This is a genomic window from Sorangium sp. So ce887, from assembly GCF_051521455.1.
Taxonomy (GTDB): Bacteria; Myxococcota_A; Polyangia; order Polyangiales; family Polyangiaceae; genus Sorangium.
Window position 1 is genome coordinate 1,038,088 of record NZ_CP150354.1, and the last position, 230,686, is coordinate 1,268,773.

The window sequence follows — 230,686 nt, forward strand, 5'->3', positions numbered from 1 at the left end:
TCGGCGGCGGGCGATCCGGGGTTCGATCAGGACAGCGCGAATGTCGCGGGCAGCGTCGAGATCAACGACCGCTTCGGGTGGTCTCTGGCCGCCGGGGACTTCAATGGAGACGGCAAGGCCGATCTCGCCATCGGCGTGCCGCACGAGGACCTCGCGGGCGGCGACGACGGCGGCACGATTCACGTGTTCCGCGGCACCACATCGGGCCTCTCACCCGTCCTGGATCCGGGCTTCAATCAGGACAGCTCGGGTGTCGCGGGCAGCGTCGAGACCAACGATCGATTCGGCTGGTCGCTGGCGGCCGGCGACTTCAACAGCGACGGCAAAGACGATCTCGCGGTCGGCGCGCCGCACGACGACATTGGCAGTCACGACGACGCCGGCATCGTCCACGTCTTCACCGGCAGCCTCTTCGGCCTCGTGACCTCCGGCGACCCCGGCTTCAATCAGGACAGCACGTCGGTGGCCGGCGTGGTCGAGACCAACGACCGATTCGGCTGGTCGCTGGCGGCCGGCGACTTCAACGGCGACGGCAAGGACGACCTCGCCGTCGGCACCCCGTTCGAGGACCTCGCAGGCGGCGACGACGGCGGCACGGTCCACCTCTTCCGCGGCACGGCGGCCGGCCTCTCCGCGCAGTACGACCCCGGCTTCACGCAGGACTCGAGCTTCGTCGAGGGCGCCGTCCAGGCGGACGATCGGTTCGGGTACGCGCTGGCGGCCGGCGACTTCAACGGCGACGGCAAGGCCGACCTCGCGATCGGCGTCCCCCGCGAGGACCTGGGATATGGCGGCGGCGACGACGCCGGTGTGGTCAACGTGCTCTACAGCGCCGCGACCTCGACTCCCGGCCAGATCTGGTCTCAGGGCTGGTAGCGCGGCCGGAGCGAGCCGCCTCGTGCGCACCCACCACCGTCACCATCCAGAGATCCCACGGGCGTAGCGGACGAGCGGAAGTCTCAGCCCTCGCTTTCGGGCAGAGGCGGCGGGGGCGGCAGCGCGCGGGGGGGCTCGATGCGCGTCGGCTCCGCCCTGCAGTCGATGGTGCGGCCCTCGCAGCCACAGACGTTTCCGCCCAGATCCTCGTAGACCGCCGGGGAGCGCTCATCGACGTACCTCACGATGTCGAGCGGCTCGCACGTGAAGGTCGTCGACGCGATCTGCACCGTCGCGCCGAAGTTGTAGATGCCGGCCGCGGCGCTCCGCTCGATCACGCTGTCCCGGACGAGGACGTTCGCCTGACCGGTCTCGTTGTTGTAGGCGATGATGCCGCAGCCGTTCGTGCCGTCGAGCGCGCGCCCCAGGGTGTCCGCGATCGTCGTCGACTCGACGGTCGCGTCCGAGTCGCTGAGGAAGAGGCCGCCGTCGCTGTTCCGCTCGATCAGGACGTTGTGCAGGCGCGCGCTCCCGCGCTCGCCGAGGTCGGGCAGCGACTGGACATTGACCCCTCGGCCGAGATCCTGGTTCGACGGCAGCGGCCTCGTGTCGCGCACAACGGTCGAGTCCAGGGCCGCGTCGGCCCCGAAGACGGCGATCCCGGTCCCGTAACTGCCTTCCACCGCGCTGCCGCGCACCCGGACGTTCGCGCGTTGCTGATCGTGCGCGATCTCGATCCCCACGCCGTAGTCCGGCGCGCCGGGCACGAGGTCCCGCACGAGGAGGCCATCGATCTCGACGTCGGAGCCGTTGACGACGACCCCCCTCTCGCGGCTCCGCTCGACGAGGACGTGCCGGAGCGCCACGCGGGAGGGGCGCCCGTCGATGCGGCTCGGCTCGGCGTAGAGGCCCATGCCCTGGCCCGGATCGCCCTCGGCCGGCCCCGAGCCCGTGTCGCGCACGACCGTCGCCTCGATGGTCGCCTCCACGCCGATCATCGCGATGGCGGCGGTGTGGTTCCGCTCCAGGACGCTGCCCCGGACCGTGAGGGTCCCCGGATCGACGTCCGGGATGTGAGTCGCCGTGAGCCCAGCGCCCGGCATGTCCTCCGCGAGCCAGGCGACGTCGCGGACGACGCTGTCCTCGACCACGCCGTCCGCCCCGGAGAACCTGATCCCGAGCCCCCTGACGCGCTCGATCACGACGGATCGCGCCGTCACGCTCGCGCGGCGCTCATACGACTCGACCTGCACCGCCATCGCATGGCCGTTGAACGGGTGCCCCGGGTCCCCGGTGGCGAGATCGATGTCGCGCAGGACCGTGCCCTCCAGCGTCACGGCGGCGTCCGCCACGACCATGCCCGCGCCCGTGGTGTGCTCCACGAGCGCCCCGCGCACGGTCAGGCTCGTCGCAGTCGCCTCGCCTGAGGCGAGGAGGCCGACGTCGCTCGTGTCGTGGATCCAGACCCGCTCGACCACGACATCGAGCGCGTTCCTCACGCCGAGGCCGATGCCCTGTCCGCGGACAGCGAGGTCGTGGATCTCCGTGGCGCTCGCGCCCCTGTCTACCTGGACGGCGATCCCCCCCGCGGTCGGCCCGACGATCTCGACGAGCGCGGGGCACCGGCCCCAGAGCCGCACGGGCCGCCTCGAGATCAGCAGCTCCTCGACGTAGCTGCCCTCCGCGATCGCGACCAGGGCGCCCTCGGCCGCGTGGTCGACCGCGTCCTGGATCGTCGACCACGGCCTGGCCTCCGTGCCGTCGCTGTCCGTCCCGGCGTAGGCCGCGTCGACGAACTCGGTCGTCTCGTCGATCGGCGCGCCGCCCCACCGGCCCGCGCCGCACGGAGCGACCTCACGCCACGCCGCCTCGCCGGGGACGGCCATCTGACCTGGCGGGCCCGCCTCCTCCGGCAGGACGGGCACGCAGCCCTGCGCTCCGTCGGGCGCGAAGCCGTTCCCGCACCGCCCGGGCGGGACCCCCGCCGGCTCGCAGCCCGCGCCGGTCTCCAGCGCGCCCGGCGGGCACGGGAACGTGGGCGCGGCGCCCGTCGCTGCGCCGCCGTCCGGGTCAGGGGGCTGCGCGCACGCCGCGAGCAGGGTGATCTGCAGGAGAGAGAGGGCGAGCCGCTCTTTGCGCATGGTGTTTCGGTGCCTCGTGGGAACGATACGATACTTTATCGGCATCGCGACGAGCCCGCGCGCCCTCGTTCGAGCAGCAGGTCGACAAGCCGTAGACGCCATCACGATCCGCGGGTGGGCTTCTCCAGAGATGTCGCGGCCCGCTTTCGGGGGGTCGCGTCGGTCCCGAGCCCTTCACGCGCCCCCTCGCACGCCGCGAGCCACGCGAACCGGTCGTTTCGGGTGCACGCCATGACGCTCGTCCCGACACCACGTTCTGCGCAATTGGGCGAGGTTTCGCTCAACAGCTGCGCGAGGCTCTGCGCAACGACGCCCGTCCGCCAGGGCGACGCGCCTGGCGCCCGCCTGAACTCGGGCCCTTCCGACGCGATGTCGGGGCGGGACCGGGCCCGACGGCGACGGTACGCGCCTTGCTCATGTCGGCGGCGCGGGCCTCGAAGCCTCGATACCCGCGCCAAGCCTTGGAACTCTAATTCCACCAGGCGCGACCGTGCTGCCGACGCGAAGCCGGCTCGTGCACGGTCGCGCCACGAGGTTCATCATGAAGATCACATCGACGCTGTCGCTTGTTTCGCTGCTCGGAACGACCCTGTTGATGGCCGCCGGCTGCATGGCTTCGTCGGTCGACAGCGCGACCGACGCCGACTCCGAGACGGATGAGGAAGTCGGAGAGGCGGCCGACGCCATCACGAATGGATGGACGGCCGAGACGTCCGACGGCTGGGCGCCCGTCGCATGCGACAGCGGCAACGCCATGAGCGCGTTCCGTTGCCGAGGCTCCGACTGTGACAATATCAGGGGCTATTGCTCTTCCCTCGGGACCTACAACACGTCCACGTACTGGACCTCCTACTTCTCCGAGGAAGGCACCGGCACGCGGACGTGCGGCTACGGGGATTTCGTCACGGGGCTCGCGTGCACCGGCTCCTACTGCGACAACGTGTCGCTCCAATGCTCCCATCTCAACGGGAAGACCTGGGGCAATTGCTACTGGAGCGGATTCATCTCCGAGGAGAACGGTGGGACGATTTCTTTTCCGCCGGGCTACTACATCGCAGGCGCGGAGTGCGACGGAGATCACTGCGACAACATGGCATTCTATTACTGCCAGGCCAGCTGAGCGCCGGCGCTCCTCTGCGCCTGGCCGCTCGGCGCGGCGGATCTCCGCGGTCGCCGCGTAGCCGTCGCGCGCAGGCATGTGGCCGTCCATCAGCGCCGCAGCGTAGAACGGCACGCGCGGGAGCTCCCGCGCGGTCGGCTCGCCGCGGAGCCTGAAGCGCTGCTGAAGCGAATCCGCTGAACCGCCGGCGCTCCATGGATGGATCGCGAGCGGCGGAGCGGTGGTATCGCAGGACGGCGCCAGGCCGAGCTCCGCCTCGGCTCCCCCCCCACCACGACACATCCCGCTCCATGGCGACCTGGCTCGCCCGCGACCACAACGCGTCCTGGTCCATCGCGACCCGGGCGGTGGTGCGGCCTTTTGAGCTCGGGTGCAGCGCGCTCGGAGGCATGCGCGCGCATGTTGGGCAAACCGTCGCTCAACATGCGCGAGGATCTGCGCATCGCGGGCCGGTCCTCTGGATGCCGCCCGCGCCCTGGCCGGCGATCCGCCGGTCCCGGGCCGCGATCGTGAGCTCGGGCCCCGCGGCACGCGCGTTGCTTAGCCCCAAGGACAGCGGGCCGCGAGCTTCGGGGCTGGAGCGGCGCCGGAAGGCACGCTCGCTGTCCGGCTCGACGATCACGGGGTGTCACAGGCGACATGTCGCCCTGGACCTCAAGGACTCTTCGGAGCGAATCCGAGAGGGCGCGCGCGGTCGTTCTCGAATCATCGGGAGCGACCGCGCCCGCCGATACGTAGTCACCGTCTGAAGGAGATTGTCATGTTGAATATCCAGAATACCGAGTCGATGTTCGAGATGCAGACGACCGCCGGCGCGTCCGACGTCGTCGACACGAAGGCCGGCGTGCAGCGTCTCGAGCTCACCCTCAAGAAGATCAGCGAGAAGAGCAACGAGACGCTGCAGTGCGTGCCGCTGAGCTCCGCCTGCACGAGCGGGTGCTTCTCCTCGGTCAGCTCGATCAACGCCGCGTCGAGCTCGGCCTTCGACAGCCTCGACGAGGGGCAGCTCGAGAGCGTCATTCGCATGCACGACAAGGCGCTCGACGTCATGGGCCAGGACGCCCTCGTCTCGGCCGCGATCGCCAAGGGCGTCGAGCTCGGCGCCGACAAGAAGTGAATCCGTAGGCGCACCCCGGGCGGCCCGGACGCGCGTCGCGCGTTCGGGCCGCCCGGGGCGCCGCCCGCCCCGTTCAAGGAGTCGCCACCATGTCGGAGATCTCGCTCATCGAGCGCCTCGCGCCGCTCATCGACGAGCGCTGCGGGATCGTCCGCCGCGTCCGCCGGTTCATTTTTCCCCCCGGCTTCGAGGGGCAGATGCACGGCTTCACCGCGTTCCTCGGCAGGCCCGCGGCGCTCCACCCGGGCCCGTCCCGCGTGGGCTCGAAGCTCGGATCGCTCACCGGCTCCGGCACGGCCGTCGACGAGACCACGGCCCAGATCCGGGCCGTCTGCGAGGCCCTCGAGCGCTACTGCGGCGTCATGTACCCGACCGAGGGGGTGCTGCGCGCGACGCCGCGCTCGCTCGGCGATCGCGCGCTCGACCCCGCGCGGCTGCCGCGCTGCTCTGCGCGCGAGCGGGCCCGCGCGCCCTCGACCTTCCGCCTGCGCGAGCCCGATCCGGATCGCGACGAGCTCTGGGTGCGCGGCTTCTCGCTCACCCACGAGCGCCCGATCTGGGTGCCGCTCACGGCGACGTACATGGGGCTGCCGCTGCCGATCCGCGAGCACGCGCTCTTCCCGCTCTCGACGGGGTTCGCGGCGGGCGCGAGCTTCCGGCAGGCGATCCTCTCCGGCCTGTGCGAGGTGATCGAGCGCGACAGCCTCGCGCTGTTCTGGCTGCACCAGCTCCGGATGCCGCGCATCGCGCCCGGGAGCGCGCGGAGCCCGCTCGTCGCGGAGCTCCTCCGCAGCGCCGAGGCCGCGGGCACGGAGACGACGCTCCTCGATCTCACGACCGACGTCGGCGTCCCCGTGATCGGCGCCGTGCAGACGTGTGCGCTCAGCGCGCCGCACGCGATCACGATGGCGGCCTGCCGCCCCGACGGCGAGGCCTCGGCGGCGCGCGTGCTCGAAGAGGTGGGGAGCCTGCGGGTGGCGCTGACCGAGCCCGCTCCGCCCGTCACCCGGGCGTCGTTCTTCACCGACGCCGATCAGACACCCGAGTCGTTCGGGCGCCTCTACGCGGGACCCGACGGGCCGGCGCGGTTCGAGTTCGCCACGCGCGAGGCGCCGGTCGCGACCGCCTTCCCCCGGCCGATCGAGGGCGACGACCCGCTCGCGGCGATCGTCGCGCGGCTCGCCGCGCTCGGCATGGAGGTGGTCGCCGTCGACGTGACGATGCCCGAGGTCCGCGACTTCGGGATCGTCGTCGTGAAGGTGATCGTGCCCGAGCTCCTGCCCATCAGCTTCACCCACCACGCGCGGTACCTCGCGCACCCCCGCCTGTACGACGCGCCGCAGAGGCTCGGGTACGGCGCTCGCACAGAGGAGTCGATCACCGATGATCCGATCCCGTTCGCCTGAGGAGACCCCGGCCTCGGAGCGCGCCGCCGGCGCGCCCGCGGTGCACGTCATCCGTGACGGAAAGCTCGGCGCCCGCTGCGCGGAGCTCCTGACCGGCGCGGGGGCGCGGGTCACGACGTCGGCGCTGGGCACGGGCGTGCCGGAAGCGCCGCCCGACGCGGTGATCGTCCTCGCGACCGATCGCCCGCGGCCCGCGGCGGCGCTCGCGCTCGACGAGGCGGCGTTCGCGGCGCGGGTCGCCTGGACGTCGGGCACGTGGCTCGCGCACGAGCTCCGGATCGGGCCGTCGATCGTCCCCGGCCGCACGCCGTGCTTCGCCTGCTTCTCGCGGCGCGTGCGCTCGGTCGCGCTGGACCTCGAGGCGCACGACGCCCTCGAGGCGCTCGGGGCTTCGGGCGACCTTCGCCCCTGGTTCCAGGGCGAGCTCGCGGCCGTCACCGAGCAGGCCGCGGCGCTGCTCGCCGCGGAGGCGCTCGCGCTCTTCAAGGCGCGCGGCGCGCCGGAGCCTCCCCGCGCCGGAGCGGCGCGCATGGGGCGCTTCTGGGAGTGTGACGTCACGTCGGGCGGGCTCCGCGCGCGGCGCTTCGCCAGGGTCGGGCTGTGCGGGCGGTGCGCCGCCGGCGAGCACGCGGCGGGGCGCGGGGCGTCGCTCGCGGGCTACTTCGCCGAGCACCCGCTCGCGCTCGCCGGAGCGTCCGGCGTGGGAGGTGAGCGATGAGCCCGTCCGAGGATGCCTACGAGGCCCGCGATCTCAGCCGCTTCGCCGAGCTTTACTGGGAGTTTCGCTGCCCGGAGCGCCCGCGCTTCGTCGAGGATCTCCTCCGCGCGGCGCTCCCGGGCGGAGATCTCTACGTCATCGGCGGCGAGGCGCAGATCATCCAGGGAGCGTCGCTCCCGTGGGTGATGGAGAACCTCGTGCCGCTGCTCGACGGGACGCGCACAGTCGGCGACGTCGAGGCCGCGTTTCCGGGCATCGCCGCCTCCGACCTGCGGGACGCGATCCACCTGATGCACATGCACGGCATGCTCGAGGAGGGCGAGGGCGCCGCGGCCGAGGAGCCGCGCCGGGCGCAGCGCGCCTTCTTCAGCAGGTACCTCCGCCGGACCGGGCGCAACCGCAGCCGGGGGGAAGCGCAGCGGGCGCTCGAAGGCGCGCGCGTGCGCGCGCTGGGGGACGAGGACGAGCCGCTCGCGGGGATGCTCGTGACGATGCTCCGCGAGGCGGGCGTCGCCGACGTTCGGCTCGCCGCGAGCGCCGGGGAGCTCGCGCGGGGCGAGGTCGATCTGGCCGTGGTGATCGGCGACCAGGAAGCGCTCGAGGCGGCGGCGCGCGCGTGCATCGCGGCGCGCGTCCCGATGCTCGCCGCGAACCCCGGCACGTGGATGATCGGGCCGCTCACGATCCCCGGGGCGTCCGCGTGCCCGGCGTGCGTCCGGCTCCAGATCGCCGCCGCCGCGGCGGATCCAGCGCTCGAGGACGCCGCGCAGCGCGCGCTCTGGGGGCGCGCGCTCGCGAGCCGGGTCGCGCAGCACGTGATCTTGCACGCGAGCGGGCTCCTCGCGGTGGCCCCGCTGGAGCACGTCGAGGTGTGGCGGCCCGGCGCCGGCGAGACGGCGCTCCACCCCTTCATGACCAGGCTGCCCAGCTGCCCGGTCTGCGGCGGCGACGCGCCGCCGCGGACGGCGACGCTCCCGTCCGGCCACGCGGAGAGCCTCGCGCGGATGTTCCACAACACGACGGTCGTCCAGCCGTGGCACATCGGCCAGCACGCGGGGATGCAGGCGCACATCAGCCCGGAGGTGCGCAAGCTGCAGAGCGCGCCGGCCGCGCCGTCGCCGCGGCGGCCTCCGGAGGGCGCCGGCACGCAGGTCGCCACGCCGCTCGGCGCGGCGTTCGGCGCGCCCGCGGGGGTCGCGCTGTCGCGCCGGCGCGACGCGACGGGGACGCTCGACGCGGGAGCGCTCGGCGCGCTGCTCGAGCTGAGCTTCGGCGGGCGCGTCGAGCGCCGCGCCGAGGGCGAGGCCCACGTGCGTCGCGCTACCGCGTCGGCCGGGAACCTCGGCTCGGCGGAGGCGTACGTCGCGGTGGCGCGGGTCCCCGGGATCGCGGCGGGCGTCCACCGGTTCGAGCTCGCCGCGCGAGAGCTCACGCCGCTCCGCGGCGGCGTGGCCGCGGGCGCCCTCGGGCGCGCCGCGCTCGCGGGCGGGAGCGCCGAGCACGCCGCGGCCGTGGAGTCCGCGGGCGCCGTGATCGTCGTCGTCGGCTCGGTCGCGCGGGCGTGCTCCAAGTACTACGCGCGCGGGTACACCTACGCGCTGCTCGACGCCGGGCTGATGGCCCACCGCGTGGAGCTCCTCGCCCAGGAGCTCGGCCTCGCGGCGACGACGGTCTGGGCGTTCGACGACGAGGTCGTCGCCCGCGTGGTCGGCGTCGACGGCATCGATCTCGCACCGCATCTCCTCATCGCGCTCAGGGGCGCAGCCACGGAGGCCCGCGATGTCTCTCGCTGATCACAGGATCTCGTCCACGATCGCCGCGGCGACCCAGCCCCTGCGGGGGGTCGCCGAGCTCGCCCTCGCGAGCCGCTACCCCGAGACGCGGCCGTCGCCGGAGCCGGCGCTGCCCGCGCCGTCGCCGCTGCCCGGGGACGCGGAGCGCGCCCTCTCGCTGCCCGCGCCGCGCGCGCTCGAGTCGGTCCAGCGCTCGCTCGCGTCGGTCATCGCCGCGCGGCGGAGCGGAAGGCTCTCGACGGGAGCCCTCGACGCGGCGACGCTCGGGACGCTGCTCGCGGCCGCCGCGGCGCGGCCGGCGGGGCTCGCGGACGCCACGCTCGATCCGCTGCTGTTTCCGGTGGTCTTCGACGTCGACGGTGTCCCGCCCGGCGCGCACCGGTACGACCGCGGCGAGCATCGCCTGGCGCCGATCGGTCCGGCGCCGCGCGCGCGGATGGCCGAGACCGCCATCCTGCAGCACGAGCACGCCACGGGCGCGGCGGTGCTGTTCCTTGTGGTCCCGATCGGGCGGTGGCTCATGGCGTTCGGCGATCGCGGCTACCGGGGCGCGGCGTTCGCGGCGGGGTGGCTCACCGACCGCCTTTACCTCGTCGCGGAGGCGCTCGGGCTCACCTACACGGCGACCGGTGGCTTCGCCCCCGCGGTCGTCGACGAGGTCCTCGGGCTCGACGGCCGCGATCATACGGCGTTCTTCGCGTTCGCGGTCGGAGGGCACCGCCACCCGACGTCCCGAGAGGCGCCTCGCGGAGGGCAGCTGCGATGAGCCGCGGGCTCCAGATCGCGCCGTGGGGTGCGCTGCGCGTCGCGGGGATGCCGGCCGACGCGCTCGTCGGGCTCCGCCTCCGCGAGAGCCCCGCGGTCGAGCGCGAGCTCGCCGCGGCCGAGATCGAGCTCGCGGCCGCGCGGGCGGAGGCGGCGGCGACCCTGTTCGACGTCGTGCACCGGTGCGAGGACGAGGCGCTGCGCCGCGCGGCCCTCGAGGCGAAGCGGCGGCTGTTCAACGGAAAAGCCGTGGCGGCCGGCGCGCTCGACGGCGCGAGGACCGCGCCGCCGGAAGGGGCGCGCGCCGCGCTCGCGCTCGTCGGCGCGCGCGCGGCCCGGTGCGCCGCGCTGGAGGAGCGCTACGAGGCGACGTTCGCCGCGGAGTGGATCGCCGCGTCGGAGCGCTTCCGGCAGACGCTCGGGAGCTCGCGCCTGCTCGGGGGGATCCTGCTCTCGAGCGCCGACCACTTCACCACGGCGCAGAAGCTCGCGGAGATCCCGGGCGGCGCGCCGCTCACCTCGGCGCAGCAGATCCGTGAGGCCACGATCGCGCGCTATGTCTTCCGCGCGACGGCGCGGACGACGCCGTTCGCGGGCTTCGCGGGCGTCGCGCTGCTCGACCTTTCCGCGTCGCCCACAGGCGCCGGCGACGCGCCGCACGCGGCCGGGGAGACGCGGTGGCGCAGCCTCCCGCAGCTCGCGCTCGCGCGCGCCGGGGAGCTCGTCGCGCGCGCGATGTCTTCTCATCCGGCGGCACACGCCCACGCGCGCGCGCGCCTGCCGCTCCGGATGAACCCGCTCCGGCGCTTCGCGGCCGGCGCCGCGCCGTCGGTCGTGTTCTCGCGCGCCGGGTCGGGCGAGCTGATGTCGCTCGGGTGGACCCCCGCCGTCGCCCGCCTCGTCGAGGGCGCCGAGGGGCGCACGCTCGAGGACGCCGCCCGGGCGCTCGCGTCGGACGACGCCGACGAGCGGGCGTGCCGCGACGTCCTCGAGCAGCTCATCGAGGCGGGCATGCTCGAGCCGGCGAGCGTCCCGATGGGGCCGACCCCCGCGGCGCTGTGCGCCGCAGCGGACGCCCTGGGCGAGATCGGGTGCGCGGGCGCTCCGGACGAGCTCCGCTCGGTCGCGCGGCGCCTCGAGGGCTACGCGACCGCCGACGTCGAGGTGCGCGCGCGCCTCGCCGCCGAGCTCGGCCGCGGCCGCGGGCGCTCGTCCGTGCTCGAGGACGTCATGGTGGACGGCGCCTTCGGCGCGGAGCTCCCCGTCCCACGCGGGGCGCTCGCCGCGGCGCTCGAGCCGGTCGTGCGCTTCGTGCGCGCGAGCGCCTGCGGGGCCGCGCACCGCCGCCTCTGCGCCGCCTTCGTCGAGCGGTTCGGTCGTGACGGCGTGTGCGACGACGTCGGCGGCTTCGTGACCGAGATCCTCGAGGACCCGCGGCGCGTCGCGCGCATCCGCGGCGCGTCCGAGCCGATCGGCTGGATCGACGCCGAGCTCGGCCGCGTCGCCGCCGCGGCGACGGGCGACGTCGTGCGCCTCGATCCAGGGCTCTTCGAGGGGCTCGCCGCCCCGGACGCGCCGTCGTCGATGGCGCTCTTCCTCCAGATCGAGCCTCCGCGCCCGCGCGACGGCGGCGAGCCGCGCGTCGTGCTCAACGGCGCGCAGGCCGGGCGCGCGAAGTACCTGTCGCGCTACCTCGCGGACGCCGCGGGGCGCGCCCCCGAGGCCCTCGAGGCGATCCGCCGCCGCCTGGCGCACGAGGACGGTCCGCTCCCCGTCGAGCTCTCGCCCACGCTCGGCCTCAACTTCCAGGTGCACCCGCGCCTCACGGCGTGGGCGCTCGAGCTCCCGTGGGAGCCGGGCGCGCCCGGCGACAAGGTCCTGCCGCTCCGCGATCTCTCCCTCCGCTTCGACGCGGCGGCGGTCGAGCTCCGGCTCCGCTCGCGGCGCCTCGGCCGCGAGATCGAGCCGATCCACCTCGGCTTCCTGCGGGACGCCGCGCTCCCCGATCCGCACTTCCTGCTCCGCGCGCTCTCGCCGCGGCTCCGCGACGACACGGTCACGGAGCGGGCGGACCTCTACAACGTGCTCGATCGCCTCGACCTCGCCCGGGGCGCCGCGCTCGCCCCGCGGCGCCCGCGCCTCACGGTCGGTCGCGTCGTGGTGGAGCGCGCGCGGTGGGCGATCCCGGTGAGCGCGGTCCCGCGCAAGGAGCCGAAGCAGCCGTACGCGTCGTACTTCCGCGCGGTCGCGCGCCTGCGGCGCGAGCGCGAGATCCCGAGCCGGGGGTTCGCCCGGTACGTCGGGCAGGACGCGGCCGGCTGCGGCTTCACGGAGACGAACATGTACGTCGACTGGGAGAGCCCGTTCACGCTGAGCGGGCTGGCTCGCCTGCTCGGCGGTCCCGGCGACGGGAGGAGCGGGTACCTCGTCTTCACCGAGCTCCTGCCGGAGCCCGAGGCGTCGTGGCTCTGCCTCGACGGGAGGCCGCACGCGGCGGAGCTGCTCGTCGAGATCGACGGCGAGAGGAGCGCGCAATGAGCTGGATCTACCGGAAATTGTTCCACAATCTGGGTCCCGAGGGCGAGGGGACGGACGCGCTCCTCCTCGGCCTGATCGAACCGCTCGTGTCCGGGCTGGAGAGGAGCGGCGCGATCGATCGCTTCTTCTTTCTCCGGTACGCCGAGGGAGGGGACCACCTGCGGCTGCGCGTGCGCGTGGCGCCCGGGCGCGACCCCGAAGGCGTGGCGGCGCGCGTGGACGCCGCCGCGGCGTGCTGCGCCGCCGTGTCGCGCACGGAGGCCGCCGCGTACGAGCCGGAGCTCGAGAAGCACGGAGGACCCGTGGGGATGGAGATCGCGGAGCGGCAGTTCTTCGCGTCGAGCAGGTTCGCGCTCGGCTGCATCCGCAAGACGGCGGGGCGACCGCGGGCGCGCGCCCTCGTCGCGGCGTGCGCGCTCGACGCGTTGCTCGCGCGCGCGGGCGTCGCGGGCGACGCGCGGCGGTCGTTCCTCGCGGGGTACGCGCGGCACTGGCGCACGTTCGCCCGCGCGATCTCGGGCGTGGAGCTCGTCTGCGCGGCGCCGGACGCCGAGTCGGTCGCGCTGGTGCGCGCGCTCGTGGGGGGAGAGGGGCTCGCCGCGCTCGGCGAGCTCGTCGACGGCGAGCGCGCGCTCCTGGCCGCGTTCGACGCGGATCTGCCCGAGCTCGCCGAGGCGTCGCGGCGCGGAGCGCTCGGCGCGCCGCTCGCGACCGTCGTGACCAACCTCGCCCACACGTTCCACAACCGCCTCGGGCTCACGCTCGCCTTCGAGGTGTGGGTGGCCGACGCGCTCGCCGAGGCAGGCGCCCCGCACGAACCGCCGCGGGCTCGCCCGCCGAGCGTCTCGCCGGGCGAGGCGTGGCGGCGCCTCGCCCGCGCGGCCGAGCAGCGCCGGCCCGTCACCGCGCTCCTCGACCCCGGCGAAGGCGCCGCGCTCGACGCGCTCCGCGACGCCGCCCGCCGCGACGGCCTCCGGCTCATCGCGCCCGCCGCGCCCGGCGGCGGGATGTCCGCGCCGTTCGCGCTGCTGCGCGCCCTCGCGGACGCCCACCCGGCGGGCAGCGCGCTCCTCGCCGCCCTCGGCCGCATCGAGGCCGCGCACGACGCGCCGGAGTGCCCGCTGCCGCCCGACCCGTCGTCCGTGGCCGAGGCGCTCCGCGCCTTCCTCGCGGAGCACACGCTCGAGCCCACGGTGCTCGTCCTCCGCGACGTCGACGGCGCCGACGCCGACACGCAGCACGCCGTCGCGTTCCTCGCGCGCGCCCTGGAGGCGGAGCCGCTCTCCCTCGTCCTCGCCGCGAGCGGGCGCCCGAGCCCCGGGTGGGCCGCGATCGTGGCCGAGATCGAGGACGGGCCGGGGCTCCTCCGCGTCGCGACCGCGCCCGCGCCCGAAGGCGAAGCGGCCGCCCCCGCGGCGACGCCGGGGCCCGCGACGGTCGCGCGGGGCGAAGCGTTCTGCCGCGCCGGCGCGCTGCACGAGGCCGCCGCGATCCTCGGCGACGCCCTCGCGTCGCCCGGCCTCTCGCCCGCGGCGCGGGCCGACCCGCTCGTGGCGCTCGCGAGGACGATGCTCCGCATGTCGCGCCCCGCCCTCGCGCGGCAGGCGGCGGAGGCGGCGCTCCGCCTCGGCCTCCCGGAGCGCCGCCGCGCGCTCGCGCGGCGCGTCCGGATGGCCGCGCTCCACAACCTGGGCGAGACCGCCGCGCTCGACGCGCTCCGGGACGAGGTCGCCCGGGACGCCCTGTCCGGCGCGTCCGCCGCGGAGCGCTGCTGGGCGGAGCTCGACGCCGCGCTCGCGTGCGCCACCGACGAGCGCCGCGCCGAGCACGAGGCGCGGCTCGACGCCCTGCTCGCCGCGCCGCGCGGCGACGCGCCGCCGCAGTGCCTCGCCGCCGCGCACGCGTGGCGCGGCGCCGCGCACGCGGCCCGCGGCGAGCTCGATCGCGGCCTCGCGCACCAGCGCCGGGCGCTCGCCTTCGCCGAGGAGCTCGCCGATTTCCGCCGCGCCCTCATGGTGCGCGTGCGCCTCGCGAGCAGCGTCGCGGCCGCGGGTGAGCTCGCCGAGGCGGCGGCGCTCTTCGAGATCGCGGCCTGCCATGCGGCGTGGATCGGCCTCTTCGATCTCGCGTCGCTCGCCGCGCAGAGCGCGATCTCGCTCGGCCTCGCGCGCCGCGACGCCGCCCCGGTCCGCGCGTGGCTCGACGACGCGCGGCCCGCGCGCGCCCGCGTGTGGCGCTCGCCCTACGGCGAGCTCGCCGTGCTCTACGCGCGCGCCGAGTCGGCCCTCGCGCGGGGGGAGGCCGGGGCGGCGGGGGCGCACCTCGATCGCCTGCGCGCGCGCCTCGCCGCGCTCGGGCGCGCCGCCCCGCCGAGCGCGCCGCTGCTCGCGCTCGCCGCGGCGCACCTCGAGGCCGACGTCGCCGCCTCCGCGGGGGACGACGCCGGCAGGGCGGCCGCGCTCGGGCGCGCCGCCGAGCTCACCGCGGGCGTGCCGCCGGAGGAGCGACGGCTCGTCGCGGCCCTCGCCCGCGCGCGGCGCGACGCGGGTCGCGGCGACGGCCGCCGCGACCGGCCGGTGGCCCTCGGTTTGCAAAGCACCTGAACGAACTCGAGTCGCGCCCGCCGCGGGCGCAGAGCGAAGGAGAAGCACCGTGGAGACTCAGACAAAGCTTCCGCCCATGCCGGGGCTCTCGGGCCCCGAGAGGAAGCGCTTCCTGAACGGCACCCACCGCACGGCCTCGCCCGAGGAGACCTTCGATCGGATCAAAGGCTTCATGCCGGCGATGGGGATCACGCGGATCGCCAACGTCACCGGGCTCGACGCGATCGGGATACCGGTCGTCGTCGTCTGCCGCCCCAACTCGCGCTCTCTCTCGGTCAGCCAGGGAAAGGGGCTGACGCTCGCGGCGGCGAGGGTCTCGGGGCTGATGGAGTCGATCGAGGCCTATCACGGCGAGAACATCCTCCGGCCGCTGCTCCTCGGCTCCTCTCGCGAGCTCCGGCGCTCCCACGCGATAGCCGACGTCTTCGCGCTGCCGCGGACCTCGAGCGTGCCGCTCGACGAGGACACCCCGCTCCTGTGGGCCGAGGGCTACGACCTCATGCGCGGCGCCCCGGTGTGGGTCCCCTACGAGCTCGTGCACGTCAACGCCACCACGACGGGCCGCGTCAACCCGGGGATCTTCTGCTGCTCGACCAACGGGCTCTCGTCGGGAAACGGCATCCTCGAGGCGGTGAGCTACGGTATCTGCGAGGTGGTCGAGCGCGACGCCACGGCCGTGTGGGGGGCCCTCACCGACGAGGAGCGGGACGCGAGGCGCCTCGATCTCGACACCATCGATGATCCCGGCTGCCGCGAGGTGCTCGCGAAATTCTCGGCCGCCGGGATCGCCGTCGGCGCGTGGGAGACCACCTCCGACGTCGGTATCCCCTCGTACGAGTGCCTGATCGCCGAGCGGACGGAGGACGCCATCCGGGCGCTTCACGGCTCCGGCGGGCAAGGCTGCCATCCGTCGCGCGCCGTCGCGCTCCTGCGCGCCCTCACCGAGGCCGCGCAGACCCGGCTCACGGTCATCTCGGGCGCGCGCGACGACCTCCTCCGGACCGACTACGACCGCCACCGGAGCCCCGATCAGGTCCGGCACCTCCGCCGGCTGCTGACGGCGCGCGGAGAGCGCCAGTTCTCCGCGGGGCCGACGTTCGCGGGCGACACGTTCGAGGACGACGTCGCCTGGCAGCTCGAGCGGCTGCGCGCGGTCGGGATCGACAGCGTCGTCGCCTTCGATCTCACGAAGCAGGAGTTCGGCATCGCCGTCGTCAAGATCGTGATTCCCGGGCTCGAAGGGATCCACTCATTCCCCAGCTACATCCCTGGCCCTCGGCTCCGCCGCGCGCTCGATCGCCGGAGCGCGAACAGCCTGAAGGAGATCGCATGAGCCTCATCGTCTTCATCGGTCCGACCCTCTCGCTCGAGGCCGCGCGGGCGGAGCTCGACGCCATCTATCTGCCGCCGGTCTCGCAGGGCGACGTCTACCGGGCATGCGCGAAGCGCCCGAGCGCGATCGCGATCATCGACGGCTACTTCGAGCGGGTCCCGGCGGTCTGGCACAAGGAGATCCTCTTTGCGATGGCGCAGGGCATCCACGTCTTCGGGAGCTCCAGCATGGGGGCGCTGCGCGCCGCCGAGCTCTCCGCCTTCGGCATGGAAGGCGTCGGCGCCATCTTCGAGGGGTACCGCGACGGCCTCATCGAGGACGACGACGAGGTGGCCGTCGCCCACGGCCCCGCGGACAGCGGCTTTCGCGCCGGCTCCGAGGCGATGGTCAACATCCGCAGGACGCTCGACGCCGCGGCGGCCGCGGGCGTGATCACCGCCGTCACGCGCGACGCGCTCACGGCGATCGCAAAGGCTCTTTACTATCCCGACCGCGCCTATCCCGTGATCCTCGACGCCGCGTCCCGCCACGGCGTCCCGCAGAGCGAGCTCGCGTCGCTGCGCGACTTCCTCCCGAAGGGGCGCGTCCACCAGAAGCGCGACGACGCGATCGCGCTGCTCCGGCACCTCCGCGCGCGCGCCGAGGCGGGCTTCTCGCTGAAGACCGTCACGTACAGGTTCGAGGTCACCGAGTTCTGGTGCCGCACCGAGCAGCTCGCCGGCGAGATGGTCGCCGCGGAGCGCCCGGGCGCCGGCGACGCGTCGCCGTACGACACGGTCGTCTTCGACGGCATCCTGGACGAGCTCCGCCTCGACGCGGCGGCCTACGGCCGGGCGAAGCGCGGGGCCATGCTCCGTTACCTCGCGCTGAAGGAGGCCGAGCGGCGCGGCATCACCGTGGACAACGCCGCGCTGGAGCGGACGTCCGACGCCTTCCGCCGCGAGCGGCGCCTCTACGAGCCTGACGACGTGAAGGCGTGGATGCGTCAGTTCAGCGTCGGCTGGGGCGAGCTGACGAGGCTGCTCCGCGACGAGGCGCTCATCGGCTGGGTCGACAAGGCGATCGACGAGGCGGCGCAAGGCCACGTCCGCGACCACCTCTCGGTCTCTGGCGAGTACGCGAAGCTGCTCTCTCGGGCCCGCGACAAGCAGCAGCGCCTCGCCGAGCTCGGCCTGTCGAACCCCGCCTTCTCCGACGCCGGGATGACCGAAGGCGACCTCACCCGGTGGTATTTCGAGCGATGCCTGGGCGCGCCCGTGCCGCCCGATCCGGCGAGCGCGCTGCGCTCCGCCGGCTTCGCCGATGCGGACGAGTGGAAGCGCGTGGCGCTGCGCGAGGTGTGTTATCGCCGCGCCGCGCCCGGCGACCGGGCCGCGAGCGCCTCGGCCCCGGAGCGCCGATGACGCCCGCGATCTCGCTGCGCGGGGCGACGAAGGTCTTCGCGTCGCGCCGGGCCGTCGACGCCGCGTCGTTCGAGGTGCGGCGCGGCGGCGCCACCGCCCTCCTCGGCCGGAACGGCGCTGGAAAGACGACGACGATGCGCCTCGTGACAGGCATCCTCCTCCCCGACGAGGGCGCGGTCGAGGTCCTCGGAGGCAGGAGCGACAGCGTCGCGATCCGCGATCGCGTCGGGTACCTCCCGGAGGAGCGAGGCCTGTACAAGCAGATGCCGGTCGCCGATCACCTGGCCTTCCTCGGCGAGCTCAAGGGCGTCCGCCCGCGCCGCGCGCGCGAGAGCGCCGCGCGGCTGCTCCGGTCGCTCCAGCTGGAGCACGTCGCGCGCGCGCGGATCGAGACGCTGTCGAAGGGCAACCAGCAGAAGGTGCAGCTCTGCGGCGCGCTCGTCCACGACCCGGAGATCCTCGTCCTCGACGAGCCGATGTCGGGCCTCGATCCCGTCAACGCCGTGCTCGTGACGAGGCTCTTCGGGGAGCTCCGCGCCGCCGGAAAGACCCTCCTGCTCTCGACCCACGTCATGCCGCTCGCCGAGAGCCTGGCCGACCACGTGGTCGTGGTCGATCGGGGGCGCGTCGTCCTGGAGGGGCCCGTCGGCGAGGTGAAGGCGTCCTTCGCCGGCAACACCGCGCGCATCGAGTTCGACGGCGACGGGACCTTCCTCCTCGGCATCGACGGTGTGGTGAGCGCGCGGTTCGAGCCCGGCGCGGCGGAGCTCGTGCTGCGCGACGCCGGCGACGCGCAGCGGGCGCTCTCGGCGGCGCTCCCGCGCCTCCGGGTGCGGAGGTTCGAGGTCTCGTCGCCGTCGCTCGACGAGATCTTCTCTCGCGTCGTCGGCGAGGGCGCCCCGCCGCCGCTCGCCACCAGGGCGCGCGCGGGCCGGGGCTCCGCGCTGGAGGCATCGTGAGCCGCATCCTCGTCGTGTTGAAGCGCGAGTACGTCGCCTCGGTGAAGACCGCGTCCTTCGTCCTCACGACGCTCCTCCTGCCGGTCCTCTTCGCCGCGATGGGCCTGCTCCCTGCGCTCATCGTCGCCGCGGGCGTCGGCGACCGCTCGGTCGTCGTGGTCGACGGGACAGGCCGGCTCCGCGGGGTCGTGGAGGCCGCCTTCGCGGGCCTCGCCGAGGAGGCGTCGGCGCGGTCCGCCGCGAGGTCGCTCGGCGCCGCGATGGGCAGCGCGGTGCTCCCGAGGGCCGCCCGGCTGCGGCTCACCTACGTGGCCCCCGGGGACGCCGCCGCCACGAGCGCGGCGGTCGCGGCGCTGCTCGACGGCGCCAGGGCGGGCGTCGCGACGGGGGGGCACGGCGTGGACGCCGTGGTGGTGCTCCCGCCCGCGATGCTCGAGGACGCCGGCGCGCGGGGCGCGCTGTACGCGAGCGGGGCTGACCTCGAAGCCGTCGAGCACGCCGCGGCGGTGGTGGCGCGCGGCGTCGCCGTGGCGAGGTGGACGGCGGGCGGCCGCGACGCCGCCGAGATCGAGGGCCTCCTCTCGCCCCCCGCGTTCGCGTCGGCGCCTCTCTCCCGGAGCGGCCCTGGGGGCCCCGGCGGCGACCTCGACCTGCTCGTCGCCTTCGGCTTCGGCGGCCTGCTCTTCGTCGCGATCCTCCTGAATGGTCGCGAGATCTTGCGCCGCATCGTGCAGGAGAAGTCGGACCGGATCATGGAGATCCTCCTCTCCTCGGTGACCCCGTTCGAGCTCCTGTCCGGCAGGATCCTCGGCCTCGCCGCCGCCGGCCTCACGCAGATCGTCGTGTGGCTCGGGATGGCGGCTGTCGCGGGCGTCGCGATCGGCGCGCTGGGAGGGCCGCGCCTCATCGACGCCGAGACCCTGTTTCGTCCCATGGTCGCCGTGTATTTCGTCGTGTTCTTCCTCCTCGGATACCTCGTGAACGTGGCTGTCTATGCCGTCGGGGGCGCGGCCGCGAGCTCGGAGAAGGCCGCGCAGCAGCTGATGAGCCCGATCTCGATGGCGCTCTCCGCGCCGCCGTTCTTCCTCGTGGTCATTGCCGGTCACCCCGGCTCGACGCTGGCCGTCGTGCTCTCGATGATCCCGATCTACGCCCCGATGGTGATGTTCGTCCGGGTCCTCGTCTCCGACCCGCCGCTCTGGCAGATCCTCGTCTCCATCGGCGGCACCGGCGCGACCGTGCTGCTCTTCGTCTGGGTCGCCGCGAAGATCTTCCGGATAGGCGTCCTCGCGCATGGCGCGACGCCGACCCTGCGCGAGCTCTGGCGCTGGGCCCGCGCCGGGTAGGGGTCCCATTGGCCGAGAATGAATCCACAGGAAGGTGCCTTTGACGGTCGCCGGCGCCGCCGTGCTGGCGCCATGGTCCGTCGCGGCGCACGTGGCCCAAGGTCGCCTCGTCGAGCTCTTCCCTGGCTACCCGCCGCCCGAGCAAGGCGTGTTCGCCGTCCATCCCGGCACCGAGCACGTTCCGGCGAAGGTGCGAGCCTTCGTCGAGCCCGTGCGCGCCTTCGCCAACCACCGCTGATGTGGGCGACCGCTGTGAAGCATGAAAACCTGATATACCTCCCGGCCGGAATAGGACCGAGGGACCGGATGAACTGTGACGTGAATTACGGTGATGTCGTCGCGGAGAACCAGCACCTGAAGCAGCGCATCCGGGAGCTGGAGCAGGCCGAGGCGGAGCGGGATCGCCTCCAGGCGGCGCTGCGCCAGAGCGAGGAGCACGCGCGCATCTTTGTCACCTACACACCGGCCGCGGTGGCCATGTTCGATCGGGACATGCGCTACATCCTGGCCAGTCACCGCTGGCTGGCGGATTTCGCCTTGAAAGAACGAGAGATCACCGGCCGGTGCCATTATGAGCTCTTTCCCGAGATCCCCGAGCACTGGAAGGCGGTCCACCGGCGCTGCCTCGCAGGGGCCTCGGAAGGGAATGATGAGGAGCCCTTCCCGCGGAGCGACGGGCGCGTCGACTGGGTGCGCTGGAAGATCTTCCCGTGGTACACGACGAGCGGCGAGATCGGCGGGATCATGCTGTTCACGGAGGTGATCACCGAGCGAAAGCGGCTCGAGGATACGCTCCGGATGCAGGCGAAGACGCTCCAGGAGCTGTCGACGCCCATCGTGCCCATCAGCCAGGGCGTCCTCGTGCTGCCGCTGGTGGGCGTGCTGGACGCGGCGCGGGCGCAGCAGATGATGGAGAACCTGCTGGGCAAGGTGGTCGAGCGGCAGGCGCAGGTGGCGATCATCGACGTCACGGGCGTGCCGCACATCGACACGGGCTCGGCGAGCGCCCTCCTGCAGGTGGCGCGGGCGGTCCGGCTGCTCGGGGCGCAAGTCATCCTGACAGGCATCCGGCCCGAGGTGTCCCGGGCCATCATCGACCTCGATATCGACCTCGCCGGCATCGTGACCCGCCGCGACCTGCAGAGCGGGATCGCGTTCGCGACCGCGATGAACCTGAAAGCACCGCTGTCTCCGCCGTGACGCCCCCGGCCCGGGGGCTGCTGTACGGCAGGGCTCGGTCCGGGCTGGCTCGCGGACCGGAGGAGGGGCGCTCGGTTGCGGGCGCTCGAGCAGGCGTGGTACTTGTCGCTGCATGAGGCCTGGGGGATCCTTGCTTGTCCTCATCGGCGCGTGCGCCTTCTTCGCGTGCGCGTGCTCCGAGACGGCGCGGCCCGCGGCGGGCCCTCGGACCGCCGGCGCTGCCAGCGCGCAGCCTCCTCGCCCTCGGGTCCATGTGTATCCGGCGGCGGATCTGGAGCGGATGGCGCGCATCGCCGCCGCGCGCTGCAAGAAGGCGGGCACGCCGTCGGACGCGACGTGTCTGCTCACCCAGGCCTCCGCCTTCCTGAGGTACCCTCCCGGGGATCTCGATTGCCGCTACGTCGCGGGGACCGCGCTCTCCGTCGCCGAGTGCTCGGAGTTCGAGGAGGGCTGCATGAGCGTCGACCCCGGGGATCTCGTTCGCCAGCTCGACGCCCTCGAGAGCGCCGGCAAGGACTGCCAGCGCGAGCCGACCGACGGCGAGCGGGCCGAGGTGCTGAGGCTCGCGGGCGCGACATGATGGGCTGAATCGCCGTCGCGACTCGGCTAGCATGCTTGGCATGAGCGGTGTCGGCCTCGAGAACGCGTGCCCCGATGTTCGTGACGAGCCCGACGGCATCGTGCGCCTGGAGATCCACGGCGATGTCACGGACGATCGAGCGCGCGCTCTCGTCGGCGTGCTGCGGCGCATGGCGGAGAGCGGCCGCGAGGTCCTGGTGCTCGCCGACGCGCGTCACACGGGCGCGATCCCGGCGTCGGCGCGCAAGGCGGCGGCGGAAGAGCTGCGCAGCGTGCGCCTCGATGCCGTCGCGATCGTCGGAGCGGGATTTTCCCTGCGCGTCGTCGTGACGCTTCTCTCGAAAGGCGTGCACCTGCTCACAGGAAAGCCCTACCCGCAGCAGTTCTTCATGACGGAGGACGAGGCGCGCGCGTGGCTGCTCGCTCAGCGAGACGCGCTCCGGGCCAGGCGGCGCTCGGTCCCATGAGCTGGAACGGCTACAGGTGGGAGCTCACCGCGGGCGCCGCGGCCGCTGAGCGATGTCCCGGGCGCGCGGTTCGGTCGCGACCTCCGCGGCGCCTCCTGGTTACTCGGCTGCGTGATAGCAGACGTCGAGCTGCGGCCTGCGCGCGACGTCGGGATATTCGCTCGCGCGGAAGTCGGTCCTGTTGCTCGCGTCGACCAGCGCGACACCATGGTTCGGCTGCGCGCCGTTGATCCAGCCCTGGACGAGAGACGTCAGCTCGGCGGAGGCAAACGCGTCGGTTTGCGCGAGCGTGGTGAGCGAGGCCTCGACGGTCGGGCTGTATCCGCTGAAGTCGCCGTCATCGAGGGTGAGCTCTTCCCAGGCGCCGTTCACGCGGTGCACGGTGACGACGCTGCCCGCGGGCTTCCAGGCATAGGAAAGCGAGAGGGTCGCCGAGGTCACGCTGGAGCCTGCCGGGATGAACGACAGATCGTAGGCCAGGACCGCCGTCGCCGGGCGGACCGCGCCCGCGCCGGTGATGAGGTATGGATACGCGCCGTACGCCCAGCCGGTCGTGAAGTCCTCAACGAAGGAGTCCTGCACACCGCCGAACGTGTCGCGCCGCACGCTGACGCACTCGAGGTCGCACGCGTTGCCGAAGCTGTCGCCGTCCGAATCCGCCTGGGAGGCGTTGGACGCCGTCGGGCAGTTGTCGTGCGCGTCAGGGACGCCGTCGCCATCCATGTCCGGAGCGGACGCGATGCGAAAGCGCGCCACGCCTGGATCGTGGTCACTGGCCTGGTCGGCGAACTCCGCGTTGACGTGGACGACGTCGAAGCCCAGTAGCTTCGGTCCGGCCAGGTTGGCGCTGACCAGCACGTGGTCGAGCACCTGGCCATTGCCGTCGAACACGTACGTGTAGCGCTCCTCCGGCGGGAGCGTCTCGATGAGGGGGGCCAGCCCGGCTTCCTTGAGGATCCCGAGGGGCGCCGAGAACTGGAAGTCGTTGAGGTCGCCCAGGACCACCACGTTTGCGGACGGGTCGCTGTCGAGGATCCGGCGCACGAAGCCGGCGACCACCGTGGCCTGCTGCCGTCGTTGGGCTTCGCTCGAGAGGGCCGGGGGCTGGAAGCGCCCGTACAGCGGCTCATCGCCGCCCTTGGAGTTCCAGTGGTTGGCCACCACGAACAGCGGCTCTCCGTTCCAGCGGAGCTCGCCCGCCAGCGGCTTGCGACTGTTACCGAAGGCCGGGTTGCCCGGGTCGATGCGGCCCGGGCTGTAGCGCAGAGACACGCCGCCCGCGCCGCTGAGCACCTCGTTCGGCGTGAGGGCGCCGGCGCCCGGGCGGTCGACGAACTCGAGCCCGCGGTCGGTCCGGAACAGGAAGCCCACGCGGATGTTGCCGCCCGGCTCGCCGCCGTCCGCGCCATCGACCGGATCGATGCTGCGGAACTGATAGGTGGTGGGCCCGCCTGACACGGCCGCGACCGCGGCGATGAGCCGCGCGAAGGTATCCGATGCGTCCACCACCGCATCGTTGCTCGGGCCGCTGTTGTCCTGGACCTCTTCGAGCGCGACGAGGTCGGGGCTGCCGAGGCCATCGACGAGGATCCGGGCGAGGCGATCGAACTTCTCCTGCGGATCGCCCGGATCGAGGTTCTCGACGTTGAACGCGGCCACGTCGAGGTCGTCGGCGCTCCGCGCTCCCAGCGACGCGCTCTCACGCGGGAGCGCCGAGAGCGCCGCCGGGAGCGCATCGTCGACCGGCAGGAGCTTGTAGTTGGCGAAGTTGTAGTCGACCGTGCCCACGATGGGCCCGGCGAACGTGGCGCCGACGTCCAGCGCCGGCGTCGAGGTCCTCAGGGGGACCTGGAGCAGGATCCGCTCCGGGTTGAAGTCGCCTGGGCTGATGACGACGGCCCCGCGCGCGCTTCGCAGGCCGGCCGCGTCGCCGGTGGCCGGGTCGCTGTCGCCCGGGATCAGCGCGATCTCCGCGGTGCCGGAGCTCGTGAACCGGCGGGTGGGGCCCACGACGGCCGGGTCGTTCAGGCTCACCCGCGTGCCCTCGAGGCTCTCCCAGAAATCGATGCCGTCGGCCTCGGGGTCGACGTGGTTCGCGGCCTCCACGCTGCCGCTGGCGTCGTCCTCGATGGTCTGCGCCGGGGGGCGGCGCGAGCCGGGCGCGAAGCCGACCGGGACCGGGGGCGGCAGCGCGTTGCCGGTCGAGAGGACGGCGATCTGGGGGCGGTCGAGCTCGGTGACGGTCAGGTTGTGGTACGCGCTGCCGCGGGAGGGCGTGCACGGGTCGGCGCAGCCGGCGCGGTACTCCGCCACCTCGCCGGTGAGCTCGACAAGGTCGCCGACCCTCACCGCCGGCGCGGCTCCGGTGAAGACGAGCAGGCCTTCGGAGGTGGCCGGATCGCCGTCCGGCGCCGGCGACTCGACGGTGAAGCCGTTGCTGCGCAGGCTCGCCACGAGGCCCGTTGTCTTCACGACCGTGCCCAGAAGCGGCGAGAGGTGCGCGCGCCCCTGGATCTCATGGATCGCGACCGTCGGCGCCGCGTGCCCCGTCGTGAACGAGACCGACACGTCGGCGGGCAAGGGCTCGATCGTCGCGTTGCTCCCCGGGTCCTGCTCCTGCACGCCGCTCGCCCGGACGACGAGGAGGCACGCGGCGCTGGCGGGGAGCGGCTCGGCCGGCGTGAGCGTGAAGGCGAGGGGGCCGCCGCTGATCGCGATCGGGCGCGCGCTGCCCGCGCAGGAGAGCTCGAAGGCGTCTACCGCGACCACCGGTTCGCTGAACGTCACGCTCAGGCTCGCGGTCGGGTCCACGCCGGTCGCGCCGCCGCTGGGCGCCGTCGCGGTCACCACCGGCGGGGTGTCGCCGCCGCACGCGAGCGCCGCGGTCGACGTGTTGCGGGGCGCGGGTGTCCCGGTCGAGAGGTCGTCGACGTTGCTGCCCGTGTCCTGGCAGCCAGCGCCCCGCCGGAGCGACGCCGTCGCGTTGGCGGTCGCCGGAGCCGGCGCGGCGCCTTCGAAGTAGCTGGCCCCGCCGTAACCGACAAGGTCCTCGATGAGCGCCTCCTGGGCCGCCGAGCACGGCGCGGTGCCGCCGTTGCAGCCGAGGCCCGTGGCCTGCCGGACCACGGCGACCTTCCCCGCCGAACCGCTCATGTTGATGGGGGTCGTGTCGACGAGATCGGGGGCGGGGACCGGCGCGCCGTTGCCCGACCCCGCGGCCTCCCGCACGAGCAGGTACTGGCCGGGCTGCAGGGTGATCGCGGGCAGCTCGGTGAGCTGCGTGGTCGTGGCCCCGAGGGCGCCTGTGCGGCTGGCGCTCGCGTACTGGATGGACCACCCCGCGAGCGACACCGGGCTGTTCGACCGGTTGAACAGCTCGACGAAGTCGTGCGTGTACACGGCCTCCGCGTTTCCCCCGCCGCCGTACACCTGGCTGATGACCACGCGCCCGCTCGGGAGGGAGACGGCCTGTTCGGCGCTCCCGAGCTCAGCGGGCTGCTCGGCGCTCCCGAGCTCGCCGGCATCCGGCGAGCCGCCGCAGCCCCAGGCGGTCGCGAGCGTCAGGGCAGCCGTCCATCGAATGGAGTGAAGTCGAAGAAGAGAGTACCCCGCGCGCGAGCGCGCGCGCGGAAACAAGAACAGATTTCGCACGATGACACCTGTTGGCGTTCGAATACGATTGGAGGAAGTGGCCGCGGCAGACAGTGGCGGCCACTCTCACATTACGCCGTGCCATGTGGTGCGGGTGTTACTTCTTCATGAAGTCGCGCCTGGCCAGACCGACCGACCCGGGCGTGGGCAAGGAAGGCCCATCAACCCACCGGCGCATTCGCCGATCCTTGCCGGACTACGAAGAGGTGGTTGTCATGGCCAGCGGAGGATCTCGGAGCCACCTGTCCTCAAGCCATCCAGCTTGGAGCTACTCAAGTAGCTCGCCATCGACCCCCGCTGCGAGCGACGCGCTCGCCCGCCCGCAACGACGGCGGCGTTGACCCGAGAGCACGCGCGTCGCCGCGCGGCGGAGGAGCTAGCATGCCCGGCATGAACGATTTCGGCCTCGAGGACGCGGGCTTCGACGTGCGCAACGAGCCAGACGGCATCGTGCGGGTGTCGCTGCACGGCGACTTCACGGAAGAGCGAGCGCGCGCCATCATCGGCGCGCTGCGGCGCGTGGCGGAGAGCGGCCGCGAGGTCCTGGTGCTCGCCGACGCGCATCACGTGGGCGCTATCCCGGCGTCGACGCGCAAGGTGGCGGCGGAAGAGATGCGCAGCGCGCGCCTCGACGCCGTCGCGATCTTCGGCGTGAGCTTTTCCCTGGGCGTCGTCTTGACGCTCCTCGCGAAAGGCGTGCAGATCGTCACAGGACAGCCGTACCCGCAGCAGTTCTTCGGCACGGAGGACGAGGCGCGCGCGTGGCTGCTCGCCCAGCGAGACGCGATCCGGGCCACTCGGCGCCCGGTCGCATAGGTGTGGGGCGTGGAGGGCAGGTGATCCCCCGGATCGGCGCGGCGGCTGGCGTGGCTGCGAACCCCCGCACCTCCTCCTCGGTCAGGCCTGGGGCGGGAGCTCGGCGAACTGCGGCAGCTCGTCCGTGATCGGGAACCAGCTCGCCTTGGAGCCGACGAAGATGTGGGCTCTCGGGCGGATGCCGGGATCGGTGTCGAGCGCGCCCGCGGGCACCACGGCAAACCCGCGCTCGGGTGACTTGCGCGGCGCTGCGCCGCCGCAGCGCGTGCAGAACGCCACGCCGAAGAACCGCGCCTCGGGCACCTTGTAGCTCGCGACCTGCGCCTCACCGCGGACCCAGCGGAGCTTGTCCAGGGCGACGAGGACGTTGGTCGCGTGCGCGGCGCTGCGCCCGCGGCGACAGCGCGAGCAGTGGCAGCTCATCATGAGGATGGGCGTGCCATCGAGCTCGAAGGCCACGTCGCCGCACAGGCAGCTCCCCTGGGTGACGCCCTCCTTGGGCGGGACCGCGGGACGCGAGACGACCGGCCTCTGGATCTGGGGCGGCCAACCCTCGAACTGCGGCAGGGAATCCGTGATCGTGTACCAGGGCGCCTTGGAGCCGACGAACTGGTGGAACTGTGGCTCGATGCCGAGATCGCCCTCGAGGTTACCGGCATGGAACAGGGCGAGCTGCCTCTCGGGAACGAGCAGCGGCATGGCCGAGCCGCAGGTGATGCAGAAGGAGCGATGGTCGCTCGCGCAGGACGTACGGATGGCGTGCTCGCCGGCGAGCCAGCGAAAGCCCGACAGCGGCGCGACCACCGCGGTGGCGAACGCCGAGCCGTGGAACTTGCGGCACATCGAGCAGTGACAGTTCAGCATGGTCTGGAATGGACCGCCGATCTCGTAGCGGACCGTCCCGCATAGACACGCGCCCTTGGTCATGGTCGTACCTCTCGTGGTCGTGAGCGATCCGGGTGAGCCGGAGCGATGACCTGGGCGTGCACGCTAGCACCGCGGGGTTCACAGGCACGCGTCCGGATCCGGTGCTCGACGCGAGATCGGAGAGCCGCAGGTCGGTGAGGGCCAGCGCCTCGAATCCTCTGTTGCCGTCCCATCGAGCCGCGGCCCCGCGGCCCCGCGGGCTGGCCAGCGCTGCCCCCCGCGCCGCCTCAGATAGACCGCAGCGCGATCATCCCGATCAGATTGATGATCGAGTGCGCCACGACGCACGGCCAGACATTGTTCCGTCGCACCGCGAGCGTCCCGAGCACCAGGCCGATGGCGAAGGTCTGTACGACGCCGAGCATGGATTGATAGAAGTGGCCGGCCGCGAACAGGGCGGACGACAGCACGATGGCGCCGATGGCGGCGGAGCGGTCATGGGGTCTGGGGGACAGGGCGGCCCGCAAGCGCGAGACGAAGAAGCCACGGAAGACCAGCTCTTCGTACATGCCGGTGAAGAGCGCCAGCGGAAGGACGAGGGCCGGCGGGAGCTCGGAGAAGCCGCCGAGCGCGGCGGTCTTTTCGGCGGCGAGCCGCTCAGGGGCGAGGCCCGCGACCAGCGCATAGACGGCCGCTCCCACGCCGGCGGCCAGGTAGCAGGCCACGAGCCCGAGCAGACCCGAGGTCAGGACGGCGCTCGGAGCCTCGCGCCGGAAGCCGAGCGTGCTCCAGGGCTCTCGAAGCACGGCGAGCATGACGGCGACGCTGCCGAGCAAGACGCCACCGCCGAGGGCGACGCCCTGGGCGATGTCCCGCGATGAGAGCGCTCGCGCGTCGCGGCCCGCCGCCTGGCCGAGCGTGATGAGCGCCAGCAGGATGGCGGCGACGACGAGGACTTGCAGCGCTGCCTTTGCGCGGCTCGTGCTGGCAGGGGCGGTGGTGGACATGGCAGGGGTCGGGAATGAGGGCTCGGCGCCCGCGGCGGGTGAGGCGAAGCGGGGCGTCACGAGCCCGCGCTCCGGTAGATGACGGCGTTGTGAGCCAGGTTGCCGGGCGCGTCGACGAACCCTCGGAACGTCGCCCTTCCTGAGGCGAGCAGCCGCCCGCGGCTCAAACCTCGGACAGCACGCCCACGATGGCCTCGCTGATGCGCGACAGCTCTGCTGGCTCGATGATGTAAGGCGGCATGGTATAGACCAGCTTCCCGAAAGGCCGTATCCAGACGCCGCGCTCCACGAAGGCCGGCTGCACGCGCGCCATGTCGACGGGCTGCTTGAGCTCGACCACGCCGATGGCGCCGAGCACGCGCACGTCGGCCACCGCGTCGAGCGCGCGGCAGGGGGCGAGCTCGCGGACGAGCTGCGCCTCGATGGCCGCGACGCGCGCGCGCCATGGCGAGCCGAGCAGCAGCCGGATGCTGGCCAGCGCGGCGCTGCAGGCGAGCGGATTGCCCATGAACGTGGGGCCGTGCATGAACACGCGCGGCTCGCTCCCGGCGATGGTCTCGGCCACCCGCTCCGTGAAGAGCGTGGCGGCCAGCGTCATGGTGCCGCCGGTGAGGGCCTTGCCCAGGCACAGGATGTCCGGCGCGATGCCCGCGTGCTGGCAGCCGAACATCTCCCCGCTGCGACCGAAGCCGGTCGCGATCTCGTCGAGGATGAGCAGCACGTCGTGGCGGTCGCAGAGGGCGCGCAGCTCGCGCAGGTAGCGTGGGTGGTAAAAGCGCATCCCGCCGGCGCCCTGGACGATGGGCTCCAGGATGACGGCCGCCACCTCGTGAGCGTGCCGCTCGAGCAGCGCGGCCATGCTGTCGAGCGCCTCCGGCGACCACGGCGCGCCGAAGGCCGGCCCAGGCGCCGGGGCGAACAGGTGCTGCGCGAGCGCGCCGCGAAAGAGGTGGTGCATGCCGTTCACGGGGTCGGTGACCGCCATCGCGCCGAACGTGTCGCCGTGATAGCCGCCGAGCACGCTGACCAGGCGGCGCTTCTCCGGCTGCCCCCGCGCGATGAAGAACTGCAAGGCGAGTTTGATGGCCACCTCGACCGACACCGATCCGGAGTCGGCGAGGAAGACGCGCGTCAGCGGCTCGGGCGTGAGCGCCACCAGCGCCTCGCACAGCTCGACCGCGGGCGCGTGGGTGAGGCCCCCGAACATGACGTGGCTCATCCGCCCGAGCTGGGCGCTGATCGCCGCCGTCAGCGCCGGGTGCGCGTAGCCGTGGATGGCGGCCCACCACGAGGACATGCCGTCGATCAGCTCGCGGCCGTCGGTCAGCGTGAGACGAACGCCCTCCGCGCGCTCGACGGCGAACAGCGGCGCGCTCGAGATGGGCGCAGTATAGGGGTGCATCACGCAGCGGCGGTCGCGCGTGATGAGATCGTCTCGACTAGCCACGGAGCTCTCCTGGTGCCTGGCAGGCCGGCGGGTTGCGGGCGTGTTCGAGCAGCCCACCCGGCGGGCTGTGGCGCGCGAGCGCGCGGGTTCCTCGGAGCTCGACCGATCGCCAGGGCATCGCGACGCGTCTAGCCCAGGACGCGCAGCGCCACCAGGGGCCGCCGCGGCGCCGGACGCGGCGCCGGACGGCTCCCCGGTGCCCGGCGCTGCGGCGCCCGGCGGCTCCCCGGTGCCAGAGCCGCGCGTCCGACGCTCTCTGCCCGGCTCCGCCGCGCCGGAGGCGCGAGGCCGCGGCCCCCTCCGTACGATTCCTCGATCGGCCTGTAACGTTCGGCCCCCCTCCGAGACTGTGCCCTTAGCGGGATGAGCCGCCGCGGCGCCGGGGACACGCCCGGGCGCATGGGCGCGCGCATCCATCGCGACTCGAAACACCGATGACGTCGCGCTCGAGGAGAGCCTGGCGACGATGAGGAGACATCCATGAACGGTCTGCTTCGCAATGTCCTGCGGTTTGGCACCATGATCTCGGCCGCGGCGCTCATGTCGTCCGCGTTGCCCGGCTGCGGCGGCGGGGACGGTGACGGCGGGACGGGCGGCGGCGGTTCCCAGGGGGAGGGCAAGAACACGTATGTCCTGGTCCACGGCGCCTTCGTGGGCGGCTGGGGCTGGGACAAGGTGGTGCCGCTCCTCGAGGCCGGCGGCAACGAGGTGATCGCCCTCGATCTCCCCGCGCACGGCGAGGACAAGACGCCCCTCGCGAGCGCCAGCCTGCAGGCCTATACCGACGCCGTGGTGGCGGCCATCGACGGCGCCTCGCGCCCCGTGGTCCTCGTCGGCCACAGCATGGGCGGCATCGTCGTGAGCCAGGCCGCCGAGCAGCGGCCCGACAAGGTGAAGACGCTCGTCTACCTGACCGCGTTCCTGATGAAGGACGGTCAGTCGCTGAACGAGGAGTGGGCCGACGACCAGGGCGCGGAGATCAAGGCGTACGCGGTCCCGTCGGACGACGGCACCTCGCTGTCCTTCAAGGAGGGGTGGGCCGAGAACGCCTTCTGTCAGGACTGCTCTCCGGAGGACATCGCGCGGCTCGAGAGCCACCTGCGCGAGGAGCCTGCGAAGCCGTTCGGCGAGCCCATTCATGTCACGGAGGAGAGGTGGGGGAGCGTCCCCCGGGTCTATATCGAGGCGCTCAAGGATCTCGCCATCAGCCCGGCCGAGCAGAAGTCGCAGTACACGGCCTTGCCCTGCGAGCGGGTCATCTCGATCGACGCGGGCCACGCCCCCTTCCTGACGAAGCCGCAGGAGGTCGCGGACGCGCTGACATCTCTGTGACGCGGGCGGCGGCCGTCGTCCTCCGCGGGACGGGCCGCGCCGGATCGGCGTCGACCCTTGGCGTCGATTGATGCGGGGCTGGGCGGCGTGATACCGTGCTCCGCGTGTCCCACGACCTCCCGGCCGGCGCCGGCGCCGGCGCCGGCGCCGACGGCACAGAGGCCGCATCGGCGCAGCGCGCATCGGCCGAGACAGGCCCGCTCCTCGCGGCGGGCGCTCCGGGCGGCGCGGCCTCGTCCGCCGCGCCCGAGTGCGCAGCCTATGGGGACGACATCGCGCTCGTCCGCCGGCTGCTCGCAGGGGACGAGCGGGCCTTCGAGCAGCTCGTGACCCAGCTCCACACGCCCATGCTCCGGCTCGCCCGGACCCTCGCCGGTCCCGCAGGCGCGCAGGAGGTCGTCCAGGAGACCTGGGCGGCGGTCTTCGACGGGCTCGTCCGCTTCGAGGGGCGCTCCGCGCTGAAGACATGGGTGTTCAGGATCCTGACGAACCGCGCCAGGACCTGGGGCACGCGAGAGAAGCGCACGGTCCCTGTCGCGTGGCAGGAGGACGGGGAGCAGGGCAGCGAGCCGGCGGTCGATCCGGCCCGATTCGACGGCACGGGCGACTGGGTGAATCCGCCTGTCCCGTGGACGGAGCAGAGCCCGGAAGGTCTGTTGCTGCGCAAGGAGATAGGCGCCGTGCTCCAGCGGGAGATCGAGGCGCTGGTGCCTGGACAGCGCGCGGTGGTCCTGTTACGCGACGTGGAGGGGTGTCCCTCCGGCGAGGTCTGCGAGATCCTGGGCATCAGCGAGGCGAACCAGAGGGTCCTCTTGCACCGTGGCAGATCGACGCTCAGGACCGCGCTGGAGCGATACCTGACGAGGGGGTGAGCGCGCATGCTCGTCACGTGCTGTCAGCTGACGGAGATGATCACCGACAGGAAAGAGGGAAAGCTGTCCTCGGAGCAAGAGGAGGGCTGTGCGCGGCACCTCGCGTGGTGTGACAGGTGTCGCACCTACCTGCGGCAGATGGAGCTGACGGTCGACGCGCTCCGGGGGATCCCGGGCGAGCCGCTGCACGACGAGGTCCGCGCCGCGCTGTTCGCCCAGTTCCAGCGGCGGAAGACCACCGCCGACTGAGCTGAGCTGCCTGGGCAGCGGTGGAGCGCAGGCCGGAGGGCGGTGCCGCGGGGGTGCCGTGCCCGCCGCGCTGCCGCGGGCGTCGGCCGCGCCGGCTCGGGCGTCGGCCGCGCCGGTTCGGGCACCGGCTGCGGCGGCTCGGGTGCGGGCTGCGCCGCCCGCCGATGTCGTCCCGCTTTCCCCGAGAAAGCGGCAGAGGGGAGCCGAGGAGCCGACGATGAGGTAACCTCGACAGCATGCCGACGGAGCTGCTGACAAGGATCACGCACGACCCCGCCGTGATGGGGGGCCGGCCCTGCATTCGAGGGATGAGGGTGACGGTGGGCACCCTCGTGGGGCTGCTGGCCGCGGGGCACCCGATCGAGGAGGTGCTCGAGCTCTATCCCTACCTCGAGAGGGACGACGTGATGGCGGCGCTCTCCTATGCGGCATGGCGCGCCGAGGAGGTTGAGCTCCCGCTGAAGGCATCATGAAAGTTCTGGTGGACATGAACCTCTCGCCGACCTGGGCATCGTTCCTGAAGGGCGAGGGGATAGAGGCCGTTCACTGGGCTGCAATCGGCGACCCTCGAGCACAGGATCGAGAGCTGATGGCCTGGGCACGTCAGGGCGGGTACATCGTCTTCACGCACGACCTCGACTTCAGCATCCTCATCGCCACGACCGGCGCCAGCGGTCCGAGCGTCCTGCAGATTCGAACCCTGGATCCTCTCCCCAGCGCGGTAGGTGGCGATGTCGTCGGCGTGCTTCGCAAGCACGCCGACGCGCTCGACCGAGGAGCGATCGTCACCCTCGACGGGGCGACGTCACGGGTCCGTATCCTGCCGATTCGACGAGCAAAGGAAGACCCTGGCTAACACTACCACCTCGGAGACCCTTTCCCGCGCTCCTGGCATTCGACGCCGGGTGATGCTGTCATTTGCCCAGAGAGGTTCCACATGGAGTCGGGAAGGCGGAAATTCATCCAGGCTTTCTGCCCGCCTTCCCGGCTTCCCGTTCAAATGACTGCACCACCAACCGACGCCGAGGGGGGGACATGCCGGTCGCGCCGTCCCGGGTCTCGACCGAGCTGGCCCGCGGCTTTTCCGTGGCCGCGCCGCTCCGGGCCTTGGCCTTCGCCGCGCCGCCTCGCGCCTTGGTCGCGTCGCCCCGCGCCTCGGCCGCGTCGCCCCGCGTCTTGGCCGCGCTGGCTCGCGGCTTTTCCGTGGCCGCGCCGCTCCGGGCCTCGTCCGCGCCGCCCCGCGCCTCGTCCGCGCCGCCGCGGGCCTCGTCCGCGCCGCTCCGGGCCTCGTCCGCGCCGCCCCGCACCTCGTCCGCGCCGCCGCGGGCCTCGTCCGCGCCGCCCCGCGCCTCGCGCGCGCCGCCTCGCGCCTCGCGCGCGCCGCCTCGCGGGCCGCCGGGGCCCTCGTCGTGGCGGACCTGGACCTTGCGCCCCTTGATCCGGGTGGAGCGCAGCGCCTCGATGACGCTGTCCGCCGCGTCGGCCGGGACCTCGACCACCGAGAAGCCGTCGGCGATCTGGATGGCGCCGATGTCGCGGGACGTCAGCGACGCCTCGTTCGCGATCGCGCCGACCAGATCGGCCGGCCGGATGCCCGCGGTGCGCCCCGCGCCGATGTAGAGCCGCGCGACGTTGCCGTCGCTCTCCCGCTCCTCGCGTCCCTCGCGCCGCGGCCGCCCCGGCCCCTCTCCCGGGCGCCCGCGCGCCCCCGGCGGGCCCCGCCACGTGCGGTCGTTGTAGCCGCGCTCCGGCCCGGGCGGCGGCGGCCGGATCGCGGGGATCTCCGCCTCGTCCTGCTGCCGCTCCCCCTCCGTCGCCTGGTGCGCGAGCTTCACCGCCGCGGCGGCGATGTCCATGACGTCGAACTCCTCGGCGAGCCCCTCGACAACGACCCGGAACCCCTCGGCGCCGCCCTCCAGGAGCGTCTCCCGGAGCGAGGCGCGCGTCAGCTCGAGGCGCCGGGCGCGCAGGTCGGCCACGGTCGGGATCGTGGCGACCGTGATGCGCTGGCCCGTGAGCCGCTCGACGTTGCGGATCAGGTAGTGCTCGCGCGGCTCGACCAGCGTGATCGCCGCCCCCTCGCGGCCGGCGCGCCCCGTGCGGCCGATACGGTGGACGTACACCTCGGCGGCGCAGGGGACGTCGTAGTTGATGACGTGCGACACGTGCTCGATGTCGAGCCCCCGCGCCGCGACGTCGGTCGCGACGAGCAGGTCGGCGGTGCCGGCGCGGAAGCGGGCCATCACGCGATCCCGGTGCTCCTGCGAGAACCCGCCGTGGAGCGCCTGGGCCTCGTAGCCGCGGGCGCGCAGCGCCTCGCTCAGCTCGTCCACCTCGTTGCGGGTGCGGCAGAAGAGGATGGCCGACGACGGGTCCTCCATGTCGAGCACCCGCGTCAGGGCGGCGGGCTTGTGCGCGCGCGGCACGATGTACGCCGTCTGGCGGATGCGCGGGAGCTCGCCCGGGGCCGTCTTCTCGCCCGCGATCTTGACCCGCACCGGCTCGCGCAGGTGCCGGCCGGCGATCGCGGCGATGCGCGGGGGCAGCGTCGCGGAGAACAGCACCGTCTGCCGCGCCGCCGGCGTGGCCGCGAGGATCGCCTCCAGCGCCTCGGCGAAGCCCATGTCGAGCATCTCGTCCGCCTCGTCGAGCACGACGGTGCGGATGCCGTCGAGGGCGAGCGTCCCTCGGCCGATGTGGTCGAGCGCCCGGCCCGGCGTCGCCACGACGATGTGGACCCCGCGGCGCAGCGCGCGCAGCTGCTGCCCGAACGGCTGGCCGCCGTAGACCGACAGCACCTGCACGCCGAGCCGGCGGCCGTAGCGGTGCATCGCCTCGGCCACCTGCATGGCGAGCTCGCGGGTCGGCACGAGCACGAGGGCCGCGGGGCGGCTGGGCGGCTCGTTGCCGATCTCCAGCCGCTCGAGGAGCGGCAGCGCGAACGCGGCCGTCTTCCCGGTGCCGGTGGCGGCCTGCCCGAGCAGGTCGCGCCCGCTCAGGAGGTGCGGGATCGCCTCGCGCTGGATCGGGGTGGGCTCTTCATAGCCGAGCTCGGTGAGCACGCCGAGGAGGGCGGGCCCGATACCGAGCGAGGCGAAGCTGACGGACGGATTGGTCGGTTCCACGGGGGCTCCCCGTCTCATGGGTTCACGCCGGTGTCATGGCAATCCGACAGCGAGCCGGCGCTATCCGGGTCAGCCGAGCTTCGCGGCGAGGGCGCGGTGCCGCTCGGCCAGGCGCGCGGCGTCCACCCGGCCGAGGAGCGCGCGGGCGGCCTCTTCTGCGCGGGGGTTGCCCTCGGGCGCGCGGCTCATCGCCTCCAGGTGGAGCTCGAGCGCGCGCCTGCGCTCCGCGAGCGCCTGCCCGGCCCGGCCCCGGAGCTCGAGGAGCTCGGCCTGCTCCGCGCAGAGCGCCGCGTACGCGCCGATCTTCTCGTGGTCGCCGAGCAGGGTGGCCGCGCCCGCGGCGTCGAGCCGGTCGAGCATGTCCCGCATCGGGCCGAAGAGCCCGTCCGCGGTGGAGCGGACGAGCAGCTCCGCCTCGTCGAGCTGGCCGGCGCGCCGGAGCCCGGCGATCCGGCCGAGGGCCTCGGCGAGCTGCTCGATCATGCGGAGGATGTAATCGCGCTGTCGGATCGACATGAGGTCTCCTGATCGAGCCTAGCCGATCGCGGAGGCTTTTCATTCGCCGCGCCGGCTTCCGTCGGCGCTGTGGACGCGCCATCTCCGGCGCACGATCTGGTCGCCGCTCGGACCCTCCGCCCGCCGAGCCCGCATGATACGATTTGTTCATGCGCACGTCCCTGTCCCTCGTGCTCCTCGCCGCCGCGGCGCTCGCGGCGTGCGTTCCTCCCGCTGCGCCTGCGGAGGCGCCCGATCCCTTCGCGTCGAGCGTCGACGAGGTAGGGCCGTGGGCCGAAGCCGCGCCCGACGTCATGGAGAGCCCGGCGGGACCCGCGACGCCGGAGCAGCGGGCCGCGCGGCTGCAAGCCAGGGCGCTCCTCGTGGACGGCCACAGCAGCGTGCCCTCGCTGCTCCCCGGCGGCTCGTCCGATCCGGTGGGCCCGGGCGGCGAGCCGACGGCCGCGGAGCTCGCGAGGCTCAAGGCGGCGGGCGTCACGGGCAAGTTCTTCTCGATCCACGTCGGCCCGCCCGCGCCGCAGGCGCCCTCGTCGCTCGGCGGCAGCGTCGCGCGCCGCGCGCTCGACCTCATCGACGCGACTCACCGGCAGATCGAGCGCCACCGCGAGACGCTGGTGCTCGCGCGCAGCGCCAGGGACGTGCGCCGCGCCGAGCGTGAAGGCAAGATCGCCGTGCTCATGGGCATCGAGGGCGGGCACGCCATCGAGAACTCCCTGCCTGCGCTGCGCTCGTTTTACCGCCTCGGCGTCCGCACCATGGCGCTCACGCACACGACGACGAACGACTGGGCGGACTCCGCGGGAGGAGCCCTCGATCCCGGGCTCGTCCGCCACCACGGCCTCTCCCCTTTCGGAGAAGCGGTGGTCCGCGAGATGCAACGGATCGGCATGCTTGTCGACGTCTCGCACGCGTCGGACAGCACGTTCCAGGAGGTCATGAAGGTGGCCAGTGCGCCGGTCATCACCTCTTCCACGATGCGCGCCGTCGGCCATCACCGCCGCAACCTCGACGACTACATGCTGCGCGCGATCGCGGAGAAAGGCGGTATCGTCATGGTGAACTCCTGGGCGCTCTTCCTGGACGAGGCGTATGCCGCGCAGTCAGCGCGCTTCGCGCAGAAGTACGGGGCGTACATCAAGGAGCTCGGCGAGAGGCTCCAGGGCGACGCGGGGGCGCTCCGCGAACTGGTCGAGAAGCTCAAGGCCCAGGACGGGCCGATGGCGCCGCCGCCGCCGCTCTCGCGGATCGTGGACCATATCGACTACGTCGTGAAGGTCGCGGGGATCGCTCATGTCGGCCTCGGCTCCGTCTTCGGGGGCGACGAGGTGCTCCAGGACGGGCTCGCTGGCATCGACGGGCTCCCGAACCTCACGCTGGAGCTTGTCCGGCGCGGCTACTCGGACGGGGACATCCTCCGCCTGCTGGGCGGGAACTTCCTGCGGGTCCTCGAGCAAGCCGAGGCCTACGCGGCGTCGACGGACACCACGCTGTCCGGGCACGGCAGCCTGCGGCAGCTCAGCGCGACCGAGCTGCCCGAGCCGCCGACGCCGCCGGTCACGTCGCCGCCGGCCGGGCAGCCGCTGGACCCGCCGTCGCGGCCGCGGGTGTCGTGGGCGGCTCCACCGCCCCCGCCGCCGAAGCCGGCCCCGCGGCTCCCGAAGGACGGAGCGCCGGAGCCCTCGCCCGCGGAGCTCAGGATGTCGCGGTAGCGCGCGCGAGGGGGCATCTGTTGGCAACGTGGCGCATCACGTCCCAAGTTCTTGGATCATGAGATCGATGAAGCGCCTGACACGGGGCTCCAGAAGGCGCTGGGTCGGATAGATCGTCACGATCTTCACGTCCCCAGCCTCGAGATCGGGTAGCACCTGCCGGAGGCGACCGGCAGCCAGGTCCTCGGCCACCAGGAAGTCCGGAAGAAACGCGATGCCGAGCCCTGCGACGGCAGCATTCCGGAGGGCTTCTCCGCTATCCAGCCGCAAGCGGCTTCGACCCTGTGCCTTGACCCAGGCTCCATCGTCGTCGAGAAAGCGCCAGCTCTGCCTGCGATTGCGACTGCTGAAGATCAAGCAGTCGTGGGCTGCCAGCTCATCGACGTCCAGCGGTTCGCCGCGCTCGGCGATGTAGGACGGAGAGGCACAGAGCATGGCCTTGTACTTGGCAACCACCCGGGAGACCAGCCGCGTGTCCGGGGGCGCTTCTCCGATTCGTACCGCCAGATCGAAGCCTTCCTCGACGATGTCCGCCTGACGATCGGTGAGGTTCACCTCGACCTGGATGTCGGGCCAGGCCTCGAGATATTTCTTCAGCAGCGGAAGAACCACGAGCCGCCCGAAGGCATCGGGGACGGTGAGCCGCAGAACTCCCCTCGGCGTGCCATGACGCCCCGCCACGCTCGCCTCGGCGTCATCGACCGCCGCGAGGATCTGCAAACCGCGGTCGTAGAACAACCGACCTTCATCGGTGAGGCTCAGCGCCCTTGTCGTGCGGTTCAGGAGGCGCACCCCCAGCCTGCCTTCCAGGCGGTTCACGGCCTTGCCCGCCGCCGACCTGGTCAGGCCCATCGCCTGCCCCCCGGCGATGAAGCTCCCTTCATCGACGACGGCCATGAAGACGAGGATCTCGTTCAGATTCGCGCGCGGCATATCGCAACTCCACCTGCTCCGGCGCTGGGCTGAACCGGGGGTCTGGAACGTATCAAGAAAGTTCTTCGCGTCTGTGTAGAAATCCGTTCGTCAATCGGCGGACTACAGTTCTCAGCGCCTCGTCGATGTCGCGGCGGGGAACTTCCAACAGAAGGGAAACGAACATGACAAAAAAGGCCACCACCTACGACCACGGCGTCCCGTGGGAAGAAGGCTTCGGCGTCACCCAAGGGTACAGCGTGAATGGCACCATCTACATTTCGGGCCAATTTTCCCACGACATGCAGGGCGCGTTCGTCGGTGAGGGCGATTTCGAGGCACAGACCCGGAAGACGCTGGAGAACCTTGATCGGGTGCTGGCGGGATTCAACATCACGAAGTCCAATATCGCTGAAATGGTGATTTATCTCACGAATCCGAGCGAACATTTCGAGCGATGCGTCGGTCTGTACAAGGAGTATATGGGGCAACATCGTCCGGCAGGCACCCTCATCGGCGTGTCGGGTCTGGCGTTCCCTCATCAGCTGATTGAAATCCGCGCCGTTGCGCACACCGGTTAACCTCGACGGCGGTCAGCCTCCGCCGTACAAGGGTGCTTCGATCTCCGTTCGACCCGTCGCCGAGGGGCGCGCCGCCAGCAATCGGTCGACGAGGGCATCCACCTCGAGCTCTGCCATCGCGATCGACGCCGCGAGCCGCTCGTCGGCGAACTCGTCGTACTCGATCGCCACGGACGCCACGTCGGTGATCCCGATGTAGCCGAAGGCCGTCCGGATGCTCGGTTCGACGTGGTTCATGGCCTCGAGCCGCCCGCCCTTGCCGTAGCCGTGGTCGCCGCGCGACGTCAGGATCGCGAGCTGCTTCCCGTCCCCGTCGAGGAGCGGCCAGTACGGATCGCCCGGCCGCGAGCGGTCGAAGCCGAACGTGCGCCCCACGCGGACGATGTTGTCGATATAGGCCTTGAACTGCGCGGGCACGTTGAAGTTGTACATCGGCACGCCGGCCACGATGAGGTCGGCGGCGAGGAGCTCGTCGACGAGCGCGTCGCTCTCCGACAGCACCTGCCGCATCCAGGGCTCGCGCGCGTGGGGCTTCGTGAACGCGGCCTGGATCCAGCGCCCCGTCACCGGCGAGGGCGGGTTCTGGCCGACGTCCCGGTAAAGGATCTCGTCGCCTGGACGGGCCGCACGCCAGCGCGCGACGAAGCGGGCGGTGAGCCGGCGGGTGTGAGAGCCGTGGCGGCTCGTGTCCGAGCGGTCCGGACGAGCGCTCGAGTCGATGTGCAGTATCGTAAACATGGCCTGTCTCCTCGGCGTGGTGGGTGCGCTCCACGAGCCCGGGCGGCGAGAGCTCCCCGGCGCACGCTCGGGCGTCCGTCGCGGCGCGGGGCGCCGGCGGTGGCCGAGCGGGGTCGACAAGAGATGAGTTCTCCTCATCGAAACGGGCGCCGCGGCGGCACCCGTCTCTCGGCTCCTGGGCCCGTGGAGAGCGCGTTCACGCCGTGAATATGGGTCGCCTGGGGCGGATGACCAACGAGTAATTCTCAGCTGATAGATGAGCTGGGATCAGCTATCTCTCCCGCATGCGACGGCTCCCACCGCTCACGGCGCTCCGCGCCTTCGAGGCTGCCGCGCGCCACCTCAGCTTCAAGCGGGCCGCCAGGGAGCTCGGGGTGACGCCGACGGCGATCAGCCACCAGGTCCGGCTGCTCGAGGAGACGATCGGCGTCCGGCTGTTCGAGCGTCACGCGCGGCAGGTCGTGGCCACGCGCGAGGCGCAGCTCCTCTATCCGGTGCTCCGCGACGGGTTCGACGCGTTCGCGAGGGCGCTCGACGAGCTGGCCGCCCGCCGTTCGCGCCGCGCGATCACCCTCTCCGCCACGACGGCGTTCACGGCCAGGTGGCTCGTGCCGCGGGTCGCGGCCTTCCGCGAGGCGTGCCCCGGATTCGACCTGCGGCTCCACGCGTCGGACGAGCTCGTCGACCTGAGCGCGGGCGAGGCGGACGCGGCGATCCGGTACGGGCGAGGTCCGTATCCCGGGCTCGCCGCCGAGGTGCTGATCGCGGATCGCTTCGCGCCCGTCTGCAGCCCCGGGCTCGCCGTCCGCCGTCCGGAAAACCTGCGCGACGTGCCGCTGCTCCACTTCGAGTGGCGGCGCGTCGAGCGCGACACGCCGACATGGCGCCTGTGGCTCGAGCGCTCCGGTCTGTCCGGCGTCCGCGACGACGGCGGCGTCACGTTCTCCGACGAGGCCCACGCGATCCAGGCGGCGCTCGCGGGGCAGGGCGTCGCGCTCCTGAGCCTGGTCCTCGTCGCCGACGACCTGAAGAGCGGTGCCCTCGTGCAGCCGTTCGGCCCGGCGCTCGACGGCTATCGCTATCACTTCGTGCACCTCCCGGGCGCGGCGGCGCGCGAGGAGATCGCGGCGCTCCGGGGCTGGCTCTCTGCGGCGATGACCGGGGAATGACGGCGAACGCAGCGATGAGCTCGAACGAGCGCGCTGTCGCACGACGCGCGCTGTGCCCCGATCGCCGGCTATTTCCTGGCAGCGGGCGCGGGCAGCGCGACGTTCAGCGGGGCTTTCAGCCACGACGAGAGGCTCGTCTCCAGCGGGCACGCGGCGGCCTCTCCGCAGAGCAGCGCGTGCTTGGCGGCCAGCTGCGCCCCAAGCTCCTCTTCGCTCACACCGTGGGCGCGGGCGCACACCAGGTTCTTGGCGGTCTGAGCGGCGTTGAGGCTGCCGGCCGCTTCCACCACGACGACAGCGGGCTTGTTCGGGCAAGCGCGCTTCAAAGCGCCCAGGGCTGCGTCGTCCGTTTCGGAGAAGCCACCGTCGGGCAGCGCGTGGAAATAGAGCTTGGGGCCGGTCACGCGCGCCGGGCAGGTCTTGAGGCCGCAGTCCGCTCCGAGCCAGGCGACGAAGCCGCCGTAGCTCCCGAGATCAGGCCGCATGTCGAAATCCAGGTGCTCGACGCCGACGCCACCCGAAACGCGCGGCGCTCTGGCATACGGCTTGATGCCCGCGGCATCGAACGACCAGATCGGCGCGGGCAGCTCCGCGGGGCTCGCGCCCGCGTTGGCTTTCAGCTCGTACGGGACGATGAGCTCGTCGTTGCCGTCGTCGTCGTAGTCGTAGGCCTGGAGCGCCGAGATCTCGAGCCCACCGGGAGCCGCGGAAAGCGCGCCGAAGCTCGCGGTCTTGCGCTGGCCCTCGATGTCCACGCGCACGACCTCGAGCTCGAGCCGGAGGCTGCGCGTCGCGCCTTCACCTTGCGCGGAGGCGGCCTTGAGCGCGAGCGCCCACGAGCCGAGCCCCGCGGGCTGGCAAACGCCGAAGCGCGGTAGCTTCGTCGCCTCGGTGGCCGTGAGGCGCTCCGCCGGCTCGAGCTTCTGCGCGTTCTGCAAGGCCGCCTTGCTCTCTTCGAGCACCGCGGCGCAGCCGCGGCGGTGAGGAACGCCCGATGCCGCCCAGATAAGGCGGGCTTTCGAGCCGCTCACCTCGAGCGTGTAGCGGGTGTCACTCCATTCGAGCGTCACATCGCGCCGCTCGTCGCCGCTGAACGGCACCACCACGGTCAGGTCGCCGTATTCGTTGGGGAGCAGCTCCTCCCCCGGGAGCTCGGCACCTTCCGCGGCCGCGACGGCCCCGGGCGCGGGCTCGCGGCCTTCCGCCTGCTCCGCGCCGCCGGGCGTGCGGATGAGCGCACGCTTGGGGTGGCCGCCAGTGCCGTTCTTCTTGCGACAAAGGAACTGCAACCAGCCGTCGAGGCTCACGGCTTCGCAGCCGAGCCCCACGGCGCTTTCGATGTTCTCCTTCGCTCCGCCCTTGAAGGAGCTCGGCCGGCTGGCGCTGCCAGGCGACGGCGCGCTGGGCACCTCGGCGGTCGGCGCGCTGGGCAGCACGGCGGTCGGCGCGCTTTCCGCGGCGCTCTGCGAAGCCGCGGCGCTCGCGGCGGCCGGCGTGGCGGCGCTCGCTCCCGCGCTGGCGCTCGCGCTCGTTCCTGCGGGCTCCGCCTTGCTACACGAAAGCACCGCTCCCAGCACCCAGATCAACCCCACTGTCCTCATGAGGGGCCCATGGATAGCACCCCGCATGCCGGGTGACGTAACGCAAATCTGCCGACCTTTCGTGAGGTGTGCGGGCCCTGGCCAACGCCGCGCGTGGAGCGCGCCCCGCTTTTGTGTGTACGCAGAACCACAGGCGATGGGTGTAGGCCCAGCGTCGAACACGACGCGCTCGGACTCGTGTCGATGAAGGGCGTTGCGGCGCTGGCTGCTATCCATCCGCGGGCCCGGCGTCTCGTCGAAGACGCGTGTCCCCGCTCGCGACCTCCGGGGCGCGCGCCAGCCGCTCGGCCGAGGCCCTGCCGAACCGGAAGAAGACCGCCGGCGTCACCATGATATCGAGCAGCGTCGACGACAGCAGCCCGCCGAGGATCACGACCGCCACGGGCTGCAGGATCTCCTTGCCCGGCTGCCCCTCCGAGAGCGCGATCGGCACGAGCGCCAGCGCCGCCGTGAGCGCGGTCATCAGCACCGGGACGAGGCGCTCCAGCGAGCCGCGCACGATCATCGCCTCGCCGAACGGCTCGCCCTCGGCCTTCATGAGGTGGATGTAGTGCGAGATCATCATGATGCCGTTGCGCGAGGCGATCCCGCACAGCGTGATGAACCCGACGAGCGTCGCCACCGACAGGACGCCGCCGGTGAGGACGACCGCGAGCACCGACCCGACAAGCGCGAGCGGGATGTTCAGCAGGATCTGGAGCGCGACAGTCCACGAGCGGAACTGCGAATAGAGCACCACGAGCATCCCGGCGAGGCTCGCGATCGACAGCAGCCCGATGAGCCGCGACGCCGATCGCTGGCTCTCGAACTGCCCGCCGTACGTCACGTGGTAGCCCGGCGGCCTCGGGATCGCGCCCACCGCGCGCTGGACCTCGCCGACCACCCGCTCCAGATCGCGCCCGGCCACGTTGGCGGACACAACGATCCGTCGCTGCGTGTCGTCGCGGCTGATCTGGTTCGGTCCCGCGCTCTCCGTCACGTCGGCGAGCTCCGAGAGCGGGACCTTCGCGCCGCTCGGCGTGTCGACGAGCACGCGCCGCAGGGCGTCCGTGTCCTCGCGGAGCTCCGGCGGGTACCGGAGCACGACATCGATGGTCCGCTGGCCCTCCAGGAGCTGCGTGACGGTGCCGCCCGCGAGCGCCAGCTCGAGCTGCTCGGACAGCTGACCCGCGTTGACGCCGAGCTGCGCGGCGCGCTCCCGGTCCACCCGGATGGCGATCTGCGGGATCAGCACCTGCGGCTCGAGCTGGAGATCCTTCACCCCCGGGACGGCCTCCATCGCGTCGCGCGCCGCCTTGCCCAGGCGCCGCAGCTCACCGAGGTCCTCGCCGAAGATCTTCACCGCGATCTGCGCGCGCACGCCCGAGAGCAGGTGATCCAGCCGGTGCGAGATCGGCTGGCCCACGTTGATCGCCACGCCGGGGATCCTGTCGAGCGCCGCCCGGATGTCGCCGAGGATCGCCTCGCGCGCCCGCCCGGAGGCGGCGAGATCCACGTCGATCTCCGTGTAGTGGACCCCCTCCGCGTGCTCGTCGAGCTCGGCCCGGCCGGTCCGCCGCCCTGTCGAGACGACCTCGGGGACCTCGTGCATCAGCTGCTCGGCCAGCGTGCCGAGCCGGCTCGACTCCGCGAGCGACGTGCCCGGCCTGGCCACCACGTTGACCGTGAGCGTCCCCTCGTTGAACGGCGGCAGGAACTCGGCCCCGAGCAGCGGCACCGCCGCCGCCGCCGCGAGGACCAGCGCGCCCGCGGCCGCCATCACCGCCCCGGGGTGCCGCAACGACACCGCGAGCACGCGGCGATCCGCGGCCTTGAGCTTGCGAACGAGCCAGCCGTCCTCGTGGCTCATCTGCTTCATCGACGGCAAGAGAACCGAGCAAAGCGCAGGTGTGACCGTCAGGGATACAACCAGCGAGGCGAGGATCGACACGATGTAGGCGATCCCGAGCGGGGCGAAGAGCCGCCCCTCGATGCCGCTCATCGCGAACAGGGGGACGAAGACGAGGACCACGAGGATCGTCGCGAACACGATCGAGCCGCGGACCTCGCTCGACGCGTCGCGGATGACGTCGAGCGGCGGCCTCGGCGAGGCGAGCGCCCGGTTCTCGCGCAGGCGCCTCCACACGTTCTCGACGTCGACGATGGCGTCGTCGACGAGCTCGCCGATCGCCACGGCGAGCCCGCCCAGGGTCATCGTGTTCACCGACAGGCCGGCGGCCCGGAAGACGAGCGCGCTCACGAGGAACGAGAGCGGGATGGCGGTCAGCGTGATCGCGGTCGTCCGGAGGTTGAGCAGGAACAGGAACAGGACGATCGCGACGAGGATCGCGCCGTCGCGCAGCGCCTCCGCCACGTTGTGGATCGCGCTCTCGATGAAGGTCGCCTGCCGGAACAGGCGCGGGTTGAGGGTGACGCCGGCGGGCATCGATCTCTCGAGCTCGGCCACCGCCGCGTCGATCCGCTCGGTGAGCGCCACGGTGTCGGCGCCGGGCTGCTTCTGCACCGAGAGGATGACCGCGGGCTTGCCGTCGATCGAGCCGTCGCCCCGCTTGACCCGCGCGGCCTCCTCGACCGTCGCGACCTGCCGCAGGGCCACCGGCGTGCCGTTCCGCACGGCGATGACCGTGGCGGCGATGTCCGCCTCGGTCCGGGCGCGGCCGAGCGTGCGGACGAGGAACTCGAGCCCCCGCCGGTCGACGTACCCGCCCGTCGCGTTGGCGTTCGCGCCGGCGAGCGCGCGCGCGACCTCGTCGAGCGACACCGCCGCCGCGGCGAGCCTCGCCGGATCGACGGTGACCTGGATCTGGCGGACCTCGCCGCCGATGGGGATCACCTGCGCGACGCCGGGGATCGTGAGCAGCCGCGGCCGGATCACCCAGTCGGCCTGCGTCCGCAGGACCCTCGGCGAGACGCCCTCGCCCTGCACCCCGATCAGCAGGATCTCCCCCATGATCGAGGCGACGGGCCCCATCTGCGGCGTGATCCCCCGCGGCAGCTGCTCGGTCACCGTGGCGAGGCGCTCGGCGACGAGCTGGCGATCGCGGTAGATGTCCGTGGACCAGTCGAACTCGACGTAGACGACGCTGAGCCCCACGCCCGAGGTGGAGCGCACGCGCTCGACCCCGGGGGCGCCGTTCATCGCCCGCTCCAGCGGGATCGTGACCAGCGTCTCCACCTCCTCGGGCGCGAGGCCCGGCGCCTCGGTCATGAGCGTGACCGTGGGCCGGTTCAGGTCGGGGAACACGTCGATGGGCAGCTTCAGGAGCGAGTACGTCCCGTAGACGAGCACAAGCGCGGCGGCGGCGAGGACGAAGAGGCGGTTCCTGAGCGAGAAGCGGATCAGGGCGTCGAACATCGTCGCGGCTAGCCCCCCGCGGCGAGGAGGACGGTCATGGCGCCCTCGACGACAACGCGCTCGCCCGCGGCGACGCCCGCCGTGATCCCCACGGCGCCGGCGGACCTCGGCCCGACCGCGACGGCGCGCAGCTCGAACGTCTCGGGGCCTGTCTTCACGACCACCGTGGGCGCGCCGCTGCGATCGAGCAGCGCCGACACGGGGACGACAACGCTCTCGACGGCCGCGCCCCCGGCCATGCGCACGTGGACGAGCGCGCCCACCCGCGCGCGCCTGTCCTTGTTGTCGATCTCGAAGAGCGCCTGGACGGTGCGGGTCGCCGGGTCGACAAGCGCGGCGACGGCGAGGCGCCTCGCCTCGAAGCGCGCCGCGGGATCCGCGACGAGCGCCGCCTCGGCGCGGTCGCCGGAGAGGCGCGCCGCGTCCGCCTCCGGGATGCGGACGTCGAGCCAGAGCGTCGCGAGATCCACGATGCGCCAGAGCTCGGTCCCCTCGGCGACCTGGGCGCCCGGGCTCACGCGGCCGGAGACCACCGTGCCGTCGATCGTCGCGCCGAGCTTCTGCGCGCCCGCCCCGCCCGCGAGCGCCCCGACGTCCGCCCGGGCGCGCGCGGCCTCGGCCCGGGCGATCTCGACCTCGGCCTCGGCGGCCTGGATCTCCTTCTCGGCGACGAGGCCCCGGAGCTCGCGGCGCCGCGCGAGCTCGCGCTCGGCCACGCCGAGCCGCGCGTCGGCGACCGCGACCCGGGACGCGGCGTCGCTGCGCGACAGCCCGAGCTGCGCGCTCTCCGCGCCGCCCAGGCTCGGCCTGAGCGTGGCGAGCGGCTGCCCCTTCTTCACCTCGTCGCCGAGCCGGACGAACCCTCCCTCGGGCGGGAAGAGGCGGCCCGCCGTCGGGGCGACCACGGCGAGCTCGCCGGCCGGGCGCGCGATCACCGTGCCGATCTGCCCGAGCCCCGCCGCCAGCGCGCCGCGCCGCGCGCGCTCGGTGCGGAGCCCCAGGAGGAACTGCGTCTCGATCGACACGTGGGCCACGTTCGGATCCGCCGCCGTCGCCGCGGACGGCCTCGCCGGCGCGCCGTGATCCTCGCCCCCGTGCGCGTCGGCGCGCTCCTCGAGGCCGAAGGACGCGAGCGCCGAGGCGACGGCGAGCGCCGAGGCGACGGCGCCGACGGTGATCGGGCGCGCGCGGCTCACGAGGCCACCTGCGAGAGCGCGGGCCGGCCCTCCGGAGGCTCGCTTCCCGCAGGTGGCTTCCGCCGCGCGCGCCGCCCGAGCGCATACCCGATCGCGCCGCTGAGCACGGCGAGCGCGCCCGCGCCGACGGCGAGGCTGCCGGCGGGCACCCCCGGGGCCGACGCCGCCGCGGGCGGCGCCGCGGCGGGCGGAGCGGCGCCGAAGCGGAGATCGCCGACGATCACGAGGTCGAACGCGTCCCCGGCCTCGACCGACACGACCCCGTTGGCCGTCGTCCCCGGGGCGGCGGCGGGGAGGGCGAGCTCGTACACGCCGGCCGCGCCCGTCTTCGCCGCGTCGGCGGCGAAGGTCAGCCCGCCCTTCAGCTCGAGCCGGACGCGCGCGCCTTCGACCGGCGCGCTGGAGTCGGCGCGGGCCACGTAGACGCGCGCGGGCAGCGTGCCTTCCGCCTTCCGCGCCGGGTACTTCACCACCACCGAGAACCTCGCTGTCTCTCCCGACACAACGTGCTCCGTCCCGGTGCTCGCGGCGCGCGGCGCGGCGGGCGCCGTGTGGTCCTCGCCCCCGTGCGCGAGGGCGCGCGGGGCCGCCGCGCAGAGCGCGAGCGCCGCGGCCAGGGCGGCGGCAGCGACGCCCCGATTTCGCCGGTGCCGCGGGGTCGTCATCTCAGTGCCCGTGCCCGTCGTGGCCGTGCCCCTCGTGCCCCGTGTGGCCGTGCCCCTCGAGGTGGAACGCGAACCGGAGCGAGGCCGCCGCGCCCCCGGCCGGCGTGATGCTGAGCACCCCGTCCAGGTGATCCTGCTGGACCGGATCGACCTTGCCCCGGAGCACGTCGGCCTTCTCGTCGTAGGCGAGCTGGACCTCCTTCGCCCCCGCGACGACGGGGCGGAGGCTCGCGGTGACGCCCTTGGCCGAGCGGGGCTTCTCGCCCGCGTCCAGCATCCAGACCGTGATGTCGCCGGTCTTCTCGAGCTTCACCTCGACGTGGCCGTCCCCGAGCGACTGCACGACGCCGCCGTGGGGCGAGCCGTGGGCGTGCTCTCCGGTCGGGTGATGCGCCGGCGTGTCGGCGAAGGCCGCGGTGCCTCCGGCCGGCACCGTGAGGGTCATCTTCATCGGCGCGCCGCGCACCTTCAGATCCCAGGTGTAATCCGCCTTGTCCGGCGCCGGGCCCTTCGCCGAGAGCGACCCCTTCGCCTCGTCCGGCGCGAGCGGGAGGGTCTTCTTCTCCTTCCCCTTCGGCTCGATCGTGATGGTGCCGGCGACGTCCTTCGGCGGGATCGGCGTCCGCACCGCGTCGCTCACGTAGAGGTCGACGGCGCCGTCGGCCCCGACCACGACCTCGACGTGGTTGTCGCCCTCCATGGTGACCAGGCCTCCGTGGCGGGGGTTGTGATCCGCGTGAGGGCGCTTTTCGCTCGCGGCGTGGTCGTGGGGCGCCGGCGCCGGCGCCGCCGCGGGACCCTGCTTTGGGCCGGCCTTCGCGTGGTCGTGGCCAGGCGCCTCCTTCGTGGAACAGGCCAGGAGCGGGATCGAGACGAGCAATGAGAAAAGGATTTGGCGCATCGTGCTTTCCTGGAGCCGAGGTTCTTGCCCGGGAGAGCATGCCCCCGAGCAACGAGCGCGCCAAGACGCCACACGCGCAGATCCCGCGCTCCGGTGCGGCAGATCGCTCTCTCAGTGACCTCGAGGGTCACCGCGTTGTGACCCTCTCGGTCACAGATCGCCCCCTCGCCGGGATCGGCGAGCGCGTCGCCCGGCCGGATCGGGGCCGAGGACGCCTCTCGCGGCCCCGGTACGCGGCTTGCGACGCGGCGGGCGGTGTCCTCGGCCATGGCTCCGCCTCCCGCTCCGCAGCGCCTCTATCGGCTCCGCCGCCGGCTGCTCCTGGTCATCAGCCTCCTCGTCGCCCTGGTGGTGGCGAGCGGCGCCGCCACGGTGCTCACGGGCCTCGCGTCCCGCCGCGCGATCCTCGAGGCGCACGACCTCGAGGTCGCGTCCCGCCGGGCCGCGCTCCTCAGCGTCACCGCGCGCGAGCAGTACATCCACGAGGCCCACACGATCATCCTGCGCGACCGCTCCCACGTCGCGCACCACGACGCCTGGGTGAGCGAGCTCGGCGACAAGCTCGCCGAGCTGCGGCCCAGCCTCGGCGCCGACGCGGCCGCGCAGCTCGACGACATCGGCAGGGCGAGCCGCGAGCTCAGCGAGCTCTTCGCGAAGGAGATCCTCCCGGCGATCGACAGGCAGGACTGGCACGCTGTCCACCACGCGCACGATCGCGCGAACGCGCTCGTCGACCGGATGACCGAGCACGCCGACCGCCTGGCGCGGCACTACGACGAGCGCGCCCTCGCCGCGGAGCGCCGGGCCGAGCAGTTCATCCGGTTCGCGCTGATCCTCGCGACGGCCGTCTGCGCGCTCGCCGCCGCGCTCGCCCTGATCGCCGGGCGCAACCTCTGGCGCTCGTTCTCCACGCCGCTCGCCTCGCTCGAGCGCGTCGCCGAGCGCGTCGCCACGGGGGATCGCAGCGCGCGCGTCGAGCCGGTCGCGGCCGTGGAGCTCGCGGCGGTCGCCGACGCGTTCAACCGCATGCTGGACGCGCTCTCGCGCGCCGAGGCCAGCCTTGTCGCCTCGGAGCGGCTCGCGGCGGTCGGGCGCGTCGCCGCGGGCGTGGCGCACGAGATCAACAACCCCATCGCCGTGATCCGCGGCTACGTGAAGACGATGGTGAAGGAGGCAGGGACGCCCGAGCTCCGCGAGGAGCTCTCGATCCTCGACGAGGAGGCGGCGGCCTGCCAGCGCATCGCCGAGGAGCTGCTCATGTACGCGCGCTCGCCGGTCCTCGCGCCGCGCCCCGTGCAGGCCGACGAGCTCCTCCGGGACGCCGCCTCGCACTGCGACGGGCCGCCCGGGCGGGGCGACCCGCGCCTCTGCGTGGACGCCGAGCCGGCCTTCATCGCGGTGGATCCGCTCCGGATCCGGCAGGTCGTCGTCAACCTCGTGGCCAACGCGCGCGAGGCGACCGCGGGAGACGAGGAGATCGTCGTGCGCGGGAGGCGGCTTGACGGCGGGTACCTCATCGAGGTCCTCGACCGGGGCGCCGGCGTCCCCGACGAGGCGCGCGAGCGGCTGTTCGAGCCGTTCTTCACCACCCGCCGCGACGGCACCGGACTCGGTCTCGCGGTCTGCTATGGTCTCGTCACCGCGCACGGCGGGACGATCCGGGCGGAGCCCAGGCCGGGGGGCGGCTCCCGGTTCGTGGTCGAGCTGCCGGGCGTCCTCGTCGACGAAGCAAGGGAGAGCCAGGAGCGCGCATGAAGCCGACGGTGCTTGTCGTGGACGACAAGGCGAACATGCTGACGCTGCTCTCGAAGGTGCTCGGCAAGGGCGCCAGGGTCCTGACGGCGCGGGGGGTGCGGACGGCGCTCCAGGTCCTTGAGACCGAGCCGGTCACAACGGTGCTCTGCGATCTGCGCATGAACGACGGGGACGGGCTCGACGTGCTGCGGGCGGTGCGCGCGCGCTGGCCCGGGGTGCCGTTCATCCTGATGACCGCGTATGCGTCGGTCCCGACCGCGGTCCAGGCGATGCGCGAGGGCGCCTACGACTACGTGATGAAGCCGTTCGACCCGGACGAGCTGCGCGCGCTCGTCGAGCGGGCGACGGCGCAGGCCGCCGTGCTGAAGGGCGAGTCGAGCGCGCCGGAGGCGCAGGGCTTCGCGGCCATGACGGGGCGCTCGCCCGCGATGCGGGCCCTCTACACGATCATCGAGCGCGTGGCGCCGACGGACGCGACCGTGCTCATCTTCGGCGAGACGGGCACCGGCAAGGAGCTCGTGGCGCGCGCCATCCACGAGCACTCGTCGCGCGCGTCGCTCCGCCCCATCGCGGTCAACTGCGCGGCCATCCCGCGCTCGCTCATCGAGAGCGAGCTGTTCGGCCACGCCCGCGGCTCGTTCACGGGCGCCGTCGCCGACCGCGCGGGCCTGTTCGAGGAGGCGCACGGGAGCACGCTGTTCCTCGACGAGATCGGCGAGCTCCGGCCGACGGTCCAGGCGAAGCTCACGCGCGTGCTCGAGGAGCGGGCGGTGCGGCGCATCGGCGAGTCGCGCGAGCGCAAGGTCGACGTGCGGCTCATCAGCGCGACGCACCGCGATCTCCGGGCGATGGTCAAGGCGGGCGCCTTCCGCGAGGATCTCTGGTTCCGGCTCAACGTCTGCGTCATCGAGCTGCCCCCGCTCCGCGACCGCGCCGAGGACATCCCGCTGCTCGCGCAGCGGTTCCTCGCCGAGCGGGCGCCGCAGCCGCGGTCGGTGGTGACCGGGTTCTCGGCCGCGGCGATGAGCGCGCTCCAGACGTACCGCTGGCCGGGCAACGTGCGCGAGCTCAAGAGCGCTGTCGAGCGGGCGCTCGTGGTCGAGACGGCGGGCGAGATCCGGCTGGAGTCGCTGCCGCCCGAGGTGCAGGGGGCGAGCCCGCTGCGGCTCACGAGCTCGAGCGACATCGACCTTGCCCAGCTCTCGTACCGCGAGGCGGTCGACGCCTCGCGCGAGGAGATGAACCGCCGCTACCTGGAGGCCGTGATGCGCCGCTTCCGGGGCGACGTGCTGAAGGCCGCCGCGCACGCGGGCGTCGAGCGCGAGAGCTTCTACCGGCTGCTCCGCCGCTGCGGCCTGTCCGCCGACGACTTCCGCGAGGAGCGCCGGGGCGCGGGCGCGGACGGCGCGAAGAGCTGAGTCGAGCGATGGGCCGTCCCGGAGCAACGAGGGTCGCTGCGGCGCTCCTCGCCTGCCTGCTCGGCGGCGCGTGCTCGGAGGCGCCGCCCCCGCCGGCCGGGCAGGGCGGCGCCGGCGCGACGTCCGTGACGACCACCTTCGTGAGCATCGGCACGGGCTTCGGGGGCGCCCCGGAGGAGCTGCCGCACACGTTCCTTGTGACCGGCGTGGTCACAGACGGCGCGGCGCCGCTGGAGGGCGCCATCGTGATGCAGGCCGGCGGGGAGCCGGCCCTCCTGACCGGCCCGGACGGCGCGTTCTCCATCGAGATCACGCGCGACATCCCGGGCCAGCCAACCGTGGTCGCCGCGAAGATCGAGTATCGGACCGACGGCATCGAGTTCGAGCTTCTCCCCGACGGGCCGGTGGAGCTCGCCCTGCGCCGCGTGTCGCCGCCGGACAACGCGCTCGGCTACACCTATGGCGACCCGGGCGAGGGCGACGCCCACAACTCGACGCGCTTCTGCGACCACTGCCACACGACGCTCGTGGCCCAGTTCCTCGAGTCGGGGCACGCGCGGTCGGCCAGGAACCCGCTCCTCCAGGCGGTCTACGCCGGGGTCTCGCTGGCTCACGAGGACGAGGCGGCGTGCGCGGCCGCGGGCGGGCGCTGGAAGGCCGGCCGCGTTCCGGGGACCGAGGCCGGCGTCGCGATGCGGTGTTACCTCGGGGGCGGCGTCTTGCCGGATCTCAACCCCTCCTGCGGCGGGGCGGCGCGGCCGTCGTGCGATGATCCCGCGCTGCCCGCGGCGGAGCGCCCGGCGGCGTTCGGCGCGTGCGCCGACTGCCACGCTGCGGGGATCGACGGCCCCGCGGGCGGGCGCGACCTGCTCGACGCAACAGGCATCGCCTTCGAGAAGGGCGACCACTGTGACGTCTGCCACAAGGTCCGCGACGTCGACCTGAGCAAGCCGCCCGGGGTCGCCGGCGCGCTGATGATCCAGCGCCCGCGGGAGCGGATCTCCGTGGATCCTTCGTCGAAGCTCCTGGAGGTGATGTTCGGCCCGCGGCCCGACGTGCCGAACAGGTTCATGGGCGGGAGCTATCAGCCGAAGTTCTCGACCTCGGAGTACTGCGGCGGCTGCCACGAGCAGAGGCAGGCGGCGCTCCTGCCGGGCGCGGCGCTCGACCCGGCGCGCTGGCCCGACGGGCTGCCGATTCACGAGACGTTCTCCGAGTGGGCCGGGAGCGCGTGGAACCGCCCCACGTCGCAGTGCCAGGGCTGTCACATGCCGGGGGTCCCGTCGCTGAAGAACAGCGTCGACGTGGCGACCGAGGCGAACGCGAGCGTCTCGCTGGGCTTCGTCCGCCCGCCGGGGTCGGTCCTCTCGCACATCTTCCGCGGCCCGCTGGAGGGCACGCCGCCGCTCATCCGGGGCTCGGTCGAGGTCCGCATCGCCGCCGCCTCGGTCGTCTCGGGCGAGCTGGAGGTCACGGTCGCCCTGGCCAGCGAGCTCTCGGGCCACGCGGTCCCGACCGGGGAGCCGATGCGCGCGCTCGTGCTCCTCGTCGCCGCGGAGGCCTGCGGCGGGCCCATGGCGGCGTCGAGCGGCATGACGGTGCACGACACGGGCGGCGCGCTCGCGGAGGCGCGCGTGGGCGCGGGCGCGGGCGCGCAGCTGACGGGCGCCGTGCTCGCCTGGCCGGAGGGCGCGGCGCGCGCGAGGGCAGGGGACGTGGTGCGGGTCGTCCGCCCCACCGGAGCGCATGACGATTACACGGGTGTCGGCCGCTTCGCGGATCCGTCGCTCGACGCCGCCGACAAGGGGCTCGAGATCCGCGCGCCGGTGGGCGAGGCGCGGGTTGTCGACGTCGACGCGGGCGGGGGCGGGATCACGCTGAGCGGCGCCATTGCTGCGCAGGACGGGGATATCGTCTACCTCGGCGCGCCGCTGCCGGCGCCGCCGGCCGATGCCGAGCGACCGGCGGCCGCGTTCGCCGGGGCCGCGGGATACACCTTCGCGAAGGTGCTGGTCGATCCGGCGGGCGCGCGGCACGCGCCGCAGCACCGCGCAGTCGACATCGCCAGCGATAACCGCATCCCGCCGGGGCATGTCGCGGTGACCTCGCACGGCTTCGCGATCCCCGCGGGGTGCTCGGGGACGGCGAACGTCACTGCCACGCTGCTCTACCGGCCTGTCCCGCTGGCGCTCGCGCGCGAGCGGGGGGTAGGCGCGCGCGATCACCTGGTCGATTCGGCCTCATGGCCGGTGCCGCTCGATTGAGCGGAGCCGCCGCTACGCCTCACAGCCGAGCGAGCCGTCCATCTTCGAGCAGCATCCAGGGGGTCGAAGGCGAGTACGCCTCGGTCCCGGCGATGGGCAGGCTTGGCGCATCCGTGAGCTGATCGAGCCCCTTGTCTCGGAGCCGCATCCCGCGTTCGGTGAGGCGATAGACCTCCGAGAGCATCGGGTAACCAGCGTTAGGCGGCTTCGGTCCAGGCGCACGCTCCACAGCCGCGCTTGCGTCGTGGTCCGCCCAATGATTCAGGCGATCGACAAGAAACAGATCTCCTGTATACGACAGGAATCCACGCAACTCCGTCCCCTGCTGCGACTTATGGCAGAACACGGCGAGCGGTGTCCGCCATTCCTCTGACAGGAGCTCCAGCAAGAGCTCGTCGAATCGACTCAAGAGCAGGCGACCGTCCGGAGTCCTCCTTGCATGAAAGCAGGAGAGCAGGGCCCACAAAGAAGCGAGCTCCGGGAACCCTTCCACGCCGCGGGCGCAACTTTCAACGAAGGGTCGAGGATCCGCATCGGCGTACATGGCCCATAATTGCGCGGCGCGATCGTAGCGCTCGCGTGGCCAGGATTGCGCTTTGTCGAGGCGCTCTAGAAGGATCGCGTCAGAGCGATCAGATACCGAATCTGTGCACTCGAACATCGGCGCCGGCTCGTCAAGTTCACGTGAGATGGCCAGTGGCGCAAAATCGATAACCGTCACCTCATCGTATGAGATTCCGACCTGGTGCAACCAGCTACAGGCTCTCCACAGGTTCAACCGCTCGTGTACGCTCGACGACGCCCACAAGACAACTGGAGGTTTCCAACAGATCTCCGACGAATGTAGCCGGTCGAATTTTTCGGACGAAGCCCAAAACATTTCACGCGCGCGCGCATGCTCCTCGGCGTCTTGGCGGCTCGGACCGATGACGAGGCAATCAGACGCAGGCACGACGCTGGACGCGCCCATGCGCAACAGCTGCTCCGCCGTCGGCGTGTCGAAGGCAACATGGGTCGCATTGCGAAGGGTCGGGCGGTCAGCCATGGTCACTCAAATCCGCATTCGTAACATTCCGAATACTTATATGGATGTTTGTTGATGCAGTTTCTCTGGCAAATCGCACGAGAGTCTTTTTGTACTCGATCTCACGAGTGCACGGGTAACCCTTGTCCTGGCAGGCTTCGAACATGTCGGTACATGTCTTGCTCGGCGAGCACGCCCCCGCCATCTCCAGCTGTGCGCTGCCCACGTCTTCGCCCCCTCCTTCGTTTGCTTTGCCGTTACTTGGAAAATCCCCCGCCCCTGCCGATTCTGTCGGATATCCAGCACCCGCGCTTCCTGGATCCACTGTGTCGCAGGTGTAGGACAAGTCGCATGCCGACGCGAGCACCATCACGAGCCCGCCGCACAGCACGAGCGCGCTCACCTTCGCCTTCAGGCCGTGTTCCCTGTTCTTACCCATCCGGATGAGCGCATCCGATCTCGCAGCAAAAAGGCGGCGTCAACAGGTGATCTGGCCACATTACGTCCGGACGGTCCTTGCACCTGCGAAGCGGAGCGCGACCGGTCGCGATGGTGGTCGAGGCGTGCGTCAGCGAGCTCGGCAGCGTCTCGTCCACCCGCTGGCTCTGCGCGATCGCGCTGGCGACGATGACGACCGCTTCAAGGTAGACACGCCGGCCCAGGAAGACGACCGACGGCGGCGTGACCCGTCGCCGGCACCCCTCCCGGCGGCAGCAGAGTAAGCGCCCGGCCATCGCCATGGGCGCGCGCCCGTGCGGCTCACGTCGCGCGACGCCTGCGTCGACGCTCACCGCGTGGGGTCGGAAGGACGCGCGAAGTCCTCGCGGTAGCTGCCCTGCTCGATCTCGTGCAACAGCGACGTGCGCTTCGGCGCCCATCCGAGCCGGCGTGCTCGCGTGGCGCGCACGCGGCTGTTGGACGCCCCGCAGTAGCGGACGGCATCCTCACCGAAGGCGGCGATTGCCTCGGCGAGCGGCAAGGAGACGGTGCTCCCTTCGTACCCGAGCATGCGGCCTGATGGCGGCGGCGCTGTCCAGGAACCGGGCCTCGCCCGCCTCGGCGAAGAGGAAGTCGGCGCCGAGCCCTGAACGAGGCGGTTGATGGCGACGCTCGCAACCTGAATGCCCCGCTTTCATGAAATGCTGGAGTTCCGTTCGATGATTCGATCCGATACAGGACACCTCCTCGCCTTCTGCACGTCCCGTGAAACCTGGCGGCGCGCAGGAGGCCGTCAATGGCGCATCCGCTGCCGAGGCCCTGTGCTTCCTTATGCGTCCGCCTTAGATTCTCCGCGGAATGGAGGGACCCATGACGAATACGACAAAACTCTTCGCCTTGCTCGCGACCTGCGTGATATCCGCCGTCTCCGCGCCCGCGCTCGCGGTCGGGGGCGCGGGTACGCAGGCGGCAAATGTGGAGAATGCGGCCGCATCTCGGCTCCTGACGGTCGCTGGACACGGGGAGGTGATGCTGAACCCGGATTCGCTGCGCACGAGCATCTCGATCCGGGTGCGGGCGGAGACGCTGGCGCAGGCGCGCGCGGAGGCCGGGAGCAAGACGCGGGCGGTGATCGCGGCGCTGGAGGGCCTCGGGATCCAGGCGTTGCAGGTCCGGACCGTGGAGATCGCCGTGACGCCGATCCCGGAACGCCAGAGGCCGGGGGACGACACGCCGCCCCGGATCATCGGCTACGAGGCGGAGAGCAGGCTCTCGGTCGCCCTGCGCGACGTCACCGTCAAGGAGCTGCGCGCCCACGGCTCGCGTATCCTCGATACGGCGCTCGCCGCGGGCGCCAATGTCGTCGGCGGGGTCGACTTCTTCCTGAGCAAGCCCCGGGAGGCGCACAGGCTGGCGCTCGCCGCGGCCGTGCGCGACGCGCGGGAGAACGCAAAGGTGGTGGCCGGCGCGGCGAACGTCACGGTGAGCGGCCTCCGCACGATCAAGACCGTGGCCGCGGAGAGCTACGGATACGCGCAGAAGGCCATGATGGCCGACGCCGTGGAGACGGTGACCGGCTTCCCGGTCGAGCCCGGGGAGATCCGCGTGACCACCCAGGTGACGGCGAGCTTCCTGTTCACGAAATGACCCGGCTCGATTGCAGCCGAGCAACATGTCGTGTGCCGGGGTCGGCTCGAGCAGAATTCGCTCGGTGATCTCCTCGGTGAACACGATGATCCCACCGATCTCGCCGCCCGTCGTGTACCACGGATAGATCGTCCACCGCAACGCGAAGGAATCCCCATGAGAGTCGGCGTCGCCGCCATGATCCTTGTTTCCTTTCCCTTCCACGCTGCCTGCTCCGACGGCGGCTCATCGACCGGAGACGGCCGGACCGGCGGAACGGCCGGATCCGGCGGTGCCGCGGGGACGGGCGCCGGCGGCACGACCGGGGTGGGCGCCTCGGCGGGCGCGGGTGGCACGGGCGCGGGCGAGCTGCTCGATCTCTGCGCGGGTCTCGTGCAGGACAAGGAAGCGCACCCGATGACCGAGCTCGCCAAACCGGCGCTCGGCGAGGTCGTCACCGACGCCGAGTTCGGCACCACGATCCGCCGGATCACGGCGGTCGCGGTGGATGGCGGGAACGACCCGGTCATCAAGCCGATGTACTCGACCATCTCGGCGTGGAACGCAGACGAGTCGAGGCTCATCCTCTTCTCTGTCGCGGCCGGCGAGCACCAGCTCTACGACGGCAAGACCTATCAGTTCATGAAGGCGCTCGACATCTCGCCCGCGGACATCGAGCAGGTCTACTGGCACACCTCCGAGCCCGACATCCTGCTCTACGTCGACGGCAAGGACTTCATCCGTTACCACGTCGGCGCCGGCACGAAGGAGGTCGTGACGACGTTCGACTTCTGCTCGGGCGGCCCGAGCGCGGGCAGCGACCCGCTGTTCATGTCGTGGGACTCGAACCGCATCGGCCTGACGTGCGATGACCAGGTGTTCATCTACGACATCGGCCAGAACACGGTGCTCGCGAGGAAGACGCTCGACGAGAACCCCGCCCAGGTCGCGCCGAGCGGGACGCTGGCGTTCCTGAGCGACAGCGGCGGCGTGACCGATCCGCAGCTGAACGTGCTGCGTACTCTGGACCTGCTCGAGCCGTACGGTCACGCGTCGTTGAGCAGGGTGAACGGTCACGACACCTGGAACGGGGTTGTCTACGACCCCGGTCCCGGCGGCAATGAGGACATCGGGCTCCTCGTGACATGGGATCTCGCGGACGGCACCTCGAAGGTGGTCATCGGGCCGGAGACGGGGTGGCCCTATCCGCCGACAGGGCACATCTCGGGGATGGCGTACAGGCAGCCGGGGTGGATGTTCGTGTCGTCGATCGGCGATCCGTCGGGGGCAGGGGTGCTCGACATGGAGAACCTGATCGCCGACACGAGCACGGGCAAGGTCTGCCGGATTGGCCGCCACCGGAGCTGGGGCAAGGAGAACACCAGGCTCGCCGAGCCGTACTGGGCCGAGCCGCACACCGTGCCCAGCCCGCGCGGCACGCGCGCCGTGTTCGGGAGCGACTGGGGCAATGGCGATACCGTCGACACCTACGTGATCGAGCTGCCCGGCTACAAGCCTTGATCACGGGCCGCGAAGGGCCTCGCGCGGCTCGATGGGATGGAGCACCGACGTCGTGGGAGGGGCGCGAGGACGAGGGGATCCTGCTCGTACGGAGCGCGGGCGAGGCGCTGTCCTGGATGTGAGCGCCGGCGCATCGGGCCGCTCGCAGCCCGCGCGGTGCCGCGCGCCTGCGCCGCGAGGGCGCTGGCGCTGGACAGGGGGGTACGCTATGGCCGGAGCGATGAGCGAGCAGCGTGAGAAGACGTCAGGCGTGGAGGGGAGCGCCGCGCGCGGAGAGGCGGGAAAGACGGAAACGTCGGCGTTCCGCGATTACCGCGCCGAGGCGCGGCCGAGCGTGAAGGAGTTTTACCGCCTGAACCACGAGGGGCAGACGCTCGCCTTCGTGCAGGAGAAAGAGCGGCAGTACCTCGGGCTCGACCGGCGCCGGATGGGCATGTGGGAGGTGCTCGAGCTGCTCGACCAGGTGGTCGACGACAGCGATCCGGACACGGAGCTGTCGCAGATCGCGCATGCGCTCCAGTCCGCGGAGGCGGCGCGGCGGGACGGGCAGCCGCGGTGGTTCGTGCTGACCGCGCTCATCCACGACGCCGGGAAGATCCTGTGCACGTGGGGCGAGCCGCAGTGGGCCGTGGTGGGCGACAGCTTCCCGGTGGGCTGCGCCTTCTCGGACCGGATCGTCTTCCCCGAGCTCTTCGCGCGGAACCCGGACATGACGAACCCGGCGTACCAGACGCCGTGCGGGATCTACGAGGAGGGCGCGGGGCTCTCCCGGGTGCACATGTCGTGGGGGCACGACGAGTATCTGTATCATGTGGTGAAGGACCACCTGCCGCTCGAGGCGCTCACCATGATCCGATATCACTCGTTCTACGCGGCGCACCGCGAGGGAGCGTACGGGCACCTGATGAACGAGCAAGATCGGCGGATGATGGAGTGGGTGCGGCGGTTCAACCCGTACGATCTGTACTCGAAGGCCGACGCCCCGCCGGACGTGGAGCGGCTGAAGCCGTTCTACAAGGATCTCATCGCCGAGCTCCTGCCGGCCGAGCTCCGCTGGTGAGGGCACCTGTCGCGCTTGCTGTCGGCTCCTCGAGCGGGTGCCAGGCGCGCTCCAGGAGCAGGGCGAGCCAGGTGTGGGGTGCCCTACTGATTCGCCCTCCGACACACGTTGTTGCCAGAGCGAAATTATAAATTAAGCGTGAAATTTTCCCGGAGACACATATCCCTACAAGCCCGCATCGTGAAGCTGTAGGCTGGGGGGATGGCGGCCGATCGACTGCCGCTTCGGACCCCCTCGGGGGCTGCCCGTGCGCGGTGTGGCCGCGGCGATGATCAAGGCACGCCTTCGCGGGATTTATGGCAGGGATTTTCCCTTTGGAGGATGCAAGCATGAGGTCAACACCCCTTACCCTTCTACTCTCGGCATTCCTGTGCGCTACCGGCTGTTCGGACGGCGGTGGCGACGGGGGAGGGGAGACCGGCGGCGCGGGCACGACGGGCGGCACTTCGGGCGGCACGACAGGCGGCACGGGTGGCGCGACGGGCGGCACTTCGGGCGGCACGACAGGCGGCACGGGTGGCGCGACGGGCGGCACCTCGGGCGGCACGACAGGCGGCACGGGTGGCGCGACGAGCAGCTCGGTCGGCACGGGCGGCGGCGGCACGGGCGGCGGCGGCACGGGCGGCGGCGGCGCGGCCGCCAGAACTCCTGCTGCAAGCGCCGCCACCATGAGGGAGGCCGGTGAGAAGGCGAACCCCCCGATCCTGATCGGCGCGGCCATCTCGGGCTCCGGCCTCGGTGATAACAACTACAAGCGCGTCGCTGCTGCTGAGCACAACTACGTGACAGCAGAGAACGAGATGAAGTGGAACGCGCTGGAGCCCAACGCGGGGCAGTTCAGCTGGGGCGCCGCCGACAACATCGTGAACTGGGCGCGTGACAACAACATGAAGGTCAAGGGTCACACGCTGGTGTGGCACAACCAGTTGCCGGGGTGGGCGAACTCCCTGAGCGGGGCGGCAGCGGTAGAGCAGGCCATCCGCAGGCACATCGAAGGCGTGATGGGGCACTTCAAGGACCGGGTCAAGGACTGGGACGTGGTCAACGAAGCGGTCCTGACCGACAGCGACACCGGCGTCGGCAATCCCCGCATGCGACCCTCGGTGTTCCAGAACGCGCTGGGCGAGAGGTTCATCGACCTCGCTTTCGAGATCGCGAGAGAGCAAGACCCCACCGCCAAGCTCTATTATAACGATTACAGCATCGATGCGCTCAATGACAAGGCCGACTTTGTCTACGAGATGATCAAGGGGATGGTCGAGCGCGGGGTCCCGATCGACGGCGTCGGGTTCCAGATGCACATCGGCCCACCGAACAACAAAGCCGGTGGAGCGGATGTGGCGGCAAACTTCAAGCGCTTCACCGATCTGGGCCTGGAAGTGCTGATCTCCGAGATGGACATCAACCGTTGCGGCGGTCAGGTCTCCGCCGAGGAACAGCTCACGTTCTATCACGACATCGTCGAGGCCTGCTTCGTGTTGCCCAAGTGCGTCGGCATCACCTTCTGGGGGATCAACGACGGCAGGTCGTGGCTCAACAGCTGGAGCGGGGCGCTGTGCAACGGGCAAAGCTCTCAGTCTCTGCTCTTCAATGACCAGTATCAGAAGAAGGAGACCTACAACAAGGTGCTGGACGCGCTGCTGGGCCGCTAGGGTCCTCCTCGCGCCGCGGGCGGCGACGGCCCGGTCACCGGCGCAGGTCGTCCGCCCGCTCTCCTCTCCTTGCTCCCCTCCCTCGCGCAGCGAAGCTGCCTGGCGGCCGCCCGCCGCCACGTCGGCCGCCGCAGCTCCGCTGACCCATCACCGCAGATTCATCCCTGGGCGACGCGGTGCTAGCGCGACCCTCGACGATGTGGGAGATGCGCCTGGCCCGCGGGGTCCGCGACGCGTCCGGTGAGCATGGCCCATTACGTCTCGGTCTTCCTCATGTCGCTGTCGGCGATCTTCTTCGTCGTGGATCCGATCGGCATCGTGCCGCTGTTCCTGACGATGACGGCGGGCGATCCGCCGGAGAAGGTGCGGCGCACGGCGCTCCGGGCGTGCGCCGTCGCCGGCGGGCTCATGCTCTTCTTCGCCCTCTTCGGCGGAGTCATCTTCAAGGTCTTCGGGGTCTCGCTGGCCGCGTTCCGGATCGCGGGCGGCCTCTTGCTGCTCATCACGGCGCTCGACATGCTGCGCGCCCGCTCCTCGGCGACGCGCACCACCCCGTCCGAGGAGCAGGAGGGCATCGCGAAGGAGGACGTGGCGCTCGTGCCGCTGGCCATGCCGCTCCTGGCCGGGCCGGGCGCCATCGCCACGGTGATGGTGCTGATGTCGCGCGGGGGCGACGACCCCGTGGCCATGGCGCTCGTGCTCGCCAGCGTGGCCATCACCTTCGTGGCCTCCTACCTCGTGCTGCGCGGCGCGGGGCTGGTGCAGCGGGCGCTCAAGGCGTCCGGCGTGGCCGTGCTCGAGCGCGTCATGGGCCTCATCCTGGCCGCCATCGCGGTGCAGTTCATGGCCGACGGCGTGAAGGAGCTCTGGCGCGGGTGACGGCCCGCGCCGCGCGGACTCACGTGAAGGCGTGCGCGTGGGCGCGGGCGAAGTCGCGGAAGGCGCGCGGCGCGCGGCCGGTCACGCGCTGCACGACGTCGGTGACGCGGTCCTCGGCGCCGTCGCGGATGGCGAGGTCGAGCCGCACGAGGAACGCGGCGTACGGCGCGGGCACCCCCGCCTTCACGAGGTGCGCGCGGGCGGCGTCCTCGTCGACGCGGATGTGGCGTATCGTCCGGCCGGCGACCTCGGACACGATGGCCGCCACGTCATCGTAGCTGAGCGCCTCCGGGCCGGTGATGACGTGCGACGCGTTGTGGGGCGCCTCGTCGAGGAGCGCGCGCGCGGCGACCTCCGCGATGTCGCCGGCGTCGACGAAGCCGACGCGGCCGCCGCCCGTCGCGGTCGTGAGCTCGCCGGGCCCGGCGATCCCCGCCCTGTGCCAGTGGCGCGGATCGATGAAGTTCTGCATGAACCATGAGGGCTGAAGGACGGTCCACTCCGGCGCGCGCTCGCGGAGCGCGCGGTGGACGAGGCCGATCCCGGGGCTCCCCTCCGGCACGGCCGACGAGCTGAGCAGCACGAAGCGGCGCGCCCCGCCCGCGAGCGCCCGCTCGATGAAGGCCACCATGAGCGCCGAGGGCTCCTCGACCATCGCGGGCGCCACGAGGTACGCGCGATCGACGCCGCGGAGCGCCTCCTCGTGCGTGGCCGGGTCGGCCCAGTCGAAGCGCGCGTGCTCCACGCCCTCGCGCGCGTCCGCGTCGCGCGCCGTCCGGCTCGCGACGCGGACGCGCGCGCCGGCGGCCTCGAGCCGCGCGGCGATGGCTCGCCCGGTGGTGCCCGTCCCGCCGGTGAGCAGGACGCGCGGTCCGCCGCTCCCTGCGCGCGCGCTCACGACGCCGCCTCGCGATGCGCGGCGAGCGCGCCGCCGAAGGCCTCGAGCACGGGCGCCGGATTCCAGTACTCGCGGTACCGCACGATCTTGCCGTCTCGCGTGGCGACGACCATCACGTAGTCCTGCTCGTAGCGTTTGCCCGTGGGCAGGAGGGTCGCCGAGCCGTGCACCTCGGCGAGCGCGACGTCGGGGTCGGTCGTCGGATACCGCCGCACGTCGCCGAGCGACAGGTCGCGGAAGCTCTCGAGAATGCCCTCGAAATGGCGCCGGATGGCCGGCTTGCCCTCGAATCGGCCCGGCACGCCGACCGCAGACGCATACGGGAACTCCACGATGGCGTCGTCGGCGAAGAGGGCGAGCCATCCCTCGATGTCGCTGCCGATGAGGTCGAGGTGGGCGTCGAGCGCCTGCGCGGCGTCGAGCGAGCGGGGGTGCGGCAGAGGGGGAGTCATACAAGGCCTCTTTCTTTCATGGTGATGAGGTCAGCGTAGCGAGGCCGCGATCACCGCGCGTCCAGCTCCACGATCCGCGCGTCCACGGCGCGCGCCGGTGGCGGGGCCGGGCGCGTGCGGTACAGTCGATCGCACCATGTCTGCCGCGTTCGACGAGCTGGCCCGGAGCGTCGCGCTCCGCGAGACCGAGGTGATGCGCTTCGCGCTCGGCGATCGCTGGGGCAAGCGGCAGCCGGCGCGGCGCGCGTCCGCCCGGGTGTACGCGGCGAGGAGCGGCGGCGGATGGATCGACGTGGCGCGGCGGCGGCTCGCGCTCGGCGCGGGAGAGCTCGTGTTCCTCCCGCGGGCCGACGAGCACGCCATCCGCGATCGGCCGACGACGTCGCTCGCGCACCCGGAGGCCGTCTGTCGCGGGATGCACGCCGTGGCCGACGGCGCCCTGGCGACCGAGGCCCCGCCGGAGGCGCAGCTCGTCATCGTCGACCTGCACCTCGACGCGGCGGACGCCCCGTGGATCGCGCTGCTGCCGCCCGTCGTGCACGTCACGGGGGCGACGCCGGGGCTCGCGCGCTGGCTCAACGAGACGCTCGCGCTGCTCGCGGGCGCGCCGGAGCTGTCGCCGGCGCTGCGCCGCTCGGTCGGCGAGACGTGGGCGCACGCGCTGTTCGCGATCGCGCTGCGCGACCCGGCGGCGTCGCTGCCGCGGGCGGAGGCGCTCCGGGACGAGCCGATCGCGGCCGCGCTCGCGCGGGTGCGCGCCTCGCCCGAGCGCGCGTGGGAGCTCGGAGACCTCGCGCGAAAGGCCGGCCTCTCGCGCTCGGCGTTCGCTGCGCGGGCGACGGCGCTCCTCGGCGAGCCGCTCGGCCACCACGTGCGCCGGCTGCGCCTCTCGCGCGCCGCGGTGCTGCTCGGCGAGACGACGCTCCCCGTGAAGCTCGTCGCCGCCCGCGTCGGGTACGACAGCGAGCCCGCGTTCGCCCGCGCCTTCGCGCGCGCCCACGGCGTGAGCCCCATCGCCTACCGGCAGGCGAGGCGGCGGGAGGACGATGCGCTCGCGACGCGGCGGCCTGAGCGCGTAGTCTCCATCGCATGAGGCAAAACGCGAGGCTAGGGGCGCTGCTCGTCGCGATGGCGGCGTGCGGCGGCGATGACGCGACGTCCACGGGCGGCGCCGGAGCCTCCTCGCCGGGCGCGGGCGGGGCCGGCGCGGGCACCGGGGCCGGCGCGGGCACCGGGGCCGGCGGGGAGGCGCCGGGCGTCCCGGCCTACGGGCGCTTCGGCCAGGCCGCGACCACCTTCACGCTGCCGGCGCCGACCCCCAACGAGGGGGAGCGTCCCGCGATCGCGTATCCCGAGCTGGCCAAGGCGTTCCCGGAGGTCGACTGGAGCGCGCTCGACCGGCTCTACATCCCGGCGGGTGACTACCGGAGCCTCCTGCTCGGCGGCCTGCCCGAGCGCAGCGCGGAGCGCCCGCTCGTCATCACGAACCTCGGCGGCCAGGTCAAGGTCGGCGGAGACGCCGCCAACTACGTGTTCGTGCTGAAGGGCGGCAAGGGCTGGATCCTGACCGGCCGCCACGATCCCGTCTCGAAGACCGGCCATGAGGGGTTCAGGGGGCACGCCGAGGGCGGGTTCGCCCACAGCCAGGGGACGTACGGTATCTTCATCGACGACGGGTTCAGCAAAGAGGGCCTGTCGGGGCTGGCCATCGGCGGCGGGGCGTCGGATTTCGAGCTGGATACCCTCGAGGTCGCGCGCGTCGAGTTCGCCGGGGTCATCGCCAAGACCGACGACGACGGGCAGGCCACGATGCGCAACGTGAAGATCCACGACCTGTACGTGCACGACGTCGGATCCGAGGGCATCTACTTCGGCAGCACCCAGGCGCAGCCGCAGCACGCGTTCGAGCGCCTCGAGGTGTACGATAACCGCTTCCTCCGCACCGGCACCGAGGCGCTGCAGGTCGGCCAGCTCGGCTCGGACTGCGAGATCCACCACAACGTCCTCGGGCCCGGGGCGGTCCGGTGGCGGTCGGCGTTCGACCATTACCAGGACGGCAACGTGCAGTTCGGCCAGCGCTACGGCAGCTCCAGCTTCCACCACAACATCGTGATCGGGACGGGCGACCTCTTCGTCGAGCTGTTCCCGACGCGCGTGGACCAGGACCCGCGCTCGCCCGGGGACACGATCTCGTTCACGGACAACTACTTCGCCGACACGTCGCTCACCGGCGTGTACACGCACGCGGTGGACACCGGCGCCACGATACGCTTCGAGCGCAACGTGTTCCTGGGGTTCCACTTCAACTACGATGAGGTGTACCCCGACACGGAGGTGCCGGTGCAGGTCTTCGGCGTGGGCAGCAACGCGCCCAATCCGCACCTCCTGACGGACAACCGGGTGGACGGGCCTTATCCGTTCATCAAGTGGCTCTTCGACAGCGTGACGGCCGAGAACAACCCGACGGTCGCGGTGCCGCGGGTGCGCTTCCGCGACTTCATGGTGGGCGCCATCGACGAGAACACCCGTCGCCTGGAGTGGTGGACCGACCGCGCGACGCTCAGCCCGGACGAGCGCGCCGTGGTGTACCCGAAGGGCTTCCACGTCCTCCACCAGGGCGCGCTCTACGAGGCGATCGACGAAAACCAGGGCAAGCAGCCCGACCAGCACCCCGACGTGTGGCGCGCGCTGCCGCCCCCCGCGGACGACGTCCGGCTGAGCGCCGACTCGCCGCACCAGGGCCTCGGCCTCCGCTGGCCGCCGCCCTAGGCGGCATGATTCCCTGCCGTGAGCGGCCGGGCCCGCGGCTCGTCAGCGGTCGAGGAAGTCCATCAGCCAGGTCATGGCCGGCCGCATGGTGCCGTTCGAATGCTGGATACCCGTGTTGTCCCTCCAGGTCGCGCCGACGATATAACCCCACAGGGTGATGCCGGGCACGGAGGGATGGTTCCAGAACATCGTGAACTGTTCCTGCATCACCCGGCGCTGCTCCGCGTCGTTCGCGATGCCGATGTCGTACTCGGTGATGTGCACGGGCTTGCCCAGCGCGGCCATCTTGTCGATGTACCCCTTCACCGTGTTCGTGTTGATCTTGTAGGCGTCGTGCGCCTGGGCGCCGAGCGCGTCGACCGGGGCGCCTGCGTTGATCACCGCCCTCGCGATCCGCATGAAGTTGTTGTGGTCGTTCTCGTACTCGATGTTGTTGTAGTCGTTGAGGATGAGGACCGCGCGCGGGCAGTACTCGCGGGCCCACTTGAAGGAGTTGACGATCCAGTCCCAGCCGCTGGCGCCGTCGCCGCCGATGCCGTTCTTGTAGGAAGGCGTGGTGTGGGGCGGCGGCTCGTTGACGACGTCGATGTACTTCGTGTCGGGGTAGCGCGCGCAGAACGACCGCATCCAGTCCTTCACGGCCGCCTGCTGATCCGCCCCGGAGAGGTTCGCGAGCCAGCTGGGTTGCTGGGCGCCCCACACGAAGACGTGCTGCTTGAAGATGATGTTGTTGTCCTTCGCGTACTTGTAGATCGCGTCGAGCTTGCTCCAGTCTCGGACGCCGCGGGACCTCTCGACATCGCCCCACTTCCCCTCGTTCTCGGGCGTGATCTGGTTCCAGTAGTTCGCGAAGCCGCTGCGCACCTGGCCGCTCGTCGTGATGTTGCCCACGAACTTCCCGCCCGGCGTCCCGCCGCCCCCGCCGCCGGAGCCGCCGGAGCCACCCCCACCGCCGGAGCCGCCTGCACCGCCGGAGCCGCCCTGGCCGCTGCTCGACGAGGAGCTCGAGGACGAGGAGGTCGATGACGACGAGCTGGAGGACGAGGAGCTAGAGGACGAGGCGCTAGAGGACGAGCTCGCGCTGCTGCTCGACGAGGACGTGGCCGTGCTGGTGCCCGAGCCTCCATTGCCGTTGACCGAGGCGACCGTGGGCCTCCCGGTGCCGTTCGCGCAGAACCCAAATTTCGTATTTTGTCTCGCAGCCAGCGATCCGTTGTAGCTCTGGTTCTTGACGTTGATCTGCCCGCCCGACGTCGTGGAGATCGCGTTCCACAGGTTGGTCACCGTCGAGCCGTTGAGCGCGATGACCAGGCTCCAGGCGGTGGCCGCGCCGGGGCCGTTGTTCGTCACCGTCACTTCCGCGCAGTACCCGCTGCCCCACTGCGACTGGAGCGCGAGGTCCGCCGCCATCGTGTTATCCGCGCTGTTCACCGCGGAGTCGAAGGAGTCGCTGTCTTCCAGATCGGCTGGCTCGATGCTGCAGGCGAGCAGGCAGCACGCGAACGACAGGGACACATGACCAAGCAAGCGATCGATTCGCATCAAAGTTCTCCATGATCCGGCCGGCCGGGCCGCAGGCTTCTGCTCAAGATGGATAAGTAAACCAGAAATCTGCCTGCGAGCTCAGCCGACCATTGCCCGGGTTCATTGAATTCCCGGCCAGGGCTCTTTTTACCACGACCGTGTACACCCATCTGCACCGGCCGTGTGCCCGGTCACACCGTGGCTGTTGAAGTGGGTCTCGCACAGCATGCCCGGCGTGAGAGGAGCCCGAGCATGAGCTGATATTGAAACACGTAAACACGGTCTGAAGTCAAGCTCCTCGTGCAACTGTTTGGGTCGTACAGTCACGTTGCATTCACGGGTTCGCGACGGAACGAGAGGCGCGCCGTCCGCCCTCCTGAGAAAGCGACGATGTGTCGATAATCGATCTGTGCAGCCAAGAGGACACCCTCGCTCCAGCAGCAGGGGCGAGCGCGCGAGACGCGCGAGACGCGAACGATGGCAGAGATCTCCATGGGGCGTCGCTGATTCAAGTCCTCCCGACATCACATCCCGGACACCTCCTGGAGAAACGCGCGGAGCGACGCGCGTGGACGGAGCGGGTCCGGAGCGCGCGGGGCGGCGCTGACCGCCGCGGCGCTGTGCCGGCGCACCGGCGCCCCGCCGTGAGGGCCTCGCGATCGGGTCCCGTCCGGCGCTGGAAGGGGGTAGGATGCCGTCCATGAACCGCGTTTCCAAGATGATGACGGTCACGGCGATCGCCCTCGCGGCGGTCGCAGGCGGCTACGGGCTCCTGAGCTCGCGCGGGTCGGACCCGAAGACGCTGGTCGGCCGCGTCTGGATCGAGCGAATCCCGAGGAACGACACGGATCAGGTCGAGCTCATCGCGCTGCTCGCCGACGAGCCGATCGGCATCTTCCGGCGTGCGTCCCAGTACGAGGGCTCGTTTGCTCTGTTCCGTTACGAGCTCCGCGGCAACGACAAGGTGCAGCTGCTCTTCCCGCAGGACAAGTCGAAGCACGAGGCCGCCTTCGACGCGCGGCCGTGCGACGTGAAGGGCTTCGACTACTGCCTCGATCTGAGCGGTGCGCCGCGGGGCGCGGCGAGGTACTACAGCCGGAAGGAATGGGAGATCGAGGGGAGCGACCCGCCCGCGCTGGAGAGCGCGCTGCGAGCGCTCGGCGAGGAGCTGCTCGCGTCGCCGCCGGAGCCGTGACGGGGCAGGGGACGAGACGCAGGGGGACGACGCCAACAAGGACCTTCGCCGACCAGGCCCCGCACGGGGGTGACGAACAGCGAAGCGATGAAAGAACGTCAGGGGCGAATGCGCCGCGCGCGCGTCCGTCCGCCCCGCTGGCACCGCCGCATGCCGCCGCCGCTGCCAGCGGGCAGACGCGCGCGCTCGCGCGTCCCAGCGCCCGGGACAGCACGCCACGGTCAGTCGACGCATTCGGTGGCTCACGCCATGATGGGGCCGTAGCTACTGACCCCATCGCTTGTTCAACCCTCGTCGACTGCGGCCCTGCGCGCGACCCGTCCTGAGCGGGCGTCCCGCTTCCCGCAGACAGGTCAATTCATGCGTCACCTCGTCAGTCCTGCCGCGTTCATCCTGCTCGCAGCCTGCTCTTCGAGCGCGGAGACGCCCGCTGGGGGCGGTGGCAGCGGCGGCGACGCGCCGGCCATCAGCGCGGGCAGCGACGGTGCGGGCAGCGGCGGCGCCGGGGGCCCGACGGCGAGCGGGACAGGCGACGCGGGGGCGGCCGGCTCCGGCAGCGGCGGGCGTGGCGAAGGCGGCAGCGGCGGGCGTGGCGAAGGCAGCGGCGGGCGTGGCGAAGGCGGCGGCGGGCGTGGCGAAGGCGGCAGCGGTGGCAGCGGCGGCGACCACGCGCCGGACTGCAGCGGGGCCTCCGCGGCGGTCGCCGGAGACGTGCTCGATCCCGAGCAGGTCTACCTTGCCGGGACGCTGTACGAGGGAATCTGCGGGCAGGACGCGGTTGTGCACTGGGGCTCGCCGGGATCGGCCGCGGTGGGGTTCGACTGCGATGTCAACGAGCGAAGCGCCCAGATCCTCCCCGCCGGCGGACGGCTGCTCTACATCAACGTCTTCGAGGACCTGCTCCGCGAGTTCCGCTGCGACGGCTGCCCGTATGATGGCGACGCCTACCCGGCAGCGCCGCTCGAGAACGATGCCGTCCTGTCCACGCCGCCGTGCGATCCGGAGTCCGACCCGCTCGCCGGCTTCCTCGTGTCCCCGGCAGGCACCGTGCTGCACCGCTGCCGATCGGACCTGGCCACCTGGTACGATGAGCGCGGAGCCGTTGTCCACGCCGATCCGGACAACGGGTTGCTCCACCTGGGCCACGGCGATCTCGCGCTGACCGAGCAGAGCGTGATTCACCTTGCCACGTCGACGTCGATGCCCATCGTGGGTCTTCCCAGCATCGAGCGGCTCCACACTGTGCGCGCCAAGGCGCCGGACAGGTTTCTGCTGGTGCTCGGCTCGGAGGCGCCAAGCGACGACGGCAGCAGCCAGGAGCTCTGGGAGGTGGACGGGCGCGGGAACGCGACGCGGCTCGGCGTCTTCCCTCCTCTTCCGGCGGAAGCGACCGAGGTCAGCGCGTCGACATCCAAGCTCGACGGGTGCGGCGCGCTGCTCCAGTTCGGAGGCGGGCCCGGGATCTTCGAGGACGTGATCGTCCGCCGGGAGATCGGCGGGGCGAGCGAGGTCGTCTACACCGAGGCGACGGATCCGCTGGTGAAGATCCACATCTCTGCCCTCTTCACGGGGCCTTGATCGGGGCGCTGTCAGCCGCCGTCCGCCGCGCGGCGGGAGAAGCACGCGCATCGCGCGTCGAGACGTGATACGGAAGCTCCATGTCCCGAGACGTCGAGCTCCAGTGTCGTTGCGGAAAGCTTCACGGATGGCTGCGCGATGCGTCGCCGAGCGCGGTGAACCGCGTTGTCTGCTACTGCGACGACTGCCAGGCATTCCTGCACCATCTCGGCCGCGCGGATCTGCTCGACGAGCACGGCGGCTCGGACATCGTGCAGGTTGCTCCTTCGACGGTCTCGTTCGACCGCGGCGGCGAGCTCGTTGCCGCCGTGCGCCTCACGCCGAAGGGCGCCTATCGCTGGTACGCGAGCTGTTGCAAGACGCCGCTCGGCGACACGTGGACGCCGCGACTGCCGTTCGTCGGCCTCGCCACCGAGCTGTTCCAGCAATCGCCGAGCGCACGCCCGTGCGACGAGGTCTTCGGCGCGCCGCGCGGCCGGCTCTTCGGCAAGTTCGCGATCGGCGAGCCGCCGCCTGGTTCGGTGAAGCCGAACGTGCGCCTCATCGCGCGCACGATCCGGAAGGTGCTCGGCTGGAAGGTCCGCGGCAAGACGTGGCCACATCCGTTCTTCGACCGCGCGACCGGCAATCCAGCGTGCCCGGTCACGGTACTGTCCACGGCCGAGCGCGACGCGCTACGCCCGCTGTGCGGCCCGCGCCCCGCGCGCGCATGACGGGCCGGCTCGAACGAAGGAGACGACGGCGATAGGCGCGGGGCCGGATCGGCGCGCAGCGGAACCAGGCGCGCTCGGCCACAGGGCGCGCCTGGTGAGCGTGTTTCTGTCGGTACGGTCGTGAGGTGGCGTTACGAGCGTGGCAAATCGTTGCGCTGGTACATTCTGTCAATTTCCAGCGAGACGGCGTGGTCGCCGCGCTTCTTCGGTGACGCTGCGGAGCCAGGCGCCGGCGCGCCCCGTTCTGCCCTGCGCAACGGGACAATATGTCTCGGTGGCCGTGAGGCGCGCGCCTCGCCGGATCCGCCTTGCTCTCGCAGCGTGATGGCGATTCGGCTGAATTCACCCGTCGGGAGCCGGCGTCGCCGCTTCCGGCGTGAGTTGGCCCATTTATTGCGATACACGATGCGGATCGATCGTCCGGGCTGCAACAGCGCGGGTGGGCCGAAGTCGGTGCACGATCGGTAACGGGGTGGGCTCAGGCCCCTGGCCAAGCGGCGCGGGTCGACACGTGAACGTCAAAGACGGTCACTGTGGATCCCGTGGCAGAGCTCGCGTTTGCCAAGTTGTGGATAAAAAGAGAGATTCCATGAACAATTTCATCAAGATGACATGCATCACAGGCGTCCTGGTCGCGTCGGCGATTGGCTGCGGCGCGACCTCGGCCGAGGAGCAGCGGCGCGCGGTGACCCATCAGCACAACGCGGATGAAGCGGCGGATCAGGGGCAGTACGGTATGGCGAGCGACGAGCAGCGCAAGGCCGAAGATGCACACGGCAGGGCCGTGCAGAAGGCGATGGATGACGGCACGCCGATTCCTCGCCAGACGAGGCCGGGGGATCCGCCGCCGGCTCCTCCTCCCACGTACTGACGCGCGACGTGCGCGGGTGAGACGACCCTGTGAAATTACGATCTATTCAACCCCGTGAGGCAACCCTGAGAACATTGACAGCAGTCGGAATTCTCGGTTCTGCGGTCTTTCTCCTGGCGCCTGGATGCGCCAGGGACAGCGAGGCCGGGCGCACCGTTGACTGCGCCAGCATCTGCTCAAGATACTCCGAATGTATCGAGGAGGTCGATGTTACTTCGTGCACCAGCGAGTGTGAGGACAAGGCGGACGCGGACTCGAGCTATCAAGAGCGCGCCGCCGCCTGTACGGAGTGCACCGACGACAGGACGTGCAAGGAGGCCGAGTCCTGCTGGGCGAGCTGTCCGGAGTTGCCCGCCGTGAGCACGTGACCGGAGACGCTGGGCGCCTCGGATGCGGGCAGGATCATCCCGGCTCGCTCCGAGGGCTGGCACCAGCGAAGCGCTCGGAGTCCCTGCCCGCCCAGCCTTCAATCCCATCGTTCAAAGTGGGCGAAATGTGTGTTGTTCGAGCGCCTGTGCTTGGACCAAACGCGAGGTTCATGGATCATGAATGTATTATCGATCGAGAATAGGGTCCTGGCCGCGCACGAGCGACTCAGTGTCGCACAGGAGCAGCTCGATGCGGCGATCCGGACATCCCATGCGAGCTCTCCGGATGTCGAAGCGATGAATGGGGTGTCCGAGAGGCTGAGAGAAGCGCGCGCGTGCATCGACCAGATACAGCAGCACATCGAAGCCAGCGCCGAGGTTGTGCCGTCGACGCGCGACTGCCCGGCGTGCGGAAAATCCATCCGCGCTCAGGCAACGTTGTGCGGCCATTGCTGGGCGAAGCTCGGCCCCTCTGTGTAGTCCAGGGCGTAGACCTCGGCGGCGGCGCGCGCTCCAGGGCCGGTCGCGCCGCGCCCTGAGTGGTTCCGAGGGGTCCTGCGGGACGCGGTACGCGCGTCAGGGCTTCGGCCGCTGTAGGCCCCGTACGTTTTTGCTTTGCGACCCCCCGCCCCTCTCGGTACAACATCGGGAGCGCCAGCCCTCCAGCTGGCGTTTTCGTTTCTGATCCCGCTCGCGACGAGCTCACTGTGCGCGCTTCACCGCAGGTCCGCGGTGCACGTCGCCCGGAACCGGAGCGCGACGAGCGCTCGCCCCCCATCGCACGATCGTGACCCATGCCTCGAGGCGATCTCGCCCTGCCCCGGTTCGCGGGTCGCGGATCGACGCGTGGCGCCCCACACCGAGGAGAGATCGATGAAAAAGATGACGACCCACGAGGAGAGGACATCTTCGAAGCGCGCCGCGCCCGACGAGCAGCACGCGGCGTCGCGCGGCATGGCGCATCTTCACCTCATCGTGGGGCCGGTGGGTGCCGGCAAGTCCACATTCGCGCTGCAGCTCTGTCGAGAGCAGCGCGCCGTGCGGTTGAACCTGGACGAGTGGATGGCGACGCTCTTCCGGCCGGACCGCCCGGACGCGGGCGTCCTGGAGTGGTACCTCGAGCGCACCGGACGGTGCATCGAGCAGATCTGGACGCTGACCGAGAGGATGCTCGAGGTGGGCACCAGCGTCGTGCTCGAGATTGGCCTCATTCGCCGGGACCACCGGGAGCGATTCTACGAGCGTGTCGACGTCAGCGGGCATCGCATGACCATCCACGTGCTGGATGCGCCCCGCGATCTGCGCCGCGAGCGCGTGCAGCGGCGCAACCAGCAGAAGGGAGATACCTTCTCGATGGTGGTCCCACCTGACTTTTTCGAGTTTGCCAGCGATATGTGGCAGCCGCTCGACGATACGGAATGCGACGGGCGCGACGTACGCATCCTGTCCACCGGGGACTAGACCTCCGACGCGGCCAGCTCGGAGCGGCGCGCGCCGGCCTCCGCCGCTCCTTCCGCGGCCGGACAGACCCCGCCGTTCCGCTTGGGCTGCCCCGCTGGTCTGCCCGTGTACAGATCGCAGATCCAAAGACGCCAAGAAAAACTCGAAGAGCGCGGCGCCGGGAGGCGTGACGAGACGAGAAGGTAGCGTGTGCCTTTTCGCCACGTTGCGCATCGCTGTGTCCGGAGGCAATCTACACTGAGCAATGATTTCGAAAGGGGGCGGACGAAGGAGCGGACTGGACGGGCTTGGCTGCCCGCACGAACGCGTTGGCTCACCTCTGCTCGGCTGGATTGGGATCATCCCAAGAGTCGCGGGCGCCATCACCGTCGTGACCGCCGTGGCCGTCCTGGTGGGCTGGTGGCTCGATGTTCAGATTCTCAAGAGTTTTCACCCGACATTCGTGACCATGAAGGCGAACACGGCGCTGGCCTTCCTTGCCGCTGGCGCGTCGCTGTGGCTCTACTGCTGCGCGGGTTCGAGCTTGTGGATGCGCCGGTTGGCGCGGGCGTGCGCCGGCGGAGTCGCTGTCATCGGGTTGCTCACGCTCCTGGAATACGCGCTGAACCAGCCGCTCCATATCGACCAAGTTCTCTTTCGGGAAGGGCCGGGCGCCGTCGGCACCCCTCACCTCGGAAGAATGGCTCTCACGACGGCCATCTGCTTCGTCCTCGTCGGCTCGGCTCTGTGTCTCCTCGATGCGAAGACGCAGCGCGTGCGCCGGCTTTTTTTGGTGCTGGTCGTGCTGATCGCGCTGTTCGGGCAGCTGGCGGTGCTCGGATATGTGCTCGGGGTCGGGTATCTTTATGGCGTCGGAGCGACGACCGAGATGGCGGTGCATACGGCGCTGCTCTTTCTGGTGCTGTCTGCTGGCGTCCTGTGCGTGCGGCCCGAGCTGAGCGGCGTCGAGCTGTTGATGAGCGCGGGGGCCGGCGGCGTGATGGCACGGCGCCTGCTTGCTGCCGCGTTCGGCGCGCCCTTCATCCTCGGCTGGGTGATCGTGGAGGGTCGGAAGCTCGGCCTCTACGATTCGGCGTTCGAGTCGTCGCTCCTCATCGTCGGCAGCATCGTCTTCATCGTGCGCCACATCTGGCAAAGCGCTGCCGTGCTGGAATGCGTCGACCGTGATCGGGGAAGGGCCGTAGAAGATCGCGGCCGACTCGCGCTCCGTGCGGAGGCCGCCCAGGCTGCCGTCCGAGAGAGAGACGAGTTCCTCTCCATCGCGTCCCATGAGCTCCGAACGCCCATCGCCGCGCTCCAGCTCACGCTGCAGGCGCTGCAGCGCAAGCTTGGCGGCGGCGGGTCCGCGGCCCTCCTGCACGAGCGCACCGTCCGAGCGGTGGACGGAAGCCTTCTACAGGTCGCTCGGCTGGCGCGGTTGGTCGATCAGTTGCTCGATCTGTCGCGCATCAAGGCGGGGCGTCTCGAGCTCGATCCTGAGAGGGTCAATCTCGTCGAGGTGGTGCGTCAGGCAGTCGAGCCCCTCCGGGTGGTGCTGGCGCAGGCGGGCTGCTCGCTGTCTCTGCGCGTCGAGCGCGAGATCCGCGGTCGCTGGGATGCGCTGCGGATCGAGCAGGTCGTGACGAACCTGGTGTCCAATGCGATGAAGTATGGTGCGAACGCCCCCGTCGAGATCAGCGTACAGCGGCGTGGAGACATGGCCGTGATAGCGGTGCGCGATCATGGAATCGGCATCGCCCCCGAGAACACGGCGCGGATCTTCGAGCGGTTCGAGCGCGCTGTCTCGCCGCGCGACTACGTCGGGGTGGGCATCGGTCTCTTCGTCGCCGCGCAGATCGTCGAGGCCCACGGCGGCTCGATCCGGGTCGAGAGCGCGCTCGGCATGGGTTCAACCTTCGTCGTCGAGTTGCCCATCGAGTGCGTGGTGGGGCCGCTGAAGGCAAGGCAATTGCAGGGGCCACGTCACTACAAGCCGTCGATTCCTTGAAGAAGCCTATCTGATCAGCTGGATATCGAGGGTGATCGAGATCTCGTCGCCCACGAGGACGCCGCCTGTCTCGAGGACGGCGTTGAAGCTCATCCCGAAATCGCTGCGGCGGATCTTCGTCGTGGCGGTCGCGCCCAGCTTGCGGTTGCCGTACGGGTCGCGGTGCTCGCCCGAGAGCTCGCTGACCGCGAGCGTCACCTCGCGAGAGACGCCGCGGATCGTCAGGTCGCCTGCGATGTCGAGCCCGTCGCCGCGACGGAGGACGCTCCGTCCGACGAACGTGATCGTCGGGTACGTCTCGACATCGAGGAAGTCGGCGCTCCGGAGGTGCGCGTCGCGCTGCTTCTCGCGGGTGTGGATCGACGCCGCGTCGATCGTGGCGGAGACCTTCGTCGCCTCGGGGTGTCGCGGATCGTAGAGGACCTCGCCGGCGACGCCCTCGAGCTCGCCGCGCACGTTCGAGATCATCATGTGGCGTACGGAGAACGAGACGCTGGAGTGCGCCGCGTCGATCGTCCAGCGGGCCGCCTGGGAGGGGGTCGCGCTCGGGGTGGTGGTGCTGGTCGTGGTGTTCATGGCTGGTGGTCCTTCCTCTGAAGAGGTTCGGGCTCGCCGCACCCGGGTCATCCGGGGCGCGCTGGCCGTGGTCACAGGAGACAAGATGCATCGTTGCTCGTGAACGCACTAGACAGGCGTTTGTGAACAGGCTGTTCTCCAGGGACGAACAATGGACCTCAACCGGATCGCCGTCTTCGTCCGCGTCGTCGATGAGCAGGGCTTCACCGCGGCGGCCCGGGTCCTGGGGCTGCCGAAGTCCTCGGTCAGCCGCTCGGTCGCGCTCCTCGAGCAGGCGCTCGGAGCGCGGCTCCTGCACCGCTCGACGCGCAGCGTGAGGCTCACCGAGGCCGGCGCGGCGTTCTACGAGCGGGCGTCGCGCGGCGTCGCGAGCCTCGAGGAAGCCGCCGCGATGGCGGCCGATCTGGAGGCCGTGGTGCGCGGCACCATCCGCATCACCGCGCCCGTCGACGTCGGCGTCGCGATGCTCGAGCCGGCGATCGCCCGGTTCGTGCGGCGCCACCCGGCCGTCCGCATCGACGTCGTCCTCACGGGGCGCGTCGTGGATCTCGTGGAGGAGGGCTTCGATCTGGCGCTGCGGGCCGGGCCGCTCCGCGACGGCTCGGTCATCGCGCGAAAGATCGGGCAGGTGGAAGTCGCGCTGTACGCCTCGCCTCGGTACCTCGAGCGCGCCGGGGTCCCCGGGAGCCTCGGCGACCTGGCAGCGCACCGGTGCGTCCTCTTTCGCGCGACGCGCGGCCGCGCCGCGTGGACGCTCCAGGGGCCCGCGGGGGACGAGACGGTGGAGGTCGAGGGGCCGCTCGCCGTCGACGAGCTCAGCTTCGCGCGGCGCGCGGTGCTGGCGGGCGTCGGCATCGGCCTCCTCCCGGCCGTCCTGTGCGCCCGCGAGGTCGCGCGAGGCCGCCTCGTGCGCGTGCTGCCGTCGCACGTGGCCTCGGGGGCGCCCTTGCACCTCGTGTACCCCTCCGCGCGGTACCTGCCCCACCGCATCGCGACGTTTCGTGACTTCCTCGTCGAAGCGCTCACGCCACGACTTCAGCGCTCGCCTTGATCGCAGCCACGCCGCCCGCGTGCGCGTCCGTCATATAAGATATATTGTCCGTTATGGTGGACGGTGCCGCCGCTCCGTGGTACTGGACGCCCCACGGACGGAACAGCGATGAACTACCGACAGCTGGGTGACAGCGAGCTCCGGGTCTCGGAGCTCTGCCTTGGGACGATGACGTTCGGCGAGCAGAACACGCTCGAGGACGCGAAAGCGCAGCTCGACTATGCGTTCGACGCGGGCATCAACTTCGTCGATGCGGCCGAAATGTACCCCGTGCCGACCCGCGCCGAGACGCAGGGGCGCACGGAGAGCTACGTGGGCGAGTGGCTGAGTCAAAAGCCGCGCGACAGGGTGGTCCTCGCCACGAAGATCGCGGGGCCGGGCCGCCCTATCCCGTGGGTCCGCAACGGGTCTCTCGCGGTCAACCGCGCGAACGTGCGGCGCGCGGTCGAGGACAGCCTGCGGCGGCTCAGGACCGATTACATCGATCTCTACCAGATCCACTGGCCGGATCGGTATGTGCCGCAGTTCGGCGCGACCGCCTACGATCCGGCGAGCGAGCGCTCGAGCACGCCGATCCCCGAGCAGCTCGCGGCGTTCGCGGAGGTGATCCGCGACGGCAAGGTCCGTTATCTCGGGCTCAGCAACGAGACCGCCTGGGGAGTGACGCAGTTCAGCCGCATCGCGGAGCACCTGGGGCTCCCGAGGCCGGTGTCGATCCAGAACGCCTACAGCCTCGTCAACCGCACGTTCGACTCGGCGCTCGCGGAGGCCTCGCGCCGCGAGGACGTGTCGCTGCTCGCGTACAGCCCGCTCGCCTTCGGCCTGCTCACGGGCAAGTACCTCGGCGGACCTCCGCCGGGCTCGCGCCTCGCCCGGTTCGAGACCTTCGGCCAGCGCTACCGGAAGCCCAACGTGGAGGAGGCGGTGCAGGCGTACGTGAAGCTGGCCCGCGCGCACGGCCTCACCCCGGCGTCGCTCGCGCTCGCCTTCGTGCGCAGCCGCTGGTTCGTGGCGAGCACCATCCTCGGCGCGACCACGCTCGAGCAGCTCGAGGAGAACGTGAAGAGCGCGGGCGTGGTGCTCGGCAAGGAGGTGCTCGCCGAGATCGACCAGATCCATGCCCGCTATCCGAGCCCGGCGCCGTGAGCGCGCGGGGATAGCAGTCCTCCACGGCGAGCCAGGAATCTCGCGCCCGTGCGGCGTGACGGGACGGAGCCGACAGCGCGGAACACCGCGATCTGCCCCTCGTTGCGCGCTGTAAAAAGCTGATTCCTTGCAGTTGTTTACTGCTCATTCGCGGCACCCGTGCATACTCGCGGCCGGCGCGGCGAGAAGGAACCTCCCTGCTCGCGGCATCGAAGCGCTCGTGGGCGAGCGATCCTGCGGCTCCGGAGGGGCTGCGCCGGCACGGAGGGAGGAAGCTGCGATGACGACCAAGCTACCCAGGCGAAGCCTGCTCGAAGGCCTGCTGGCGATTGGCGCCGTGGGCTGCGCGGCCCCGGAGGCGGTGAAGGCCGCGGGCGATCGGTCGCAGGCGCCGGCCGACGCATGGCAGCGCGTCCGGGACGAGATCGAGGTGTCGCCGGCGTGGATCCACATGACGAGCTTCCTGCTCGCGTCGCACCCGCGGCCCGTGCGCGAGGCGATCGAGGCGCTGCGGAGGGAGCTCGACGAGAACCCGGTGGACGCGCTCCACGAGCACGAGGATCCGGCGCCGGTGCGGGAGGCCGCCGCGGCGTACATGGGCGCCCGCGCCGAGGAGATCGCGCTGACGGACAGCACCACGATGGGGCTCGCCTCGCTGTACCTCGGCCTGCCGCTCGGGGCCGGGGACGAGGTGCTCACGACGGTGCACGATCACTATTCCACGCACGAGTCGCTCCGGTTCGCCGCGGAGCGGACGGGCGCGGCGGTGCGGAAGATCGCGCTCTACGAGCGCAGCAGCGCGGCGACGGCGACGGAGATGGCGGGCGCGATCGAGCGGGCGATCACGCCCGCCACGCGGGTCGTGGCGATCACGTGGGTGCACTCGAGCACAGGGGTGAAGACCCCGGTGCGCGCCGTCGCGGAGGTCGTCGCCAGGGCAAACCAGGGGCGGGCGCCGGGGGATCGCGTCGTCTGCTGCGTGGACGGCGTGCACGGCTTCGGGGTCGACGACGTCACGATGGCCGACCTCGGCTGCGATTTCTTCGCGGCCGCCTGTCACAAATGGATCCTGGGGCCGCGGGGCACGGGCGTGCTCTGGGGCAGGGCCGAGCTCTGGCCGATGCTCCGCCCGAGCATCCCGCACTTCGGCCGGGAGGGATACGGCGCCTGGCTGCGGGGGCAGCCGTCGCCGCCGACGACCGCCAACATGATGTCTCCCGGAGGATTCCACTCCTTCGAGCACCGCTGGGCGCTGCCCGCGGCGTTCGCGTTCCACCGGCGCATCGGCAAGGCCAAGGTCGCCGACCGCATCCACGCGCTGAACCGGCAGTGCAAGGAGGGGCTCAAGGGCATGCGCCACGTCACGCTGCACACGCCGCTCGACGACGCCATCTCCGCGGGGCTCGTCTGCTTCGAGGTGGCGGGGATGACGCCGGCGGCCGTCGTGGGGAAGCTCCGCGAGCGGAAGATCATCGCGTCGACGTCGCCGTACGGGATCTCCTATGCCCGCGTCGCGCCGAGCCTGCTCAACTCCGAGGCGGACGTCGAGGCGGTGGTGCGCGAGATCCGGGCGCTCGCGTGAGGTGCCGGCGCCGCCCAGCGGCCCACGGCGCGGACGCGCAACACCAGGTCGCCTGAGCATCGATGTCGCTCGGGCTGGTGCTCGCCTGCCCGCCCGAGCTCAGCACGACGCTGAAGCTCAGCGATCGGGGCGCTCGCTGCGCTACCGGGCGGCCTCCTCGAGCCTCGCGATGTCGAGCTTTTTCATCTGCATCATCGCTTGCATGACCCGCGCCGCCTTGGCCGGCTCCGGGTGCTGGAGGAGCCGCGGCAGCGCCGACGGGATGATCTGCCAGGAGAGGCCGAACCTGTCCTTGAGCCACCCGCACTGGCTCTCGGAGCCGCCGTCGGCGGTGAGCTTGCTCCAGAGCTCGTCGACCTCGTCTTGTGTCTCGCAGGTGACGGCGAGCGAGATGGCCTCGTTGAACTTGAAGTGCGGACCGCCGTTCATGGCGACGAAGCGCTGGCCCTCGAGCTCGAACTCGGCGGTCAGGATCGCGCCCTTGGGCCCCGGGCCCGAGTCTCCGCAGCGGAGCTCCTCGACGATCCGGGAGCGCTTGAAGAGGGAAGTGTAGAGCCGCACCGCCTCCTCGGCGTTGTTGTCGAACCAGAGGAACGTCTTGATCTGCTGCGCGGTGGTCATGGTCGTGGCTCCTGGCCGGGGTCGAGCCCGGCGGTGGGGTGGGGGCGCGGTCACCTCGACCTCGCCTCGCCTGGATGTCGGAGCACGACGCGCCGGCTCGACATGGCGTCGAGATTTTTTTTTGAGGGAACCCCGTCGCCGCCGCCGGAGCGGCGGAGGGGGCCGGGGGGCGGCCGCGGGGCCCGGGGGAGCGGCCTGCCGGGCGCGCCCGGAAAAGCTCGCAGGTGAGGGTGGAAGCTCGTGTTGATCCGTGAGAGAGCACGCACATGAGACACATCATCGCGCGCTCGATGGGGCTCCTCCTGGCCACCGTGCTCTGCTGTGCTGCGTGCGGGGCGTCGTCGCACGAGCCTCCCGGCTCGAACACGCCTCCGGTGCAGGATCCGGCCACGCCGCCCGCGGCCCCCCCGACGGACGAGACGATCGTCGCGGGCAGCGACCCGTGCCAGAGCGACGCGGACTGTGTGCCCGTCTGCGGGTGCCACCCGGCCGCCTGCGTCGCCAAGGCCACGGCGCCCGCGTGCGAGGAAGGGCTGATGTGCACGCAAGAGTGCCGGCCAGGGACGATGGATTGCGGCGGCGGCTGCCTCTGCAAGGACGGCCGGTGTGCGGCCCGCCTCGTCAACGCGCCGGCGCGCTGAGACGCGGCTCGGCTGCCCCTCTGGCTGTCTTCAGGGCCGGATGGCGAGCAGCGCCGGCGTCTGGCCGGGGGCCGCGGCGGCCATCGCGTCGATCAGCGTGCGTGGCTCGCCGGGCCCAGCGGCGCCCATCTTGCGGACGGCCTCGAGCCTGCTGAACGTCCACAGGAGCGTGGCGAGCATCGGTTGGGGCAAGTGGCTCAGCCACGCCATCGGCTCCGGGGTGATGGTGTTTCCGAGCTGACGCACAAGGCGAACTCCTTCATCCAGGGCGCGCGCCAGGTTCATCGCTTCGGTCCACGACACGCCTGCTCTCCGCGTGTGGGACGTGATGAGGGCAACCATCGCCGGCACGACGAACGCCGCGTGCGTGCGCAGCCAGCTCTCCATATCGGAGTGCACGACGCTGGGAATGCCTGCGTCGGTGAAGACCTTCGCCCAGGCTGCATCGGTGACCGTGGTGACCATGCCCCGGGAGACGATCTTCGACGTCAGCTTGCCGTCATCGACGGTCGCCAGGATCGCGGGGAAGCCAAAGGCGAAGCGCGCCGAGCCGACCGCACCTTGGAGCCGGCCGAGCGACTCGAAGGTGTTGAACATGAACATCACCGTCCTCGCCGCGCTGGCGGCCAGCGCGGGCAGCACCGCGTCCACCTGCGACGCGAGCACCGTCACGAGCACGAGGTCCCACTCCGCCGTCGTGTCGAGCGCGGCGCTCACGTGCACCTCGGCACGCTGGCCCGAGACGTTCACGATCGCCTTCTCTCGCTGCAGGTGATCGAGCCGCTTTCCACGAGCGACCACCGTCACCTCGTGCCCCGCTCGCGCGAGCTGAAACGCAAATGTGCTTCCGATCCCGCCAGGTCCAACGATGGCGATCTTCATGCCGCGCACGGTAACACCCGTTGATCGACCTGGCAACTCGCGCTTGCCGCGCGCGGAGGCGCCAGCTCGAGCTGCGCGGGGGGGTTGCCTTCGAGCCTGATCACCACTTGCCTCTCGGCGGGCTGCCCCTACAGCAGCAGCCCGCCGAGAGGGGGCGTCACTTGTCGGCGGGATCCGTGCACACGCTCCCGGCGCTGCACTCATCCAGCGCGGCGATCGCGTCGAAGATACCCTCTGAGCAGGCGACCGCCTTTGCGCGCTCTTCGCAGACGTCGTAGCGGCTATCGTTGATCTGTCCCGAGCCGCACTCGGTCGCGGGCCAGAGCTCGCCCGCGCGATCCTCGAAATCGCGCTCGCAGTCCGCTTCCGTCGCATAGGTCTGGTCGTCGGTGGTGCCGTAACCGGGGCAGCCCGCCTCGGTGTCGGCGTACCGCTCGCACGCCGCCTCGGCGATCTGTGTTATGCGCGCCTCGCGCGACGCCTCGCCGGGTAGCACGTCGTTCACGGTGTCCGCGGCGTCGTCACAGCCGGCGGCCCCAACCAGGAAGATCGTCGTGGCCAAAGAAGCCCAGAGACACTTTTGCATCGTTGTTTCCTCTCTCGCAGCTCGCCAGAATTTCGGATGGCGGCCTCACGCGTAGCCCGATTCGCAGCCATGCGCCGCGGGCCCGCTATCGAGCACGACTCTCAAGCACCGTCCATGCCAGGTCGCACTGCGCCGCTTCCGCGGACGCTCGGAGGCGCTCTGCGCTGAGGATCGCACGTGTCCGCTCCGGCGCGCGGCGATGCGCCAGGCGCGCGGTTGTGGCAGATTGCGACGCTGCGTGCGCGCTTGTACCAGGAGAGGTGCAGAACGTCTCGCCGGCCCGTCGCGGCAGCCGCCTCGCCGCCCCCGTGGCGCTGCGCTCCTCGAGGACCGCGTGCAGCACCAGGAATAGAGTTCAGCTCAACTCTGGACAGGCTCATGCATGAGACTACCTCTCGCGTACGTCCAGCCGGCGAGTGCCGCGAGCCCCGCAGGCCGGCGAAGGCTGGCCCCTGGACGGAAGCCAGGGGACTGCCGTCCTCGCCGCCGCGGGCGGTGTTCTTCCTTGCGAACAATCCGCCCCGCCGCGCACAGTGGGCGCATGATCGACCCGCTCTTCGACGACCTGCCTGGCCTGCTGTGCTTCGCCCGCGTCGTGGAGCGCCGCTCCTTCACCGCGGCCGCGGCCGGGCTCGGGGTGTCGAAGTCGATGGTGAGCACCCGGGTCGCGCGCCTGGAGGAGCGCCTCGGCGAGCGGCTGCTCGTGCGCACCACGCGCAAGCTCACCGTCACGGACGCCGGCATGAACCTCTACGCCCGCTGCGCGCGCGTGCTCGAGGAGGCCGCGGCGGCGGTGCGGGGCGCGTCCGACGCCGACCGGGGCCGCATCCGGCTCAACGCGCCGGTCAGCTTCGCGCAGATGTACCTGGCGGAGCCGCTCTCTCGGTTCCTGCGGGCCAGCCCGGGCGCGCATGTCGAGCTCATGCTGAACGACCGGCTTGTCGACCTCGTGGAGGAGCGCGTGGACCTGGCCATCCGGATCACGAAGCTCAAGGACTCGAGCCTTGTCGCGCGCCAGCTCGCCACGACGGCGCTGCTCGTGGTCGGCGCGCCGGGCTACCTCGAGCGGCGGGGGCGGCCCGAGCAGCCGGGGGATCTCCTGCGCCACGACTGCCTGCGTTACCTCCACCTGCGCGTCGAGGACGAGTGGCGCTTCTACGGGGCCTCGGGGCGCGTCTCCGTCCCCGTCTCCGGCCCGCTCACGGCCAGCAACGGCACGGCGCTCCGCGAGGCGGCCGTGGCCGGGATCGGCCTCGCGGTGCTCCCGCGCTTCATGGTCGACGAGGACCTCCGGGCGGGGCGCCTGGTCACGTTGCTCGGCGCGTTCGCGCCCCGGCCCATGGGCATCTACGCGGTGCACGCGGCCGGCCGGCGCCCGCCCGCGCGGGTGCGGCGGCTCATCGAGCACCTGGCGGCCGCGTTTCGCGGGATCTCGTGGGCGTAGCGCCGGATCGTTCTCCCTGAAGAACAGTTCGTTCCCGGGCGCGCTCTACCGTCGCGCGGCGCCGGGGCTTATTCCTCGGGTCATGGAGGCATCACCCATGACCCGTCTCGACAAGATCCTCTCCGTTCCCCGCTCGGCCGAGCTGGCCGCGCTGATATTGCGCGTCGGGCTGGGCGCCGTGTTCCTGGCGCACGCGCTCGCCAAGCCGTTCGTGTACACGCTGCCGGGCACTGTGGCGTTCTTCGCGGCGAGCGGCTTTCCGGGCTGGACGGCGTATCCGGTGTTCCTCGCCGAGCTGCTCGGCGGCGCGGCGCTCCTGGCCGGGCTCAGGACGCGCCTTGTCGCGCTGGCGCTCCTGCCCGTGATGGCCGGGGCGCTGCTCGTGCACCTCCCCAACGGCTGGATGTTCGCCGGCCAGGGGGGCGGCTGGGAGTATGTCGCCTTCCTGATGATCGCGCTCGGCGCGCAGGCGCTCCTCGGCGACGGAGCGCTCGCCGCGGGCCGGCTGCAGCGCCGCTAGTACCGCGGGTCAGAAATCCTGCCCGAGAAGCCGGTCGATGACGAGCCGTCGCCGGAAACAGCAGCGATTTCACGGTTTCCGCCTGTTTCGCCGCCGAGGGCGGCTCCGGTGTGGCCCAACGGGGCATGTGGCCCAGTGACTCTCATGGGTCACGCGTTCCAGGTGACCGGGAGGCTCTTCACTCCGAAGATGTCCGCGGTTTCGGGGCGCAGGTCGACGTCCTCGGCCGCTACGTCCAGGCGGAGGGTTGGGAAGCGCTTCACCAGCGCGGGCAAGGCGACCCGCATCTCGATACGGGCCAGGTGCTGGCCAAGGCACACGTGGATGCCGTGGCCGAAGGCCAGGTGCCCGATGGCCTGCCGCTGGATGTCGAGAGTGTCGGGATCGGCGAAGCGCTCCGGGTCGCGGTTGGCGGTGTTGTACGACAGGATGACCGTCGTGCCGGCCTTGATGGTCTGGCCGCCCAGTTCGACGTCCTCCAGCGCCGTCCGCTGGAAGGTCTTGGCGACAGACAGGTACCGCAGCAGTTCCTCCACGGCCTGGTCGGCGATCTCGGGTCGGGCACGCAGCGTGGCCCACTGCGCGGGATTGCTCAGCAGGGCGAAGGTGCCCAGTGCCAGCATGTTCGCGGTGGTGTCGAGCCCGGCTGCCAGCAGCAGGAGGCCGACACCCATCAGTTCTTCGTCGGTCAGGTCGGTGTCGGTGAGGTCGCTGAGCACGTCGTCGGTGGGATTGGCGCGCTTGGCCGCCACCAACTGTGCGATGTACTGCTGGGTCGCGACGTAGCCGGCCACCTGGTCCTCCTTGCTCACCCCGGAGACGATCGCATCGACATGCTCCTGGAAAGAGTCTCGGGTCTCGTACGGCACCCCGAGTAGGTCGCAGATCATGATCGTGGGGATGGGCTTGGAGAACGCGGTCACCAGGTCCACCGGCGGGCCGGCCTTTTCCATGGCATCCAGGTGTTCGGTGGTGACCTGCTCGACGCGCTCGGTGAGCAGTTGCATCCGCCGGACGGTGAACTTGCCCGTCAGCAGCTTCCGGTAGCGGCCGTGCTCCGGCTCGTCCGTCAGGAGGAACTCGCCGGGCGGCGCCGGAGGGATTTTCATGTCGCCCAAGTCGATCAACGGGTGGCGCATGAGCTCCTTGCGGGAGCTGAATCGTGAGTCGGCCAGCACCGACCGGACCAGGTCGTAGCCGGTGATCAGCCAACCCTCGTGTCCGCCGGGGAAGGGGTACCGGCTGATGGGGCCGTGCTCACGCGCCTGACGCAGCTCCTTCGGCGGGTCGAAAGGACAGCCAGGCTCACGCGCCGTCGGCAGTAGGCCGACGGTGTGTACGGATTCCGACATGTTCATTCCTCTCTTCCTCGCCGAATTGCGTTGTGTTGAGACCGCAAAACGTTCGCGAGGAATCAAAAGCTACGTTGCATTCGTAAAATAGTCAAGCTCGTTGGGGCTAAAATTCAACAAAAATGGTGCAAATTATGGGGACATGTTGCAATGAGCATGGAGACGAATGCAACGCGGACCCTCCAGCGGTTGCAATGACATGACAATGAATGCATACTGCTCGACGCTCGCACCACATTGGAGGCGCCCGCCGTGCCAGGAGACCGACTCACCCAGGAGGACCGTCGGCGCATCGCCGCGTGGCTCACCGAGGGCCTGACGTATACCGAGATCGCCCGGCGGCTGAACCGTCCCAAGTCAACCATCACCCGAGAGGTGGCCCGTAACGGCGGGCCCGAGGACTACCGCGCCGACCATGCGCACCAGCTGACCCGGCTGCGTGCCCGCCGCCGCAAGCCGATACCGCTGCCCGCGACTCCGGCCACCGCCGCCGCCTACGGACGCGACCCCAAGGCGGTGTTCGCATTCGAGCAGCGGCTCGCCGAGCTGATGATCGCCACCGGATGCCCGCGCATGGTGGCGAGGATCCTGTCGTGCCTGTTCACCACCGACTCCGGCGATCTCACGTCCGCCGAGCTGGTGCGGCGGCTCCATGTCAGCCCGGCCGCCGTCTCCACAGCCACCCGATGGGCCGAGGAGCAGGGCCTGATCGTCCGCGAACGCGGAGCCCGGGGCAAGCAGAGGTACACATTAGAGAGAAAGGTCGGGCACCGTTCCATTCTCGCCAGCGTCCGCTCCAATGAGCTGCTGGCCGAGCTCAGCCGCCAGGGGGCCGGAATCCTCGGTCGCACCACGCCCGCGGGTGCCCGACTGGACAAAGCGGGCACCTTCCTGCACCTGATCTCGCAGGACCTGGCCGACTCGGCCGAACGCCGGGTGCGCGAAGTCTTCGGCGCCTAAGTCGTGCCTCAAGACCGGAAGGAGCGGGTCGAGGAGCGGTACGTACCGAATGTCCTCCGCCTTCGTTGGCCCCGAGAAACTCGTTGCACGGTGATCCATCTGCGGAAGCTGGCGGCTCCCCAGTGTAACCCGGCGGGCTCGCCCGCTCGCATCCCCGTGTAGGTCGCGCTGGCACGTCGCCGGTGAGCATCGCAGTTGCCCACACCGCGAACGGCCGGTGTTCGACCCGCCGCCGGGTGAGCGTCCACGCCAGGCCGATCACGACAGCCTGGGCCAGCAGAGCGACGAGCGCTGCGCGCGTCATGTCGGCAGGGGTTCAAGCCGGGCGATCATCCGCGTGCCGTCCCACGCGTCGCGGAGCGCCCGCCGCCGGCCCTTCCAGACGAGCGCGCCGCCTTGCTCGACGGTGCCGTCCCTCAGCGCCTCGTAGGCATGCGCAGTGAGCAGGCGCGGGGCGAAGCCATCGGGCAGCTTGGCGCCGGCCTCGACAGCCCAGCGCGCGCGATCGACTCCGGCGCTCTCGACCGTGAGCACGTAGCCATCGAGGCGCCCGGCCTCGCCGGAGACCGAGATCCACGCAGTGGAGCGGGCGACGGACAACAGGGGTGCTTGGAAGCCAGGGTGAGGCGGAGAGGTAAGGCCCATGGCCGCGCAGGATGCGCGAGCCGGCCGCGCCGCCGCCATCGGTCAGGTTTGACCCACCACCGCGGCGACTACGTGCGCCCCACGGTGGGGCGGACATCGCGCCCGCGCGCGCAGTGGAGCAGGACCGGCTCGTCGAGCCCCGCCGGGCTGTTGCCTAGAGCTCCTCGACGACAGCCTTGACCTTTTTGCCAGTGTCGAGGCTCGCTTCGCTGTTCATCTGAACGAAGATGCGAGCCTTCGGGCTTCTCGAAGTTCGCCGACAATCTCCGCTACAATCGCCAGGAAGACATCCTGGCCCGCGAGGGCATCGACATCGAACGCAGCCTGATGTGTCGGATGCAGGCGCGTGCCCACGAGATGGCGCGGCGGGTGGTCGCGGCCATGCGACAGGAGTCGATCGCGCATGCGACCGCTGAAGAGCGCGGTCAAGGCGCGCGTCGCGGCTGAGAAAGATTTTCACGGGCTAGGCGGCGCCGTGCAGGGGGCCAAGGGGGCGGAAGGCGAGGTGACTACGCCGTGTCGACCTGGACGTTTCCTGCGTCGATCGGAAGGAGCGACTCCAGCGGTCGGTTGCTCTCGCACGTCCCTTCAAAGAGCGGGCTGACAAAGTCCACGGACCCGATTCCTTCCCCGCCGTCACTCACCGCAAAAACGACCTGACGTCCCACGAGTCCGGGGCTCGTGGATTGGGTGACGACGCCGCCCACCACGACTGTATTGGAATCCACGACCCGGATACAGGTAACTTCGATGTGTATTCTGGCCCCGGAGGCCTGGCTGAACAGCACCACCTGCCCCATCACTGTGCCGTCCTCGCGCTGGACCGCGGTAAAAGCGAAGACGCGGAGCGCGCCGCCGAATGCCGTGAAGAAAAAACCTTGGCCGGATGCCCTCACCACGACCTCTTGCGCCGCCGCGTTGGGTACCGACAGCAGCGATAGCGGCAAAAATAACAATGCTGCGCGGACGAGTCGTCTCCCGATTTTCATGCCGGTCTTCCTTTGCTCGGAGCTTGCTCGATTGAACTCGTGAATCCCATCGAGGAGCGTGCAGTGTCCCGCTCCTCCGCATGGTTGGTGTTGATTGCACGGATGGATAAGCTGAGCAACCAATAATGTAGGACAAAATTTGCGTTATGCATCCTCGTAGCGGGAGCGTCCTGGGCGCGAGCCCTCGCCCGTCAGGACGGCAACCGCCGCGCACGGGCGCACCTCGTCGCCGACGTTCATGAACGGTTTCATCGTGGCCGGCCGAGGATCGCTTAGGACGAACAGTGCGACAGACTAGTCTGGTCCGAAGTGAGTGAGAGGGCGCGATGACTCATGAAATTCGGTTTGCCATCGAGCGGCCTTGCGCAGGAGGTCGCATTCCGGCAGCCCGCGCCATTCCTCGAGCCACCCGAGCACCACGTTCGGGTTCGCGGGCTCATTGTGCTTCACCGCGTTCGGCAGCCAGCAGAGCAGCGTTTCTGGATCCTAGAGCGCAGGCCCCTGGTCCTGGACCTTCTGAAAGCACCGGCGGGTTTCCTCCATCCCCCAGCCGCTCCGCTCAGCGAGGGCACCCGGCAGGCGCGCAGCGCGACGTGCAGCTGCGAGGCGAGCTCGATGAGCTCGGTCTGGAAGCGGATCGCGCTCCCGTCTCTCGCCGCGACGATGCTCTTCGGGTTGTCGAAGAGCCACTGGTGGGTGACGCCGCCGAAGTACTGCGCCGCGCGAACGAGCGAGCGGAGAAGGCTCGCCGTCGTCTGCTCCAGCACGAGCTCGGCCCATATCGCGCGTGAGTAGCGCAGCACCAGCACGAAGCAGTAGAGCGGGCGCGCGCCGCCCGAAACGCGGAGCTTGCCAACGTGGACCCAGTCGATCTGCGATTGCTCGCCTGCGAGCGTCTCGATCCGCAGGTACACCTCGTGTGTCGGCGCCGGGCGATTCAAGAGCACGAATCGCCACGGCGTCCTGATGCTGCCGGTGTAGCCGCGCTCGACGAACCTGTCGTACAGGCGTGTCGCGACCAGCGTTGGATAACGGTCGAGCGTTGCGAGCACAAAGCCATGATAGGCGCCGAGCGCGCTCGGGTGCGGGCCTTTGCTCCTCGGCGAGGGGCCGTGGGGGCCCGGTGCGTAAGCTTGACCTGTCGAGCGGCGTCGAGAATGCGTCGGGCATGGCCGGTCCGGTCGGCGACCAAGACGACTCGTGGACCCTCGTTGCGGCGCTCAACCCGAGCCTGAACGGTGCCGCTGCCACGATCCTCGACCCCCTCTGGCCGACGACCCTCGACCCCATCTGGTCAACGACGCTCCCGGGCTCCCAGTGGGTGGGGCCGGCGGACGGGGCAGTCGACGGCATCCCGGGATCCTACACCTACGAGAGCTGCTTCTGCCTGAGGGAAGGCTTCGCCGCGCCGATGCTCGAGCTGTCGATGCGGGCCGACAATCGGATCACAGCGATCGCCCTCAACGGCTGCATGCTGTCAGGGCCGCCGGGCGGCGACTTCAACAGCGTGACTCCGGTTTACAACTCCGAGTGCGAGCTCCGACACGCGCAGGCCCGTCTGCCGCCCAAACAGCTTGTACCGCATGGGATTTTCCTTCTCTCCGAGAGCCGCCGCTGAATGATGACGAGGATATCATCACCATGGATCGCGATTGCGTACGTCTGGTTCAGCCGGCCCTTCGGACACCACTGAGCTCCAGCGCGCGCGAACGGCGCTCCGGCCCGCGACCGCACCGCTGGCAGGCGCCGCCACGGGGAGTGAGCCCGCGGAGGATCTTGCCTCTCGTGAGGCGCAGGAGCCGGACGGCGAGGTTGAGATCGTCCTGCCGCTGCATCCGAGCGCGATGTCGGCCCGCGCGAGGAGCCGCTCGTACGGCTCCTCGTCGCCGCCTCGCAGCGCCGGAGCGTGGACGAGCACCTCGAGCCCGCGCCGCAGGAGGCACGCGCGTGACGGCGGAGCGGTAATCGGGTGCGCGCGCGAGGTCATTTACAACAAAAATATGGTGAGGACGTCGCGCCCCGCGCTCCTGCCCGCGCGGGCGCTCTCGCAGCTCGGCCACCGTGGGAGCAGGCGTGAGGGGTTGGCCGCCAATCCGCTTACAAATGGTGAGCATTCCTCTATCATCCACATCCTGCCTTCCTGGGCCCGCAACCCTGGAAACGCACAGGATGTATATGTACGAAAAAATAATTAGAATCTTCTTTATTGGAGCAATGCTAGCGGCGACCGGGAGCGCCGCCTGTTTCGTCGAGGAGCTGCCGCCGGCGCCGCCCGAGCCGCCGCCGGGCGAGAGCGCGGAGAGCCTGACCGTGCCGATCGATCCCCGCCGCTCCCTGGCCGTCACCGAGGAGGAGATCGTTCGACACTTCCCGCTGGTGGACGTGCTCCAGCAGCTCATCACGCAGTCCGGCGCGCCGACGACGCCCAAGGATCTGTTCAACCAGTGGTTCGACACCTTCAACGACCAGTCGAGCGGCGTCGTGCCCTGGTCGCCTCATTGCGACGACGAGCTCACGAGCGGGGTGGCCTCCTTCAACCAGTTCCCCTGGGACTGTCCGCGCGCCGAGGGGACCGAGGCGCACACCGACCCGTTCGACGTTTCCCGGGAGCCCGACGGGTACATCCCGCTGGGGCTGTTCAACCGGTTCGACCTGGCTCCGAAGAGCGGCGAGACGTGCGGCGAGTACCGCATCGTGTATGCTCGCGAGTCCGGGGTGCCGAAATCCGGCGGGGACTCGCGCAATCTGCTCATCTTCGAGGCGGTCTTGCCGAACCCGCACCCCGAGTGCGGAGTCGAGGCATGCCGTCCCGTCGCCGAATTCTGGTCGGACCTGACCGCGACCGACGACGTGGAGACGCGCGCCAAGAGGCTGCGCGAGTTCTACTTCCACGGACTGCCGGGGTTCAAGCCGGTGGTCCACGTCGACCACTACGGCGCCAACCTGAGCTCCGGCGGGTACGGCAACTCGATGGGGCAGATCCGCACCAACTCGTTCATCGAACGCAAGTGGATGCTCCGCGAGTTCAAGCTGGTGAACGACTGCCGGTGCAACCAAGCCGCTCGGGCGTCCTGTCGCCTCGCGATGCTCCCGATAACGACGAAGGCGAACCCGTATCCCGAGCTCTGGTCGTCGTCCTTCGGCGACCCGCGCCAGCCCGCGTTCCAGAGCAGCCTCGCCGCGCAGGTGCCGTCGCTCGCGGTCGCAGACATCAACGCGTTCACCTACGATGTCGGCGACCAGTTCAACTCGGGGCAGAGCATCGCAGAAGGCGGGTTTCCCGACTCGAACGATTATGTCGTGTTCATGGACCCGTTGTTCCGCAATGACGTCCAGACGGCGCTGACGGGGATCGGGAGCTCGCTTCTTCCCGAGCACATCGCCGACCGCGCGACTGCGCTGTCGTGCGGCGGTTGCCACCAGCTCTCGAACGGGCGCGACCTCGGCGACGGGATCACCTGGCCGTTTTCGCGTCGGTTCGTTCACGTCGACGAATCGTCGGGCCTGGAGCCCGGCCCCGACGGGTCGCGCTGGCCGATCTCGCAGGCGCTCACCGATGTATTCCTCCCGTTCCGCCAGAAGGTCCTGGAGAGCTTCCTCACGAGCAGGCCAAGGAAGTGCGACGAGACAAAGGACCCGGTAGATTCGCGCAAGTCTCTGCCGCTGAACTGCCGTGATCCTCGCGTTGTGGAAGAGGTGCGCGAGGGCCGCGTGCTCGTGACGGAGGAGGATCTCAGGAAACTGGAGCTGACGATCCGCGAGGCGCCGTTCAACGGGCATTCCGTCCACTGACGAGTCCCGGCGATCCGCTCAGGCGACCCGCGCTGCGCCGGCGGCGCCTGCCCCGACGCGGAGGATGTTGCCCCTCGTGAGGCGCAGGAGCCGGACGACGAGGAGGACCGAATTCGTCACGAGCCCTGCCGTGAGCCCCCACCAGAGCCCTTTGGCGCCGAGGCCCAGCGTGAAGCCGAACAGGAGCGTGAGCGGGAAGCCGACCAGCCAGTGCGAGGCGATGTTGGCGAGGAACGGAAACCGCACATCCCCCGCGCCTCGCAGCGCTCCTGCCGTGACCACCTGGACGCCGTCGAAGAGCTGGAACAGCGCAGCCACAGAGAGAAGCTGGACACCGATGTGCAGCACCTCGGCGTCCGACGTGAACAGTCCCACAAGCCAGCGTGGGGCCAGGGCAAACATGAGGGCGCCGCACGTCATGACGGACGCCCCGAGGGCGAGCCCGAGCAGCGCGGATCGCCGCGGAGGGGCGCCGGCGCCGATCGCGTGGCCGACGCGCACCGACGTGGCGCCCGCCACGCCGAGCGCCCCCATGAAGGTGAAGCTCGTGAGTCCGAGGGCGATCTGGTGAGCTGACACGGTGTGGGCCCCGAGGCGCCCCACGATCATCCCGAGGAGCGCGAAGGCGCCGCCGGCGACGAGCAGGTGCAGCCCGATGGGCAGGCCGAGGCGGAAGACCGCCCCGATCGCGACGCGCTCGCGCGCCGGCGCGGGCCGGCGCTTCCGCGCCGCGCTCAGGACGACGGCGGCGAGGACGAAGCTCCCGGCGCTCGTCGCGAGCCCAGCGCCCAGGGCGCCGAGGCGCGGCAGCCCGAGCTGCGGGAGGTACAACCACGCCAGCATCTCGTCGCCGCGGACGAGCAGCCCGCACAGCGCCGCATTGACGATGTTGGCGGCGAGCGAGGCGACCAGCGCGGGCCGCGTCTCGCCGTGTGCTTGCAGGAACGTCCTGTAGGCGAGGTGCGCAAGGAACGGGAGAAACCCGGGAGCATGGCCGAGCAGGTACGCGCGTACGCCCGGGATGAGCGCGGCCTCGACGCCGAGCGGCTCGAGCAGCAGCGTCGCGGCGAACGAGAGCGCGATGCTCGGCAGCGAGAGGAGCGCGCAGGCACGCATCGTCGATAGCAGCGCCGCCCACGCCTGCGCAGGCTGGCCGGCGCCGATCGCCTGCGACGCGAGCGGCTCAAGGGCGAACGCGAACCCCATACCGAACGCCGTCACCGCGAACATGATGGAGCGAGCGATGCCGATCGCCGCGAGATCTTGCACCGAGGCGCGGCCGATGATGGCCGTGTCGACCAGGCCCATGGACACGAGGCCCAGCTGAGCGAAGGTGAGCGGCAGCGCGAGACGGGCGAGCGTACGCAGCTCGGCGCGAGCGTTGTCCCCGGCAGGCGCGAGCGAAGTACGGCTCATGCAAGCTCCAGCAAGGCCGCCGCCGTCTATCCCTGGGGCCGCGCTGCGTCAACGCGGCCCCGGGGCGAGCGCCGCGGGTCATCCAGCTGCAGACTCGACCGCGACGCGAATGCAGGTTCGCCTTCTCCGCGACTCCCGGACTCCGCTATAGCGTCGCTTTTTCAAGGGGGATCGGATCGAATAGAGGACTGCCGGGGTTCAAGCCGGTGGTCCACGTCGACCCCTACGGCGCCAACCTGAGCTCCGGCGGGTACGGCAACTCGATGGGGCAGATCCGCACCAACTCGTTCGACAAGGGACCCGGCAGATTCGCGCAAGTCTCTGCCGCTCAACTGCCGTGATCCTCGCGTCGCGGAAGAGGTGCGCAAGGGCGGCGTGCTCGTGACGGAGGAGGACCTCAGGACGCTGGAGCTGACAATCCGCGAGGCGCCGTTCAACCGGCATTCCGTCCACTGACGAGTCCCGGTGCGGCGCAGTCGTAGCCGTGCCTCCGGGCGTGGCCGCGCGCGAGCTCGTGCATGCTCCAGCGATCCTGCGTGGGGTCCCGGTCGACCAGGGCCCGCGTCTCGAGCTCGCGGAGCTGCTCGCGCGCGAGCTCCGGCGTCACACCGCTGACCTGCGCGACCACCGTGGCATCGAAGTCCTCGTCGAGCTCGCCGAGCCCGCACCACGTCTGCTGCAGGCCGCGCGGGAGCAGGTCGACGCTCGAGCAGAGCGCCGCCTCGGCTGGGGGGAGCCGGCGCAGCGCGGCCCGGAGCCGATCGAGATGGTCGGCGGGAGCCAGGGTCGCCTCCGCGGCGAGCGCGCTCGCGGCCACCCGGATCGCGAGCGGCAGGGACTGGCACTGCGCCGCCAGCGCTCTGGCGCCGGCCTCGTCCAGGCGCGGAGCGAAAGCGCGCGCCAGCGCGCAGGCGTCGTCCGCCGAGAGCGCGCCGAGCTGCCGCGTGTACAGCCCCGGGAGCGCGAGCGGCTGCGACGACATGACCAGGAAGAGGGACCGCGTGCACCCGGCGACGAGCGGCGCCACGTGCTCGGGATCCCTTGCATCGTCGAGGAGCAGCAGCGCGGGGGTGGAAGAGAGGGTGTGGCGGTACATCGCCTCGAGCGTCGCCGCATCGCCCGGAGGCTTGAAGCCCGCGATGATCTTCTCGAGAACGCGCACCATCGCGAGGGTCGGATGCAGGGACATGGGGCCCGCGCCCCCGAGCTCGACGTGAATCCGCCGCTCGGCATAGTGAGGTTCGAGCTCCAGGGCGAGGCGGAGGGCGAGCGTGGTCTTCCCGACGCCCGCGGGGCCGATGATCGCGGCGCCCGCGGGGCCGAGGTTCTGGAGGAGATCGGAGATGTCGTCTTCGCGGCCCAGGAAGTCCGCGGGCGGCGCGGGGAGCAAGGGCCGGGGGGGCCGCCGCGGCGCGGGGGCGCCGCTGTCCGTGCGGGTGTCGCTGCTGCCGGGCCACGACAGGGCAGGAGCGCCCTGGGGCGGCGGAGGCGGCCACGGCGAGGGGGCGTACCGGCTGCCCTCTTCGATTGCGCGGCCGTCCCCGTGGCCGAAGGCGCCGGGCTCGAAGCCCGGAGATAGCGGAAGGGGCGCCCCCATCGGAGGGCCCCCAAAGCAAATCTCGTGCGTCGCGAGGGCGCTCTTCGCACGCGCTTCCACGAGGCGCCGGATGCCGCGCGCCACGTCTGCCCATGCCTCGTTGCGATTGCGCCAGCTCGAGACGGGCTTGCTCCCCGTGGGGAGCACCATGAGCCTGCCGAACGGCGCGCTCGCCCAGTCGCACGCATGGAGGAGCACGGGGACCACCTGCGCTTCGCTGCGCTCGTGGCGGATGAGCGCATGGAGCACCTCGCACGCGAAGCACTCCTCGGAAGCGAGGTAATCGGCGCTCACCAGGAGCAGGACGAGCCAGGAGCCTTCGAGGCTGGCCGCCACCGCGGCGTCGACCACCTCCCCGGCGCGCACGCGCCCCCGGTGGCACGTGCGGAGCAGCCCTTGCCGCATCATGAGACCGAGGTGCACCTCGAGCCGCGCGCGGTGGCGTTCATCTGCCGGCACGTGCGAGATGAACACCTCCACCGGCCCGGGACCGGGTGGCCAGGGCGAGGAGCCGCCCGGGAGCGTTGCAAGCGCAGGCGAGCCCGGTGGCGACGGCCCCGAGAAGCCGCCCGCCTGGAACGCGAGCGCGGGCTGCGCGGCGAGCCCCTGCACCGGCGCACCGCACCTGATGCAGGCGCGATCGGCGTCCTCCAGCAGCCACGCGCAGACGGCGCACCAGGTGCTCACCGGAAGGGAGCTTAACCCCGGAAGCCGGATGGGAAAACATCGGTCGACGTCGGTGCCGCCACGCGACGGGCGGGCCGCGACGCCACCCGGGTGAGCACCGGGCGTGGAACGCCTCTTCGAAGCCTTCCCCGGAGCCTTGCCATCCGATCTGCGTCGAGAGCTCCCCGTCCCGGACGTGTCACGGCAAGTTGGCGTCCATCCAGGCGAGTCGGGCCATCATGAAGTCGCGCATGACTTGCAGCTGCCCCTCCCACGTCGGCGCGGTGGGGCCGCCGAGGAAGCCCTCGCTCGACTCGATGATGTCCGACACCGGCCACTTGGCGAGGTCGCGGGCCGCGGCCTGCGCGAGCGGCGCGCTCAGGCCGTTCATGCGCTGCTCGATCGCGGCCTCGGACAGGAGCGTCTGGCGAAGCGCCGTGTAGCGCGTCCTCACCTGCGCCATGAAGGTCGGATCTGCGGTGAGCTTCTGATACCAGTTGTTGACGTTCCTCTGGCCGCTGAAGCGCCAGCCGGTCTCGCCGTTCGATTCCGGCGTCGGGCTCTGGGCGCCCACGCCGCCGAGCGCGAAGTTGTAGTCCCAGAGCGGGCCGGCCTTGAGCTTCTGATCGCGATCCTTGTGATAATAGCAGCTCCGCACGTAAGCATCGACGTTGAACGTCAGCTCGCTGATGATCAGGTAATCGATGAACGACGGCACGTCGATGTACGCCGAGTAATCGCCGATCGGCGTCTGATGGACGGTGTCGTGGAACTGCTGGATGTACTGCGTCAGCCAGGTCGCTTGCTCGTCGTTCAGGGGATCGGGATCCACGACCTCGAGATCGATCCAGCACGTGCCGCTCGGTTCGGGGTCCGGCCCTCCGCCCGGGCCCCCGAAGCCTCCGAACGACGGGAGGGGGTCCGCGCCGGTGCAGGTGAGCTGCGGCTCCTCGGCGGCCGCCTGGTCGAACTTGAAGATGTAACCGCCGCTGATATCGGGCAGCGCCCGGTCCGTCTCCTCGAGGCTCTTGAGGTCGGTGCGGACCTTGTTGTTCTTGATGGTCTCCGAGATCCAGTAGATGCCCTGGTAATCCGCCTCGCCGATGGAGCGCGCGTCGTAGTTCAGGTAGACCTCGGCGAACTCGGTGCGCGGCGCCTCGAGGCCCATGTCGCGGCCGAGGGTGAAGGTGAACGGATTACGGATCAACGTGCGGTCGTAGTAGGGAGGGATCAGCGCCCAGTCCGAGTCGGCGGGCATGCCCAGCACCGGGTAGTCGAGGTCCTTGTCGTCGTTGTCCCACAGCTCGAGCTTGTACGGTGTTTGCGGGAAGTTCCGCGACGACTGGCCGCGCACGTGATACCCCCCGCGCATCGCCATCGTGGGCAGCGAGGCTATCGAGGCCACCCCGTTGACCGGCTCCCAGATCATCACCGCCGCGTCGAAGTAGATCTCCTTGTCGGTCGGCTTGCCCTCGCCGTAACCGTCAATGATCATGATGGGAAGGTCGGAGGTCGCGTCGACGGTGCGCGCGATGTAGATGCCGGTGCTCACCGCGCCGCTCGCGGCGCCCCCCACGAACGCCTGCGCGCGGATCTGCGTCGTGGTGGTGAGGGTCACGGGCTCGCCCGTGTACAGCGTGGAGGCCGCGGTCGGTCGCTGCCCGTCCACCGTATAGCGGATCTCCGCCTCCGCGATCGTGGTGGACATCTCCACCTGGATCTGATCCCTGAACGTCTGGCTAGGCGTGGAGAACGCGACATCCCCGTTCAGGGACGGGATTTCCGTGGTGCCGTTGCCATCCGGTCCGTCGGCATCGGTCGGTGCCTGGCCACAGGCGACGCAAAGAGCGACGAGGGCGAGCGAGATGGAGCGGCGAAGCCGGGCAAAGCGCGGTCGTTTAACCATGGTATTATTTTCCACTGCCAACCTCGTTCAGAGTTCAAGGATTCGCCATTCTACTGACATACAGGGCTGCCGCGCTACCCGTTTCTCGCGCGGCGCTGTAAGGCGGCACGGTCGACGCACGGAGAGGTTGTCGGTCGCGTGGGCGTTTCCGCCGGACGCGAGGCGCAGCTGGGCTCACCGATGGCTCCCTGCTCCGGGAAGTGTCGTATTCAGCGCGCTGTCCGAGGACACCACCGGCGTTGCCGCTTGCTGGCTGTCGATGGACAGCCGACGATTCAGCGGAGCTGCCTCAGCAACGCCTCGCGCTCGGCCGCGAGCCGCCCTCGCGGAAACTGCTGTGCATGGGTCTCGAGCAGCCGACGCGCCTCGACGTCGCCGATGGCGTTGTGGGCCTCCATGGCCCTCCGGGCCTGGTTGACCAGGCTCCTCTCGCGCTCGCTGACGGCGGGTCGAACGGCGCTCGTCGGATACGCGGGCCGACGAGCTGTCGTCATCGAGGGAGCGGGCGTGTTGCTCACCACCGCCTCGGCACGCACGCTGTTTTGCGCCGTCGGCGACGAGCTCGGGCGCGCGGTTGGCGCGGCCGGCCCCGCGGCTCGCCGCGCGTCATATCCTGCGGTGATCGCCGTGGCGGCCTCCGCTGCCGGCGCGGTACCGGGTGAGCGAGCCGCCGCCGGCGGCTGCCACGATTCCCGGCCGAGCAAGGGCGGCACCGCAGAGACGAGCGCGCCGGTCAGCAGGACGAGCGCACCCTGGACGAGGATCCTCACACCCAGACGGCGCAGCCAGGCCGTCCACGACCTGCCATCGTGGAACCCGAACGCGAGCGGCACGCAGGCGCTTTCATCCCATCCGTGAGAGTGCTGCCGCGCTGCCCACCGTCGCCTCTGCCTCTCGAGCTCCTTGCGCGCCCGCCGGTGTTGCGTCTTCACCGTCGCCAGCGGGAGCCCCAGCTCGGCGGCGATCTCGGCGAGCGGCGTCTCCTCGAGCTCGTGCTTGATCAAGAGAGTCCGGTACTTGGGGGCGACCTGGCCGATCAGCTGCCGCATGAGCGCTTCCCGCTGCCGCCTCCGGAGCAGCTCCTCCGGCGTGGGGCACTCGTCCCAGACCTCGCGCTCGTCAAACGAGGTCAGCACCTCTCCGCGGCAGTGCGCGTTACGGACGTGATTTCGCGCCTGGTTGATCGCGATCGTAACGCGGTACGGCGCGGTGTCGCCGCCCGGCTCGATTCGGTTGTCCGCTTCCAACCCGCGCAGCAGCGCTTCCTGGGCGACATCCTCGGCGTTTCGCGCCGGGACACCGTGGCGCCTGGCGAGGCGCCGGAAGAGCTCGAATCCGGAAGAGCCGGTCGATCGCTTGTCCACGCGGGGAGCACACTTGAGGCGGCCAAAAGGGTTCAGGAAAGTGAGTCGCGGGGCAACTTTGGTGGGATAATGTGTGTATGTGTGGCTTTAATGTCCGCATCCAGCTGGTCCCTGAGGATGAAGCGACTCATTCCGGGATCTGGCTGTTTTTTCTCGTCCCAGAGCTCGTTTGACAGCGATTCATGGACATTGACGCCGTGCAGCTGGCGTACGTACCGTCCATCAATGCGTCGCGTTGCACGTCCACTGTTGGTCTGCATGATGCTTGGAGCCGGAACGGGCTTTGCGAGCTCGGTCGGCGCTCAGGACATCGATGCGACGCCACGCCGGATCGATAGCGCGACCGTGAAGGACCTCGCTCGGCGCGGTCGGAAGGCGCGAGACGCCGGTCGCTGGACCGAGGCGCACGCAGCTTACGACGCGGCTTTCAAGGCAGCAGACCCTGCGTCCACCGCGGCGCGAGAGCGAGCGGAGCTCGCCGGAGAGCTGGGGCTCTGTGAGCTCGCGCTGCGGAGATACCGTGACGCAGCCGAGCACCTGGCCTGGAGCCTCGAACAGCGCGAGGCCCTCTCTCCTGCGCTTCAGCGACGATTCGAGGAGGGCCAGCGCAAGACTGCGCCGCACATTGCGCTGCTCTACCTGGCGGTCGACCCGCCCGATGCGGAGGTGCTCGTCGATGGCGAGCGTGTCGGTCGCGCCGCGCGGACCTACACGCTGTTCTTCGACCCCGGCCAGCACATGGTGCGGGCCCGCGCGCCGGGCCGAGAGGAGGTGCTCCACTCACTGCGCGCCGTGGCGGGCGCGGAGCACGAGATCTCGATGCAGTTGCCGCACGCGGCGGCGGCACGCAGCTCCGACCAAGCGGCGCGGCCGATGTCGGCGCCCGCGAGCTCGTCCTCCACCACTGCCGCTGCGGGCGCGCAGGCTCCCGGGCCATGGGCCTCGTGGCCGGGGACGCTGCGCATCGCCGGCATCGGCCTGACCACGGCGACAGCTTCTTTCGGCGCCCTGTTCATGATCCATGCGAGCGTAGCCGACGGCGATCTCGAGGAGCACAACAGCAAGCTCGACGAGCTTGGAGTCACGTCGTGGGCTTGCCGGGAGCCATCGCCGCCTGCAGCGTGCCCTGAGCTTTCGCGTCTCCGACGACAGCGAGACCAGTTCGCCGCGCTTGGCACGGGGATGATGGTTGCGGGCGGCGTCGTTGGGGCCGCGACCGTGGCGTCGTTCTTCACGGATCTTGCCTTCACCCGCTCCGAGCCCGCGAGAGATCGCGTTGCGTTCTCGCCGGTGGCAACGCCAGAGCAGGTTGGCCTCGTGGCGCACGGGGCGTGGTGATCAAGGAGCCAAGGACATGCGTTCTCTCCAGTGGCGACATGTGCGGCGGCTGTGCGCCTTTACTGTCTTCTCGACGAGCGGCGCGGGAGGGCTCTCCGGCTGCATGTACGCGGAGGACTGCGGCGAGGAGCGGATGTGCTTCGCACCCCCGAAGTCGCCCTGTGAGGTGCTCGAGCCCGGCGTGGGTCCCGTGATGGACGAATGCGGGGTGTTCGTCAGGGCCAGCGCCGGGGGAGACGGCCCGCGCGCCGGCACGCGGCTTGAGCCGTTCACGTCGCTGCAACAGGCGATCGTGGAGGCGCAAGCCCGAGGCCTGCACCACGTCTATGCCTGCGGCGAGACGTTCGAGGAAGAGGTGACCCTGATCTCGGGTGTCCACCTCTGGGGCGGTCGTCGCTGTGCTGACGGCGGATGGTCTTACGGGTGGTCGTTCGACGGGGCCACTCACCCGACCACCATCGCACCTGCGCTGGGGATCCCGATGCGGGTCGTCGGGGAGAAGGACGCGACGTCGGTGATCTTCGGCGTGCGGATCGTTGCGGCGGATGCGTCCGCGACCGATGGGAAGTCGTCGATCGCGATGATCCTGAGCCCGGGAGCCAAGGTGAAGGTGGTGTCGAGCGAGGTCATCGCGGGGAACGGCAAGGACGGCGAGGCGGGCGAGGACGCGCTCAGCGTTCGGGCCAAGGATGGTGACTCCGGGAATGTTGGCGCGAACGCCTGCACGGCGGACTTCGCGACGGGTGCCCTGCCGGTCGTGACCGTGTGCGACGATGGTACCGAGTCGACGGGCGGATACGGCGGCGATGGCAGGATTGAGGTGGGAGGCGATGGCGCCCCGGGCCAGCCCGAGCCGGGGGAAAATCAAGAGGATATGGGTCGCGGAGGCTCGGGCGCAGACGTCACGGGATGCAGCGCAGGGAGCAAGGGCGCCGATGGCGCGGACGCCGGTCGCGCCGCCGGCGCCCTCGGGGCAGGTTACCTCAGCGTCGACGGATGGATTGGCGTTCGGGGCGGGGACGGAAACAAAGGCGGCGTGGCGCAAGGGGGAGGCGGCGGTGGCGGCAGCAAGGCGCTCGGTCCCATGCTGCAATGTCGGCAAGGCGGGCCTCAAGGCGGTGCGGCAGGCGGCTCCGGGGGCGGTGGCGGCTGCGGGGGACTGGGCGGCAAGGGCGGCGGGTATGGTGGGGCGAGCATCGGTGTCGTTGCGCTGCAGGGGAGCGCGTTGACGCTCGAGGCGACCGCCTTGACCACGGGCGATGGTGGCCAGGGCGGGGTTGGCGGAACCGGCCAACCTGGCGGCGTCGGTCACTGGGGCGGTCATGGCGGTAGGGGCTTTGGTCCAGACGGCACCTTGTGGGGAGGCTGCGAAGGCGGTCTTGGAGGAGACGGAGGCCGTGGGGGCGATGCTGGTGGCGGACTCGGGGGGTCTTCCTACGGCGTCGCAGCCCTCAGCGCATACGTGAGCTTCGGGCCGGATGCCGCCGCGTATAACGGACGTGCTGGTGAGGGAGGTCCTGCGGGCAATGCAGCGCCAGATGACGACGCAGGCAAGGGCCAAACCGGCGATTCCATGCCGTATCGCCAATTCCATGGTCCCGATCCCGGACCGCCCCCTTGATTGCCCTCCTACGCGCGACGCACCACCGAGGGAAACCGATGCGAACCAGGCGAGTGAAATTTTTATCTCCCGTGCTGCTGCTCGTCGCAACCGGCTGCGGCACCGCGCCGGGCCCAAACGGCGCTGGCGGAACGGCCTGCGACGGGGCCTCGTCGTGTCAAGGCGACCCGCCGCCGGAGTCGGTTTGCCTCGATCGTCTCGCCGCCGATGTCCTGGAGGATGGCTGCGGGGTGTTCGTGGGCGGTGTTTTCGGCGGCGGGGACGATGCAAACCCCGGCACGAGGGACAAGCCGGTGCGTACGCTGCAGCGTGGCGTCGAGATCGCGCGTACCCAACGAGGGCGCGTGTTCGCGTGCTACGACGGCTATTTCGGTCCGCTCACGCTGCCCTCCGGCGTGGATCTCATCGGAGGATTCAGCTGCTTGAATTGGAGGCGCGTGCCCGACGCGCGCTCCCTGATCCAGATCACCGACAAGTCAGATATTACCCTGACCGTTGTGCCGCCGAGCGCCGAAGATACAGGCGCCGCGGACGGGGTGTCGAAGGTCGTCGACATGGGCATGCGTGCATGGGGCCCGATCACGGTGCTCGTTCGGTCCGACACCGCGGTGGAGCTCATCCGGAGCGATATTGCCACATCCTACGGGTGGGCAGGCCACGACGGCGAGAAATGGCCCTGGCCGAATCAGGCAGCGACGGCAGCTGATGGGCTGTATGGGGGAGACGCGTGCTCGGCAGCCACCGTCCCCGGCGGCCCAGCGGTGGTGAACCCGTGCGAGGGCGGAACCCCGAGCATCGGCGGCAAGGGAGGCGACGGGCTTTCCGACGGCGCTGGCGACGGGGACGACGGGGAGCCGACGCCGACTCCTAACCCGACGAATGATGGGCGGGGAGGAGCCGGAGACGTGACAGGCACCGATTGCAAAGCAGGGGCTTTCGGGACCTTCGGGGCGCAAGGTACCATCGGTTCCACGGGCCACGGCATCGGGCGTATCGGCGAGGCCGGATGGGAGGGCGACAAAGCGGGCGACGGCGGCAGGGGCAGGCCGGGACAAGGCGGCGGTGGGGGCGGCGGGCGTCGCGGCGGGCTGGCGGTGTGCGGCGCGGCGTCCAAGGGAGGCGCCGGCGGCGGGTCCGGAGGAGCCGGCGGCTGCGGCGGCCGAGGGGGGCGAGCGGGCGAGAACGGCCACCCGACGATCGGCATCGTCGCGCTCCGCGCCAAGGTGACGGTGCGCGACAGCGTGATCAGGACGCTCGAGGCGGGGCCGGGCGGCGACGGCGGGCCGCCGGAGCTAGGCGGCAAAGGCGGCCGAGGCGCACCGGGGGGCGCCTTGGGGGATGGCAGGTGGTCCTGTGGCGGCGGCAGCGGCGGCCGAGGGGGCGACGGCGGCTACGGTGGCCCCGGGCGTGGCGGCGACTCGATCGGCGTCGCGTACCTCGACGAGGACCAGCTCACCCTGGAGGGCGTCACATACGAGCTGGGGCCGCCGGGCAAGGGCGGCAGCAGCTGGGATTGGTATGGCGACATGGTAACGGGGCCGGATGGGATCGCCGTCGAGACGCTGCGTCTCCCTGAATAACGTCGAAAACACGTGGTTCAGGAAGGTGAACCCGTCCAACACGCGGGTCCGCGAACCGGGCACCTACGGCCAGTCTTCATCTGCGAAGCCCGCGCCGCGGGGTCGCACCCTACCACAACCCCACCGCTCTCCGCGATCGTGCGATCCTCGCGGCGGGCTTCGGGACAGTCATAAAACTAGGATGACGCAGCAAGCCGAATCGCAGAGACAAGTTGTCTAAAATCATAATCGATACGCCGACTGTCCACTCCAAGTACAGCTCGCTCCAACGCGGTGATGGGTTGTGACACCATCCAACCCACAACATCAACACCAAGGCTCTTGCCGCCTTTTCTGTGGTACTCCGAGGCAAGGCGCGCCGCGTCGACACGCTCAAAATCCAAGCCCACTAGTCTCAGGGCATCCAGAGACGGAACGCCGGCATCGGCAAGGTAAGACAACGTCTTGATTTCATTGCCGTACACAATGCCGCGCGCATTATCCTCCTCTTCGACAAGACGATCGAATGCAAAGAGGCCCCAGGGTAATAAGAATTGAACGCGGGAGTACATAACACTAATGAGATCCTCAAGCCGAGACCAGTTGCGAAATTGCGCTCTCTTATCTATATACGTAAGCGGTACCCCGGAAATCCACTGAACGGCCACTTCACTGTAGATCCCACCAAGCTCTGGCCCCTCAAGTTCAGCCATTCGCTTTGCTACAGGCCCCACCACGAACGCTGCTTGGCGAAGATCAACCTGTCCGCCGCGAAGTACGTTCGCCATCCTGCTCAGCTTCCAGTCGTCAAGTGATTGAACGTACGCTCTTAGATTAGAGAGTGTCTGAAGTGAAAGTCCAAGTTCAGCGACGATGGTTCTACTGGGGGCACCACGGGCTGCAAAAAATCTATCGACAACTTGGTTCTGTCGCTCAAAGAAACCAACCGCGAACTCTTGTACGGGCTTGGTCATTTGTGAAAACGCAAGCGTTCCCTCTACCATCTCTTTAGGCGTCGCCAAGACCCCAGACGCAGACGAATGAATCAGCGCGACGCGGGCAAGATTGACTGTGCCCTGTACAGCCTTCGACGTTTCCCTAGGAAGCGCCTCTTGATCCAAAGTTGTCAGGTCGAGCCTGCCTGCAGCAAATTCCGTATGAATTTCAGCAATAGCCTCGCCGAGTGCACTTCGAACTGGGTCCAGACCACTCAGGCTTGAGTCGGTGTAGGCGCCGATTACGTATTTGGTTCGCTCCAGGCCCAGAGAAGGTTCAAATAGGATCGCCTGGCCCTCCTTATCCACACCCGGCCGACCTGCACGCCCGGCGATATTCCAGAATGAACGAGGGGTCACGGGATGGTATCTGACGGGGCGCCCTTTCTCCGGCGCTTCGCGAATTGCGACAGACTGAACGATCAACGAAGAGAACGGGAAGTTCACCCCTTCCGCAAGGGTCGTGGTCGCACACACGAAGTCAATAAGCCGCATTCGTATGGCTTCCTCAACAGCTATTCTGACCCGCGGTGGAAGACCAGCATGGTGATACGCGATTCGATGCTTCAGCAGAGAGCGCATCGATACGTTCGCGTACATTTCACGCTCAAGACGAGAATCTAGGCGCGCAATGTGATCGCTTGCGAGCTCCGCTGCACTGAGACTTCGGAGCGTCCCGTGTTCCCTCTTCCACTCAACTAACATAGCGGCAATCTTTTCACATTCCTTCTTGCCGCTGGCGACGATCAACACAGGCCCGGCAGCGTTTATCCGATCGGCCAATTGCACAAGAAGGCCATGATCTGTGGTAGCCAACGCCCTCTCGAATAGCCGAACGGACGATCCGTCGGCGTAGTCAATCCACCCTTCTCTGAAGCGACCGGTCTTTTTGATTCGGTAGATGCCAGCTCGCATGCGAGTCGATCGAACATCGCTCGTAGCAACTCGGGGCCGGGTCCCGAGCCATCGTGCAATGTCCGCAATGTTGGGAGCGACCGCGGATAGTACCACTATCCTTGTCGACTCTTGCGCCAATCGACGTAGGCGCCACAGGCAGAACTCGAGAAGAGCGCCGCGCGTGCCCGACTCGATATGATGAGCCTCGTCGACAACCACCAGTTTCATTCGGTCAAGCACGGTCGTGCTGAGTCGGAGCAAAAGGTCCGCCTTTTCGGGCGTCATTACGATGACGCTCTTGGATGCGAGTCGTTGCTCCTCTTCCGTTGTGAGTCGCGTGATCTGAGGGCTAATCGAAGCTACCTCCACTCCCTCACGATCGAAGAACTCGCGAAGCGATTTGGTAATTTCGTGAACCAGCGCGCGACTCGGTACTACGTACAGTGCTGCTCCTCCGATGTTTGAGCGCAAGTAATCAAGAATGAGTAGACGGGTTACAAACGTCTTCCCGGTTCCCGTGGGTGCAGCGAAGCCCCACGAATCGATCGCGTTGTCGAGGAGACCACTGTTAAGTGCAGTGATTTGCGCCGGGAATAGCTCGGTCGGAAATGAAAGGCGTCGCACTAATTCGAAGAGGTCATCAGATACGTGTGCCCGAACAGCTCGTTCGCTGTGAATTTGGATTACCTCAATGAGCGACTCGACCTCTGACCGAGTCAGGCCCAATGAAAGGTAAGATGCAAGCCTGGCCGCGGCGCCTGTCGCTTGACACGTCGGGCGCGCAGCGTGCCCATGCTGATACATCGCGAGCGCGCTGACGTCTGCATCGACGACGTCCAAGAGATCGACATTCCGAGCCTGAGTTTCCGATTGTGGTTCCGGCTTCGGCGCTGCATCAAGAGAACTGAACGGTCCGCGGTGCCGCAACATGGCATCCAAGTATCCCTTTGCATCCTCAGCGGCGAGCACGCTCGAACTCATGGCGGGCATCTCAGCGAGTTCATATAGGATTGATGCACGGAACCGCATACGCCGTGCCATCGCGCTTCGAGCCTCGAACACAAGGGCGAGGGCTTCGGCAGACTCTGCGGCAGCGACACATAACGTCCTCCGACGCGATGGATCCCAGCCGGGGGCACTCGCGAGGACGCATTCGATGAAATGCGCGAGGCGTTCAAACGCGAGAGTGAGGTTCTCATGGCTTGCACGAATGCGCTCGTGTGCTAACCACTGACGCACCGCAGCCATATCGGCAACGAATTCCGGAACCTGTGCGACTGTCTCCATGATTTCTAGGGTGAACATGCTCTCCTTAGCGCTTCCAGGACTCCTTCCAATCTCTTATAGACTGACTCAGATATGGCCGAGTAAGATTCGAACCCGACCAAGTCAACATCCCATTCCTTGTCGCTGGCACGAGTTGCTAGAACCTGGGCCTCGTCATCGCGCCGGGTCGACGCGTCAATCACAACGAAACCTGCGTAGCGGACTCGCCGTTGGCTGTACGGGCGTAGCGCGTCGATGATACGTGCCTTATCGCCCTGCGGAATGTCGCTGTCGTTAAGTCGATCTTTGATGGCAGCAAGATCGAACTCGAGGTCGGTTGTTGTATACTCTCGCATCGATTTGAAAAGCGACGCGAAGCATGATTCGTGATGTCGGGGTGGATCGCCGTCGGAAATGCTTTTGGCGCTACACTTGACCTCGCCGAGGACAAATTCGAGCGGTACCTTGCCCGGGTCATAGAGCAGCAGGTCCATCTTGTTGGCGTTTGCATTCTCAGCGGTAAGTAGCGAGAGCTTGCTATAGAGCCGCTTCAGTCCGACTACTTCTTCGGCAAAAAGGCACGCCGCGATCTCTCCAAAGTGCGACGTCCTAAAAGATTCGCTTTGAGGGATTCGCGCGAGAGTTTCTTTGAATGTGTTTAGTGGGTACCCTTGCTGAAGATCCATGATGATGTTCGTGATTGAACGATAAAAAATTAGCGCTCTCTGAGCAATGTATGGATCCAGCGTTTGGGAGCCAGCCGTACGAACGACGTCCGACTGATGAACGATTCGCACAGCAGTGCCTGCGACCGTGAGGCGCGCGCGATGCAGTTTGACGAATTGTTGCAGGGGGCTGTTCATGAGCTTGATCGTTGTGTATCGTACATCGAAACAACTCCGCGTGGCAAGGGAGGGCGCTCTCGCGCGCTCTGGCTGTGCAGTCACAGCACGGATGCGCACACGCCGCTTGCGTGGCGCCGAGGTGCTGCACACGTCGGACGGATGCTAGGCACGAACACACGCCGACGGTTGCGAGGCAGTCACCGCTCCGCCCACCCAACGACTTTGCGCTCACCTGCGGCGCGCCCGGCCGCGCGGAGCGCGGCTGGGCGCGCTCCGCGCGGCCGGTTGGACTAGCGCGTCGCGGTTCGACGAGTCCTTTGCAATGCCAGCTGCGTCCAACTCTTCGTTGACCAGTTCCACGGCAGCAGACGAGGTGTTGGGGTCATCGTTTACGATCTCAGGCAAGACCGGGGAAACCCGCTGAATGAAGCGCTCCTCATAATGAAGAGTGCACGGTCGAGTCACGGCAGGGAATACGCGCGTGCAAACGAAGCCCATGTCGTGCGCCAGGCTCATCAGGTCGTTCAACGTAAAGCGCTGGCGAGGAGTACGCCTCGATCGTTCTTGCGTCTTGTGCTCGTTCCACAGGACGAAAGCGTGAGGGTCCTCCGGATCCACATCCCAATTGTCGTGGGCCGCGGCATTGCGCACGAAGATGGCTCGTTTGTCGATAATGTTGGGGTACTTCTTTTGAATGTTGTCGAGTAGGCTCATCTGCTCACCGGTGTCAATCGATGGTCGATGTGCCTTGTCTGATGCAAGCGTGTAGAGATCGAATATTGTTTTCACGTATCTTCGATACATTTTCTCGTACCCGCGCCTGATCGACGTCATTGCAAAGTCTGCCTGTGTCTCCAGCTCTAGCGCAGCGGCGGCATGTCCAAGAGCCGAACTCATGAGAAAATAGCCCTGTTCCAGCTCTTCTTGGTCGGTGCTACGAATGGTCCTGTAAGTTGCTTTCGGATTGCGAGAGTATGCGGCCTCAGCCAACTTTCGCATCGGAACGTAGCTGGCGTGGGACGATATCTGAGGGTCGGTAGGCGTCGCTGAAGCAGCGCCGTCCTGTAGACGCGGCGCAACCTCGACAAGAAGCCGAAGGAACGTTTGAAGGAGCCGCCGAACGAGCGAAGGGTCAAGCTGAACATTCTCAAGGGCGGCGATGGTCTGGGTGCTCCACCGCTCGAGTTGAGCCAGAAAGGTTCGGGGCGGCGATGCTCTCCCATCCTGCGGTGACAGCAAGGCGAGCAACGCCGAAAGACGTTCGGCCGCGAGTTCTCCAGGGCGGCGCGGCTCATGCGGGGACGTCATGCGGCTCCTTTCTTCTCTGTGTCAAGGTTCGGTCAGTCCAACGTCGCAATCAACTGTGACGCGCGGCCGATCTCCATGGCCCAGTATGTAGGTCGTGAGCCGTGCGGCCCATCTTCGTCTTCCAGCGGATGAGTACGGCCGGCCCGTCGAAGCGCCGCAGGCGCGCGTTCGAGGATGCGGTAAGGCCTTCCTCGAAGGCCTTCCTCGATCGCGGCCAGCTGGGCGTCATCCGCCTCCGGGTCCACGGACCACCGCTCCTGCGTGGACGGTCGATAGATCCAATCCCGCCCCTCATACCCCTCCTGCGCATCGTTGGAAGGTAGCGTAGCCTACGGCCAACCCGGCATGTCAAGCCTTTGGTACGAATTGATAGGGCGATTTGATCGACGCAATGGTGCGACGCGTCGCAGGCAGCGGCGACGTTGCCGGGGATGGCGAGGTCAGCGGAGGGCCGATGCCGCTTCGGCAACGGCGCGGCGTCGCCTCGCTGGCGCTTGAGGAGAGCCCCAAGCCTTAGCAACGGCCCGAGGGACGCCATCGTGCGCCGTCGCCGTGTAGTCCGACGTGATCCCAGCAGCCGTTCCGACGCGACCCAAGCGGTCGTTCCGACGGTACTGTCAGGCACCGCCCATTCGGATCGTGCCCGGACCGGCTGAGCGGATCGCGGGCAAGCCCCGCTTGGACCCCGCGAGGAGGTGGGTGCGGTGCTCGTTCACATCAAGGGTCCGCTGTGCGAAAACCATAACAGATTCAAGCGCTTGAGGTGAGCTGCGCGGCGTGCGGTGAAGGGGCGGGTGTGGGGTTCAAGTTGGGATTCTTGGCCGCTCCAGTCGTGATGCGTTCTGCCTAATGGAGTCGTGGTCCATGAGGCCGGTCTCTGACAATCACCCCGGAGCCGCAGCGACCCGACCGGCGATGGACACGGCTGGGGACGTCGTGGCCGGCGGCGGCGGGATCGGGCGGCGCAGGGGCGCCTGGCGCTTCTACCTGGCTGTTGTTTCAATTCGGATGCCTGCGCGCACTGGCGGTGTGCACCCGGCTCGGCGCTTCGTGCGGGGCGCGGCGTCGAACCCGTGCAGCCATCGCGACGGCGAGGAACGCGAGGCTCAGCACGGTGGCTTCGCGACTTTGCCGCGATTCTGGTCCGCCGATGCTGCACCCGTCCGATGAGCCTTCGCCGGAGCGTCCAGTGTCCGCGCCGCCGGCGTCCGCTCCGGCGCTGCCGTTCGAGCTGCTCGCAGAGCTAGCCGTGCTTCCGCCGCCCGATCCGACGCTCGATGCGCTGCTTGCCTCGGTGGCCTCGGCACCTGTGCCACTCGTAGCCGAGCTCGATGATGTTGCGTCCATACCGCCTGCGCCTGTGGTGACGTCTCACGCTGCCCGCCCGCAATCATGCTGCGCTCCCCCATGAGGCCGTCGAGCGTCGGCTCCCCGCGAGGAACGACAGACGGGAGAGAGGCGAAGGGAGGCGAAGGCAAGCCGCTCGTGCGCACCGTTTGCGCCCGCGCGCCCTGATTGCGCCTCGCCGGCGCGGGGCAGCGCCGGCGAACCCGGTTCGCCCGCGCTCGGCCTCGCGAGACCCGGCGCGAGCCGGCGGCACGAGCGTTGATTGGTCTCGTGGCCTGTCGAGGACGCGCCCTGCGCGGCCGCGCGGCCGCGCCGCTGCGTGGCGGCAGCGGCGGCGCGCGCTCCAGCCCGAGCCTGCGCCGCGCGCGGGGGCCCACACCCCACGAGGTCGACCATGACCATGTTCTGCAACCAGTGCGAGCAAGCATCCCACGGGACCGGGTGCACCACGGCCGGCGTCTGCGGCAAGGACGAGGACGTGCAGTCGCTCCAGGAGATCTTGATCTACGGCCTGAAGGGCGTCGCCGCCTACGCGCACCACGCGCGCAAGGTCGGCATGCGCGACGAGCGGGTGAACGCCTTTCTGGAGGAGGCGCTCTTCTCCACGCTGACCAACGTGAGCTTCGATCCCGAGGCGCTGCTCGAGCTCTGCCTGGAGTGCGGCCAGGTGAACCTCCAGGTGATGAAGATGCTCGACGAGGGCCACCGCCTCCGCTTCGGCGAGCCGCGGCCGTCGATGGTCCGGGAGGGCACCGTCGCGGGGCGGGGGATCCTCGTCTCGGGGCACGATCTCGCGGACCTCGCCGAGCTGCTCCAGCAGTGCGAGGGGACGGGCGTGAACGTGTACACGCACGGCGAGATGCTCCCGGCGCACGCGTATCCGAAGCTCGCGAGCCACCCGAACCTAGCCGGCCACTACGGCTCTGCGTGGCAGCATCAGAAGGGCGAGTTCGCGGCGTTCTCGGGCCGATCCTGATGACCTCGAACTGCGTGCTCATCCCGAAGGAGGCCTACCGCGATCGCCTCTTCACCGCCGGCGTCACAGCGGTGCCCGGCGGCCGGCGCGTCCATGTTGGCGACTTCTCGGAGGTCATCCGGGCGGCCCTCGCGAGCCCGCCGTTGCCCGACCATTTCGTCCGCGAGACCGAGGTCGGCTACCATCACGAGGCGATCCTCCCTCGCGCACGCGGGCGCCATCTTGGACGCGGAGAAGGCCGGGCAGATCAGCCGGTTCTTCCTGGTCGGCGGCTGCGACGGCCCCGAGGCGGCGCGCACCTATTACACCGACTACGCCGCGCAGACCCCGGCCGACTCGTTCATTCTCACGCTCGGCTGCGGCAAGTACCGCATTCGCAACCAGGACCACGGCACGCACCTCGGCTTGCCGCGGCTGCTCGATATGGGGCAGTGCAACGACGCTTACGGCGCCATCCGCGTGGCCGGCGCGCTCGCCCAGGCGTTCGGCTGCGGGGTGAACGATCTGCCGCTCACGCTGGTGATCTCGTGGCTCGAGCAGAAGGCCGTGGCGGTGCTCCTCACGCTGCTCAGCCTGGGCGTGAAGGGCATCGTGCTCGGGCCGCGCCTGCCGGCCTCCATCTCGCCAAACGTGCTGCGGCTGCTGCAGCAGCGCTACGACCTCCGGCTCACCAGCCGGGCTCCCTCAATGGACCTGCTGCAGCTGCACCGGGCTCCCGCGAGCGCCTGAGCGCCCGCGCGCAGCGCCCGCGCGCCCGCGCGAGCGCCGCGGCCGCCGTCTCGACGCGGTGCCGCCGGTGGCCTAGCCTCCTCGATGCCGTGAACAGCACACCCCATCGAACCACCGCCGCCCTGGCCCGCATCACCGCACGCGCGGCCTTCCTCGGGGGCGCCGTGGCGCTCCTCGGCTGCGAGGCGCTCCTCGGCATCGAGGGCGTGTCGCTCGACCCGGGCGCGGGCGGCGGCGGCGCCGGCGCGTCGTCGTCCTCCGCCTCGACCTCGACGCACGGCGGGGGGGCGGCCGACGGGGGCGGAGGGCAGGGGGGCCAGGCCGAGGGCGACTTCACGTTCGCCATCCAGTCGACCGGGGTCAACGTCCCGTACAACGGCATCCACCACGTCGACGTCGCGATCACCCGGATCGCCGGCTTCGACGGGCCCGTCGAGGTCGACGTGCAGGCGCCGCCTCCGGGCCTCGTCGCAGCGGCGATCACCATCCCGCCGGGCAGCAGCGCGGGCAGGCTGGAGGTCGGCGCCTCCGGCGCGCTCACGCTGGGCACCGCGTTCGACCTCGATCTCATCGCGACCTCCGGCGGGACCGCGCGCACCGACACCGTGCGCGCCGTGGTCACGGGCAAGCCCGGCTCGCTCGACGAGAGCTTCGGTCAGGCGGGCATCGCCGCCTGGAACCTCGGCTCCGACGGCGGGGGGCTCCACGACATCCGGCAGACGGCGCAGGGGAAGATCCTGACCGCCGGCAACGGCATCGGCGGCCTCGGCGGGGCCACGCTCAAGGGCTTCCGCCTGCTCGGCGACGGCGCGGCCGACCCGTCCTTCGCGGGCGGCAGCGTGGCCGACGCCTTCTGTGGGTGCACGAAACCTCAGCAAATTCGTGGTATTACGCGCCTCCTGAACGGCGCCGTATTCCTCGTCGGCCACGCCAGCGGGGACACCACGGACGATATCGCCTTCCTCCGCTACCGCGACGACGGGACCCGGGACGGCGTCGACTCGGGCAACACGGGCAAGGACCTGATCGATCTCGGCGGCGAGGAGTATGTGGCGGCCATGGATCTGTCGCCCTCGGAGCGGCTCCTCGTGACCGGCGAGCGCGACGGCGAGCTCTTCGTCGCGGCCATCAACCCCACGTACGGCTACCTCGATCGCGACTTCGGCACGGAGGGGTGGACCGCCCCGTTCACGGGCAGCCCGGGCGCGGGCACGGCGCTCGTCGCGGACGCGGGCGGCTCGACGCTGGTGGCCGGCTGGATCGAGGTGGCCGGCGAGCGCGACATCGTGCTGCTGGAGCTCACGCCGGACGGTGCGATCGGCGGCCTGGGGCAACAACAGATCACGAGGGCCGGCCCTCAGGAGCCGGTCGCCATGGCCGTCCAGCCCGACGGCCGCATCCTCGTGGGCGCCCGGAGCGCCGAGGCGGGATCGACCGACTTCCTCGTTGTGCGCTTCGAGCCGGACGGCGGGCTCGACACGACCTTCGGAGAGGACGGGCTCGCGCTCGCCGGGGTTCCGGGCGGCGTCGCGGTCGACATGGCGCTCCAGCGGGACGGCCGCATCGTGGTCGCCGGCAACGTGGGTGAGCATGCGGCCAGCCGGCCCACGCTCGTGCGCTTCTTGCCCGACGGCGCGCTCGATCCGACGTTCGGCGACAAGGGGGTGCAGGCGCTCTTTCTCGGCGAGGAGAACGCCGTGCAGTCGATGACGGTCGCTGGAGACGGCAAGCTGCTCGTGGCCGGCACGCGGCAGACGTACCCCACGTACGGTCTTGTCACGCGGCTCTGGAACTGAGCGCAGGCGCGCCGTCGCGACGGCTGCCTGTCGGGCGCGACGGACGCGGCGCCGACAGGCAGCGTCGGATCAGAACGGCGACCCGTCCACGCGCGTGCCGGGCGAGCAGTCGCTCGCGGAGAGCGCGGTGTGCAGCGCGAAGAGCTCCCCCGGGACGGTGTCGGGGTCGCGGTTCATCGAGACGCCGTCGGTGCCGGAGAGGGTCGCGTCGTAGGTCGTGGCGTCCACCGTGGCGCCCGATACGTCCCGCAGCGTCACCGTATCCACGGAATTGTTGAGCCCCAGGGGCCCCGAGGAGGCGGCGACTGCCCAGCTCGCGCCGGGGGGCACGGCCGTCGAGCCGCCGTACACCACGATGGCCGCGTCGGGCGAGAGCGTCGTTCCGGCGGCGAAGGTGTGCCGCGCCGACACGCTGTCCGAGAGCGTCCACCCCCCGAGGTCGGCGGCCGCCGAGCCGACGTTCACGATCTCGACGAACTCGCCGGCCGTGTCGCTGCCCGGCTCGTTCGCGAGGATCTCGTTGAGGATCAGGGCGGCTGTGCCCGGCGTCGGATCGACGGGAGTCGTCGTGTCCACGGGGATCAGGAAGTCGCGCACGATCCCCATGTGCTGCATCTGGCTGGCGCCGCTGTCCTCCGCGAGGGCGGGGCTGAGCTCCTCGATCGGCGCGTAGACGCGTGTGTCCGCCACGAGGCCGCTGGCGAAGCTGCTCTCGCCGATCACGACGGCGGTCTCGTGCGCATCGAGGTCGACGTCGACGAGCACCCAGTCGTACGGCTTGCTCCTGCCGGCGTTGGTGTCCGTGTCGCCGTTCCTGTCGGCGGGGTAGGGGCCGGAGGTGACGACGACCTCCGACAGGGTCGAGAGGCACGACTCGCTCCGGTTGTCGGTGTTGAAGTCCCCGCCGACGACCAGGTAATCGTCCTCGGGCAGGCTCGCGCGGATGCTCGCGACGAGCTGCCGCGCCTCGGCCTGGCGCTCGCTCGAGCCGGCGGTGAGGAAGTGGACGCTGACGGCCCAGAGGTCGATCGGGCCGGGGATGTCGATGCGCGCCCAGGCGAAGTCCCGGTTGGGCGCCTCGCTGTCGGCCCACTCGCCGGCCTCGAGGATCGGATAGCGGCTCACGATCCCGTTCGGGATCTGCGCGCCTTCTTCGCGGTAGTAGCTGAAGGTGCTGTCGAAGGTGTCGTGCACGAAGTCGCGGAGCGCGTCCGCGCTGTTGTCGCCGTAGTTGAGCTCCTGGAGCAGGACGATATCCGGTCCGACCCCCTGGATGATGCGCTGTCCGTGGCCGGGGTCGTAGCTCTGACTCGTGCCGCTCGTGAGGTTCGCGGCCATGAGCCGGACGCGCACCGGGGGGAGCTCCTCGCCGCCGCCGGAGCCGCCAGTGCCGCCAGTGCCGCCGGAGCCGCCGTCGCCGCCGGAGCCGCCAGTGCCGCCGGAGCCGCCGGAGCCGCCAGTGCCGCCGGAGCCGCCAGTGCCGCCGGAGCCGCCAGTGCCGCCGGAGCCGCCAGTGCCGCCGGAGCCGCCACTGCCGGTCTCGCCGCCGGAGCCGCCATCGCCGCCTCGGCCACCGGAGCCGCCCTGGCCACCGGAGCCGCCGTCGCCACCGGAGCCGCCCTGGCCACCGGAGCCGCCGTCGCCACCGGAGCCGCCGTCGCCACCGGAGCCACCCCCACCGCCGGTGCCGCCAGCGCCGCCTGAGCCACCCCCATCGCCCTCACCACCGGCGCCTCCCCCGCCGCTGGCATCCCCGCCGCCGCCGCCCAGCCCGCCGGCGCCCGCGGTGCCGCCATCCCCACCGGACGAGGTCGACGACGAGAGATCTTCTTCTTCCACTGGCGGCGAATCGCCTCCGCAGGCGGCTCCGGCGAGCGCGGACAGGAGCAGGAGCAGATGCCCCACGGTCAAGGAAGACGACACACGCATCTCGTAGCACCGGACCTTTCTTGGTTTCCTTTTATGAGAGCACGAACGCGGGCGCGACAGGTACCCTGATCGCCGGCGAGGCCCCGATCTGCGGGACGGGTAGCCCTCTTGTCGAAGACGAGCACCGAACACGCGCACGCGCATAGGGGACGGAACGCGGGCGCCGCACATGGCTGGCCCACCCTGACGCCCCGCCTGCGCAGCCTCGTCGCCCGGCCTGCGCAGCCTTGCCGCCCTCCTCTGCGCCACATTCGGTGTCCTGTGCTACAATCGTGCGGCTCCTGCGCAGCCACGCCATCCTCCTGCGCACCCATTTCTGTATCCTTCGAAACCATTCTGCGACGCCTGCGCCGTCCCGCCACCCTCCTGAGCAGCCTCGCCACCCTCCTGTGCGCCAATTTCTATATCCTACGCAACGATTCCCCCTCCTGCGCATCGCCCGCCGGCCCCATGGCCCGCTGCTCACGGCGCGGTGCCGGGCACCCTGAGGAATCCCCTCAAATCTTTCGGAAAATTCACAGGGAGGCGGGGAGGCGGGGAGTAAAATCTCAGAAAAACTCCCCGCCTCCCCGCCTCCCTGTGAATTTTCCCGCTGTAAACGGGCACAAAACGAGGGATTCCCCAGCGGGCATTCCGCTCCCCTCGACTCCACGGCACACTGGCTCTCCCAACCCCCGATCCGGTGGCCAGCTTCGACGTCGCGCAGCTCGCCGAGTGGCAGCGCCAGCCGGAGGCCATCCTGCAGAGCTACGGCTCCGCGCTCCACGCGCCGCTCCAGGCCGGGGCCCCCTGCTGGCGTTGCTCGTGCTCGTCCATCCCGCGCGCGCCTCCTTCGACGCGCGCCATGTCAGCCTCGTCCGCCGCCTCCTGCCCGCAGCATCGCAGGCGCTCGCGCGCGCCCACGCCGAGAAGGAGCTCGCCCGGGCGCGCGAGCTCACCCACGAGCGGGAGCTCGGCGAGAAGCTCACGCTCATCGAGCACCAGCGCGCCGCGATACGCGCGCTCTCCATGCCGATCCTCGAGGTGTGGAGTCAGATCCTCTGTGTCCCCGTGATCGGCTTCGTGGACGAGGAGCGGTGCGCGCACCTGATGGAGAGGCTCCTCGCCGCCGTGAAGGCCAGGAGGGCGCGCGCGGTGGTCATGGACATCACCGGGCTCGACCGGATGGAGGCGAGCGCGCTTGCGCTCTTCCTCCGCGTGGCCGTGGCGGTGAGGCTCCTCGGCAGCGCCTGCGTGCTCACCGGCATCGGGCCGGAGGTCGCCCGGGATCTCGCGAGGGAGGGCGCGGAGTGGAGCGTCATCGTGACGTATCGGCGCCTGCACGATGCCTTGCGGAACCTGCTCCCCTCCGCGCCGCGGTAGAAGCGGGAGGGAGCGCATGGCTTCGCCGAATGGAGCTGGGGGAGCGCGGCGATTCGGTTGGATGCCGCAGGGCCCGCGTCGGTACGAGGCAGGCCCTGCGACCCCGGCGCTGGCTCAGTGCGATCCCGTGTACTTGAACTCGAGGATCGCCCCCGGGTTCTCCAGGGCCGTCGTGGCGCCGCCGGTCGGTGAGCTCGTGTTCCCGGCGGTGTCCGTGATGATGTAGAGTGTCTTGCGGTCCGGGCTCATCGCGAGATCGCGGTAGCGGTTGGTGCTCTGGAAGTGGACGACGGGCTCGCCGACCACGGATTTCCCGTTCGCGCTCAGCTTCACCTGGTACAGCGCGCCCTTCTTGAGGGCGGTCATCAGGAGAGTGTTCCCCCACCCGGGGATGCCGTGCCCGGAGGGGTAGTAGTGGAGCGAGGAGGGCGCGATCGTGGGCCAGCAGATGTACTGGAGGAAGCCGCACGCCGGGTCGAAGAAGTCGTAGTCGTTGTCGACGGTGAAGAAGGTGAGGAGCGGCTCCTTGAAATACGGGTGGCTGAAGGCGCTCTCCAGCTGTCGCGGGACGGAGGGAGGGGGCACGTAGTCGTTCCACACGAGCGACTCGCAGGACTCCGGGCTCGAGGCCGACCAGTTGTCGTACGTGTAGGCCTGGTCGTCCTGATAGCCCGCGACGTGGGGCCAGCCGTAGTTCTTGCCGGGCTTGATGAGGTTCAGCTCGTCATCGCTCTTCGGCCCATGCTCGTTCGCATAGAGCTTGCCATCGCGGCCGAACGTGAGGCCCTGCGGGTTGCGGTGGCCGTACGAATAGACATGGCTGCGGACCCCGCCGATCCACGGGTTGTCGTGCGGGATCGAGCCGTCGACGTTCAGGCGCAGGACCTTGCCGACGTACGTCGACCAGTCCTGCGCCGCGACCTCGGCCGCCGTGGGCAGCGCCTGCGCGCGGATCGGGAGGCACTTCCTGGCGAACTGGTTGTTCCCCTGATCCCCCACCGTGTAATAGAGCTTCCGATCGGGGCCGAACAGGAGCCGCGCCGAGTTGTGATCGTCGCTCCCCGGCAGGCCCGTGATGACGTCGAAGGGGCTCCCGAGCGTCTCGGTCGCCGGGTCGTACGTGTAGCGGCGGATCTTCGTCCTGCGGTCCACCGCTGGACCTGGATCGACGTCATAGGTGAAGGAGACATACACGTAGTCCTTCCCCTTGCCCTTCAGCAGATCCGGGTGCAGGGCCAGGGCCAGCAGCCCGTCCTGACCCCCCGACTGGAACACCTCCGAGAGGGTGATCGCGGTCGTCCGCACGCCGTCCTCCGGCCTCACGCGGACGACGCGCTTTCCGACGCGCTCGGTCAACCAGAGATAGCCATCCGGTCCCCAGACGATCCGCATCGGAAACGAGAGATCCCGTGTGATCTCGCGCGAAGCGAACGAGGCTTCCTCTTCGGCGCAGTCCTCCTCTTCATCGCCGGGACCCCCGGAGGCGATGGCCTGGCCGTGCGATTCGATCGGATCGTCCGGGAGATCCGCGTGGCCGCATCCGGCGAGCGTCCACGAAGCTGTGGTGAGCAAACCAACTTGAGTCAGGAAAACAGCTGGGCCGCGTGCGATAAATAGCGACATACAACTACCTCACTTTTCTCTTCAAGTGACGGTGCTGACCGAATCCCGCCGCGTCAGAGCGCGGCGGGCGTGCTGACAAAGCTTCGGCGTCAAACCGGGGATCGCATGGCGTCCGGTAAGTCGCGCCCCCGGTTAGAGTAAGGTCTTTACTATAGCAAGCGCCGAGCTCGCCTGCACCATCAAGGTTGATTTACGATGTCGATGGATGAGGAGGGATGACACGGCGCGTGAACGAGATGCTGAGTTCAATGGCACGGGCGTTGCTGTGCCAGCCAGCGCACAGCGCGACCCGCGAGGCGGTGGCGAGCCTCGGAGCGAGCCACGCGATTCACGCGATTCACGCGATCCATCGCTGACAGCGAGCGGCGTGATAGCGATGCTCCTGGGAGAAGGAGATGAGCTGCCGAGTTGCCAGGGAGCCCGAGAAGAGAATCCTTCTGGGGTCTACTGGCGTGCTTGGCGCCCTGGCGGTCTTCCTGTCCGGATCGCTGTCTCAGGGCGGCTGAACGCCGCGACGCGGTGTGTCGCGCAGCCCCGCGGGGATGCCGGAGCGCGGCGCGCTTACTTGACGGGCGCCGGCGCCGAGGAGACGCCGAGCTTTTCGATCGAGCGCGGGGTCCCGAACCCGGGGCCGCCGAACGCCGTCTCGATCCGCTGATACACGCCCTCGCGCCCCGCGGAGCGCGCGGCGTCGAGGAGGACGTCATTGCGGTAGAGCGTCACCATCAGCCCCGCCACGACCGACAGCGCGAGCATCAGGCGCTGCGCCCGGCCCGTGTCGTGCGCGCGAGGCGCCGCGACGGTCACCTCGGTCACGTCGCGCTGCAGCAACATCGGCGCCCGCAGATCCGGCGCCCGCAGATCCGGCACCCCCGGCGGCGCGGTGGGCCGAGACGCCGCGAGCATCGCCGCCGGCGGCGCGTGCACCTCGGTCCGCGTCACGAGGTGCTGCGGCGAGCTGTCCAGCGACTCGATCGTCATCTTGCCCGCGAGCGGCATCGTGGACGACAGGCTCGACACCACCGGCGTCGGATGATCCGACTCCATGTTCCGCGACCCGGGAACGGGCGGGGGCGGCGGGCGCGGCGGGCCCCGACGCGACGCGCTCGGCGGACCCTGGACCCGCGCCGACTCGGCCGGGGCCGAGTCGATGCCCGCCACGACGCCGAGCGGCTGCCAGGCGGCCATCCCGGGTCGCCATATCTTCGTCGACTCGTCGATGAGGTCGAGCCGGAACAGATCGTCGAGCTTCTCCAACGTGAGCACCTTGATGTCGTCCGGAGCGACCGCGACGTGCCAGAGCGTCTCGCGATCATCGGTCACAGGAACGGGCGGCGCTGGGCGCCTGGCGGGAACGGGCGGCGCTGGGCGCCTGGCCGGAAGGGGCGGCGGTTTCATACAAAGTCCTCCCTTGCGCGCACGAGGATGCCACGGCACGAGCGCACCTGTACACACCGACATGAGGCAGGGCGCGCTTTCGAGACGGTGCGGATTTTTGCAATGAATGAGGTGCGCCCCGTGGCGCTGGCAGGATCCTCGCCATGTCGGTATTCTCGCCGCCGATGGGGGCGGAGCATGGAGACATTCATGAGCACAGCGAATGAGGCGGTCGCGGCCAGCAACAGCGCTGGATCCTCCGGCTTCCGACGCTGGATCCGGCTTGTGCCGGCGCTCCTCCTCGTCGCGAGCGCGACGTTCGTGGCGGCATATTACGTTCCGCTTCGCCGCGCTCACGTGCTCCTGCTCGAGGAGCAGCGAAAGTCGAGCGAGAAGGGCAAAGACCTCGAACAGACGCTGAGCCAGGTGCGCGGAGAGCTCCAGGCAAAGACGGCGCAGGTCGAGAAGGTCGAAGCGGAGCGGCAGCAGACCGAGGCCGCGAAGAAATCGGGCCTGGAGCGGGTCGAGCAGCTCAAGACCGAGCTCGCAGCGAAGCTCGACAAGCAGATCAAGAAGGGGGTCGCGGCGCTCGCCGTCGCGGACGGACAGGCGTTCGTCGTGCTCCCGGAGACCGCGGTGTTCCTTCCGTACAAAGTCGACGTGAGCCCGCAGGGCCGAGCCCTCTTGTGCCAAGTCGCGAGCACCGTCGCGGCGGTCGGCCCGGCGCCGATCCGCGTCGGCGCGGTCAGCGGTCCTCCGGACCTCGTGGCGCCCGTCCTGCAGCGCGACTATCCGACGCCGTGGGCGCTCTCCGCGGCCCGGGCGGCGAGCGTCGCGCAGGCGCTCCAGGAGGCGTGCGCGGTGCCGGGAGCCCGGCTGTCCGCGGTCGGTCACGCCGAGCACGACCCCGCCGGCGCCGCGCTCGGAGAGACCAAGCTGCCCGCGGAGCGGGTCGAGATCTCCATCGCGCTGCCGGACGGGCCGCGCGACGTGAAGTGAGGGCCGCCGGGGGAGCCCGGCGCGCAACGTCTCCCGCCTCGTCAGCGATTCAGCGAGGGTCGCGCAGCGCCTCCGCCCGCCGCACCGCCGCGCGCCGCAGCGCGTCCGCGTCGACGTTGCGGGTGCCGGCGGCCGAGCAGCGGAGCACCCGCTGGAACGCCGCCCGCGCCTGCGCCCGCTCGCCCCGCGCCAGCAGCGCCTCCCCGAGCAGGAACCACCCCTCCAGGTGCTCCGGATCCGCGTTGAGCAGCGCCGACAGCACCTGCTCGGCCTCCGCGGCGCGCCCGGCGCTCAGCAGCCTGGCCGCCGCGTCCGCGCGTCGATCCTGCGCGACCGCGGCGGCGGCGGGGGCCTGCGCGACCGCGACGCCGCCGACCGCCGCGCCCCCCCGCGCCGAGGCCGGCCCGCTCTCCTCCTCGATCTGCGCGACGCGCGCCCTCGGGCTCGCCGGCTCCGGCCCGTCATCGCCCTCCGGCAGCCGCAGCCAGCCCGGCGCAGGACCCCGCCGGAGCTCCGGGGGCAGCGGCAAGATGCCCTCCGCCGGCGAGAGGATGACGTGGCCGCCGGGAACGAGCTCCGCGGCGAGCCGGCCAAGCAGGCGCGGCACCTGCTCCCGATCGAAATAGATGAGGACGTTGCGGCAGAAGATGACGTCGAACGGCCCCGCCCCGAGCGCCGGCTGCGCGTCGGTCAGCGACGCCACCTCGAAGCGCACGCGCCGCCGCAGCGCCTCGGGCACCCGCTCGGCCCACGCCGCCGGCAAGGGCGCGCCCACCGAGCGCCGCTGCGGCAAGAGGCCGCTCCGCGCCACAGCGATCGCGACCGGGTTGACGTCGGTGCCCAGCACCGCCGCGTCCACCCCCGCCGCCTGCGCGCTCTGGGCGGCGCTGTACGCCTCCTCGCCCGTCGAGCAGCCCGCGCACCAGATGCGCAGCGGGCCCGGCCGCCTCGCCGCGAGGCCGGCCAGCGCGCGCTGCAGGCGGTCGAACTGCTCCGGGTGCCGGTAAGCCGCCGTGTGCCCGATCGTCGCGGCGTCGAGCAGCATCGCGAGCAGGGCCGCCTCCCCGGCCTGGCCCACGCGCTCGACGTACTCCGCCTCGCCCTGCCCGGCCCGCTGCGCGCGCTCCCGCACGTGCAGGTAGAGCGTCTCGGGCCACCGCGAGGGCACGTGGCCCAGCCGGGGCGACAGGACGCGCGCGAGGGCGCGCTCCAGCGAGCGATCATCCCTCACCGAGCACCCACCTCCGCGCGAGCGCGACGAAATCCACGACGCGGATCGGCCGCACGCGCGGCGACGAGAGCAGCGCCGCCCGCGGCATGCCCGGCGCGCTGCACTCCGAGGGCTCCTGCGCGAAGCAGAGGCCCCCGCCGCCCGAGAGCCCCGGCAGCGCGCGGACGCCGTCGTCGCCGAGGCCCGACAGCACAAGCGCGGCGACCCGCCGGGCGAGCGGCACCGCCGACGCGAACAGGACCTCCGCCGACGGCCTGTGACCGCTCACGGGCAGATCGCCCGTCAGCTGGATCCGCTCGCGCGCGTCGATGGCCATGTGAAACCCCGACGGCGCGAGCAGGAACCCCGGCGAGAGCGCGTCCCCGGCCCGCGCCGGCCGCGCCCGCGCGCCCAGCCCGCGGAGCGCCCGCGAGAGGTCCCGCTCCCGCCGATCCGGCAGGTGCTGCACGATCAGCACCGGCACATCGAGCGGCCCGAGCCCCCGCGCCAGCGCCTCCAGCGCGGGGATCGCCCCGGTCGAGCCCGCGACGAGGATCACCCGACCGCCCCGCGCCGCCGCCGGCCGCCGGGCCGCGCGCAGCACCGCGGCGCGCAGCCGCGCCCGGGCCGGGGCGCCGGAGAGCTCGCGCTTCTCGACGGTGGCGCCGGCGCCCTGCGCCAGCGCCTCGCGGACCACCGCCGAGCCGCGCGGGAGCGAGCTGACCACGATCACGCCGGCGCGGGCGGCGAGGGTCCGGATCACGGACAGGCCGTCGAGCTCGGGCATGAGCAGATCCACGAGCACCACGTCGGCGATCGCGACCTCCGGCAAGGACAGGAGCTCGGCCCCGGTCCGCGCCCGGCCCACCACGCGGATCCCCGCGTCCTCCTCCAGGATCGCCTCGAGCAGGGCCGCGGCGATGTCCGAGTCGTCGGCGATCACGACCCGCGTGCTCACGCGCCCCCGAGGCTCTCCGCGATGATCCGGCGCAGCTCCTCCTCGACGAACCGCTGCTTCGACAGCACCGCGCGCACGCCGAGCCCGCGCAGCGCGGCGACGTTCTGCGCGTGCGTCGCGGTCGTCTGCGTGGTCAGCACCACGACAGGCACCCGGGCGAGCGCGGGCGTGCGCCGGAGCTCCGCCACCATCTCGAGGCCGTTCATGTACGGCATCTCGAGGTCGGTCAGCACCACGTCCGGCGGCGTCGCCCGCGCCCGCGCGAGCCCCTCCCGCCCGTCGCTCGCCTCCTCCACGCGCAGGCCGAGCGCCCGCAGGATGCCGCAGAGCAGCTCCCGCGCGACAGGGGCGTCCTCCACGACGAGCGCGAGCGGCTCGCGCTTCGACTCGGGGGCGGCGGCGAAGGGCGCCTCCCGGGGCGCCTGCCGCGCGCACGCGAACACCCGCTCGACGTCGAGGAGCAGCATCGCCTCGCCGTCCGCCGTCGGCGCCACGCCGCGCACGAGCGGCGAGCTCCACGGCAGCTCCTCCGACCGCACGAGGGCGCAGAGCCGCGGGTTCTCGTAGCCGTCCACGCTCACCGCGAACAGGCCCGCGGCGTGGTGCAGCACGAGCGCCGCGTCCCCCGGCTCGGGCTGGCCCCCGTCGCCGAGCACCGCCCCGAGCGCGTAGAGCGGCACGAGCTCCGCGCTCGGGCCGCTGGTCAGGCGCACGCGCGGGCCGTCCGAGGTGTGCAGCAGCTCGTCGAGCAGCATCACCGAGTGCACGGCGTGCGTCGGCACCGCGCACCGGAACCGCCCGCAGGAGACGGGGACCACCTCCTCGCCGTGGAGGTTCTTCGGCACCACGAGCAGGATCGTCGTCCCGAGCCCGGGCCTCGAGTCGACCCGGACCTGCCCGCCCAGCGCGCCGATCTCCCGCGCCACGACGTCGAGCCCGACGCCCCGGCCCGAGATCGCGCCGACGCTGCGGCTCGTCGTGAGCCCGTGCGCGAACAGGTACGGGATCAGCGCGGTGTCGTCGAGGGACGCGGCCCCCGGGACCGCCTCCGCGAGCACCTCGCGCAGGCGCGCGAAGTCGACCCCGCCGCCGTCGTCCTTCACCTCGACCCGCACGGCGGCGTCGGTCTGGACCACGGTCACCGCCACCGTCCCGCGCGCGGGCTTGCCGCGGCGCGCGCGGACGTCCGCCGGCTCGATGCCGTGATCGACGGCGTTGCGCACGAGGTGCAGGAGCACCGGCTCGAGGCGGCGCTCCACCGCCGCGTCGAGGAGCCCGGTCCCCTCGACCCGCGCCTCGACGTCCTTGCCCAGCATGCGCGCCGCGCTCCGGGCGGCGAGCGAGACCTGGTTCAAGAGGCGCTCGGTGCGCACCACCGACGCCGCGCGGACCACCTCGTCGAGCTCGCCGAGCGCGCGCCCGGACGCGAACTCGTTGCTCGACCAGTCCGCCCGCACGGCGCCGAGGAGGCGCTCGATCTCCGCGCCGTAGCCGAGCGTCTTCGTGATGCGCTCGGCGACCCGGTCCGTCCCCCCCCGCGGATCGATCTCCACGAGCAGCGCGCGGAGCATGCGCTGGGCCTCGCGGAGCCTCCGCTGGAGGACCTCCCGCTCGCCGTGGAGCCGCTGCAGCTCGTGCACGCGCGCCCCGACCGCCTCCGCGTCGAGGACCGCGGGCGGGTCCAGCCGCGGCGGCAGGGCGCTCTCGGTCATGGGGGCGGGCGGCGGCGCGGGCTCCCCGGCGGGCGAGCGCCCGCTCGTGAGCTCCGCGTGCGCCGCGCGGAGGGTCTCCTTCACGGCGTGGAGGTCCGGCGCGGCCTCCTCGCCGACGCTCGCCGACAGGAGCCCGAGCGCCTCCAGCGCGCCGAGGACGCTGTCGCCGATGAGCTGCGTGGGGCGCCCGCCGCCCCGCACCGCGTCGATGACGGTCTCGGCCAGCTCGGCGAGGTCGCCGCACGCGGCGAGCTCCAGCATGTGCGCCTCGCCCTTCAGCGTGTGCAGGAGCCGGCGCAGGACCGGCAGGTTGCCGCTCTGGCCCTGCTCGTAGCCGAGCCATAGGTCCGTCGCCTGGGCCACGCGGTCCGGCATGGCCCGGTGGAACGTGGCGGCGAGGTCAGCCCGGCTCCTCATCCGCGTCCGCCTCCGCGATGGCCGGCTTCTCGCGCTTCGCCCCGGCCGCCTTGACCCGGAAGGCCCGCGCCGTCGCCTTGAGCGCGTGCGACAGCTGGAGCAGCGACTCGGCCGAGCGCGTCGCGTCCGCGCTGCTCGTCAGCGTGTCGTTCACCGCCCCGACGATATCGACGATCGCCGTCTTCACCTGCGCCGTCCCCTCGCGCTGGTGGTCCACCGCGTCCGAGATCTTCGCGGCGGCCGCGGCCGTGTCGCGGGCCAGCTTGATGCCGTCCTCGGTCGCGAGCACGGACGCGTGGGAGGCCGCGTGCATGTCCGCCACGAGCTTGCGGATGTCGCGCACCGAGTCCATCACGTGCTCGGACAGCCGGCGCATCTCGGCGGCCACGAGCGAGAACCCGCGCCCCACCTCGCCGGCCTTCGTGCCCTCGAGCGCGGCGTTCAGCGCGAGCAGGTCCGACTTGTCGGCGATGCTCTGGATCAGCGACAGGATCTCGCCGATGCGGTCCGAGTGGGAGCTGACGAGGCGCGTCTGCTCCGCGGTGTGCTTTACGCTGACGAGGCTCCGCTGCGCCATCTCGTGCACGGTCGTCGCGTCCTTCGCGATGTGGTCCGCGCTGCCGGTCAGGGCCTCCACGGTCCTCCGGATCTCCTCGAGCGCCGCGTTCTGCTGGTTGGCGGTCGTCTCCTGCTCGCGCACCGACGAGAACATCCCGGCGGCGGCCGAGGCGACCTCCGACGAGGTGTTGCCGATGCGCGTGGCGAGCTCCTGGAGGCTCGTCACCATGGCCCGGAACGCGGCGAACAGCTCCCCGTCGCCGGTGATCTTGCAGGTGAAATCGCCGCCCGCGACCCGCGCGGCCGTCTCCTGGAGCTCGCGCAGCTGGGTGTTCATCCGCTCGAACGCGCTGGCCATGTCGCCGAGCTCGTCGTCGGAGATCCTGAGCGACAGCCGCGCCGAGACGTCGCCGCGGGCGATGCGGTCCGCCGCCTCCTTGATGTGCGCCATCGAGCGCGTCATGCGCGCCGAGATGACCCACGCGAGGCCCAGGCCGAGCAGCATGATCCCCGCCGACTGGAGGGCGATGGTCCGGCGCGAGTCGGCGCGGCGCTGGGCGATCCGGTCGCTGCGCAGCCCCACGGCGAGCGTCCCGAGCTGGCGATCGCCGTTCCGCGAGCGGATCGGGGCCTCGCTGACGACGACGCTGGCGTCGCCCTCGCCCTGCGCGCCCTGCGCGCTCGCGGGCGCCTGCACCGCGCCGATCGCGGCGATGCGCTCCCCCTTGGCGTCGTAGACGGACACCCAGCTCACCAGGGGATCGGTCATCGCGGTCCGCAGGGTGTCCGGGAAGGTCTCCGGCGGCTGCTCGAGGTCCATGGCCACGCCGATGGGCTCCTTCAGCATCGTGGCGAGGATCCCGGCGCGCTCGCGCAGCTCGGCCTCGCTCGCCCGCGCCGTGCGATCGGGGATCAGCCACAGATCGAGCGCCGACAGCACGATGGCCACCGACGCGACGAGGGCGGCGATCTTCCAGCGGATGGAGCGAAAGTTGAACATGGCGGCTGAGGGAGGAGCGGTGACGGACGCTGAAGGAGAGATCGTGAGTCGTGAGTCGTGAACCGTGAATCGTGAACCGTGAATCCTGAGAGAGACGACGCGCCGTGTCGGCGGCCGACGTCGCGAGGGCGTCAGTCGACGATGCGGGCGAGCCGGAGGAACTGCGGGTCGAAGCGGAGGCCGATGGCGTTGGCGTGCTTCACGTTCAGGAGGAGCTCGGGCTTGGCGCCGGCCAGCCCCACGGCCACGGCGCAGCCGCGCTTCGTGTCGTCGCCGTCGCCGCACACGACGATGCGGACCACGGCGCCCTCGCGGGACGGGACGTCCGGGATGGCCGCGGCCAGCCCGCGCGCCACATAGACCACCTCGGCGCCGCCGGCGCGCAGCGCCTCCTGCAGCTGGGCCTTTCCGCTGTACGTCACGCGCAGGACGCTCGCCGGCCGGCTGGCCACGGTCGTCTTCGCGGCCAGCTTCGAGAGCACGGCCGCCATCGCGTTCGCGTCCTCCGCGCTCTCGCCCGACTCCCCGCCGACGACGGCGAGCACGGCCGGGCCCTTCCGGCTCGCGAACCCGCGCTCGTAGCCGATCGAGCGCAGGAGGATGGCGCCCCGCAGCTCGTACGGGACGGACGCGGCGGAGCGGCCCTCGGCGCTCGCGGTGGTGACGAGCAGGAGGGCCATCAGCATTCGAATCGAAGAGCTCGGAGACACCATGTTTCTCTGGTCAGCCTTGAACGACCTCGGACGGGTCCTCGATGGGCGCCGCATCAGGCGTGGGGGAGGCGGCGGGCGTCGATCACCCAGTGCAGCGCGCCGTCGATCTCGGCGAGCCCGACGACGTGGGGCATGGCCAGGAGCTCCGCGAGGAGCTCCGGCAGCGGCCACACGTGCTCCCGGTCGACCTCCACGAGCCTGGGGAACGCGCAGGGGATCGCCAGGGCGCCGCCGCCGGTCGACAGGCGCACGCTCCGCGTCGCCGGCTCGGGCGCCGCGCGCGCCGCGCGATGCGGGCCAGCGTTCCCCGGGTCGGCGTTCCCCCAGAGACAGGCGCCGCGCTCGGGCGCGGGGCCGCCCTCGGCGAGGAGCACCTGCTGCGCTGGAAACGCGCATCGCAGCCCGGCGTGCAGCATGGCGACCACGGCCCCCATGTCAGCGCTCCTTGCCGGAGAGCCGCCGGACGAGGGCCGGCAGGCGATCGAGGTGGCTCTTCGAGAGGACCGCGTCCGCCTGGACCTCCATTTGCAACTGCTCGAGCTCCTTCTCGGAGTGCCCGGACATCAGGATGACGCTGAGGTGCCCGAGCCGCTGGTTCTTCCGGAACAGGGTGAGCAGCCGGTCTCCGCGGATGGTGGGCATGAAGACGTCGAGGACGACGATGCGCGCCTGGTGCCGCACGATGGCCTGCGTCGCCCCGATGGGGGAGGGGAGCGCGATCACCTGGAAGCCGGCCGCGCCCAGCACGCGGCACACCTCTTCTCGGGCGATCTCGCTGTCGTCGATGACGAGCACGGGCGGGTTCGGCGGCACGCTCGACGGCGACCTCGGCGGCGAGGACGAGCTCACCGAGGTCCCCGCCTCATCGACCGGATCGCTCGGCGGCCTGGGCTTCGGCGGGGACGACCGGGAGCTCGGCTCGCTCATCGACTCGACCAGGCGGCCGGATCGCCGCGCGGCGCGACGGACGGCTGCGGCGCGCCCTCGGAAGCGTCGAGCAGATGGACCACGTCCAGGAAGGTTACTACCCCCTCGCTTGTGTCGACCACAGCTTTCGGCACGAGCTCGCCGAACACCTTGACCGCGGCCACACACCGCGTCTTGCCCGCGGGCAATCCCAGGTAGCCGCGCTGTGTGCGGCAGACGACGATGCGGAGCGGCGCGGCCGCCGGCTCGGCGAGCGGGGCCGACATGATCACGATGATCCTCCCCCGGTCCTGGAGGATGCCCATCACCCGCGGATCGGTGCGTGGCAGCGGCAGGGGCGTGCGCCACGCGATCACCTCTTCGACCTGCTGCGCCCTCAGGGCGAAGGTCACCGCGCCGAGCTCGAAGAGCAGGAGGTCGAGAACAGCCCTCTCGCGCGGCCCCTTGTCCGGGGCGTCGTCGCGCAGGTCGAGCAGCTCGTGAACCTGATTGAGCGCTTCGGACAAGGTGTTCTCCGGTTTATCACAAGGGCGAGGCGGCGTCAGTGAGCGACCTCGACCGAGGCGCCGACGTAGGGGCGGCCGGTGGCGAGGATCAACCGGTGCGCGCCGTAGGTCGGAGGAGGAACATTGTTGAAGGTGAGGTTCTTGCCGAACACCGAGACCCAGACGTGCTCCAGCGGCGAGAAGGAGACCGCCGCGTCGAGGTTGAACGCCGAGCGCGCGTACAGCCTGTCTCTCGGCGGCAGGTCGTCCGTGTCGCGGGCGGGCGCGTCCCGGGTGCCGTGGCTGTTCATGCCAGTCCGGAACGTCGCCGCGAGGCCCGCCGTGAACCGGCTGGCGCTGTAGCTCAGGTGACCTTTGACGAGGTGGATGGGGTAGTTGGCCCAGGCCTCGGCGTCCCAGCTGGTGAGGATGTGGATGGGGCTCTGCGCGCCGAACGGCCTCGTCACGCTGTACCACACGTCCCCTGCGAACCCGCCGCCGAGCTCGCCGAGCACGCCGAGCTCGCCGCCGAGGGCGTGGACGTCGGTTGTGCTGTTCGCGAAGCTGCCCCACCAGCCGCCGCTGGAGGGGTGTCTCGGGTTGTCGACCACGTGCTCCTGGTAGTCGTCCGGCCGCACGAGGTCCCACGACACCCAGCCCAGGGTGTCCCTGTAGCGCTCGTAGAAGACGGCGACGTCGAGGACGAGGCGCTCGTCGAGCAGGCCCACGAGGTAGTCGAGCTCCACGAGGTGGGAGGACTCCGGCTTCAGCGCGGGCAGCGGCGCCATCGGCTCGTCCTCGAAGGCGGCGTTGAACTGCTCCAGCCAGTTGAAGTAGGCGGCGTCCGGGAAGCGGAACCCCTTCTGGTAGGACAGCTTGACGTTCTGCGTGTCGCTGATCGCATAGGCGGCCGCGACCCGGTAGGCGGGGCTGACCACCGGCGCGACCTCGCGAGAGCCGTTCCTCAGGACCAGCTCGCCGAAGCGCGCGTGATCGAAGCGCAGGCCTGCGGAGACCGTGAGATCGCGGAAGGTGGCGGTGCTCTCGGCGAAGGCGGCGAGCTCGGTCCACGAGAAGCTCTCCGGCGACTCGTAGGCGGCGCCGTGGATCCGCCCCCATCGGGACCTGTGACCGTCGAAGCGCTTGTGGCTCGCCGAGGCGCCGAGGGCGAGCTGGGTGTTCCGGATCGCCGTGGTCTTGTAGACGAGCTTGACGTCGCTGTGCTCCTCGCCGAGGCCCCCGGTCGACACGACCCCTTCGCCGGAGCCCGGTCCGGAGACCTTCTCCACCTCGTGGATGACCCAGTCGGCCGGGACGAGGGTGGTCTCGAAGGTCGAGAAGGTCGGGATCAGCGCGACCTTGTGCTCCTCGGACAGGCGGACGTGGATCTCCGGCGTGACAGCGAGGCTCCGCTGCCGCACATGGCCGGTGTTGCTGTCGGCCCACTGGGCGATGATCTGTTCGACGGTCGTCGTCCGGTTCGGGACGTTGCTCATGATCGACGTCTGCGCGTAGTCGAGCCGCAGATCGACGCTGACGAGGCTGCGCTCGGAGCCGTAGCGGAAGCGGCCGAAGCCCTTGTAGCTCGGCTCGCCGAGGGCGTCGACGCGCGTGTGGTGCAGGAAGGGAGACGTCGTGACGCCGGCGTAGCCGCTGCCGTAGAGCTCCGCCGTGTCCGGCCGGGGGGCCGCGGGCTTCTCTCCCTCGTTGTCGGCGACTCCGAAGTAGAGGAAGTAATCGGCGTTGTGCTTCTCGCTGAGCAGGCCGCCATAGCTGGCCTCCAGGGTGCGCGTGTCGCCGGAGGCATAGGACGCCTTGCCCCAGAGCCCCGGGCGGGTGATCCCCGTGGGCCTGAGGACGTTGACGAAGCCGCCGATCGCGCCGGAGCCGTGGACGATGGCGCCGGGGCCGAGGATCACCTCCACCTTCTCGATGTCCCCGGTGAGCGGCACGGCCAGCGTGCTCCCGATGGCGCCGAAATGGGCGCGCATGTTCGTGTTCACGCCGTCGTGCATGACGAGCGTCTTGGCGTTGTTGTCGATGAGGACCCCGCGCACGCCGATGAGGCGCGAGGTGCGCTCGTGCTCGCCGATCACGACGCCGGGCTGGTGGGCTTGCAGGAGGTCGTCGAGCGAGCGGACGCCATAGAGCTTCAGCGTGCGCGCGTCGTAGAGGCGCGCCTGCCCTGTCGACGACTTGCTCTCGGTCTCGAAGAAGCCGGCCGAGGAGACCTTCACGTTGAGCAGCTCCTCGAGATCGAGCGAGAGGAACTGCGCCTCACCGCCGTCATCGCCTCCGGCCGGCGCCCCGCGCGCGGGCTCCTGCGCCCGAGAGGCGCCGGTCACCCCCATCGGAGCGAGGAGCGAGCAGAGCAGCAGAGCCGACCTTCGCATAGAATCCCCCCCATCGTTCGAGAGCCGGGCAGAGCGAGCAGGGATGTCCTCGGGCGAGCCCGCGCGCCGGTCGCCCGATGTCCTCTGGAGTACGCGTGGACCGCCGGCCATCTGCTGCGCGCGGCGGTGCGTGGATGTAGGGAGCGCGCGCGCTGCCCGGTCTTCCCCCCACGACTGTTACCGTGGTTTGCGCGCTGCCTTGCTATGTTGTGTGAACGTCCAGGATGCTACACGAACGCGCGGATCCGTCAACGGCGTGTCAGCGTCCGGCGACCCAGTAATGAAAGGCGTGGAATCCGGAGCCACGCCGCAGGGTGATCGCGATCGGGGTCGGCCCGGAGAGGCGCGCGGCGGGGAGGGGGAGCGCGCGCTCGACCCAGGTTCCGGCCGGCACATCGACGGTCCCGGCCTCCTCGCCTGCCACGGAGACCGCGAGCTCGGCGCCGTCGTCCGAGGCGACCCGGAGCACGAGGCGCGCCTCGGCGGGGGGCGCGGCGAGGTGGGCGACGAAGCGGTCGGCGGTCCGGTGGTACCGGCCGCCGTCGGCGATCTCGGCGCGGGTGGGGTCGAGCTCTCCGGGCGCGTCGCTCTCGGGGGCGGCGAGCGAGAGCGCCACGTTGCGCTGGTCGGCGAGCGGCTCGAGCGCGTAGGCGTGCGCCGACTCGGACTCGAGGTCCGAGACGTCGAGCTCGTCGAGGATCTTCTCGCCGGGCACGGACCGCACCGGCAGCGCCCCGGAGCCGAGGAGGTCCCAGCGCGCCTCGTAGGCGACCATCGTGGTGCCGCCGAGGATGGACTGATCCTCGACGGTGGCGTCGATGAGCTCGCGGCCGAGCACCGGCGCGCAGGCCATCCAGTGCGGGTAGACGATGAAGTGCGTCGGCCGGCGCTCCGGGGGCAGCGTCTCGTAGTGCTCGAACCTGGAGCCGGCGCCCGCGACCCAGTAGCGCGCCTCGCCCTCGGTCGTCAGGCCGACGACGTCGAAGGTGCTGCGGCCGCTGAGGTAGGCGAGGGCGCCGGTGTCGTTGACGCCGATCCTGGCGTCCGAGGGCAGGTGGAGCGCGGCCCATCGGCCGAGCGAGGCCTGCTGCCGATCGATGGCGCGCGCCGAGTTGGCGAGGTCGTCGATGGCCCACGGGAGCCGCGCGGCCAGGGCGCCGGCGAACGCGCCGGCGACGAGGGGCGTGACGTGGTGGAGCGAGGGCCGGAGGCGCTGGGCGGCGTCGCCGAGCTCGCGCGCGAGGCACGCGGCCATGACGATCCACGCCGGGGCGAAGGGCCAGACGTAGCGCACGCGGTTCCAGAGAAAGCTCAGGTACGTGCAGGGCAGCAGCGCGCCGAGCGCGAGGGCGACCACGATCGCGGCGTGGACGGGCCGGCCCCGCCGGTGCGCCGCCACGGCGAGCGCGACGGCGCCGAGGGCGATGATGGCGGCGGAGCCCTCGGGGAGGAAGACGGCGGTCCACTGGCCGCCGTCGATCACGTCGGTCACGAGCAGCCGGACGTTTTCGAGGACGGCGGCCCGGAGCGTCGGTCCGTCGTAGTTGGGGTTGCCGAGCAGCCACTTGACGGTGGTCGTCGACGAGGTCGGGTGGCCCGCGAGCAGCTGGTTCAAGGCGGGGACGACGAGCGGGCCGAGGAGCGGCGCGAGGACGAGGAGGCGCCCGTCGAGGAGGCGGGAGGCGCGGCGGCCAGGGGAGGGCGGCGAGGGCGGGAGGGGGGCGGCGTGAGGGGCGGGAGGGGGGCGGCGCGCCGCCGCGACGGCGAGCGCGAGCGCGGCGATCAGGGAGGCGAGGGCGCCCTCGGGGCGGAGCAGGGGCGCCGCGAAGCCGGCGAGCGCGAGGGCGCGGGCGGCGGAGGCGGGGGGCGGCTGGGTGGAGGCGGGGGACGGCTGGGCGGAGGCGAGGGGCGGCTGGGCGGAGGCGGGGGATGGCGCGGGCTGTGCGCTGTCCGCGGCGGGCTCCGGCGGATCCGGCTCGCAGAGGGCGGCGGCCAGGCGGGCGGTGCGGGTGAGGATCCAGGCGAAGGCGACCGTCTCCATGCCGCTCCAGGCGAACCAGGCGAACGCCGCGAACCCGGCGCACATCGCGCCGGCGCCGGCGGCCGCCGCGGGGCCGGCCAGGGGGCGCGCGAGGCGCGCGGTCTCGACGGCGAGGGCGGCGTGGAACACGAGCCCGAGCGCCCAGATCGCGTAGACGAGCGAGAGATCCCGCAGACCGAGCGCGTGGAAGGGGGCGAGCAGCACGGGCCAGAGCAGGCTCGTGGCGCCGGTCGAGTACCCGTCGCCGGCGACGAAGCTGAAGAAGCCGCCCTCGGCGAGCCGCCGGGCGTACTGCATGTGGATGAACGCATCGTCGAGCGGCAGGGCCGGGCGCCCCGCCTGCTCGAGGACCGCCCGGATGCACACCGCGCCGAGCGCGCCGCTCGCGGCGAGCGCGGGCGCGTAGGGGAGGGCGCGCGCGGCGAGGGCGCGCAGCGGGGAGGGGGCTTGGGGAGCCGCCATGGGGCCCGACGAATACCACCGCGCCCCGCCGGAGGGCCGCGATTTCCCGCGCGTGGGCGGCCGGCATTTGGTAGAGCGCCGGGGCTCCATGGTCTTCCAGCCGCGCCCGAACCACCCCTACGCTGACGCGCCCCGCTTCCCCGACGGGGACGACGTTTCCATCGACGAGCTGCTCCCGGGCACCGGCCCCGTCGAGATCGAGATCGGCCCCGGCCGCGGCGGCTTCCTGTTCGAGCGCGCTGCGGCGAGCCCCGAGGCGCGGCTGCTCGGGCTGGAGATCCGCCTGAAGTGGTCGGCGATCGTCGACGAGCGGCTGAAGAAGGTCGGGCTGGGCGGCCGCGTGCGGGCGCTGAACGCCGACGCGCGCGAGGCGCTCGCGCGGCTCCGGCCTGACGCGTCGATCGCGCGGTTTTACCTGCACTTTCCGGATCCGTGGTGGAAGAAGCGCCACGAGAAGCGCCTCGTGATGGGCCCGGCGCTGCTCGACAGCATCGCGCGCCTGCTGGTGGACGGCGGCGAGCTCTTCGTGCAGACCGACGTCGAGGAGCGCGCCGCGCTCTACGCCGAGCAGATCGGCGCGCACCCGGCGTTCGAGCCGGCGGGCGACACGCCCGGCTCGCCGCACCTCGTCGAGAACCCGTACGGCGCGAGGAGCCCGCGCGAGCATCACGCCATCGCCGACGGGCTGCCGGTGAGCCGGCTGCTCTACCGGCGGCGGCCGCGCGAAGCCGGGGCCGGGGCGCCGCCGGGCGGCGGATAGGCCCTCTCGGACACCGTACTCTCCTGAGAATTTTTGCTGGAGGGGACCGCTCGCATCCCGGTCTCTCTCGCTTGCTGGATACTGCGGTGGCGGGCCGTCCTTCACCCCATCGTGCGCGGCCATCTCTCTTTCGAAAGAAGCCGCCTGTCGCGCTGGCGATCTCGATCTCCTCAGGCTGCTTTCTCCCGCTCAACGGCGCTCACCCGCACGCCCCCGAGACCAGGACGTCGGCCTCTCCGTCACGCCCCTGGCCACGCAAGAACCCGGCGGCTGCTGCGACGAGGGCTCGACGCTCGTCCTCGGACAGGAGCGGTGCGACGGTCTCGCGCCAGCACCTCGCTAACGTGTGCGCCTCCGCGAGCTCCTGCACCGTGTCCATGGGGTCGATCTCGTCCTCCAGGTACCCCTTCTCGCTGAGGACCTGGTGGTCGAACTCGGACAGCTCGGCCGGGTCGAGGGACGGTACCTCCGCGCTCGCGCGCTCGGCCGCGTCGAACGCGCCCCACAGCGTCTCCCGCGCGCCCTCGGCGAGCCCGAACAGGCCCCTTGCGCGCGGCTGTACGCGCAAGACGGACTTCCATGTCAGCCAGTAGCCGGCACCGCCGAGCGCCGACGTCGCCCAGCCGAGCAGCGCGCCCGCAAGCTCCGCGGCGCGCGCGCGCAGGCACCCGAGCGCGGCGACGGTGACCCGATACGGGGCCTCGCGCGTGTTGACGGACCCGTCGCGGTCGGCCGTGCACGACCGCACGGCCGCCTGGAATTCTTCCTCGCTCGTCACGCGCAGGCCCATCTTCTCGTAGTGCGGCCGTACGCAGTCGAGCGACACGAGGAAGAGCGCACGCTCGATGCTCCCACCTTCGCGCTCGATCTTCGCTTCGTCGATCATGACGTGCCCCCTCCTCCCGAGCCGCCGCCGGTGGGCGGCGGGGGCGGCGTCGGCCCCACCCAGTGTGACGCGGCGGGGGGCGGCCTGGTAGACCAGGGGCGCGCGTCGGGCCGCAGCGGCGGCATCGCCGTGCCGCCGGCGACACGCCGGTCGTACTCGGCAATGCACCTGCGAAGCCCCGACTGCTGCCCCGTGTATCGTGCGCCCCCGCAGCCCTTCGCGCTGCCAGAACCCACTTCCGCAGCACTTGGCAGCACAGGCCGTGCGTCTGACGGCAGTCGGCCCCTGGCGGCGAACCCCATCACGACGCGACACCCCGAAGCGCGGTCGGCCCCCGCGGCTTGTTGGGCGGGAGACAGAGCAAGAGAGAGTACACAGGGAGACGGGGAGACGGGGAGGAGAGAGAGATATACAGACCAAGGGGGAGAGGCGAGAGGTGGGGACCATCGTCCGAGCCTGCTCGCTTGGGATCGACGGCTTTCAGGTCGCTCGTTTGTAGGGCGGTTCCCGGTGATGTCAATTTCGCGCAACCAGAGCTGGTCCCGCGTCGATAGATAGCCATGAGCATCGATGGGGCACAGCGAGACAGGGAAACGAGAAGATTGTGGGAGCTGTCCGAGCGAGTCATCGGAGCGTGCATCGAGGTGCACCGCCACCTCGGCCCCGGGCTCCTGGAGTCTGCCTACGAACAATGCTTGTGTCATGAACTGTCGCTCATGGGCTTGAGCTTCGCGAGGCAAAGGCCACTTCCAGTGACCTACAAGAGAGCCACGCTCGACTGTGGTTATCGACTCGACGTTGTCGTCGAGGAGAGGCTCATACTGGAGCTCAAGGCCGTCGATCACCTGCTGCCAGTCCATGAAGCTCAGGTGCTCACATACCTGAAGCTGACGGACCTGGACGTCGGGTTGCTCGTCAACTTCAACACGCCGGTGCTCCGCCGCGGGATCCGACGCCTGGTACGCCGCGGTGCGGAGGCTGTCCGGTTCTCCCGATGTCGCACCGAAGACGACCACCCCGGCACCACCAGCCGCCCCGCATCGATGCCGCCCGAAGCCGTCAGCGCCGAGCCTGCTGGTTCGAATGACTGATCCCCATCTCTCGCCTCCCCGCCTCCCCGCCTCCCTGTGAATCTTTCCTTCTTCCTCTCCGCCCAACATGCGTTGAGGCGGAAGTCGTCAGTGAACGCTCCGAAGGGCTCGGGGGCGTTTGGTGCTAGCGGGCCGAGCCGCGCGCCCGGTTCGCCAGGACCAGAACACCGCCGCGGATGACAGCGATCCCGGCGGCGGTGCGTGCGGGCCCGCTGGCAGGGTCATGCACGCCTCGTGCGCTCGGCCCGGACCACGGAGAACCCGCTGCTCGGGCCGGCGCGCGTGGCCGATCGGACGACGGACACGGGGTCGATGTGGCTGGACCAAGGCAGGCGCGGAAGCGTGCTACGTTGCGAGCCATGCTTCAGGCCATCAGCTGGGCCACGATCGCCGCGGCGATCCTCGCTCAGGCGGTCATCACGGCCCGCCTGTGGCGGAGCGATCTTTACTCGCGTGAGCACAAGCTCGCTCAGAGCGTGCTGATATGGATACTGCCAGTCGTGGGATCCATTCTCGTGTATGCGGGTCTTCGGCAGGACGATGATGTGTCTCGGCCCACGCCTAATCCCGAGGAAGAAGTGGGTGATTAGCTCCGGATCGGAGACCGCCAGGGATCCTGAGCTGCGCTCTGCCGGAGGCTTCGCGACCTCTAAGGCCAGCGAGGCGCGCCGGAGCGCGCCGAGCACGCCTCCGTCGGCGCGCAGGCCCTTCTGACGTCCGTCGGCGCGCAGGCCCTTCTGACGCCGCGCCGGCGCGCGGGGCCGCCTCCACGCCGCGCGCCTCCGCGTCACGGCTGCGCCGGGCCGTGGACCGCGCGCCGCACGGCGTCGGGGAACTCGCCCTGCATGCCGGCGAAGGCGGTGTTGGTCAGGACGACCACCGTGAGCTTGGCATTCGGGTCGACCCAGAAGTGGTTGCCGTAGGCGCCGCCCCACTGCCAGGTGCCCGCGCCGGAGGGCATCGTCGCCGGATCCGGCGTCTTCAGGACCGCGAACCCGAAGCCGAAGCCCCATGTCCCGCCGGGCTGCTGCACCTGGATCTCACCGATCTGGTTCGAGGTCATGGCCGCGGCCGTCGCCGGCCGCAGGAGCTTCCCGCCGCCGGTGCGCAGCGCCTCGAGGAACCTCACGTAGTCGTCGGCGGTGCCGACCATGCCGGCGCCGCCCGAGGGGTACGAGCGCGGATCGAGGGCGCGGCCCGGCGAGAACGTGACCTTGGCCGGTCCGAACGGCACGACGTGCGGCTCCGCCATGCGCGCCGGGCGCGCGCCCGCGTCGCCGTAGGGGACGGCCAGCCGGTCCGGGTCGGCGACCGTGAACGCGGTCTCCATCCCCAGCGGCCCGGTCACGAGCCGGCGGACCACGTCCGGCAGGGGCGCGCCGCCCGCCTTGGCCACGACGCCGCCGAGCACGTCGGTGGCCAGCGAGTAGTGCCACGCCGTGCCAGGCGCGAAGAGGAGCGGCGCCTGGGCGATCCGCGCGAGGTTCTCATCGAGGGAGAGGCCGGGCTGATCGAGCCCGTCGGACACGCGCGCGCGGTGGTACGGCCCGTCCGGCGGATCCATGAAGGTGTAGTTGAGGCCCGCGGTGTGGGTGAGCAGGTGCCGCACCGTGATCGTCGCGGCCCGGCCGTCCGCGAGCCGCGGCGCGAACGCCGGGAGCCACTTCGTCACCGGATCGTCGAGCCCCAGCGTGCCCGCATCCACGAGCGCGAGGGCGGCCGCCGAGACGATCGCCTTGGTCATCGACGCGAGGCGAAACACCGTATCTTCGCGCACAGGCCGCCCCGCCTCCCGGTCGGCGAAGCCGGCGGCGCGCCGGTAGACGACCTGGCCGTCGCGCGCGACGACGACGACCGCGCCGACGATCCGCCCCTCGGCGGTGGCGGCCTCGACCACCGCATCGATCCGGCGCTGCAGCGGCTCGTCACCGCGGGGAGCGGCCGCCACGGCCGGCGTCGCCGGCGCCGGTGCAGCCGCAGCCGCAGCCGCAGCCGCAGCGGGTGGCGCCGGGCTCGCGCATCCTCCGAGGGCGGCAGGCAGCAGCGAAAGCAGCAAACCCGAGGTGAGCACGAGAGCCGAAGATCGCTTTATATTCATAGCGAATGCTATGTAAATTGGACGAGCCCGCTCGTCAACAAATTATATAGCGATCACTATGAAAAACGTGACCCCCCGAGCGGCGCGCGGCCGGCCGCGCACCTTCGATCGTGGCGTCGCCCTCGAGGCGGCGCTCCACGTGTTCTGGCGGCACGGGTACGACACGACGTCGCTCGCGGAGCTGACGGCCGCGATGAAGATCACGCCGCCCAGCCTGTATGCGGCGTTCGGCAGCAAGAAGGAGCTGTTCCTCGAGGCGGTGGCGCTGTACGTCGAGAGGTACGGGGCGAGCCCTGCGCGAGCGCTGTGCGAGGAGCCGACCGCCCGGGCTGCCGTGGCGCGCGTCCTGCTGGAGTTCGCGTCGATCGCGAGCGCGCCGGATCACCCGCACGGGTGCCTCATCGTCCACGGGGCCACCAACTGCACGCCGGACTCCGCCGAGGTCGAGGCCGCGCTGCGCGACCGCCGGGCGGCCAGCGAGGGCCTGTTCCGCCAGCGCATCGAGCGCGGGATCGCGGAGGGCGAGCTCCCCGCGGACACCGATGCGGCCGCGCTCGCCAAGTTCTACGGCGCGGTGGTCCAGGGCATGTCGGCGCAGGCCCGCGACGGCGCCTCGAGGGAGGAACTGGAGCGCATCGCGCAGGCCGCCCTCCTGGCGTGGCCGAGGCGACCGCGCGGATCGCGGCGCCGGTGACCTGCGCTGCTCGGTGAACGCTTCTGGCCCTGCGATCCGGCGAGAAGAATACAACCGCCAAGACACCAAAAGACGCCAAGAGGGGAGAAAGAGCTGGGGAATCCCCTCATTTTGTGCCCGTATACAGCGAGAAATTGAACAGGGAGGCGGGGAGGCGGGGAGTTTTTTCCGAGATTTTACTCCCCGCCTCCCCGCCTCCCTGTGAATTTTCCGAAAAATTTGAGGGGATTCCTCAGGAGAAAGAGAGGAGAGATGATGCGCCCTGTGCGTATGGCGCGTTGGTTATGACTTCTCTCCTCGCTTTCTATCGCTTATCATTCTCTCTCTTCGCGTCTCTTGGCGTCTTGGCGGCTTTTTTCTGTGATCCGATCGCATGGCGCTCGAAGACAGGCACTCCGCGTCTCGCGGCGCCTCCTCCGCGGAACGGCGTCAGCGGGCGTACAGGGTGAGACATGCCCCGCATCGCATCATCCGCATCCGCCGCGACGGATCTTCTGTCACCAGCCGGAATCTTCTGTCTCCCGGCGAAGCCTTCATGGCATCCTCTCCAGCCTGGGGGAAAGATGACGCGCGCCGCGGCAAGCTCGTCCCGCGCTTGATCGGGGGCGGGTGAGCCAACCGCGCTGGCGGCATGGGAGCACCCAGCCAGGGAGCGAGCCAGTCCATGCCGACCAGCGATCCGTCCAAGCCACCTGGAGAGCGCCGCGCCTCGGCCGGCATCCACGCCGCGCTCTTCTTCGCGACACTCGCCTTCGCGTCGCTCTCCGTGGAAGGCAAGCTCGCGATGAGCCCGCCTCACGATGTCTCGCCCACCGCCCTGACGATGGCGCGCTTCCTCGGCGGGGCGGTGGTCTTCGCCGGCGCGCACCTCGCCCTCCGGACGCCGCGCGTCGCGCGTCGCGCGGACGCGCTCCACCTCGCCGTGCTCGCCTTCTTCGGCGTCGTCTGCAACCAGGCGCTCTTCCTCGTCGGCCTGCGCATCACCTCGGCCGTGTCCGCGACCCTCCTCATCGCGATGATCCCGGTCTTCACCGCCGCCCTCGCCGCCCTCACCGGCCGCGAGCCGTTCTCCCGGCGCGCCGGCGTCGGCACCGCGGTCGCGCTCTTCGGGGCCGCCATGCTCACCGGCTTCGCCGTCCCGCGGCTGGGCGACTCGTTTGCGCTCGTCTATGCCCTCTCGACCGCCATCTACGTCATCTACGCGAAATCGGCCCTGCAGCGCCTCGGCACGGTCACGGTCATGGCCTGGGTGTTCGGCTGGGGTACACTCATGTTCGCGCCGGTCGGCGGCGTCGCCCTCGTCCGCGAGGCGCCCTCGTGGTCCCTGCCGGCGGCCCTCCTCGTCGCCTTCTGCGTCCTCGTGCCGACCGTCATGGCCTACGCCGTGAACGCCTGGGTGCTCCGCCGCGCCTCGCCGACGCTCGTGGCCATCTACGTCTTCCTCCGGCCGCCCCTGGTCGCCCTGCTCGCCTGGATCCAGCTCGACGAGGCCCTCTCGACGCGCATCGCGGCCGCCGGGCTCGTGCTCCTCGCCGGGGTCACGATCGTGGCCACCGCGCCCAGCCTGCTCGCCGGCGCCGCGGCGCCGCCGCCCCCCGACGACGGCGCGCCCGCCCGGTCACACAGCCTGGCGCTCCTGGCCGCGAATCACGGGACCCCACACCCGAGCCAGCAGCCGGCCGGCAGCGGCTCCATCAAGACATGAGCCGCCGAGCCCACAAGTCGCGTGCGACTCGCGCCCTCGTCGCAAGGCCGAGCAAGCCGAGATTGCGGGCGATCGCGCCCGCGAGGTAACGCGCTTGACAGCCGAAACCGGGTACGTGACGATGCGGTCGAAGTCAGCGACGACGCGTTAACGCACTCACGCCGGGGGGAACGGCAGCGCTCCCACGCAGGCGCTCAGGGGAGGTGAAGGGATGGGGACCGAGCAGCCGTCGCCCGGGCTCGTGCTCGTTGCCGACGACGTACTCGTGAACCTCGAGGTGCTCTCAAGCACGCTTGAGTCGGCTGGGATCGAGGTCAGCATCGCGACCGACGGCCCCATGGTGCTTGAACGCCTGGAATACGAGACTCCCGACCTCATCCTGCTCGACGTCACCATGCCGGGCATGACGGGCTTCGACGTCTGCGAGCGGCTGAAATCGAGCCCGGCGACCGCCGATATCCCCGTCATCTTCACCACCGCGCACGCCGCGATGTCGGACAAGCTGCGCGGGTTTCGCCTCGGCGCGGTCGACTACGTGACCAAGCCGTTCGAGCGCGACGAGCTCCTCGCGCGCGTGAAGACGCAGCTGGCGCTCCGGCGCGCCCTGACGTCGCTGGCCAGGAAGAACGCCGAGCTCGAGAACGAGATCGAGGTGCGCGCCGCCGCACAAACGGAGTTCGTCCGGCTGGCCGACGAGCTGGAACGGCGGGTGCAGGAGCGGACGGAGGCGCTCGCCCGGGCGGTGGCGGAGCTCGAGCGAGCCAAGGAGTCGCTCGAAGAGACGGTGGCGCGGCGCACCCGCGAGCTGCAGCGCGCGAACGAGCAGCTCGAGCGCGAGCTCGCCGAGCGAGCGGCGCTCGAGGAGGCCCGCTCCGCGCTCCAGGCGCAGATCATCGCGGCGCAGGCGGCGAGGCTGGCCGAGCTGTCGACGCCCATCATCCCCATCAGCGACCAGATCCTGGTCATGCCCCTCATCGGCATGGTCGACGAGGAGCGCGCGCAGGGCATGGTCGACGCGGCGACGATGGGGGTGAGCGCGCGCAGGGCGGCGGTCATGATCCTCGACATCACCGGCGTGTCGCGGGTCGACGCGCGCGTGGCCGAGGCGCTTGTGAGGGCGGCTCGAGCGGTGCGCCTGCTCGGCGCGCGGGTCGTGATCACCGGCATCCGCCCCGAGGTCGCGCGGGAGCTCGTGGCGCTCGGCGCCGAGATGACCGAGATGGTGACGCAGAGCACGCTCCAGGGCGGCATCGCCTACGCCATGAGCAAGACCGGCTCGCAGCCGCGCCGCGCGGCCAACTCCGCGGCGCGCGGGTGACGCGGCCGCTCCGGCGGCGCGCGGGCGATCACCTCGATGCGGCGCGGGTCTCGGGCGCTGCCGTCGCCGGCGCGGGGTCTGCGGCAGCGCGGAGGAGCTCGCGCAGCCGGTTGACCTGAAAGCCCTTCGCCAGACCGCGCAGCTCGTCGAGGAACGGGGCGAAGCGCGCGTCCTCGCGCTCGAGCCGCTCGAGCTCCAGGAGCAGACCGCTCATCCGGCCTCGGTTCACCAGGTCGAGCAGCCCGGCGAGCGTCTCCGCGGACGGCGGCGCGGGCTCCGCCGCGCGCGGCGCAGGCTCGGAGCGCGTCGACGCGATGCCCACGTGGGCTTCGAGCTGCGGCGCCGCGGCGGCCGGAGCGGCGCTCGCGTCCGCGAGCGGCACCTCGAACTCGAACACGCTGCCCTGCCCGAGCTGGCTCTCGACCCGGAGCGCGCCGCCCATCTGCTCCACGATCCGCCGCGTGATCGCGAGCCCGAGGCCGGTCCCCTCGACCGGCGCGCCCTCGGGCGGAACCTGCTCGAACGGCTCGAAGATCCGCTCGAGGTGCTCGGGCGCGATGCCGGGGCCCGTGTCCTCCACGCGGAAGCGGACCGGCCGCGGCGCGCCGGCCCTCGATTCCCTCGGCTCTCCTGATTCCAGGAGCGCCTCGCCCGCCGTCACGCGCAGCACCACGCGGCCGCTCTCGGTGAACTTGATGGCGTTGCCCAGGAGGTTGAGCAGCACCTGCATGAGCCGCTTCTGGTCGGTGATCACGGTCCCGAGCGCGGCGCCCTCCTGCTCGAACAGGAAGGCCAGGCTCTTGGCCTCGGCGCGCACCTGGCAGATGCCGAGCACCGCCTGCACGAACGAGGGGAAGTGCACCTCGTCGGGCGTGAGGCTCAGCTTGCCGGCCTCGATCTTGGCGAGGTCGAGCACGTCGTTGATCAGCGTGAGCAGGTGCTCGCCGGACGACTGGATGATCTGCACGGCGCGCAGGTGCCGGGGCGATAGCCCCTCCAGGCGCTGGAGGATGTGCGCGTAGCCCAGGATCCCGTTGAGCGGCGTGCGCAGCTCGTGGCTCATGCTCGCGAGGAAATCGCTCTTGGCGCGGCTCGCCGCGTCGGCCGCCTCCTTGGCCGCCTTGAGCTCGGCGGTGCGCTCCTCGACCAGCTGCTCCAGGCGCTGGTGCGAGCTCGAGAGCTCGCTGTACAGGGCGGCGTTCTCCACGGCGGTCGCCGCCTGGGCGGCCAGGAGCGAGACCACCTGCACCCGCGCCTCGGGGAAGGCGCCCGAGACGCCCGCGTGCTCCAGCACCATCACGCCGAGGAGCCGCCCCTGATGGAGCAGCGGCACGAGCAGCAGCGAGGCCGGGCCGCGGCGCTCGAGGTAAGGGTCGTCGTCGAAGCGCCCGTCGCCCCCGTCGCGCCCGAGCACCAGCGGCTCGCGGCTGCGCGCCACGTAGCGCACGACCTCGGCGGGCAGGAGCGCCGAGCTGAGGGCCGGCTCGTCGCGGTGGAGCGTGATCCGCTCGGGCTCGACGGTGAGCTCCGCGCGCACGACGAGGCGGTCGCCGCGCGAGAGCACCAGCACGGCGCGCTCGGCGCCGGCGTTCTCGGCGAGGAGCCGCATCATGCGCGCGATGAGCGAGTCCGGCTCACGATCGCTGGCCAGCGCCTGGGCGGCCTTGAGCAGCGAGACAACGTCGAGCTGGCTGCCCGCGGGGCCCGGCGCGGTCGCCGTCCTGCGCGACGGGGGCGCCGCGGCGCCCGCCGGCTCGGCCCGGCCCGGCTCAACCACGGAGGTCCGGTCCGGCTCGGCCACGGAGAACAGCGCGGGGTGCCTGCGGCGCAGGACCGCGGCGGCGGCGGTGGCCTCCCAGCGCAGGTAGGCGCCGTGCGCGTCGCGCAGGTAGGCGCGCGCCATCCGGGCGCGGCCGCGCGCGAGCAGGTACTCGCCCGCGAGGCGCAGGCCGAGGGCCTCGCCGCTGACGAAGCCCTGCCGGTGGGCGTGCTCGATGGCCTCGTCGTAGAGGCGCTCGGCGTCCTCGTGTCGCCCCGCGGCCTGCGCCTCCCCGGCCTCGGTGAGCAGGAGGGCGTGGCGGAAGGTCGCCGGGTTGAACGCCGCCAGCCTGGCGAGGCGCCCGCGCTGGGCGGCGAAGGCGGCGCGGACGTCGCGGTCCTCGTCCGCGGCACCCGGGGCCCCGGCGGGCGGCAGCGCGGCGCCGAGGATCGTCAGGAGCTCGAGCGCCCAGAGGACCGGCGGGTTGCACCAGCCGGCCGTCCACTGGGCGCTCGCCTCCGCCGCGAGCCGCAGCGCCTCGCGATCCTCGCCCAGGTGCACGGCGGCGAACGCGGCGGCGCCGAGCACGATGACCTGCATCATCGCCGAGCCGGCCGGGAGCGCGGCGACACGGCGGATCGCCGCGCCCGCGTCCGGCTCGTCCGCCTGGGCGAGCAGGTGATGGACGGCGCGGCACGCCGGGCCGCTCTGGCCGGCGATGCGGTCCCTCCAGGGCCCCGCGGGGATCGGGCAGCTCGACAGCCGCGCCCCCGCGGCCATCCGGGCGGCGGGGAGGATGATCTGGCTGACCTCGCTGTGGGTGATGGCCCCCTCGCGGGCGCCGAGCTCGGGCACGTCGCGCCAGCGCTCGTGGACGGCGGCGAGGTCCGGGTGCACGAACTGGCCGGCGAGGTTCCCTGTGTGGAGGGCGCCGGCGAGGAGCAGGCCTTCGACCGATTGCGCGGCGTACACAAGCTCGACGCACCGGGCCCCGAGGGGCAGCTCCTGGAGCACGCCCGTGAGCACGACCGCGCTCATGCTCAGCCCGTAGGCCGCGCGCGGATACAGCCCGTGCAAAAAGGCGATCTCGGGCATCGCGAAGATCAGGCTCGGCGCGAGGGACGGCTCGCTGAGCGCCGCCGCCGTGATGGAGGCCCCGATCAGCTCGCCGGCCACGCGGGCGACCGGATCGGCGCAGCAGGGCAGCGCGCGGAACGACTCCGGGCTCATCGCCGCGATCAGGGGGGCGATGCGCGCCGCCTGGGCGGCGAAGAACGCGGCCAGCGCCCCGGGCTCGCGCGGGAACGACCAGCCGAGCTCCGCGAGCGCGGCGAGCCCGACGCCGAGGCCTTCGGGGTAGCGCCCGGCGACGGTGAGCAGCGGCACCTGCGAGAGCGCCACGCGCCCGCGCGCGACAGCGTCCGCGGCGCTCTCCCGGCACGCCGCGAACAGCCGCTCGCCCGCCTCGGGTTGCCCGGCGAGCCACTCGGCCTCCGCGAGCGCGAGCAGGATCTCGAAGCGGAGCGCCGGGGCGCCGCCCTCGGCGGCCGGGGCGTCGCCGAGGAGCTCGCGGGCTGTTTGCAGGAACCGCACCGCCTCGGCGTAGGCCGAGGCCGCCTTCGCCCGCAGCCCGCCGGCGAGGCAGCGATCGGCCACCCGGCGCCGCTCGGCCGGCTCGGTCAGGCGCTCCGCGGCCCGGAGGTAGTGGTCGAGGAGCGCGAACAGCTCGGCGTCCCCCCCGTGCTCCGACCAGCGCCGATCGAGCTCGCGCGCGAGCGCGAGGTGGAGGTCGAGGCGCTCGCCGTGCCCGAGCAGCTCGTACGCGGCCTGCTGCACCCGGTCGTGCACGAACGCGTACGCCTCGCCCTCGCCCTCGCCTGCGGCCACCAGGAGCCCCTCGTGGAGCAGCGCCTCGGCTGCCCTCCGCACCGCCTCGGCCGGGAGCCCCGCGGCGGCGCTCACCAGGGAGGCCTCGAAGCCCGCCCCCACGCACGCCCCCGCGGCCAGCGTCCGCCGGGGCTCCTCGGGGAGGCGGCCCATCTTCGCCGTCAAGAGCGCCACGACGTTGTCCGTGACGGCGGCCCGCTCGATGCGCTCCGCCTCCCACCGCCACTTGCCCGTGGCGAGGTCGCGCGAGAGCAGCCGCTGCTCGTGCAGCGCCAGCAGGAACTGCGCCACGAACAGCGGGCTGCCGTCGGTCTTCGCCCGCACGAGCGAGCACAGGGCCTGCACCTCGTCGCCGGCGCCGTGCAGCATGTCGTCGACCATCCCGACGAGCGCCTCGTCGTCGAGCGGCCCGAGCGCGTGCACCGCCGCGCGCCGCCCGCTCGCCCGGGCCGCCTCGAGCAGCGCGCGCAGCGGGTGCGCCTCGCCCACCTCGCCGTCGCGGTAGGCCCCGAGCAGCAGGAGGTGCTTCATCTCCGGGTCGGTCGCGATCGCCTCGAGCAGGGCCAGCGACGGCGCGTCGGCCCACTGGAGGTCGTCGATGAACAGCACGAGCGGGTGCGCGGCGCTCGCCGTCGCGCGGACGAAGCGCTGCACGGTGAGCTGGAAGCGGTGCTTCGCGTCGGCCGGGCTCACCTCCAGGAGGGCCGGCGGCTCGCCGAGGATGCGCGCGAGCTCCGGCGCCATGTCGACGAGGATGCGCACGTTGGGGCCCAGCGCGGCGCGGCAGGTCTCGGCCCAGCCATGGAGCGCCTCCGCGCTGTCCGAGAGCCTGCGGCGCGCGATGGCGCGGAAGGCCTGCGCGAGCGCCGCGTAGGGGGTGCCGCGCTGGAGCAGGTCGAACTTGCCGGGCGCGAAGAGGCCCCCGGCGAGGCGCGCCTCCTCGCGCAGCGCCCCGGCGAGCACCGATTTGCCGACGCCGGACGGCCCGGAGAACAGCGCGAGCTCGGTCTCGCCGCCGCGCGCGCGCTCGAGCGCCTCCCGGAGCGCCTGCTGCTCCCGCTCCCGGCCGACGAGCCGCGACGGCCTCCGGATGCGGTCCTCCCAGTCGCGCGCGCCGAGCGCGAACGGCCGGATCGCGCCTGTCTCGCGGAGCTCCTCGAGGGCGCGCTCCAGGTCGCACGCCGCGCCGTCGCCGGTCTGGTAGCGCTGCTCCGGGCTCTTCTCGAGGAGCCGCATCACGACGGCGCTGATCGCCTCGGGGATCCGGAGCGCCGGCGCGCGCTCGTGCGGCGGCGGCGGCCTCCGGGCGATGTGCGCGTGGATCAGCGAGAGCTCGTCCGTCTGCTCGAAGGGCAGCTTGCCCGTCAGCATCTGGTAGAGCGTGCTGCCCAGCGCGTAGAGGTCCGCGCGCGCGTCGAGGCTGCGCTTCATGCGGCCGGTCTGCTCGGGCGCCATGTAGGCGAGCGTCCCGATGGCCGCGCCATCGGCCTCGGCGGCGTCGCCGGCCGCCGCCCGCCGCGTGGCCAGGCCGAAGTCGATGAGCCGCACCTGGGAGCGCGCTGCGTCCACGAGGATGTTCTGCGGATTGACGTCGCGATGGATGATGCCCCGGCGGTGCAGCTGCCCGAGCAGCCGGGCGAGCGAGGCGCCGAGGCGCAGCACGGTCTCGACCGGCAGGGGCCCGCTCACCAGGGCGAGATCGAGGGAGCAGTCCCCCCAGCGCTCGAGCACGAGGGCCACCCCGGCGCCGTAGGGCACGAGGTCCAGCGCGCGGGCGCTCCCGGGGAGGTCGAGCTCGCGGAGCAGCGCGTGCTCGCTGCGGAGCCGGTCCACGACCTGGTCGTCCGGCAGCTCGTGGCGCGGGATCTTCAGCACGACGGCGGCCCGGGTGCTCAGGTCGACGCCGGCCACGACCCGCGTCTCCGCGCCGGTGTACAGCACCCTCCCCAGCCGGTAGTCCATCGGCATCCATTCATCTTCGCCGAAGTCCCGCGCCGTGTGTCGCTTTCCTGCGGCCCAGGCGAGCATGGGCGGCCGGCGGAGCGCTGCTGGAGATTGGCCCTCCACGGTACAGCCTGCCTTCGCCGCCCTAGATCCCGGGTTTGCAGGTGGATCGGGCGTACGGAGCGGCTACCAGATGAACCCGCTCGTGGCTCCGGTGGGCGCCGGAGACCGGTTGAACCATACTCCGCGCCGAGAAGCAGGTGCGTACAATGGACTTCGACGTCGACTTCGCGATCGTGGGCTCCGGCTTCGGGGGCAGCGTCTCGGCGCTGCGCCTCGCCGAGAAGGGTTACAAGGTCACCGTGCTCGAGTGCGGCAAGCGCTGGGGCAAGGAGGATTTCCCGAAAACCAACTGGAATGTCCGGAAGTTCCTCTGGGCGCCCAGGCTGCTGTGTTACGGAATCCAGCGGCTGACCCTGCTCCGCGACACGCTCATTCTCTCGGGCGCAGGCGTGGGGGGCGGCTCGCTGGTCTACGCCAACACCCTCCTCGTGCCACCGCCTGAGGCCTTCGCCAGCCCGGGCTGGCCCGCCGGCACGAGCTGGCGTGACGAGCTGATGCCCTTCTACGAGACCGCGAAGCGCATGCTCGGTGTGACCGCGAACCCGAAGCTCTGGCCGGCGGACCATCAGCTCCGGCAGATCGCCGACGAGATGGGCCGCGCGGACACGTTCCACGTAACCAACGTGGCCGTGCTCTTCGCGAAGGAGGGCGAGCAGGAGGGGCAGCGCGTGCCTGACCCGTTCTTCGGCGGCGAGGGGCCGGAGCGCGCCACGTGCGTCCACTGCGGCGGCTGCATGGTGGGCTGTCGCTTCGGCGCCAAGAACACGCTCGATCTCAACTACCTTTACCTGGCCGAGAAGAAGGGTTGCACCATCCAGCCCGAGACCATGGTCACGGCCATCGACGCGCTCCCGGGCGGCGGCTACGAGCTCACCCTGGAGCGCTCCACCGCGGTGTTCGGCAAGCGGCGACGCACGCTCCGGGCGCGCGGGGTGGTGCTCAGCGCCGGCGTGCTCGGCACGGTGAAGCTCCTGCTCGAGGCGAGGGCCGAGGGCCGTTTACCGCACCTCTCCGGGCAGCTCGGCAACTACGTGCGCACCAACAGCGAGGTCATCCTCGGCGTGACCGCCAGGGACGACCGGGTCGACTACTCCCGTGGCATCGCGATCACGAGCGGCATCTACCCGGACGAGCGCACGCACATCGAGCCGGTGCGCTACCCGGCCGGCTCCGACGTGATGGGCGCGCTGGGCACCGTGCTCACCGACGACGGGCCGGGGCTGCCGCGCTGGCTGCGCTGGCTCGGCCGGCGGCTGCTCCACCCCATCGACCTGATCTTCGGGCTCCTGCCGTTCAAGTTCGCGAGGCGCTCCACGATCCTCCTCGTGATGCAGACGGTGGACAACTACATGCAGCTCGTCTGGAAGCGCGGCGGCATGACCACGCACAGGCCGCCCGACCAGCCGAAGCCGCCGGCGTACATCCCCATCGCCAACGAGGTCGGCAGGCGGCTCGGCGTGCTGATGAACGGCACCCCGCGCAACGCCATCAACGAGGCCGTGCTCAACGTCCCGACCACCGCGCACATCCTCGGCGGCTGCGCCATCGCCGACAGCCCGGAGCGCGGGGTGATCGACCAGCGCAACCAGGTGTTCGGCCACGAGGACCTGTATGTTGTCGACGGCTCGATGGTGCCCTCGAACCTGGGCGTGAATCCGTCGCTCACCATCACCGCCATGGCCGAACGGGCGATGAGCAAGATGCCCCTCCGGCGCGACAACCCCGCCTTCTCCGCGTCGTCCCGGGTGCTCGAGGCGGCGGCGTCCACAGAGCACGTCCACCGCTGAGCAGGCCTACGGCAGCTCCGCCAAAGGGCCCTTCTTGTACGCTGTGTCGTTCCCGAAGTGCGCGTCCTCCTGGCCGAAGGCGCGCAGGATCGATGTGTACACGTTGTGCATCGAGACGTCGGTCTCGTACTCGGCCTCTGCGGGGTCCGCGCTCGCGCGCTTGTCGTAGTTGACGTGCCGGCCGCCCGGCCACCTGCCGCCTGCCTTGCCGGCGAGCAGGACGGGGATATCGCGGGGCGAGTGCCCCCCTCCGCACCCGAACTCGCTCGTGAAGAGCACGACGCTGTTGTCGAGCATCGTGCCGTCGCCCTCGGGGGTGCTCTTCAGCCCGTCGAGCAGGCGCGCGAAGATCTCCATGCGCCAGCTGCGGTTCGCGAGGATGGTCGCGCGCCAGTCCTCGAGCTTGTCGGGCTCCGCGCCGCTCGGGCCGACATCGAGGCCGGCGTGGCCGAGGCTGTGGCCGAGGTCGGTGGTGTAAGGCTGAGGCAGCCAGCTCGTCAGGACGTCGGCGATCTGGAGCGTGGCGACGTGCGTGAGGCCGCAGCGGAACCCGTGCAGCAGGATGTCGACCATGAGGGGCGCGACCTCCTTGATCCCTCCCCCCGTGTAGGATCCATATCCCTGGTACACGGGCGCGCCGCCGACATCCGGCTTCGTGCAAGCCGCCAGGTTGGCGACGCCCTCGAGCTTCTTCTCCAGGCCCCGGATGTGCTCGGCGTGCGCGTCGAGCAGGTGCCTGTCGGCCGCGCTCACGCGCCCCTTCAAGGTCGCGAGCTGCTCGCTCACGCCGTCGAGCACGCTCTTCCGCTGAGCGCGGATCCGGAGCTGTTCGGGCGTCGGACCCGAGCCGGACTCCGTCACGTCCTTGAAGAGCCGGTCGAACGCGCTCGTCGGGTCCTTCTCGGTGGACACCTGCTCCCCCGCGGCGCCGTACAGCGGCTCTCCGTAGTTGTGCCCGTCGACCATGAGATCGATGGACGAGAACGGCGTCGGTCTCTCGCCGGCGAGCCGCTGGGCGATCACCTGATCGATCGACGGGCCGAGCGCCCTGGCGTCGTCGCCTCCCGAGGTCGTGTCGGCGCAGGTGAGCACGGTCGCGTTCGAGCAGCCGTGGTGCCCGCCGTAGTCTCCCTGGACGCTCCCGGCGGCGTCGTCGACGCCGCGGAGCAGGGTGAGGTCGCCCTTGTGGTCCTCAAGGGCGGCCATCTCTTCGCCGAGGACCTCGAGCGCCTGCCCCTCGCCGCCTGGGGCCCAGAGGTCGAGCAGGCTCCAGGCGCCAGGCTTCCACGGATCCCCCTTCGCCCCGGAGGAATGCCGAGACGTGATCGTGCCCCCGTGGCTGAAGAACACGATGAATCGCCTGGCCCTGCCGTCCGCGGCCCACACGTCCCCGTGCGTCGCCTCGAGGAACGGCAGCGCGATGCACAGGCCGGTCGCGGTTCGGAGGAAGTTCCTTCGGCTGAAAGCGGCGCGGTTCATGGGCTCACTCCTCGGCTTGGCGCAGGTGCAGGAAGGCGTTGCTCGTCGCGAGGGCGACGATGAGGTCACGCAGGCTGCCGCCGCTCTCGGGCGCCGGCGTGGCCGCCTCGATCGACGCGAGATCCTGGTCGATGGGGACGCGCCGCAGCGCCGTCTGGAAGAAGTGCCGCGTGAGGCAAGCGCGCGCCGCGGCGCTCGCCGCGAGGGCCGCCGACATCTCGACGCCGCCGTCGACCTCCAGGGCCACCCCGTCCGGACCGAGCGCAGGGAGGCTGCCGCGCGCGTCGATGTCGAGCGTGTACGGGCTCTCTGCGCCCCCGCCCGTCTCCTGCGCCTGCCAGCGCCCGAGCGCGTCGTAATGATCGAACGCGAAGCCGATCGGGTTGATGGCCTTATGGCAGCTCACGCAGGTGCCGCTCGACGTCTTCGCCTCGACATCCTGGCGGATCGTCCGGTGCACGAGCGCGCCGTTCTCCAGGGCGGCTCCGCCCTTGACCGGCACGTCGCTCGCGTTGGGCGGCGGAGGGCCGAGGGGGCGGCAGAGCACCTGCTCCAGGAGGTACGCGCCGCGGCGGATCGGCGATTTGACCTCGACGCTCCCGAATACGCTCAGGAAGGCTGCCCGCGTGAAGATCCCCGCGCGCTGATCGCCGGGCAGCGAGACCCAGGCGAACGTGCTGTCGTCCGGGGGGCCCTCCACCCCGTAGAGCGCGGCGAGGGGCCCGTTCACATAGGCGTCTGTCGTCGTGAGCAGCGTCTCGAAGCGGCCGTCTCCCTCGAAGATCACGCGCTCCGCGAGGGCCTCGATCTCGGTGCGCATGGCGGCGCGCAGCGCGGGCGAATCCTCGGGATAGATCTCGGCGCTCTTCGGCGCGTTCTCGAGCGAGGCGTGCTTGTTCGTACCGTCGAGCTCGAGCCAGTCGGCGAAGAAGCGTTTCGCCGTGGCCCGGGCGCGGTCGTCCGCGAGGAGCCGCTCCGCTTGTTCGCGCACGCCCTCCGCCGTGTCGAGCGCGCCGGACTCCGCGGCGTCGAGCAGCGCGTCGTCAGGCGTCGTGTTCCACAGGAAATACGACAGGCGCGCCGCCCGCTCCCAGCCCGTCAGCGGGCGGACGCCGGAGGCGAGCGCCTCGCTCCCGTCCCCCTCGCGGCCGAGCTCGACGAAGTAATAGACGCTGGGCGACTGGATCATGGTCTTGAGCACGACCAGGAGGGCGTCCTCGAACGACTGCTCCTTCCGCGCCCGGGTGTACTGGTCCTTGAGCATCGCGACCTCGGCCTCGTCGAGCGTGTGCCGGAAGGCGCGACGCCCGAACGTCCGCACGAAGCTGTCCACGCACGCGGTGTCCTCCGCGCCGCTCGTGTCGCACGGGAACACCGGTGTCCCCCACGACGGGCGTCGCGCGACGATCGCCTCCGCCGCGGCGTTGAGCTTGTCCACGGCGAGCAGCGAGGCGACCTCTCCCGTGTCCGGATCCAGGTCCAGATCGAGCGCCGGATCGCCGAACAGGTCGCGCATCGAGCGCGTGAATTGCTCCGGTGTCATCCGGCGCATCCTCGCTGGCGCGACGTCGACAAGCCCGCTGTCGCTCGGGGACCCGTCGCGGTCGCCGCCGAGGCAGCCTGAGGTCAGGCCGGACGCCGCGAGGACGACCGCGCCGGCGAGCGCCGTCCCTCGCCGCCCGGGCGCGGCGAGGAGATCGAGATCTTCGATGGATTTCACGCCGTTCGGCCTCGTTCGCTTCATGGCTTCAGTCCTCGATTCTCCCAGGAATGTTCGAGCCGTGCTGTTTGGCGCGTTCGTCGGGCTCGCCGAAGATCGGTATCGAGCGCTCGCCGAGCCGGGGCTCGTCTTCGTCGTGAATAACTAGCGAGCTCCTCGGTGAGATCCAACTCATAGGCCACATGGGACTCATGCGCCAGGTGCATAGTGCATGTCATCGCCTCGGATAACGTGAACAGCGGCGGATGAAGAGAGCCGCCAAGGCGTCGAGCACGCCAAGAGGGCCAAAAAATTCTCTTCCTGGCGTCCTCGGCGTCTTGGCGGTTCAAACGCTTCTCGCAGAAGCACCGCTATGTCCAATGTAAGGAATGCACCGCCAGCAAGGCTTCGCGGACGCGGCGTCGGGCCCGAGCTCGGATTACATCCTGCTACCTGAAGCGCAGGATCTGCGACAACAGCAGTGTTCGGTCGGATGACAACGGACGTAGGCGTGTCATCTTGCCTCACCGGGGCAAGAATGCCTCACCGCGGTATTGTAAAATTCCAGTGGAACTTTTCAATGAATGAGGAGGACGCTTCTGTGAGAGTTCGAGCCTGCTTCACCGGGTTGCTCCTCGTCGCCGGCTGCACCGGCGAGCTCGGCGGAACGACGGATGACGGCACGGATTGGGGCCCGGTGACGCTCCCGCCGCCCGTCAACATCCCTCCGGTCAACATCGATTGCACCCACGTCGGGAGCGGCAAGGACTACCAGGTCGGCCCTGGCAAGGAGTTCGAGGCGATCGGCGACGTGCCGCTCGAGTCGCTCGTCGCGGGCGACACGGTGCGCGTCTTCTGGCGCGCCGAGGGGTACCGCGAGAAGATCATGCTCGGCGGCCAGGGGACGGCGGAGCAGCCGATCCGGCTCTGCGGCGTCTCGGGACCGAACGGCGAGCTGCCGGTGATCGACGGCGAGGACGCCACCACCCGGCCCGAGCTCGATTTCCCCTTCGACGGCCACCAGGTGAGGGGGCTCATCGTCGTCGGGCACAAGCACGACGACCCGTACGATCTCGGACCGAGCCACATCACGATCGAGGGGCTCGAGATCAAGAATGCCTCGACGCCCTTCGGCTTCACCGACAAGGCGGGATCGGCGGCGCCCTACGCGCGCAACGCGGCCGGCGTCTTCGTGGAGCGCGGCGACCACGTGACCGTCCGCGGCTGCGAGGTGCACGAGAACGCCAACGGCCTCTTCATCGGCACGGCCGGCGGGGACATCCTCACCACGAACGTGCTCATCGAGTCGAACTACATCCACGACAACGGCAGCCTCTCGGATTACAACGAGCACAACGTCTACAACGAGGCGTCGAACGTCATCTATCAGTTCAACCGCTTCGGCCCCACGCGCGGCGGCAACGGCAACAATATCAAGGAGCGCTCGGCCGGCGTCGTGATCCGGTACAACTGGATCGAGGACGGCGCCCACCTGATCGACCTCGTCGACGCGCAGGAGGCGACCGACTCGGTCGCGATGCCGTCGTTCCACGAGACCTTCATCTACGGCAACGTGCTCCTGCGCACCGGCTACGGCCCGTCGATGATCCACTATGGCGGGGACAGCGGGCAGACCGAGTACTACCGGAAGGGCACGCTCCGCTTCTTCGCGAACACCGTCTTCGTCAAGAACGAGACGTACCTGGATTACGAGCGCTCTGCGGTGTTCGAGGCCTCGACCAACGACGAGCGGATCGACGCGCGCAACAACGTGTTCGCCAGCAGCCACGAGCCGACGTCCCTCCGCGCGGTCACCTTCCTCGGGGACCGCGACGACGTGGCGTCCGGGGTCCTCCTCCTCGCCGGGAACTGGGTGAGGCAGGGGTGGACCGCGTTCGACCCCGTGCCGGGCCCGAGGCTGCTCGGGCGGGTGGACGGCCTGGACAGCTCGATCTTCGGCGTCGACCCGGCGTTCGCCTCGGCGGCATCCCACGATTTCATCCCGGCCACGGGCGCGCCGCTCATCGGCGCCGGCGCGGCGCTCGACGGCCTCCCCCCGGTCGACCACCAGTACTCGCTGCACCAGCAGGCCGAGCCGCGCAACGACGGCCCGACGCTCACCATCGGCGCGTTCGCGCAGTAGCCACCCGCCGCGGGCGCCGGTGCCTCGCTCAGTCGCCGGGGGAGAACTCGATCGGATAGACGACCGTGGTCTTCTTCCCGATGCCCGGGAACGTCAGCGCCCTCGTCGCAGCCACCATGCACTTCTCCAGGGTCGCGTCGCGCAGCGTCGACCTGGCCTTGTCGACCGCGGCGTCGGCCACCGTCCCGTTGCCCAGGATCGCGAACGTGAGCGGGACCGACCCCGCCGCCGCCGGGCTCCGCGCGACGAGCTCCTCGTAGCAGACGCGGTAGCGGCCGAACGAGCCCCGCACCACGGCCTGGATCTCCGCGGGCTCGAGCTCGCTCGGCAGCGGCACCGCGACCGGCCCCGCGGGCAGCTCCGCCATCGCGGCGAGCGCCTCCTCGACCGCGGGGAGCTGCGCCTGGCGCGGCGCGGCGATCAGGATCGCGGGCGGCGCCCCGCCGCGCTCGCGCACCGCGATGAGCCCCTCCCCCTTCTCGAGCCGCGCGACGATGTCCGCCGAGGGCAGCGGCAGCTCCGCGTCGTACCGCGCGGGGATGCGCTGGTTGCCGAGATCGAAGTAGAAGACCGCGAGGCTCGACCCAAGCAGAGGCCGGGCGGCCGGGATCTGGGCCCAGCCGTCGGTCCGGGACGACGTGTGGTCGATCGCCACCTGGTCGTCGCAGCGCGGGCAGGCCTCCTGCCGGAGCGCGCGGATCGCGGTCGGGAGCGCGAACGTCCTGAGGCGCTCGCTCACCTCCCGGCTCCCGCCGAACGCGAACACGCGGATCGTGAGCTCCCGGGGATCGGACTCCGGCACGGGGAAATACCGCGCGAGCGCGCGGGCGAACGGTGACGCGAGCCTCGCATCGATCGGCTCCTCCGGCAGCGGCATCTCCTCGCTGCCGGTGACGAGGAGGCGCAGGCGCCCCTCGGCGGCCTTCTGGAACGACCAGGGCTCGCCGACGGGGTGATCGCCGAGGAGCGACTCCACGGCGGCGATCGCGGCCTCCCGGTCGCCCTCCGCCTCGAGCACCCGGCTCATCGCGAGCCTCGCCTGATCGCGCTGATCCGGCGCCAGCGCCGGATCGGCGAGCACCTCGGTGAGCGCCTGCCGCGCGGCGGCGATCTCCCGGCCCGCGTCGAGCCTGCGCTCGGCCTGCTCGATCGCGAGCGAGATGTCGGGGCGCCTGTCGGTGCCCGCGGAGATCTCGACGCGCACCTCGGCGCCCGGCGCGGTGGTCTCCGGGCCCTCGACGCACGAGGCGAGGAAGAGCAGGCCGAGGGGGATGGCGGCGGCGGCGCGGTGATGGATCGTGTTCATGGCGATTCGTGTCCTCCGGCGCGCGGCCCGCTTGCGGCAGCGCGTGAGAGGCATTGTGCGCGCTGCCCTTGTTGGCTCCGTCCTCGCCATGTCACCGTTCTGTCTCCGGCGCCGGAGCGCGCGTGAAGCGGTAGCCGGCGCCGCGCACGGTCACGAGGTGCCGCGGCGAACGCGGGTCGGGCTCGAGCTTCGCGCGCAGCCGGTTGATGAAGTTGTCGACCGTGCGATCGGTGCCGAAGTAGTCCGCGCCCCAGACCGCGTCGAGGATGCGCTGGCGCGGCAGGAGCGCGCCCTCGCGCTCGACGAAGAAGCGCAGGAGCTTCATCTCGAGCGCCGTGAGCTCGACGGGCGCCCCGCGCCGCTCCACGCGGTGGGCGCGGAAGTCGACGACGACCTCCGCGAACTGCACGACCGCGCGCTCGGCGTCGCCGAGCCGCCGCCGCCGGAGCGCCGCGTCGACGCGGGCGAGGAGCTCGGACACGCCGAACGGCTTCACGATGTAGTCGTCCGCGCCGAGCCGGAGCCCCCGCACCCTATCCTGCTCCTCGCCCTTGGCGGTGACCATCAGGATGGGCAGGTCGGCGTCGTGCCGGCGGAGCTCCTCGCAGATCTCGAAGCCGTTCATCTCGGGCAGCATCACGTCGAGCAGCACGAGATCGGGCCGCGCGGCGAGCGCCATCGAGAGCCCCTCGGCGCCCGTCTTCGCCACCTCGACGCGGAAGCCCGCCGAGCGCAGCGTCTTCTGGAGGCCGAGGCGCAGCGTCGGGTCGTCCTCGACGACGAGGACGGTCTCCAGCCTGCCATGGGGCGTCTTCTCGGTCATGGAGTCGGCTCCTTCGGTCCTGGGATCCACAGGGTGAACGCGGCGCCCCGGCCCGGCTCGCTCTCGACGCGGGCGCTGCCGCCGTGCGCGCGGGCGACGTGCCGGACCAGCGACAGCCCGATGCCGCTGCCCGAGACGGCGTGGCTCAGCCGGTCGTCGGCGCGCTCGAACGGCTCGAAGATGCGGCGCTGGTCGCGCCGGGCGACGCCCGGGCCGCGGTCCTCGACGGCGATCCCGACGCCGCCCCGCTCGCGCGCGACGCGGACGCGGTAGGGGGCGGCGAGCGGCGCGTACTTCAGGGCGTTGGCGAGGAGGTTGTCGACCGCGAGCTCTATCTGGCCCGCGTCGATGCTCGCCTCCGCGGCCGGGTCGAGATCGCGCTCGACCCTGGGCATCTCCGGGTTCCGCTCCTCGAACCTGTCGATCGAGGCCGCGACCGCCTCCGCGACGCGCGCCGGGGCGCGATCGGCGGCCGCGCGTCCGGCCATCATCCGGCTGAAGCCGAGCAGCCGCTCGACGGTCTCGCCGAGCCGCCGCGACTCGCGCCCGAGCGCCTCGAACACCTCGCGGTGCTCCTCCGGCGCGAGCCGCCCCTCCTCGAGCAGCTCCGCGAGCATGCGCACCGACGCGATCGGCGTCCGGAGCTCGTGCGAGACGGCGGCGACGAAGTCGGTGCGCAGCTCGCTGGAGCGCCGGGCGGCGCGCATGCGCGCGAACAGGAGCGCGGCCAGCCCGAGGGCGAGCGCCGCGGCGGCGGCGCCGACGCCGACGAGCAGCCGCTTGCCCCGCGCCGCGTGCCGCGCCACGGCCGCCGGATCCGCGGGCGAGAGCCGCACGACGAGCTCGGGCGCGATCGACAGGAGGGCCGCGGGCGCGCCGCCGAGCTCGGGCGCGGCGGGCGCCCGACCGGCGGCCCCGGCGAGGACGTCGGCGCGCACGTCGGGCGGCACCGGGCCCGCGCCGCCGCGGAGCCAGCCGGCGAGCGAGCCGGCGTGGATCACGAAGCCGGCGGAGCGCCCGTCCGGGAGCGCCCGCAGCGTGCCCGCGGAGGCGCCCGCGCGCCACGAGACGAGCCCGCGCGCGTCGGGGCGCGCGCGCAGCTCGGCGTCGAGGCCTCCGCGCCGGAGCTCGGCCACGAGCGCGTCCCGCTCCGGGCGCGGGGCCGCGAGGGCCGCGCGCGCTCGCTCGCGCGGCTCGCCCGAGAGCGCGGCGTCCACCTCGATCGCGGCGGCCTGTCGCTCCGCCTCGGAGAGCCCCGCCGCGTGCGCCTCGAGCCACGCGGCGACGGCGGGCTGGTCGACGTCGACGGCGCGGCTTTCCGCGGCGTCGAGCGCGAGGACAGGCCAGAGCCACCGCCCCGCGGGCGACCGGGCCTCGGCGCAGCGCGCGAGGAAGTCGCGGCGCGCGCCGGCGCGGCCTTGGGCGTCCGGCCCGGCGGCGGCGCGGGCCAGCGCGGCGCACCCCTCGGGCGCGGGCGCAAGCGGCAGCGCGGCCTCGGGCGGCAGCAGCACGGAGCGATCCGGCGCGAGCAGCACCGGCGCGGAGAACGGCGGCGCGATCCCGGCGAGCGCCGCCGCGGCGGCCTCGGGGGCGCCGTCGATCGGGAGGGCGGCGAGGGCGGCGGCGGCGCTGTCGGTCTCCTGGTCGAGCGCGCGCGACAGGCGGGCGGAGGCGGTGGACAGCCCGAGCGCCACCTCGCGGCGGGCGCCGTCGGCCTCGTTGGCGAGGGCGCGCAGGCCGAGGACGCCGACGCAGATCGCGGGGACGCTCGCGGCGGCGGCGAAGAGCGCCCAGTCGCGCAGCCGGCTGGCCCGAGGGGAGAGCACGGGCGCAGGATCGCACGGGAAGGTCACCGGGATGTCACCGGTCGGGAGAGGTGAGCGGCCCGCTCGCCGGCACCACCGCGGCTCTGGGGCGGCGGCGCCGGCGAGCTCGGCTCAGCAGGCTGGGCGGATGTGCGGTGTCAGGGCGCGGGCGTCACTGGCACGCCTGGGCGGCCGTGTTCCGGCGGAGCCCGCAGGCGAAGGTGCCGCCGCCGCAGGCGAAGACGCTGCAGTACTCGTGCACCTCCTGGTCCCCGTCGGGCAAGGTCATGACCTCGCAGTTCGCGGGGCTGTACTGGGAGCACACCTCCTGGCAGCGGATCGGGCCGGTCGTCCCGTCGTTCGCGTCCGTGCACGGCCGCTCCTCGAGCTGTGGATGGATCGTGAAGCCCACGTCCGCCTGATCGTCGAAGTGCCCCGTGCAGAAGTGCGCGTCGGACACGGTGCCCTCGAGATAGCTCTGGAGGTCCGGCGAGAAGAAGGGCACCGGGTTCGGCGCCTTGTTGTCGGCGACGCGGCGGACCTCGAAGTGCAGGTGATCGTTGCCCGGCCAGTCCGACGATTCGCCGATCTCCTGCCCCGGGACGACGAGATCGCCCTCCGCGACCAGGCTCGACGCGGCGTGCCCGTAGATGACGTACACGGCGCCATAGCGGATCGTCAGATCGATCTGGAAGGGCGCACCCTGGGCGATCGGGAACCTGTCCGTGCAGGCGTTTGGCCCGGCGCACATGACCTGGCCATAGCCGACCGAGTACAGGGGGCTGCGCGCCGGCACGGAGAAATCGAGCCCGCTGTGATTGCCGGACGTGTTCTCGTAGTAGATGGTCTGGATCACGACCGAGGTGCACGTGTGGCCGAAGTATTGCCCCATCGGGGGCGCGCTCCCGTTCGGCATCGTGGTGGGGTGATTGCAGAACGTCGGCACCTTCGTGTCGCTGAGCTCGTCGCCGGGTCCCACGTCGCCGCACCCGGCGGTCGGGCCGCCGGCGCCCGAGATCGTCGCGTTGGTGAGGGTCGCGCCCTCGTCGTACAGGCTGGTGTCCAGCGCGAGCGGGTAGGTGGGCGCCGTCGTGCTCGTGTAAAACACGGTCCCGTTCTTCAGGTAGCGCACCTGGCCGCCGAGCACCTCGACGCGGAAGACGTCTCCGGCCTGGTAGGTCCCGAAGAAGCCCTGCCAATACCCGTGCTCGTAGATCTCCAGGCCTCCATCGGCGCGCAGGTAGATCGCGTAATCGATGTCCCCATATCCTTGATCGGCGTCGCCGTGGCTGAGGCCTGCCATCTTCTGGAGGTTCGCCTCGTTCGTGGAGAACTCCACGAACCCGTTGCCCGCCTCGATCTGATGGACCGATGAGGCCCCGGCGTGCCAGCCCCAGCCGGCGGTGCGCGTCAGCGAGCTTCCGCTCGCCGTGGCATGGCGAACGTTCCTCCACGACCCCGGCGGCATGCAGCTCGCGTCCTCGGCCGCGCAGCTCGTGACCTCCGCGCCGGTGAGGGTCGCGCCCTCGTCGGGCAGGCTGGTGTCCAGCTCGAGCGGGTAGGTAGGGGCCGTGTTGCTCGTGTGGAACACCATCCCGTTCTTGCGGTAGCGCACCTGGTCGCCCGACACCTCGACGCGGAAGACGTCGCCGGCCTGGTAGGTCCCGAAGAAGCCCTGCCAATACCCCTGCTCGTAGATCTCCAGGCCTCCATCGGCGCGCAGGTAGATCGCGTAATCGATGTCCCCGTAGCCCTGGTCGACGTCGTCGTGGCTGAGGCCTGCCATCTTCTGGAGGTTCGCCTCGTTCGTGGAGAACTCCACGAACCCGTCGCCCGCCTCGATTTGCGCTGCCGACGAGGCCCCGGCGTGCCAGCCCCAGCCGGCATCGCGGGTCAGCAAGCCGCCGTTGGCGGTGGCGTAGCGGACGTTCTTCCACAGCCCCGGCGGCATGCAGCTCGTGTCCCCGGCCGCGCAGCGCGTGACCTGGGCGCTGGTGACGGTCGCGCCCTCGTCGTGCAGGCTGGTGTCCAGCCCGAGCGGGTAGGTGGGCGCCATGTTGCTCGTGTGGAACACCATCCCGTTCTTGCGGTAGCGCACCCGACCGTCGAACACCTCGACGCGGAAGACGTCGCCGGCCTCGTACGTCCCGAAGTAGCCCTGTCCGTGATCCTGCTCGAGGATCTCCAGGCCTCCGTCGTCGCGCAGGTAGATCGCGTAATCGATGTCCCCGTAGCCCTGGTCGACGTCGTCGTGGCTGAGGCCGGCGATCTTCTGGAGGTCCGTCTCGTTCGTGGAGAACTCCACGAACCCGTCGCCCGCGTCGATCTGCTCGACCGATGAGGCCCCGGCGTGCCAGCCCCAGCCGGCATCGCGGGTCAGCAGGCTTCCGTTGGCGATGGCGTAGCGGACGTTCTTCCAGGCCTGCGGTGGCATGCAGCTCTCGTCCCCGGCCGCGCAGCGCGTGACCTGGGCGCTGGTGACGGTCGCGCCCTCGTCGTGCAGGCTGGTGTCCAGCCCGAGCGGGTAGGTAGGGGCCGTGTTGCTCGTGTGGAACACCATCCCGTTCTGCCGGTAGCGCACCTGCCCGTTGAACACCTCGACGCGGAAGACGTCGCCGGCCTCGTACGTCCCGAAGTAGCCCTGTCCGTGACCCTGCTCGACGATCTCCAGGCCTCCATCGGCGCGCAGGAAGATCGCATAGTCGATGTCCCCGTAGCCCTGATCGCCATCGCCGTGGCTGAGGCCCGCCATCTTCTGGAGGCTCGCCTCGTTCGTGGAGAACTCCACGAACCCGTCGCCCGCCTCGATCTGTTCTGCCGACGAGGCCCCGGCGTGCCAGCCCCAGCCGGCGGTGCGCGCCAGCAAGCCTCCGTTGGCGGTGGCGTAGCGGACGTTCTTCCAGAGCCCCGGCGGCATGCAGCTCGTGTCCCCGGCCGCGCAGCTCGTGACCTGCGCGCTGGTGACGGTCGCGCCCTCGTCATGAAGGCTGGTGTCCAGCGCGAGCGGGTAGGTCGGCGCCGTGTGGCTCGTGTAGAAGACCAGCCCGTTCTTGCGGTAGCGCACCTGGCCGCCCCACGCCTCGACGCGGAAGACGTCGCCGGCCTCGTACGTCCCGAAGTAGCCTTGACCATGCCCCTGCTCGACGATCTCCAGGCCTCCGTCGGCGCGCAGGGAGATCGCGTAGTCGATGTCCCAGTAGCCCTGATCGGAGTCGCCGTGGCTGAGGCCGGCCATCTTGGTCCGGTCCGCCTCGCTCGTGGAGAACTCCACGAACCCGTCGCCCGCCTCGATCTCCTCGACCGACGAGGCCCCGGCGTGCCAGCCCGAGCCGGGGCTGCGCGTCAGCAAGGCCCCGTTCGCCGGGGCGTAGCGGACGTTCTTCCAGAACCCCGGCGGCATGCAGCTCGTGTCCCCGGCCGCGCAGCGCGTGACCTGGGCGCTGGTGACGGTCGCGCCCTCGTCGTGCAGGCTGGCGTCGAGCCCGAGCGGGTAGGTGGGCGCCGTGGCGCTCGTGTAGAACACCACCCCGTTCTTGCGGTAGCGCACCTGGCCATTGAACACCTCGACGCGGAAGACGTCACCCGCCTCGTACGTCCCGAAGTAGCCCTGTCCATGACCCTGCTCGAGGATCTCCACGCCCCCGTCGCCGCGCAGGAGCAGCCCGTGATCGATGTCCCAGTAAGACGGGTCGTCATCGCCGTGGCTCAACCCGGCGATCTTGGTCCGGTCCGCCTCGTTCGTGGAGAACTCCACGAACCCGTCGCCCGCCTCGATCTGCTGGACCGACGAGGCGCCCGCGCTCCAGCCCCAGCCGGGGCCGCGGGTGAGGGTGCCGTCGGACACCTCCACCTCGACGGGGTTGTCCCAGAACGCGGCGGCGCCCTCGGCCGCGCGCGCATCTCCCATGCTCGCGCAGATTCCCCAGACGGCGAGGGCCGCGGAGAGCGCGCTCTTGGTGAGCCTTCTCATGAGGCGTCCGTCCTCTCGCAGCCCGCGACGAGCGCGGCAGCGAGGCATGGCGCAGGGTGAAGAATGGGTCGGTTGAATGCGTCCTGAAGCATGGTGATGATCTCCTCTGCACATCGATCGTCGATGAGAAGCTCGGCAGACAAAACCCTCGGGCCGCGCGACGTCCGCGTCCCGCGATCGTCGCGCGCCCGCCTCCGCGCGCAGGCGCGCGACGGCAGCTCGCCCCGGCTCGCAGGCGGGCGCAGCCCAGGTGTGGCGCTCGGGCCACCTCCCTTTCCTACGCCACGGCTCTCCGGCGTCTGACAGCCCTCGATTTTTTTTCCAAGGCGCGCCGCCGGCCTTACCCGGCGGCGGGCGCCGCCGCGGCGCCCCGTCCGCGTCCTTCGCCCCGGAGGCACCGCGCCGCCCGCGCCGGCCCGCGTCCTCGGCGACTACGGCGCCGGCGACAGCTTCGCCGGCGCCTTCACCGGGCGCGCGGCGTCCGCCGAGCGTGCAGGCTCAGATCCACTTCTGCGTGGCGGGATCCCAGCGCTTCCACGCGCCGCGGACGTCCCGGTAGATCTCGCTCTCCCCGCGGAGGGTGCGGAACCGCTCGCTCCCGACCTCCAGCAAGCCGCTGTTCTCCGCGTGATCGGTCAGCGCCTCGGCGGCGTCGATGCTCCGCATGTCGGCCACGAGCTCTTCCCCGCTCGCCTCGATCACCACATAGCCGTGGGCATAGCTGTTGGCGTGAGCGAGGTGGGGGTTCACCTTCGTCTCGGTCGACATGAGCAGACCGTCGATGCCGGCGGCGAGCAGCGTGGCCCCCGGGACCGCGCTCAGCACCGGATCGCCGGCCAGCTGGCTCAGCAGCATCTCGCGGAAGGACGCCGACGAGACCGCGCCGCCCACGAACTCGACGATCTTCTTCGAGGGATCGCCGCTCGGGCCCGCCGTCCCCGCGTAGAAGGCGTGGATGTCGCCGGTGATCGCCACGACGCCGCCCAGCTCGGCGAGCCGCTCCAGGAGCTCGTTCCGCTTGCTGGGGAACCCGTCCCAGGTGTCGGCGTTCATGATGAAGCGACGCTTGAACTGCTCGGGGACGCTGTAGGGGCCGAGATCGACGGCGAGCGGGAGGAGGCAGAGCTCGTTGCCCCAGACCTTCCAGGTCGCCCTCGAGCCTTCCATGGTGTCGAGGAACCAGGACTCCTGCTCGGCGCCCATCATGTCCTCGCTCGCGCCCTGCGTCTCCTTGTAACGGATGGCAGCGTAGACATCGAAGGTGTCCTTGATCGTGAGGTAGCGAGCCCCGATCGCGCCGTGGGCGCTGAACTTGCCGAGATCCACGTACGCGATGCCCCGATCGAAGAAGTTCGACTCCGCCGCATCGATGAGCGGGATCTGCACGTCCGCCGGCAGGCCCTCGTTCACGCCGGCGACGATCTGGTTGATGACGAGGACGCTGATCTTCCCCGTCACCTCGGCGGCGTCGTAACCGGCGGCCTCCGCGGCCCCCTTGAGGACCGAGGCGTAGATGCCGTCGGCGTACGTCTCGATATCGTCCACGTACGGCATGGCGAGCTCGGGGACATCCCCGAGCTCGGCCCCGAGCTTTCCCTGATCGAGCACCACCGTGCCGGGGAAGGCGCCCTCGGGGATGAGGTGATCCGGCCGGTAGCTGCGCAGATCCGTCATCACCAGGTGGACGTGCTGGCCGAACACGAAGTCGCGGTAGATGCGGAAATTGTCCGGGAGCGATGCGCCGGGGGCCTGCTCGACGTCGTCGCCGTAATCGACGGGCTGGTACTCGAACCAGGCCTGGCTGGCGGCCTTGCGGCGCTCCACGTCGGTCTCGTCCTTCCGGTCGTCGAAGTAGGTGGCCGTCGCGCCGAAGGCGTCGTTCGAGAACTCGTGATCATCCCACGTGGCGATCATCGGGAAGCTCTCGTGGACCTTCTGGAGGCTCGCGTCGGAGCGATAGGTCCTGTAGAGCTCCCGGTAGTTGCTGAGCGACCTGGCCGCGTGAAAGGCGGTATCGCCCTCGCCGAGGGCGATGGCGCCGGCCGCGTCGGTGAAGACGACGCGGCGCCCGCCGGTGCTCTGGAAGCTGGGATCGCCGGTCGTCTCGTAGATGTAGTCGCCGAGGTGGACGAAGAAGTCGAGCTCCTCCCGGGCGAGCGCCAGGTAGGTATTGTAGAACCGTCCGATGTAATCCTGGCAGGACACGTAGGCGAATCGGACCTTGACGTCGGCCCCCTCGGCCGGCGCGGTCTTGGTGCGCCCCACGCGAGACACGTAGCCCGTGTCGCCCTTCACGTAGACGAAGCGGTAGTAGTAGACCGCGCCCGCCGACAGGCCGCGGACCTTCACCTTGACGCAGTGATCGTGCCTCGCGAGCGCCTTCACCTTCGCCTGCCCGGCGTCGAGCGCCACCCGCTGCGTGAAGCCGGCGTCGGTCGCGACCTCGACCTCGAGATCCAGATCCTCCTCGCCGTCCTGCACGCGGGCCCAGAGGACGACGCTGCCGGGGCGTGGGTCGCCGGAGGCGATCGACTGGGGGAAGTACGCGGAGCCGTCGGTGAGCTCGCGCTCGGGCTCGGCGTCGAGCGGATTGATGATCTCGGGGTCGCCGCCGCAGGCCGGGACGACCAGCGCGCCGGCGGTAACGAGGGTGGCTCGAAGGAAATCTCTGCGCTTCAGCATGGGGCATTCAGGGAATCCTGGAACTTTCTCCGGTGTCAACCTCCTTGTGGAGCTCGCCGTGCGACCCGTCACGCGCGAGCGCCTGACGAGGATCTCGACCGGCAGGCGCCGATCCGAGCGCCGCCCGACGCGTGCGCAGCGCGTCTCTGCCGGCCGGGCGTGGAACACCCGCGCGGCCGGGGGCACCCACAAGGGGGCACATGTCGATTGACGTGGGTGAGCGTGGTGCGGCGTGCTCGCGCATCTCGTCCGCGAACATCATTGCCCCATAAAGGATCGATGAGCTACGCTGTGCGTTTAGTATGGTGCGGCGCCGGGGCATCACCAGCGATCGTCAGTCCGAGGCGCGGCCTGGGCCCAGCATCCACGAGCGCCCGGGCATCGAGCACCGCGCCCCGAGCTCCTCGCAGCGACCTGCGCCGCCATCCGTGCCCGGGCGTTCCAGCCCGCCCAGCGAGCCGTCGCCTACTTCCCGGCCGCCTCCGTCGCGCAAGGTGCGGACGATCGACGTCCTGGTTCAGGGCGCGACCGTGGAGCTCTTTCACTTTTACGGTGTCGCCATCGCGCCGGCGGACGCTGGAGATAGCCGCGAGGAGGTGCGCCTTCACAGCGATCCCGCGAGCACGGTCGAGTTCTCGGCGCGCGGCTTCTCCGGCGTGCTGGCCCTGTCTGCGCACCCTGGCGTGTTTCGCTCCATGACCGGGGTGCCGCCCATGGCCGACGGCGTCGGCGACTGGATGCGCGAGGTGGCCAATCAGCTCATGGGCAAGGTGAAGAGCCGCCTCGCCCGGTTCCAGATAGCGCTTCACGCCGAGCTGCCGCAGCTGCGCCACCCGAGCGACGTGGAGCGCCGGACCCGGAACTGCAAGCAGCAGTTCTGCTACTCTTTCAGGACGTTGAAGGGCGAGGTGCTCGTCTCGTTGAGCGGCGACTTCGACGAGAGCTCCCTGGTGTTCTCGAACGCGTCCCCGCTCCCCCTCGACGGCAAACTCATCCTCTTCTGAGCGGCGGGCGCCCGCTTCGGATACGGGCCCATCTCGGCGCTTTCGGTGCTCAGCGCACCGGAGTGCGCTTGCGCGCCGAAAACGCCGAGCTGGACCCGTCTCCTGTGCGGGCGACCGCCGCTCGGGGGCGCATGCACAGGAGGACGGCCTGGGGTGGCGAAGGAGCGTGGGGGCGGCGCGAAGCGGATCAGGCAAGAGACGCCAGGACGTCAGAGAGACCCAGGGGTTGTCATCCTGGCGTCTCTGGCGTCGGGACGGTCGACTCCTTCTCATTCGGACTCGACTCTAGAACACCGAACAGGTTGAAAGGCCGCGAGAAAGAGAGATTTTGAACCACAGAGAGACGCAGAGGAGAGAGAAATGAAGGTGCCATTCCCCTGCCTGTCCTCTGTGGTTCATTCTCGGTCTGCAAGCGGACCGGTGCTCTAGGCGCCGCCGCCGCCGGTGCCCGCGGGGCTGCTGCCACCGCCGCCGCCCGTGGCGCCGCTGCCGCCGGTGCCCGTGGCGCCGCCACCAGTGCCCGTGGCGCCGCCGCCACTGCCATCACCGCCGCCAGTGCCGGTGGCGCCGCCGCCACTGCCATCACCGCCGCCGGTGCCGGTGGCGCCGCCTCCGCCGGTGCCCGTGGCGCCGGTGGTGCTGGCGGTGCCGGTGGTGCTGCCGCTGCCGGTGGGGGGGGGCGGCGGGAGGGGTTGAAGGCAGCCGTTGAAGAAGACGACCTGGCCCGGGTCGCAAGGGTCCGAGTCCCAGCAGCCCACAAGCATCGCCGCGGAAAGGGCGCCAAGGACGACGACCAAGGCCCCACGGCAGCTGGACAGCAACAGGCGAGACGACTGGATGTCCATCGTTCGTTCCTCTCTCGACAGGCTCACGGCGGCACCACCTGTCCGTCGCGGATGCGCGCGATCACCTTGACGGTGGGGTTGACATCGCTGGCGGCCATGTACCCGATGCCGCCAGCCTGCTCGCCCACGGCGCGGAGGACGGCGCTCGAATTCGGCACCTTGCGCGGCGGCCGCTCGCCGCCGCGGATCTTTCGATCGATCCAGTAGCGGGCGACGCCCTCGGGATCGAGGCCCAGCACCGCCATGTCGAAGCGCTGCCGCATCGAGGAGTCCTCGGGGAGGTTCACCGGCATCGCCGACCTGCCGTACCACTCCGTACGCGTCGTCTGGAAGAGCGGGCGGAGCGTGTCGCGCCCCGCCGCCCGCGCGGGGTTGGCCTGGTTGACAACGATGACGATCTCGTCCTCCTCCGCGAACGACGAAGCCGACGGGGTCATGCCGAGGAGGGCCAGGAGGAGCAGAAGGGATAAACGCTTCATGATTGCGTTGAACCTCTCTCAGAAGGCCAGGATGAGACGAGCGAGAGCGTTCGTGGTGTGGAAGTCCAGCACCGGGAACTCCGGCACCTTGTTCTCCTCACGCATGACGGTCATGATCGTGCGCAGCACCTGGGTCCGAAGTGTGACGTCCGGGGTGATATAGAAGTTCAGACCGCCGCCGACCTGGAACATGGTGTCGTGCCCGGAGAACGGCGCGTGCACGGTGGCGCCGATGACGAACGGCTCCATGTTCAGGAAATCCAGCCGGTGCGCCGCCACGGCATACGCGGAGGTCTTCCAGGCGTTCGGTGCGAAGAACCCGAATCCCCCCTGGCGTTTCCCTTCTTCGAAGACCGCGCGGATGACCGCCGCCTCCGCGCGCAGGCGCGTCTTCCCGACGTCGAGCGAGACGTCTCCGGCGCCGACGTACTCCCGGAGCGCCCACGTCGAGTGGATGGTCGGAGCGAACTCGCCGAGCTTGGTATCGGAGACCCAGTCGCGGGACCTGCTCGCGATGAACGACGCCCCGAGCTTCAACGTCAGCTTGCCGGGGTCCTCGTAGCTGGCGTGCAGGCGGCCGCCGAACCCGCGGTTGTCGTCGAAGGCGAACGGCGCGTTCTCGGTGCGCCCGTTGCTCACGTACGCGTTGTACCCGAGCTCCCACGGGCCCGTGAACGTGTTGCCGTAGACCATGACCCCGGTCTGCCGCGTGGGAAACAGGCGCGATGTGATGAAGTAAGGGACGGCGGCCGTGATGAGCACCGGGCTCCCATGGTCGACGTTGTAGATGCCGATCGGGGTGAAGAACTGGCCGACGCGCACCTTGAAGAGGTTGAAGCGCGTCCAGTCGACGTGGGCGCGCTCGATCGACACAAGCCCGCCATAGGTGGTCGGCGAGCCCATCGCGATCCCCGTCGAGTCGAAGGTCCCGTACGGCTGCGTGGTCGTCCGCGCCGCCAGGTCGGGCGGCAGCGGCCCCGTCACCGGGACCGGGGCGCCGCCGGGCGAGGTCGTGAACCGCAGCTCCCCGAGAAAGCGAAAGTGATCGCTCGGCTGCGCGTCGAGGTAGAGGTTCATGTTCCCCACGACGAAGTTCAGCGCGTTCGCCTGCGGGAGGACGGCCGCGAGGCCCGAGTTCTCCGGGACCCACGTGCGCTGGACGCCGACGTCGATGAATCCGTAGAGCCGGAGGAGCTCCCTGTTGTCATCGTCCTCCGGCGAGACCTGCGCGTCCTCGAGCGTCGCGAGGCGCTTCTCGAGCGCCGCCGATCTCTTCTCCGCCGCGTCGAGCCGCGCGGCAAGGGAAGCCTCTCCGGTCGCGGCGGGCGCAGCGGCGGCCGCTCCGGTGGCGGGCGCAGCGATGGCCGCTCCGGTGGCGGGCGCAGCGATGGCCGCTCCGGTGGCGGGCGCAGCAACGGCCGCTCCGGTAGCGGGCGGCGTGGCGGCCGCTCCGGTGGCGGGCGGCGCGGCGGCCGCTCCGGTGGCGGGCGCAGCGGCCGGCTCCGGGGCGACGCCGGCGGCAGGGCTCTGCGCGTGCGCGAGAGATGCCGTGGAAAGCACTCCTGCGATTGCGATGGCGGCGCCCGATGCGCGCGCGAGGCACCCTGCTCGCGGCCGCCGCTGTGAACTCCGACCCATGTTCATTGCTCTCTCCCTGTGCGAAGAGCTTCCGTTGCTGTACAGGCCGACGCCGCGCGCGCTCTTGCGGACTCGCGACCTTCGCGCGTAGCATACACACCCTCGATGCCAGGTGGTGGAACAACTCGATCCGCCTCGAACGGGCGCACCACAGCAAGTGAAACGTCGCAACAGGAAAGAGCCTGAATCAGAGCAACGCACATGGTGCGCGAGGGCGCGCACATGATGGCCGCGTTCGCCTGCTTCCCTTGTCGTTTGCTCTCTTCATCTCTTCCGGGGCTCCAGGAGAGCGAGGCGCGGGATTCAGTCGTCCTCATGGGGCGCCTTGCAGTAGAGCGTACGAGGGCGAGCGGTCGTCGTGCCGCGCGGGCCACTCCGGGGAGACGGAGGCATGCCGACATTGCGTAGAGCTTCGATTCGTCTGAAGCTGTGGTCGCTCGCTGGCGTCCCGGTCGTGGGTGCCCTGCTGCTCGCGGCGATGATCGTCGGCGATGCGCGGCAGCAGGCGGTCAGGGCGGCGGCGATCGGCTCGATCGAGGACCTCGCGCAGCTCTCGTCGATCATGGCGCAGCCGCTGCACGCGCTCCAGAAGGAGCGGGCGTGGACCGCGCTGGTCGAGGGGCTCGAGGTCCGGCCGCCCGACGCGAGGGACGCCGAGGCCGCGCGGGGCGCCGCGCGGCCGTTCCAGCGCGACGCGGCGCTCTCGCGCGCGAGCAGCCAGCTCACGGCCGCGCGGGCGGCGACCGACGAGAGCCTCGCCCACCTCGACACGTTCCTGGCCGAGCGCGACCTCTCCCGGCTGCCGCCCCGGCTCGCCCGCGACCTCGCCGACGCGCGCGCCCACGTCGCCGAGCTCGGCCCGTTCCGGAGCGGGGTCGACGCGAAGGCGGCGCCGCTCGACAGCGTGCTGAAGGTCTTCGGCGGCATCAACGTGAGCCTGATCCGGGCCAACGCGGGGCTCTCCGAGCTGAGCGACGAGGGCGAGCTCCTGCGCAGGATCCAGTCGCTCGTCGCCGTGCACGAGTTCGCCGAGCGCGCCAGCCGCCAGCACGCGCTGCTCGCCCACGCCTTCGCGTCCACGCAGTTCGAGCCGGGCGCCTTCAAGACGCTCGTGACGCTGATGACGGAGGAGCAGCTCTATCGCGAGGTGTTCATGGCCAACGCGTCGGACTCGGCGCGGGCGCTCTACGACACAGCGCGCGCGGATCCGCGCGTGCAGCGCGCCGATGAGCTGCGCGCCGCCGCGATCGCGTCGACGGACGAGGACCTGGCGATCGACCACGACGCGTGGTTCGACGCGCAGCAAGGGCGCATCGACCGGCTCGCCGCGATCGAGCACGAGGCGATCGCCGGCATGCGGCGCGCCGCCTCGGCCCGGGTCGCGGACACGCGGAGGACGGTGACCAACGGCGTCGCGGTCTCGGCGTTCGTGCTCATCGTGTCGGTCGCGCTCGCGTTCGTCCTCGTGCGGGGCCTGTCCCGGTCGCTCGAGGTCCTCGGCGAGGCCGCGGCCCACGTCCGGCAGACGCGCGACTACAGGACGCGCGCCCGCAAGACCGCCGACGACGAGTTCGGCGCGCTCACGGACGCCTTCAACGAGATGCTGGCGGGCATCCAGGCGCGCGACGAGGCCCTGGAGAGCCACCGGCAGAACCTCGAGGCCACCGTCGCCCAGCGGACCTGCGAGCTCGAGAAGCGCAACCGGGAGATGCGCCTCGTGCTCGACAACGTCGATCAGGCCCTCGTGACGATCCACCGCGACGGCACGATGGAGCCCGTGCACTCCGCCGCCTTCGAGCGCCTCTTCGGCGTGCCGGCGGTCGACGAGCACTTCGCCGATCGCATCGCCGGCCACGACCCCCGGGCCCGCGCGTTCCTCAGGATGGGGTGGGAGGCCGCCTGCGACGACTTCCTCCCGCTCGAGGTCGTCCTCGACCAGCTGCCGAAGGTCCTGCACCGCGAGGGCCGCCACCTCACGCTCGGCTTCAAGCCGATCCTGACCCCGGAGGGCCAGTTCAGCGGCGCGCTGATGGTGATCACGGACGTCACGGCCACGATGGACTCCGTGCGGGAGTCCGAGCGGCAGCGCGAGTACATCCAGGTGTTCGAGCGCGCGGTGAAGGACCGGCTCGGCCTGCTCGGGTTCGTCAGCGACACGAGCAAGCTCGTCGACGCGGTGAGCTCGCGGAGCATCGGCGAGGTGGACCACGTGATGCGCCTCGTGCACACGATCAAGGGCAACGCCGGGCTCTGGGACGTGACGAGCGTGGCGAAGGTGGCGCACGAGATCGAGAGCTTCGTCGTCGAGGAGCGCTCGCTGCCCCCCGACGAGCAGATCGACGCGCTGAAGGACGCGTGGTCCGCGTTCGTCGCGCGGGTAGGCGGCCTGCTCGCCTCGACGGCGCAGGCCTCGCGCGTCGACGTCGACGACGGGGAGATCGAGGCCTTGCTCGCGATGGTGCGCCAGCGCCGCGACCACGCCGAGGTGGAGCGGGCCATCGGGGCCCTCCGCGACGAGCGGACGGAGGTGCGGTTCAACCGCATGAAGGACCAGGCCGAGACCCTGGCGCGGAAGCTCGGCAAGCCGAAGCCCGACGTGGACATCGACGACGGGGGCGTCCGGCTCCCCGCGTCGCGCTTCGCCGCCATGTGGCAGGCGCTGGGGCACGTCGTGCGCAACGTGATGGACCACGGGATCGAGCGGCCGGAGGTGCGCGAGGCGGCCGGCAAGCCGCAGCGGGGCACGCTCACGCTCCGCTCGCGCGCGACCTCGGACGAGGTCGTCATCGAGGTCGGCGACGACGGCGCGGGCATCGACTTCGAGCGCGTGCGCGAGAAGGCGGCGGCCGTCGGGTTGCCGAGCGCCACGCGGCGGGACCTCGAGGCCGCGCTGTTCTCTCCCGGCTTCAGCACCGCCGAGCAGGTCACCGACGTCTCGGGCCGCGGCGTCGGCCTCGGCGTCGCGCTCCACGAGTGCCGGCGGCTCGCCGGCCGCGTGGAGACCGAGACGGAGCGCGGCAAGGGGACGACCTTCCGCTTCCGGTTCCCCCGGGAGCTCGGCGAGGCCGCCGCCTCGCCGCCGTCCGCGCCGCTGCCGCCGTCGAGCCGGCGCGGCGCGCTCCTCGCCGGCCCTTCGCGCGGCGGATCGAGCCCGGGACCTTCGACGAGCGCGGGCCCCCCGGATCGGGTGACACCGTGAGCGCATCGACCCTGCAGAGCGAGAGATCGAGGAGAGGCGAATGAACTCCGAGAGCTGGCACCGCATCTACGAGGAGCTTGCGACCTCGTGCGTCCACCTGTTTCGCGACAACGGCGTCGAGCTCCGGCTGCTGGAGAACGCGGAGTCGGAGGCGACGCCGGGCAACGCGGTGGTCTCCTTCATCGGCTTCACGGGGGATCACCTCCGCGGCAGCTTGACGATCGTCGCCCCGGTGGCGCTCATCACGCGCTGCCACCCGCTGCGAGAGCGGCGCGCGCTCGGCGAGGACATGGTGTGCGACTGGGCGAGCGAGCTCGCCAACCAGCTCCTCGGGCGGGTGAAGAACCGCCTGCGCCACCTCGGGCTGATCATCGTGCTCTCGACGCCGAGCGCCGCGATCGGCGAGCACCTGCGCGCCCGGGAGGAGCAGAACGAGGGCTTCCGGCGGCTCGTGTTCGACGCGGGGCCCGACCGGCTCGCCGTGCTCTTCGACGCGATGGCCCCCGACACGGCGCTGGAGCTCGAGGAGGTCGACATGCCCGATCCGCAGCGTGAAGGTGAAGTGCTGCTGTTCTGAGCCGCGGGCCCCGCACGCCGAAGGAGACACGACAGATGGCCAAGAAAATTCTTCTCGTCGAGGACTCGAACACGGTCCGCCAGCAGGTCGGCATCCTCCTGTCGGCGGCGGGCTACAGCACCGTGGAGGCGGACAACGGCCGGGACGCGATCGCCGCGGTCACCGCCCACAAGGGCGATCTGGCGATGATCATCGCGGACGTGAACATGCCCGTGATGAACGGCATCGACATGCTCCAGAGCCTGCGGGACAAGAACCTCGCGTCCGCCATACCGATCCTCATGCTCACCACCGAGGGGCAGCCCGAGCTCATCGAGAAGGCCCGGAAGGCCGGCGCCAAGGGCTGGATCATCAAGCCGTTCAAGCCGGACCTCTTGCTCGCCGCGGTGAGGAAGCTCGCCGGCGAGCCGTGACGCGCCGGCCGCGGCGCGGCGGGCCGCGGCCTCTCGGCCGAGCCCGGTGCGCGGGTGGCGCTCCGCTGTCGGTCGGGTACCGGTCGCGCGGATCGAGCGGCTCCTTCAGAACTTCAGCCCGTGTAGAACGCTTCGGGGCGGCGCGCCGCGGGTTGATCCCGGGTGTGCGGCGCGATACGCGGCGTGAATGAACGTCGCTCCTTGGTTCGGAATGGCGGCAGTCTGCCTCTTCGCGGCGTGCTCCGAGCAATCGGACGATGGGACAGGCGGGCAAGGCGGCGTTGCCGGCGACATGGCGACCGCGGGGAGCGGGGGAGCGGGGGGCGATGAGTCGCCGGAGGGCTCGACGTCCTCGACGTCCTCGACCTCCTCGACGGGCTCTCCCGCGGGCACGGGCGGCGGTGGAGGGTCGCCGGGCACGGGCGGTGGTGGAGGGTCACCGGGCACGGGCGGCGGCGGAGGGGCGCCGGGCACGGGCGGCGGCGGAGGGGCGCCGGGCACCGGCGGCGCGGGCGGCAACCCGGACGAGGGGAGCCGCTGTGATCCGGCGGAGTCGCGCGCGAACAGGGATCTCGTCGGAAAGGCCATCGACGAGCTGTTCATCGACAAGGACATCACGGCGGCCGATCGCTACTGGGCCGATCCGTACCTCCAGCACAATCCCATTGCGAGGAGCGGCGTCGCCACATTCAGGAGCATCATGGGCGGGATCGTCTCCTCGCCGTCGTTCAACTACCAGCGCCTCCGCACGTTCGCCGAGTGCGACCTGGTGGTCGTGCAGGGCCGCTATTCGCAGACCGGCGTGATCTTCGACATGTTCCGCGTGAAGGACGGCAAGATCATGGAGCACTGGGACTCCGATGCGAACCAGGCCACGGAGACGACCGGCCCCACCGAGATCCAGGACGAGGCGCTCACGGGGCAGAACCGCGCGCTCGTGCTGGGCATGATCGACGCCGTGCTCGTCGACGGGGAGCACGCGCGCGCCTCGGAGTTCCTCGGCGCGGGCTACGTCGAGCACCGCGACACGAGCGCGAGCGGCCCGGCCGCGCTCGTCGAGTACGTGGGGGACGAGGACATCAGCTACGCTGAGGTGCATCACGTCATCGCCGACGGCAACTTCGTATTCACCCTCTCGGAGGGGAGCCGCAACGGGACTGCCTATGGCTTCTACGATCTGTTCCGCGTCGAGGGCGGCGACATCGTCGAGCACTGGGACTCGCGCCGCGTGGTGCCCTCCTCGACGATGAGCGGACTCGAGATCTTCTAGAGCGACAAACGGGTTGAAACCCCGAAAAAAAGCAGGAATTTCACAGGGAGGCGAGGAGGCGGGGAGCGAGAGACGGCGAGAGGGAGAGATTCTTTTTTTTTCTTCCTCCCCGCCTCCTCGCCTCCCTGTGAAAATTCTCCGGGTTTCAACATGATGGGTGTTCTAGTAGAGCGGCATGCACCAGATGCGGGTGACCGCCGCTCTATGGCGGTCTTCTTCATCCGGGCCGGTGGGTTTATCCGCCGTGGGCTTCCGCGCCGGCGGGCAGGAACGCCCCGTGGAAGGTCTGGGGCGAGGCGAAGGGGAGATGGGCGCGCGCCAGCGGCCCCTCGCCGAGGCGCGCGGCGTCCCAGACGTGGATGGCGCTCTTGCTGGCCTGCACGTCGGTCACCAGGGCGAGCACGTGACCGTCCCCCTCGGGGGCGCCGGGCGCGCGCGGGACGAAGACCGGCTCGGAGGGCAGCTCGTTGCGCGCGAGGTGCGCCCGGGTGATCGCGCCCGTGGCGATGTCCACGCGGGCGATGCCGTTTCCGTGCGGCTCCTCGGCCCGCCCCTTCGTGGCCAGGAAGATCACGCCGTGGCGATCCCCCTCGACCCGCGGGTCGCAGCGCGGGAACTCGCCGAGGACGCCGCCGAGGTCCTCCACGAGCAGCTGCTCGCGGCCCGGGCGCACGCGATGGCGCACGAGGACGCCGCCCTCCACGGAGGCGAGCTCGGGCCGCTCGGGATCCTTGCCGATGGCGCCGAGCGTGCCGAGCTCCGGGTAGCGGACGAGGTCGACGACGAGGTCCTCGCCGTCGTCGTGGGCGTTCGCGAAGTGCCACTGGAAGAACGCATCGACGCTGAAGCGGCGCACGCGGGAGACGTCGTCGATGTCCACGACGATCACCTCCGTGCCCCGGCGGGGCTCGAAGCGCACCCATGAGTCGAAGCTCCCCCACTGCAGGAGCGCGCGCGCCGTCCGGATGACCGCGGGCGAGACGAAGAACACGAGGTGCCGCCGGGTGGCGCAGAAGTCGTGGAGCATCACCGGCGCGGACAGCGGCACCGCGCCGAGCGCGCGCGCGCGCCCGTCGTCGTCGACGGCGTAGAGGTCGAGGACGGGCCTGCGCCCGTAGCGGACGCCGAAGTTGTAGCTCGTCCTCCGGGCAGCCACCCGGTGCGGATGGGCCGAGAACGTCGGACCGATCACGCCGCCGAGATCGCTCTCGCCGAGCGTGTCGAGGGTCGCGGGATCGAGCTCCGTCGGCCTGCCCGCCTCCATGAGCGCGAACAGCCGGCCGCCGACGACGAAGGGGCTCGTGTTCGCGGCGTTCTTGCCTTGGCCCTTGCTCTTGAGCGCGCGGAGCAGGCGCGCGGGCCAGGACAGCGTCGAGCCGTAGAGGCGCCGGCCGGCCGCGAGCTCTTCCACGAGGCCGCGGCTGCGCACGATCCGGTGCGCGCCCTCCGCCCGGCCGCCCGACATCCGCACGGCGAGCACGCCTCCGTCCGCCTCGAACGGGTGCGGCACGCGGACGCCGAAGAGGGTGGCGCGGGCCGGGCCCACGCGGAAGAGCGTGCCCTCGAGGCCCTCGGGCAGCGCTCCCTCGACGGAGAGCGGCGTGAAGCCGTACTCGGTCTCGAGATCGGGCAGGTGATCGAGGGCGCGCGCGCCGCGCGCGGCTTGCGGGGGCGCGCCGGCGAAGGCGGCGTCGAGGGCAGCGTCGAGGACGGGTGCGGTCAGGGCGATGGTCATGGGACCTCCGGGCGCAAATGTAATCGATGATCACATCGGGCCTCGATGATGTAATCAATGATCACATATGCGCAAGCGGGATCTTCGGGGGGCGTGCCATCGGCGTCCGGATCCTTCTCCGGGGGGCCGGCTGTTTGAAGGCGAGGGGAGGTCTCCTGCTTGACGCCGCCGTCCGCCGCCGGGAAAGCGCGGCATGCCTCCGGGTCGAAAGCGCGCCGAGGAGCCGCGTGCGAAGAGGGCGGCCGCCGAGGAGCCGCCTGCGAAGAAGGCGGCCGCCGGGGAGCCGCGCGCGAAGAAGGCGGCCGCCGGGGAGCCGCGCGCGAAGAAGGCGGCCGCCGGGGAGCCGCGCGCCAGGCGGGCGCCCTCGAAGCGGCCGGCGCGCGGGTACCACCACGGCGACCTCAAGCGGGCCCTCGTGGACGCGGGGGTCGCGCTCCTGGAGGAGGCCGGGATCGAGGCCGTCGTGGTGCGCGAGGCCGCCCGGCGGGTCGGCGTCTCTCCGGCTGCGCCGTTCCGCCACTTCCCCTCGCGGGAGGACTTCCTGCGCGCGGTGGCCCTCGCGGGGCTCGAGCGGTTCGAGCTCGTATCGGCGGCGGAGATCGCGTCCGCGCCCACGCCGCTCCTGCGCTTCCGCGCGCTCGGGCTCGCCTCGGTCCGCTTCGCCCTCGAGCATCCCGCGCTGTTCGAGCTCCTGAACGGCCCTGCCTTCCGCGCCGACCCGGAGGGCGCGCGCGAGCTCCTCGCCGCCCAGGACGAGGCGCGCTCGCGGCTGCGGGCGATGCTTCACGAGGCGCGGGCGCAGGGCGAGCTGCGTCCCACGGATCCGATCGTCACGGAGGTCGCCGGCCGAGCGATGGCCTACGGGCTCGCGCGCATGTTCCTCGATGGCCACCTGCCGCGCGAGGGCGCGATGGAGCTCACCGCGGCCGTCCTCGACGTGCTCGGCGAGGGGCTCGCGCAGGCGCCGCCCGATGCGACCCGACCCGGGGTGGAATCCGCGAGCTGACGGGCGACCTCGTTGCGGGCGATCCACGACACCGAGGGATTCGATGTCTGGATTCTGCTCTCGCTTCCTGAAGGTCTCGTGTGCTGGAATTGGCAAGCTCTCGACGAGGCTCGCGTGCCCTGCGCCATGAGCGCGAGGTCTCGTTGCCAGTCGGACCCACGCCGGCGCGCGGCGATCCGGCCCCGGAGGCACCCGAGGTCCAGGCGCACATCGAGCACGTTGGTGTGTGCGAGCCGGCGTGGTGCGCCACGCCGCACGCGGCGCCACGAACGCTGGACTTTTATTCCCCGATCGGTATTCTGTCCGCACAGGCCACTCGTGTCCAGGGCGTTTTGGCGCACGGGGGGCGTGGAACGGTGGGCGATACGGCTTCTCTGGGTGGAAGAAGCGGGGTTGGGGGACCCTTACCGCGATGATCGATCTGTCTGGTTATACCCTCTCCGAGAGGGTCTACGAGGGCGCCGAGAGCGTGCTGTACCGCGGCCGCCGGGACGATGACGGCACGCCGGTCGCGGTGAAGGTAACCCGGTCTGATTTCCCGACAGCCAGGGATCTGGCGCGGTTGCGGCGCGAGCTCGCCATCCTGCGGGACGCGGGCGAGGTGCCCGGCGTCGTCAAGGCGTATGCCCTCGAGAAGTGCGGCAGGGGCCTCGCGCTCGTCATGGAGGACCTCGGCCCCTCCTCGCTGCAGACCGTGCTGAGGACGCGCAGGCTCGACGTGGGGACAGCGCTCCGTATCGCGATCGCGCTCTCGGGCACGCTCGACGCGCTCCACGGACTCCGGATCATTCACAAGGATATCAAGCCGCACAACATCCTGATCGACGAGGAGACGTACAGCCCGCGGCTCGTCGACTTCGGTATCGCGGCGCGCCTGTCGCGGGAGACGCCGAAGACCGCCCCGCCGGATGCGCTCGAAGGCACCCTCTCGTACATCGCCCCCGAGCAGACCGGCCGCATGAACCGGATCGTGGATCTGCGCGCCGATCTCTACTCGTTCGGCGTCACGCTGTACGAGATGGTGACAGGGGTCCTCCCGTTCGCGGGGCTCGACCCGACGGCGCTCATCCACAGCCACATGGCCCGCACGCCGACCCCGCCGGACGAGCGGGCGCCGGAGGTGCCCGGCGCGCTCTCGCGGGTGATCATGAAGCTCCTGGCCAAGACGCCGGAGGAGCGATATCAGAGCGCCCGCGGGCTCAAATCGGACCTCGAGGAGTGCCTCCGGCGGTGGCAGGCGACAGGCCGGATCGAGCCGTTTCCGCTGGGTCAGCGCGACAGGCCGCTCGATCTCCGCGTCCCGCAGCTGCTCTATGGCCGGGAGCACGAGGTGAAGGCGCTCCTGTCCGCGTTCAACCGGGCCCGCCACGGCGCGGCCGGGCTCGTGCTCGTCTCCGGCTACTCCGGTGTCGGCAAATCCGCGCTGGTGAACGAGATCCACAGGCCTATCGCCCGTCATGGCGGCTATTTCGCGAAGGGGAAGTTCGATCCAATCCACCGAGGTATCCCGCTCGCCCCCATCGCCCAGGCCTTCCGTGAGCTGATCCGGCAGATCCTGACCGAGTCGGCGGGCGCCGTCGAGGCGTGGAAGGGCAAGCTGCTCGGGGCGGTCGGCGCGAACGGGCAGCTGCTCGTGGAGCTCATCCCGGAGCTCGAGCTGCTCATCGGGCCTCAGCCGGAGGTGCCGGCGCTCGGGCCGAGCGAGGCCAGGAACCGCTTCGATCTGCTGGTGCAGCGCTTCGTGCAGGTCTTCGCCTCCCCGACGCGCCCGCTGGCGATCTTCCTCGACGATCTGCAGTGGGCCGATCCGGCGTCGCTCAGGCTCGTCGAGCGCCTCCTGACCGACGTCGAGTGCAAATACCTCCTGGTCGTCGGCGCTTACCGCGACAACGAGGTGGACGCCGCCCACCCGCTGCTCGCGGCGCTGGGCGAGCTCCGCGAGGCGGGCGTGGAGATCGCCGAGCTCGAGCTCCGGGCGCTCGACCTGCCCACGGTCACGCAGATCGTCGCCGATACGCTGAGCGCGCAGCCGCACGATGTCGCGCCGCTCGCGGCGCTTGTGTTCGAGAAGACCGAGGGCAACCCGTTCTTCCTGAGCCAGCTCCTCGGCGCGCTCCACGACGCGCGGGCGCTGTGGTTCGACGCATCGCTGGAGGCCTGGGCGTGGGACGTGGCGCGCGTCCGGCAGGCGATGGTCAGCGACAACGTGGTCGATCTGATGCTCGACATGCTGCACCGGCTCCCGAAGGCCACGCGGCGCGCGCTGGAGCTCGCCGCGTGCCTCGGCCACGCGTTCGAGCTGACCACGCTGGCGACCATCCAACAGAGAGCGCCCGTCGCGGCGGCCGCTGACCTGTGGGATGCGCTGCGCGGCGGCCTGATCGTGCCGCTCGACAGCGACTATCGCTTCTTCGACGGCGGCGCCGGCGCCGAGCCCTCGGCGGTCCCTTACGAGCTCAACGTATCGTATCGATTCCTGCACGACCGGGTGCGCCAGGCGGCCTACTCGCTGGTCGAGCCGGCGCGCAGGGAGGCGGTCCACCTGGAGATCGGCCGGCTCTTGTGGGCGCGGGCCGGCGAGACGCCGCCCGACGACCACCTGCTCGATGTCGTCCGCCACCTGAACCTCGGCGCGCCGGGCATGCGCGACGAGGCCGAGCGGGTGGCCGTGGCCCGGCTCAACCTGCGGGCCGGCAGGGCGGCCAAGGCGAGGACAGCCTATGCCGCGGGCGCAGACTACTTCGGCGCGGGGCTCGAGCTCCTGGGAGACGCGGGCTGGGGGCGCCACGACGCGCTCTGCTTCACGCTCAGCCGCGAGAACGCGGAGTGCGTGTACCTGAGCGGCGCGCCGGAGCGGGCCGAGGAGCTCTTCACAGCCCTCTTGCCTCGAGCGCGGTCGAGCGCGGAGCAGGCGCAGATCCACAACCTGCGCGTGGTGCTCTACTCGACGCTGGGGAAGTACGTCGACGCGGTGCAGCTGGGCCGCGAGGGCCTCCGCCTCCTCGGCTTCACCCTGCCGGACAGCGAGGCGGAGCGACAGGCGTGCGTCGAGGCCGAGCTCTCGGCGGTGGACAAGAACCTCGCGGGCAGGCGCATCGAGGATCTGATCGACGCACCGGTGATGGACGACCCGGAGCGCAAGGCGCTGCTGCAGCTCCTGTGCGACCTGACCATGCCGGTCTTCTTCGCCAGGCCGGAGCTCTACCAGGCCATCGTCCTCAAGCAGGTCAACATCTCCCTGGAGCACGGGAGCTCGGACGTGTCCGCGTTCGCGTACCTCGTCTACGGGTTCATGCTCTCGACCATGCAGGGGCGGCCCGCGGACGGCCACGCGTTCGGCCGGCTCGCCCTCGCGCTGAATGACAAGCTCCGGAACGCCAGCCTGGCCGGCAAGGTGAACGCCGCGTTCTCTGGCTACTCCTACCTGTCCGAGCCCCTGCGCGACGCGATGCCCTATTATCTGAGGGCGCGCCAGGAGGCGCTGGAGTCAGGCGACTTCGTCTATCTCGGCATCGCCTGGTACGCGATGCTCAACGTGAAGCTCGGCGCGGGCCACCAGCTCGAGGAGCTGCGCGAGGAGGTGGATCGGGGCCTCCTCGTGACCCGGCGCCTCAAGGACGCGACCGCGACGGCGGTGCTGCTCGTCGTGAGGCAGGCGATCGAGGCGCTGCAGGGCCGGACGCGGGCCCGCGACAGCTTGAGCGACGCCGACTTCGACGAGGACCAGTTCCTCGCGGGCCTGAACGCGAGCGATCAGGGCGCGGCCATCTTCTTGCACGCGATGTCCAGGCTGCAGCTTCGGTATCTCCACGGCGATCACGAGGGGGCCGCGGCGATGGCCGATGACGCCGAGGCGAAGAGCGTGGGCATGTTCGGCATGTACCACACGACCCGGCTGCCCTTTTATGCAGGCCTCTCGCTCCTCGCGCTGCCCGCCGCCGCGCCCGACGAGGCGGAGCGCCGCGCGCAGACCGTTGCCCGCCACAGGGAGCGGATCGCGGGCCTCGCGGCGAGCGCGCCTATGAACTTCCTGCACCAGCTCCTGCTCCTCCAGGCCGAGGAGGCGCGCATCGCCGGCGAGCAGCTCGAGGCCATGCGCCTTTACGACCGGTCGATCGCGCTGGCCCGGGAGAACGGCTTCCCGCATGACGAGGCGCTCGCGAACGAGCTGTGCGCGAAGATGCACCTCCGCGCGGGCAGGGCGAAGGTGGCGCGCGCGTACATGATCGACGCGTACCTCGGCTATCAGCACTGGGGAGCGACGGCCAAGGCGGACGCGCTCGCGCGGGACCACGCCGGGCTGCTGCCGTCGTCCGGCGACGGCGTGAAGGTCTCGTCGATCCCCTCCAGCGTCTCGGGCACGGCGGCCGGGAGGACGATCCTGGGCCGGACGACCGTCGGCAACCTGCGGGACGCGGCGCTGATCGTCCGCGCCGCGCAGGGCATCGCCGGCGAGACGGAGCTCGAGCGGGTGATCGAGCGCCTTGTGACGCTCGTGCTCGAGAACGCGGGCGCGCAGCGGGGGGCGTTGCTCCTGGAGCGCGACGGGCGGCTCTTCGTCGAGGCGACCTTCGGCGTGGAGCCCGAGGCGCTCGTGCTCGGCCCGAGCGAGCCGCTCGACGCGCGCGCCGATGTCCCGCACGCGGTGGCGCTGTTCGTGGCCCGCATCCGCGAGCCGCTGGTCGTCGACGACGCCGGCGCCGATGCCCGGTTCTCGGGCGATCCCTGCATCGTCGCGCGCGGCACGAGGTCGGTCCTCTGCCTGCCCATGCTCCACCAGACGCGCCTGAGCGGCATCCTTTACCTCGAGAACAACGCCACCTGCGGTGCGTTCAACTCGAGCCGCGTGGAGCTGCTCGGGCTCCTGTCGTCCCAGGCTTCCATCTCGATTGAGAACGCGCTGCTCCTCGCGAGCACACGGGCGGCGAACGACGAGGTCCAGCGCGTCAATGGGCGGCTCGAGGCCGACGTCGCCCAGCGCACCGAGGAGCTCCGGCGCTCCAACGCGGAGCTCGGCGCGGCCAACGAGCGCCTGCAGATCGAGCTCGTGCAGCGCGAGGCGGCGGAGCGGGAGCGGACCGCGCTGCAGCGGCAGATGCTGGACACGCAGCGGGCCATGGTGGCGGAGCTCTCCACGCCGCTCATCCCGATCACCGACCGGATCATGGTGATGCCGCTCATTGGCACGATGCACGCCGAGCGGGCGTCGCAGGTGCTCGAGGTCGCGCTCGATGGGGCCCAGCGCTACCAGGCGAACGTCGTGATACTGGACATCACCGGGATGAAGCATATCGACACCCACATCGCGGGGACCCTCCTGAGGACCGCGAGGGCGCTGCGCCTGCTCGGCACCGAGGCCGTGCTCACCGGCATACGCGCCGAGGTGGCCCAGGCGATGGTGCGCCTGGACATCGAGATGAGCTCGATCGTCACCATGGGCACCCTCCAGAGCGGCATTGCCTATGCGCTCCGCCGCTGCGGGCCATCGCAATCTCCTGGGCTCGGGGCGCAGCTGGGTAGTGGGGTCGTTTGAACAGGAAGGCGGGAAGGCGGGAAGAAAATCATCGATGATCTTCTCGCCTTCTCGCCTTCATGTGAATTCTTTCTGGGCAAATTTGACCACTACCCGCATCTGCCCCTGCAAGCGCCATCGCTCTCGGAGGGGGCTCGGCTGCGCGGGGAGCGCTCCGCGGGATCGCCCCTCCCTGGCCCACGGCGATCCCGCGGATCGCCCCGCCGGGGCGCAGGGCGATCCCGCGGATCACCCCCGCGCCCCTCGCATCCCGGCGAAATAACTGCGGATTCACCGCGGCCTGGCCGGGCGCCCTGGGTTGTCCACGTGGAACGCCGGATGCAATGACGCCTCGACACAGCGTGTGCGCCGAGAACCAGGGCACACCGAGGAGGGCATCATGGCTCGAAAAATCGCGTTGGGGGGTCTGTCGCTGGCGCTGGGGTGGACCCTGATGATGGGGGGGTGTCTGGTCGCCGATGACGAGACCGCGTTGACCGAGGCCAGCGTCGAGGATTCGGATGCGGTCCTCGTCTCCAGCGTCGCCGAGGGGGACTACGTCATCCGCTCGGTCGCCACGAACAAGTGCCTCGACGTGCCCTCGTCCAGCACCGCCGATGGCACGCGGATGCAGCAGTGGACCTGCAACGGGACCAACGCGCAAAAGTTCCACGTCTCCCCGACGACCGACGGCTACTGGAAGATCGTCAACGTCAACAGCAACAAGGCCCTCGACGTGCGCGACGTGAGCACCGCGCAGAACGCCGTCATCCAGCAATGGAGTTACAGCGGCGGCGCCAATCAGCAGTGGAAGCTCGTCCATCGCGGGGGCACCCAGTTCAGCATCCACGCGCGCCACACCGACCAGGCCGTGGACCTCGCGTGGGGCAACGCCGCCGACGGGACGGACATCCTCCAGTACCCCTACGGCGGCACCGCCAACCAGCGCTGGGTCCTCGACAAGGTGAGCGGCGGCCCGTCCCCCGGCGCTCGCACGCTCAAGGTCATCAACAACTGCTCGGCGCCGATCTGGGTCGCCCACTCCACCAACGTGCAGGGCGCGCAGAACGTCAAGCTCACCCGGGGCGCCGCGTACACCTACGACGTGCCCGAAGGCGGCATCAGCGCGACCCGCTTCTGGCCGAAGACAGGCTGTGACGAGGGCGGCCGCAACTGCACAACGGGCGACAGCGTCGCGCCTTGCCCGGCCGGCGGCTGCCAGCCGCCCTTCGAGTCGAAGTTCGAGGCCACCTTCGCGGCCAAGGGGAGCACGGCGCAGACCTGGTACAACCTCAGCCAGGTGGACGGCTACACGCTGCCCTTCAAGGTCGTCCCCAGGGGCGTCGGCGCCGAGCAGGGCAGCTGCATCACCTCGGACTGCTCCGGGCTGTCGCTTTCGCAGTGCCCCGGCGACGAGGATCTCGGCAACGGCCAGTTCCCCGCGTACGCGCACCAGGATCTCCGGGTGCGCGACAGCAACGGCGTCGTGGTCGGCTGCATGGCGCCCTGCAAGAAGTGGAACTATCCGGCGCCCTGGGGCCTGGGCCAGCCGGAGAGCGCCGACCCCGGGCTCCACCTCTGCTGCCCGACGCCCATCGATCCGGCCACGGGCCAGTGCACCGCCGAGCGAGCGTGCATGACCTCGGACGCGTGCCGGAACACCGCGGACCCGCGGAGCGTGGAGCACACGGACTACGTGATCCGGATGCACCAGATGTGCCCCACCGCCTATAGCTATGCTTACGACGACGCCGCCGGTCTCCACGCCTGTTCGTCGGAGACGAGCTTCGAGGTCACCTTCTGCCCGTGATCTGCGCCTCGCCGGAGCGGGGGTGAGCTCCCTCGCTCCGGCGGCTCGGGGCCGCCCGGGCACGCTCCCTGGGCAGCGGCCGCGCGCGACGCGCGTCAGGCAGGGCCTAGAACACCGCTTACGTTGAAACCCGGAGAATTTTCACAGGGAGGCGGGGAGGCGGGGAGGAAGAAAAAAATGAATTTCTCCCTCTTGCCGTCTCTCGCTCCCCGCCTCCCCGTCTCCTTGTAAAATTCCTGCTTTTTCTCGTGGTTTCAACCCGTTTGTCGCTCTAGTTGCAGGCCATCGGGCCGAAGCAGACCGCGGGATCCTCGGCGAAGCGACGGAAGTTGTCCGCCTCGGGGTGGCCCGGGAACGGGACATAATAGTAGACGGGCTTGTTGTCGAAGTCGGTGCCGTCGTAATAGGTCTGCCACGTCAGCACGTAGGCGACGCCGGCGCTCTTCGCCAGGTCGAGCAGGTGCTCGTTGTACCAGTCCTCGGTGAGCGCTCCCTGCCCCGCGTCCGGGAAGAGGCTCGTCACCTCGGTCGAGGAGAGCGCGACGGCGGACGCCGAGCTCAGGCCGTAGTTGGCCAGGAACTCCGTTTGCAGGCCCTGATCGAACAGGGTCTCGTACCACCGGCTCACGTGGTCCGCCGAATAGAGCGTGAGCGGCTGGCCCGCCGCGAGCTTGCTGACCCGGTGCAGGAGGTGCAGCCGGTAGGTGCCCGTCTCGCTGAGCGCGTGCGGCTTGCCCTTGGCCTCGCCGATCGCCGCGACGGCGCTCGCCATCGCCTTCATGTCCTCGAGGTCGGCCGGGGACGCCGCCCGCTCGTACGGGTAATAGAGATCGATACCGAGGACGTCGATGAGGTCGTCTCCCGGATACGCCTCGAGGTAGTACTCCTCCAGCATCCCGGAGGGCGGCTGGCCGTCGTGGGCGACGATCGCCTGCTGGAGCGGGCTCTCGTAGGTCGCGCCGAGCTCGGAGAGCTCCTCGAGGAGGCGCGCTCGGAGCATGTCGCGCGAGAGGCTCTCTGGATCTCTGACCTTCGCCTCGGCGGGCGTCACCGAGCTGTCGCTCAGCTTGCGCAGCTTGTCGGTCGAGTACGCGAAGATCACGTTCTCCATCCCCGGCTCGCTCCGGATGGCCTCGGCGAACGTGCGGTACGCGGCGCGGTAGGCGTCGGGGCCGGTGACGGCCTGGTCGTCGCCGAGCAGGCCCTGGCAGTTCCAGTAGGGCTGACCCCACCAGAACCACCCGCCTGTGTGCTCGTGGAACGGCCTGAGGACGACCGGCTTGCCCTCGAGCCCGTGCTCGCGGAAGAACTGGGCCACGTACTTCGCGTGGGCCACGAGCCAGTCGCGCGCCGAGATCCCGGCGTGGGTCCCCTGCTCGATCGGCACGTCGTTGGCGATCTTGCAGATGCACTTCAGGTTCTCGGGGATGTCCGCGCTGGAGCTCAGGGCTCCCGAGTAATACGTCTCGGCGTAGAACGGGGTGCCGCCGCCCTGGGCGTGGATCGGGACGCTCTGGCCGTCGACCGTGATCGTGGCGAGCGGCGTCGCGATGTCGGTCGCGAAGTCGGAGCTCGTGATGTCGTAGTTGCACGGGGGTGTGTGCCAGTCGATGGCCACCATGCCGCCCGGCTGTTCCAGCGCGTGCACCGCGCCGGCCGCGGTGACGTCGCGTCGATTCCAGGCGACCGGGTCGAAGACCATCGCGTCGAGGGAGAGGCCGAGCAGCCCGGGGTTCTCGCCCACGGTGGCGCCGGCGTCCGACGCCCACGCCCGCTCGCCGCGGCTGGCCGGGCCCGCGAGGGTCGAGAACCAGTCGTTGGTCGACACGAACTCCTTCGTGCCCGGATCGTAGAGCCCCCACAGGATGCTGTTCTCGTATCCGAACCGGAACTTGCCGGCTCGGGACGAGGTCCAGAGGTCCTCGAGGAGCTTGCCTCGTGGCGTGTCCGGAAACTCCGGCACATCGTCGGGCGGGTTGTCGTCGGGCGGGTTGTCATCCGGCGGGTTGTCGTCGGGCGGGTTGTCGTCGGGCGGGTTGTCGCCGGGCGGGTTGTCGCCGGGCGGGGTGCCGTCGTTCGACGACCCGCAGGCGGCTGCCAAGCACAGAAGGAATGCGGCGCAGATGCGTGGACTGAGCTGGTTAAGATTCATCGGTTCTTCCCTGCGAAGGGTACAAGTGGCAGGGCGAGAATAAACTGCTGAATCGGTTCAGAGTCAACGGGCACCTCCGGGGCGAGGTGCCGACGCCGGCTTCGTGCCGTCTCACCTCGATCGCGCTTCGGCGCGGTATTGCGCCGCGTCACCGCCTGTCAACGGCGTGCGTGTCGAGGCAGCGCCGAGCACGCGCGGGCGCGTGGCTGCGCGTGCGCCGTCGGCTGTCGTCGGGCACACGATCTTAACCGGTTCATGGATCCGGAGGTCACGGTCGGCGGCGCATCTGGGCCGCTCGGCATCGGCGGCGGTGCCGTCGCCGCGGACCGCTTCCCGCACCTGGTCCCGCCATACCAAAGCCACCATCGGGCGTCTTGTGCGATGTGCGCCCTCCGCCCCACACAGCGCTGCTGCCGCCGCCGAACGCACGTATTGGCGGAATTCCGGGGGTCGCGTCATGGACGGAAATTTCTTCTTGCGCTGTTTCGGTCCACTTTCGTTTACTGGGACGATGCGCAAGATCCATCAAGTCTCTTCAATGCTGGTGGGAGCCATCCTCGGGGTGGCGCCGGGATGCGGCGGGGACGGCACGAGCACGCCCGGAGAAGCAGCGGGCAGCGGCGGCGCGGGGGGCACCGGCGGCGCGCCGTTCGACGGGGTGATCCTCGAGCTGACCGATCGGTACGTCACCGAGGGCGGCGAGACCACCGCGAACCGGGACATGTCGCGGTTCGCCTCGGTCGAGGTCCAGGTGCTCGCCGAAGGCGCGGTGCAGGCCTTTGCGGGCGCGCTGTCGGCGGATGGCGCGCGCTGGGAGATCCCGGATGTGCCCGAGGGGGAGTACTGGCTCGTGACGACCACGGCGCCGGACGAGCGCGCAGAGGGCGCGCCGAGCAGCCGCGCGATGCTGCAGACGACGGCCCGCACCGTCGATTTCGGCCGCACGTTCGCCGGGCGGCCCGACGGCGGCGAGGCGACACGGGACATCGAGGTCGCGCTCACGGCCGACGGGCTCACGCCCTGGCACCAGGTCGGCCTCGAGGCGGACGGCAGTGGGGTCCAGCCGCTCCAGGACAGCATCGAGCTCTATAGCTTCAACGTCGACGCGCTCGCCTCGATCGAACCGGGGGAGGGGGATACGGGCGCGCCGGCCGACGGGGGCACGGCCTTCTCGGGCTGGACGTTCAACTGGCGCGACAGCGTCTACCCGTCCTCGCACGACGGCGAGGTGCCGCTCGTCGACGGCTCCCGGGGCGACGTGCTGCATGTCACCCAGCTCGTGGAGCACCAGGTGGCCCCGTCCGCGGGGCAGGCGGACCCGCGCGACCCCTGGTCGTCGTTCACCTACCAGGCGGCCGAAGCGTCGTTCTCGACCCGGGAGATGACCCTGCAGGACGGGGAGGCGGCCGTCCTCGGCGGGGCGTTCGCGCCGCTCGCGCTGTCGAGCTTCGCGGCCGATCTCCGGATCTCGCAGTTCATCGCGCAGGTGACGGCGCACGCGCCGGCCGCTCTCTCGAGCACGATCACCTCGCTGAGCCTGTACCAGGAGCCCGGCAGCGGCGTGCCCATCTACGGGATGACACCGACGTTGCTCCGAGCGCAGGTCGTGAGCGGCCGCGCGCCGGCCGACGCGACCTGCTTCCCGGAGGAAGGCGCGTGTGATCCGCAGCTCTGCCCGGACGGGTGCAACGACGCCCTGATCACCTTCCACCCCGGCGATCACGTGGCGACCTACGCGTACGGGAACCCGTACGCGCCGCGGGGCATGGAGCTGGCCGATGTGAGCGTCCTGTTCCGCACGCGGGTCACGCATCCCGTCGAGGCGCGCCAGGAGGTCCTGCGCGGCTTCGTCTCGGTCATCATGAGAGCCGAGGACGCGAACGGCGCGGCGATGGCGCCGCTGCTCGGCCTGCCGCGGGACCTGCGGCTCGACGGCAAGAGCCTGCCAGCGGACGCGGTGACCGAGGGCACCGGGGCGACACCGACCCTCACCTTCGAGCCGCCGGACGTGGGCGCGGCGGATGGGTATCAGGTAGGCATCGTCCTTCACGACGACCTCAAGGACGCGGACGGCGCGGTGCTGAGCGAGCGCAGCATGGTGCTCAGCGCCGACATCACCGGGACCACCTTCAAGGTGCCGGAAGGCGTGCTCGAGAGCGGAAGATACTACAGCGTGCAGGTCGCCGCGTACCTGGGCTCGCACACGCGAGAGGCGCCCTCCAGGTACAACGGAGCGACCCTGGCCCGGGCCCAGAGCTACACAGGCATGTTCACGCCCTGAAGAGGACCGCGCCGCGCGAGCCGCCTTGACGGTCGTCGCTGCGCTCGCCGCTCAGGGGCCGGAGAAGGGTGACGACACCGCTCGAGCGGCCGTCGATCGATCCGGCGGGTGAGCGTGGGCGAGCGCGATCGACCGGCAGCCGATCAGACGCTGCCGCTCACCTTGGCCGTGCGGGTGTTCCCGTCGAGCGACGACTCGATCACGTACTGGGCTCCCTGGTAGGAGATGCTCCCGTCCTCGCCCAGGTTTCCGCCGCGCAGCACGTTGGCGGCGCTCTCGTAGAGAAGAAAGGAGGCGTGGCCGGTGGGCAGCGCGCTGGACAGCATCCAGGCGCCCTCCGCGCCGCTCGTGTCGATCACGAGGTGCTGCTGAGCGCCGGACGCGTCGATCAGCACGCCGAGCGTCGAGCCGCTCCGGTCGCGCGACGTGGCGCGGAAGTTGAGCGGAGCAGCGGTGGCGAGCAACTGGGTGGAGGCGACTGGCTTCTGGGGGATGGACATGGCGGTGTTGAACAGCTCCGTTGATGGCCGTTGCGTGCGGCCCAGGTGACGTATCTCTCCGGGATGGTCCTGCGGCCGAGCGCCCGTGGAGCAGGCGCTCACGGGAGCGCGCCGGCGATCGAGCTCATCGGCTGCCAGACGAGCCCGTTGTACTTCCGGGGAGAGCCCGAGCGGTCGAGCCGCTGAAACGTCTCACCCGTCCTGAGGTGCCGCTGCCTGTCGCGATCGAAGGGGCCACGCTGGCCGCTCGCCGGCTCGTACGTGACATCGCTCCTGCCGTGTACCTGGAAGCGCCAGCAGAGCCGTTGCTCCACGCCGTCCACCACCCGAGACAACCCCTCTTTCATGGTCTGTACCTCTCTGCGCTCAGCACGCGAGCTCGCAGCGCGGAAGCAGCGGGCGCGGCGGGATCGGCGAGCGCGGCCTTCCCGTCCGACCCTCGAACAGCGCGAGCGCCTCCCCGAAGTCGGCCTCGACCTCCGCCACCATCCACGCCTCGTCCTGCTCCGAGAGCGGCGGCGCGTCCCCGGCGGAGCGGAGCGCGAACAGCGCGCTCAGGAGAAAGCGAGGCCACGAGCGCACGTCGTCAGCGGCATCGGGGAGCGCTCCCTGGGTCTCGATCAGCTCGGCGAAGCTGTCGCAGCGGCGGGCCAGGCTCCACCTCGCGCTCTTCGAGAGGCCAGCGAAGGGGCCGGCGAGGCAGAGCGCCAGCGCGCGCAGGTCGGTCGGCATCCGCTCGGCGCGCGATGGCGCGTCCAGAGCAAGGCCGTCACCCAGCGCCGCGCTGCTCGGCGCGGCGGTGATGCTGGGCGTGGACGCGTGGCTCATCTCGACGTTCTCCGAAGGTGGAAGGCACGAAACGTAGGTGCGCCCCCACGGCTGTGCAAAAGTTGCCTCGAACGTCGCATGACGGCCGTGCCTGCCGGGTCTGGTCGATGGGCCAGACGGCATCGCCGACAACTTCACTGCGTGTGCGCAAATGTATAGCAGAAAGAAGCGCCGGGGCACCACGCTTATCGGTGAAGCGCGCGCCGATTTCGCCGGTGTGACGCTTTTTCTCGTGTTCGCGCCGTTTTCGCGCGGTGTTCGCGCCTTCCCGCCGTTTTTGTGCCGATTTCCCGCCGATTTCCCGCCGTTTTCACGCGGTGTTCGCAGCGTTTTCGCGCGGTGTTCGCGCCTTCGCGCCGTGCTCCTCGGGCGTCACGAGAAATGTCTCTCAGGCAGGGGCGCTCATCCCTCGACACCCGTGGTCCCGGTGTCCAGCCGGGCGACCTGGCGCTTCTCCGGCATCTGGAGGATGCCCACCCAGGCGAGCACGCGGATGACCTGGTAGGCCGGGTCGATCTCGAACCAGCGCACGGCGAAGCTCGGGCTCTGCGAGTACTTGTGGTGGTTGTTCTGGAAGAGCTCGCCGAGCGTCACGATGTCGAGGACCAGCGTGTTGCGCGAGTCGTCATCGCTGTTGAAGTTGCGATAGCCGTAGCGGTGGCCGCACCAGTTCACGATCGCCCCGTGGAGCGGGCCCATCGTCCAGTGGAGCGGGACGAACAGGAATTGCCACCACTGCGTGGCGAAGGCGATGTAGAAGAGCGCATAGCCCGTCCCCCACGCGAGGCGGCTGACCCACGAGTTGCCGATGCGGTCGAGCGTGGGCCACTCGGGGTAGCCACCCAGAAAGCGCGGCTCCACCTCCGCCGTGCCGTCGCAGATGGCGTCATAGCGCTTCGCGGTCGACAGCATCATGGAGACTGGCTCCGCGTAGTAGCGTGGAGAGTGCGGATCCTTCGGCGTATCGCTGTATGCGTGGTGCATGCGGTGCAAGATCGCGTACGCCCGAGGCACAAGATACGAGGAGCCCTGCGTGACGTAGGTGAGCACGTGGAAGATCCGTTCCCAGCGCTTCGACATCGTGAACATCCGATGCGAGGCGTACCGGTGCAGGAAGAAGGTCTGGAAGAAGACAGAAAGTGTGGAGTGAGCGATCAGGACAGCAACGAGTTCCATGGTTCGCTTGTACATCGATTGCGAGCCGGAACGCGGTCAGCGGATGGTCATGCGCCGACAAGTCCGGAGCCGCGTTTCTCGCGCACGAACGTCCGCATTCCGCTCGATCCGTCCGTGCGGCGAGCCCCCAACAAGCGAGTTCATCGAACGGAAACAAATCTATGCTACCAGGTGCAACGTCGCTCCTGCCCGCCATTGACGTCGCTGACGTCGCTGACGTCGCTGACGTCGCTGACGTCGCTGACGTCGCGTGTGTCGTCTCCTCGGAGCGGCCTGAGCGGGGGGCCGCTGTTTCACGGGAGTTCACGACGGTTCGACGGTGGGCCGACCTCGGCGGCGGTTCGTCCTTGACGCACTTGCGCGCTGAGTGCAGGATAGCCCAGCAAACGTTCGAGCGTGCGTCGAAGCCTCTGTCGCGCTCGGGCTTCTGGTGCTCTCGGCGTCGTCACACGGCGCGGGCCGCGAGGGCAGGGGGCCTGCTCGTGACGTGAGCCGCGCAATCACCTCGAGGTGCACGCATGCAGATCCGCGTAGGTTACGAGCTGGTCTACGAATTCCCACAACCCACGCCGGTGATCCTGACGCTCAGCATCCACTACTCGCGCGTATCGGATCTGGTGCGGCCCGATCATATGATCACCAGTCCGCCGACCCCGGCCCGGTCTTACCGGGACGCGTTCGGCAACTGGTGCAGCCGTATCGTCGCGCCGGCGGGTCAGCTGAGGGTCTCCGCCGACGCGGTGGTGAACGACACGGGCGCTCGGGACCGCATCGTGACCTCGGCCGTGCAGCACCCGGTCGATGCGCTGCCGGAGGAGACGCTGGTGTTCCTGCTGGGCAGCCGGTACTGCGAGACGGATCGCCTGTCAGAGGCGGCATGGGGCCTGTTCGGCCAGGCGCCCACCGGCTGGGGCCGCGTGCAGGCCATCTGTGATTTCGTTCACCGGCACATCGCCTTCGGGTACGAGTTCGCGAGCCCCACCAAGACGGCGTGGGAGGTGTTCAACGATCGAAAGGGCGTCTGTCGAGATTTCGCGCACCTCGCGATCGCGCTCTGCCGTTGCATGAACATCCCGGCCCGGTATTGCACGGGCTACCTGGGCGACATCGGCGTGCCTCCGCCCCACGGGCCGATGGATTTCTCCGGCTGGTTCGAGGCCTATCTCGGCGGCGAGTGGCATACGTTCGACGCGCGCAACAACGTGCCTCGCATCGGGCGCGTGCTGATCGCCCGCGGGCGCGACGCCGCCGACGTGGCGATCACCACGACCTTCGGCGAGAACACGTTGAAGAGCTTCCGCGTATGGACGGATGAGATCGCCGGCCCGCTCGCCTGAGCCTGCCGGGTGTGTACAGCACGGACGACCGGGCGGTACGGCGGCGGAGTGAAGGCGCCCGGACCGCGGCGATGTGATGATCCATCGCCGGTGAGGCCGACGGCGCAACTGCCGGCTCGGGGGGCAGCGTGATAGACTGCGCGGCCATGGACAATGCACTGACGGACGGCAGCGGCGGGGAAGACTGGGGACGACTGCACGTCACGCGTGCCTGCTGCGGCGCAGGCGTTTGCAGGAACTTCGCGCCTGAGCTCCTGGGCGAGGTCGCGCCCGCGCACTGGGGAGCCATGGACGGCGACGTGAAGCGCTGCGGCCCCGCCGTGCTGGCGGGCACCTACGACGAGGGGTCGTTCACGGGCGTCCTGCGCCAGCCGCGGAGCCAGGCCGACCTCGAGGCGGCGCGCACGGCGGTGGCCGCCTGCCCGGTCCACGCCCTGCGCCTCAAGCCGCCCGCCGTGCGCCCCCGCCCCGGCGCGCTCGGCGCCCCCTTCAGCACCTGGCCGCGCCGCATCGAGGAGGACGTCTGGGCCCTCGGTCATCCCTCGACCGACAACATCGGCGCCACGACCTACTTCATCGAGCGCCCCGGCGGCAACGTGCTCGTCGACCTGCCCAGGCCGAACGAGGCCATCTTCCGTTTCCTCGAGGAGCACGGCGGCGTGCGGTGGATCTTCCTCACCCACCGTGACCACACCGCGCACCACGCCGAGTTCGCGGCCCGCTTCCCCGGCTGTCGCCGCATCCTCGGCTTCGCGGACGTGAGCGCGAGCGGCGGCGAGTACAGCGCGATCACCACCGACGTGGAGATCCAGCTCCCCGATCGCCCCGAGCCCATGACCCTCGAGGGCGCGCCGCTCGCCGACGCCGAGCTCGCCGGCGCCGAGCTCGCCGTGCTCTCCCAGCCCGGCCACACCGCGGGATCGATGTGCCTGCTGTACCGCGGCCGCTTCCTGTTCACCGGCGACCACCTCGCTTATTCGCGCCGCCTCGGCCAGATCGTGGCGTTCCGGCTCCAGTGCTGGGACGACTGGGAGCGCCAGAGCCGCTCCGTGCGCCGCCTGGCCGCCCTGGCGGAGGCGGGCCACCTCGGCTTCGCGTGGCTCCTGCCCGGCCATGGCGAGTGGCACCGCTTCGAGGGCGACGGCGGCGCCCCCGCGACGGCGGCCGAGCTGCGGCGCGCGCTCGCCTGGATGGAGCGGCAGGCGCCTGGCAACATGCCGCTCGCCCGGTTCATCCCGTGGGTGCAGAGCCGCACGCAGCCCCGCGCCCGCCTCGCCCGCGCGATGCGCGCGATCAGCGGCGAGGGCCCGGGGAGCGAGGCGTGGGTGCTGCCGCGCGCCGTCCGCCCGTACCTGCCCGATTACCGGCCGGAGAAGGTCGCCCCTGCGCTGGTCCGCGCTTCCGTGGTCGCGACGAGCGCGCTCGGCGCAGCAGCGTCCGCCGTCTGGCTCGCCGCGCGCGCGGCGGGGGCGGTCCTGAAGCGAAGGGGGTGAAGCGGGCCAGGGAGCGCGAGCTCCCCGTTCAGCCGCTCGCGCTGCCCTGAGCGTCCTGGCGCAGCAGATACCGTGTGTCGGGGTTCTCCCGGCGCCAGATCACGTTATCCATGAAGTAGTGGTGAATGTTCACGAACACGTAGGCGGCCGCGAAGTACGGCGTCGGGCCCAGGCCGGCCATCGTCTCATCGTCGCTCGTGCCCAGCACCAGCGCGCCATCGAGGAGCGCGGGCGCGCCGCGGAACACGACCCATCCGAGGCCGACGGCGGACGCGGCCAGGAGGCCGAGGCGCAGGCCGGTCGGCCTCCCGAACAGCGGCGGGCCCTCGGCGTCGCGCGCCTCGTTCCGCTTCAGGAGCCAGACGAAGTACAGATACTGGATGGAGTGCAGCGCCGGGATCACGTACATCATGAGCCGGTCGAGGCTCGAGTACACGGTCCAGAGCCACACCGTGATGAGGAACCCCGAGAGCGGCCCGAGCGGCGGTAGCCGCCTCTCCGCTCGCCACCTTCGCGCGAGCACCCAGAGCAGCGCGAGCACGCTCAGCGCGAACGCCGCGCGGGTGACGGGCTCGAGGGCCGGCGGGTGCGCGAGCGACGTGTAGATCACGCCCTTCTCCTCGAGCTCCCTGCCCGGATCGGCCGGGCTCGCCCACGCATAGGCCCAGGCCGCGAAGCAGTGCGAGAGGACCACCTTGCGCTCCAGCGGGCTGAACCGGAACCCGCGCCGCGCCGACAGCACCGTCAGGACGCCGAACCCCTGCTTCACGTAGTGCCAGCCCACCAGGAGAAACATGAGCTGGATCATGAAGCCCATCGTCCGCGCGGAGCCGGTCGCGAGCGCGCAGGTCGCCCACGCGAGCAGCGCGAGCGGGACGAGGAGCCCGGCGACGATGTAGCGGGCCCGCTGCGCCGGGGGGAGCGCGCCGCCGAACGCGCGGCGCCGCGCGTCCTTGTAGAACAGGAGGTACGTGACCGCGAAGTGAGGATCGTTGATCACGGTCGCGGCGTGGAACGTCAGGAAGCCGAGCGCGAGCTCCGACGCGTCGAGCCCGACGGCCCTGCGGAGCAGCCACGCGAGCGGAAAGAGCGCGAGCGTCGCGCCCCCCACGAGCAGGAACTCGATGAGGCGGGCCCGAAAGCCCTCTCGGCGCGGCGCCGCGACCGGGACTGGCAGCGTCGCGCTCGCGCTGGTCATGCGCCGAGGCTACCACACAGGGCGCATCCCATCCTTATATCCAAGCTTGTACGAACGCTCCCCCGGCGCGTACGCGGGGGGTGGGCCCCGCGCTGCCGCTGCCCGCGCTCGTCCGCGGGGGATGATGCCGCTCTTGGAGGCGGACTGCCGTCATCGGTGCTTCAGCGCATACGCGATGCCGCCTTGCAAGGTCCCCTCCGTGACCAGGCCCCGGAGGTCGATGTCGAGCTCGATCAGCGTCCGCGCGATCGCGGGCTGGATGCCGGTGAGCACGACGTTGGCGCCGAGCAACCCGGCCGCGCGCGCGGCCTGCACCAGCATCTCGGCGACCGACACGTCGACCGCCTTGACGCCGGTGATATCGATGATCGCGATGCGGGCCGAGTGTCTCTCGACGCCCTGGAGCAGCGTCTCGATGATCCCGCTCGCCCGCGCGCTGTCGAAGAAGCCGATGAGCGGCATGACGAGGACGCCCTCGGCGATCGGCAGGAGCGGCGTGACGAGCTCCCGTATCGTGTCCTGCTGCGCCGCGATGAGCTCGTCCCGCGCCGCCTCCCGCTCGCGCTCCGCCGCCTTGACGGGCGTGATGTCGACGGAGACACCGGCCACCGCGCCCTCCCGGATGCCCTCGCCCCAGACCGGGAACTTGATGGTATAAAACGTCCTCTCGCCCTCGGCGTGGGGGACGGGGTCCTCGGCCTCGAACGGGGCGCCGTTCTTGCGCACGAGCTCGTCGACGTCGTTGTAAATCGCCGCGACTTCCGGTGGAAAGAAGTCCTTGTCGGTCTTCCCGAGCATGCTGCCCGGGGCCGCCCCGACGATCTCCTCCAGCGAGCGGCTCACCAGGAGAAAGGCGCCGTCCCGGTCCTTCGCATACAGGAGGACCGGCGCATGGTTGCAGAACGTCGCGAGCAGCGCCTCGCTCCGGTGGAGGCGCTGCTCGCGGCGCCGCCGCTCGGTCACGTCCTCGGCCGACAGGAAGATCTCGCGCGCGGCGCCGTCCGCGCCCCGCGCGAAGACCTCGGCGCGGACGGCGAAGAGCCGCTCGCCCTCTCCGCGGCCGTGCGCCCGCAGCTCGGCCTCGACGACCTCGCCGTCTCGCGCCGCCTTCAGCTGCTCGGCGCGCGCGGCGAGCCCGGCGAGGTCGTCCGGATGAATCCGGGCCGCGAGCGCCTCGACGCCGCGCATCGCGAGCTCCTCGTCGGTGCAACCGAGCGCGCGGGCGAGGGCGGCGTTGTGCGCGGTGAGCCGCCTCTCGGTCATGTCGACGACGCACAGGATCGCCGGCGCCGCGTCGAGCATCCGCTGGGCGCGCCCGTCGCTCGCCCCGTGCGGCTCCTTGGCCATCGTCTCCTTCATCCCGGCACGCCCTTGTTCATGACGGCTCCTGACCAGGCCGGGCGGCGGCAAACCCGCGGGCCCGAGCTCGATGCATGATAGCCACTGGCCGCGGCGCGCGCGCGACGGAATCGACGATGGCGCCGCGCATCCTTGTCGAGGACGCCTGGCGCGGCGCGCCAGCCTGCTCCGCGCGGGCAGCGATCGCGACGCGCGTCACGCTACGTCGCCTGCCGTGAAGAGCCCCCCCGGGCTCAGGGGAGCAGGCTGCAGTGTGACAGGGGCGTCCGGTAGTCCATCGCCTGGGTGTTGCGCTCGAACTCCTCCAGGTTGTTCGGACAGACAACGTACCAGCCAGCATCGGTAAAAGGGGTCACTTGCCGGTCGGTGGTGACCAGATCGTACGCCAGCATCACGGTGTCGTAGCCCCAGCCGAACAGCTTCTGGCCGAGGAGCACGTCCACGTATCCGTCGCGCATGCGCCCCAGATACTCCGGCAGCGTATCGAACGCCACCGAGTGAATCTTCCTCTCCTTCGCCTTCGCGGTGAGCAGCGGCGCGTTGTCCTCGAGGCTCGGCTCGCCGAGGAGCTTGCTGTAGGAGAGGAAGAAGCCCGTGATCTCCGGGTCCTCCTCCAGCGCCTTCTCCGCCTGCTGCGTGCAGAAAGGGTCCTCGTAGTCGCAGCAGACGCAGGGGAGGGTCGCGGCGTTCGTCATGTCCGGGTACCTCGCCAGCGCCTCGGAGAACCCGGCGGTCCGGTCGACGAAGGTCCCCGCGGCGGTGGGGGTGTAGCCTCCGTCGGCGTTCTCGTCCATCATCGTCTGGAAGGCGATCTTGCCGGTCTTCCCGTTGAGGGTCGCGAGCGCATCCATGAGGAAGGCGGCGGCTGCCTTGTTGTCCATGCCGTAGTAGGTGTGGCGCTTGCTGGCCGGGGCGTCGCCGCCGTACGTGACGACCTTGATGCCGGCGTCCACCGCCTGGTTGATGAGGTCGTTCTCGCAGACCCCATCGAAGACATCGATGGAGATCGCGTCCACCTTCCTGTTGATGACCTCCTGCAGCACCGCCATCTGCGGCCGGGAAAAGTAGCAGGAGTCCCCGGGAACGGTCGGCTCGCCCTCCGCGTTGAGCTCCGGGCACTCGGGATCGATGACCGTCACCTCGACCGGCCGCGCGCTCGTGGCCATGAGCTCCGTGCTCGCCTGTCTGGCGCCCTCGCGGCCGAGATCGTGGAACCGATTGCACTTGTTGTGTGTGATGTAGGCGATGGTTATCGGCTCTCCCGTCGCGCTCTCGCCCTCGCTGCAGGCAAGCACGCTGGTCGCCAAGAGAATACCCCCAGAGAAGCTCCGATAGCGCATAGTCCCCCTCCACGATCAGAATACGAGAGAGCAGTCAAGATTCGATATTACGACTAGATGAGATGAAATTGGCTGTCAACGCCTTTTGTGCTGTCCTAGTGCTGGCGCCGACGTCGCCCGCTCGCCGGTCGAGGGGAGAAGAGGTGTTATCGAGGCACCCTGTTCGTGGACCTCGACGCTCGGTCGCCGTCACCACCTGTCCCGCCGGTGCCGCCCTCACCGCCTGTCCCGCCGGCGCCGCCTGTCCCGCCGGCGCTGGCCTCACCGCCTGTCCCGCCGGCTCCGCCGTCTCCGCCGGCGCCGCCACGGCCGTCATCTCCGCCGGCGCCGCCCCCATCCGCGCCGCCGCCCCCCCCGGCGCCGCCGGTCGAGGTGGTCCCGCTCGCCTGGGCGGAGCTCGAGGAGACGCCCGTGTCGATGCAGTTCGGGGTGTGGTACTCGACGCAGCCCACCTCGACGGGGTGGCCGACCTCGATGCAGCCCCATGCCATGACGCCTGTGGCCGCCGACAAGCTGACGAGGAGCGAGGGAAGGAGCGTCGTTGTCTTCACGGCAAAGCTCCCAGGGGTGCGCGCGAGGCCGTCGCGCGGGAGGAGGGGCCGGCCGCCGCGGCCGGGTTCTGCCCTGGCGCGGAGCCACCGTCGTCGAGGTGGAGCTCGATCCCCGCGAAGAGCGTGAGCCGGTTGGTCAGCGCGAAATCCGCGGTGGGGCCGCGCTCCACAAGGTAGCGCGGCTGCCCCTGGTTGGGCCCGACGACGTAGGGCTCGTGGGCCGAGAACGCGTACTGCCCGCCGAGCGTGTACCCGGCGCCCTTCACCCCAGGCAACGCGCCCGTCAGCGCCGCGCGGAGCTCGAGCTGCGGCGGCACCTCCGGGCGAGGGGCGATGTTCGACGGGTCGCCGCCATAGTACGCCTGATCGGCGATCCGACGGCCCATGTACGCGGCCGCCAGGGACATGGCGCCGGCGCCGATCTCGTACGAGACGTGCGCGTTGCCGTACACCTGCGGCGCGACGGTGATGGGGACCTCGTCGCCGGTGCCGAACCGCGCATTCCGGGCGATCTGCGGACCCGACATGCGACGTCGCGTCACGGCGAACGTCGTGTTCAGGCCGAGGCGCAGCCTCCGATCGAGGAAGCTCGTCTCGAATCCCAGGTTCGTGCCGTAGTTCCGGATGCCCGGTACATTGTTGTAGCTCGAGACGCTCGGCGCCTGGGCCTTCACGATCTGGAGCTCGATGACGTCCCGCCAGGCCGAGGCGAAGCCGCCGGCCGTGATGGAGTACGCGCCGGTCCGGAACGACGACACCGCCTCCAGCGACGAGACCTTCTCCGGCTTGAGGCCGTCCGGGTTCGGCAGGAGCCTGCCGCTCACGGTGTAGAGCTCGACGAAGCTGGGCGCGCGGAACGCGCTCGAGTAGATGAGCTTGAGCGAGATGCGCTCGTCCGGCTCGGCGATCAGCGCGGCGCGCGGCGAGATCGCGTTCGCCACGTACTCGAGCGGGATACGCGAGTCGAGATCGACCCGGATCCCGGCGTTGAGCGAGATGGACCGGAAGGGGCGGAGCGTCTGCTGCACGTAAGCCCCGAGCGCGCCCTCGTCCTCGAGGCGGTGTCCGCCGCCGTGCCAGCGCGTGCGCGCGGGGTCGGAGCCGTAGCTCTTCCCCGTGAGATCGTCGAACGCGACGGCCTCGTACGCGGCCGTGCGGAGGCGCCCGTCGACGCCCGCCAGGGTCGAGAAGGCGCCGTCGCCCGCCCAGTCGACCACCGCCTGGAGCTCCAGCCCGACCCAGCGGGAGAGGAACAGCGACTCCTTCCGGCAGGGCCCGGACGGCCCGCGCGGGCACTGCTCGGGATCGATCACGCCGAGCGGCACGTGCGGCACGAGCGCGTCGTGGCCCACGACGTAGCGCGAGCGCAGGAGCCGGCTGTACCCGAAGTACCCGCGCGCCACGCCCTCGATCCGCTCGCTCAGGCGGGCGCGGTAGCGCACGCTGCCCAGGACGAGCGACTGCGTGTTGTCGTTGTGCGCGTCGTCATAGACGCCCACGCGGTTCTCGTAGAGATCCATGAAGGGCGCCGCCCACACCGAGCGCGTCACCTGCGCGGCGGCGCTCAGATCGCCGACGTCGAGGCGCAGGTACGCGCCCGTCTTGCGGCGAAACCACTGCTCCTCCACCGGTCCGCCCCAGGCGCCGGGCTCGGCGTGCGAGCCGAGATCCACGGAGGGCGCACCGTCGGGCCCGTCCGGGATCCGCTGCTTCGGAAAGCGGATGTGCGGCCCCTTGAAGTGGTGCATGTCGAGCGCCGCCACGATGCCCGCGGGCTGCCCGAGCAGCGTGAAGCCGCGCCCGAAGCTCAGCGCCACCGTGTTCTCGCCCCCGGGGCTCTCGACGGCCGGGGCCCTGATGCTCCCCGACTCGTCGAGCGGCGGCGACGCCCCGAGCATCAGCGAGGCGTGGAGGCCCTGGTGGTCGGTCGCCTTCTTCGTGACGACGTTGATGACCCCGAGCATGGCCTGCGCGCCGTAGAGCACGGAGCCAGGGCCCAGGATGACCTCGATGTGGTCGACGACCTCGATCGGGATGTCGTGCAGGAAGACCGAGCCGCCGCCCTGCTCGTTCAACACCATGCCGTCGAGCACGAGCAGCACGTGGCTGTTCGCGTCCCGGGTCAGCGCGACCCCGCGCGCGCCGACCTCCGGGGTGGACATGCGGTAGTGCGCGAAGACGCCGCTGGCGAGGAAGTTGAGCGCCTCGGCGAGGCGCTGGATCCCGAAGAGCTTGAGCTGCGCGCCGGTGATCACCGACGACATGGCGGGCGCGTCGCTCGCGCGCTCCGCGGAGCGGGAGGCGCCGGACACGACGTTCTCCTCGAGGATCTCGAGGAGGGAGCTGACGTCCTCGGCCCGCGCTCCGCGCGAGGCGGTGGTCGACCACGCGAGCGACGCGGCGCAGAGCAGTGCCAGACGGGTCGAGCTCACGTCAGTAAATCCTTGCCAGTTTGAGGATGGATGCCGGGAAATCGATGCGCTGGGCCCGGGCCTGCGCGAGGTTGATGCTCATGCGCGGCTTGCCGTTCGCGACGTCGACGCCGAGCACGGCGCCCTGCGCGACGTAGGGCTCGACGGCCGCGAAGCTCAGGACGCCGGTGTCGGCGAGCGCGCCGCGTATCGCGGCGACGTCCTTCGCGAGCCCGGACGAGATGTACACGACGTGGACGTCGCGCGCGCGGCACGCCGCGGCGAGCTCGGGCGCGCTCGAGTACTCGATGCCGTCCACGCGGATCGGCCTGTCCCGCACCTTGCCGATGTCCTGCAGCGCCCTCCTCATCTGGTGCGCGGCACTCGCCGAGTCCGCGTCGCCCGCCCTCGTGAGCAGCAGGAAGGAGACCTGCGCCTTCACCCGCTCCGCGAAGCCCCGGTCGTACGGCAGGATGCGCGTGACGATCTCCGCCTGCACGGCGAAGGGCGCCGTCGCTGGCTCGGCCAGGGCGTGGCACGGCACGAGGGCGGCCGCGACGAAGAGGCCGAGCACGAAGGCGCGCCGGCAGAGCGTCACGTCCTGCGCTCCCTGGCGCGGGACAGGCCGGAGAGCTTGCGTATGCGGAGCGCCGCTTGCACCTGCGGGGTGAGGGCGAGGAGATCGCCCTTCCTGCCGAAGACGCCGTCGAAGCCGAGCTCCGCGTACCGGGCCCCGGCCTTCGCGTCGGTGGTGTAGAGATAGAAGAGCGGCGGCCGCTCGCCCTCGGGAATCGCCGCCTTGAGCGAGCGCAGGACGGCGCCGCCGTCGAGGCCCGGCATGAAGAAGTCGATGATGACCAGATCGCAGCCGAGCAGGTGGCGCGCGGCGCCGACGAGCTGCGTCGTCGTGACGACGTCGTAGCCGGCGCTCGACAGCTCGACGCGGATCCGCATCAGCACGATCTCGCTGTCGTCGATGACCAGGATGCGTCCGCCGTGTGACATCGGTTCAATCTCCGTTGCTGAGAGGAACAGCCTGGCTGCCGGGCCGGATCACGAACGCCGTCCCGGTCCGGCGCGACGCGTCCACCTCGATGAGCCAGCCGACCGAGAGGAGGTCGGCGCGGACCGCCGAGAGGCCGACGCCGCGGCCGGCCAGGTCGCTCACGTCGCCCTTCGTGCTCACCCCGGGGGCGAACAGGAGCTCGCGCGCGCGGCGCAGATCCGTCGGATCGACGCCGGCGCTCGCGGCGAGGGCCTCGAGGTCGACGCCCCGGCCGTCGTCCTCGACGACGATCGTGGGCAGCGGCCGATCCTCGATGCAGACGGCGCGGATCACGCCGAGCTCGGGCTTGCCCAACCGGACGCGCGCCTCGGGGGGCTCGATGCCGTGGGCGATCGCGTTCCGCACGAGGTGGATGAGCACGCCCGGGAGCAGGCCGGCGAGATCGGCGGGGACGGGGACCTCGCGGCCGTCGATCTCGAGGAGGGCGCGCTTGCCCTCCTTCTCGGCCCAGCGGGGGACGCGCTCGACGAGCGGCGCGAGCACCTCGCCGAACGGCCGGGCCGCGAGGCGGCGGACGATCTCGGCGGCCTCGCCCCCCCGCCCGCCGAGGAGCTCGCCGAGCCGGCTCACGTCGGTGCGGCGGACCGTGATCTGGTCGAGGATCACGCGGCCCACGGGCGACGCGTCGACGAACGTCTCCTGCGCGCGCGCGAGCTCCTCCGCCACGCGCTCGAGCCGCGCGCGAAACGACGCCACGTACCCGCCTCCGGAGGGCTCGTCCTCCGAGCGCGCGCGCGCCTGGACCGAGGCGAGCTCGTCCTCGAGCGTCATGATCTCGTCCGCGAGGCGCTCGAGGTCGAACGAGCGGGCCTCGCCCTTCATGGTGTGCAGCTGCTGCAGGAGCTCGTCGAGGTCCGCGGGGTGGAGCCGCCCGCCGGCCTCGAGGAGCTCGCTGCACCGGGCCACGCGCTCGCGCGAGATCTCGACGAAGCGGACGAAGACCTGGCCGCCGCCGGCGACGAGGCGGCGCATGGCCGCGATCTGGCGCGCGTGCTCCTCGTCCTTGGTCTTGACGCTCTCCTCGAGGCGCCGGAGCTCTGTCTCGTCGGTCGCGAGCAGCATGATGCGCGCGATCTTCTGGCCGGAGACGACGGGGCAGAACTCGATCCGCAGGAACCTGCGGTCGCCCGGCGCGCGCTCGAACCAGAGCGAGCGCGGGGCGAGCTCGGCGACCTCCGGGAAGAGGTCGAGCTCCGCGTCGAACGCCACGTCGACCCATTGCCGGAGCGCCTGGCTCTCGACGCAGAGCGGCCCGCCGCCGTAGAGGAGCTCCGCGACGTGGCGGCCTGCCTCGGCGCGCTCGCCGAAGAGCTGACTGGCCTGCTTCGATGCCTCGCTGCCCAGCCGGCCGTCGGGGCCGAAGGCCACGATGGCCTCGCGCATATTGTCGAAGAGCTCGCGGAGGCTCTTCGTGGCCATCTCCAGCTTGCCCTCGCGCTCGAGGATGGCGGAGCTCATCGCGTTGAAGACATCGGCGAGCTGGCCGAGCTCGTCGTTCGTGCGGACGTCCACGCGGACGGTGCGGTCCCCCTCGCCGAGGCGCCGCGCCGCGTCGACGAGCCGCGAGAGCGGGCGCACGATCTGCCACCGGGCGAACCCGAGGAGCAGGAAGGCGGTCATCGCGCCGACGAGCCCCGCGTATTCGAGGATATTGCGGCGCGCCGCGGCGAACGCGGCGTTCTCGGGAGCGAGGGAGAAGACGAGGACGAGCGTCCCGAGGCGCCGCCCGTCGTCGCGCACGACCGGGCGGGCGACGCGTATCTCGTGCTCGAGGACCTGGTTCTCGGCGCCGCGCGTGGTGAACGCCGACAGGCCCTCTGGGATCTTTCCGACCCTGGCGACGGGCTCGGCGGCGTCGCTGCCCCACGCGACGGCGCCGATCAGCGCGCGGTTCGACCGGAGCTGTCCGAGGTCGCCCTGCGCCGTGTCGTGATCGCCGAAATCGAGCGGTGCGGTCAGGGTCCCCGAGAGCAGATCCGCCATCATCGAGGCGGCGTTCGCCTTCGCCGACACGAGATCATCCCGTGTCTTCTGGATCACGTGATTGGCGACCAGCACGGTGACACTGGTGAGGACTGCCACCGTCGCCGCAGCGAGCTTGGCGCCGATACCGAGGGGAAAGCCGGCGCGCCCGGCGCGCTGTCGGTCGGGCGTCGAAGGCGGGGAGACGGCGCCGGCGCCCAGCATCAGGGGCTCGGCGCGGCAGCTCGCACCCGATGCAAGGAACGGTCGAATCCAAGAGCGTACGTCATCCGCGCCCCCACGAAGAAAGAGGCACGGCCGGACGCCGTCGGAAGCTCCCCGGGGGAGCGCGGACAGGTGCGCGGCGATGCCCTTCAGTCCGAGACGGTACGCAGCTCATTTCAAGTTTGCAACAGGATTCTGTTGCCTACGATGGCTGTCGATGTAGGCGCAGTGCGCCTGTTTGTCGACCCATTGCCCACGGGCGCGCGCTGGCCGATGCCTTCTCTGGCTCTGCTGTCGATTCCTCATGAGCCCACGGACGAGCTCGGACGCCGTGGCGCTCGGGCCGCGGCGCCGCTACTGGTTCGCGTCGATCGAGCCGAGGAAGTCGTTGTAGGCGTCAATCTTGTCCGCCGGGACCACATCGACGCCGGTGTTGACCCGGCTGTCGTCGACCAGCTGCGGGGCGAGGATCTTCTTGGTCGCGTCGAGGCCGATGTTCTTGATGCCGTAGAGGATGTAGGGCACCAGATAGCCCTGGTAGTACTGCCGCTGGATGTGCGTGGCCTTGATGCGCCCCTGGCGCATGTAGTCGACCGTCCTCGGATCGAAGTCGAAGGTGACGATGGGGAGCTCCGGCGCGCCCGCGGCTTCTGCGGCCATCGCGCATCGATACGAGATGTTGAACAGGCCGATCATCCCCACGACGGGCGGGTCCGCCGTCCCGATCTGGGTCGTCATCCATTCGACGTCCTCGGTCTCGCCGTCGGAGGTCCAGGTGGATTGACCCACCAGGACCACGTAGCCGGCTTTCGCGAACACTTCCTGGGCACCCTGCGTTCGCTCCAGGCCGCTGCTCCCGTCCGCGTTGGTGCTGCCGTGGATGATCACCGTCCCCGGGGGCGGGGGCAGCATCATGAGCAGGGTCTTCCCTGCGGTGGCTCCGGCAGACCGGTTGAGGGTCCCGACGTAGATAGAGCGCTTCGAGGCCGCCACGTCGGTGTCGAGCGTCACGACGTGGGCCCCGTTCATGACGGCCTCGTCGATGGCGGCGGTCTGGAGGTCGTTGAAGGGCGCGAGGCCGAGCCCTTCCGCTCCGTCCTCCACCATCTGCTCGATCTGCTGGTCCTGGAGCACCTCCGATTCAGGGCCATCCTCCCACGGCGCGACGGGCCCGATCACGCTCCCCGAGACCCCGAGCTCCGCCATGGCTCGGTTCGCCGCCGTGACGACCGGCTTCCAGAAGCCGTTGGCGTTCTTCAGCACGACCGCCATCTGCATCGGCCGGATCGCGCTCGCGTTGATCTCGGAGACGAGGCGGTCGGCCGTCGCCTCGAGCTCCAGGGGCGTGAATTCGTTGTCCGGAGCCGGAGCTCGCCGGATGGGCGTGACCTGCTCGCCCGCGTCGAGGGGCTGGCCCGACCCGCATGCCGCCGTCGTCAGCGCAAGCCCGAGGACCGTCGTACTCCATCGTCCAATCCGCCCCATGAGATTCTCCTCGTCCGTGGCTCGTCGATCGTGCGCCGCACCCGTGCGTGACCGTCACGCTCGCCGCGAGATCATTGCCCGACGCGGCAGGTGACGGGAACGGGGGCGAAATCGATGAAGGATGAACGGGCCACACGCCGATTCGACAGACGCGATGCAAATCGGCACGGAGCCCAAGGCACCTGCAGACGCTAGGATGACATCGCAGAGAGGATGGATCTGTCAAGAGGCATGAAACAATGAACAACGAGCGCTGAAGTGAAACGTAGAGAAGTGTGTAACTAAGGCTGCGGCGGTTCCCTCGGGCCGCACAGGCGTCCTGCGCCTCGTGCCGGGCGCTCCCTCAGCCCGCCCTCTCCGCCTGCAGAGCTGGCAGCCACATGCGCACCGTCGTGCCTTGGCCGATCGCGCTCTCGATACGGATGCTGCCCTGGTGCTCCTCGATGAACCGGTGCGTCAGCGACAGCCCGAGCCCGGTCCCTTGTCCGGGCGGCTTCGTCGTGAAGAACGGCTCGAAGATGCGGCTCAGGTCCTCGGCGCGGATGCCGCAGCCGGTGTCGCGCACGTCGATCTCCACGCCGTGGATTTCCCCGCGCGGGAGCGGGCGAGCCCCGACGACGACGGCGCCGCCTTGACGGCTGGCGTCGAGGGCGTTGCCGATCACGTTGAGCAGGGCCGACTCGAGCTGCGATGTGTTGACGAGCACCGCGGGCAGCGCCGGCGCGGTGCTGTTCGCCTGGAGCTCTACTCTGCGCTCGCGCGCCCGCGGCGTGGAGAGGTCGACCGCGCGGCGGAGCGCCTCGCGCACGTCGCACGGTTGCCGGCCGATCGGCTTGCCGCGCGCGTACTCGAGCAGCGCCGTCACGAGGTCCGAGCAGCGGTTCGCCTGCCGCTCGATGGTGCCGAGCGCCTTCAGGATCGCAGCCTCGTCGGGCAGGCCGTGCCCCTTCCGGTGCCGCCTGAGCAGGAGCTGCGCGTTCATCAGGATGACCGAGACGGGGTTGTTCATCTCGTGCGACAGCCCCGCGACCAGCGTGCCTATCGCCGCCATCTTGCCCGCCTGGAGGAGCTCCTCCTGCGTCTCCGAGAGCCGCTCGAGCGCGACTGCGAGCTCGCGGTTCTTCGCGGCGAGCTCCAGATAGGCGCGGTGCAGCCGCTCGGCCGCGCGCACCCGCGCCCTGAGCTCCAGCGGGTCGAACGGCTTGCTCATGTACTCGTCGGCGCCGACCTCGAGCCCGCCCACGGCCTCCGCGCGGCTCGCCCTCGCCGTGAGCAGGAGGACCGGGATGTCGCGGAGCTCGGGATCCCCCTTGAGCCGCCGGACGAGCTCGAAGCCATCCATCTCGGGCATCATCACGTCCGACACGATGACATCGGGCCTCGTCGCCCGGATCGACTCGAGCGCTTCCCGGCCGTTCGTCGCCAGCACGACCTCGTGCTCGGCCGACAGGATGCCCTCCAGGTAAGACGCCATGTCCGCGTTGTCCTCCGCGACGAGCACGCGCGACGCGCGCGCCTTCGCGAGGTCGCCTTCGCGGGTCGCCCCCGCGACCCGCGTCGCGGGCGCGGCGAGGTCCGAGCTGCGCGCCGCGGGCGCGGCGGGATCGTTGGCGGTGCGGGGCGCGGGCGCGGCGAGGTCGTCCGCGGCGCGGGGCGTCCCCGCCGGGCTCGGTGGCTCCGCCGCGCGAGGCGCCCGCGACGCCATCACGCCGTCCGCCGCGCGCGGGAGCCGCACGAAGAAGCGGGAGCCGACCCCGGGCTCGCTCTCCACGCCGAGCGTGCCGCCCATGAGCTCGGTGAGCTCCTTGGCCAGCGACAGGCCGATCCCCGTCCCCTCGTGCTTGCGCGTCGCCGACGCGTCGATCTGCTGGAACCGCTGAAAGAGCAGGTGTCTCTGGTCCAGCGGGATGCCAGGACCCGTGTCCTCGACCGACAGCTCGAACTCGCCGTTCGCCGTCCGCAGGCCGACCTCGACCCTGCCGCCGGGCGGGGTGAACTTCAGCGCATTGCCCAGCAGGTTGAGCGCGATCTTCTCGAATTTGCGACGATCGAGGGGGACCATCTTCAGCGCCGGATCCACCCGGAGCGACAGCTGCACTCCGCCGCGCTCCGCCGCGGGGCGCGCCTCGTCCACCATGTCCGCGACGAGCTCTTTCACGTCGACCGCCTCCCAGTCGACCTGCATCTTGCCGGCCTCGATCTTCTGGTAATCGAGGACGTCGTCGACCAGCCGGCGGAGCCGCCGCCCGCTGCGCTGGATGCGCTCCAGATCCGTCCGCACCCGCGGCGACAGCGGCTCGTCCTGGCTGGACAGGAGCGACTCGAGCGGACCGAGGATGAGCGAGAGCGGCGTCCGGAGCTCGTGGCTCATCACCGTGAGGAACTCCCCCTTGGCGCGGGCGGCGGCGTCGGCGGCCTCCTTGGCCTTCTGGAGCTCTGTCTCCATCCGCTTGCGCTCGGTGATGTCCGCGTAGATCCCGAGGAGCCCGGTCACGTCGCCGCGCTCGTCGCGGATGGGCACCTTGCTGGTGAGCAGGACCCGCCGCTCGCCGTCCGGGCGGCGCAGCGGCTCCTCGATGTCGAGGAACGGCGTGCCGCGCTCCATGACCTCCCGGTCGACGCGCACGAAGGACTCCGCGTCATGCGTTCCCCAGACATCGAAGTCGGTCTTGCCGACGAGGTTCTCCAGGACCTTCGTGTTCGTGTCGTTGAGGAAGTTCTGATTTCCTCCGAGAAACCTGCCCTCGCGATCTTTCCAGAAGATGGCGTGGGGGACGTTGGCGATGACGTACTTGAGCACCGCCTGCTGCTGCTCGAGAGTCTCCCGCGCCTGCTCCCGCGCGGCGTTGCCGGCAGCGCCGGTCCGCGCCCCGTCCCCCTCGTCCGGCTGCGCCGCCCTGGACGTCCGTGCCTGTCCGGCGCGTGCTCGACTGGCCTGGAGGAGCTTGCGGATCCTGGCAGAGAGGCGGTAGCGACGTCGCATCGTTTATTGTCGCGGGAGCATAGGACGAGCGCGAGCGACCTCAAAGCTTGACCGCACAGGATGCCAGCCGCTGAGCACGAGCGGCTGGGTGGGGAGATTGAGCGAGCGAGCGCGCCGGCTCTGCCGCTCCATCCTCCCTCATGTGCCCTGGATGAATCCTTCCGTCGCTCTCGTCGAGACCCGGCGGAAGCGCGCCGGCTGCGGCCTTGTCGAAGACACCCGTCATGGCCGGCGGTGCCGGCCAGAGCGCGTGTCCTCTACCGTCCACCCGCCTTGCGCCGGCGCAGGTTCCCGCGGCGGCTCCGCCGTGGTAGAGGAGCGCCGCAGATGTCAGGTCGAGTTGCGCTCATCACCGGGGCGGCGTCGGGCATCGGCGCGGCGACCGCACGCAGGCTGTCGCAGACCGTGGGTGGCCTTGTCCTGATCGACAGGAACCGCGACGCGCTGCACGCGCTCGCGGTGGAGCTCCGGGTGACCGCCGCTCTAGCTAGTCAGTCTTGCGTCGTCCGAGCTCGTCGACGGGGGCAGGAGAGAGGGGTCCAGTCTCGGATCCACCGGGGCGCGGAAAAAGCAAGAGACTTTATTCCTGTCCGGCACAGGGCTCGTTCAGCCGCGCGCGGGAGCGGAGGCGCAATGCGTCACGACGGCGCGGGCCGCGCGGGAGCGGAGGGAAAGCGCTTTCATGGCCCGAGCCCGGGGATCCCGCGATCGGGCCGTGCCGCGCTCCGTGACCGAACCATTACCGCGGGGCGGAGACGACGGATGTTACAGAGGGGCTGCTTGTCATTAGGGAGGCAGCTCAGCATGATTAAGGAACCGCAGGCCCTCCGCAGCGCGGGCCTCCAGCCGATCGGTATCTGGCGCAGCGGACCGTGGCTCCCCGCGTTCACGTCGACCGATCTGCGGGAGGCCGTCTCCTGCGTGCGCGAGCCGGTGCACGTGGTGCGCGAGATGCCGGAGGGGCGCGTCGGCGTGTCGCGCGGCGGCGCCGTCATCGGCGAAGATCAGGTCAACGGGGTCCCCACGTTTCCGCTCCTCGGCACGCTCCCGGCGCTCTACCCGGAGTGGCTCGGGGACCGCTCCTTCCTCGAGGTCCACCGCCTGCGCTTCCCCTACGTGGCCGGCGCGATGGCGAACGGTATCCACACCACGCGGCTCACGATCGCGATGGCCAGGGCAGGAATGATGGGGTTCTTCGGCGCCGCCGGCCTCGGGCTGCACCGGATCGAACAGGCCGTCGATGAGATCATCGCTGCGCTCGGGACGGAAGGCCCCACCTGGGGGTGCAACCTCATCCATGCTCCGAACCAGCCGCAGCTGGAGAGCGACACGGTGGAGCTCTACCTGAGAAAGGGAGTCCGCCGGGCCGAGGCCGCGGCCTACATGGGCCTGAACCCGATGGTCGTGCGCTTCGCCTACAGCGGCATAAGGCGCCTGCCCGACGGCCGGATCGACCGGCAGAACCACCTGTTCGCGAAGATCTCGCGCCCGGAGGTCGCCGCGCGCTTCCTGTCGCCCGCGCCGGCCGAGATCCTCGATACGTGTGTTCGGAACGGATGGCTCACACGGGAGGAGGCGGAGCTCGCGCGCAGCCTCCCGGTCGCCGAGGACATCACCGTGGAGGCCGACTCGGGGGGTCACACCGACAACCGGCCCCTGGTCGCGCTGTTCCCGGTGATCCTCGGCGTCCGCGACGAGCTCGCGGCGAAGCACGGGTATCAGCGCCCGATCCGCGTCGGCGCCGCCGGCGGCCTCTCCACGCCGTCCACGATCGCCGCCGCGTTCGCGCTCGGGGCCGCGTACGTGCTCACGGGCTCGGTCAACCAGGCATGCATCGAGTCGGGCCTGTCCGACGAGGGCAAGAAGATGCTCGCCCAGGCCGACCTCCCGGATGTGGTCATGACGCCGGCCGCCGACATGTTCGAGCTCGGCGTGCAGGTCCAGGTGCTCAAGCGCGGCACGATGTTCGGGGTCCGCGCGCAGCGGCTCTACGAGCTGTACGTCGCCCACGACTCCATCGCGTCGCTGCCTGCCGACGTGCGCGCGCGCATCGAGCGAGAGCTGTTCCAGATGTCGTGCGACGAGGTGTGGGCGGGCTGCGAGCGGTTCTTCGCGGAGCGCGACCCGGCCGAGCTCGAGCGCGCCGCCCGCGAGCCGAAGCACAAGATGGCGCTGATCTTCCGCTGGTATCTCGGCATGTCCAGCAAGTGGGCGATCGCCGGGGACCCGAAGCGCCGCGCCGATTTCCAGATCTGGTGTGGCCCGGCCATGGGCGCCTTCAACCGCTGGGTCAAGGGGTCGTTCCTCGAGGACCCAGAGCGCCGCACCGTGGTCCAGGTCGCGCGCAACCTGCTCGAGGGCGCGGCCGTCGTCACGCGCGCGCAGCAGCTCCGGACATACGGCGTCCCCGTGCCGAGCGCCGCCTTCTATTTCACTCCTCGCCCGCTCGACTGAGCGCCTGATCACCTGCTGAGGTCCGTCATGCACCCTTCGTCCTCGCGTATTCCGCCCATCGCTGTCGTCGGTGTGAGCGCCATCTTCCCGGGCTCGCTCGACGCTCACGGCTTCTGGCGCGACATCCTCGCTGGAACCGACCTCATCACGGACGTCCCGAGCACCCACTGGCTGGTCGAGGACTACTACGATCCCGATCCGTCCGCCCCGGACAAGACGTACGCGAAGCGCGGCGCCTTCCTGAGGGACGTGCCGTTCGATCCGCTCGAGTGGGGCGTCCCGCCCTCGATCGTGCCGGCCACGGACACGACGCAGCTGCTCGCGCTGATCGTGGCGAAGCGGGTGCTGGAGGACGCGGCGCAGGGGCAGTTCGAGTCGATGAGCCGCGAGCGGATGAGCGTGATCCTCGGCGTGACCTCGGCGCAGGAGCTCCTCGCCTCGATGGTGAGCCGGATCCAGCGGCCGGTCTGGGCGAGGGCGCTCCGGGACCTCGGGTATCCGGAGGACGAGGTGAAGCGCGTCTGCGACAGGATCGCGGGCAGCTACGTGCCCTGGCAGGAGTCCAGCTTTCCGGGCCTGCTCGGCAACGTCGTGGCCGGGCGCATCGCGAACCGGCTCGATCTCGGCGGGACGAACTGCGTGACCGACGCGGCGTGCGCGTCGTCGCTGTCGGCGATGTCGATGGCGGTCAACGAGCTCGCGCTCGGCCAGTCCGATCTCGTGATCGCGGGCGGCTGCGACACGATGAACGACGCCTTCATGTACATGTGCTTCAGCAAGACGCCGGCCCTGTCGAAGTCGGGCGACTGCCGCCCGTTCTCGGACAAGTCCGACGGCACGCTGCTCGGCGAGGGCATCGGGATGGTGGCGCTCAAGCGGCTCGACGACGCCGAGCGCGACGGGGACCGGGTGTACGCGGTGATCCGCGCGATCGGCTCGTCCTCGGACGGGCGGAGCAAGAGCGTGTACGCGCCGGTGCCGGAAGGGCAGGCCAAGGCGCTGCGCCGGACCTACGCCGCCGCCGGGTACGGCGCCGAGACCGTGGAGCTCGTGGAGGCCCACGGCACCGGGACGAAGGCCGGCGACGCGGCCGAGTTCGAGGGCCTGCGCGCGATGTTCGACGAGTCGGGGCGCGCCGATCGGCAGTGGTGCGCGCTCGGCAGCGTGAAGTCGCAGATCGGCCACACCAAGGCGGCCGCCGGCGCGGCGGGCCTGTTCAAGGCGATCATGGCGCTGCACCACAAGGTGCTCCCGCCGACCATCAAGGTCGACAAGCCGAACCCCAAGCTCGAGATCGAAAAGACTCCTTTCTATCTCAACACCGAGGCGCGGCCGTGGATCCGCCCGGGCGACCACCCGCGGCGGGCGTCGGTGAGCTCGTTCGGCTTCGGCGGCTCGAACTTCCACGTGGCGCTGGAGGAGTACACGGGCCCGGCGCCGCGGGCGTGGCGGGTGCGGTCGGCGCCGGCGGAGCTCGTCCTCTTGTCGGCGGACACGCCGGCGGCGCTCGCGGACCGCGTCCGGGCGCTGGCGAAGGCGGCGGAGACGCCCGAGAGCCTGCGCTTCCTGGCGCGGGAGTCGGCGCTCTCGTTCGACGCGTCGCGGCCCGCGCGGCTCGGGCTGTGCGCCACGGACGAGGCGGATCTCCGGAAGAAGCTCGAGCAGGTCGCGGCGCACCTCGGGGCGAAGCCCGAGCAGGCGCTCGCCGCGCCGCTCGTGCACTACGCGAGCGGGGAGGCGCCGGGGCAGGTGGCGTTCCTGTTCCCGGGGCAGGGGAGCCAGTACCTCGCGATGGGCGCCGACGTGCTGATGACGTTCGACGCGGCCCGCGAGGCCTGGGACGCGGCGGCGGGCGTGTCGATCGCGGACGCGCCGCTGCACGAGGTGGTGTTCCCGCGGCCGGTGTTCTCGGACGAGGACCGCGCGGCGCAGGAGGCGCGGCTCCGCGAGACGCGGTGGGCGCAGCCCGCGATCGGCGCGACGAGCCTCGCGCACCTTTCGCTGCTCGGGGCGCTCGGGGTGCGGGCGGACGCGCTCGCGGGCCACAGCTTCGGCGAGATCGCGGCGCTGCACGCGGCCGGCGCGCTGTCCGCGGCGGACCTCCTGCGCGTCGCCCGGCGGCGCGGCGAGCTGATGGGCGCGGCGTCGTCCGAGCGGGGCGCGATGATCGCGGTGCCGCGGGCGATCGACGAGGTGCGGGCGATCGGCCTCGGCGACGTGGTGGTCGCGAACCACAACGGCCCGAAGCAGGTGGTCCTGTCGGGCTCGGTCGCGGCGATCGAGGCGGCGGAGAAGCGGCTCTCGGGCATGGGGATCCAGGCGCGGCGCCTCGACGTGGCCGCGGCGTTCCACTCGCCGCTCGTGGCGGAGGCGAGCGCGCCGTTCCGCGAGTTCCTGGCGGGCATCGCGGTGCAGGCGCCGGGGGCGCCCGTGTACAGCAACGCGGAGGTCGAGCCCTACCCGGGCGACGGCGACGCGGTGCGCGATCGGCTGGCGCGGCAGCTCGCCGAGCCGGTGCGGTTCGTGGAGGAGATCGAGCGGATGTACGCGGCCGGGGTGCGCACGTTCGTGGAGGTCGGGCCGGGCTCGGTGCTCACGAACCTTGTCGGCGACATCCTGAGCGGGCGGCCGCACCGCGCCGTGGCGCTCGACCGCAAGGGCAAGCACGGCGTGACGAGCCTGTTCGAGGCGGTGGCGCGGCTCGCGGTGGCCGGGGTGCCGCTGGACGCGCGGGTCCTCTGGGACGGGTTCGCGGCGCCGGTGGACCCGCGGGCGCTGCCGAAGCCGAAGCTGGCGCTGCCGATCAACGGCAGCAACTACGGCAAGCCGTACCCGCCGCAGGGCGGGGCGAAGGAGCTGCCGAAGGCGAGCGCTGGGCGGCCGGCGCAAGAGACGGCGCGGGCGGCGGTAGCGAGCGCGTCGGTGCCGGTGGCGCGCGCGTCGGCGCCGGTAGCGAGCGTGTCGGCGCCGGTGGTGCGCGCGTCGACGCCGGCGGGGAGCGCATCGGGGCCGAGGAGCGTGAGCGCGTCGGCCGCGGTGGTGCGCGCGCCAGAGCCCGCAGTGAGCGCGTCGCGGCCGGCCGTGAGCGCGTCGGCGCCGGCAGTGAGCGCGTCGGTGCCCGCGGTGAGCGCGTCGGTGCCCGCAGTGAACGCGTCGGTGCCCGCGGTGAGCGCGTCGGGGCCGAGGATCGTGAGCACGTCAGCGCCGGCCGTGAGCGCGTCAGCGCCGGCAGTGCGCGCATCGCGGCCGGCCGTGAGCGCGTCGGCGCCCGTGGCGAGCGCCTCGTGGCTCGCCGCTTACCAGGAGGCGCAGCGCGCCACGGCAGAAGCCCACAGCGTGTACCAGCGCACGATGGCCGAGACCCACATCGCCTTCCTGCAGGCGGCCGAGGCCTCCTTCGCAGGGCTCGCCGCGCTCGCGACCGGCGCTTCGTACCCGGTCGCTGCCACGGTGGCGCCCGAGGCGTGGCCTGCGCCCGCGCTCCTCGCGCCGGTGCATCGAGGGCCGGTCTCGGAGGCGGCGCTGGGGCCCGCAGCGGCGCAGGTCCTGCACAACGGCGGGGGCAGAGGCAGCGCGATCCAGGACGGCCTGAACGGCACCGGCGGGCAGCATCACGCGGCGGTCGCGGCGCTGACCGCGGCGCCCGTCGCGGCAGCGAAGTCGGCGGTCGCGACGCCCGCGGCGCCGGCCGTGACAGCGAAGGCGGCAGTCGCGCCGCCCGCGCCCGCGGCGCCGGCCGTGACAGCGAAGGCGGCGATCGCGACGCCCGCGCCCGCGGCGCCGGCCGTGGCAGCGAAGGCGGCCGTTGCCGCCGCGCCGGGCGTCGATCTCGAGCGGATGGTCCTCGAGGTGGTCGCCGAGAAGACGGGATACCCCGTCCCCATGCTCGGGCTGCAGATGGAGCTGGAGAGCGATCTCGGGATCGACAGCATCAAGCGGGTGGAGATCCTGTCCTCGGTCCGGGACCGGACGCCCGGACTGTCGGAGGTCGACGCCTCGGCGTTGGCGCAGCTGCGCACGCTCGGCCAGGTGGTCGACCACCTCCGCGCTTCGATGCCCGCCGCCGCACCGGCGGCCGGTGCCAGGCCGGCTGTGGCTGCTCCCGCCGCCGCAACGGCGCCCGCAGCAGCAGCGCCGGCGGGCGCTGGCGCTGCGGCGCCCGAGGTCGAGCGGATCGTGATGGCGGTGGTCGCCGAGACGACGGGCTACCCGGCCGAGATGCTCGGGCTGCAGATGGAGCTGGAGAGCGATCTGGGGATCGACAGCATCAAGCGGGTGGAGATCCTGTCGGCGGTGCGGGATCGCACGCCCGGGCTGTCGGAGGTCGACGCCTCGGCGCTGGCGCAGCTGCGCACGCTCGGCCAAGTGGTCGACCACCTCCGCGCCTCGCTGCCCGCCGGGGCACCGGCGGCCAGCGCCAGGCCGGATGCCGGCGCTCCCGTCTCGGCAACGGCATCCGCCGGCGCTGCGGCGCCCGCGGCGTCCGAGGTCGAGCGGATCGTGATGGCGGTGGTCGCCGAGACGACGGGCTACCCGGCCGAGATGCTCGGGCTGCAGATGGAGCTGGAGAGCGATCTCGGGATCGACAGCATCAAGCGGGTGGAGATCCTGTCGGCGGTGCGGGATCGCACGCCCGGGCTGTCGGAGGTCGACGCTTCGGCGCTGGCGCAGCTGCGCACGCTCGGCCAGGTGGTCGACCACCTCCGCGCCTCGCTGCCCGCCGGGGCGCCGGCGGCCGCCGCCAGGCCGGCTGTCGCCGCGCCTGCGGCCGCCACCCCTGCGGCCACGCCGGCCGTCGCTCCCGCCGCGGCGGCGCCCGCGGCGTCCGAGGTCGAGCGGATCGTGATGGCGGTGGTCGCCGAGACGACGGGCTACCCGGCCGAGATGCTCGGGCTGCAGATGGAGCTGGAGAGCGATCTGGGGATCGACAGCATCAAGCGGGTGGAGATCCTGTCGGCGGTGCGGGATCGCACGCCCGGGCTGTCGGAGGTCGACGCCTCGGCGCTGGCGCAGCTGCGCACGCTCGGCCAGGTGGTCGACCACCTCCGCGCCTCGCTGCCCGCACCCGCGCCGGCCGCCGGAGCTTCCGCCGCGGCGCCTGCACCCGCGCCGGCCGGAGCTTCCGCCGCGGTGCCCGCAGCGGCCGAGGTCGAGCGGGTCGTGATGGCAGTGGTCGCCGAGACGACCGGCTACCCGGCCGAGATGCTCGGGCTGCAGATGGAGCTGGAGAGCGATCTGGGGATCGACAGCATCAAGCGGGTGGAGATCCTGTCGGCGGTGCGGGATCGCACGCCCGGGCTGTCGGAGGTCGACGCCTCGGCGCTGGCGCAGCTGCGCACGCTCGGCCAGGTGGTCGACCACCTCCGCGCGAGCCTCGGCTCCGCCGCCGGCGACGCCCCGGCGACGCCCGCCGCGGCGCCCGCCGCCGCGCAGCTCGGCCGGTGGACGCTCGTCGAGGCGCCGGCGCCCGCCGCCGGCCTGGCGATGCCCGGCCTCTTCGACGCCGGCACCGTGGTGGTGACCGGCCACGACACGCTCGGCCCCGCGCTCGTCGCCGCCCTCGCGGCCCGCGGGATCGCCGCCGAGCACGCCGCCGCCGTGCCCCGCGGCGCCCGCGGCGCCGTGTTCCTCGGCGGCCTGCGCGACCTCGCCACGGCCGACGAGACGCTCGCCGTCCACCGCGAGGCGTTCCTCGCGGCCCAGGCGATCGCGGCGAAGCCGGCCCTGTTCGTCACGGTCCAGGACACCGGCGGCGACTTCGGCGTCGCCGGCTCGGACCGCGCCTGGGTGGGCGGGCTGCCAGGCCTCGTGAAGACCGCGGCGATGGAGTGGCCCGAGGCGTCCTGCCGCGCGATCGACATCGAGCGCGACGGCCGGCCCGCCGCCGAGCTCGCCGATGCCATCGTCGCGGAGCTCCTGTCCGGCGGCGTCGAGCTCGAGATCGGCCTGCGCGCGGACGGCCGGCGCACCACGCCGCGCAGCGTCCGGCAGGACGCGCAGCCCGGGCCGCTCCCCCTCGGGCCGTCCGACGTGGTCGTGGCCAGCGGCGGCGCCCGCGGCGTCACCGCGGCGACGCTGATCGCGCTCGCCAGGGCCAGCCGCGCGAGGTTCGCGCTGCTCGGCCGCACCGCGATCGAGGACGACCCGGTCGCGTGCCGCGGCGCCGACGGCGAGGCCGCGCTCAAGGCGGCGCTCGTCAAGGCCGCGTCCTCCGCGGGCCAGAAGGCGACGCCGGCGGAGATCGGCCGCCAGGTCGCGAAGATCCTCGCCAACCGCGAGGTCCGCGCGACGCTCGACGCGATCCGCGCGGCCGGCGGCGAGGCCCTCTACGTCCCCGCCGACGTGAACGACGCGCGCGCCGTGGCCGCGGCGCTCGACCAGGTGCGCCGCGCCTTCGGCCCGGTCACCGCGATCGTCCACGGCGCGGGCGTGCTCGCCGACAAGCTCGTCGCCGAGAAGACGGTCGAGCAGTTCGACCGCGTGTTCAGCACGAAGGTCGACGGCCTCCGGGCCCTGCTCGGCGCGACCGCGGGCGACCCGCTCAAGGCGATCGTCCTCTTCAGCTCGATCGCGGCGCGCACCGGCAACAAGGGGCAGTGCGACTACGCGATGGCGAACGAGGTCCTGAACAAGGTCGCCGCCGCCGAGGCCGCCCGCCGCCCGGGCTGCCGCGTGAAGTCGCTCGGCTGGGGACCCTGGCAGGGCGGCATGGTGAACGCGGCGCTCGAGGCGCACTTCGCGCAGCTCGGCGTGCCGCTCATCCCGCTCGCCGCCGGCGCGAAGATGCTGCTCGACGAGCTCTGCGACGGCTCGGGCGACCGCGGCGCGAGCGGGCCGGGCTCCGCTTCGCCCGGCGCGGTCGAGCTCGTGCTCGGCGCCGAGCCGGCGACGCTCGCGGCCCCCGAGCATGGCCGGAGGGTCGCGCTGGCCGTCCGCGCCGACCGCGCGACGCACCCCTACCTCGGCGATCACGCCATCAACGGCGTCCCCGTCGTGCCGGTGGTGATCGCCCTCGAGTGGTTCGCCCGCGCCGCGCGCGCGTGCCGGCCGGATCTCGTCGTGACCGAGCTCCGCGACGTGCGGGTGCTGCGCGGGATCAAGCTCACGGCGTACGAGTCGGGCGGCGAGGTGTTCCGCGTCGACTGCCGCGAGGTGAGCAACGGCGAAGGCGCGGTGCTCGCGGCCGAGCTGCGCGGGCCCCAGGGGGCGCTGCACTACGCGGCGACCATCGAGATGGGGCAGGCCGAGGGGCGCGTGGCCCCGAAGGGCCCGGCCCTGCCGTCGCTCGGCCCGTGGCCCGGCGGCGACCTGTACGACGGCCGCACGCTCTTCCACGGCCGCGATTTCCAGGTGATCCGGCAGCTCGACGGCGTGAGCCGCGAGGGGATCGTGGGGACGGTTGTAGGCCTGCGCGAGGCCGGCTGGGTGTCCCAGCCGTGGAAGACCGACCCGGCGGCGCTCGACGGCGGGCTGCAGCTCGCGACGCTGTGGACGCAGCACGTGCTCGGCGGCGCGGCGCTCCCGATGTCCGTGGGCGCGCTGCACACCTTCGCCGAGGGGCCGTCCGACGGCCCGCTGCGCGCGGTGGTGCGCGGGCAGATCGTGGCCCGCGACCGCACCAAGGCGGACATCGCGTTCGTCGACCACGAGGGCACGCTCGTCGCCGAGCTGCGCGACGTGCAGTACGTCCTCCGCCCCGACACGGCGCGCGGCCAGGCGTGATCGAGGCAACCGTGTTCGAGCCCATCGCCATCGTCGGCCGCGGGTGCGTCCTGCCGGGCGCGCTCCACCCCGCGGCCCTCTGGGACAACGTGCTCGCCGGCAGGGACCTCGTGTCCGGCGCCCCCGACGGCCGCTGGCGCCTGTCGCGCGAGCGCGCGCTCGCCGGCGTCGCGCTCGCCGGCGGCGTGCGCGACGTGCGCGATGTGAAGGACCGCGCGTGGAGCGACCGCGGCGGCTACGTCACCGAGTTCGACGAGCACTTCCGCCGCGTGCTGGCCGGGGACCCGTTCCCGCGGCGCAGCGGTCCGCCCGAGTCCCTGCTCGCGCTCGACCCGCTCTTCCAGTGGGTGCTCTACGCGGGCCGCGAGGCGCTGCGCGAGGCCGGCCACGAGGGCCGGTCCGACCGCGCGGGCGCGGTGGTCGGGAACCTCTCGTTCCCCTCGTCGGCGATGTCGGCGTGGTGCGAGTCGACGTGGCTCGGCGATCTCGCCGGCGTCGCGCGGCCCGATCCGCGCAACCGGTTCATGTCGGGGCTGCCTGCCCACCTGCTCGCCGACGCGCTCGGCCTCGGGGCCGGGGCGTTCGCGCTCGACGCCGCGTGCGCGTCGTCGCTCTACGCGATCGCGCTCGCCTGCGAGCGCCTGCAGGACCGCGAGGCCGACCGGATGCTCGCCGGCGCGGTGTGCCGGTCGGACGATCTCTTCATGCACATCGGGTTCTGCGCGCTGTCGGCCATGAGCCGCACCGGGCGCAGCCGCCCGTTCTCGTCGGAGGCCGACGGCCTGGTCCCGGCGGAGGGCGCGGCGTTCGTGGTCCTCGAGCGCCTGGCCGACGCGGAGGCCGCGCGCAGGCCCATCCTGGGCGTGATCCGCGGGGTCGGCCTGTCGAACGACGGCCGCGGCCGCGGCCTGCTCGCGCCGGCGGTCGAGGGCCAGCTGCGCGCGATGCGGGCCGCGTACGCCGTGGCCGGCCTCGATCCCGGCGAGGTCTCGCTCCTCGAGTGCCACGCGACGGGCACCCCCCTCGGCGACGCGACCGAGATCGCGACCCTCACCGAGGTGTTCGGCCCCCGCGAAGTCCCGCTCGGCTCGCTCAAGTCGAACCTCGGTCACCTCGTCACGACCGCCGGCGCGGCCGGGCTCCTCAAGCTGCTCGGCGCCATGGCGGCGGGGGTCCGGCCGCCCACGTTGCACGCCGATCCGCTGAGCGACGCGGTGGCCGCGAGCCCGTTCCGGGTGCTGCAGCGGGCCGAGCCGTGGGAGGGCCGGCGGCTCGCGGGCCTGTCGGCGTTCGGGTTCGGCGGGAACAACGCCCACCTCCTCGTGGAGGCGTACGAGCCCGCCTCGCCGAAGGGGCGCGCCGCCCACGCCACGCACGCCGCGTCGCACCCGGCCGCGTCGCGCCTCGCCCCGGCTGCGCCGCCCGCCCCGGCCGGTCACCTGGCCGTTGTGGCGATGGGCCTGTGCGTCGGTGAGCTCCGCGGCGTCCGGGCGTTCGCCGAGCCGCTCCTCTCGGGCGGCGGCGCGGATCCTCGCCGCGCGACCGTCGCGCTGCCCGCGGATCGCCTCCGGTTCCCGCCGCGCGATCTGCAGCAGGCGCTCGCCCAGCAGACGCTGCTGCTCGAGGCGGCGATCGAGGCGACCGAGGGGCTCGCGCTGCCGCGCGACCGCACCGCCGTGCTCATCGGCATGGGCGCCGACACCGAGGTGTGCCGGTACATGACGCGCTGGCGGGTCGCCGAGACGGCGCCGGCGCGGCTCGGCCCGTCGGTCGACGTCGGCGCGCTGCGGGATTCGATCATCCCTGCCCTCCAGGCGGCGGGTGTCGTCGGGAACATGCCGAACATCCCGGCGAACCGGCTGAACAGCCAGCTCGACGTCGGCGGACCGTCGTTCACGATCGCGGCCGAGGAGCTCTCCGGGCCCTGGGCGCTGCGCGTCGCGTCCCGCGCCCTGCGCGCCGGCACCGTGGACGCCGCGATCGTCGGCGCCGTGGACCTCTCGTGCGAGCCCGCCCACGTGGCCGCGCTCGAGGCGCTCGGCGTTCACCTGCCCCCCGGCGACGCCGCGGTCGTGCTCGTGCTCGAGCGGCTCGACGACGCCGTTCGACAGCGGCACCCGGTGCTGGCCGTGGTCGTGGACGAGCCGGCCGACCCCGGGCTCGTGCTGTCGGCCACGGATCTCGCGCCGCGGTTCGGCCATGCGCACGCCGCCTCCGGCCTGCTGCATGTCGCCGCCGCGGTGCTCGCCTGCCGTCATGCCCGGAAGCCCGACGGAACGCCGTGGACCGACGACGTCCGCGTCGCCGAGGTCCGCTGCGCCGGCCTCGGCGGGGGCTCGCTGTCGGTCCGCATCGGGGCCGGCGGTCCGGCCGCGCCGCTCCCGCCGCCACGATCGGCGGAGGGCCCGGTGCTCACGCTCCCCGCCCACCCGCCGGCGATCGTCGTACCCGGCGCGGCCTCCTCCTCATCCCCTGGAGACTCCATGGAACCTGCGCCGCCTCTGCCGTCCGCTCTCGACGACCTGCCGTCGCTGTACCCCGGGCCCACGGGTTTCTCTGCCGCCGACGCGCCGCCGCTGCTGTCCTGGGACGAGCCGCGGCCGGTCGCGTCGGAGCTCGTCGGGGCCCCTGCCGCCGACCTCCCGATCGCGCCGTTGCCGGTCGCGCCGGCGCTCGTCGAGGCCGCGGCCATGTACCTCCCGAACGAGCCGCTGCCGGTCGCGCCGGAGCTCGTCGAGGCCGGAGCGGTGGACATCCCGGGCGACGTGATCGCCGGTGCGGCGGCGTTCACCGTTCAGCTGGCGCAGATCCACAGGGAGTGGGCAGAGCAGCAGGCCCAGGTCCACCGCCGGTTCCTGCAGATGCGGCAGCGCGCGCTGGACTCGCTCGTCCAGGCGTCGTCGGGCGTGGCCGCGGTGGTGCACGCGACGCCCTCGGCGCAGGTCTCCCGCGTCGCCCCGGTCCGCGCCGAGTCGCCGCGCCCCGTCGAGTCGCCGCGCCCGACCCGCGTCGAGCCGCCGCGGCCGATCGAGGCGCTGCGCCCCGTGGAATCGCCGCGCCCCACCGCTGCGCCGCAACCTCCGCCGCGGCCGGTGGACACGCCGCGCCCGACCCGCGCCGAGTCGCCGCGCCCGGCGGAGCCGTCGCGCCCCGCCGCCGCGCCGCAGCCTTCGCCGCGCCCCGCCGCCGCGCCGCAGCCTTCGCCGCGCCCCGCCGCGGCTGCCCTCGCGCCGCGGGGCCCCCGGTTCAGCCGCGAGCAGCTCGAGCGCCTCGCCTCGGGCCGGATCTCCGACGTGTTCGGCCCGCTCTTCGCCCGGCAGGACGGCTATCGCCGCCAGGTGCGCATGCCGATGCCGCCGCTGCTGCTCGCCGACCGGGTCACCGGGATCGACGCCGAGCCCGGCTCGATGAAGCTCGGCACGATGTGGACCGAGACCGACGTCCGGTGGGACTCCTGGTACCTCCACGACGGCGCGATGCCGGCCGGCATCATGATCGAGAGCGGCCAGGCCGACCTGCTGCTCATCAGCTGGCTCGGCGCCGACTTCGAGAACAAGGGCGAGCGCGTCTACCGGCTGCTCGGCTGCGAGCTCACCTTCTACGGCGGCCTGCCGCGCCCGGGCGACACGCTCGTCTACGACATCCACGTCGACGGGCACGCGAAGCACGGCGACGTCCGCCTGTTCTTCTTCCACTACGACTGTCGCATCGGCGGCGAGCTGCGGCTGAAGACGCGCAAGGGCCAGGCCGGCTTCTTCACCGACGAGGAGCTCGCGAGCTCCGGCGGCGTCCTCTGGGACGCGGACACCGCCGAGCACGCGGCGACCGCCCGCCTCGATCCGCCGCGGATCGCCTGCCAGAAGTCCGCGTTCGACCGGGCCGACCTCGTTTCGTTCGCGGCCGGCGACGGCGCGGCGGCGTTCGGCCCCGGCTTCGAGCGCCTGCGCACCCACGTCAGGACGCCGCGGATCAGCGCGCCGCCCATGCTGTTCTTCGAGCGCGTCGACGTGTTCGATCCCGCGGGCGGCCCGTGGAAGCGCGGTTATCTCAGGGCCACGCTGCCGATCACGAAGGACGGCTGGTACTTCGAGGGCCACTTCAAGGACGACCCGTGCATGCCGGGCACGCTCATGTTCGAGGGCTGCCTGCAGGCGCTCGCGTTCACCATGGCGGCGATGGGCTTCACGGTGGACGCGGACGGCTTCCGCTTCGAGCCGGTGCCCGAGATCCCCTACCTGCTCCGCTGCCGCGGCCAGGTCGTCCCGACGAGCCGGCTGCTCACGTACGAGGTGTTCATCGAGGAGGTCCACGACGGCCCGCACCCGACGGTGTTCGCCGACTTCCTGTGCACGGTCGACGGCCTCAAGGCGTTCCATGCCCGCCGCGTGGGCCTGCGCCTGAGCCCGGACTGGCCGCTCTCGGGCTCCCCCGAGCTCCTCGACGGCCACGTCGAGCCGAAGCCGGTCGCGCGGGTCCCCGGGTCCGAGCTCGGCGCGCCGCCGCCCGACGGCGCCGGCTCTGACGACGCGCACGCCGGCGGCTTCCCGTTCGACTACCGGAGCCTGCTCTCGTGCGCCTGGGGCAGGCCGTCGGACGCCTTCGGCCCGCTCTACCGCAGGTTCGACGAGGGCCGGCACGTCGCCCGGCTCCCGGGGCCGCCGTACCACTTCATGAGCCGGGTCCTCTCGGTCTCGAGCCCCATGGCGGCGATGAAGGCCGGCGCGAAGGTCGAGGTCGAGTACGACGTCCCGGAGGACGCCTGGTACTTCGACGAGAACGCGAGCCTCACCATGCCGTTCGCGGTGGTGCTCGAGGCCGCGCTCCAGACGTGCGGCTGGCTCGCGAGCTACGCCGGCTGCGCGCTCTCGAGCGAGGGCGCGCTGTACTTCCGCAACCTCGACGGCAAGGGCACGCTGCGCGGCGAGGTCCTGCCGGCGTCGGCCGGCGGCGCGCTGCGCACGACGTCGCGGCTCACGAACCTCTCGCGGTCGGGCGGCATGATCATCCTGGCGTTCCGGGTCGAGTGCAGCCTCGGCGGCGCCCCGGTGTACGACCTCGATACGGTGTTCGGCTTCTTCCCGAAGGCCGCGCTCGCGACGCAGATCGGCATCCCGCCGAAGCCCGAGGAGCTCGCCGCGCTGGAGGCGCCGTCCGATTTCGAGGTCGATCTCCGCGAGCGCCCCGCGCGTTACTGCGGGGACAAGCTCGGGCTCGCGCGGCCGTCTCTGCTGATGATCGACCGCGTCGATGGCCTGTGGCAAACCGGCGGCCGGAAGGGGCTCGGCCGGCTGCGCGCGCAGCGGGACGTCCAGGCCTCGGAGTGGTTCTTCAAGGCCCATTTCCTGGGCGATCCGGTGCAACCCGGCTCGCTCGGCATCGAGGCGATGCTGCAGACGATCCAGTTCTGGATGCTGCACCACGACCTCCACGCGGGCCTCGCCGACCCGCGGTTCGAGCCGGTGATGACGGGGCACGAGCACTCCTGGCGCTACCGCGGCCAGGTGCTGCCGAGCAGCCGGCGGGTGACGGTCGAGACCGACATCCTCGAGGTCGGCCGCGACGACCGCGGGCCCTTCGTCATCGCCGAGTCCTACCTGTGGGTGGACGGCCTCCGCATCTACGGCGCGACGCTCGGCGTGCGGATCGTCGACGGCGCTCCGCCGCCCCGCGCGCGGCGCGACGTCGGCTTCGACGTCCGCGGGAACGCGCGCCACCTCGCCTCGCTCCCTGGCGCCGTGCTCCGGAGCCAGGGCCCTCGCCTCCAGCAGCAGCCCGCGGGGCGGGCCGCCCCGTCGCCGGAGGCCGAGGACGCCGAGGAGGTGCTGGATCCGGCCGGCTGGGTGGCGGATCACTGCCCCACCTGGACGCTCCCGGCGCTCCCCGGCATGAGCATGGTCGACCGGCTGGCCGGCGCCGCTGTGCGGGCGCGCCCGGGGAGCGTGGTCGTGGCCGTGGAGGACGTGGTGGTGCTCCGCTGGCTGCCCGTGCCGGGGCCGGTGCGCGTCAAGGCCGAGGCCACCGGATCCGGCGATGTCCTCGACGTGCGGCTCCTCGCGTGGCGCGAGGCCTCGAACCCGGCGCTCTCGCGGTTCGAGCCGGTGTGCACCGGCCGCGTGCGGGTGGCCGGCGCGTACCCGCCCGCCCCCGCGCTGGAGCCGGCGCTCGACGCGCCGGAGGCCGACGATCCCTACGCGGTGGGCACGCTGTTCCACGGCCCGGCGTTCCGGTACCTGACCTCGCTGCGGCTCGGCGCGCGCGGCGCCTCGGCGGTGCTCGATCCCGGCAAGGGCTCGGTGCCTCCCGGGACGCTGCACCAGGGCATGCTCGACGCGTTGACCCACGCCATCCCGCACGACCGGCTGTTCCTGTGGGATCCGGAGAGCCCTCCCGGCCACATCGCGTTCCCGTCGCGCATCCCGTCGCTCCGCCTGTTCGGGCCGTCGCCCGACGCGCCCGTGCGCATCGAGGTGCGCTACGAGGGCCGCGAGGATCGCTTCGTCTCGTTCCGGGTGCAGGCCATCGCGGGGGCCGGCACGGCCGCCGGGGAGCGCGTCTGGCTGGAGCTCCGCCTCGTCGAGGTGCTGATCCCGCAGGGGTCTGTCGGCGGCGCGCCGCCCGGGATCCGCAGGGCGTTCCTGCGCGACCGCGCCCCGGTCGACCTCGGCGTCTCGCGCGTCGACGCGGCGTCGGGCGAGGCGCGCTGCGGTCCGGCCGACGTGCGCACGATGGACTGGATGCCGGGCACGGTGGCGCACCTGTACGCCGCGTCGGGCGATCTCGTCGAGGCGGCGGCCGTGAAGGATCACGTCGCGCGGCGCGCCGGCGTGCACCCGTCGACGGTCTCCCTCGCCGGCGTCTCCTCGGCGCAGCCGCTGACGCGCTGGCCGTTCGCGGTGGCGCGCGAGGGCTCCGAGGTCGTGGTCCGCGACGCCGGCCCGCCGGTGATCGACATCGAGCCTGTGCGCCGCTACTGGGGCGCGGCCATGGGCCTCGGCCGGTGGCCCGCGGAGGACCTGTACTTCGGCCTCATCGAGCGGTTCATCCGCCGGGTGCACATCGCCGACCCCGCGGCGTTCCGCGCCGTGAAGGGCCGGAGCCTGCTCTACGTCGGCAACCACCAGGTCGCCGTGGAGTCGCTGCTCTTCGGCATCGCCGTCTCGGGCCTCACGGGGGTCTCGACGGTCACGCTGGCCAAGGCCGAGCACCGGGCGACGTGGCTCGGCACGATGCTCGCGCACTGCTTCGCGTACCCGGGCGCGCGCGATCCGAAGGTGATCACGTACTTCGATCGCGAGGACAGGGCGTCGCTCGGGACCATCATCGCGGAGCTCGGGGCCGAGATGCAGGGCTCCGGCAAGGGGGTGATGGTGCACGTCGAGGGCACGCGGTCGCTCGAGTGCCGCACGCCGGTGCGCAAGATGAGCGGCGCGTTCATCGACATGGCGCTCGCGGTGGGCGTCCCGGTGGTGCCCGTGCGCTTCTCGGGCGCGCTGCCGCCGGAGCCGCTCGAGACGCGGCTCGAGTTCCCGCTGGGCATGGGCGTGCAGGACATCTGGATCGGCCGCCCGCTGCTCCCCGAGGAGCTCGCGGGGCTGACCTACAAGGACCGCAAGGACCTCGTGATCAGCGGCATCAACGGGCTTGGCCCGAGCAACGAGGTCGAGCAGCCGTTCCCCGGCGACCCGGCGTTCGCGGCGTCGGTGGACGCCTGGGTGGCGGAGGCGGGCGTCGCGCACGAGGACGCGACGGTCTTCCGGGTGCTGGAGGCGTGCGCCGACCCGACGCCGGAGACGGCCGCCATCCTGGAGGCTGGGCGCACGGGGCGGCTCGTTCCGCCCGACGCCCGGCGGGCGGACTGGCTGCGGGCGCTCGCCGCGCGGCTCCTCGGCAGGCGGCTCGCGGGGTGAGCCGGGGCGGCTCTCCCCGCGCCCACACCCTCTCATCGCCGAACGCCACCGCGACGGTGGCCGGCGCTGCGCTCCGCTCGAGCCGGTGGGGCGCCCCGGGAGGCGGCGGCCGCCGCGCGGTGGGCCGCCTTCCCGCTTGATCGCGCCGCGACGCGGGGGATACCCTCCGCGCATGCGTCGCCTGGTCTCGTGCGTCCTTCTCCTCTCGTCTTTCGCCCTCGCGCCGGGTTGCGCGACCTACACGCAGGATCTCGATCGCGCCCGCAGCCACTACGAGGCGAACCGGTTCGAGCAGGCGCTTTCGCTGTTCCGCGTGCTCGAGCACGACATGGACTCGTTCTCGCTCCCGGAGCGGGCGCAGTACGCGTACCTCCGGGGCATGACGGACTACCGCCTGGCCGAGCTTGCGCCGCAGGGCACCGGTGTCGCCGATCCGCGCAAGGGCTACCGCGACAACGCGCGCCACTGGCTCGGGCTCGCCGCGGCGATCGAGAAGCAGACCCCCGGAGGCGTCACGAGCGAGCAGAAGATCCGCCTCACCGAGACGCTCGCGGATCTCAACCGCGATGTGTACGGCGGCGCCGAGGCGCTGCCGGAGACCGGCGCCGCGCCCGACGCTGCGCCGAAGCCCGACGCTGCTCCTGAATCGCCGGCCGATGCGCCGGAAGCCCCGGCGCCCACGCTCTGACCTCGGCGCGCCGGCGCCCGCGGTCGTCGTGCCTCGGCGCGCCGCTGGCGCCGCGCCGTGCACTGGGTTCGCGCCGCGCGCTGGCATCGTGCCGCGTGCGGGCGTCCCACCGTGTGGGTGGTGGGGTCATTTGAACATGAAGGCGGGAAGGCGGGAAGGAAATCATCAATGATCTTCCCGCCTTCGCGCCTTCATGGGACATCTCTCCGGGCAAATTCCCCCACCACCACCGTGTGGGCGCGCCGGATGGCCTGGACAGGAACAGTGAGGGGGAGATGCGGGGCGGGGCGCCGTTCGTGGCGCTGGAGATCGCCGGTCAGTCGGGCTGCGCTACGACAGCCGCCGGCGCAGGGACTCGATCTCGTCCTTCGCGGCGAGCTTGCGTTTCTTGAGCTGGGCCGCCTCCATGCTCTCCCCCGGTGTCAAGAACGCCCGCCGACCCAGCTGCCTGAGGCGCGAGTCGAGCTCGCGGTGACGCGCTTCCGCCATGCTGAGCCGCTGCTCCGGGCCGACCGACGTCACCGCACGAGGAGAGATGATCTGATGCTTCATGTACCCACCTCCAAGGCCCCACCACAGGGCCGTGAATCCTTCGAGAGCCCACAACAGAAGCCCTCGTTCTGATCGTCGCTGGAGAGGAGACCGCCGCCGAGCTACGAGCCCAAACAGCGGCCTGTGGAACGAATGCGAGATTACCGCAACATGGCGGATCAATGCAGGCTTTTTGTCGGGCGGTACCCTCTGCAACGTCATGGAGCAGCAGCCGAAACCGGGGATTGCCCTACTGCGCACAGCAATCCACCTCCGCTCGGGACGGCCAGGCCGGGAGCTCCGTCCATGCACGAAGCGGAACAACCTCGAGCGTGGGGCTATTCTTCCCGGGTCATGTCGAGCATCAGCATCCCCCGGCTCGCTCTCCTCACCTTTGCGGTCGTCCTGGTCTTCCTCGTCTTCCTCGGTGGATGCACTTCGGAGGCCACGGCGCCGGCCCGGGCGCGTTCCCCGCAAGCGGCCTC

162 protein-coding genes and 4 pseudogenes (2 of these 166 running past the window's edge) are annotated in these 230,686 nt (G+C 71.2%); 86 read left to right on the forward strand and 80 right to left on the reverse strand.

What is annotated here, in order from left to right; all coding sequences use genetic code 11:
* Window positions 1-876: the 3' end of a hypothetical protein gene (locus tag WMF36_RS03935; RefSeq protein WP_437578256.1), read on the forward strand. The gene continues 1,881 nt to the left of window position 1, outside the view; only the last 876 of its 2,757 coding nucleotides appear in the window; the start codon falls outside the window, past its left edge; it ends in the stop codon at window positions 874-876.
* Between the two features lie 83 nt (window positions 877-959).
* Here WMF36_RS03935 and WMF36_RS03940 read toward each other — a convergent pair whose 3' ends face one another.
* On the reverse strand, window positions 960-3,017 hold the full coding sequence (locus tag WMF36_RS03940) for a right-handed parallel beta-helix repeat-containing protein (protein WP_437578257.1): 2,058 nt from the start codon (window positions 3,015-3,017) through the stop codon (window positions 960-962).
* Window positions 3,018-3,558: 541 nt separating this feature from the next.
* Between WMF36_RS03940 and WMF36_RS03945 the strand changes: the two genes are divergently transcribed.
* The 16 genes from WMF36_RS03945 (at window position 3,559) to WMF36_RS04020 (ending at window position 22,364) form a co-directional block, all read left to right on the forward strand.
* Window positions 3,559-4,137 (forward strand): hypothetical protein, encoded by a 579-nt coding sequence (locus tag WMF36_RS03945; RefSeq protein ID WP_437578258.1) that lies wholly within the window; start codon window positions 3,559-3,561, stop codon window positions 4,135-4,137.
* Between the two features lie 760 nt (window positions 4,138-4,897).
* Window positions 4,898-5,254, forward strand: a complete 357-nt coding sequence (locus WMF36_RS03950; RefSeq protein WP_437578260.1) for a hypothetical protein — start codon at window positions 4,898-4,900, stop codon at window positions 5,252-5,254.
* Between the two features lie 89 nt (window positions 5,255-5,343).
* Window positions 5,344-6,660, forward strand: coding sequence for a YcaO-like family protein (locus WMF36_RS03955; RefSeq protein ID WP_437578261.1), 1,317 nt, complete (start codon window positions 5,344-5,346; stop codon window positions 6,658-6,660).
* Window positions 6,638-7,378, forward strand: coding sequence for a hypothetical protein (locus WMF36_RS03960; RefSeq protein WP_437578263.1), 741 nt, complete (start codon window positions 6,638-6,640; stop codon window positions 7,376-7,378). Before WMF36_RS03955 ends, WMF36_RS03960 begins: the two co-directional genes overlap by 23 nt.
* Window positions 7,375-9,171, forward strand: coding sequence for a SagB family peptide dehydrogenase (locus WMF36_RS03965; protein ID WP_437578265.1), 1,797 nt, complete (start codon window positions 7,375-7,377; stop codon window positions 9,169-9,171). The genes WMF36_RS03960 and WMF36_RS03965 overlap by 4 nt, the downstream gene beginning before the upstream one ends.
* Window positions 9,158-9,937, forward strand: coding sequence for a nitroreductase family protein (locus WMF36_RS03970; protein WP_437578266.1), 780 nt, complete (start codon window positions 9,158-9,160; stop codon window positions 9,935-9,937). Before WMF36_RS03965 ends, WMF36_RS03970 begins: the two co-directional genes overlap by 14 nt.
* Window positions 9,934-12,474 (forward strand): lantibiotic dehydratase, encoded by a 2,541-nt coding sequence (locus WMF36_RS03975; protein WP_437578267.1) that lies wholly within the window; start codon window positions 9,934-9,936, stop codon window positions 12,472-12,474. Before WMF36_RS03970 ends, WMF36_RS03975 begins: the two co-directional genes overlap by 4 nt.
* Entirely contained in the window at window positions 12,471-15,077 is a 2,607-nt protein-coding gene (locus WMF36_RS03980; RefSeq protein ID WP_437578268.1) for a thiopeptide-type bacteriocin biosynthesis protein, read from the forward strand. Before WMF36_RS03975 ends, WMF36_RS03980 begins: the two co-directional genes overlap by 4 nt.
* Window positions 15,078-15,126: 49 nt before the next feature.
* Entirely contained in the window at window positions 15,127-16,410 is a 1,284-nt protein-coding gene (locus WMF36_RS03985; RefSeq protein ID WP_437578269.1) for a YcaO-like family protein, read from the forward strand.
* Window positions 16,407-17,813, forward strand: a complete 1,407-nt coding sequence (locus WMF36_RS03990; protein ID WP_437578270.1) for a TfuA-like protein — start codon at window positions 16,407-16,409, stop codon at window positions 17,811-17,813. The genes WMF36_RS03985 and WMF36_RS03990 overlap by 4 nt, the downstream gene beginning before the upstream one ends.
* Window positions 17,810-18,772 (forward strand): ABC transporter ATP-binding protein, encoded by a 963-nt coding sequence (locus WMF36_RS03995; protein WP_437578271.1) that lies wholly within the window; start codon window positions 17,810-17,812, stop codon window positions 18,770-18,772. Before WMF36_RS03990 ends, WMF36_RS03995 begins: the two co-directional genes overlap by 4 nt.
* Window positions 18,769-20,118, forward strand: coding sequence for an ABC transporter permease (locus tag WMF36_RS04000; protein ID WP_437578272.1), 1,350 nt, complete (start codon window positions 18,769-18,771; stop codon window positions 20,116-20,118). Before WMF36_RS03995 ends, WMF36_RS04000 begins: the two co-directional genes overlap by 4 nt.
* A gap of 34 nt (window positions 20,119-20,152) precedes the next feature.
* Complete coding sequence (locus WMF36_RS04005; protein ID WP_437578273.1) at window positions 20,153-20,356, forward strand: LysR substrate-binding domain-containing protein; 204 nt, start codon at window positions 20,153-20,155, stop codon at window positions 20,354-20,356.
* 14 nt (window positions 20,357-20,370) lie between these two features.
* Entirely contained in the window at window positions 20,371-21,318 is a 948-nt protein-coding gene (locus WMF36_RS04010; RefSeq protein ID WP_437578274.1) for an STAS domain-containing protein, read from the forward strand.
* 112 nt (window positions 21,319-21,430) lie between these two features.
* Window positions 21,431-21,898: a hypothetical protein gene (locus WMF36_RS04015; protein WP_437578275.1), complete on the forward strand. Its 468-nt coding sequence runs from the start codon at window positions 21,431-21,433 to the stop codon at window positions 21,896-21,898.
* Between the two features lie 40 nt (window positions 21,899-21,938).
* Window positions 21,939-22,364 carry an STAS/SEC14 domain-containing protein gene (locus WMF36_RS04020; protein WP_437578276.1) on the forward strand — a complete coding sequence of 142 codons (426 nt, stop codon included), beginning with the start codon at window positions 21,939-21,941 and terminating at the stop codon, window positions 22,362-22,364.
* 99 nt (window positions 22,365-22,463) lie between these two features.
* Here the strand turns inward: WMF36_RS04020 and WMF36_RS04025 are convergent, their stop codons facing one another.
* Window positions 22,464-26,015 carry a DNRLRE domain-containing protein gene (locus WMF36_RS04025; protein ID WP_437578277.1) on the reverse strand — a complete coding sequence of 1,184 codons (3,552 nt, stop codon included), beginning with the start codon at window positions 26,013-26,015 and terminating at the stop codon, window positions 22,464-22,466.
* A gap of 381 nt (window positions 26,016-26,396) precedes the next feature.
* Here WMF36_RS04025 and WMF36_RS04030 point away from each other — a divergent pair, with 381 nt between their 5' ends.
* Window positions 26,397-26,831, forward strand: coding sequence for an STAS/SEC14 domain-containing protein (locus tag WMF36_RS04030; RefSeq protein WP_437578278.1), 435 nt, complete (start codon window positions 26,397-26,399; stop codon window positions 26,829-26,831).
* Window positions 26,832-26,912: 81 nt separating this feature from the next.
* Here WMF36_RS04030 and WMF36_RS04035 read toward each other — a convergent pair whose 3' ends face one another.
* From WMF36_RS04035 to bioA, 3 genes are all read right to left on the reverse strand, one after another.
* Complete coding sequence (locus WMF36_RS04035) at window positions 26,913-27,758, reverse strand: GFA family protein (protein ID WP_437578279.1); 846 nt, start codon at window positions 27,756-27,758, stop codon at window positions 26,913-26,915.
* Window positions 27,759-27,985: 227 nt separating this feature from the next.
* The gene (locus WMF36_RS04040; RefSeq protein ID WP_437578280.1) at window positions 27,986-28,705 is read right to left on the reverse strand and encodes a CPBP family intramembrane glutamic endopeptidase; all 720 of its coding nucleotides are present in this window, start codon (window positions 28,703-28,705) and stop codon (window positions 27,986-27,988) included.
* Between the two features lie 163 nt (window positions 28,706-28,868).
* A complete protein-coding gene (bioA, locus tag WMF36_RS04045; protein WP_437581849.1) occupies window positions 28,869-30,152 on the reverse strand; it encodes an adenosylmethionine--8-amino-7-oxononanoate transaminase in 1,284 nt (427 codons plus the stop codon).
* Between the two features lie 480 nt (window positions 30,153-30,632).
* Here bioA and WMF36_RS04050 point away from each other — a divergent pair, with 480 nt between their 5' ends.
* The 5 genes from WMF36_RS04050 (at window position 30,633) to WMF36_RS04070 (ending at window position 33,461) form a co-directional block, all read left to right on the forward strand.
* Window positions 30,633-31,484 carry an alpha/beta fold hydrolase gene (locus WMF36_RS04050; RefSeq protein ID WP_437578281.1) on the forward strand — a complete coding sequence of 284 codons (852 nt, stop codon included), beginning with the start codon at window positions 30,633-30,635 and terminating at the stop codon, window positions 31,482-31,484.
* 104 nt (window positions 31,485-31,588) lie between these two features.
* Complete coding sequence (locus WMF36_RS04055; RefSeq protein WP_437578283.1) at window positions 31,589-32,356, forward strand: RNA polymerase sigma factor; 768 nt, start codon at window positions 31,589-31,591, stop codon at window positions 32,354-32,356.
* A gap of 6 nt (window positions 32,357-32,362) precedes the next feature.
* Complete coding sequence (locus tag WMF36_RS04060) at window positions 32,363-32,605, forward strand: anti-sigma factor family protein (RefSeq protein ID WP_437578284.1); 243 nt, start codon at window positions 32,363-32,365, stop codon at window positions 32,603-32,605.
* A 236-nt stretch (window positions 32,606-32,841) separates the two neighbouring features.
* On the forward strand, window positions 32,842-33,078 hold the full coding sequence (locus WMF36_RS04065; protein ID WP_437578285.1) for a DUF433 domain-containing protein: 237 nt from the start codon (window positions 32,842-32,844) through the stop codon (window positions 33,076-33,078).
* A 14-nt stretch (window positions 33,079-33,092) separates the two neighbouring features.
* Window positions 33,093-33,461: a DUF5615 family PIN-like protein gene (locus WMF36_RS04070; protein ID WP_437581850.1), complete on the forward strand. Its 369-nt coding sequence runs from the start codon at window positions 33,093-33,095 to the stop codon at window positions 33,459-33,461.
* 544 nt (window positions 33,462-34,005) lie between these two features.
* On the opposite strand, the pseudogene WMF36_RS04075 reads toward WMF36_RS04070, so the two are convergent.
* A pseudogene (locus tag WMF36_RS04075) lies at window positions 34,006-35,748 on the reverse strand (DEAD/DEAH box helicase); the annotation flags it as partial.
* A 51-nt stretch (window positions 35,749-35,799) separates the two neighbouring features.
* Window positions 35,800-36,246, reverse strand: coding sequence for a hypothetical protein (locus tag WMF36_RS04080; RefSeq protein WP_437578286.1), 447 nt, complete (start codon window positions 36,244-36,246; stop codon window positions 35,800-35,802).
* Window positions 36,247-36,395: 149 nt separating this feature from the next.
* On the opposite strand from WMF36_RS04080, the gene WMF36_RS04085 reads away from it, so the two are divergent.
* Window positions 36,396-37,955 (forward strand): dipeptidase, encoded by a 1,560-nt coding sequence (locus WMF36_RS04085; RefSeq protein ID WP_437578287.1) that lies wholly within the window; start codon window positions 36,396-36,398, stop codon window positions 37,953-37,955.
* Between the two features lie 36 nt (window positions 37,956-37,991).
* Here WMF36_RS04085 and WMF36_RS04090 read toward each other — a convergent pair whose 3' ends face one another.
* On the reverse strand, window positions 37,992-38,888 hold the full coding sequence (locus WMF36_RS04090) for a LysR family transcriptional regulator (protein ID WP_437578288.1): 897 nt from the start codon (window positions 38,886-38,888) through the stop codon (window positions 37,992-37,994).
* 164 nt (window positions 38,889-39,052) lie between these two features.
* Between WMF36_RS04090 and WMF36_RS04095 the strand changes: the two genes are divergently transcribed.
* Entirely contained in the window at window positions 39,053-39,448 is a 396-nt protein-coding gene (locus WMF36_RS04095) for a RidA family protein (protein WP_437578290.1), read from the forward strand.
* A 12-nt stretch (window positions 39,449-39,460) separates the two neighbouring features.
* On the opposite strand, the gene WMF36_RS04100 is transcribed toward WMF36_RS04095, so the two are convergent.
* Window positions 39,461-40,186, reverse strand: coding sequence for an FMN-dependent NADH-azoreductase (locus tag WMF36_RS04100; protein ID WP_437578291.1), 726 nt, complete (start codon window positions 40,184-40,186; stop codon window positions 39,461-39,463).
* Window positions 40,187-40,470: 284 nt separating this feature from the next.
* On the opposite strand from WMF36_RS04100, the gene gcvA reads away from it, so the two are divergent.
* On the forward strand, window positions 40,471-41,355 hold the full coding sequence (gene gcvA / locus WMF36_RS04105; protein ID WP_437578292.1) for a transcriptional regulator GcvA: 885 nt from the start codon (window positions 40,471-40,473) through the stop codon (window positions 41,353-41,355).
* 68 nt (window positions 41,356-41,423) lie between these two features.
* Here the strand turns inward: gcvA and WMF36_RS04110 are convergent, their stop codons facing one another.
* The 5 genes from WMF36_RS04110 to WMF36_RS04130 form a co-directional block, all read right to left on the reverse strand.
* Window positions 41,424-42,956: a hypothetical protein gene (locus tag WMF36_RS04110; RefSeq protein ID WP_437578293.1), complete on the reverse strand. Its 1,533-nt coding sequence runs from the start codon at window positions 42,954-42,956 to the stop codon at window positions 41,424-41,426.
* A 208-nt stretch (window positions 42,957-43,164) separates the two neighbouring features.
* Window positions 43,165-46,311 carry an efflux RND transporter permease subunit gene (locus WMF36_RS04115; RefSeq protein WP_437578294.1) on the reverse strand — a complete coding sequence of 1,049 codons (3,147 nt, stop codon included), beginning with the start codon at window positions 46,309-46,311 and terminating at the stop codon, window positions 43,165-43,167.
* Between the two features lie 8 nt (window positions 46,312-46,319).
* The gene (locus WMF36_RS04120) at window positions 46,320-47,507 is read right to left on the reverse strand and encodes an efflux RND transporter periplasmic adaptor subunit (protein WP_437578295.1); all 1,188 of its coding nucleotides are present in this window, start codon (window positions 47,505-47,507) and stop codon (window positions 46,320-46,322) included.
* The gene (locus WMF36_RS04125) at window positions 47,504-48,172 is read right to left on the reverse strand and encodes a hypothetical protein (protein ID WP_437578296.1); all 669 of its coding nucleotides are present in this window, start codon (window positions 48,170-48,172) and stop codon (window positions 47,504-47,506) included. Before WMF36_RS04125 ends, WMF36_RS04120 begins: the two co-directional genes overlap by 4 nt.
* 1 nt (window position 48,173) lies before the next feature.
* Window positions 48,174-49,073, reverse strand: coding sequence for a hypothetical protein (locus tag WMF36_RS04130; protein WP_437578297.1), 900 nt, complete (start codon window positions 49,071-49,073; stop codon window positions 48,174-48,176).
* Window positions 49,074-49,340: 267 nt separating this feature from the next.
* On the opposite strand from WMF36_RS04130, the gene WMF36_RS04135 reads away from it, so the two are divergent.
* From WMF36_RS04135 to WMF36_RS04145, 3 genes are read left to right on the forward strand one after another with little or no spacing between them, the layout of a single operon-like run.
* Complete coding sequence (locus tag WMF36_RS04135) at window positions 49,341-50,828, forward strand: sensor histidine kinase (protein ID WP_437578298.1); 1,488 nt, start codon at window positions 49,341-49,343, stop codon at window positions 50,826-50,828.
* Window positions 50,825-52,246 (forward strand): sigma-54-dependent transcriptional regulator, encoded by a 1,422-nt coding sequence (locus WMF36_RS04140; protein WP_437578299.1) that lies wholly within the window; start codon window positions 50,825-50,827, stop codon window positions 52,244-52,246. The genes WMF36_RS04135 and WMF36_RS04140 overlap by 4 nt, the downstream gene beginning before the upstream one ends.
* Window positions 52,247-52,254: 8 nt before the next feature.
* Complete coding sequence (locus WMF36_RS04145; protein ID WP_437578300.1) at window positions 52,255-54,510, forward strand: hypothetical protein; 2,256 nt, start codon at window positions 52,255-52,257, stop codon at window positions 54,508-54,510.
* Between the two features lie 19 nt (window positions 54,511-54,529).
* On the opposite strand, the gene WMF36_RS04150 is transcribed toward WMF36_RS04145, so the two are convergent.
* From WMF36_RS04150 to WMF36_RS04160, 3 genes are all read right to left on the reverse strand, one after another.
* Window positions 54,530-55,555, reverse strand: a complete 1,026-nt coding sequence (locus WMF36_RS04150; RefSeq protein ID WP_437578301.1) for a hypothetical protein — start codon at window positions 55,553-55,555, stop codon at window positions 54,530-54,532.
* On the reverse strand, window positions 55,548-55,973 hold the full coding sequence (locus WMF36_RS04155; RefSeq protein WP_437578302.1) for a hypothetical protein: 426 nt from the start codon (window positions 55,971-55,973) through the stop codon (window positions 55,548-55,550). The genes WMF36_RS04150 and WMF36_RS04155 overlap by 8 nt, the downstream gene beginning before the upstream one ends.
* Window positions 55,974-56,321: 348 nt before the next feature.
* Entirely contained in the window at window positions 56,322-56,513 is a 192-nt protein-coding gene (locus tag WMF36_RS04160; RefSeq protein ID WP_437578303.1) for a hypothetical protein, read from the reverse strand.
* Between the two features lie 329 nt (window positions 56,514-56,842).
* Between WMF36_RS04160 and WMF36_RS04165 the strand changes: the two genes are divergently transcribed.
* From WMF36_RS04165 to WMF36_RS04185, 5 genes are all read left to right on the forward strand, one after another.
* On the forward strand, window positions 56,843-57,619 hold the full coding sequence (locus WMF36_RS04165) for an SIMPL domain-containing protein (protein WP_437578304.1): 777 nt from the start codon (window positions 56,843-56,845) through the stop codon (window positions 57,617-57,619).
* 156 nt (window positions 57,620-57,775) lie between these two features.
* Window positions 57,776-59,119 (forward strand): hypothetical protein, encoded by a 1,344-nt coding sequence (locus WMF36_RS04170; RefSeq protein ID WP_437578305.1) that lies wholly within the window; start codon window positions 57,776-57,778, stop codon window positions 59,117-59,119.
* Between the two features lie 220 nt (window positions 59,120-59,339).
* Entirely contained in the window at window positions 59,340-60,179 is an 840-nt protein-coding gene (locus WMF36_RS04175) for an inositol oxygenase family protein (RefSeq protein WP_437578306.1), read from the forward strand.
* A 329-nt stretch (window positions 60,180-60,508) separates the two neighbouring features.
* A complete protein-coding gene (locus tag WMF36_RS04180) occupies window positions 60,509-61,831 on the forward strand; it encodes an endo-1,4-beta-xylanase (protein ID WP_437578307.1) in 1,323 nt (440 codons plus the stop codon).
* Between the two features lie 246 nt (window positions 61,832-62,077).
* Complete coding sequence (locus WMF36_RS04185) at window positions 62,078-62,710, forward strand: MarC family protein (RefSeq protein ID WP_437578309.1); 633 nt, start codon at window positions 62,078-62,080, stop codon at window positions 62,708-62,710.
* 19 nt (window positions 62,711-62,729) lie between these two features.
* Here WMF36_RS04185 and WMF36_RS04190 read toward each other — a convergent pair whose 3' ends face one another.
* Both WMF36_RS04190 and WMF36_RS04195 read right to left on the reverse strand, forming a co-directional pair.
* Entirely contained in the window at window positions 62,730-63,608 is an 879-nt protein-coding gene (locus WMF36_RS04190; protein WP_437578310.1) for an NmrA family NAD(P)-binding protein, read from the reverse strand.
* Window positions 63,605-64,060: a nuclear transport factor 2 family protein gene (locus tag WMF36_RS04195; RefSeq protein ID WP_437578311.1), complete on the reverse strand. Its 456-nt coding sequence runs from the start codon at window positions 64,058-64,060 to the stop codon at window positions 63,605-63,607. Before WMF36_RS04195 ends, WMF36_RS04190 begins: the two co-directional genes overlap by 4 nt.
* Before the next feature lie 136 nt (window positions 64,061-64,196).
* Between WMF36_RS04195 and WMF36_RS04200 the strand changes: the two genes are divergently transcribed.
* The gene (locus WMF36_RS04200; protein ID WP_437578312.1) at window positions 64,197-65,153 is read left to right on the forward strand and encodes a helix-turn-helix domain-containing protein; all 957 of its coding nucleotides are present in this window, start codon (window positions 64,197-64,199) and stop codon (window positions 65,151-65,153) included.
* A complete protein-coding gene (locus tag WMF36_RS04205) occupies window positions 65,150-66,829 on the forward strand; it encodes a right-handed parallel beta-helix repeat-containing protein (protein WP_437578313.1) in 1,680 nt (559 codons plus the stop codon). Before WMF36_RS04200 ends, WMF36_RS04205 begins: the two co-directional genes overlap by 4 nt.
* A 42-nt stretch (window positions 66,830-66,871) precedes the next feature.
* Here WMF36_RS04205 and WMF36_RS04210 read toward each other — a convergent pair whose 3' ends face one another.
* Window positions 66,872-68,371 (reverse strand): endo-1,4-beta-xylanase, encoded by a 1,500-nt coding sequence (locus WMF36_RS04210; protein WP_437578314.1) that lies wholly within the window; start codon window positions 68,369-68,371, stop codon window positions 66,872-66,874.
* 682 nt (window positions 68,372-69,053) lie between these two features.
* Here WMF36_RS04210 and WMF36_RS04215 point away from each other — a divergent pair.
* The 4 genes from WMF36_RS04215 to WMF36_RS04230 all read left to right on the forward strand — a co-directional run bounded on the left by WMF36_RS04215 (window position 69,054) and on the right by WMF36_RS04230 (window position 72,710).
* A complete protein-coding gene (locus tag WMF36_RS04215) occupies window positions 69,054-69,548 on the forward strand; it encodes a hypothetical protein (RefSeq protein ID WP_437578315.1) in 495 nt (164 codons plus the stop codon).
* A gap of 360 nt (window positions 69,549-69,908) precedes the next feature.
* Window positions 69,909-71,126: a hypothetical protein gene (locus WMF36_RS04220; protein ID WP_437578316.1), complete on the forward strand. Its 1,218-nt coding sequence runs from the start codon at window positions 69,909-69,911 to the stop codon at window positions 71,124-71,126.
* Between the two features lie 80 nt (window positions 71,127-71,206).
* Window positions 71,207-71,839, forward strand: a complete 633-nt coding sequence (locus WMF36_RS04225) for a DUF6151 family protein (RefSeq protein WP_437578317.1) — start codon at window positions 71,207-71,209, stop codon at window positions 71,837-71,839.
* A 589-nt stretch (window positions 71,840-72,428) separates the two neighbouring features.
* Window positions 72,429-72,710 carry a hypothetical protein gene (locus WMF36_RS04230; protein WP_437578318.1) on the forward strand — a complete coding sequence of 94 codons (282 nt, stop codon included), beginning with the start codon at window positions 72,429-72,431 and terminating at the stop codon, window positions 72,708-72,710.
* Between the two features lie 262 nt (window positions 72,711-72,972).
* Here the strand turns inward: WMF36_RS04230 and WMF36_RS04235 are convergent, their stop codons facing one another.
* Window positions 72,973-73,116, reverse strand: a complete 144-nt coding sequence (locus tag WMF36_RS04235; protein WP_437578319.1) for a hypothetical protein — start codon at window positions 73,114-73,116, stop codon at window positions 72,973-72,975.
* Window positions 73,117-73,255: 139 nt separating this feature from the next.
* Here WMF36_RS04235 and WMF36_RS04240 point away from each other — a divergent pair, with 139 nt between their 5' ends.
* From WMF36_RS04240 to WMF36_RS04250, 3 genes are all read left to right on the forward strand, one after another.
* The gene (locus tag WMF36_RS04240; protein ID WP_437578320.1) at window positions 73,256-73,558 is read left to right on the forward strand and encodes a hypothetical protein; all 303 of its coding nucleotides are present in this window, start codon (window positions 73,256-73,258) and stop codon (window positions 73,556-73,558) included.
* Between the two features lie 393 nt (window positions 73,559-73,951).
* Window positions 73,952-74,539, forward strand: a complete 588-nt coding sequence (locus tag WMF36_RS04245; RefSeq protein ID WP_437578322.1) for an AAA family ATPase — start codon at window positions 73,952-73,954, stop codon at window positions 74,537-74,539.
* A 244-nt stretch (window positions 74,540-74,783) separates the two neighbouring features.
* Window positions 74,784-76,526 carry a sensor histidine kinase gene (locus tag WMF36_RS04250; protein WP_437578323.1) on the forward strand — a complete coding sequence of 581 codons (1,743 nt, stop codon included), beginning with the start codon at window positions 74,784-74,786 and terminating at the stop codon, window positions 76,524-76,526.
* Between the two features lie 6 nt (window positions 76,527-76,532).
* On the opposite strand, the gene WMF36_RS04255 is transcribed toward WMF36_RS04250, so the two are convergent.
* Window positions 76,533-77,102, reverse strand: a complete 570-nt coding sequence (locus WMF36_RS04255) for a YceI family protein (RefSeq protein ID WP_437578324.1) — start codon at window positions 77,100-77,102, stop codon at window positions 76,533-76,535.
* A 151-nt stretch (window positions 77,103-77,253) separates the two neighbouring features.
* Here WMF36_RS04255 and WMF36_RS04260 point away from each other — a divergent pair, with 151 nt between their 5' ends.
* From WMF36_RS04260 to WMF36_RS04270, 3 genes are all read left to right on the forward strand, one after another.
* Window positions 77,254-78,153 (forward strand): LysR family transcriptional regulator, encoded by a 900-nt coding sequence (locus tag WMF36_RS04260; protein WP_437578325.1) that lies wholly within the window; start codon window positions 77,254-77,256, stop codon window positions 78,151-78,153.
* A gap of 108 nt (window positions 78,154-78,261) precedes the next feature.
* Window positions 78,262-79,299 carry an aldo/keto reductase gene (locus WMF36_RS04265; RefSeq protein WP_437578326.1) on the forward strand — a complete coding sequence of 346 codons (1,038 nt, stop codon included), beginning with the start codon at window positions 78,262-78,264 and terminating at the stop codon, window positions 79,297-79,299.
* Between the two features lie 280 nt (window positions 79,300-79,579).
* Window positions 79,580-80,881, forward strand: coding sequence for an aminotransferase class V-fold PLP-dependent enzyme (locus tag WMF36_RS04270; RefSeq protein WP_437578327.1), 1,302 nt, complete (start codon window positions 79,580-79,582; stop codon window positions 80,879-80,881).
* A gap of 141 nt (window positions 80,882-81,022) precedes the next feature.
* Here the strand turns inward: WMF36_RS04270 and WMF36_RS04275 are convergent, their stop codons facing one another.
* On the reverse strand, window positions 81,023-81,502 hold the full coding sequence (locus WMF36_RS04275) for a VOC family protein (protein WP_437578328.1): 480 nt from the start codon (window positions 81,500-81,502) through the stop codon (window positions 81,023-81,025).
* Between the two features lie 266 nt (window positions 81,503-81,768).
* Here WMF36_RS04275 and WMF36_RS04280 point away from each other — a divergent pair, with 266 nt between their 5' ends.
* The gene (locus WMF36_RS04280) at window positions 81,769-82,143 is read left to right on the forward strand and encodes a hypothetical protein (protein ID WP_437578329.1); all 375 of its coding nucleotides are present in this window, start codon (window positions 81,769-81,771) and stop codon (window positions 82,141-82,143) included.
* Between the two features lie 30 nt (window positions 82,144-82,173).
* Here WMF36_RS04280 and WMF36_RS04285 read toward each other — a convergent pair whose 3' ends face one another.
* Complete coding sequence (locus WMF36_RS04285) at window positions 82,174-83,025, reverse strand: ketopantoate reductase family protein (RefSeq protein WP_437578330.1); 852 nt, start codon at window positions 83,023-83,025, stop codon at window positions 82,174-82,176.
* A gap of 157 nt (window positions 83,026-83,182) precedes the next feature.
* A complete protein-coding gene (locus WMF36_RS04290) occupies window positions 83,183-83,611 on the reverse strand; it encodes a DUF6184 family natural product biosynthesis lipoprotein (protein WP_437578331.1) in 429 nt (142 codons plus the stop codon).
* A gap of 541 nt (window positions 83,612-84,152) precedes the next feature.
* Here WMF36_RS04290 and WMF36_RS04295 point away from each other — a divergent pair.
* On the forward strand, window positions 84,153-85,055 hold the full coding sequence (locus WMF36_RS04295; RefSeq protein WP_437578332.1) for a LysR family transcriptional regulator: 903 nt from the start codon (window positions 84,153-84,155) through the stop codon (window positions 85,053-85,055).
* Window positions 85,056-85,152: 97 nt separating this feature from the next.
* Window positions 85,153-85,575 carry a DoxX family protein gene (locus tag WMF36_RS04300; RefSeq protein WP_437578334.1) on the forward strand — a complete coding sequence of 141 codons (423 nt, stop codon included), beginning with the start codon at window positions 85,153-85,155 and terminating at the stop codon, window positions 85,573-85,575.
* Between the two features lie 149 nt (window positions 85,576-85,724).
* Here the strand turns inward: WMF36_RS04300 and WMF36_RS04305 are convergent, their stop codons facing one another.
* Window positions 85,725-86,927, reverse strand: a complete 1,203-nt coding sequence (locus WMF36_RS04305; protein ID WP_437581851.1) for a cytochrome P450 — start codon at window positions 86,925-86,927, stop codon at window positions 85,725-85,727.
* Between the two features lie 252 nt (window positions 86,928-87,179).
* On the opposite strand from WMF36_RS04305, the gene WMF36_RS04310 reads away from it, so the two are divergent.
* Window positions 87,180-87,887 carry a helix-turn-helix domain-containing protein gene (locus tag WMF36_RS04310; RefSeq protein ID WP_437578335.1) on the forward strand — a complete coding sequence of 236 codons (708 nt, stop codon included), beginning with the start codon at window positions 87,180-87,182 and terminating at the stop codon, window positions 87,885-87,887.
* A 300-nt stretch (window positions 87,888-88,187) separates the two neighbouring features.
* Here WMF36_RS04310 and WMF36_RS04315 read toward each other — a convergent pair whose 3' ends face one another.
* On the reverse strand, window positions 88,188-88,487 hold the full coding sequence (locus WMF36_RS04315; protein WP_437578336.1) for a hypothetical protein: 300 nt from the start codon (window positions 88,485-88,487) through the stop codon (window positions 88,188-88,190).
* Between the two features lie 303 nt (window positions 88,488-88,790).
* Here WMF36_RS04315 and WMF36_RS04320 point away from each other — a divergent pair.
* A pseudogene (locus WMF36_RS04320) lies at window positions 88,791-88,979 on the forward strand (IS66 family transposase); the annotation flags it as partial.
* 62 nt (window positions 88,980-89,041) lie between these two features.
* Here the strand turns inward: WMF36_RS04320 and WMF36_RS04325 are convergent.
* Together WMF36_RS04325 and WMF36_RS04330 are read right to left on the reverse strand one after the other, a co-directional pair.
* Window positions 89,042-89,521 carry a hypothetical protein gene (locus WMF36_RS04325; RefSeq protein ID WP_437578337.1) on the reverse strand — a complete coding sequence of 160 codons (480 nt, stop codon included), beginning with the start codon at window positions 89,519-89,521 and terminating at the stop codon, window positions 89,042-89,044.
* 446 nt (window positions 89,522-89,967) lie between these two features.
* Window positions 89,968-90,573, reverse strand: a complete 606-nt coding sequence (locus WMF36_RS04330) for a DDE-type integrase/transposase/recombinase (RefSeq protein ID WP_437578338.1) — start codon at window positions 90,571-90,573, stop codon at window positions 89,968-89,970.
* A 71-nt stretch (window positions 90,574-90,644) separates the two neighbouring features.
* On the opposite strand from WMF36_RS04330, the gene WMF36_RS04335 reads away from it, so the two are divergent.
* Window positions 90,645-91,139, forward strand: a complete 495-nt coding sequence (locus WMF36_RS04335) for a hypothetical protein (protein ID WP_437578339.1) — start codon at window positions 90,645-90,647, stop codon at window positions 91,137-91,139.
* A gap of 596 nt (window positions 91,140-91,735) precedes the next feature.
* Complete coding sequence (locus WMF36_RS04340) at window positions 91,736-93,313, forward strand: hypothetical protein (RefSeq protein WP_437578340.1); 1,578 nt, start codon at window positions 91,736-91,738, stop codon at window positions 93,311-93,313.
* 18 nt (window positions 93,314-93,331) lie between these two features.
* Here WMF36_RS04340 and WMF36_RS04345 read toward each other — a convergent pair whose 3' ends face one another.
* The 4 genes from WMF36_RS04345 to WMF36_RS04360 form a co-directional block, all read right to left on the reverse strand.
* Window positions 93,332-94,729, reverse strand: coding sequence for an MATE family efflux transporter (locus tag WMF36_RS04345; RefSeq protein WP_437578341.1), 1,398 nt, complete (start codon window positions 94,727-94,729; stop codon window positions 93,332-93,334).
* A gap of 433 nt (window positions 94,730-95,162) precedes the next feature.
* The gene (locus tag WMF36_RS04350; protein ID WP_437578342.1) at window positions 95,163-97,013 is read right to left on the reverse strand and encodes a hypothetical protein; all 1,851 of its coding nucleotides are present in this window, start codon (window positions 97,011-97,013) and stop codon (window positions 95,163-95,165) included.
* Window positions 97,014-97,191: 178 nt separating this feature from the next.
* Window positions 97,192-98,898 carry a CotH kinase family protein gene (locus tag WMF36_RS04355; protein ID WP_437578343.1) on the reverse strand — a complete coding sequence of 569 codons (1,707 nt, stop codon included), beginning with the start codon at window positions 98,896-98,898 and terminating at the stop codon, window positions 97,192-97,194.
* A 275-nt stretch (window positions 98,899-99,173) separates the two neighbouring features.
* Window positions 99,174-100,262 carry an RNA polymerase sigma factor gene (locus WMF36_RS04360; RefSeq protein ID WP_437578344.1) on the reverse strand — a complete coding sequence of 363 codons (1,089 nt, stop codon included), beginning with the start codon at window positions 100,260-100,262 and terminating at the stop codon, window positions 99,174-99,176.
* A gap of 225 nt (window positions 100,263-100,487) precedes the next feature.
* On the opposite strand from WMF36_RS04360, the gene WMF36_RS04365 reads away from it, so the two are divergent.
* The 3 genes from WMF36_RS04365 (at window position 100,488) to WMF36_RS04375 (ending at window position 104,801) form a co-directional block, all read left to right on the forward strand.
* Window positions 100,488-101,600, forward strand: coding sequence for a PEGA domain-containing protein (locus WMF36_RS04365; protein WP_437578346.1), 1,113 nt, complete (start codon window positions 100,488-100,490; stop codon window positions 101,598-101,600).
* A gap of 103 nt (window positions 101,601-101,703) precedes the next feature.
* The gene (locus WMF36_RS04370) at window positions 101,704-103,221 is read left to right on the forward strand and encodes a hypothetical protein (protein ID WP_437578347.1); all 1,518 of its coding nucleotides are present in this window, start codon (window positions 101,704-101,706) and stop codon (window positions 103,219-103,221) included.
* 38 nt (window positions 103,222-103,259) lie between these two features.
* On the forward strand, window positions 103,260-104,801 hold the full coding sequence (locus tag WMF36_RS04375) for a hypothetical protein (protein ID WP_437578348.1): 1,542 nt from the start codon (window positions 103,260-103,262) through the stop codon (window positions 104,799-104,801).
* Between the two features lie 176 nt (window positions 104,802-104,977).
* On the opposite strand, the gene WMF36_RS04380 is transcribed toward WMF36_RS04375, so the two are convergent.
* The 4 genes from WMF36_RS04380 to WMF36_RS04395 form a co-directional block, all read right to left on the reverse strand.
* Window positions 104,978-107,653 (reverse strand): DEAD/DEAH box helicase, encoded by a 2,676-nt coding sequence (locus tag WMF36_RS04380; protein ID WP_437578349.1) that lies wholly within the window; start codon window positions 107,651-107,653, stop codon window positions 104,978-104,980.
* A gap of 311 nt (window positions 107,654-107,964) precedes the next feature.
* Window positions 107,965-108,801: a Hachiman antiphage defense system protein HamA gene (locus WMF36_RS04385; protein ID WP_437578350.1), complete on the reverse strand. Its 837-nt coding sequence runs from the start codon at window positions 108,799-108,801 to the stop codon at window positions 107,965-107,967.
* A 210-nt stretch (window positions 108,802-109,011) separates the two neighbouring features.
* A complete protein-coding gene (locus WMF36_RS04390) occupies window positions 109,012-110,091 on the reverse strand; it encodes a hypothetical protein (RefSeq protein ID WP_437578351.1) in 1,080 nt (359 codons plus the stop codon).
* A gap of 32 nt (window positions 110,092-110,123) precedes the next feature.
* Window positions 110,124-110,336 (reverse strand): hypothetical protein, encoded by a 213-nt coding sequence (locus WMF36_RS04395; RefSeq protein ID WP_437578353.1) that lies wholly within the window; start codon window positions 110,334-110,336, stop codon window positions 110,124-110,126.
* 1,496 nt (window positions 110,337-111,832) lie between these two features.
* Between WMF36_RS04395 and WMF36_RS04400 the strand changes: the two genes are divergently transcribed.
* From WMF36_RS04400 to WMF36_RS04410, 3 genes are all read left to right on the forward strand, one after another.
* On the forward strand, window positions 111,833-112,414 hold the full coding sequence (locus WMF36_RS04400) for a hypothetical protein (RefSeq protein ID WP_437578354.1): 582 nt from the start codon (window positions 111,833-111,835) through the stop codon (window positions 112,412-112,414).
* A gap of 93 nt (window positions 112,415-112,507) precedes the next feature.
* Window positions 112,508-113,143 (forward strand): hypothetical protein, encoded by a 636-nt coding sequence (locus tag WMF36_RS04405; RefSeq protein WP_437578356.1) that lies wholly within the window; start codon window positions 112,508-112,510, stop codon window positions 113,141-113,143.
* A gap of 89 nt (window positions 113,144-113,232) precedes the next feature.
* Window positions 113,233-114,939 carry a delta-60 repeat domain-containing protein gene (locus WMF36_RS04410; protein WP_437578357.1) on the forward strand — a complete coding sequence of 569 codons (1,707 nt, stop codon included), beginning with the start codon at window positions 113,233-113,235 and terminating at the stop codon, window positions 114,937-114,939.
* Between the two features lie 69 nt (window positions 114,940-115,008).
* Here WMF36_RS04410 and WMF36_RS04415 read toward each other — a convergent pair whose 3' ends face one another.
* Window positions 115,009-116,862: a lamin tail domain-containing protein gene (locus WMF36_RS04415; RefSeq protein WP_437578358.1), complete on the reverse strand. Its 1,854-nt coding sequence runs from the start codon at window positions 116,860-116,862 to the stop codon at window positions 115,009-115,011.
* Window positions 116,863-117,672: 810 nt separating this feature from the next.
* On the opposite strand from WMF36_RS04415, the gene WMF36_RS04420 reads away from it, so the two are divergent.
* Complete coding sequence (locus WMF36_RS04420) at window positions 117,673-118,230, forward strand: STAS domain-containing protein (protein ID WP_437578359.1); 558 nt, start codon at window positions 117,673-117,675, stop codon at window positions 118,228-118,230.
* Window positions 118,231-118,344: 114 nt separating this feature from the next.
* Here the strand turns inward: WMF36_RS04420 and WMF36_RS04425 are convergent, their stop codons facing one another.
* Window positions 118,345-119,802, reverse strand: coding sequence for a glucose/sorbosone family PQQ-dependent dehydrogenase (locus tag WMF36_RS04425; RefSeq protein WP_437578360.1), 1,458 nt, complete (start codon window positions 119,800-119,802; stop codon window positions 118,345-118,347).
* 612 nt (window positions 119,803-120,414) lie between these two features.
* Window positions 120,415-121,176 (reverse strand): DUF4339 domain-containing protein, encoded by a 762-nt coding sequence (locus tag WMF36_RS04430; protein ID WP_437578361.1) that lies wholly within the window; start codon window positions 121,174-121,176, stop codon window positions 120,415-120,417.
* A gap of 264 nt (window positions 121,177-121,440) precedes the next feature.
* Here WMF36_RS04430 and WMF36_RS04435 point away from each other — a divergent pair, with 264 nt between their 5' ends.
* A complete protein-coding gene (locus WMF36_RS04435; protein ID WP_437578362.1) occupies window positions 121,441-122,229 on the forward strand; it encodes a hypothetical protein in 789 nt (262 codons plus the stop codon).
* A gap of 49 nt (window positions 122,230-122,278) precedes the next feature.
* Here WMF36_RS04435 and WMF36_RS04440 read toward each other — a convergent pair whose 3' ends face one another.
* The 10 genes from WMF36_RS04440 to WMF36_RS04485 form a co-directional block, all read right to left on the reverse strand.
* Window positions 122,279-123,460, reverse strand: a complete 1,182-nt coding sequence (locus WMF36_RS04440; RefSeq protein WP_437578364.1) for a CheR family methyltransferase — start codon at window positions 123,458-123,460, stop codon at window positions 122,279-122,281.
* The gene (locus tag WMF36_RS04445; protein WP_437578365.1) at window positions 123,450-124,397 is read right to left on the reverse strand and encodes a chemotaxis protein CheB; all 948 of its coding nucleotides are present in this window, start codon (window positions 124,395-124,397) and stop codon (window positions 123,450-123,452) included. The genes WMF36_RS04440 and WMF36_RS04445 overlap by 11 nt, the downstream gene beginning before the upstream one ends.
* Entirely contained in the window at window positions 124,394-126,526 is a 2,133-nt protein-coding gene (locus WMF36_RS04450) for a hybrid sensor histidine kinase/response regulator (RefSeq protein ID WP_437578367.1), read from the reverse strand. The genes WMF36_RS04445 and WMF36_RS04450 overlap by 4 nt, the downstream gene beginning before the upstream one ends.
* Window positions 126,510-128,084 (reverse strand): methyl-accepting chemotaxis protein, encoded by a 1,575-nt coding sequence (locus WMF36_RS04455; protein ID WP_437578368.1) that lies wholly within the window; start codon window positions 128,082-128,084, stop codon window positions 126,510-126,512. The genes WMF36_RS04450 and WMF36_RS04455 overlap by 17 nt, the downstream gene beginning before the upstream one ends.
* 131 nt (window positions 128,085-128,215) lie before the next feature.
* Window positions 128,216-128,770 carry a YfiR family protein gene (locus WMF36_RS04460; protein WP_437486844.1) on the reverse strand — a complete coding sequence of 185 codons (555 nt, stop codon included), beginning with the start codon at window positions 128,768-128,770 and terminating at the stop codon, window positions 128,216-128,218.
* Window positions 128,771-128,850: 80 nt separating this feature from the next.
* The gene (locus tag WMF36_RS04465; RefSeq protein ID WP_437578370.1) at window positions 128,851-129,231 is read right to left on the reverse strand and encodes a hypothetical protein; all 381 of its coding nucleotides are present in this window, start codon (window positions 129,229-129,231) and stop codon (window positions 128,851-128,853) included.
* A 1-nt stretch (window position 129,232) separates the two neighbouring features.
* Window positions 129,233-129,724 (reverse strand): response regulator, encoded by a 492-nt coding sequence (locus tag WMF36_RS04470; protein ID WP_437578371.1) that lies wholly within the window; start codon window positions 129,722-129,724, stop codon window positions 129,233-129,235.
* On the reverse strand, window positions 129,721-130,230 hold the full coding sequence (locus WMF36_RS04475) for a chemotaxis protein CheW (RefSeq protein ID WP_437578372.1): 510 nt from the start codon (window positions 130,228-130,230) through the stop codon (window positions 129,721-129,723). The genes WMF36_RS04470 and WMF36_RS04475 overlap by 4 nt, the downstream gene beginning before the upstream one ends.
* A gap of 35 nt (window positions 130,231-130,265) precedes the next feature.
* Window positions 130,266-132,602, reverse strand: coding sequence for a TonB-dependent receptor plug domain-containing protein (locus tag WMF36_RS04480; RefSeq protein ID WP_437578373.1), 2,337 nt, complete (start codon window positions 132,600-132,602; stop codon window positions 130,266-130,268).
* Window positions 132,603-132,861: 259 nt separating this feature from the next.
* A complete protein-coding gene (locus WMF36_RS04485) occupies window positions 132,862-135,105 on the reverse strand; it encodes a hypothetical protein (RefSeq protein WP_437578374.1) in 2,244 nt (747 codons plus the stop codon).
* Here WMF36_RS04485 and trmB point away from each other — a divergent pair.
* Entirely contained in the window at window positions 135,104-135,865 is a 762-nt protein-coding gene (gene trmB, locus WMF36_RS04490; RefSeq protein ID WP_437578375.1) for a tRNA (guanine(46)-N(7))-methyltransferase TrmB, read from the forward strand. The genes WMF36_RS04485 and trmB overlap by 2 nt on opposite strands.
* 199 nt (window positions 135,866-136,064) lie before the next feature.
* On the opposite strand, the gene WMF36_RS04495 is transcribed toward trmB, so the two are convergent.
* On the reverse strand, window positions 136,065-136,751 hold the full coding sequence (locus tag WMF36_RS04495) for a hypothetical protein (RefSeq protein WP_437578376.1): 687 nt from the start codon (window positions 136,749-136,751) through the stop codon (window positions 136,065-136,067).
* A gap of 560 nt (window positions 136,752-137,311) precedes the next feature.
* On the opposite strand from WMF36_RS04495, the pseudogene WMF36_RS04500 reads away from it, so the two are divergent.
* Window positions 137,312-137,716 (forward strand): annotated as a pseudogene (locus WMF36_RS04500) (GxxExxY protein); the annotation flags it as partial.
* 485 nt (window positions 137,717-138,201) lie between these two features.
* Window positions 138,202-138,432: a hypothetical protein gene (locus WMF36_RS04505; RefSeq protein ID WP_437486877.1), complete on the forward strand. Its 231-nt coding sequence runs from the start codon at window positions 138,202-138,204 to the stop codon at window positions 138,430-138,432.
* A 197-nt stretch (window positions 138,433-138,629) separates the two neighbouring features.
* Here WMF36_RS04505 and WMF36_RS04510 read toward each other — a convergent pair whose 3' ends face one another.
* Window positions 138,630-139,913: a serine hydrolase domain-containing protein gene (locus WMF36_RS04510; protein WP_437578377.1), complete on the reverse strand. Its 1,284-nt coding sequence runs from the start codon at window positions 139,911-139,913 to the stop codon at window positions 138,630-138,632.
* Between the two features lie 85 nt (window positions 139,914-139,998).
* Here WMF36_RS04510 and WMF36_RS04515 point away from each other — a divergent pair, with 85 nt between their 5' ends.
* The 3 genes from WMF36_RS04515 to WMF36_RS04525 all read left to right on the forward strand — a co-directional run bounded on the left by WMF36_RS04515 (window position 139,999) and on the right by WMF36_RS04525 (window position 143,657).
* Complete coding sequence (locus tag WMF36_RS04515; protein WP_437578378.1) at window positions 139,999-140,634, forward strand: TetR/AcrR family transcriptional regulator; 636 nt, start codon at window positions 139,999-140,001, stop codon at window positions 140,632-140,634.
* 664 nt (window positions 140,635-141,298) lie between these two features.
* Entirely contained in the window at window positions 141,299-142,339 is a 1,041-nt protein-coding gene (locus WMF36_RS04520) for a DMT family transporter (protein ID WP_437578379.1), read from the forward strand.
* A gap of 211 nt (window positions 142,340-142,550) precedes the next feature.
* Window positions 142,551-143,657, forward strand: a complete 1,107-nt coding sequence (locus tag WMF36_RS04525) for a response regulator (protein WP_437578380.1) — start codon at window positions 142,551-142,553, stop codon at window positions 143,655-143,657.
* 28 nt (window positions 143,658-143,685) lie between these two features.
* On the opposite strand, the gene WMF36_RS04530 is transcribed toward WMF36_RS04525, so the two are convergent.
* On the reverse strand, window positions 143,686-149,271 hold the full coding sequence (locus tag WMF36_RS04530; RefSeq protein ID WP_437578382.1) for an AAA family ATPase: 5,586 nt from the start codon (window positions 149,269-149,271) through the stop codon (window positions 143,686-143,688).
* Window positions 149,272-149,516: 245 nt separating this feature from the next.
* On the opposite strand from WMF36_RS04530, the gene WMF36_RS04535 reads away from it, so the two are divergent.
* Complete coding sequence (locus tag WMF36_RS04535; RefSeq protein ID WP_437578383.1) at window positions 149,517-151,157, forward strand: GMC oxidoreductase; 1,641 nt, start codon at window positions 149,517-149,519, stop codon at window positions 151,155-151,157.
* Window positions 151,158-151,163: 6 nt separating this feature from the next.
* Here the strand turns inward: WMF36_RS04535 and WMF36_RS04540 are convergent, their stop codons facing one another.
* Together WMF36_RS04540 and WMF36_RS04545 are read right to left on the reverse strand one after the other, a co-directional pair.
* The gene (locus tag WMF36_RS04540; RefSeq protein ID WP_437578384.1) at window positions 151,164-152,636 is read right to left on the reverse strand and encodes a DUF1552 domain-containing protein; all 1,473 of its coding nucleotides are present in this window, start codon (window positions 152,634-152,636) and stop codon (window positions 151,164-151,166) included.
* A 4-nt stretch (window positions 152,637-152,640) separates the two neighbouring features.
* Window positions 152,641-154,380, reverse strand: coding sequence for a DUF1592 domain-containing protein (locus tag WMF36_RS04545; RefSeq protein ID WP_437578386.1), 1,740 nt, complete (start codon window positions 154,378-154,380; stop codon window positions 152,641-152,643).
* Between the two features lie 556 nt (window positions 154,381-154,936).
* Here WMF36_RS04545 and WMF36_RS04550 point away from each other — a divergent pair.
* Complete coding sequence (locus WMF36_RS04550; RefSeq protein WP_437578387.1) at window positions 154,937-156,478, forward strand: right-handed parallel beta-helix repeat-containing protein; 1,542 nt, start codon at window positions 154,937-154,939, stop codon at window positions 156,476-156,478.
* A gap of 28 nt (window positions 156,479-156,506) precedes the next feature.
* On the opposite strand, the gene WMF36_RS04555 is transcribed toward WMF36_RS04550, so the two are convergent.
* From WMF36_RS04555 to WMF36_RS04575, 5 genes are all read right to left on the reverse strand, one after another.
* Window positions 156,507-157,784: an AgmX/PglI C-terminal domain-containing protein gene (locus WMF36_RS04555; protein WP_437578388.1), complete on the reverse strand. Its 1,278-nt coding sequence runs from the start codon at window positions 157,782-157,784 to the stop codon at window positions 156,507-156,509.
* A 91-nt stretch (window positions 157,785-157,875) separates the two neighbouring features.
* The gene (locus WMF36_RS04560) at window positions 157,876-158,607 is read right to left on the reverse strand and encodes a response regulator transcription factor (protein WP_437486892.1); all 732 of its coding nucleotides are present in this window, start codon (window positions 158,605-158,607) and stop codon (window positions 157,876-157,878) included.
* On the reverse strand, window positions 158,604-160,433 hold the full coding sequence (locus WMF36_RS04565; RefSeq protein ID WP_437578389.1) for an ATP-binding protein: 1,830 nt from the start codon (window positions 160,431-160,433) through the stop codon (window positions 158,604-158,606). Before WMF36_RS04565 ends, WMF36_RS04560 begins: the two co-directional genes overlap by 4 nt.
* A 151-nt stretch (window positions 160,434-160,584) precedes the next feature.
* On the reverse strand, window positions 160,585-164,382 hold the full coding sequence (locus WMF36_RS04570; RefSeq protein ID WP_437578391.1) for a M23 family metallopeptidase: 3,798 nt from the start codon (window positions 164,380-164,382) through the stop codon (window positions 160,585-160,587).
* Between the two features lie 498 nt (window positions 164,383-164,880).
* Window positions 164,881-167,064: an alkaline phosphatase D family protein gene (locus WMF36_RS04575; RefSeq protein ID WP_437578392.1), complete on the reverse strand. Its 2,184-nt coding sequence runs from the start codon at window positions 167,062-167,064 to the stop codon at window positions 164,881-164,883.
* A gap of 494 nt (window positions 167,065-167,558) precedes the next feature.
* On the opposite strand from WMF36_RS04575, the gene WMF36_RS04580 reads away from it, so the two are divergent.
* Window positions 167,559-168,068 carry a chemotaxis protein CheX gene (locus WMF36_RS04580; RefSeq protein ID WP_437578393.1) on the forward strand — a complete coding sequence of 170 codons (510 nt, stop codon included), beginning with the start codon at window positions 167,559-167,561 and terminating at the stop codon, window positions 168,066-168,068.
* A gap of 425 nt (window positions 168,069-168,493) precedes the next feature.
* On the opposite strand, the gene WMF36_RS04585 is transcribed toward WMF36_RS04580, so the two are convergent.
* Genes WMF36_RS04585 through WMF36_RS04595 form a run of 3 tightly spaced genes read right to left on the reverse strand, consistent with a single transcriptional unit; the run spans window position 168,494 to window position 170,952 of the window.
* Window positions 168,494-168,940 (reverse strand): hypothetical protein, encoded by a 447-nt coding sequence (locus WMF36_RS04585; protein ID WP_437578394.1) that lies wholly within the window; start codon window positions 168,938-168,940, stop codon window positions 168,494-168,496.
* Complete coding sequence (locus WMF36_RS04590; RefSeq protein ID WP_437578395.1) at window positions 168,937-169,392, reverse strand: hypothetical protein; 456 nt, start codon at window positions 169,390-169,392, stop codon at window positions 168,937-168,939. The genes WMF36_RS04585 and WMF36_RS04590 overlap by 4 nt, the downstream gene beginning before the upstream one ends.
* Before the next feature lie 18 nt (window positions 169,393-169,410).
* Window positions 169,411-170,952 carry a hypothetical protein gene (locus WMF36_RS04595; RefSeq protein WP_437578396.1) on the reverse strand — a complete coding sequence of 514 codons (1,542 nt, stop codon included), beginning with the start codon at window positions 170,950-170,952 and terminating at the stop codon, window positions 169,411-169,413.
* Window positions 170,953-171,484: 532 nt separating this feature from the next.
* Between WMF36_RS04595 and WMF36_RS04600 the strand changes: the two genes are divergently transcribed.
* The 4 genes from WMF36_RS04600 (at window position 171,485) to WMF36_RS04615 (ending at window position 176,489) form a co-directional block, all read left to right on the forward strand.
* Window positions 171,485-174,229 (forward strand): nitrate- and nitrite sensing domain-containing protein, encoded by a 2,745-nt coding sequence (locus WMF36_RS04600; protein WP_437578397.1) that lies wholly within the window; start codon window positions 171,485-171,487, stop codon window positions 174,227-174,229.
* Window positions 174,230-174,269: 40 nt separating this feature from the next.
* Window positions 174,270-174,806, forward strand: a complete 537-nt coding sequence (locus WMF36_RS04605) for a chemotaxis protein CheX (protein WP_437578398.1) — start codon at window positions 174,270-174,272, stop codon at window positions 174,804-174,806.
* Window positions 174,807-174,841: 35 nt separating this feature from the next.
* On the forward strand, window positions 174,842-175,219 hold the full coding sequence (locus WMF36_RS04610) for a response regulator (RefSeq protein WP_437578399.1): 378 nt from the start codon (window positions 174,842-174,844) through the stop codon (window positions 175,217-175,219).
* Between the two features lie 187 nt (window positions 175,220-175,406).
* The gene (locus WMF36_RS04615; RefSeq protein WP_437578400.1) at window positions 175,407-176,489 is read left to right on the forward strand and encodes a nuclear transport factor 2 family protein; all 1,083 of its coding nucleotides are present in this window, start codon (window positions 175,407-175,409) and stop codon (window positions 176,487-176,489) included.
* A gap of 235 nt (window positions 176,490-176,724) precedes the next feature.
* Here the strand turns inward: WMF36_RS04615 and WMF36_RS04620 are convergent, their stop codons facing one another.
* Complete coding sequence (locus tag WMF36_RS04620; RefSeq protein WP_437578401.1) at window positions 176,725-178,224, reverse strand: carotenoid oxygenase family protein; 1,500 nt, start codon at window positions 178,222-178,224, stop codon at window positions 176,725-176,727.
* Between the two features lie 193 nt (window positions 178,225-178,417).
* On the opposite strand from WMF36_RS04620, the gene WMF36_RS04625 reads away from it, so the two are divergent.
* The 3 genes from WMF36_RS04625 (at window position 178,418) to WMF36_RS04635 (ending at window position 186,552) form a co-directional block, all read left to right on the forward strand.
* Window positions 178,418-179,230 (forward strand): WHG domain-containing protein, encoded by an 813-nt coding sequence (locus WMF36_RS04625; RefSeq protein ID WP_437578402.1) that lies wholly within the window; start codon window positions 178,418-178,420, stop codon window positions 179,228-179,230.
* Window positions 179,231-179,642: 412 nt separating this feature from the next.
* Entirely contained in the window at window positions 179,643-184,763 is a 5,121-nt protein-coding gene (locus tag WMF36_RS04630) for an AAA family ATPase (RefSeq protein ID WP_437578403.1), read from the forward strand.
* Window positions 184,764-185,142: 379 nt separating this feature from the next.
* Window positions 185,143-186,552: an RICIN domain-containing protein gene (locus tag WMF36_RS04635; protein ID WP_437578404.1), complete on the forward strand. Its 1,410-nt coding sequence runs from the start codon at window positions 185,143-185,145 to the stop codon at window positions 186,550-186,552.
* Between the two features lie 271 nt (window positions 186,553-186,823).
* Here the strand turns inward: WMF36_RS04635 and WMF36_RS04640 are convergent, their stop codons facing one another.
* The gene (locus WMF36_RS04640) at window positions 186,824-188,704 is read right to left on the reverse strand and encodes a glycosyl hydrolase (protein ID WP_437578405.1); all 1,881 of its coding nucleotides are present in this window, start codon (window positions 188,702-188,704) and stop codon (window positions 186,824-186,826) included.
* A gap of 511 nt (window positions 188,705-189,215) precedes the next feature.
* On the opposite strand from WMF36_RS04640, the gene WMF36_RS04645 reads away from it, so the two are divergent.
* The gene (locus WMF36_RS04645; RefSeq protein ID WP_437578406.1) at window positions 189,216-190,985 is read left to right on the forward strand and encodes a fibronectin type III domain-containing protein; all 1,770 of its coding nucleotides are present in this window, start codon (window positions 189,216-189,218) and stop codon (window positions 190,983-190,985) included.
* A gap of 143 nt (window positions 190,986-191,128) precedes the next feature.
* On the opposite strand, the gene WMF36_RS04650 is transcribed toward WMF36_RS04645, so the two are convergent.
* From WMF36_RS04650 to WMF36_RS04665, 4 genes are all read right to left on the reverse strand, one after another.
* Entirely contained in the window at window positions 191,129-191,485 is a 357-nt protein-coding gene (locus WMF36_RS04650) for a hypothetical protein (protein ID WP_437578407.1), read from the reverse strand.
* A gap of 98 nt (window positions 191,486-191,583) precedes the next feature.
* Window positions 191,584-191,832 (reverse strand): hypothetical protein, encoded by a 249-nt coding sequence (locus WMF36_RS04655; RefSeq protein WP_437578408.1) that lies wholly within the window; start codon window positions 191,830-191,832, stop codon window positions 191,584-191,586.
* Window positions 191,833-191,851: 19 nt separating this feature from the next.
* Complete coding sequence (locus tag WMF36_RS04660) at window positions 191,852-192,313, reverse strand: hypothetical protein (RefSeq protein WP_437578409.1); 462 nt, start codon at window positions 192,311-192,313, stop codon at window positions 191,852-191,854.
* 402 nt (window positions 192,314-192,715) lie between these two features.
* Window positions 192,716-193,489 carry an acyl-CoA desaturase gene (locus WMF36_RS04665; RefSeq protein ID WP_437578410.1) on the reverse strand — a complete coding sequence of 258 codons (774 nt, stop codon included), beginning with the start codon at window positions 193,487-193,489 and terminating at the stop codon, window positions 192,716-192,718.
* 518 nt (window positions 193,490-194,007) lie between these two features.
* On the opposite strand from WMF36_RS04665, the gene WMF36_RS04670 reads away from it, so the two are divergent.
* Window positions 194,008-194,826: a transglutaminase domain-containing protein gene (locus tag WMF36_RS04670; protein ID WP_437578411.1), complete on the forward strand. Its 819-nt coding sequence runs from the start codon at window positions 194,008-194,010 to the stop codon at window positions 194,824-194,826.
* Between the two features lie 146 nt (window positions 194,827-194,972).
* The gene (locus tag WMF36_RS04675) at window positions 194,973-196,319 is read left to right on the forward strand and encodes an MBL fold metallo-hydrolase (protein WP_437578412.1); all 1,347 of its coding nucleotides are present in this window, start codon (window positions 194,973-194,975) and stop codon (window positions 196,317-196,319) included.
* 28 nt (window positions 196,320-196,347) lie between these two features.
* Here the strand turns inward: WMF36_RS04675 and WMF36_RS04680 are convergent, their stop codons facing one another.
* From WMF36_RS04680 to WMF36_RS04725, 10 genes are all read right to left on the reverse strand, one after another.
* Window positions 196,348-197,517 (reverse strand): hypothetical protein, encoded by a 1,170-nt coding sequence (locus WMF36_RS04680; RefSeq protein WP_437578413.1) that lies wholly within the window; start codon window positions 197,515-197,517, stop codon window positions 196,348-196,350.
* A gap of 150 nt (window positions 197,518-197,667) precedes the next feature.
* Entirely contained in the window at window positions 197,668-198,876 is a 1,209-nt protein-coding gene (locus WMF36_RS04685) for a PAS domain-containing protein (RefSeq protein ID WP_437578414.1), read from the reverse strand.
* Window positions 198,877-199,109: 233 nt separating this feature from the next.
* Window positions 199,110-200,183: a substrate-binding domain-containing protein gene (locus WMF36_RS04690; protein ID WP_437578415.1), complete on the reverse strand. Its 1,074-nt coding sequence runs from the start codon at window positions 200,181-200,183 to the stop codon at window positions 199,110-199,112.
* Window positions 200,184-200,362: 179 nt separating this feature from the next.
* Window positions 200,363-200,767 carry a hypothetical protein gene (locus WMF36_RS04695; protein ID WP_437578416.1) on the reverse strand — a complete coding sequence of 135 codons (405 nt, stop codon included), beginning with the start codon at window positions 200,765-200,767 and terminating at the stop codon, window positions 200,363-200,365.
* Complete coding sequence (locus tag WMF36_RS04700) at window positions 200,764-203,199, reverse strand: TonB-dependent receptor plug domain-containing protein (RefSeq protein ID WP_437578417.1); 2,436 nt, start codon at window positions 203,197-203,199, stop codon at window positions 200,764-200,766. Before WMF36_RS04700 ends, WMF36_RS04695 begins: the two co-directional genes overlap by 4 nt.
* Window position 203,200: 1 nt before the next feature.
* On the reverse strand, window positions 203,201-203,776 hold the full coding sequence (locus WMF36_RS04705; RefSeq protein WP_437486940.1) for a YfiR family protein: 576 nt from the start codon (window positions 203,774-203,776) through the stop codon (window positions 203,201-203,203).
* A complete protein-coding gene (locus tag WMF36_RS04710; protein ID WP_437486942.1) occupies window positions 203,773-204,183 on the reverse strand; it encodes a response regulator in 411 nt (136 codons plus the stop codon). Before WMF36_RS04710 ends, WMF36_RS04705 begins: the two co-directional genes overlap by 4 nt.
* Before the next feature lie 4 nt (window positions 204,184-204,187).
* Window positions 204,188-206,326, reverse strand: coding sequence for a HAMP domain-containing protein (locus WMF36_RS04715; protein WP_437578418.1), 2,139 nt, complete (start codon window positions 206,324-206,326; stop codon window positions 204,188-204,190).
* A 459-nt stretch (window positions 206,327-206,785) separates the two neighbouring features.
* A complete protein-coding gene (locus WMF36_RS04720; protein ID WP_437578419.1) occupies window positions 206,786-207,916 on the reverse strand; it encodes a substrate-binding domain-containing protein in 1,131 nt (376 codons plus the stop codon).
* Between the two features lie 343 nt (window positions 207,917-208,259).
* Window positions 208,260-210,899, reverse strand: coding sequence for an ATP-binding protein (locus tag WMF36_RS04725; RefSeq protein WP_437578420.1), 2,640 nt, complete (start codon window positions 210,897-210,899; stop codon window positions 208,260-208,262).
* Between the two features lie 327 nt (window positions 210,900-211,226).
* On the opposite strand from WMF36_RS04725, the pseudogene WMF36_RS04730 reads away from it, so the two are divergent.
* The 5 genes and pseudogenes from WMF36_RS04730 to WMF36_RS04750 form a co-directional block, all read left to right on the forward strand.
* Window positions 211,227-211,364: pseudogene (locus WMF36_RS04730) on the forward strand (SDR family NAD(P)-dependent oxidoreductase); the annotation flags it as partial.
* Between the two features lie 339 nt (window positions 211,365-211,703).
* Entirely contained in the window at window positions 211,704-213,353 is a 1,650-nt protein-coding gene (locus WMF36_RS04735; RefSeq protein ID WP_437581852.1) for a PfaD family polyunsaturated fatty acid/polyketide biosynthesis protein, read from the forward strand.
* A 27-nt stretch (window positions 213,354-213,380) separates the two neighbouring features.
* The gene (locus WMF36_RS04740) at window positions 213,381-221,075 is read left to right on the forward strand and encodes an SDR family NAD(P)-dependent oxidoreductase (RefSeq protein ID WP_437578421.1); all 7,695 of its coding nucleotides are present in this window, start codon (window positions 213,381-213,383) and stop codon (window positions 221,073-221,075) included.
* 11 nt (window positions 221,076-221,086) lie between these two features.
* Window positions 221,087-228,982, forward strand: a complete 7,896-nt coding sequence (locus WMF36_RS04745) for a beta-ketoacyl synthase N-terminal-like domain-containing protein (protein WP_437578422.1) — start codon at window positions 221,087-221,089, stop codon at window positions 228,980-228,982.
* Window positions 228,983-229,154: 172 nt separating this feature from the next.
* The gene (locus WMF36_RS04750) at window positions 229,155-229,670 is read left to right on the forward strand and encodes a hypothetical protein (RefSeq protein ID WP_437578423.1); all 516 of its coding nucleotides are present in this window, start codon (window positions 229,155-229,157) and stop codon (window positions 229,668-229,670) included.
* 330 nt (window positions 229,671-230,000) lie between these two features.
* Here WMF36_RS04750 and WMF36_RS04755 read toward each other — a convergent pair whose 3' ends face one another.
* Entirely contained in the window at window positions 230,001-230,222 is a 222-nt protein-coding gene (locus tag WMF36_RS04755) for a YdcH family protein (protein ID WP_437486960.1), read from the reverse strand.
* Window positions 230,223-230,555: 333 nt separating this feature from the next.
* Between WMF36_RS04755 and WMF36_RS04760 the strand changes: the two genes are divergently transcribed.
* Window positions 230,556-230,686: the beginning of a tetratricopeptide repeat protein gene (locus WMF36_RS04760; RefSeq protein WP_437578424.1), read on the forward strand. It continues 1,060 nt past the right edge of the window; the window shows 131 of its 1,191 coding nt (coding positions 1-131); the start codon lies at window positions 230,556-230,558; the stop codon falls past the right edge of the window.

What these genes read in the sequence shown, in the direction of transcription:
- WMF36_RS03940 (WP_437578257.1), bottom strand. Translation starts at nt 3,017, where the DNA reads ATGCGCAAAGAGCGGCTCGCCCTCTCTCTCCTGCAGATCACCCTGCTC.
- WMF36_RS03945 (WP_437578258.1), top strand. Translation starts at nt 3,559, where the DNA reads ATGAAGATCACATCGACGCTGTCGCTTGTTTCGCTGCTCGGAACGACC.
- WMF36_RS03950 (WP_437578260.1), top strand. Translation starts at nt 4,898, where the DNA reads ATGTTGAATATCCAGAATACCGAGTCGATGTTCGAGATGCAGACGACC.
- WMF36_RS03955 (WP_437578261.1), top strand. Translation starts at nt 5,344, where the DNA reads ATGTCGGAGATCTCGCTCATCGAGCGCCTCGCGCCGCTCATCGACGAG.
- WMF36_RS03960 (WP_437578263.1), top strand. Translation starts at nt 6,638, where the DNA reads ATGATCCGATCCCGTTCGCCTGAGGAGACCCCGGCCTCGGAGCGCGCC.
- WMF36_RS03965 (WP_437578265.1), top strand. Translation starts at nt 7,375, where the DNA reads ATGAGCCCGTCCGAGGATGCCTACGAGGCCCGCGATCTCAGCCGCTTC.
- WMF36_RS03970 (WP_437578266.1), top strand. Translation starts at nt 9,158, where the DNA reads ATGTCTCTCGCTGATCACAGGATCTCGTCCACGATCGCCGCGGCGACC.
- WMF36_RS03975 (WP_437578267.1), top strand. Translation starts at nt 9,934, where the DNA reads ATGAGCCGCGGGCTCCAGATCGCGCCGTGGGGTGCGCTGCGCGTCGCG.
- WMF36_RS03980 (WP_437578268.1), top strand. Translation starts at nt 12,471, where the DNA reads ATGAGCTGGATCTACCGGAAATTGTTCCACAATCTGGGTCCCGAGGGC.
- WMF36_RS03990 (WP_437578270.1), top strand. Translation starts at nt 16,407, where the DNA reads ATGAGCCTCATCGTCTTCATCGGTCCGACCCTCTCGCTCGAGGCCGCG.
- WMF36_RS03995 (WP_437578271.1), top strand. Translation starts at nt 17,810, where the DNA reads ATGACGCCCGCGATCTCGCTGCGCGGGGCGACGAAGGTCTTCGCGTCG.
- WMF36_RS04015 (WP_437578275.1), top strand. Translation starts at nt 21,431, where the DNA reads ATGAGGCCTGGGGGATCCTTGCTTGTCCTCATCGGCGCGTGCGCCTTC.
- WMF36_RS04020 (WP_437578276.1), top strand. Translation starts at nt 21,939, where the DNA reads ATGAGCGGTGTCGGCCTCGAGAACGCGTGCCCCGATGTTCGTGACGAG.
- WMF36_RS04030 (WP_437578278.1), top strand. Translation starts at nt 26,397, where the DNA reads ATGCCCGGCATGAACGATTTCGGCCTCGAGGACGCGGGCTTCGACGTG.
- WMF36_RS04035 (WP_437578279.1), bottom strand. Translation starts at nt 27,758, where the DNA reads ATGACCAAGGGCGCGTGTCTATGCGGGACGGTCCGCTACGAGATCGGC.
- WMF36_RS04040 (WP_437578280.1), bottom strand. Translation starts at nt 28,705, where the DNA reads ATGTCCACCACCGCCCCTGCCAGCACGAGCCGCGCAAAGGCAGCGCTG.
- WMF36_RS04050 (WP_437578281.1), top strand. Translation starts at nt 30,633, where the DNA reads ATGAACGGTCTGCTTCGCAATGTCCTGCGGTTTGGCACCATGATCTCG.
- WMF36_RS04060 (WP_437578284.1), top strand. Translation starts at nt 32,363, where the DNA reads ATGCTCGTCACGTGCTGTCAGCTGACGGAGATGATCACCGACAGGAAA.
- WMF36_RS04065 (WP_437578285.1), top strand. Translation starts at nt 32,842, where the DNA reads ATGCCGACGGAGCTGCTGACAAGGATCACGCACGACCCCGCCGTGATG.
- WMF36_RS04070 (WP_437581850.1), top strand. Translation starts at nt 33,093, where the DNA reads ATGAACCTCTCGCCGACCTGGGCATCGTTCCTGAAGGGCGAGGGGATA.
- WMF36_RS04080 (WP_437578286.1), bottom strand. Translation starts at nt 36,246, where the DNA reads ATGTCGATCCGACAGCGCGATTACATCCTCCGCATGATCGAGCAGCTC.
- WMF36_RS04085 (WP_437578287.1), top strand. Translation starts at nt 36,396, where the DNA reads ATGCGCACGTCCCTGTCCCTCGTGCTCCTCGCCGCCGCGGCGCTCGCG.
- WMF36_RS04090 (WP_437578288.1), bottom strand. Translation starts at nt 38,888, where the DNA reads ATGCCGCGCGCGAATCTGAACGAGATCCTCGTCTTCATGGCCGTCGTC.
- WMF36_RS04095 (WP_437578290.1), top strand. Translation starts at nt 39,053, where the DNA reads ATGACAAAAAAGGCCACCACCTACGACCACGGCGTCCCGTGGGAAGAA.
- WMF36_RS04100 (WP_437578291.1), bottom strand. Translation starts at nt 40,186, where the DNA reads ATGTTTACGATACTGCACATCGACTCGAGCGCTCGTCCGGACCGCTCG.
- gcvA (WP_437578292.1), top strand. Translation starts at nt 40,471, where the DNA reads ATGCGACGGCTCCCACCGCTCACGGCGCTCCGCGCCTTCGAGGCTGCC.
- WMF36_RS04110 (WP_437578293.1), bottom strand. Translation starts at nt 42,956, where the DNA reads ATGAGGACAGTGGGGTTGATCTGGGTGCTGGGAGCGGTGCTTTCGTGT.
- WMF36_RS04115 (WP_437578294.1), bottom strand. Translation starts at nt 46,311, where the DNA reads ATGTTCGACGCCCTGATCCGCTTCTCGCTCAGGAACCGCCTCTTCGTC.
- WMF36_RS04125 (WP_437578296.1), bottom strand. Translation starts at nt 48,172, where the DNA reads ATGACGACCCCGCGGCACCGGCGAAATCGGGGCGTCGCTGCCGCCGCC.
- WMF36_RS04130 (WP_437578297.1), bottom strand. Translation starts at nt 49,073, where the DNA reads ATGCGCCAAATCCTTTTCTCATTGCTCGTCTCGATCCCGCTCCTGGCC.
- WMF36_RS04135 (WP_437578298.1), top strand. Translation starts at nt 49,341, where the DNA reads ATGGCTCCGCCTCCCGCTCCGCAGCGCCTCTATCGGCTCCGCCGCCGG.
- WMF36_RS04140 (WP_437578299.1), top strand. Translation starts at nt 50,825, where the DNA reads ATGAAGCCGACGGTGCTTGTCGTGGACGACAAGGCGAACATGCTGACG.
- WMF36_RS04145 (WP_437578300.1), top strand. Translation starts at nt 52,255, where the DNA reads ATGGGCCGTCCCGGAGCAACGAGGGTCGCTGCGGCGCTCCTCGCCTGC.
- WMF36_RS04150 (WP_437578301.1), bottom strand. Translation starts at nt 55,555, where the DNA reads ATGGCTGACCGCCCGACCCTTCGCAATGCGACCCATGTTGCCTTCGAC.
- WMF36_RS04155 (WP_437578302.1), bottom strand. Translation starts at nt 55,973, where the DNA reads ATGGGTAAGAACAGGGAACACGGCCTGAAGGCGAAGGTGAGCGCGCTC.
- WMF36_RS04165 (WP_437578304.1), top strand. Translation starts at nt 56,843, where the DNA reads ATGACGAATACGACAAAACTCTTCGCCTTGCTCGCGACCTGCGTGATA.
- WMF36_RS04170 (WP_437578305.1), top strand. Translation starts at nt 57,776, where the DNA reads ATGAGAGTCGGCGTCGCCGCCATGATCCTTGTTTCCTTTCCCTTCCAC.
- WMF36_RS04175 (WP_437578306.1), top strand. Translation starts at nt 59,340, where the DNA reads ATGAGCGAGCAGCGTGAGAAGACGTCAGGCGTGGAGGGGAGCGCCGCG.
- WMF36_RS04180 (WP_437578307.1), top strand. Translation starts at nt 60,509, where the DNA reads ATGAGGTCAACACCCCTTACCCTTCTACTCTCGGCATTCCTGTGCGCT.
- WMF36_RS04185 (WP_437578309.1), top strand. Translation starts at nt 62,078, where the DNA reads ATGGCCCATTACGTCTCGGTCTTCCTCATGTCGCTGTCGGCGATCTTC.
- WMF36_RS04195 (WP_437578311.1), bottom strand. Translation starts at nt 64,060, where the DNA reads ATGACTCCCCCTCTGCCGCACCCCCGCTCGCTCGACGCCGCGCAGGCG.
- WMF36_RS04200 (WP_437578312.1), top strand. Translation starts at nt 64,197, where the DNA reads ATGTCTGCCGCGTTCGACGAGCTGGCCCGGAGCGTCGCGCTCCGCGAG.
- WMF36_RS04205 (WP_437578313.1), top strand. Translation starts at nt 65,150, where the DNA reads ATGAGGCAAAACGCGAGGCTAGGGGCGCTGCTCGTCGCGATGGCGGCG.
- WMF36_RS04210 (WP_437578314.1), bottom strand. Translation starts at nt 68,371, where the DNA reads ATGCGAATCGATCGCTTGCTTGGTCATGTGTCCCTGTCGTTCGCGTGC.
- WMF36_RS04215 (WP_437578315.1), top strand. Translation starts at nt 69,054, where the DNA reads ATGAACCGCGTTTCCAAGATGATGACGGTCACGGCGATCGCCCTCGCG.
- WMF36_RS04220 (WP_437578316.1), top strand. Translation starts at nt 69,909, where the DNA reads ATGCGTCACCTCGTCAGTCCTGCCGCGTTCATCCTGCTCGCAGCCTGC.
- WMF36_RS04225 (WP_437578317.1), top strand. Translation starts at nt 71,207, where the DNA reads ATGTCCCGAGACGTCGAGCTCCAGTGTCGTTGCGGAAAGCTTCACGGA.
- WMF36_RS04230 (WP_437578318.1), top strand. Translation starts at nt 72,429, where the DNA reads ATGAACAATTTCATCAAGATGACATGCATCACAGGCGTCCTGGTCGCG.
- WMF36_RS04235 (WP_437578319.1), bottom strand. Translation starts at nt 73,116, where the DNA reads ATGATCCTGCCCGCATCCGAGGCGCCCAGCGTCTCCGGTCACGTGCTC.
- WMF36_RS04240 (WP_437578320.1), top strand. Translation starts at nt 73,256, where the DNA reads ATGAATGTATTATCGATCGAGAATAGGGTCCTGGCCGCGCACGAGCGA.
- WMF36_RS04245 (WP_437578322.1), top strand. Translation starts at nt 73,952, where the DNA reads ATGAAAAAGATGACGACCCACGAGGAGAGGACATCTTCGAAGCGCGCC.
- WMF36_RS04250 (WP_437578323.1), top strand. Translation starts at nt 74,784, where the DNA reads ATGATTTCGAAAGGGGGCGGACGAAGGAGCGGACTGGACGGGCTTGGC.
- WMF36_RS04255 (WP_437578324.1), bottom strand. Translation starts at nt 77,102, where the DNA reads ATGAACACCACGACCAGCACCACCACCCCGAGCGCGACCCCCTCCCAG.
- WMF36_RS04260 (WP_437578325.1), top strand. Translation starts at nt 77,254, where the DNA reads ATGGACCTCAACCGGATCGCCGTCTTCGTCCGCGTCGTCGATGAGCAG.
- WMF36_RS04265 (WP_437578326.1), top strand. Translation starts at nt 78,262, where the DNA reads ATGAACTACCGACAGCTGGGTGACAGCGAGCTCCGGGTCTCGGAGCTC.
- WMF36_RS04270 (WP_437578327.1), top strand. Translation starts at nt 79,580, where the DNA reads ATGACGACCAAGCTACCCAGGCGAAGCCTGCTCGAAGGCCTGCTGGCG.
- WMF36_RS04275 (WP_437578328.1), bottom strand. Translation starts at nt 81,502, where the DNA reads ATGACCACCGCGCAGCAGATCAAGACGTTCCTCTGGTTCGACAACAAC.
- WMF36_RS04280 (WP_437578329.1), top strand. Translation starts at nt 81,769, where the DNA reads ATGAGACACATCATCGCGCGCTCGATGGGGCTCCTCCTGGCCACCGTG.
- WMF36_RS04285 (WP_437578330.1), bottom strand. Translation starts at nt 83,025, where the DNA reads ATGAAGATCGCCATCGTTGGACCTGGCGGGATCGGAAGCACATTTGCG.
- WMF36_RS04290 (WP_437578331.1), bottom strand. Translation starts at nt 83,611, where the DNA reads ATGCAAAAGTGTCTCTGGGCTTCTTTGGCCACGACGATCTTCCTGGTT.
- WMF36_RS04295 (WP_437578332.1), top strand. Translation starts at nt 84,153, where the DNA reads ATGATCGACCCGCTCTTCGACGACCTGCCTGGCCTGCTGTGCTTCGCC.
- WMF36_RS04300 (WP_437578334.1), top strand. Translation starts at nt 85,153, where the DNA reads ATGACCCGTCTCGACAAGATCCTCTCCGTTCCCCGCTCGGCCGAGCTG.
- WMF36_RS04305 (WP_437581851.1), bottom strand. Translation starts at nt 86,927, where the DNA reads ATGTCGGAATCCGTACACACCGTCGGCCTACTGCCGACGGCGCGTGAG.
- WMF36_RS04325 (WP_437578337.1), bottom strand. Translation starts at nt 89,521, where the DNA reads ATGAAAATCGGGAGACGACTCGTCCGCGCAGCATTGTTATTTTTGCCG.
- WMF36_RS04340 (WP_437578340.1), top strand. Translation starts at nt 91,736, where the DNA reads ATGCTAGCGGCGACCGGGAGCGCCGCCTGTTTCGTCGAGGAGCTGCCG.
- WMF36_RS04345 (WP_437578341.1), bottom strand. Translation starts at nt 94,729, where the DNA reads ATGAGCCGTACTTCGCTCGCGCCTGCCGGGGACAACGCTCGCGCCGAG.
- WMF36_RS04355 (WP_437578343.1), bottom strand. Translation starts at nt 98,898, where the DNA reads ATGGTTAAACGACCGCGCTTTGCCCGGCTTCGCCGCTCCATCTCGCTC.
- WMF36_RS04365 (WP_437578346.1), top strand. Translation starts at nt 100,488, where the DNA reads ATGCGTCGCGTTGCACGTCCACTGTTGGTCTGCATGATGCTTGGAGCC.
- WMF36_RS04370 (WP_437578347.1), top strand. Translation starts at nt 101,704, where the DNA reads ATGTACGCGGAGGACTGCGGCGAGGAGCGGATGTGCTTCGCACCCCCG.
- WMF36_RS04375 (WP_437578348.1), top strand. Translation starts at nt 103,260, where the DNA reads ATGCGAACCAGGCGAGTGAAATTTTTATCTCCCGTGCTGCTGCTCGTC.
- WMF36_RS04380 (WP_437578349.1), bottom strand. Translation starts at nt 107,653, where the DNA reads ATGAGTTCGAGCGTGCTCGCCGCTGAGGATGCAAAGGGATACTTGGAT.
- WMF36_RS04385 (WP_437578350.1), bottom strand. Translation starts at nt 108,801, where the DNA reads ATGAACAGCCCCCTGCAACAATTCGTCAAACTGCATCGCGCGCGCCTC.
- WMF36_RS04390 (WP_437578351.1), bottom strand. Translation starts at nt 110,091, where the DNA reads ATGACGTCCCCGCATGAGCCGCGCCGCCCTGGAGAACTCGCGGCCGAA.
- WMF36_RS04400 (WP_437578354.1), top strand. Translation starts at nt 111,833, where the DNA reads ATGACCATGTTCTGCAACCAGTGCGAGCAAGCATCCCACGGGACCGGG.
- WMF36_RS04405 (WP_437578356.1), top strand. Translation starts at nt 112,508, where the DNA reads ATGTTGGCGACTTCTCGGAGGTCATCCGGGCGGCCCTCGCGAGCCCGC.
- WMF36_RS04435 (WP_437578362.1), top strand. Translation starts at nt 121,441, where the DNA reads ATGAGCACAGCGAATGAGGCGGTCGCGGCCAGCAACAGCGCTGGATCC.
- WMF36_RS04450 (WP_437578367.1), bottom strand. Translation starts at nt 126,526, where the DNA reads ATGAGGAGCCGGGCTGACCTCGCCGCCACGTTCCACCGGGCCATGCCG.
- WMF36_RS04455 (WP_437578368.1), bottom strand. Translation starts at nt 128,084, where the DNA reads ATGTTCAACTTTCGCTCCATCCGCTGGAAGATCGCCGCCCTCGTCGCG.
- WMF36_RS04460 (WP_437486844.1), bottom strand. Translation starts at nt 128,770, where the DNA reads ATGCTGATGGCCCTCCTGCTCGTCACCACCGCGAGCGCCGAGGGCCGC.
- WMF36_RS04465 (WP_437578370.1), bottom strand. Translation starts at nt 129,231, where the DNA reads ATGGGGGCCGTGGTCGCCATGCTGCACGCCGGGCTGCGATGCGCGTTT.
- WMF36_RS04470 (WP_437578371.1), bottom strand. Translation starts at nt 129,724, where the DNA reads ATGAGCGAGCCGAGCTCCCGGTCGTCCCCGCCGAAGCCCAGGCCGCCG.
- WMF36_RS04480 (WP_437578373.1), bottom strand. Translation starts at nt 132,602, where the DNA reads ATGCGAAGGTCGGCTCTGCTGCTCTGCTCGCTCCTCGCTCCGATGGGG.
- trmB (WP_437578375.1), top strand. Translation starts at nt 135,104, where the DNA reads ATGGGGCCCGACGAATACCACCGCGCCCCGCCGGAGGGCCGCGATTTC.
- WMF36_RS04485 (WP_437578374.1), bottom strand. Translation starts at nt 135,105, where the DNA reads ATGGCGGCTCCCCAAGCCCCCTCCCCGCTGCGCGCCCTCGCCGCGCGC.
- WMF36_RS04495 (WP_437578376.1), bottom strand. Translation starts at nt 136,751, where the DNA reads ATGATCGACGAAGCGAAGATCGAGCGCGAAGGTGGGAGCATCGAGCGT.
- WMF36_RS04505 (WP_437486877.1), top strand. Translation starts at nt 138,202, where the DNA reads ATGCTTCAGGCCATCAGCTGGGCCACGATCGCCGCGGCGATCCTCGCT.
- WMF36_RS04515 (WP_437578378.1), top strand. Translation starts at nt 139,999, where the DNA reads ATGAAAAACGTGACCCCCCGAGCGGCGCGCGGCCGGCCGCGCACCTTC.
- WMF36_RS04520 (WP_437578379.1), top strand. Translation starts at nt 141,299, where the DNA reads ATGCCGACCAGCGATCCGTCCAAGCCACCTGGAGAGCGCCGCGCCTCG.
- WMF36_RS04525 (WP_437578380.1), top strand. Translation starts at nt 142,551, where the DNA reads ATGGGGACCGAGCAGCCGTCGCCCGGGCTCGTGCTCGTTGCCGACGAC.
- WMF36_RS04530 (WP_437578382.1), bottom strand. Translation starts at nt 149,271, where the DNA reads ATGCCGATGGACTACCGGCTGGGGAGGGTGCTGTACACCGGCGCGGAG.
- WMF36_RS04535 (WP_437578383.1), top strand. Translation starts at nt 149,517, where the DNA reads ATGGACTTCGACGTCGACTTCGCGATCGTGGGCTCCGGCTTCGGGGGC.
- WMF36_RS04540 (WP_437578384.1), bottom strand. Translation starts at nt 152,636, where the DNA reads ATGAACCGCGCCGCTTTCAGCCGAAGGAACTTCCTCCGAACCGCGACC.
- WMF36_RS04545 (WP_437578386.1), bottom strand. Translation starts at nt 154,380, where the DNA reads ATGAAGCGAACGAGGCCGAACGGCGTGAAATCCATCGAAGATCTCGAT.
- WMF36_RS04555 (WP_437578388.1), bottom strand. Translation starts at nt 157,784, where the DNA reads ATGAACACGATCCATCACCGCGCCGCCGCCGCCATCCCCCTCGGCCTG.
- WMF36_RS04560 (WP_437486892.1), bottom strand. Translation starts at nt 158,607, where the DNA reads ATGACCGAGAAGACGCCCCATGGCAGGCTGGAGACCGTCCTCGTCGTC.
- WMF36_RS04570 (WP_437578391.1), bottom strand. Translation starts at nt 164,382, where the DNA reads ATGAGAAGGCTCACCAAGAGCGCGCTCTCCGCGGCCCTCGCCGTCTGG.
- WMF36_RS04575 (WP_437578392.1), bottom strand. Translation starts at nt 167,064, where the DNA reads ATGCTGAAGCGCAGAGATTTCCTTCGAGCCACCCTCGTTACCGCCGGC.
- WMF36_RS04590 (WP_437578395.1), bottom strand. Translation starts at nt 169,392, where the DNA reads ATGAAGCGTTTATCCCTTCTGCTCCTCCTGGCCCTCCTCGGCATGACC.
- WMF36_RS04605 (WP_437578398.1), top strand. Translation starts at nt 174,270, where the DNA reads ATGAACTCCGAGAGCTGGCACCGCATCTACGAGGAGCTTGCGACCTCG.
- WMF36_RS04610 (WP_437578399.1), top strand. Translation starts at nt 174,842, where the DNA reads ATGGCCAAGAAAATTCTTCTCGTCGAGGACTCGAACACGGTCCGCCAG.
- WMF36_RS04615 (WP_437578400.1), top strand. Translation starts at nt 175,407, where the DNA reads ATGAACGTCGCTCCTTGGTTCGGAATGGCGGCAGTCTGCCTCTTCGCG.
- WMF36_RS04620 (WP_437578401.1), bottom strand. Translation starts at nt 178,224, where the DNA reads ATGACCATCGCCCTGACCGCACCCGTCCTCGACGCTGCCCTCGACGCC.
- WMF36_RS04625 (WP_437578402.1), top strand. Translation starts at nt 178,418, where the DNA reads ATGCCTCCGGGTCGAAAGCGCGCCGAGGAGCCGCGTGCGAAGAGGGCG.
- WMF36_RS04630 (WP_437578403.1), top strand. Translation starts at nt 179,643, where the DNA reads ATGATCGATCTGTCTGGTTATACCCTCTCCGAGAGGGTCTACGAGGGC.
- WMF36_RS04635 (WP_437578404.1), top strand. Translation starts at nt 185,143, where the DNA reads ATGGCTCGAAAAATCGCGTTGGGGGGTCTGTCGCTGGCGCTGGGGTGG.
- WMF36_RS04640 (WP_437578405.1), bottom strand. Translation starts at nt 188,704, where the DNA reads ATGAATCTTAACCAGCTCAGTCCACGCATCTGCGCCGCATTCCTTCTG.
- WMF36_RS04645 (WP_437578406.1), top strand. Translation starts at nt 189,216, where the DNA reads ATGCGCAAGATCCATCAAGTCTCTTCAATGCTGGTGGGAGCCATCCTC.
- WMF36_RS04650 (WP_437578407.1), bottom strand. Translation starts at nt 191,485, where the DNA reads ATGTCCATCCCCCAGAAGCCAGTCGCCTCCACCCAGTTGCTCGCCACC.
- WMF36_RS04655 (WP_437578408.1), bottom strand. Translation starts at nt 191,832, where the DNA reads ATGAAAGAGGGGTTGTCTCGGGTGGTGGACGGCGTGGAGCAACGGCTC.
- WMF36_RS04660 (WP_437578409.1), bottom strand. Translation starts at nt 192,313, where the DNA reads ATGAGCCACGCGTCCACGCCCAGCATCACCGCCGCGCCGAGCAGCGCG.
- WMF36_RS04665 (WP_437578410.1), bottom strand. Translation starts at nt 193,489, where the DNA reads ATGGAACTCGTTGCTGTCCTGATCGCTCACTCCACACTTTCTGTCTTC.
- WMF36_RS04670 (WP_437578411.1), top strand. Translation starts at nt 194,008, where the DNA reads ATGCAGATCCGCGTAGGTTACGAGCTGGTCTACGAATTCCCACAACCC.
- WMF36_RS04675 (WP_437578412.1), top strand. Translation starts at nt 194,973, where the DNA reads ATGGACAATGCACTGACGGACGGCAGCGGCGGGGAAGACTGGGGACGA.
- WMF36_RS04680 (WP_437578413.1), bottom strand. Translation starts at nt 197,517, where the DNA reads ATGACCAGCGCGAGCGCGACGCTGCCAGTCCCGGTCGCGGCGCCGCGC.
- WMF36_RS04685 (WP_437578414.1), bottom strand. Translation starts at nt 198,876, where the DNA reads ATGAAGGAGACGATGGCCAAGGAGCCGCACGGGGCGAGCGACGGGCGC.
- WMF36_RS04710 (WP_437486942.1), bottom strand. Translation starts at nt 204,183, where the DNA reads ATGTCACACGGCGGACGCATCCTGGTCATCGACGACAGCGAGATCGTG.
- WMF36_RS04720 (WP_437578419.1), bottom strand. Translation starts at nt 207,916, where the DNA reads ATGGGGCGGATTGGACGATGGAGTACGACGGTCCTCGGGCTTGCGCTG.
- WMF36_RS04725 (WP_437578420.1), bottom strand. Translation starts at nt 210,899, where the DNA reads ATGCGACGTCGCTACCGCCTCTCTGCCAGGATCCGCAAGCTCCTCCAG.
- WMF36_RS04735 (WP_437581852.1), top strand. Translation starts at nt 211,704, where the DNA reads ATGATTAAGGAACCGCAGGCCCTCCGCAGCGCGGGCCTCCAGCCGATC.
- WMF36_RS04740 (WP_437578421.1), top strand. Translation starts at nt 213,381, where the DNA reads ATGCACCCTTCGTCCTCGCGTATTCCGCCCATCGCTGTCGTCGGTGTG.
- WMF36_RS04750 (WP_437578423.1), top strand. Translation starts at nt 229,155, where the DNA reads ATGCGTCGCCTGGTCTCGTGCGTCCTTCTCCTCTCGTCTTTCGCCCTC.
- WMF36_RS04755 (WP_437486960.1), bottom strand. Translation starts at nt 230,222, where the DNA reads ATGAAGCATCAGATCATCTCTCCTCGTGCGGTGACGTCGGTCGGCCCG.